The sequence below is a fragment of the Undibacterium sp. Dicai25W genome, from assembly GCF_049340505.1.
In the GTDB taxonomy this organism is placed as follows: domain Bacteria; phylum Pseudomonadota; class Gammaproteobacteria; order Burkholderiales; family Burkholderiaceae_D; genus Undibacterium; species Undibacterium jejuense.
The window spans coordinates 173,014-397,246 of the sequence record NZ_JBMPOQ010000002.1 but is presented as its reverse complement, the minus strand read 5'-3'; the positions used below and the strand labels follow the sequence as shown (position 1 = coordinate 397,246).

Annotated in this window: 202 protein-coding genes, 1 rRNA gene, 1 pseudogene and 1 riboswitch (1 of these 205 cut by a window edge); of the genes and pseudogenes, 121 read left to right on the top strand and 83 right to left on the bottom strand. The window is 46.5% G+C overall.

Annotated elements, in window-relative coordinates:
- Nucleotides 1-330: 330 nt before the first annotated feature.
- Both rrf and ACO0KY_RS04835 read left to right on the top strand, forming a co-directional pair.
- Nucleotides 331-443: ribosomal RNA gene (gene rrf / locus ACO0KY_RS04840) — 5S ribosomal RNA — on the top strand.
- Between the two features lie 186 nt (nt 444-629).
- Nucleotides 630-878: a YdcH family protein gene (locus ACO0KY_RS04835; protein WP_422991037.1), complete on the top strand. Its 249-nt coding sequence runs from the start codon at nt 630-632 to the stop codon at nt 876-878.
- Nucleotides 879-941: 63 nt separating this feature from the next.
- On the opposite strand, the gene ACO0KY_RS04830 is transcribed toward ACO0KY_RS04835, so the two are convergent.
- The 9 genes from ACO0KY_RS04830 to ACO0KY_RS04790 form a co-directional block, all read right to left on the bottom strand.
- Nucleotides 942-1,745 (bottom strand): DUF3025 domain-containing protein, encoded by an 804-nt coding sequence (locus ACO0KY_RS04830; RefSeq protein ID WP_423044669.1) that lies wholly within the window; start codon nt 1,743-1,745, stop codon nt 942-944.
- A gap of 5 nt (nt 1,746-1,750) precedes the next feature.
- Entirely contained in the window at nt 1,751-2,809 is a 1,059-nt protein-coding gene (pyrC, locus tag ACO0KY_RS04825) for a dihydroorotase (RefSeq protein WP_423044675.1), read from the bottom strand.
- Nucleotides 2,810-3,048: 239 nt separating this feature from the next.
- Nucleotides 3,049-3,777, bottom strand: coding sequence for an amino acid ABC transporter ATP-binding protein (locus ACO0KY_RS04820; protein WP_186911256.1), 729 nt, complete (start codon nt 3,775-3,777; stop codon nt 3,049-3,051).
- A gap of 43 nt (nt 3,778-3,820) precedes the next feature.
- Nucleotides 3,821-4,513: an amino acid ABC transporter permease gene (locus ACO0KY_RS04815; protein ID WP_186911257.1), complete on the bottom strand. Its 693-nt coding sequence runs from the start codon at nt 4,511-4,513 to the stop codon at nt 3,821-3,823.
- A 2-nt stretch (nt 4,514-4,515) separates the two neighbouring features.
- Nucleotides 4,516-5,268: an amino acid ABC transporter permease gene (locus ACO0KY_RS04810; RefSeq protein WP_423044668.1), complete on the bottom strand. Its 753-nt coding sequence runs from the start codon at nt 5,266-5,268 to the stop codon at nt 4,516-4,518.
- Nucleotides 5,269-5,480: 212 nt separating this feature from the next.
- Nucleotides 5,481-6,428, bottom strand: a complete 948-nt coding sequence (locus tag ACO0KY_RS04805; RefSeq protein ID WP_423044667.1) for a transporter substrate-binding domain-containing protein — start codon at nt 6,426-6,428, stop codon at nt 5,481-5,483.
- 226 nt (nt 6,429-6,654) lie between these two features.
- The gene (locus ACO0KY_RS04800) at nt 6,655-7,548 is read right to left on the bottom strand and encodes an amino acid ABC transporter substrate-binding protein (RefSeq protein WP_423044666.1); all 894 of its coding nucleotides are present in this window, start codon (nt 7,546-7,548) and stop codon (nt 6,655-6,657) included.
- A 401-nt stretch (nt 7,549-7,949) separates the two neighbouring features.
- Nucleotides 7,950-9,236, bottom strand: a complete 1,287-nt coding sequence (locus tag ACO0KY_RS04795; protein ID WP_186911261.1) for a Glu/Leu/Phe/Val family dehydrogenase — start codon at nt 9,234-9,236, stop codon at nt 7,950-7,952.
- Between the two features lie 247 nt (nt 9,237-9,483).
- Nucleotides 9,484-9,921 (bottom strand): helix-turn-helix domain-containing protein, encoded by a 438-nt coding sequence (locus ACO0KY_RS04790; RefSeq protein ID WP_423044665.1) that lies wholly within the window; start codon nt 9,919-9,921, stop codon nt 9,484-9,486.
- A gap of 69 nt (nt 9,922-9,990) precedes the next feature.
- Here ACO0KY_RS04790 and ACO0KY_RS04785 point away from each other — a divergent pair, with 69 nt between their 5' ends.
- Nucleotides 9,991-11,226, top strand: a complete 1,236-nt coding sequence (locus tag ACO0KY_RS04785) for an MFS transporter (RefSeq protein ID WP_423044664.1) — start codon at nt 9,991-9,993, stop codon at nt 11,224-11,226.
- Between the two features lie 19 nt (nt 11,227-11,245).
- Here the strand turns inward: ACO0KY_RS04785 and ACO0KY_RS04780 are convergent, their stop codons facing one another.
- Together ACO0KY_RS04780 and ACO0KY_RS04775 are read right to left on the bottom strand one after the other, a co-directional pair.
- Nucleotides 11,246-12,208 (bottom strand): LysR family transcriptional regulator, encoded by a 963-nt coding sequence (locus tag ACO0KY_RS04780; RefSeq protein WP_423044663.1) that lies wholly within the window; start codon nt 12,206-12,208, stop codon nt 11,246-11,248.
- Nucleotides 12,209-14,083 (bottom strand): ABCB family ABC transporter ATP-binding protein/permease, encoded by a 1,875-nt coding sequence (locus ACO0KY_RS04775; RefSeq protein WP_423044662.1) that lies wholly within the window; start codon nt 14,081-14,083, stop codon nt 12,209-12,211. It abuts the gene before it with no gap.
- Between the two features lie 290 nt (nt 14,084-14,373).
- Between ACO0KY_RS04775 and ACO0KY_RS04770 the strand changes: the two genes are divergently transcribed.
- Together ACO0KY_RS04770 and ACO0KY_RS04765 are read left to right on the top strand one after the other, a co-directional pair.
- Nucleotides 14,374-14,802 (top strand): acyl-CoA thioesterase, encoded by a 429-nt coding sequence (locus ACO0KY_RS04770; protein WP_246447133.1) that lies wholly within the window; start codon nt 14,374-14,376, stop codon nt 14,800-14,802.
- A 1-nt stretch (nt 14,803) separates the two neighbouring features.
- Nucleotides 14,804-16,399: an alkaline phosphatase D family protein gene (locus ACO0KY_RS04765; RefSeq protein ID WP_423044661.1), complete on the top strand. Its 1,596-nt coding sequence runs from the start codon at nt 14,804-14,806 to the stop codon at nt 16,397-16,399.
- 147 nt (nt 16,400-16,546) lie between these two features.
- Here the strand turns inward: ACO0KY_RS04765 and ACO0KY_RS04760 are convergent, their stop codons facing one another.
- A complete protein-coding gene (locus ACO0KY_RS04760) occupies nt 16,547-18,226 on the bottom strand; it encodes a long-chain-fatty-acid--CoA ligase (RefSeq protein ID WP_423044660.1) in 1,680 nt (559 codons plus the stop codon).
- A gap of 465 nt (nt 18,227-18,691) precedes the next feature.
- On the opposite strand from ACO0KY_RS04760, the gene ACO0KY_RS04755 reads away from it, so the two are divergent.
- The 3 genes from ACO0KY_RS04755 to ACO0KY_RS04745 all read left to right on the top strand — a co-directional run bounded on the left by ACO0KY_RS04755 (nt 18,692) and on the right by ACO0KY_RS04745 (nt 21,907).
- A complete protein-coding gene (locus ACO0KY_RS04755) occupies nt 18,692-19,567 on the top strand; it encodes a glycosyltransferase (protein ID WP_423044659.1) in 876 nt (291 codons plus the stop codon).
- 63 nt (nt 19,568-19,630) lie between these two features.
- Nucleotides 19,631-20,872: a flippase gene (locus ACO0KY_RS04750; RefSeq protein ID WP_423044658.1), complete on the top strand. Its 1,242-nt coding sequence runs from the start codon at nt 19,631-19,633 to the stop codon at nt 20,870-20,872.
- A 51-nt stretch (nt 20,873-20,923) separates the two neighbouring features.
- Nucleotides 20,924-21,907, top strand: a complete 984-nt coding sequence (locus tag ACO0KY_RS04745; RefSeq protein WP_423044657.1) for a glycosyltransferase family 2 protein — start codon at nt 20,924-20,926, stop codon at nt 21,905-21,907.
- 81 nt (nt 21,908-21,988) lie between these two features.
- Here the strand turns inward: ACO0KY_RS04745 and ACO0KY_RS04740 are convergent, their stop codons facing one another.
- On the bottom strand, nt 21,989-22,906 hold the full coding sequence (locus tag ACO0KY_RS04740) for an NAD(P)-dependent oxidoreductase (protein WP_423044656.1): 918 nt from the start codon (nt 22,904-22,906) through the stop codon (nt 21,989-21,991).
- Nucleotides 22,907-23,043: 137 nt separating this feature from the next.
- On the opposite strand from ACO0KY_RS04740, the gene ACO0KY_RS04735 reads away from it, so the two are divergent.
- Complete coding sequence (locus tag ACO0KY_RS04735) at nt 23,044-23,586, top strand: acyloxyacyl hydrolase (protein WP_186911267.1); 543 nt, start codon at nt 23,044-23,046, stop codon at nt 23,584-23,586.
- A 174-nt stretch (nt 23,587-23,760) separates the two neighbouring features.
- Here the strand turns inward: ACO0KY_RS04735 and ACO0KY_RS04730 are convergent, their stop codons facing one another.
- Both ACO0KY_RS04730 and ACO0KY_RS04725 read right to left on the bottom strand, forming a co-directional pair.
- Nucleotides 23,761-24,204, bottom strand: a complete 444-nt coding sequence (locus tag ACO0KY_RS04730; protein ID WP_423044655.1) for a DUF2147 domain-containing protein — start codon at nt 24,202-24,204, stop codon at nt 23,761-23,763.
- A gap of 147 nt (nt 24,205-24,351) precedes the next feature.
- Nucleotides 24,352-27,177, bottom strand: coding sequence for a valine--tRNA ligase (locus tag ACO0KY_RS04725; protein WP_423044654.1), 2,826 nt, complete (start codon nt 27,175-27,177; stop codon nt 24,352-24,354).
- 273 nt (nt 27,178-27,450) lie between these two features.
- Between ACO0KY_RS04725 and ACO0KY_RS04720 the strand changes: the two genes are divergently transcribed.
- The 11 genes from ACO0KY_RS04720 to ACO0KY_RS04670 all read left to right on the top strand — a co-directional run bounded on the left by ACO0KY_RS04720 (nt 27,451) and on the right by ACO0KY_RS04670 (nt 41,993).
- Entirely contained in the window at nt 27,451-29,529 is a 2,079-nt protein-coding gene (locus ACO0KY_RS04720; protein WP_423044653.1) for a tetratricopeptide repeat-containing diguanylate cyclase, read from the top strand.
- 94 nt (nt 29,530-29,623) lie between these two features.
- Nucleotides 29,624-29,725: riboswitch (TPP riboswitch) on the top strand.
- A gap of 102 nt (nt 29,726-29,827) precedes the next feature.
- Nucleotides 29,828-31,741 carry a phosphomethylpyrimidine synthase ThiC gene (thiC, locus tag ACO0KY_RS04715; RefSeq protein ID WP_423044652.1) on the top strand — a complete coding sequence of 638 codons (1,914 nt, stop codon included), beginning with the start codon at nt 29,828-29,830 and terminating at the stop codon, nt 31,739-31,741.
- 7 nt (nt 31,742-31,748) lie between these two features.
- Entirely contained in the window at nt 31,749-31,949 is a 201-nt protein-coding gene (gene thiS, locus ACO0KY_RS04710; RefSeq protein ID WP_186911271.1) for a sulfur carrier protein ThiS, read from the top strand.
- Between the two features lie 95 nt (nt 31,950-32,044).
- On the top strand, nt 32,045-32,236 hold the full coding sequence (locus tag ACO0KY_RS04705) for a hypothetical protein (RefSeq protein ID WP_423044651.1): 192 nt from the start codon (nt 32,045-32,047) through the stop codon (nt 32,234-32,236).
- Nucleotides 32,215-33,000, top strand: a complete 786-nt coding sequence (locus tag ACO0KY_RS04700) for a thiazole synthase (protein WP_423044650.1) — start codon at nt 32,215-32,217, stop codon at nt 32,998-33,000. The genes ACO0KY_RS04705 and ACO0KY_RS04700 overlap by 22 nt, the downstream gene beginning before the upstream one ends.
- A complete protein-coding gene (gene thiD, locus ACO0KY_RS04695) occupies nt 33,000-33,797 on the top strand; it encodes a bifunctional hydroxymethylpyrimidine kinase/phosphomethylpyrimidine kinase (RefSeq protein WP_423044649.1) in 798 nt (265 codons plus the stop codon). The genes ACO0KY_RS04700 and thiD (ACO0KY_RS04695) overlap by 1 nt, the downstream gene beginning before the upstream one ends.
- A 4-nt stretch (nt 33,798-33,801) precedes the next feature.
- Entirely contained in the window at nt 33,802-34,422 is a 621-nt protein-coding gene (gene thiE / locus ACO0KY_RS04690) for a thiamine phosphate synthase (protein WP_423044648.1), read from the top strand.
- 383 nt (nt 34,423-34,805) lie between these two features.
- On the top strand, nt 34,806-35,630 hold the full coding sequence (locus tag ACO0KY_RS04685) for a substrate-binding periplasmic protein (RefSeq protein WP_423044647.1): 825 nt from the start codon (nt 34,806-34,808) through the stop codon (nt 35,628-35,630).
- 73 nt (nt 35,631-35,703) lie between these two features.
- Nucleotides 35,704-38,055, top strand: a complete 2,352-nt coding sequence (locus ACO0KY_RS04680) for a TonB-dependent receptor (protein WP_423044645.1) — start codon at nt 35,704-35,706, stop codon at nt 38,053-38,055.
- Between the two features lie 205 nt (nt 38,056-38,260).
- A complete protein-coding gene (locus tag ACO0KY_RS04675; RefSeq protein WP_423044644.1) occupies nt 38,261-40,549 on the top strand; it encodes a UvrD-helicase domain-containing protein in 2,289 nt (762 codons plus the stop codon).
- A 181-nt stretch (nt 40,550-40,730) separates the two neighbouring features.
- Nucleotides 40,731-41,993, top strand: a complete 1,263-nt coding sequence (locus tag ACO0KY_RS04670; protein WP_423044643.1) for a putative Na+/H+ antiporter — start codon at nt 40,731-40,733, stop codon at nt 41,991-41,993.
- Here ACO0KY_RS04670 and ACO0KY_RS04665 read toward each other — a convergent pair.
- Nucleotides 41,990-43,585 (bottom strand): methyl-accepting chemotaxis protein, encoded by a 1,596-nt coding sequence (locus ACO0KY_RS04665; RefSeq protein WP_423044642.1) that lies wholly within the window; start codon nt 43,583-43,585, stop codon nt 41,990-41,992. The two genes, ACO0KY_RS04670 and ACO0KY_RS04665, sit on opposite strands and share 4 nt — an antisense overlap.
- Nucleotides 43,586-43,837: 252 nt before the next feature.
- Nucleotides 43,838-44,470, bottom strand: a complete 633-nt coding sequence (coq7, locus tag ACO0KY_RS04660) for a 2-polyprenyl-3-methyl-6-methoxy-1,4-benzoquinone monooxygenase (protein WP_423044641.1) — start codon at nt 44,468-44,470, stop codon at nt 43,838-43,840.
- 352 nt (nt 44,471-44,822) lie between these two features.
- Between coq7 and ACO0KY_RS04655 the strand changes: the two genes are divergently transcribed.
- Together ACO0KY_RS04655 and ACO0KY_RS04650 are read left to right on the top strand one after the other, a co-directional pair.
- A complete protein-coding gene (locus ACO0KY_RS04655; protein WP_423044640.1) occupies nt 44,823-45,998 on the top strand; it encodes a porin in 1,176 nt (391 codons plus the stop codon).
- 384 nt (nt 45,999-46,382) lie between these two features.
- Nucleotides 46,383-47,414, top strand: a complete 1,032-nt coding sequence (locus ACO0KY_RS04650; RefSeq protein WP_423044639.1) for a porin — start codon at nt 46,383-46,385, stop codon at nt 47,412-47,414.
- 140 nt (nt 47,415-47,554) lie between these two features.
- Here ACO0KY_RS04650 and ruvB read toward each other — a convergent pair whose 3' ends face one another.
- The 9 genes from ruvB to tyrS form a co-directional block, all read right to left on the bottom strand.
- The gene (gene ruvB / locus ACO0KY_RS04645; protein WP_422991069.1) at nt 47,555-48,610 is read right to left on the bottom strand and encodes a Holliday junction branch migration DNA helicase RuvB; all 1,056 of its coding nucleotides are present in this window, start codon (nt 48,608-48,610) and stop codon (nt 47,555-47,557) included.
- 3 nt (nt 48,611-48,613) lie between these two features.
- On the bottom strand, nt 48,614-49,195 hold the full coding sequence (gene ruvA / locus ACO0KY_RS04640; protein WP_186911284.1) for a Holliday junction branch migration protein RuvA: 582 nt from the start codon (nt 49,193-49,195) through the stop codon (nt 48,614-48,616).
- An 86-nt stretch (nt 49,196-49,281) separates the two neighbouring features.
- Nucleotides 49,282-49,824 (bottom strand): crossover junction endodeoxyribonuclease RuvC, encoded by a 543-nt coding sequence (gene ruvC / locus ACO0KY_RS04635; protein ID WP_422999219.1) that lies wholly within the window; start codon nt 49,822-49,824, stop codon nt 49,282-49,284.
- 184 nt (nt 49,825-50,008) lie between these two features.
- Complete coding sequence (gene purH, locus ACO0KY_RS04630) at nt 50,009-51,574, bottom strand: bifunctional phosphoribosylaminoimidazolecarboxamide formyltransferase/IMP cyclohydrolase (RefSeq protein WP_422991072.1); 1,566 nt, start codon at nt 51,572-51,574, stop codon at nt 50,009-50,011.
- A gap of 48 nt (nt 51,575-51,622) precedes the next feature.
- Nucleotides 51,623-51,856, bottom strand: coding sequence for a helix-turn-helix domain-containing protein (locus tag ACO0KY_RS04625; protein ID WP_186911287.1), 234 nt, complete (start codon nt 51,854-51,856; stop codon nt 51,623-51,625).
- A gap of 108 nt (nt 51,857-51,964) precedes the next feature.
- A complete protein-coding gene (gene dusB / locus ACO0KY_RS04620; protein ID WP_423044638.1) occupies nt 51,965-52,975 on the bottom strand; it encodes a tRNA dihydrouridine synthase DusB in 1,011 nt (336 codons plus the stop codon).
- A 297-nt stretch (nt 52,976-53,272) separates the two neighbouring features.
- Nucleotides 53,273-53,923, bottom strand: coding sequence for a histidine phosphatase family protein (locus ACO0KY_RS04615; RefSeq protein WP_423044637.1), 651 nt, complete (start codon nt 53,921-53,923; stop codon nt 53,273-53,275).
- Nucleotides 53,924-53,957: 34 nt separating this feature from the next.
- Nucleotides 53,958-54,422, bottom strand: coding sequence for a D-aminoacyl-tRNA deacylase (gene dtd / locus ACO0KY_RS04610; RefSeq protein ID WP_423044636.1), 465 nt, complete (start codon nt 54,420-54,422; stop codon nt 53,958-53,960).
- Nucleotides 54,419-55,669, bottom strand: a complete 1,251-nt coding sequence (tyrS, locus tag ACO0KY_RS04605; protein WP_423044635.1) for a tyrosine--tRNA ligase — start codon at nt 55,667-55,669, stop codon at nt 54,419-54,421. Before tyrS ends, dtd begins: the two co-directional genes overlap by 4 nt.
- A 310-nt stretch (nt 55,670-55,979) precedes the next feature.
- Between tyrS and ACO0KY_RS04600 the strand changes: the two genes are divergently transcribed.
- From ACO0KY_RS04600 to ACO0KY_RS04585, 4 genes are all read left to right on the top strand, one after another.
- Nucleotides 55,980-57,347, top strand: a complete 1,368-nt coding sequence (locus ACO0KY_RS04600) for a peptidoglycan DD-metalloendopeptidase family protein (RefSeq protein WP_423044634.1) — start codon at nt 55,980-55,982, stop codon at nt 57,345-57,347.
- Between the two features lie 73 nt (nt 57,348-57,420).
- Nucleotides 57,421-58,557: an anhydro-N-acetylmuramic acid kinase gene (locus ACO0KY_RS04595; protein WP_423044633.1), complete on the top strand. Its 1,137-nt coding sequence runs from the start codon at nt 57,421-57,423 to the stop codon at nt 58,555-58,557.
- A gap of 90 nt (nt 58,558-58,647) precedes the next feature.
- On the top strand, nt 58,648-59,298 hold the full coding sequence (locus ACO0KY_RS04590; protein ID WP_423044632.1) for a DsbA family protein: 651 nt from the start codon (nt 58,648-58,650) through the stop codon (nt 59,296-59,298).
- 24 nt (nt 59,299-59,322) lie between these two features.
- Nucleotides 59,323-60,246: an aldo/keto reductase gene (locus ACO0KY_RS04585; protein WP_423044631.1), complete on the top strand. Its 924-nt coding sequence runs from the start codon at nt 59,323-59,325 to the stop codon at nt 60,244-60,246.
- Between the two features lie 16 nt (nt 60,247-60,262).
- Here the strand turns inward: ACO0KY_RS04585 and trhA are convergent, their stop codons facing one another.
- The gene (trhA, locus tag ACO0KY_RS04580) at nt 60,263-60,877 is read right to left on the bottom strand and encodes a PAQR family membrane homeostasis protein TrhA (RefSeq protein WP_186911299.1); all 615 of its coding nucleotides are present in this window, start codon (nt 60,875-60,877) and stop codon (nt 60,263-60,265) included.
- Between the two features lie 248 nt (nt 60,878-61,125).
- Entirely contained in the window at nt 61,126-62,013 is an 888-nt protein-coding gene (locus tag ACO0KY_RS04575) for a LysR substrate-binding domain-containing protein (RefSeq protein WP_423044630.1), read from the bottom strand.
- 241 nt (nt 62,014-62,254) lie between these two features.
- On the opposite strand from ACO0KY_RS04575, the gene ACO0KY_RS04570 reads away from it, so the two are divergent.
- The gene (locus ACO0KY_RS04570; protein ID WP_423044629.1) at nt 62,255-62,806 is read left to right on the top strand and encodes a cob(I)yrinic acid a,c-diamide adenosyltransferase; all 552 of its coding nucleotides are present in this window, start codon (nt 62,255-62,257) and stop codon (nt 62,804-62,806) included.
- Nucleotides 62,807-62,834: 28 nt separating this feature from the next.
- Here ACO0KY_RS04570 and ACO0KY_RS04565 read toward each other — a convergent pair whose 3' ends face one another.
- The gene (locus ACO0KY_RS04565; RefSeq protein WP_423044628.1) at nt 62,835-63,347 is read right to left on the bottom strand and encodes a DciA family protein; all 513 of its coding nucleotides are present in this window, start codon (nt 63,345-63,347) and stop codon (nt 62,835-62,837) included.
- A gap of 70 nt (nt 63,348-63,417) precedes the next feature.
- Between ACO0KY_RS04565 and ACO0KY_RS04560 the strand changes: the two genes are divergently transcribed.
- From ACO0KY_RS04560 to ACO0KY_RS04520, 9 genes are all read left to right on the top strand, one after another.
- Nucleotides 63,418-64,380: a M23 family metallopeptidase gene (locus tag ACO0KY_RS04560; RefSeq protein WP_186911303.1), complete on the top strand. Its 963-nt coding sequence runs from the start codon at nt 63,418-63,420 to the stop codon at nt 64,378-64,380.
- 170 nt (nt 64,381-64,550) lie between these two features.
- A complete protein-coding gene (gene secA / locus ACO0KY_RS04555; RefSeq protein WP_423044627.1) occupies nt 64,551-67,310 on the top strand; it encodes a preprotein translocase subunit SecA in 2,760 nt (919 codons plus the stop codon).
- 250 nt (nt 67,311-67,560) lie between these two features.
- The gene (argJ, locus tag ACO0KY_RS04550) at nt 67,561-68,799 is read left to right on the top strand and encodes a bifunctional glutamate N-acetyltransferase/amino-acid acetyltransferase ArgJ (protein ID WP_423044626.1); all 1,239 of its coding nucleotides are present in this window, start codon (nt 67,561-67,563) and stop codon (nt 68,797-68,799) included.
- A gap of 11 nt (nt 68,800-68,810) precedes the next feature.
- Complete coding sequence (locus ACO0KY_RS04545; RefSeq protein WP_423044625.1) at nt 68,811-69,689, top strand: ATP-binding protein; 879 nt, start codon at nt 68,811-68,813, stop codon at nt 69,687-69,689.
- Nucleotides 69,682-70,116: an NUDIX domain-containing protein gene (locus ACO0KY_RS04540; protein ID WP_423044624.1), complete on the top strand. Its 435-nt coding sequence runs from the start codon at nt 69,682-69,684 to the stop codon at nt 70,114-70,116. The genes ACO0KY_RS04545 and ACO0KY_RS04540 overlap by 8 nt, the downstream gene beginning before the upstream one ends.
- 464 nt (nt 70,117-70,580) lie before the next feature.
- Entirely contained in the window at nt 70,581-71,699 is a 1,119-nt protein-coding gene (gene alr / locus ACO0KY_RS04535; protein ID WP_423044623.1) for an alanine racemase, read from the top strand.
- Between the two features lie 70 nt (nt 71,700-71,769).
- Nucleotides 71,770-73,056: a D-amino acid dehydrogenase gene (locus tag ACO0KY_RS04530; RefSeq protein ID WP_186911309.1), complete on the top strand. Its 1,287-nt coding sequence runs from the start codon at nt 71,770-71,772 to the stop codon at nt 73,054-73,056.
- Between the two features lie 2 nt (nt 73,057-73,058).
- Nucleotides 73,059-73,646 carry a hypothetical protein gene (locus ACO0KY_RS04525; protein ID WP_423044622.1) on the top strand — a complete coding sequence of 196 codons (588 nt, stop codon included), beginning with the start codon at nt 73,059-73,061 and terminating at the stop codon, nt 73,644-73,646.
- A 29-nt stretch (nt 73,647-73,675) separates the two neighbouring features.
- On the top strand, nt 73,676-75,235 hold the full coding sequence (locus ACO0KY_RS04520; RefSeq protein WP_186911311.1) for a sigma-54-dependent transcriptional regulator: 1,560 nt from the start codon (nt 73,676-73,678) through the stop codon (nt 75,233-75,235).
- A gap of 41 nt (nt 75,236-75,276) precedes the next feature.
- On the opposite strand, the gene ACO0KY_RS04515 is transcribed toward ACO0KY_RS04520, so the two are convergent.
- From ACO0KY_RS04515 to ispB, 7 genes are all read right to left on the bottom strand, one after another.
- Nucleotides 75,277-75,459: a DNA gyrase inhibitor YacG gene (locus ACO0KY_RS04515; RefSeq protein ID WP_186911312.1), complete on the bottom strand. Its 183-nt coding sequence runs from the start codon at nt 75,457-75,459 to the stop codon at nt 75,277-75,279.
- Nucleotides 75,460-75,530: 71 nt separating this feature from the next.
- Nucleotides 75,531-76,286 (bottom strand): cell division protein ZapD, encoded by a 756-nt coding sequence (zapD, locus tag ACO0KY_RS04510; RefSeq protein ID WP_186911313.1) that lies wholly within the window; start codon nt 76,284-76,286, stop codon nt 75,531-75,533.
- Nucleotides 76,287-76,424: 138 nt separating this feature from the next.
- The gene (gene coaE, locus ACO0KY_RS04505) at nt 76,425-77,048 is read right to left on the bottom strand and encodes a dephospho-CoA kinase (protein WP_423044620.1); all 624 of its coding nucleotides are present in this window, start codon (nt 77,046-77,048) and stop codon (nt 76,425-76,427) included.
- Nucleotides 77,048-77,911 carry a prepilin peptidase gene (locus ACO0KY_RS04500; protein ID WP_423044618.1) on the bottom strand — a complete coding sequence of 288 codons (864 nt, stop codon included), beginning with the start codon at nt 77,909-77,911 and terminating at the stop codon, nt 77,048-77,050. The genes coaE and ACO0KY_RS04500 overlap by 1 nt, the downstream gene beginning before the upstream one ends.
- A complete protein-coding gene (locus ACO0KY_RS04495) occupies nt 77,911-79,137 on the bottom strand; it encodes a type II secretion system F family protein (RefSeq protein ID WP_423044616.1) in 1,227 nt (408 codons plus the stop codon). Before ACO0KY_RS04495 ends, ACO0KY_RS04500 begins: the two co-directional genes overlap by 1 nt.
- A 15-nt stretch (nt 79,138-79,152) precedes the next feature.
- Nucleotides 79,153-80,880 (bottom strand): type IV-A pilus assembly ATPase PilB, encoded by a 1,728-nt coding sequence (gene pilB, locus ACO0KY_RS04490; RefSeq protein WP_423044614.1) that lies wholly within the window; start codon nt 80,878-80,880, stop codon nt 79,153-79,155.
- 306 nt (nt 80,881-81,186) lie between these two features.
- A complete protein-coding gene (gene ispB / locus ACO0KY_RS04485) occupies nt 81,187-82,167 on the bottom strand; it encodes an octaprenyl diphosphate synthase (RefSeq protein WP_423044612.1) in 981 nt (326 codons plus the stop codon).
- Between the two features lie 285 nt (nt 82,168-82,452).
- Between ispB and rplU the strand changes: the two genes are divergently transcribed.
- From rplU to proB, 4 genes are all read left to right on the top strand, one after another.
- The gene (gene rplU, locus ACO0KY_RS04480) at nt 82,453-82,764 is read left to right on the top strand and encodes a 50S ribosomal protein L21 (protein WP_186911318.1); all 312 of its coding nucleotides are present in this window, start codon (nt 82,453-82,455) and stop codon (nt 82,762-82,764) included.
- A gap of 44 nt (nt 82,765-82,808) precedes the next feature.
- On the top strand, nt 82,809-83,066 hold the full coding sequence (gene rpmA, locus ACO0KY_RS04475) for a 50S ribosomal protein L27 (protein WP_186911319.1): 258 nt from the start codon (nt 82,809-82,811) through the stop codon (nt 83,064-83,066).
- A gap of 266 nt (nt 83,067-83,332) precedes the next feature.
- Nucleotides 83,333-84,445 carry a GTPase ObgE gene (gene obgE, locus ACO0KY_RS04470; protein WP_186911320.1) on the top strand — a complete coding sequence of 371 codons (1,113 nt, stop codon included), beginning with the start codon at nt 83,333-83,335 and terminating at the stop codon, nt 84,443-84,445.
- Nucleotides 84,446-84,661: 216 nt separating this feature from the next.
- Nucleotides 84,662-85,780 (top strand): glutamate 5-kinase, encoded by a 1,119-nt coding sequence (gene proB / locus ACO0KY_RS04465; protein ID WP_423044609.1) that lies wholly within the window; start codon nt 84,662-84,664, stop codon nt 85,778-85,780.
- A 113-nt stretch (nt 85,781-85,893) separates the two neighbouring features.
- On the opposite strand, the gene ACO0KY_RS04460 is transcribed toward proB, so the two are convergent.
- Together ACO0KY_RS04460 and ACO0KY_RS04455 are read right to left on the bottom strand one after the other, a co-directional pair.
- Nucleotides 85,894-86,454, bottom strand: a complete 561-nt coding sequence (locus ACO0KY_RS04460) for a CNP1-like family protein (RefSeq protein WP_423044607.1) — start codon at nt 86,452-86,454, stop codon at nt 85,894-85,896.
- 3 nt (nt 86,455-86,457) lie between these two features.
- On the bottom strand, nt 86,458-87,033 hold the full coding sequence (locus tag ACO0KY_RS04455; protein ID WP_186911323.1) for an RNA pyrophosphohydrolase: 576 nt from the start codon (nt 87,031-87,033) through the stop codon (nt 86,458-86,460).
- Between the two features lie 225 nt (nt 87,034-87,258).
- Here ACO0KY_RS04455 and ACO0KY_RS04450 point away from each other — a divergent pair, with 225 nt between their 5' ends.
- From ACO0KY_RS04450 to ACO0KY_RS04440, 3 genes are all read left to right on the top strand, one after another.
- On the top strand, nt 87,259-88,992 hold the full coding sequence (locus ACO0KY_RS04450) for a proline--tRNA ligase (RefSeq protein WP_423044605.1): 1,734 nt from the start codon (nt 87,259-87,261) through the stop codon (nt 88,990-88,992).
- Between the two features lie 378 nt (nt 88,993-89,370).
- A complete protein-coding gene (locus tag ACO0KY_RS04445) occupies nt 89,371-89,889 on the top strand; it encodes a lytic transglycosylase domain-containing protein (protein ID WP_422999472.1) in 519 nt (172 codons plus the stop codon).
- On the top strand, nt 89,886-90,566 hold the full coding sequence (locus ACO0KY_RS04440; RefSeq protein WP_423044603.1) for a hypothetical protein: 681 nt from the start codon (nt 89,886-89,888) through the stop codon (nt 90,564-90,566). Before ACO0KY_RS04445 ends, ACO0KY_RS04440 begins: the two co-directional genes overlap by 4 nt.
- A 127-nt stretch (nt 90,567-90,693) precedes the next feature.
- Here the strand turns inward: ACO0KY_RS04440 and ACO0KY_RS04435 are convergent, their stop codons facing one another.
- Together ACO0KY_RS04435 and ffh are read right to left on the bottom strand one after the other, a co-directional pair.
- Entirely contained in the window at nt 90,694-91,092 is a 399-nt protein-coding gene (locus ACO0KY_RS04435; protein ID WP_186911326.1) for an SWIB/MDM2 domain-containing protein, read from the bottom strand.
- 248 nt (nt 91,093-91,340) lie between these two features.
- Nucleotides 91,341-92,708: a signal recognition particle protein gene (gene ffh / locus ACO0KY_RS04430; RefSeq protein WP_422991104.1), complete on the bottom strand. Its 1,368-nt coding sequence runs from the start codon at nt 92,706-92,708 to the stop codon at nt 91,341-91,343.
- Between the two features lie 299 nt (nt 92,709-93,007).
- Here ffh and ACO0KY_RS04425 point away from each other — a divergent pair, with 299 nt between their 5' ends.
- From ACO0KY_RS04425 to ACO0KY_RS04410, 4 genes are all read left to right on the top strand, one after another.
- On the top strand, nt 93,008-93,985 hold the full coding sequence (locus tag ACO0KY_RS04425) for an ABC transporter substrate-binding protein (protein WP_423044600.1): 978 nt from the start codon (nt 93,008-93,010) through the stop codon (nt 93,983-93,985).
- A gap of 72 nt (nt 93,986-94,057) precedes the next feature.
- Nucleotides 94,058-94,876: an ABC transporter permease gene (locus ACO0KY_RS04420; protein WP_423044598.1), complete on the top strand. Its 819-nt coding sequence runs from the start codon at nt 94,058-94,060 to the stop codon at nt 94,874-94,876.
- Nucleotides 94,877-94,883: 7 nt separating this feature from the next.
- Nucleotides 94,884-95,678, top strand: a complete 795-nt coding sequence (locus tag ACO0KY_RS04415) for an ABC transporter ATP-binding protein (protein WP_423044674.1) — start codon at nt 94,884-94,886, stop codon at nt 95,676-95,678.
- A 475-nt stretch (nt 95,679-96,153) separates the two neighbouring features.
- Nucleotides 96,154-96,579 (top strand): flagellar protein FlaG, encoded by a 426-nt coding sequence (locus ACO0KY_RS04410; RefSeq protein WP_423044596.1) that lies wholly within the window; start codon nt 96,154-96,156, stop codon nt 96,577-96,579.
- A gap of 94 nt (nt 96,580-96,673) precedes the next feature.
- On the opposite strand, the gene ACO0KY_RS04405 is transcribed toward ACO0KY_RS04410, so the two are convergent.
- The 3 genes from ACO0KY_RS04405 to ACO0KY_RS04395 form a co-directional block, all read right to left on the bottom strand.
- On the bottom strand, nt 96,674-98,155 hold the full coding sequence (locus ACO0KY_RS04405) for a hypothetical protein (RefSeq protein WP_423044594.1): 1,482 nt from the start codon (nt 98,153-98,155) through the stop codon (nt 96,674-96,676).
- Nucleotides 98,152-99,399: an ATP-grasp domain-containing protein gene (locus ACO0KY_RS04400; protein WP_423044592.1), complete on the bottom strand. Its 1,248-nt coding sequence runs from the start codon at nt 99,397-99,399 to the stop codon at nt 98,152-98,154. The genes ACO0KY_RS04405 and ACO0KY_RS04400 overlap by 4 nt, the downstream gene beginning before the upstream one ends.
- A gap of 62 nt (nt 99,400-99,461) precedes the next feature.
- On the bottom strand, nt 99,462-100,970 hold the full coding sequence (locus ACO0KY_RS04395) for a pyridoxal phosphate-dependent decarboxylase family protein (RefSeq protein WP_423044590.1): 1,509 nt from the start codon (nt 100,968-100,970) through the stop codon (nt 99,462-99,464).
- Between the two features lie 191 nt (nt 100,971-101,161).
- Between ACO0KY_RS04395 and ACO0KY_RS04390 the strand changes: the two genes are divergently transcribed.
- On the top strand, nt 101,162-101,509 hold the full coding sequence (locus ACO0KY_RS04390; protein ID WP_423044588.1) for a GlpM family protein: 348 nt from the start codon (nt 101,162-101,164) through the stop codon (nt 101,507-101,509).
- A gap of 157 nt (nt 101,510-101,666) precedes the next feature.
- Here ACO0KY_RS04390 and ACO0KY_RS04385 read toward each other — a convergent pair whose 3' ends face one another.
- Nucleotides 101,667-103,829 carry a S46 family peptidase gene (locus ACO0KY_RS04385; protein ID WP_423044586.1) on the bottom strand — a complete coding sequence of 721 codons (2,163 nt, stop codon included), beginning with the start codon at nt 103,827-103,829 and terminating at the stop codon, nt 101,667-101,669.
- Nucleotides 103,830-104,184: 355 nt separating this feature from the next.
- On the opposite strand from ACO0KY_RS04385, the gene ACO0KY_RS04380 reads away from it, so the two are divergent.
- The 9 genes and pseudogenes from ACO0KY_RS04380 (at nt 104,185) to ACO0KY_RS04340 (ending at nt 115,204) form a co-directional block, all read left to right on the top strand.
- Complete coding sequence (locus tag ACO0KY_RS04380) at nt 104,185-104,994, top strand: cytochrome C assembly family protein (protein ID WP_186911335.1); 810 nt, start codon at nt 104,185-104,187, stop codon at nt 104,992-104,994.
- Entirely contained in the window at nt 104,991-105,221 is a 231-nt protein-coding gene (locus ACO0KY_RS04375; RefSeq protein ID WP_423044584.1) for a PP0621 family protein, read from the top strand. The genes ACO0KY_RS04380 and ACO0KY_RS04375 overlap by 4 nt, the downstream gene beginning before the upstream one ends.
- Before the next feature lie 21 nt (nt 105,222-105,242).
- A complete protein-coding gene (locus ACO0KY_RS04370) occupies nt 105,243-106,994 on the top strand; it encodes a two-component system sensor histidine kinase NtrB (protein WP_423044582.1) in 1,752 nt (583 codons plus the stop codon).
- A 2-nt stretch (nt 106,995-106,996) separates the two neighbouring features.
- Nucleotides 106,997-108,436, top strand: a complete 1,440-nt coding sequence (locus ACO0KY_RS04365) for a sigma-54-dependent transcriptional regulator (protein WP_423044580.1) — start codon at nt 106,997-106,999, stop codon at nt 108,434-108,436.
- 574 nt (nt 108,437-109,010) lie between these two features.
- Nucleotides 109,011-111,932, top strand: coding sequence for a ribonucleoside-diphosphate reductase subunit alpha (locus tag ACO0KY_RS04360; RefSeq protein ID WP_423044578.1), 2,922 nt, complete (start codon nt 109,011-109,013; stop codon nt 111,930-111,932).
- A gap of 123 nt (nt 111,933-112,055) precedes the next feature.
- A complete protein-coding gene (locus tag ACO0KY_RS04355) occupies nt 112,056-113,198 on the top strand; it encodes a ribonucleotide-diphosphate reductase subunit beta (protein ID WP_423044576.1) in 1,143 nt (380 codons plus the stop codon).
- A gap of 86 nt (nt 113,199-113,284) precedes the next feature.
- Complete coding sequence (locus ACO0KY_RS04350) at nt 113,285-113,407, top strand: hypothetical protein (protein WP_281388390.1); 123 nt, start codon at nt 113,285-113,287, stop codon at nt 113,405-113,407.
- 459 nt (nt 113,408-113,866) lie between these two features.
- Nucleotides 113,867-114,553 (top strand): annotated as a pseudogene (locus tag ACO0KY_RS04345) (histone); the annotation flags it as partial.
- Between the two features lie 90 nt (nt 114,554-114,643).
- The gene (locus ACO0KY_RS04340) at nt 114,644-115,204 is read left to right on the top strand and encodes a YggT family protein (RefSeq protein WP_423044574.1); all 561 of its coding nucleotides are present in this window, start codon (nt 114,644-114,646) and stop codon (nt 115,202-115,204) included.
- Nucleotides 115,205-115,259: 55 nt separating this feature from the next.
- On the opposite strand, the gene ACO0KY_RS04335 is transcribed toward ACO0KY_RS04340, so the two are convergent.
- Nucleotides 115,260-116,267: a LacI family DNA-binding transcriptional regulator gene (locus ACO0KY_RS04335; protein WP_423044572.1), complete on the bottom strand. Its 1,008-nt coding sequence runs from the start codon at nt 116,265-116,267 to the stop codon at nt 115,260-115,262.
- Between the two features lie 194 nt (nt 116,268-116,461).
- Between ACO0KY_RS04335 and ACO0KY_RS04330 the strand changes: the two genes are divergently transcribed.
- Nucleotides 116,462-117,733: an amidohydrolase family protein gene (locus tag ACO0KY_RS04330; RefSeq protein ID WP_423044570.1), complete on the top strand. Its 1,272-nt coding sequence runs from the start codon at nt 116,462-116,464 to the stop codon at nt 117,731-117,733.
- A gap of 111 nt (nt 117,734-117,844) precedes the next feature.
- Here the strand turns inward: ACO0KY_RS04330 and hemL are convergent, their stop codons facing one another.
- Nucleotides 117,845-119,125, bottom strand: coding sequence for a glutamate-1-semialdehyde 2,1-aminomutase (gene hemL, locus ACO0KY_RS04325; RefSeq protein ID WP_423044568.1), 1,281 nt, complete (start codon nt 119,123-119,125; stop codon nt 117,845-117,847).
- A gap of 204 nt (nt 119,126-119,329) precedes the next feature.
- Nucleotides 119,330-120,145 carry a bifunctional hydroxymethylpyrimidine kinase/phosphomethylpyrimidine kinase gene (gene thiD, locus ACO0KY_RS04320; protein ID WP_423044566.1) on the bottom strand — a complete coding sequence of 272 codons (816 nt, stop codon included), beginning with the start codon at nt 120,143-120,145 and terminating at the stop codon, nt 119,330-119,332.
- 165 nt (nt 120,146-120,310) lie between these two features.
- Between thiD (ACO0KY_RS04320) and ACO0KY_RS04315 the strand changes: the two genes are divergently transcribed.
- The 6 genes from ACO0KY_RS04315 to ACO0KY_RS04290 all read left to right on the top strand — a co-directional run bounded on the left by ACO0KY_RS04315 (nt 120,311) and on the right by ACO0KY_RS04290 (nt 130,894).
- The gene (locus tag ACO0KY_RS04315) at nt 120,311-120,463 is read left to right on the top strand and encodes a rubredoxin (protein ID WP_186911478.1); all 153 of its coding nucleotides are present in this window, start codon (nt 120,311-120,313) and stop codon (nt 120,461-120,463) included.
- A 118-nt stretch (nt 120,464-120,581) separates the two neighbouring features.
- The gene (locus tag ACO0KY_RS04310) at nt 120,582-120,983 is read left to right on the top strand and encodes a response regulator (RefSeq protein ID WP_186911347.1); all 402 of its coding nucleotides are present in this window, start codon (nt 120,582-120,584) and stop codon (nt 120,981-120,983) included.
- Between the two features lie 27 nt (nt 120,984-121,010).
- Nucleotides 121,011-121,376, top strand: coding sequence for a response regulator transcription factor (locus tag ACO0KY_RS04305; protein WP_186911348.1), 366 nt, complete (start codon nt 121,011-121,013; stop codon nt 121,374-121,376).
- A gap of 81 nt (nt 121,377-121,457) precedes the next feature.
- On the top strand, nt 121,458-122,042 hold the full coding sequence (locus tag ACO0KY_RS04300; RefSeq protein ID WP_186911349.1) for a chemotaxis protein CheW: 585 nt from the start codon (nt 121,458-121,460) through the stop codon (nt 122,040-122,042).
- A 56-nt stretch (nt 122,043-122,098) separates the two neighbouring features.
- Nucleotides 122,099-124,432 carry a methyl-accepting chemotaxis protein gene (locus tag ACO0KY_RS04295; protein ID WP_186911350.1) on the top strand — a complete coding sequence of 778 codons (2,334 nt, stop codon included), beginning with the start codon at nt 122,099-122,101 and terminating at the stop codon, nt 124,430-124,432.
- Nucleotides 124,433-124,531: 99 nt separating this feature from the next.
- Nucleotides 124,532-130,894 (top strand): Hpt domain-containing protein, encoded by a 6,363-nt coding sequence (locus ACO0KY_RS04290; protein WP_423044563.1) that lies wholly within the window; start codon nt 124,532-124,534, stop codon nt 130,892-130,894.
- 59 nt (nt 130,895-130,953) lie between these two features.
- Here ACO0KY_RS04290 and ACO0KY_RS04285 read toward each other — a convergent pair whose 3' ends face one another.
- Nucleotides 130,954-132,447: a cryptochrome/photolyase family protein gene (locus tag ACO0KY_RS04285; RefSeq protein WP_423044561.1), complete on the bottom strand. Its 1,494-nt coding sequence runs from the start codon at nt 132,445-132,447 to the stop codon at nt 130,954-130,956.
- 145 nt (nt 132,448-132,592) lie between these two features.
- On the opposite strand from ACO0KY_RS04285, the gene ACO0KY_RS04280 reads away from it, so the two are divergent.
- From ACO0KY_RS04280 to ACO0KY_RS04255, 6 genes are all read left to right on the top strand, one after another.
- Nucleotides 132,593-133,213: a YqgE/AlgH family protein gene (locus ACO0KY_RS04280; protein ID WP_186911479.1), complete on the top strand. Its 621-nt coding sequence runs from the start codon at nt 132,593-132,595 to the stop codon at nt 133,211-133,213.
- The gene (gene ruvX, locus ACO0KY_RS04275; RefSeq protein WP_423044558.1) at nt 133,213-133,623 is read left to right on the top strand and encodes a Holliday junction resolvase RuvX; all 411 of its coding nucleotides are present in this window, start codon (nt 133,213-133,215) and stop codon (nt 133,621-133,623) included. The genes ACO0KY_RS04280 and ruvX overlap by 1 nt, the downstream gene beginning before the upstream one ends.
- Complete coding sequence (gene pyrR, locus ACO0KY_RS04270; RefSeq protein WP_186911354.1) at nt 133,620-134,135, top strand: bifunctional pyr operon transcriptional regulator/uracil phosphoribosyltransferase PyrR; 516 nt, start codon at nt 133,620-133,622, stop codon at nt 134,133-134,135. Before ruvX ends, pyrR begins: the two co-directional genes overlap by 4 nt.
- The gene (locus ACO0KY_RS04265) at nt 134,128-135,102 is read left to right on the top strand and encodes an aspartate carbamoyltransferase catalytic subunit (protein WP_186911355.1); all 975 of its coding nucleotides are present in this window, start codon (nt 134,128-134,130) and stop codon (nt 135,100-135,102) included. The genes pyrR and ACO0KY_RS04265 overlap by 8 nt, the downstream gene beginning before the upstream one ends.
- An 81-nt stretch (nt 135,103-135,183) precedes the next feature.
- Nucleotides 135,184-136,470, top strand: coding sequence for a dihydroorotase (locus ACO0KY_RS04260; RefSeq protein WP_423044555.1), 1,287 nt, complete (start codon nt 135,184-135,186; stop codon nt 136,468-136,470).
- Between the two features lie 246 nt (nt 136,471-136,716).
- Nucleotides 136,717-137,454 carry a lysophospholipid acyltransferase family protein gene (locus ACO0KY_RS04255; protein WP_423044553.1) on the top strand — a complete coding sequence of 246 codons (738 nt, stop codon included), beginning with the start codon at nt 136,717-136,719 and terminating at the stop codon, nt 137,452-137,454.
- Nucleotides 137,455-137,520: 66 nt separating this feature from the next.
- Here the strand turns inward: ACO0KY_RS04255 and ACO0KY_RS04250 are convergent, their stop codons facing one another.
- From ACO0KY_RS04250 to ACO0KY_RS04230, 5 genes are all read right to left on the bottom strand, one after another.
- Entirely contained in the window at nt 137,521-140,406 is a 2,886-nt protein-coding gene (locus ACO0KY_RS04250; protein WP_423044551.1) for a DUF1631 family protein, read from the bottom strand.
- 434 nt (nt 140,407-140,840) lie between these two features.
- Nucleotides 140,841-141,665 carry a symmetrical bis(5'-nucleosyl)-tetraphosphatase gene (locus ACO0KY_RS04245; protein ID WP_423044549.1) on the bottom strand — a complete coding sequence of 275 codons (825 nt, stop codon included), beginning with the start codon at nt 141,663-141,665 and terminating at the stop codon, nt 140,841-140,843.
- A gap of 7 nt (nt 141,666-141,672) precedes the next feature.
- Nucleotides 141,673-142,779 (bottom strand): ferrochelatase, encoded by a 1,107-nt coding sequence (gene hemH / locus ACO0KY_RS04240; protein WP_423044547.1) that lies wholly within the window; start codon nt 142,777-142,779, stop codon nt 141,673-141,675.
- A 20-nt stretch (nt 142,780-142,799) separates the two neighbouring features.
- The gene (gene recN, locus ACO0KY_RS04235) at nt 142,800-144,446 is read right to left on the bottom strand and encodes a DNA repair protein RecN (protein WP_423044545.1); all 1,647 of its coding nucleotides are present in this window, start codon (nt 144,444-144,446) and stop codon (nt 142,800-142,802) included.
- A 77-nt stretch (nt 144,447-144,523) separates the two neighbouring features.
- Entirely contained in the window at nt 144,524-145,417 is an 894-nt protein-coding gene (locus tag ACO0KY_RS04230) for an NAD kinase (protein WP_423044543.1), read from the bottom strand.
- A gap of 74 nt (nt 145,418-145,491) precedes the next feature.
- On the opposite strand from ACO0KY_RS04230, the gene ACO0KY_RS04225 reads away from it, so the two are divergent.
- Genes ACO0KY_RS04225 through ACO0KY_RS04215 form a run of 3 tightly spaced genes read left to right on the top strand, consistent with a single transcriptional unit; the run spans nt 145,492 to nt 147,635 of the window.
- The gene (locus tag ACO0KY_RS04225; RefSeq protein ID WP_423044541.1) at nt 145,492-146,178 is read left to right on the top strand and encodes an HAD family hydrolase; all 687 of its coding nucleotides are present in this window, start codon (nt 145,492-145,494) and stop codon (nt 146,176-146,178) included.
- 44 nt (nt 146,179-146,222) lie between these two features.
- Nucleotides 146,223-147,242 (top strand): heat-inducible transcriptional repressor HrcA, encoded by a 1,020-nt coding sequence (gene hrcA, locus ACO0KY_RS04220; RefSeq protein ID WP_423044539.1) that lies wholly within the window; start codon nt 146,223-146,225, stop codon nt 147,240-147,242.
- A gap of 12 nt (nt 147,243-147,254) precedes the next feature.
- Nucleotides 147,255-147,635 (top strand): response regulator, encoded by a 381-nt coding sequence (locus ACO0KY_RS04215; RefSeq protein WP_423044537.1) that lies wholly within the window; start codon nt 147,255-147,257, stop codon nt 147,633-147,635.
- 59 nt (nt 147,636-147,694) lie between these two features.
- On the opposite strand, the gene fur is transcribed toward ACO0KY_RS04215, so the two are convergent.
- Nucleotides 147,695-148,126, bottom strand: a complete 432-nt coding sequence (fur, locus tag ACO0KY_RS04210; protein ID WP_422991139.1) for a ferric iron uptake transcriptional regulator — start codon at nt 148,124-148,126, stop codon at nt 147,695-147,697.
- 76 nt (nt 148,127-148,202) lie between these two features.
- Between fur and ACO0KY_RS04205 the strand changes: the two genes are divergently transcribed.
- The 16 genes from ACO0KY_RS04205 (at nt 148,203) to ACO0KY_RS04130 (ending at nt 165,283) form a co-directional block, all read left to right on the top strand.
- Entirely contained in the window at nt 148,203-148,769 is a 567-nt protein-coding gene (locus ACO0KY_RS04205) for an outer membrane protein assembly factor BamE (protein ID WP_423044535.1), read from the top strand.
- 12 nt (nt 148,770-148,781) lie between these two features.
- The gene (gene dapB, locus ACO0KY_RS04200) at nt 148,782-149,588 is read left to right on the top strand and encodes a 4-hydroxy-tetrahydrodipicolinate reductase (RefSeq protein WP_423044533.1); all 807 of its coding nucleotides are present in this window, start codon (nt 148,782-148,784) and stop codon (nt 149,586-149,588) included.
- Between the two features lie 9 nt (nt 149,589-149,597).
- Entirely contained in the window at nt 149,598-150,272 is a 675-nt protein-coding gene (locus ACO0KY_RS04195) for a MotA/TolQ/ExbB proton channel family protein (RefSeq protein ID WP_423044531.1), read from the top strand.
- A 35-nt stretch (nt 150,273-150,307) separates the two neighbouring features.
- Nucleotides 150,308-150,736, top strand: coding sequence for an ExbD/TolR family protein (locus tag ACO0KY_RS04190; protein ID WP_423044673.1), 429 nt, complete (start codon nt 150,308-150,310; stop codon nt 150,734-150,736).
- 84 nt (nt 150,737-150,820) lie between these two features.
- Nucleotides 150,821-153,538, top strand: a complete 2,718-nt coding sequence (gene leuS / locus ACO0KY_RS04185) for a leucine--tRNA ligase (protein ID WP_423044529.1) — start codon at nt 150,821-150,823, stop codon at nt 153,536-153,538.
- A gap of 22 nt (nt 153,539-153,560) precedes the next feature.
- Nucleotides 153,561-154,070, top strand: a complete 510-nt coding sequence (gene lptE, locus ACO0KY_RS04180) for an LPS assembly lipoprotein LptE (protein ID WP_423044527.1) — start codon at nt 153,561-153,563, stop codon at nt 154,068-154,070.
- 1 nt (nt 154,071) lies between these two features.
- Entirely contained in the window at nt 154,072-155,091 is a 1,020-nt protein-coding gene (gene holA, locus ACO0KY_RS04175; protein WP_423044525.1) for a DNA polymerase III subunit delta, read from the top strand.
- A gap of 226 nt (nt 155,092-155,317) precedes the next feature.
- Nucleotides 155,318-156,583, top strand: coding sequence for a glutamate-5-semialdehyde dehydrogenase (locus ACO0KY_RS04170; RefSeq protein WP_423044523.1), 1,266 nt, complete (start codon nt 155,318-155,320; stop codon nt 156,581-156,583).
- Between the two features lie 34 nt (nt 156,584-156,617).
- Complete coding sequence (locus ACO0KY_RS04165) at nt 156,618-157,040, top strand: CopD family protein (protein ID WP_423044521.1); 423 nt, start codon at nt 156,618-156,620, stop codon at nt 157,038-157,040.
- Between the two features lie 149 nt (nt 157,041-157,189).
- A complete protein-coding gene (locus ACO0KY_RS04160) occupies nt 157,190-158,401 on the top strand; it encodes a THUMP domain-containing class I SAM-dependent RNA methyltransferase (RefSeq protein WP_423044519.1) in 1,212 nt (403 codons plus the stop codon).
- A gap of 139 nt (nt 158,402-158,540) precedes the next feature.
- Complete coding sequence (locus ACO0KY_RS04155) at nt 158,541-160,028, top strand: NAD-dependent succinate-semialdehyde dehydrogenase (protein WP_423044517.1); 1,488 nt, start codon at nt 158,541-158,543, stop codon at nt 160,026-160,028.
- A gap of 104 nt (nt 160,029-160,132) precedes the next feature.
- Entirely contained in the window at nt 160,133-161,368 is a 1,236-nt protein-coding gene (locus tag ACO0KY_RS04150; protein WP_423044515.1) for a multidrug effflux MFS transporter, read from the top strand.
- 381 nt (nt 161,369-161,749) lie between these two features.
- Nucleotides 161,750-162,865, top strand: coding sequence for a porin (locus ACO0KY_RS04145; RefSeq protein WP_423044513.1), 1,116 nt, complete (start codon nt 161,750-161,752; stop codon nt 162,863-162,865).
- Nucleotides 162,866-163,063: 198 nt separating this feature from the next.
- Nucleotides 163,064-163,516 carry a hypothetical protein gene (locus ACO0KY_RS04140; protein WP_423044511.1) on the top strand — a complete coding sequence of 151 codons (453 nt, stop codon included), beginning with the start codon at nt 163,064-163,066 and terminating at the stop codon, nt 163,514-163,516.
- 31 nt (nt 163,517-163,547) lie between these two features.
- On the top strand, nt 163,548-164,513 hold the full coding sequence (locus ACO0KY_RS04135; RefSeq protein WP_423044509.1) for a homoserine kinase: 966 nt from the start codon (nt 163,548-163,550) through the stop codon (nt 164,511-164,513).
- The gene (locus ACO0KY_RS04130; RefSeq protein WP_423044507.1) at nt 164,510-165,283 is read left to right on the top strand and encodes a BPSS1780 family membrane protein; all 774 of its coding nucleotides are present in this window, start codon (nt 164,510-164,512) and stop codon (nt 165,281-165,283) included. The genes ACO0KY_RS04135 and ACO0KY_RS04130 overlap by 4 nt, the downstream gene beginning before the upstream one ends.
- A gap of 38 nt (nt 165,284-165,321) precedes the next feature.
- On the opposite strand, the gene ACO0KY_RS04125 is transcribed toward ACO0KY_RS04130, so the two are convergent.
- Nucleotides 165,322-165,777 carry an OsmC family protein gene (locus ACO0KY_RS04125; protein ID WP_423044505.1) on the bottom strand — a complete coding sequence of 152 codons (456 nt, stop codon included), beginning with the start codon at nt 165,775-165,777 and terminating at the stop codon, nt 165,322-165,324.
- A 507-nt stretch (nt 165,778-166,284) separates the two neighbouring features.
- Between ACO0KY_RS04125 and rplM the strand changes: the two genes are divergently transcribed.
- The 11 genes from rplM (at nt 166,285) to ACO0KY_RS04070 (ending at nt 175,009) form a co-directional block, all read left to right on the top strand.
- A complete protein-coding gene (gene rplM / locus ACO0KY_RS04120) occupies nt 166,285-166,713 on the top strand; it encodes a 50S ribosomal protein L13 (RefSeq protein WP_186911382.1) in 429 nt (142 codons plus the stop codon).
- A gap of 9 nt (nt 166,714-166,722) precedes the next feature.
- Nucleotides 166,723-167,115 carry a 30S ribosomal protein S9 gene (gene rpsI / locus ACO0KY_RS04115; protein ID WP_162039944.1) on the top strand — a complete coding sequence of 131 codons (393 nt, stop codon included), beginning with the start codon at nt 166,723-166,725 and terminating at the stop codon, nt 167,113-167,115.
- Nucleotides 167,116-167,266: 151 nt separating this feature from the next.
- Nucleotides 167,267-168,304, top strand: a complete 1,038-nt coding sequence (gene argC, locus ACO0KY_RS04110; RefSeq protein ID WP_423044503.1) for an N-acetyl-gamma-glutamyl-phosphate reductase — start codon at nt 167,267-167,269, stop codon at nt 168,302-168,304.
- A 51-nt stretch (nt 168,305-168,355) separates the two neighbouring features.
- Nucleotides 168,356-169,036: a DUF6776 family protein gene (locus ACO0KY_RS04105; RefSeq protein WP_423044501.1), complete on the top strand. Its 681-nt coding sequence runs from the start codon at nt 168,356-168,358 to the stop codon at nt 169,034-169,036.
- An 89-nt stretch (nt 169,037-169,125) separates the two neighbouring features.
- Nucleotides 169,126-169,518: a bactofilin family protein gene (locus tag ACO0KY_RS04100; protein WP_423044499.1), complete on the top strand. Its 393-nt coding sequence runs from the start codon at nt 169,126-169,128 to the stop codon at nt 169,516-169,518.
- Between the two features lie 50 nt (nt 169,519-169,568).
- Nucleotides 169,569-169,919 (top strand): iron-sulfur cluster insertion protein ErpA, encoded by a 351-nt coding sequence (gene erpA / locus ACO0KY_RS04095; RefSeq protein WP_186911386.1) that lies wholly within the window; start codon nt 169,569-169,571, stop codon nt 169,917-169,919.
- Nucleotides 169,920-170,066: 147 nt separating this feature from the next.
- Nucleotides 170,067-171,554: an FAD-linked oxidase C-terminal domain-containing protein gene (locus tag ACO0KY_RS04090; RefSeq protein WP_423044497.1), complete on the top strand. Its 1,488-nt coding sequence runs from the start codon at nt 170,067-170,069 to the stop codon at nt 171,552-171,554.
- A gap of 37 nt (nt 171,555-171,591) precedes the next feature.
- On the top strand, nt 171,592-172,692 hold the full coding sequence (gene glcE, locus ACO0KY_RS04085; RefSeq protein WP_423044495.1) for a glycolate oxidase subunit GlcE: 1,101 nt from the start codon (nt 171,592-171,594) through the stop codon (nt 172,690-172,692).
- 6 nt (nt 172,693-172,698) lie between these two features.
- Nucleotides 172,699-173,940, top strand: coding sequence for a glycolate oxidase subunit GlcF (gene glcF, locus ACO0KY_RS04080; protein WP_423044493.1), 1,242 nt, complete (start codon nt 172,699-172,701; stop codon nt 173,938-173,940).
- 14 nt (nt 173,941-173,954) lie between these two features.
- Nucleotides 173,955-174,287, top strand: coding sequence for a CidA/LrgA family protein (locus tag ACO0KY_RS04075; RefSeq protein ID WP_423044491.1), 333 nt, complete (start codon nt 173,955-173,957; stop codon nt 174,285-174,287).
- On the top strand, nt 174,284-175,009 hold the full coding sequence (locus ACO0KY_RS04070; protein WP_423044489.1) for an LrgB family protein: 726 nt from the start codon (nt 174,284-174,286) through the stop codon (nt 175,007-175,009). Before ACO0KY_RS04075 ends, ACO0KY_RS04070 begins: the two co-directional genes overlap by 4 nt.
- Before the next feature lie 32 nt (nt 175,010-175,041).
- Here ACO0KY_RS04070 and ACO0KY_RS04065 read toward each other — a convergent pair whose 3' ends face one another.
- From ACO0KY_RS04065 to ACO0KY_RS04055, 3 genes are read right to left on the bottom strand one after another with little or no spacing between them, the layout of a single operon-like run.
- Entirely contained in the window at nt 175,042-175,524 is a 483-nt protein-coding gene (locus tag ACO0KY_RS04065) for a glutathione peroxidase (RefSeq protein ID WP_423044487.1), read from the bottom strand.
- Between the two features lie 2 nt (nt 175,525-175,526).
- A complete protein-coding gene (locus tag ACO0KY_RS04060) occupies nt 175,527-176,663 on the bottom strand; it encodes a PilT/PilU family type 4a pilus ATPase (RefSeq protein WP_423044485.1) in 1,137 nt (378 codons plus the stop codon).
- Between the two features lie 41 nt (nt 176,664-176,704).
- Nucleotides 176,705-177,748 (bottom strand): type IV pilus twitching motility protein PilT, encoded by a 1,044-nt coding sequence (locus ACO0KY_RS04055; RefSeq protein ID WP_186911393.1) that lies wholly within the window; start codon nt 177,746-177,748, stop codon nt 176,705-176,707.
- Between the two features lie 120 nt (nt 177,749-177,868).
- Here ACO0KY_RS04055 and ACO0KY_RS04050 point away from each other — a divergent pair, with 120 nt between their 5' ends.
- The 3 genes from ACO0KY_RS04050 (at nt 177,869) to ACO0KY_RS04040 (ending at nt 181,603) form a co-directional block, all read left to right on the top strand.
- A complete protein-coding gene (locus ACO0KY_RS04050) occupies nt 177,869-178,573 on the top strand; it encodes a YggS family pyridoxal phosphate-dependent enzyme (protein WP_423044483.1) in 705 nt (234 codons plus the stop codon).
- The gene (gene proC, locus ACO0KY_RS04045; RefSeq protein WP_423044481.1) at nt 178,563-179,390 is read left to right on the top strand and encodes a pyrroline-5-carboxylate reductase; all 828 of its coding nucleotides are present in this window, start codon (nt 178,563-178,565) and stop codon (nt 179,388-179,390) included. Before ACO0KY_RS04050 ends, proC begins: the two co-directional genes overlap by 11 nt.
- 659 nt (nt 179,391-180,049) lie before the next feature.
- Nucleotides 180,050-181,603 carry an ArnT family glycosyltransferase gene (locus ACO0KY_RS04040; RefSeq protein WP_423044479.1) on the top strand — a complete coding sequence of 518 codons (1,554 nt, stop codon included), beginning with the start codon at nt 180,050-180,052 and terminating at the stop codon, nt 181,601-181,603.
- A 7-nt stretch (nt 181,604-181,610) separates the two neighbouring features.
- Here ACO0KY_RS04040 and ACO0KY_RS04035 read toward each other — a convergent pair whose 3' ends face one another.
- The 4 genes from ACO0KY_RS04035 to ubiA form a co-directional block, all read right to left on the bottom strand.
- On the bottom strand, nt 181,611-181,931 hold the full coding sequence (locus ACO0KY_RS04035; protein WP_186911397.1) for a YqjK family protein: 321 nt from the start codon (nt 181,929-181,931) through the stop codon (nt 181,611-181,613).
- A gap of 13 nt (nt 181,932-181,944) precedes the next feature.
- Nucleotides 181,945-182,328 carry a phage holin family protein gene (locus ACO0KY_RS04030; RefSeq protein WP_186911398.1) on the bottom strand — a complete coding sequence of 128 codons (384 nt, stop codon included), beginning with the start codon at nt 182,326-182,328 and terminating at the stop codon, nt 181,945-181,947.
- 2 nt (nt 182,329-182,330) lie between these two features.
- Nucleotides 182,331-182,642 (bottom strand): DUF883 family protein, encoded by a 312-nt coding sequence (locus tag ACO0KY_RS04025; RefSeq protein WP_422999325.1) that lies wholly within the window; start codon nt 182,640-182,642, stop codon nt 182,331-182,333.
- A gap of 204 nt (nt 182,643-182,846) precedes the next feature.
- Nucleotides 182,847-183,713 carry a 4-hydroxybenzoate octaprenyltransferase gene (gene ubiA / locus ACO0KY_RS04020; protein WP_423044476.1) on the bottom strand — a complete coding sequence of 289 codons (867 nt, stop codon included), beginning with the start codon at nt 183,711-183,713 and terminating at the stop codon, nt 182,847-182,849.
- Between the two features lie 220 nt (nt 183,714-183,933).
- Here ubiA and ugpB point away from each other — a divergent pair, with 220 nt between their 5' ends.
- The 4 genes from ugpB to ACO0KY_RS04000 all read left to right on the top strand — a co-directional run bounded on the left by ugpB (nt 183,934) and on the right by ACO0KY_RS04000 (nt 188,314).
- Nucleotides 183,934-185,250, top strand: coding sequence for a sn-glycerol-3-phosphate ABC transporter substrate-binding protein UgpB (gene ugpB, locus ACO0KY_RS04015; RefSeq protein WP_186911401.1), 1,317 nt, complete (start codon nt 183,934-183,936; stop codon nt 185,248-185,250).
- Nucleotides 185,251-185,435: 185 nt separating this feature from the next.
- Nucleotides 185,436-186,317, top strand: a complete 882-nt coding sequence (gene ugpA, locus ACO0KY_RS04010) for a sn-glycerol-3-phosphate ABC transporter permease UgpA (RefSeq protein ID WP_186911402.1) — start codon at nt 185,436-185,438, stop codon at nt 186,315-186,317.
- A gap of 2 nt (nt 186,318-186,319) precedes the next feature.
- Nucleotides 186,320-187,171, top strand: a complete 852-nt coding sequence (ugpE, locus tag ACO0KY_RS04005; RefSeq protein ID WP_186911403.1) for a sn-glycerol-3-phosphate ABC transporter permease UgpE — start codon at nt 186,320-186,322, stop codon at nt 187,169-187,171.
- 57 nt (nt 187,172-187,228) lie between these two features.
- Nucleotides 187,229-188,314 (top strand): sn-glycerol-3-phosphate import ATP-binding protein UgpC, encoded by a 1,086-nt coding sequence (locus ACO0KY_RS04000; protein ID WP_186911404.1) that lies wholly within the window; start codon nt 187,229-187,231, stop codon nt 188,312-188,314.
- A gap of 14 nt (nt 188,315-188,328) precedes the next feature.
- Here the strand turns inward: ACO0KY_RS04000 and ACO0KY_RS03995 are convergent, their stop codons facing one another.
- Nucleotides 188,329-188,535: a hypothetical protein gene (locus ACO0KY_RS03995; RefSeq protein ID WP_186911405.1), complete on the bottom strand. Its 207-nt coding sequence runs from the start codon at nt 188,533-188,535 to the stop codon at nt 188,329-188,331.
- 305 nt (nt 188,536-188,840) lie between these two features.
- On the opposite strand from ACO0KY_RS03995, the gene ACO0KY_RS03990 reads away from it, so the two are divergent.
- The gene (locus tag ACO0KY_RS03990) at nt 188,841-189,629 is read left to right on the top strand and encodes a helix-turn-helix domain-containing protein (protein WP_186911406.1); all 789 of its coding nucleotides are present in this window, start codon (nt 188,841-188,843) and stop codon (nt 189,627-189,629) included.
- On the opposite strand, the gene ACO0KY_RS03985 is transcribed toward ACO0KY_RS03990, so the two are convergent.
- From ACO0KY_RS03985 to ACO0KY_RS03965, 5 genes are all read right to left on the bottom strand, one after another.
- Nucleotides 189,602-191,857: a patatin-like phospholipase family protein gene (locus ACO0KY_RS03985; protein ID WP_423044472.1), complete on the bottom strand. Its 2,256-nt coding sequence runs from the start codon at nt 191,855-191,857 to the stop codon at nt 189,602-189,604. The genes ACO0KY_RS03990 and ACO0KY_RS03985 overlap by 28 nt on opposite strands.
- Nucleotides 191,858-191,971: 114 nt before the next feature.
- Nucleotides 191,972-192,523 (bottom strand): GNAT family N-acetyltransferase, encoded by a 552-nt coding sequence (locus ACO0KY_RS03980; protein WP_423044470.1) that lies wholly within the window; start codon nt 192,521-192,523, stop codon nt 191,972-191,974.
- A 216-nt stretch (nt 192,524-192,739) separates the two neighbouring features.
- Nucleotides 192,740-193,684, bottom strand: coding sequence for a LysR substrate-binding domain-containing protein (locus ACO0KY_RS03975; protein WP_423044468.1), 945 nt, complete (start codon nt 193,682-193,684; stop codon nt 192,740-192,742).
- Nucleotides 193,685-193,891: 207 nt separating this feature from the next.
- Nucleotides 193,892-194,806 carry an SDR family NAD(P)-dependent oxidoreductase gene (locus ACO0KY_RS03970; RefSeq protein WP_423044466.1) on the bottom strand — a complete coding sequence of 305 codons (915 nt, stop codon included), beginning with the start codon at nt 194,804-194,806 and terminating at the stop codon, nt 193,892-193,894.
- A 223-nt stretch (nt 194,807-195,029) separates the two neighbouring features.
- Nucleotides 195,030-195,512, bottom strand: a complete 483-nt coding sequence (locus tag ACO0KY_RS03965; protein ID WP_423044464.1) for a GNAT family N-acetyltransferase — start codon at nt 195,510-195,512, stop codon at nt 195,030-195,032.
- A 417-nt stretch (nt 195,513-195,929) separates the two neighbouring features.
- Between ACO0KY_RS03965 and ACO0KY_RS03960 the strand changes: the two genes are divergently transcribed.
- Nucleotides 195,930-196,394 (top strand): hypothetical protein, encoded by a 465-nt coding sequence (locus tag ACO0KY_RS03960; RefSeq protein ID WP_423044462.1) that lies wholly within the window; start codon nt 195,930-195,932, stop codon nt 196,392-196,394.
- A gap of 71 nt (nt 196,395-196,465) precedes the next feature.
- Here the strand turns inward: ACO0KY_RS03960 and polA are convergent, their stop codons facing one another.
- Nucleotides 196,466-199,255 carry a DNA polymerase I gene (gene polA / locus ACO0KY_RS03955; RefSeq protein WP_423044460.1) on the bottom strand — a complete coding sequence of 930 codons (2,790 nt, stop codon included), beginning with the start codon at nt 199,253-199,255 and terminating at the stop codon, nt 196,466-196,468.
- Here polA and ACO0KY_RS03950 point away from each other — a divergent pair, their 5' ends adjacent.
- Entirely contained in the window at nt 199,256-199,993 is a 738-nt protein-coding gene (locus ACO0KY_RS03950; RefSeq protein WP_423044458.1) for a TIGR00730 family Rossman fold protein, read from the top strand.
- A 74-nt stretch (nt 199,994-200,067) separates the two neighbouring features.
- Here the strand turns inward: ACO0KY_RS03950 and ACO0KY_RS03945 are convergent, their stop codons facing one another.
- Complete coding sequence (locus tag ACO0KY_RS03945) at nt 200,068-200,424, bottom strand: DUF1304 domain-containing protein (RefSeq protein ID WP_423044456.1); 357 nt, start codon at nt 200,422-200,424, stop codon at nt 200,068-200,070.
- Nucleotides 200,425-200,480: 56 nt separating this feature from the next.
- Entirely contained in the window at nt 200,481-200,924 is a 444-nt protein-coding gene (locus ACO0KY_RS03940) for a thioesterase family protein (RefSeq protein WP_186911417.1), read from the bottom strand.
- A 260-nt stretch (nt 200,925-201,184) separates the two neighbouring features.
- Between ACO0KY_RS03940 and ACO0KY_RS03935 the strand changes: the two genes are divergently transcribed.
- The 5 genes from ACO0KY_RS03935 (at nt 201,185) to ACO0KY_RS03915 (ending at nt 206,836) form a co-directional block, all read left to right on the top strand.
- Nucleotides 201,185-201,793: a response regulator gene (locus ACO0KY_RS03935; protein WP_423044453.1), complete on the top strand. Its 609-nt coding sequence runs from the start codon at nt 201,185-201,187 to the stop codon at nt 201,791-201,793.
- Nucleotides 201,790-202,932 carry a sensor histidine kinase gene (locus tag ACO0KY_RS03930; protein WP_423044451.1) on the top strand — a complete coding sequence of 381 codons (1,143 nt, stop codon included), beginning with the start codon at nt 201,790-201,792 and terminating at the stop codon, nt 202,930-202,932. Before ACO0KY_RS03935 ends, ACO0KY_RS03930 begins: the two co-directional genes overlap by 4 nt.
- Nucleotides 202,933-203,000: 68 nt before the next feature.
- On the top strand, nt 203,001-203,399 hold the full coding sequence (locus tag ACO0KY_RS03925) for a response regulator transcription factor (protein WP_423044449.1): 399 nt from the start codon (nt 203,001-203,003) through the stop codon (nt 203,397-203,399).
- Nucleotides 203,396-203,800: a response regulator gene (locus ACO0KY_RS03920; protein ID WP_423044447.1), complete on the top strand. Its 405-nt coding sequence runs from the start codon at nt 203,396-203,398 to the stop codon at nt 203,798-203,800. The genes ACO0KY_RS03925 and ACO0KY_RS03920 overlap by 4 nt, the downstream gene beginning before the upstream one ends.
- A 93-nt stretch (nt 203,801-203,893) precedes the next feature.
- Nucleotides 203,894-206,836, top strand: coding sequence for a CHASE domain-containing protein (locus ACO0KY_RS03915; protein WP_423044445.1), 2,943 nt, complete (start codon nt 203,894-203,896; stop codon nt 206,834-206,836).
- A 72-nt stretch (nt 206,837-206,908) separates the two neighbouring features.
- Here the strand turns inward: ACO0KY_RS03915 and ACO0KY_RS03910 are convergent, their stop codons facing one another.
- On the bottom strand, nt 206,909-207,331 hold the full coding sequence (locus ACO0KY_RS03910; protein WP_423044443.1) for a GNAT family N-acetyltransferase: 423 nt from the start codon (nt 207,329-207,331) through the stop codon (nt 206,909-206,911).
- 83 nt (nt 207,332-207,414) lie between these two features.
- Between ACO0KY_RS03910 and ACO0KY_RS03905 the strand changes: the two genes are divergently transcribed.
- On the top strand, nt 207,415-208,065 hold the full coding sequence (locus ACO0KY_RS03905; RefSeq protein ID WP_423044441.1) for a class I SAM-dependent methyltransferase: 651 nt from the start codon (nt 207,415-207,417) through the stop codon (nt 208,063-208,065).
- 294 nt (nt 208,066-208,359) lie between these two features.
- Nucleotides 208,360-209,076, top strand: a complete 717-nt coding sequence (trmB, locus tag ACO0KY_RS03900; protein WP_423044439.1) for a tRNA (guanosine(46)-N7)-methyltransferase TrmB — start codon at nt 208,360-208,362, stop codon at nt 209,074-209,076.
- An 87-nt stretch (nt 209,077-209,163) separates the two neighbouring features.
- On the opposite strand, the gene ACO0KY_RS03895 is transcribed toward trmB, so the two are convergent.
- Nucleotides 209,164-210,030, bottom strand: coding sequence for a sterol desaturase family protein (locus ACO0KY_RS03895; RefSeq protein WP_423044437.1), 867 nt, complete (start codon nt 210,028-210,030; stop codon nt 209,164-209,166).
- Between the two features lie 204 nt (nt 210,031-210,234).
- Between ACO0KY_RS03895 and ACO0KY_RS03890 the strand changes: the two genes are divergently transcribed.
- Complete coding sequence (locus tag ACO0KY_RS03890; RefSeq protein ID WP_423044435.1) at nt 210,235-211,149, top strand: LysR family transcriptional regulator; 915 nt, start codon at nt 210,235-210,237, stop codon at nt 211,147-211,149.
- Between the two features lie 130 nt (nt 211,150-211,279).
- On the opposite strand, the gene ACO0KY_RS03885 is transcribed toward ACO0KY_RS03890, so the two are convergent.
- A complete protein-coding gene (locus tag ACO0KY_RS03885; protein ID WP_423044433.1) occupies nt 211,280-212,197 on the bottom strand; it encodes an SEL1-like repeat protein in 918 nt (305 codons plus the stop codon).
- A 381-nt stretch (nt 212,198-212,578) separates the two neighbouring features.
- Here ACO0KY_RS03885 and ACO0KY_RS03880 point away from each other — a divergent pair, with 381 nt between their 5' ends.
- Nucleotides 212,579-213,340: a hypothetical protein gene (locus ACO0KY_RS03880; RefSeq protein WP_423044430.1), complete on the top strand. Its 762-nt coding sequence runs from the start codon at nt 212,579-212,581 to the stop codon at nt 213,338-213,340.
- Between the two features lie 90 nt (nt 213,341-213,430).
- Here ACO0KY_RS03880 and ACO0KY_RS03875 read toward each other — a convergent pair whose 3' ends face one another.
- Nucleotides 213,431-213,820 (bottom strand): GFA family protein, encoded by a 390-nt coding sequence (locus ACO0KY_RS03875; RefSeq protein ID WP_423044428.1) that lies wholly within the window; start codon nt 213,818-213,820, stop codon nt 213,431-213,433.
- Between the two features lie 278 nt (nt 213,821-214,098).
- On the opposite strand from ACO0KY_RS03875, the gene ACO0KY_RS03870 reads away from it, so the two are divergent.
- Nucleotides 214,099-214,887, top strand: a complete 789-nt coding sequence (locus tag ACO0KY_RS03870) for a substrate-binding periplasmic protein (RefSeq protein WP_423044426.1) — start codon at nt 214,099-214,101, stop codon at nt 214,885-214,887.
- Nucleotides 214,888-214,922: 35 nt separating this feature from the next.
- Here the strand turns inward: ACO0KY_RS03870 and ACO0KY_RS03865 are convergent, their stop codons facing one another.
- The 8 genes from ACO0KY_RS03865 to recQ all read right to left on the bottom strand — a co-directional run bounded on the left by ACO0KY_RS03865 (nt 214,923) and on the right by recQ (nt 223,300).
- The gene (locus ACO0KY_RS03865) at nt 214,923-215,525 is read right to left on the bottom strand and encodes a hypothetical protein (protein ID WP_423044424.1); all 603 of its coding nucleotides are present in this window, start codon (nt 215,523-215,525) and stop codon (nt 214,923-214,925) included.
- A 49-nt stretch (nt 215,526-215,574) separates the two neighbouring features.
- Nucleotides 215,575-216,366 carry a fumarylacetoacetate hydrolase family protein gene (locus ACO0KY_RS03860; RefSeq protein ID WP_423044422.1) on the bottom strand — a complete coding sequence of 264 codons (792 nt, stop codon included), beginning with the start codon at nt 216,364-216,366 and terminating at the stop codon, nt 215,575-215,577.
- A gap of 155 nt (nt 216,367-216,521) precedes the next feature.
- Nucleotides 216,522-217,466 (bottom strand): phosphate/phosphite/phosphonate ABC transporter substrate-binding protein, encoded by a 945-nt coding sequence (locus tag ACO0KY_RS03855; RefSeq protein WP_423044420.1) that lies wholly within the window; start codon nt 217,464-217,466, stop codon nt 216,522-216,524.
- Nucleotides 217,467-217,840: 374 nt separating this feature from the next.
- Nucleotides 217,841-218,530: a helix-turn-helix transcriptional regulator gene (locus ACO0KY_RS03850; RefSeq protein WP_423044418.1), complete on the bottom strand. Its 690-nt coding sequence runs from the start codon at nt 218,528-218,530 to the stop codon at nt 217,841-217,843.
- 34 nt (nt 218,531-218,564) lie between these two features.
- Complete coding sequence (locus ACO0KY_RS03845) at nt 218,565-219,836, bottom strand: hypothetical protein (protein ID WP_423044416.1); 1,272 nt, start codon at nt 219,834-219,836, stop codon at nt 218,565-218,567.
- Between the two features lie 146 nt (nt 219,837-219,982).
- Complete coding sequence (locus ACO0KY_RS03840) at nt 219,983-220,843, bottom strand: ABC transporter ATP-binding protein (protein ID WP_423044414.1); 861 nt, start codon at nt 220,841-220,843, stop codon at nt 219,983-219,985.
- Complete coding sequence (locus ACO0KY_RS03835) at nt 220,840-221,250, bottom strand: GntR family transcriptional regulator (RefSeq protein ID WP_423044412.1); 411 nt, start codon at nt 221,248-221,250, stop codon at nt 220,840-220,842. Before ACO0KY_RS03835 ends, ACO0KY_RS03840 begins: the two co-directional genes overlap by 4 nt.
- Before the next feature lie 196 nt (nt 221,251-221,446).
- Nucleotides 221,447-223,300, bottom strand: a complete 1,854-nt coding sequence (recQ, locus tag ACO0KY_RS03830; protein ID WP_423044410.1) for a DNA helicase RecQ — start codon at nt 223,298-223,300, stop codon at nt 221,447-221,449.
- 644 nt (nt 223,301-223,944) lie between these two features.
- Between recQ and ACO0KY_RS03825 the strand changes: the two genes are divergently transcribed.
- Nucleotides 223,945-224,233, top strand: partial view of a hypothetical protein gene (locus tag ACO0KY_RS03825; protein ID WP_423044408.1) — the 5' portion only. 254 nt of this gene lie beyond the right edge of the window; 289 of the gene's 543 nt are visible here — the first part of the coding sequence; its start codon is at nt 223,945-223,947; its stop codon lies off the right edge, out of view.

The following is a 224,233-nucleotide window of genomic DNA, read 5'->3' as shown; positions in this document are numbered from 1 at the left end:
CCATCCCGAACAGGACCGTGAAACGACTCTGCGCCAATGATAGTGCTGCAACCAGTGTGAAAGTAGGTTATCGTCAGGCTCCCCAATGCTACCCCTCTCTGTGAAAACAGTGAGGGGTTTTGCTTTTATAAAAGTATAGATACGTCTCTTATAGATACCTATCTTCATGAAGATGTGAATTAGAAATGTAAATACATGAATTCAGCAGCGCGGTTCTAACACGCGAGGACGTATTTACAGGATAGTACTAGGCGGGTCACACCCGCCCTACAAAATTCGATTTTGTGTATTTCGCAGAACAGCGAAAATACAAGGAATCCCCCAGTTATGCCTGATGACCATAGCGAGTTGGTACCACCCCTTCCCATCCCGAACAGGACTGTGAAACGACTCTGCGCCAATGATAGTGCTGCAACCAGTGTGAAAGTAGGTTATCGTCAGGCTCCATACACCAACCCTCGTTACTTAGGTAGCGAGGGTTTTGTTTTTATAGCTTTTGAGTGCTTCGTGGAAAATTGATCGAGTATGATGATCAATTCAGCATGACCTTGATCTGGATCACAATTGACTTTGCGGATGCGAATATCATAGATACAGCAGGAATTTTCCTCATCTATTCAGGAGTTATTATGCAAGTTGAACATCACCAATTGGCTGTTGATTTTCCAGAGTTCAAAGAACAAATTCATGACCTGAAATCGAGCGACGCGCATTTTGCAAAATTGTTTGATGAGTATGAAGCAACGGATAAGGCGGTTAACCGCGCTGAGAACGGTGTTGAGCACTTAGGCGACGTCGCTCTTGAAGCACTCAAGAAAGTGCGTATTCACTTGAAAGACCAGTTATTTCAAAAGTTGCAGGCAACGGCGAAGGCTTAACACTTTAAAGTAAACCAGTTGCGAAATCTTGCAGTGAAAAATAAGCGGTCAAAAATTGGCCGCTTATTTTCTTTGGCGTGGTGGTCGGAAAACGCTCTGATCCGCGTAAAACCCGGGATTTTGCTCTTCCCACCAACCAGGAATACCTAACACTGGTAGCGGCGTGTAATCAGCGGTGGTCAATCTATGGGTCAACAATTGTTGAGATACGAGTTGGTCGATCTGCATCAAACTATTATCACGCGATAAAGCAAAGTGTTGTGGTTCAACTCTGAGTACCCAACTATGCGCAGTGATCGCCTTATATGGATTGACTAATTTTTCCATTAAGGCGTGACCAAAACTCCATATCTTGGCGCAACGATCAAATTTTGATCGTTGTTGTACAAAAGCGGAATCCCATTGATGCAGACGTAACGCCTCGATTAACTCGTCTCCGGCTGCAGAATGCTCGACAACCAAAAGTGCTGCATTTTCATCAAAGATGGTCGCAGCGTCACGCGCAGGGCCGCGCGATTTTCCTATCCCTAGTGCGGCAATTTGTGCGGCTTGCAAGGCATTGAGCTGACGCTTAATTTCTGGAAAACTCAGCCATACTAAGGCATTAAAAAAGTCATGCAGATTTTCCCGCGTGGGCACTTTCCCCGTCGCGCTGATATGCGCCTCATATGCTGTGCCTTCCGGTAATTCTTCTTGCGGCATAAACTGAACTGCTAGCCCAAGATGATTTTGCAATTGCATTTCACCTGCGAGCCGGTTCAGGCATGCACGCCAATCTTGCGCAGCGATCAATTGCTGCGCATAGGGGCGTACGGTATCAAACCAACGGGCAGACCAGTCTATCTGGTCAAAAAAACGTTCAGACATCCGGCTTAGGCGCTGACTGCCTGCAATTTCCAATGTAAGGTTTCACCGCTATTGAGCGGCACGATGCTGGCATCGGCGAACGGCAACTCATCAGGCATTCTCCATTCCTGGCGCAGTAACTGAACTTTGTCAGTATTGCGTGGCAGATTGTAAAAATCGGGGCCATTGAAGCTGGAAAATGCTTCCAGTTTATCGAGTGCACCAGCTTGATCAAATGCTTGTGCATATAGCTCCATTGCATGCAGAGCGGTGTAGCATCCGGCACAGCCGCAAGCGTGCTCTTTTGCACCTTTTGCGTGTGGTGCTGAGTCAGTACCAAGGAAGAAGCGCGCGCTGCCTGATGTTGCTGCTTTTAACAAAGCCTGGCGGTGTGTCTCACGTTTTAAGACTGGTAGGCAATAGTAATGCGGGCGGATGCCGCCTTTAAAGATCTCATTGCGGTTGTACAGCAAATGATGTGCAGTGATCGTCGCTGCAATCGTACCAGACGCCTCGGAAACGTAAGAGGCAGCATCGCTGGTAGTGATGTGCTCAAAAACGACCTTAAGCTCTGGCATGTCTTTGCGTAAAGGCTGCATTACGCGATCAATAAACACAGCTTCACGATCGAATAAATCGATGTCTGAATCAGTGACTTCGCCATGAACCAGAAAAGGCATCCCCACTTCTTGCATGACTTCCAGTGTTTTGTAGCATTTTTTCAGATCGGTCACACCGGCGTCTGAATTGGTCGTTGCACCAGCCGGGTAGAGTTTTACTGCGTGGACAAAACCGCTATCCTTGGCGCGGCGGATTTCGTCTGGCGGTGTGTTATTAGTCAGGTATAAAGTCATCAATGGTTCGAACTTCATCCCTGCTGGCAATGCTGCCAGAATGCGTTCGCGATAGGCTGCTGCTTGTTCCGTGGTCGTGACTGGTGGCTTCAGGTTAGGCATGACGATTGCACGCGCAAATTGGGCTGCGGTGTGCGGTAAGACGCTCGCGAGTGCGGCGCCATCGCGCAAATGTAGATGCCAGTCGTCTGGTCGGGTGATGGTCAGAGATTGTGAGGATGGTGTGGACATGATCGCTTTCGGTGTCAAATTCTCGATAGCCATCATTTTACCTTTCTGCACGACAGGCTGAAAGGATAAAAATATACTCCACCATAGTATGTAATTTCCTCCCATATTTGATAATGACAAATAGGATAAAAATTAAAAATATTGGGGGAGTATATTTAAAGACGGTGTGAAACCGCATCCACTTTTGTCATCCGTGATGCACAAACGCAGAAACAGGTTTCACATCCGCGGATCCTTGCTTAATGCGCGATGATCTTTGCCAAGAAGTCGCGGGCGCGATCTGAGCGGGCATTGGTAAAGAAATCATCTTTGGGACAATCTTCGACAATGACACCTTTGTCCATGAAAACGATACGGTTTGCTACTTTTTTGGCAAAACCCATTTCATGCGTCACCACCATCATGGTCATACCTTCTTGTGCCAGACCTACCATCACGTCCAGGACTTCATTGATCATTTCAGGGTCAAGTGCTGATGTCGGCTCGTCAAATAACATGGCGATAGGATCCATCGATAAGGCACGGGCGATCGCCACACGTTGTTGCTGACCACCGGACAATTGACCTGGAAATTTATCTTTCTGATTCAACAGCCCGACGCGGTCCAGATATTTCAAACCACGTTCTGTTGCTTCATCTTCAGAGCGTCCCAATACTTTGACCTGACCCAGCGTCAGATTTTGCCGGATAGTTAAATGCGGGAACAGTTCAAAGTTTTGAAACACCATACCGATACGAGCGCGCAGTTTGGATAAATTCGTTTTGGGGTCGCCCACAGAAATGCCATCAACAATAATCTCACCTTTTTGGAAAGGTTCTAAACCATTGACAGTCTTGATCAGTGTTGATTTGCCAGAACCAGAAGGACCGCATACCACCACCACTTCACCTTTGGCGACTTGGGTGCTGCAATCAGTCAATACCTGAAACTGACCATACCATTTGCTAACGTTGTTTAATGTAATCATGTTATCTCCAAAATCTTTCAGGGGAATGGAATCTGACCCACTCCTAGCGAATAATCGCCACTTTTTGCTGTAATTTTTTAACCAGGCTAGACAAGCTAAAACATAAAATGAAATAGATTACAGCCACAAACGTGTACATTTCTACCAATCGTCCATCACGATGCGCAACGGCATTGGCGGAGCCGACAAAGTCCGGAATCCCAAGCACAGACACCAGGGACACGTCTTGAAATAACACGATCGTTTGCGTCAACAAGATAGGAATCATGTTGCGAAACGCTTGTGGCAAAACGATATACGCCATCGTTTGCCAGTAGTTCATTCCTATCGCATACCCGGCGGAAATCTGACCACGCGGAATCGATTGAATACCGGAGCGCATAATCTCGCAATAGTAAGCAGCCTCAAACAAGATGAAGGTGATCAGGCAAGATGAGAAAGCGCCAACTTGCACTGGTTCATGCGCCCCGATAATCCATGCGCCGATATACGGGGCGAGGAAATAGAACCAGAAGATCACCAATAACAGTGGCACCGAACGTATCAGGTTGACGTAAGTAGTCGCAACAAAAGAAATCAGACGATTGCTCGATAAGCGCATCATTGCCAGCACGGTACCGAGGATGATACCTCCCAGCATGGCGACCAACGTTAATTTAACCGTGAACAGCAGACCTTCAAAAATCAAATGCTGCCAGGTGCGTTGAATCACATCAAAGTCGAAAGAGCCTAACATGATTAATTCCCTTTCACTTTAGCGGAGCCTGAGGTAATGAACCCTGGGACTGCGGTGACGCGTTCAAGCAGATTCGACAACAAAATCGCGATGACGGAGATACCAAGATAGATCAACGTCACAGCCGTAAATGCTTCAAATACTTGTGCTGAAAATTCTTGCATGGAACGGGCACTTTGCATCAGTTCCACCACAAAAATACTCGATGCTACCGAGCTGTTTTTGATGATCGCCGCGACTTCATTCGTTAGTGACGGAATGATGATGCGAAACGCCATCGGCAGCAGCACGTAACGATAGGTTTGCGGCAAGGTTAAGCCAAGCGCAGTCCCCGCCATGAGTTGACCGCGTGGCAGCGCATTGATACCTGCTGAGACCTGAACTGCAACGCGGGCTGAGGTAAAGAAACCCAGACTCAACGCGGCAGTAATGAACGCCATATTGGGTAACGATTTGAGCCAGTCACCAAGTGCGCTTGGCACAACTTCAGGCATGACAAAATACCAGAGGAACATCTGTACCAATAAAGGAATATTCCTAAATAACTCGACGTAAGCATTGGCCGATTTTGCCATCCATTTATTCGGTGCCGTGCGCATGGTACCGATGATTGCTCCCAATACCAGCGCAATCACCCAACCCGCTCCCGCGGTGGCTAATGTCCATTGCATGCCAGAAATCAGGGAGTCAAGGTAAGTGCCAGTGCCATCTGGCGCATCCTCCCAGAAAATCTGCCAGTTCCAGTTGTAATTCATGTGTATCTCCTCACTACCATCTCTCGATTTGTATTTCTGATTCGCACTTCTGATTGTTTATTACTAAAAGATAGCACGCATGTGATCTTTTATATTCTGGTGAAAGTAATATTTCAACTATTCCAAATAAAAGGGGAGGTGAACTCACCCCCCGCTCTTTGATCATCCTTGAACCAATCAACAGCAAATGATGTGGCTCAATTCAGAAAAGATTATTTTTTCTTTTTCAGTACGGCTTTTTGCGCTTCTGGTACAGCTGCATACGCTGATGGCTCACCGGAATCAGTTGGTTTTGCAATGACTGCTTTAAATTGGTCAGAGATAGGCCAGTTCAACGTAATACTTTTTGGTGGAATTGGTTGCATGAACCATTTATCGTAGATGCGATTGATGTCACCCGAAGTCAAGATGTTACTGATCGCCGTATCGACTGCTTTTTTGAATGCAGGATCATCTTTACGCAGCATGATGCCATATGGTTCTACCGATAAGGCTTCTTTACTGATTTCGTAATCGGATGGGGATTTAGAATTTGCCGCCAGTGATGCGAGCAAAATATCATCCATCACAAACGCAGCAGCGCGGCCAGTTTCTACCATCAGGAAAGCCTCAGCATGATCTTTCGCAGGCAGAATATTGATGCCCAGGTTTTGATCTGCATTTAAGGTCGTTAATTGTTTCAAGTTCGAAGTTCCCGATGTTGAAACGACGACTTTACCGCGTAAATCGGCAAGCGACTTAATGTGAGCCGATTTTTTAGACAGGATACGGTTAGCGGTGACAAATGTTGTTGGCGCAAACGATACTTGTTTTTGACGTTCTAGATTATTGGTGGTAGAGCCGCATTCCAGATCGATAGTGCCGTTGGCCATCAAGGGAATACGTGTTGCTGAGGTTACCGGGTTCAACTTTACATTTAATGTGCTTAAACCTAATTGTCGCTGCACTGAAGTCACAATCTTCATACACAGGTCAACCGAGTAACCTTGATACGATTGCTTATCATCAAGGTAAGAAAACGGAATAGATGAATCGCGTACACCTAGAATGATGGTGCCGCTGTCTTTGATTTTTTTTAATGTTCCGCTCTCTTGCGCCTGTGCTGCGTTACACGTCATACCAACGCTGATCATCAAAACTAATGTTTTCAATAATTTCATACTGTCTCCAAAATTAAACGACGAAATTCGTATAACAGAGTGTATCAAAACATGCGATCTATGCATTCATATTTTAAAATTAAGTTGTAAGTAATTTTTAAGGCTTTCACACCCTTTTTATAACCCTAAAAATCGCACAAACCAAAAAAAAATAGCAATATGTGGCGTTACCTCATGGGGCGTACCATGCGATAACGCTGTGAGCGGCTTTATTGTTGCCAGGATGTTAATCAGCAACTTTATCGCTAGGAAAGCGAATGTTATCGCGCAATAAAAAGCCCATCGGCATATTCAAATTGATACCTTTAGGTGCAATCGGTTTTTTAAACCATTTGTCGTAGAGTTTTGTGACGTCCCCATCGTTCATCATTTTTGCCATTTCTCGATCCAACAAATCTTTGAATGCTGGATCATCTTTGCGTAACATAATGGCGTAGGGTTCCGTGGATAGAGCATCGCCAACAATGGTGAATTTATCTGGATTAGCATTATTTGCGCGTAAGCCATACAACAATACATCATCGATCACAAAAGCATCGGCTTGAAATTTTTCTACCATCGAAAATGATTCTGCGTGTTCACTGCCTTCAAGAAAACGCACATTCAGTCCGCGCACTTTATCGCGATCATTGAGTAGTTTGACCGTTGTTGTTCCTTTGGTTGTGACAACTTTTTTATCTTTCAAATCGGGCCAATTTTTAATGCCGGCATCACTACGCACCACCATGCGAGCCGCGGCAAAAAAATGAGGAATAGTAAAACTGACTTGTTTGCGGCGTTCAGCATTATTAGTTGTCGAACCGCACTCCATGTCCGCTTTGCCATCGATAATCGAAGCAATACGATTACTCGATGTCACCGGCAAGTAGTTGACCTTTAATTGGGGGAGCTTGAGTTCTTTTTTGATAGCGTCCACAAATTTAAGGCAAATATCCATTGAATAGCCGACAGGCTTACCATCGACCAAATAGGAAAAAGGCACAGAAGATTCACGATGTGCGATTGTGATAGTTTGGGTTGCTTTGATATTGCTGAGAGTATCGGCTGCGCATGTAAGCGGAATTCCGAAAGCCAGCACGCAAGGTAAACTTGCTTTCAACCATTTTTGCACTACTTTCATAAGACCTCCGAGTTAAGTAGCTCAGGATGGTAATGACAAACCACTTAGTTGTTCAAGGGAAATTGCAATTTATCTCAAAACTTTGTAAGGTAAATGTCGTATTTTTCTTCTTAATATAAAGACAAATAATGTTTTAAATGAATTATTTATTAATAATTAGTTTTTTAAAAGTTAATTATTTTGTGTCGCATTTGCATCAATCCTCGCTATCAGAAATTGATTTTTTTGAAGCTTCAACGCGTTAAAAAAGCACCATTGTGTATTTACGACAAAGAAAAACGCCCATTAACCTAAGGTACTGGATTCGATTGAGTTCTAACTCAGTTCCAGCTTAGGCGATGGGCGTTGCAGTTACCACATTACATGCAAAAAAATTTGCTCGTGTGACTATGCTTTACAGATTATGGATACAGACCACGCACTTCACGGGCTTGCAAGACGCGTGAGCAACCGATGATAAACGCTGCAGTACGCAGGGATACCTTCTTGTCTTCAGTTACTTGCCATACCGATGTAAATGCTTCTTTCATGATACGGGTCAGACGTTGATTGATTTCATCTTCAGACCAGAAGTAGCTGGAGAAATCTTGTACCCATTCAAAGTAAGAAACAGTCACGCCACCAGCATTAGCGATCACGTCTGGCACTACCAACACACCTTTGTCGCGCAGAATGTCATCCGCTTCTGGTGTCGTTGGGCCGTTTGCGCCTTCCAGAATGATTTTGGCTTTGATCTGATCCGCGTTTTTGGTGGTGATTTGCTGTTCCAGTGCTGCTGGAATCATAATGTCGCAATTGACTGACCAGAATTCGTGATCTGGCAATACCGCTTCAATACCCTCGAAACCAGCAACGCTACCTTTAGCTGCAACGTGTTCTAACAGTTTATTCACATCCAGGCCGTTGGAATGGAAAATCGTGCCACCGTGATCTTGAACAGCAACGATTTTCGCCCCAGCTTCGGCAAACAAACGTGCTGCGATGCCGCCGACGTTACCAAAACCTTGCACAGCGATTTTTGCGCCTGAGATGTTCAAGCCACGTTTAGCTGCGGCTTCAGAGCCTACTACAAATACACCGCGCCCAGTTGCTTCACGACGACCTAAACTACCACCGAGAGAAATTGGCTTACCAGTCACAACGCCAGTTGCGGTGCGGCCTTCATTCATGGAATAGGTATCCATCATCCATGCCATGGTTTGCTCGTTGGTATTGACGTCCGGTGCCGGAATATCTTTGTCTGGTCCGATGATGATGCCGATTTCAGACGTATAACGACGTGTCATACGCATCAATTCGCCCTTGGACAGGGTTTTAGGATCAACACGGATACCGCCTTTGGCGCCACCGTATGGAACGTTAACCGCGGAGTTCTTGATCGTCATCCAGGCTGATAATGCCATCACTTCAGACAAAGTCACGTCTTGGTGGAAACGCACGCCGCCTTTACCTGGACCACGGGAAGTGTTGTGCTGTACACGATAGCCTTCAAAATGGGCAATCGTGCCGTCATCACGTTCGATAGGCACATCCACTACCAGAATACGTTTTGGGCGTTTCAGCGTTTCTACCCAACGCGACAAGTTGCCGAGATATGGGGTAACACGATCAATTTGCTCGAGGTAAACAGACCAAGGACCGGTCTCTGTCGGGGTAAGATAGGACGGGATCTGATGTTGGCTGGACATGGTATCTCCTGATGATATAAACAGAAAAGACAAAAAATGGCTTCTTTTGGTGCGTTATTTTTAAATTCGCACTAAAAAGGTGAGGCATAGTAGTCGTTCTGGTCGTTGTTCAGCCAATGCTTTGTTTGCATTAATCTATGCAGGAATTGCATAACTGTAAAAGTGGACTTGGAGTGTGAAGAATTGTTGTACAGGCCTAAGCCGCGAATTTCGCTGGATTGCGAAATTAGGGCGGTTCGTACTCGCCCTAAGGGAGTACTGAGAGTCGATGCCTTTTTTTTGTGAGCTTAACGTCACTTTTTCCTGATAATTCAACGAGCCGCTTGAATTTGGGACACTCCATATGCGATGGGGCAGGGCATTCAGCAACGTGACGTAGTGTGTCGCGTAGCGCCGTCAATTTCTGGATTTGGCGGTCAATCTCATCGACTTTCTGATGCAGGGTAACACGAGAGATATGTGGTATTCCATTCTGGGCGAACATCCCGGCAATCTCTTTAAGTGAGAAACCTGCTGATTTGCCCATGGAAATCAGCTTAAGTTGCAGTAGTACTTCACGCGGAAACTGTCTGCGTAATCCTTGCCGCGAAATCGAGGAAATTAGCCCAGACTCTTCATAATAGCGTAGTGCCGAAGGCTTGATTCCACTCCTTGCCGAGACTTCTCCAATATCTAGCAATTCCATGCTTGACCTCAAGTTGACTTGAAGTTGTATCATGCCCTCGAACTCAACTTTAGGCAAGAGGATAAGATGATGGAACAGGTGAAATCACTGGCACCGGTACAGGTGCACTCAGGAATTACGGTCACGTTGGCTTTGTCGATGTTGCTGGCATCGCTCGGCACCAGCATTGCCAACATTGCGCTACCAACGCTGGCCAAGGCGTTCTCTGCACCGTTTGTGCAGGTGCAAGCAGTCGTCATTGCTTATCTCGCGGCTCTGACGATCTCGGTTGTTATCGCTGGTCGGCTCGGTGATAGTCGCGGGTTGAAGCCTATGCTCTTGGTCGGTCTTGCCGTGTTCGCTATTGCCTCGCTGCTGTGCGCTGCTGCGCCAAACCTATGGTGCTTAGTCGGCGCCCGGGCGCTTCAGGGCATAGGTGCAGCCTTTTTGATGACGCTTGCCATGGCCCTTACTCGTCAAACGGCAAGTAAGGCTCGTATGGGGCGTGCCATGGGTCTGCTTGGTACCGTTTCTGCGCTGGGAACGGCGCTTGGCCCCTCGCTCGGTGGACTGCTCATCGCGGTATCTGGATGGCGTGGTGTTTTCTGGGTGCAGTTCCCGCTGGCAGGTATAGCCTTTATCCTGGCTTTCATCAAGCTGCCGGACAATTATGATAAAAAAACTACTAGTGCGCTGAGCATATGGTCGGTACTGAACCGGAGTCTGGCACTCAACCTTTTGCTTAATTTATTGGTTGCCGCGGTCATGATGACGACGCTGGTGGTCGGTCCTTTTTACCTTGGGTTAGGGCTTGGATTGAAGACGACTGAGGTTGGATTCATCATGGCGATTGGGCCATTGATTTCCATTTTCAGCGGAGTTCCTTCAGGTAGAGTCGTTGATATTTTTGGGAGTTCTCGTGTACTCGCTTTGGGGCTAACGTTGTTGGCTGTGGGAGCCTACCTGCTTGCATTCCTGCCGAACATGATCGGCATTGCTGGTTATGTGCTGTCCATTGTGGTCTTGACGCCGGGTTACCAGCTTTTTCAGGCGGCCAACAACACTGCTGCGCTAGCGGACGTCCAAGAAAATAGCCGAGGCACGGTGTCGGGGCTGCTCAGCTTGTCGCGCAATGTTGGCCTTGTTATTGGTGCGTCGGCCATGGGTTCAGTTTTTTCGTTCGGTGTGGGAGCCGAAGAGCTTGCTCATGCAAGCGATTCGGCTATCGCTTCAGGAATGCACCTAACCTTCCTGCTTGCTGGCGGAATGATGCTCTCTGCAATCTTGATCGCTCGCCTTCCTGTTGGCGGACGAGTTAGTCGTTAGATATCCCCACGCGAGTATACTAAACTCGCTTCGCCGCCTTTTGTCCTTTTTTATTTTCCGCTGCTTGAATCTGCTCCAGATAATCCCATAATCGTGAGACGATCATTTTGCCGGGTCTTTGTAATGATGGGCGTTCGCGATAGAGGCGAATTTCCATGTTGACTTCCCAAGCGCCGGTGCCGTCGTCGGCACGTGCGAGTTGTTTTTGTTTGATCTCACGAGTAACTGCTGATTCTGGCAAAAAGGCGATACCGCGACCTTCGAGTGCCATCATTTTTAAGCCTTCTGCCATATCGGTTTCGTAACATTTTTCCAGATGCAAAGGCGTGCGGGTGTCGTTCAGAATCAGATCCACCATGCGTCCCAGATAGGCATTGTTTGCATAGGCTAAAAACGGTATCGGTTCGTTTTCATTACCGGGCAAAAGTAACTCTGGATTGCCTTGTTTGTCGCAGCGGGTGTAGGCGCGTAATGCTTCATGACCCATGCTGATCATGTCGTACTGACTTGCGTCGAGCAGTAAAGGCTGGCGCGGGTGGTGGTAGCACAATAAGAGATCGCAACCACCTTCGACCAAGGTCATGACCGCATCATGTACATTCAAAGCCAGCAAGCGGCTATGGATTTCTCCAAACGCTGTTTCAAGACCCGTCAGCCAGCGCGGTACATAGGTGAGAGATAGCGTATGCGGAACTGCAAAATCGATCGTGGTCTGGGTGGTGGTGCGCTTACCACGCAACAAAGCGCGGGCGTTATTGATTTGCCCCAACATCGCAATCGCTTGTTCGTAAAACACTTCACCTGCATGGGTTAAGCGTGTCGGATATGATGTGCGGTCAATCAGATCACTGCCTAACCACGCTTCTAAAGATTGGATACGACGAGAAAAAGCCGGCTGCGTTACGTGCCGTAATTCTGCCGAACGGCTAAAGCTATTGGTTTCTGCGAGTGAGACAAAATCTTCTAACCACTTGGTTTCCATTTACACCCCTGCTACTTGTAATTGCTCGTCTTCGGTATTGCCGTCATTGTCAGTAATACCGGTTTGTTGACGTTCCCACATTTGTGCGTAAGCGCCCTGTAAATTTATCAATTCCTGATGTGTGCCGCGTTCAATAATCCTGCCATTGTCCATGACCAAAATTTGATGTGCATCGACGATGGTCGACAAGCGATGCGCAATTACCAGGCTGGTGCGGCTGCGAGCAATTTCTTTCAACTGCGTTTGTATCATTTGTTCAGAACGCGAATCGAGTGCCGAGGTCGCTTCATCAAAAATGAGGATAGCTGGATTCTTCAGTAACGTACGCGCAATAGCCACACGTTGCTTTTCACCGCCAGATAATTTTAAGCCGCGCTCACCCACCATCGATTGATAACCGTCGGGTAGTGATTCGATAAATTCATGAATAAACGCCGCCTTGGCAACGGCGACGATTTCTTCTTTCGTTGCGCCAGGTTTGCCGTAGCCGATATTGTATTCAATCGTGTCGTTAAACAGCACTGTATCTTGCGGTACGATACCGATCGCAGCGCGCACTGAGGCTTGTGTTACCTGACGTAAATCCTGTCCATCGATGCTGATGGTACCAGCCTGAATATCGTAAAAACGGAACAGCAAACGCGACAAGGTTGATTTGCCAGAACCACTATGTCCAACCACCGCCGTGGTGGTGCCGGCGGCAATTTTAAAGTCGACATCAAACAAAATCTGACGCTTGCTTTCGTAGCTGAAATCGACGTGGTTGAAGACAATTTCGCCACCCTGTTGATGTTTGATCATCAATGGTTTGGCACTAACTGGATCTGCGATTTCCTGATTCTGATCAAGTAAGGAAAACAGTTTTTCCATGTCCGCCAGACTTTGTTTGATTTCGCGATAGAGCACGCCGAGAAAATTCAAAGGCATATACAATTGCAGCATGAAAGAATTGACCAGCACCAGATCACCGATGCTCATATTTCCGTCTATGACACCTTGTGTTGCACGCCATAAAATCAAGGTCACGGCGGTGGCAATGATCATCGATTGGCCGGTATTTAATAAAGACAAACTGCTCTGTGATTTGACTGCCGCTGTTTCGTAATTTTTTAAACCCTGATCATAGCGTTGTGCTTCGTATTCTTCGTTACCGAAATACTTTACTGTCTCATAGTTCAATAAAGAATCGATGGCTTTGGTACTGGCTTTAGAGTCGAGGTCATTCATGGTGCGACGGAAATGCGTACGCCATTCTGTGACGGAAATCGTAAACACGATATAGGTCGTGAGCGCGACAAACGTGATGATACTGAACCACTTATCGTAATGGGTACTCAGATAAATTAATACCAGCGTGATTTCTAACAAGGTCGGAAAAATACTGAACAGTGCATAAGCAACCAATGAAGAAACGGCACGTGTTCCGCGTTCGATATCCCGCGTCACACCACCAGTTTGGCGGTTCAGATGAAAACGCAAAGACAACGCATGGAGATGGCGGAATACTTTGAGTGCAATATTGCGCACCGCTCTTTGCGTCACTTTTGCAAATACAAACTCGCGTAGCTCGGTAAAGACGGTCGTCGATAAGCGTAAAGCGCCGTAAGCAATGATTAAGCTAATCGGTAACACGACCATCGCGGCCGGATGCGTCGGTGTAATGGTCATACTGTCCACTAAGCGCTTTAACACCAAAGGCACGCCCACCGTAGCTAATTTTGCGCCGACAAGCATAGACAAGGCCAGCAATACGCGTAGCTTATACGCCCACAAATACGGTAACAGCGTCTTGATGGTTGCCCAATCACTACGTTGATGATTTACAGGTGCAGCGGGTGGCACGCTGTTGCTGGTGTTTTCTCTGCGATTGCGCATCGTAAGAGTCTTTTCTAGAAGTAGTTTATGATGTCAGCCCTGCTGGCAATAGCTGGCGTACGTGTTCCGGGTAATTTCAGGTCAAAAGCAATGCGGTGAAAGCCTTGCCATAGGACGATCTTTACTTTGTTGATTTGCGAGCTAAGCTTGAATTTAAGCTTGGACTTACGCTTCAGATTGTAACCGTTAGCAGCGTCTGCTGTGTACTGTCTGCGCGGTCAGCCTCTCAGGAATAGTTTTTGCATTGATGTTGCACCCAATTCAAATGATTTAGTTTTAGAAAGATAACGATGACAAACCATACCCAAACCACGCTTCCTCCACACATGCCTACTTTGCGTGTGATGCCTATGCCTTCCGATGCCAATGTGCATGGTGACGTGTTCGGTGGCTGGATTATGGCGCAGGTGGATATTGCGGGCGCGATTCCGGCTGCCCGACGCGCCAATGGCCGTGTGGCGACCATTGCGGTGAATTCATTTTTGTTTAAACAGCCGGTATTTGTTGGTGATTTGTTATCGTTTTACGCAGACGTGGTCAAAGTCGGCAATACCTCGATTACGATTGCAGTCGAAGTTTATGCTGAGAGAAACCGTCTACAAGCTGACACGGTGAAGGTGACCGAAGCAACCTTGACCTATGTAGCAACCGGTGAAGATCGCAAACCACGCCAGATTCCGCCTTTAGAAGCAATTGAGGCATTTTCCGCTGGCAAATAAAATGTGGTCGCGGCGTCAATTTTTGCAGCGGTCTTTACAACTTGCTTCGCTAGCAGCACTGGCACAGGCGTTTCCAGGCTATGCCGCTGAGAAAATATCCGGTGGTACGCCATCCTACCCATTTACTTTGGGTGTGGCATCAGGTTCGCCGCGACATGACAGTGTGGTGTTGTGGACCCGGCTGTTGCCTGGACCTTTGAATTCATTACTGTTGCCACCAGTGGCGTATAAAGTGCGTTGGGAAATCGCAGAGGACGAAGCATTTAAGCGCATTGTCGATAAAGGCGAAGCGTTTGCTTTGCCCGAGTTGGCGCATAGTGTGCATGTGGATGTGACAGCGTTGCGTCCGGATCGCTGGTATTGGTATCGATTTATGGTGGGTGATGCAGTTAGCCCCTATGGTCGTACCCGCACCGCACCGGCAGTTGATGCCCAAGGGAGCAGCTTAAAACTGGCTGTTGCATCGTGTCAGCATTGGGAGTTTGGCGAATATGCAGCACACCATCATATAGCGCGGTCAGCACCGGATTTGGTGGCTTTTCTCGGCGACTACATTTATGAATGGGGACCTTACGATACCAAGCACCCCCTAAAACCGCGACGCCGCGATATAGAGAGTTTCAGCTTAGCAGAATACCGTTCCCGTTATGCTCAATATAAAACCGACCCCTTACTACAAGAGGCACATCATGCCGCGCCGTGGATTGTGACGTGGGATGATCATGAAGTCAGTAATGATTACGGTAATGACCGCGACGAGCGCTTAGACCTGAATTTCTTGCAACGACGCGCTGCCGCTTATCAGGCATTTTATGAACACATGCCTGTGCGCCTGCAACAGCCGACCACCACTTCTGAACAATTTTCCCATATGCGGATTTATGATCGCTATGACTGGGGACGGTTAGCTCGTTTTCATGTGGTCGATGACAGGCAGTACCGGTCTTATCAACCGTGCGTCAAAGCGGGGCAGGGTGGCTCCAGCATCGTTAGCAGTGCTGAATGCAGTGATTTGCGTGACACTACCCGCACATTGCTTGGCACTGAACAAGAGCAATGGCTGGCGCGGGGTTTTGTCAGTTCACAGGCGAAATGGAATATTCTGACGCAACAAACCTTGATGGCGCAATGTGATGTTGGCGCGGATTTTCACACGCCTGAAGCAAAATTCTGGACTGACGGTTGGGATGGTTGCCCTGCCGGACGTCAACGATTATTGGAAGATATTCAAAAGCATCAGCCCGCCAATCCTGTCGTCATTTCAGGTGATGTACATACGTTTTATGCGGCAAATCTGAAGCACGATTTTGATGCAAAAGCATCGGCGAGTAATCCGGTTATTGCTACTGAATTTTGTGGCACGTCGATTACGTCCAATTCACGCCCGCAAGAAAGTACCGAGCAAATTCTGGCTCGTAACCGTCACATCAAATATGGTCGTAGTGATAAACGCGGTTATATGTTGATGGAAATTACAGAGAAAAAAATGCTGACCCAGTTTGTGGCGCTGGACGATGTTTTGAGGGCAGATTCGGGGATTAGTACGTTGCAGACTTTTGTGGTGGAAGATGGAAAAACTGGTGTAGTGACGGCCTGATATTTTACTGAATAGTTTTTTATTATAAACGTTACTTTCATTGCTTATTGTGCTGGTGCAACCCCTCATATCGATGCAATAACCTATCAGCGCAGCTAGCACCCGCACAAAATAAAATGGAAGGCGCGTTGCCTTCCATTTTATTTTTTAAGCTGCTTTTTTCTCGTCGCGTAATTCACGGCGCAAAATTTTACCGACGTTGGTTTTCGGTAACTCCATGCGGAATTCAATGTACTTCGGTTTTTTGTAGGCGGTGAATTGTTCTTTGCAATAATCCATGAGTTGGTCAACGGTCAGATTAGGATCTTTGCGCACCACAAACAATTTCACGGCTTCACCAGAATTAGCATCTGGCACACCGATACAGGCGCATTCGAGTACGCCTGGATGCAGCGCGACTACGCCTTCGATCTCATTTGGATAGACGTTAAAACCAGACACTAGAATCATGTCTTTTTTGCGATCAACAATCGTCGTATAACCGCGGAAATCCATAATCCCGACGTCACCAGTTTTGAAGAAGCCATCCGCTGTCATCACCTTGGTTGTTTCATCCGGACGGTTCCAGTAGCCAACCATGACTTGTGGACCACGAATTGCGATTTCACCTGGATGACCCAGTGGAACTGGGTTGCCATCATCATCAAGGATCAGAATTTCTGTCGAAGGAATAGGCATGCCTATGGTGCCGGAAAACTCTTTGGTGTTCGCCAGATTTGCCGTTGCTACTGGTGAAGTTTCAGACAAACCATAACCCTCTGCAATCGCACAACCGGTGACATGGAGCCACTTGTCGGCTACTGCTTTTTGTACTGCCATACCACCGCCACTACAAATTTCCAAGCCAGAAAAATCGAGCTTAGCAAAGTCAGGATTGTTCAACAGACCGTTATATAAAGTATTTACAGCAGGGAAAATATTGATTTTATAATTCTGCAATTCTTTAACAAAACCCGGAATGTCACGAGGATTTGGAATCAACAAATTCATCGCACCAATGCGGGTTCCAAGCAAGCTGCATACTGTCAACGCAAAAATATGGTAAAGCGGCAACGCGCAAACGATCACTTTGGATTCGTGTTCATGCCCCGCCATACCAGGTGACAACCATGCGTCGTTTTGCAAAACGTTAGCAACAACATTGCGATGTGTCAGTGTCGCCCCTTTTGAAACACCAGTCGTGCCACCGGTGTATTGCAGAAAAGCTACATCCGTGTGCAAAATCTCTACAGGTTTAAAACTCAATTGACGGGCATCCGACAACATTTTGTTGAAGCGAATCGCGGTCGGCAGCTTAAATGCCGGCACCATTTTTTTAACATTGCGAACAACAAAATTAACTAAGGTGCCTTTGAAACCGCCTAACATATCGCCCATACTCGCTAGGACAACATGCTTGACGTCGGTTTTGGCAATCACATGTTCCAGTGTGGTCGCAAAATTTTCGAGGATAAAAATCGCTTCGGCGCCGGAATCTTTTAGCTGATGCTCTAATTCGCGCGGAGTGTACAGTGGGTTCACGTTCACTACAGCATAGCCAGCACGTAAAATCGCCGCCATCACTACTGGATACTGCAGCACGTTAGGCATCATGATGGCAACGCGGGCACCTTTTTTGAGGCCGCGCTGTTGCAACCAGGCTGCTACCTGACGCGACATCGTATCGAGTTCGCCATACGTCAATAATTTTCCCATACAAGCATAGGCATTACGTGCGGCAAATTTTTTAAATGCTTCTTCTAACAACTGCACCAATGATTGATACTGCGTGACATCAATTTCTGCAGGCATCCCTTGCGGGTAGGATTTAAGCCAAAACTTATCCATAAATTTCCTCGTCTCTGTTCGTTATTGTGTTTGTAATGTTCGCTATTTTTACCTGATTTGAAAAATCAAAAAAGCATGATCGTTCTTTTTAATGATGGCAGTATTCCAACGCTTGATGCTATCGCCTAAATCTCGTCAAGGCAAGCAATTTGAGCGCAAATCGAGGGTGTCTTCAGGGCGAAGGTGCAGTTTGTTAAATTAAAGAACCTGAAGTGCTATTTACAGGATGTTTCTGAGGCAAGATTTGCAGGGAATGCAGTTATACTACCCGTCGTATTCAAATTATGCTGTTCTTGATCCTTAAATTTCTTATCCAAATTATGGCCTTCATGGATCATCTGGGAATTGAGGGAAATGGTACAAGTATAGAAAGCAATTTGTAGAGATCAGCATTATCCGGATTGAGAAACCGACAATGAATGAAAATAGCACATAGATTGTCACTAGAAGCATTTACGCAAACTTATGAAACAACAAATCAATAAAATTATTGCGGTGATAGTCACATTTAATCCTGACATAGAACGGCTATACGAAAATTTTTTAGTCTTGCGCTCTCAGGTTGCTGGCGTTGTTATTGTTGATAATTCGGATAATTCGCCCCTTGCGAAACAAACTCAATCGCGTTTTGCCGAGGAGGACTTTTGCTATTACCTGAATAATTCCGGTAACCAGGGAATTGCTCATGCGTTGAACCGAGGACTCGAATACGCGTCAAAATTAGGTGCCGATTGGCTCTTGACGATGGATCAAGATAGTTGTTTGCCAAAAAATTACGTCGCTATTCTGTCCTCGGTGATTTCAGTCAGCGATGCAAGTGTCGCCTCTATTGGTACTCCGTTTTATAGTGGGGGCCGGGTATTTTCGGAGAAAAAATCTGGAGGCTCTGTCAAACTTTTAATTACCTCGGGAAATTTAGTTCAAATTAATGCAGTACAAAAGGTAGGAAATTTCCGCGAAGATTTTTTCATAGACTATGTGGATTTCGATTTGTCCGTCCGACTAAGAAAAGCGGGTTTTAAATTAATAGAAACCCATGAGACTAATTTTCAGCATCGACTCGGGCTGCCCGAGAAAAGAACTTTCTTAGGGACGACGTATTTTAGTTCCAATTACTCACCACTACGCCAGTATTACATGAGCAGAAATCGCATAGTCTTTTTTAGAGAAAATTTTCTTTATGACCCTCTCTTAGTACTGAAGTGTGTATACGACATGATGAAGGAATTGGTTAAAATTCTTTTAGGAGAGAAAGCCAGAGCAATAAAAACCAGAGCAATATTTGAAGGAATACGAGACGGGATATTTGGAAAGATGGGGAAGCATTCAGGTATATTTTAATCATGCAGTAAAAATCTATGAGGCATGATTTAAACCATTCCATCCATCTGAAAAAATGAGAATATGACGGGCCCCAAACAAAATATTCTGTACCTCATTGCTGCACAAGGTTTTATCTATCTGGCACCTTTGATCGTGCTTCCATATCTTACTCGCACTTTAGGTGCGGAAGGTTTTGGTCGCATTGCCTATATGCAATATATTGTCAATTACTTCATTCTGATTACTGATTATGGATTTTCGACTACAGCGACAAGATTAATTGCTATCGATAGCCATAGCAAAGCAAAGGTATCGTCGGTATTTGCGAATACGATCGCGGTAAAGCTGATGCTTGCCTGTTTGACCGGGCTAGTCTCGTTGTTTTTGATTGCGGCTATTCCTTCTATTCGCCAACACAGCGTACTAATGCTCGCATGCTTTTTGGGGGTCTTTGGCAATGCGCTGTTTCCCACTTGGATGTTTCAGGGGTTAGAGCGAATGCGTGTTCTGGCATTGATTACTTGCGCTTCTCGTGTGATTCCCTTGCCACTATTTTTTTTGTATGTAAAGAATTCAGACGACTTAGTTACCGCAGCTGCATTGCAAAATATTCCAGGTATTATCGCAGCGGTTTTTTCATTCTATTACGCCATCGATAAAAAGTTAATTGAACGTGCTGAAATTAGTATTACGAGTATTTGGGACATGATGAAAGAAGGATGGGCAATTTTTTTATCAAATATTTCCACCAGTTTTTACACGAATATAAACGGAATTCTGATCGGAAATTTTGCCGGCGTTGAACAAGCATCCTTTTTCTATGCAACCGATAAATTACGTATTGCGGCACAAGGATTTATTCAACCAATAGCTTCCGCTTTATTTCCTCGAATTATCGTTTTGAGTCAAGATCCGAAAGATCGTCAACGAGCGAAACGTTTGATACAACATGGATCATTAATGCTGGTAGGGATAGAATTAGTGTGCGGTTTGGTCATGTTTTTTGGCGCGGATTTCATCACAGTTCGTTATCTTGGTGCTGGGTTTATGCCAGCTGCCATCTACCTCAAATCGCTCGCATTTTTACCTCTGGTCATTGCAGTTGCTACCATTTTTTCTCAATGGCGATTTCAGGCTTTGGGTATGAGTGTCTCTTTAAGCCGGATATATCTCATAGCTGGCCCGCTACACGCCTTGTATGCCACTTTTCTGACGTATCGTTATCATGGGTATGGATTGATATCGAGTCTTTATATGACTGAAATCGGAATAACTCTGACGATGGCTTTCATACTCAAAAGAAAAAAAATTCCACTTTTTTGACATGTCAGATGTACGCTTTTTGGATACATTTGATTTAAATGATTTTATTTTATGCCTACGATAGATATCGCTCTTGCAGCCTACAACGGAGAAAAATATATCTCTGAACAAATTTTTTCTATACTCACCTGTAAAATCGATGTAGAAGGCTTTTCACTTGGTTCGATTATTGTTTCGGACAATATGTCGACCGATGGCACTGCAAAAATTGTGATGGAGCTTGCTAAGCAGCATCCTCAGGTTAAACTTGTTACGTGTACACAACCCGGTATTATCAGCAATTTTAATTGTGCCCTTCAGCACACGAATGCTGAATATATTATGCTAAGTGACCAGGATGATTTCTGGCTTGAAAATAAAATTCAGAGATCGATAGAAGAATTGATTAAATTAGAGTCTCAGGCTGGGAAAAACGTCCCGCTATTGGTATTCTCCGATTTGCACGTGACTGATCGCGATTTGAATATTACTGATCAGTCCTTTTTTAAAGCGCAAAAGCTCGTACCTGACAGTTATTTATATCCAAAGCATATTTTCTTAGCCAATGTTGCCCCCGGCTGTACGATGATATTTAATCGTAAATTGTTGGATTTAGCATTGCCTGTCCCAACAACAGCCGCCATGCATGATTGGTGGTTATTGCTCATCGCGAGTACTTTTGGCAAAGTTTCGCATATTGACGAGGCAACTATTTTGTATCGACAACATGGCAACAATCAGGTAGGTGCGCCAACTAAGCGCTACCGTGCGATGTTGTTGTCACCGCTAAAGCAATTTCAATTGGCTGGCGCTCGTTTAGGTCAGTCGGAGAAACAGGCCTATACTTTCCGCAAGAAATTCCCTGAATATCCTCTGCGATGCAATGATTCACTTAACTTCATGGCAGATTTCAGCAACCTGTCAAAACTGAAACGTGTGTTGGGATTGATCAATAAAAAAATAGAACATAGGACGAAAATAAAAAAAATAATTCTATTTTTACTTGCACTCACTTTACCAGAAAGAAGTATAGGCACATTCGAATCTGAAACGTGAGCAGCATTAAATGTATGCCGTCGTGTGATCGCTGATTAAATTGTTTTTCAGCGACATTCTGACCCGTAGTTCACCCTTGGTTCAGGAGAATTGATTTTCTTTCTTCCCTAACCTTATTCCCGGATTGCGGTTTTCCAATTCAAGCAACGCCGCAGAATGATCGGCGCCCGGATGACTGGTGAGCAAGCGTTCAAAAATAGCGGCAGCTTGATTCGTCAGTGGCAACTCGAGCTGAAAATTCTCCGCTGCATCCAGTATGTTGCGCATGTCCTTGGCTTGTGATTTTACTTGTCCGCCAGGGGTAAAATTGCGGTCGAGCATGCGTTGGCCGTGTACTTCCAATATCCGGCTTTCGGCAAAGCCACCACGCAAGGCTTGGCGTACAGCGGCAGGATCAGCGCCACCGGCTTGCGCTAGTAACAGCGCCTCGGCCACGATGTTGATGGTGCCGCCGACGATAGTTTGATTGCACAACTTAGCCAGTTGACCACTTCCAGGTTCGCCAACGCGTGTGACCTGACCAAAAACTGATAAGACCTCTTTCACCCGAGAGAAACTGATTTCACTTGCGCCAGCCATAATAGCGAGCTTGCCGTTTTGTGCGCCGATCACGCCGCCGGAAACCGGTGCATCGATGAATGCAACTCTTTGGTTTTCAAGTAAAGCATGGAACTTAAGCGCTTCCGATTGTTTGGTTGAGCTCATGTCGATCACGATGCTACCTGCGTTTAATGCTGGCGCGATTTGTGTCAGTACTTCTTCAACTACCGGGCCAGAATCGAGCATCGTAATGATAATATCGGCATGCCATCCATCGCTATTGACGGCAGCGGCAGCGGAATCAGTGACTTTTGCACCAGCCAAGACAAGCGGCTGTGTTTTGGCTTTGGTGCGATTCCAGACGGTAAGTGGATAGCCCGCTTGCAATAAGCGCATAGCCATTGGCAATCCCATCAGCCCTGTGCCTAAAAAAGCGACATGTTCTTTATTATGTTGCATCATCATTTGTTGTTGGAAGTTCGCGTTATTATCTCGTTCTTATGATAACGCTTTTCAAATGAAGTGATGTTGCTTGTGAAAATCGAATTTATGCTATTCTGTATCGCTGCTGTCTTGACAACTTGTAGACCCAATATATGAAAATCTTGAATCGAAAAATAATATTAGCTGGATTGGGATTGGCGCTGTTGCATTTGAATGCATCCGCAATCGATTCAGTATCAGGTGAATTTGCTTCCGGTAACCGTTCTCAGTTTGTGCGTGCAGGTGCGCAATGGAACTGGGACAACCAATGGTATAAATCGAATGGTAACTTCATCGGTGGCTATTGGGATGCAACATTGACCCAATGGCGTAACAATGCCTATAAAGGTGTTGAGGGAGATACGCAGAATATTACCGATATCGGCATCACGCCCGTATTCCGCTGGCAAAACGACAACCGAAAAGGTTTGTACGGTGAAGCGGCGATTGGTTTTCATCTGTTTTCACATATTTACAGTAATAATAATCGTCAGTTTTCTACCGCATTTCAGTTCGGTGATCATTTGGGCGTAGGTTATGTATTTGACAGTGGCTGGGATGTAGCGTTGAAGGTACAGCATTTTTCAAATGGCGCGATCAAACATCCTAACCCGGGCGCTAACCTGGCTGTGATCAAAGTGGGTCATAGTTTCTGATTCAGCAGTCTATTGATCGATCGCGGATTTTGTAAGGCGGGGTGCCCGCCAGTTTGCACGACGAAGTTCCGCGCGGGGTGCATGCGTTCTGTGAGGTGCGGTTTTGCTGCAATAAAAAAGGAGCCGAGGCTCCTTTTTTATTGCAATACTATTTATTGTCCTGAGCGCTGAGCATTATTGTTCTCGCACCCAAATTTGGGAACGACCCAAAAATGGTGTGCCTATATAACCGCGCACATTGAGTTTTTTGTAGTTTTCTACCGGCGTAATTTTGCTGCTATACAGTTTGCCATTGCCCGGGTCGAGAATTTTTCCACCAGTGTATTCATCGCCGTCTTTCTTTAATCCGAACAAAATCGTCATACCAATAATCGGTTGATCCTTATTGACGCCTTCACATTTATCGCATTTAGGATTTTTGTCTGCATCTGGCTCAAGAAACAAGCGCTCGATTTTCCCTTGCAATTCACCGCTGTTGTCGATGATACGAATTAAGGCTTTCGGCTTACCTGTTTTGTCGTCGATATTTTTCCAAAGACCAACTGGAGAATCTTCGGCATGCGCGAATGGCGCGAGGGCGATAGAGAAGAGGATGACGATCAGTCCGAGTTTTTTCATGTTGTCTCCATTGTCGATATAGTTTTTGTTTCTGGTCGGGATCTTTGATCCAGCCAGAATATCAGCTCAATTAATTGTACGTGGTGAAGCTGATCACCACGTACAAAATTTTAGAGCAAGTACTTTAACAACGGATGCAGTGCTGACTTAGGCTACCGGCAGTTTTGCCAATTGCTCGCGCAGTTTGACCAATGTTGCGGAGAAATTCGCCATTCTTTCTTTCTCTTGTGCCACTACCGCTGCTGGTGCACGCGCAACAAAACTTTCATTGCTGAGTTTGACTTCCGCTTTAGCAATTTCCGTTTCCAGACGCGTAATTTCTTTGGATAAACGTTCACGTTCTGCTGCAACGTCAATCTCAACTTTTAGCATCAGTTTGGATTCGCCAACAATAGAAACCGGTGCCGGAGATTCTGGCAGACTGTCGACCACGTCCACTTCAGACAATTTTGCTAATGCTTGCAAATACGGCGCAAAAGATTGCAGGCGTGCTTTGTCATCAGCGTTTGCAGCTTGCAACAACAGTGGAACGCGCAAGGCTGGCGATAATTGCATTTCACCACGCAGATTGCGACATGCATCCGTCATGGCTTTCAGAGCATGCATCCAGGCTTCGGCAGATTCATCAATATTAGCTGCTACTGCGATTGGATACGGCTGCATCATAATCGAGTCACCCGCTGGATTGAGTTGCTTGCCAGCCAGTGGTGCGACGGTTTGCCACAACGCTTCTGTCACAAACGGAATGACAGGATGAGCAAGACGCAGAATCACTTCCAATACGCGCAATAAAGTGCGGCGCGTTGCACGTTGCTGCGCTTCGGTGCCATGTTGAACTTGTACCTTGGATACTTCCAGATACCAGTCGCAGTATTCATCCCACACAAATTTATAAATCGCTGAAGCAATATTGTCGAAGCGGTATTCAGCAAAGCCTTTTTCGATTTCTGCTTCGGTGCGTTGCATCGCAGAGATAATCCATTTGTCTGCTTTTGAATAATCGAGATCCGCATCAGTAATATCAGCGCTAAAACCACAATCTTTGCCTTCGGTATTCATCAGAACAAAGCGGGTTGCATTCCACAATTTATTACAGAAATTACGGTAGCCTTCGCAGCGTGCCAGATCGAAGTTAATGTTGCGGCCTAAAGATGCATAACTCGCCATGGTGAAACGAATCGCATCGGTACCATATGCCTGAATGCCATCAGAAAATTCTTTGCGTGTGGCTTTTTCAATCGATGCTGCTTGCTTAGGATTCATCAAGCCCGCAGTACGTTTAGCAACCAGATCATCAACCTTGATGCCGTCAATCAGATCGATAGGGTCGAGGGTATTGCCTTTGGATTTAGACATTTTCTGGCCGCTGGAATCGCGTACCAGACCATGGACATAGACCGTGTTAAATGGGATTCTGCCTGTGAAGTGCGTGGTCATCATAACCATACGCGCGACCCAGAAGAAAATGATATCAAAACCTGTTACCAGCACGGAGGATGGCAAGAAGTGTTTCATATCTGGCGTTTCTTCTGGCCAGCCCATCGTGGAGAACGGCACCAGTGCTGACGAGAACCAGGTATCAAGCACGTCATCATCACGTTTCAATGCGCCCGTGTAGCCAGCCGCTGCTGCTTTGGCCTTAGCGTCTGCTTCATTACGAGCAACGAATACTTCACCGTTGTCGCCATACCATGCCGGAATTTGATGGCCCCACCACAATTGGCGTGAGATACACCAGTCTTGGATATTGTTCAGCCATTGGTTGTAGGTATTAGTCCAATTTTCCGGTACGAATTTGATTTCACCGGAAGCGACTTTTTCAAGTGCTACTTCAGCGATAGATTTGCCAGGGAAGTGTGTCCCTTCTGGCGCTGGCTTACTCATCGCCATAAACCATTGATCAGTCAGCATCGGTTCGATGATCACGTTAGTACGGTCGCCACGTGGAACCATCAATTTGTGTGGCTTGACTTCTGCCAGCAAGCCTTGTGCATCGAGGTCGGCAACGATTTGTTTGCGCGCGACGAAACGATCCATGCCTTGATAAGCGGCTGGTGCATTTTCATTGATCTTTGCATCGAGTGTCATGATGCAAATCAGTTCTAATTGGTGGCGCTGACCTACTGCGTAATCGTTCAAATCATGCGCAGGCGTAATCTTGACACAACCAGTGCCAAATTCTTTATCGACATAGCTGTCAGCGATGATAGGAATTTCACGATCGGTCAGCGGCAATTTCAGCATTTTTCCAACCAGATGTATGTAACGTTCATCAGTAGGATCAACTGCCACAGCAACGTCGCCCAGCAGAGTTTCTGGACGGGTGGTGGCTACGGTCAGATGTCCGCTGCCATCGGCGTAGGGGTAGCGGATATGCCACATAAAGCCATCTTCTTCTTCCGATACCACTTCCAGATCAGAAACTGCTGTGCCGAGGACTGGATCCCAGTTGACCAGACGCTTACCGCGGTAGATCAAGCCTTGTTCGACTAAGCGAACAAAAACTTCAGTCACTGCGGTAGAGCGTTCAGCATCCATCGTGAAATATTCACGATCCCAGTCGGCTGACGCACCCATGCGGCGCATCTGGCTGGTAATCGTGGAGCCGGATTTTTCTTTCCATTCCCAGACTTTTTCTAAGAATTTTTCACGACCAAGGTCGTGGCGCGAAATTTTCTGTGCATCGAGCTGACGTTCAACGACGATTTGGGTGGCAATACCAGCATGATCAGTGCCCGGTACCCACGCCGTGTTGTAACCACGCATACGGTAGTAGCGAGTCAAACCATCCATAATCGTCTGGTTGAACGCGTGCCCCATGTGCAGCGTGCCAGTCACGTTTGGTGGCGGTAGCAGGATAGAGAAAGATGGTTTGCCATCGTCCATGCTGGCTGCGAAATAGCCGCGTTGCTCCCATTCAGAGCGCCAATATTGTTCGATTTCTGCTGGTTCGAAAGACTTCGCTAGTTCCATGATGATCTGTGATGAGTGTGCTAAACCATTGATTATAAATGACTGAGCAGTTGTTGACGCCGCTATCGCCGGGGATTTCTGGTAAAAAATATTTCAGATCTGTGGGACTTTAGCTACTTTTTTTCAATCACATAAATGAAAATCTTGTATTTGCTGTCATTTTTTTCAACTTTCCTTATATAGTGTTAGGATGAGCAACAAATTCATTGTCACTACTTTGTTGTTAAAATTATTATTGAATCTATCGCCAAATTTACTGCCAAATTGATACCTATGCTGAATAAAAAGTTGCTGGCTATCGTACGTTTCAGCGTGTGCACATTGGTGGGAGTGATGCTGCTTGGACATCGTGCCTACGCGAACGAGGCATTTGAAAAGGAGCAAATAGCCAGCATTCTGACCTTAGGCGATAGTGATAACACCGAGGCTTTAAAGCGCCTTTTGGTGGTCAAAGAGCAGCAAAGCGCTGCAACCCCGGTGCAGATCCGACTGCAAACTCTCGAGGTATTGGTCAGTCTTTATTATGACGCTGGAAAAATTAAGTCCAGCGAAGCGACAATTAACGAGCTCCTTGCTCTTGCAACAGCAGAAAAAGATGTTGAAGGTATCGGTATCGCCAATATTATGGCGGCATATAAGTTGATCGAAGATGGCAAACCGCAAGAAGCTCTCAATAAACTCAACCTGATCGACAGTTCTTTGCAACCGGATGCATCCGCCGAGCTGAAAATGCGTTTGGATAGTGCATTAGGAACTGCCAGTTATGTCCTCGGAAATTTTGATTCGTCATTGAGATATTTCTTGGAGGCGCTGAAGCTCACGGATGAATTGCCTGAGCGTAAAGTGGAAAACCGCATTCGCCGGCTTGATTCCATCGCAAAATTGTACATCAACATGAAAGATCCAGAGAAGGCGCTGGCAACTGTTGATGAGGCATTAGAAATTTCTCCACTAGCGCGCGCTCCCAAGATTTTGGCATCATTGAGTCTGAGTCAAGGGATTGCCTATGCGAACTTGAATCAAGATGCTAAAGCTGTTGAGGCATATAAACGGGCATTAAAGATAGCTCGCGAAGCGGGCATGGCTACCTTTGAAGTGATTTGCCTGATTGATATCAGTGATCATTATTTGACGACGAATGAATATAAGAAAGCCGAAGAGTTCGCTAGGCTCAGCCTTAAGCGTGCTGAGGCTCTTGGTGATAAGGGCTCAATCGACATCGCTAAAATTAATTTGGGTTTTTCACTGGCAGGGCAAGGACGGATCGCAAGTGGGGTTGAATTGGTCAATGGTGTGATACATGATTTCCTGCAATCCGGACGCAAGACAGATGCAGAAAGCGTTATCGGCGAACTAGCCAATATGTACGAAAAAGCCGGTATGTATAAAGAGGCATTGGCAACGCTGCGTCAACAGCAGAGCTTAAGTAACGAGTTATTCAGCGCCGATCGCTCAAAAGCAGTTGCAGGCTTGCAAGAGCAATTCAATGCCAAACAGCGACAAAAACAAATTGAATTGTTGGGTAAAGAAAATGCCTTAAAAGATGCCGATATCCGCAACCATAGCCTGCAACAAGTCATCACTATGCTGGGCGCCATGGTAACGATCATGGTTGGTATCTTCATTTACTTGCTTTATCGACGTGTCCAGCGTATCAATCAACAATTGCGGGAAGCGAATAGCCAATTAGAATTCCATGCGATACGTGATCCTCTGACTGGTTTGTATAACCGTCGTTCTTTTGTTGAATTGATGAAAACCAGGAGCGTACAACTTGAAGCAGACAGACGAGAAGAGAGAGAAGGCAATCCTGACTGTCTGATTTTGCTTGATATCGATCACTTCAAGCACATTAATGACACCTTAGGTCACGCAGCAGGGGATGCAGTGCTGATTCAGGTGGCACAACGATTGCGTAAGGTCGTACGTGACACAGATATGGTCTTACGCTGGGGCGGTGAGGAATTTTTAGTCTATTCCCCAAAATCCAATCCTTCACAAATCGCGGGTTTAGTTGAACGGGTTTTACAATCTGTCGGTGGAACCAGTATCGCCGCTGGGGAACATGAAGTGCAGGTGACGATGACAGCGGGATTTATTTCACTGCCATTTTCAGATATTTCTGAATTGAAATTAGATTGGGAGAAAGCCTTGCAAATTGCCGATATGGCTCTGTATCTCGGCAAGGCAAATGGCCGTAATCGTGCCTATGGTATTGCAAAAATCATGGTTGATTCAGAATCGGCACTGCCGTTTTTAGAGGAAGATCTGGCGGCTGCCGTGAGTTCTGGCATGGTGGATCTGATTGAAGTTCTTGGTCCTGCTAAATTAGATTTGCCCGTTTCAAAATAAATGTTCTTGCATAATCTTTTTCTCAGAATCCTGAGATGGCGCTATAATGCCGCCACAAACGCAGAGTTACCAATCATCGTAGCGCTGCCAAGTTAAACAATGCTAGGGGTCCTGATATCAATGTTGATATCGGGTGAGAAATACCCTCGAACCTGATCTGGATAATGCCAGCGAAGGGAAGCCGCTAAAAATCGTGCCAGTGTCATGTTTTGTGTTTGCTTTATCCGACATCTCGCGCATCGTGTTTTTAGAAACTCCTTTGCTGGCTCCATGCCAACAAGCAAAGGAGCCAAAATTAATGAATGCCAATCCTAAATTTCTGTCCGCGACAGCGACAGTTGACGAAGCCGCCATTGCGCCGCTGCCAAATTCGCGCAAAGTGTATGTACAAGGTAGTCGTCCCGACATCCGCGTTCCCATGCGTGAAATCAGCCAATCTGATACCCCCGCTTCTTTTGGCGCAGAAAAAAATCCACCGATTTATGTCTATGACACCTCAGGCCCTTACATGGACCCGAACGTCAGCATTGATATCCGTTCCGGTTTAGCGTCTGTACGCGGCGCCTGGATTGCTGAACGCGATGATACTGAGGAGTTGTCTGGCCCTAGTTCAAAATACGGTCAGGAACGCCTGAACGATCCACAATTAGCAGAGTTACGTTTCAATTTAAAACGTTTGCCACGTCGTGCTAAAGCTGGTAAAAATGTCTCGCAAATGCACTATGCACGTCAAGGCATCATCACGCCGGAGATGGAGTACATCGCGATCCGTGAAAACCTGCAACGCAAAGAATATTTAGAAAATTTAAAAGCCTCTGGGCCTATGGGGAATAAGTTAGCTGACATGATGGGACGTCAGCATCCAGGGCAATCTTTTGGCGCATCGATTCCGGCAGAAATTACACCAGAATTTGTCCGCTCTGAAGTCGCTCGTGGTCGCGCGATTATCCCGGCCAACATCAATCATCCGGAAGTCGAACCGATGATTATCGGTCGTAACTTTTTAGTCAAAATCAACGCTAATATCGGCAACTCCGCGGTCACATCGTCAATCGGTGAAGAGGTCGAAAAAATGACCTGGGCAATCCGTTGGGGTGGTGACAATGTGATGGATTTATCGACGGGCAAACATATCCACGAAACGCGCGAATGGATCATCCGCAATTCACCAGTACCGATCGGCACTGTGCCTATTTATCAGGCCTTGGAAAAGGTGAATGGCAAAGCAGAGGATCTGACTTGGGAAATTTTCCGCGACACGTTGATTGAACAAGCTGAACAGGGTGTCGATTATTTCACGATCCACGCGGGTGTGCGTTTGCAATACGTACCGCTGACGGCAAAGCGTATGACGGGGATCGTTTCTCGCGGTGGCTCTATCATGGCAAAGTGGTGTTTAGCGCATCACAAAGAAAGCTTCTTGTACGAGCATTTTGAAGACATTTGCGAGATCATGAAAGCCTACGACGTGTCATTTAGTTTAGGCGATGGCTTGCGTCCGGGATCTATTTATGATGCCAATGACGAAGCACAATTGGGTGAACTGAAAACCTTGGGTGAGCTGACACAAATCGCCTGGAAGCACGATGTCCAGGTCATGATCGAAGGGCCTGGTCACGTACCGATGCATCTGATCAAAGAGAACATGGATCTGCAATTAGAACAATGTCACGAAGCACCGTTCTATACTTTGGGACCATTGACGACCGATATTGCACCAGGTTACGACCACATTACGTCTGGCATTGGCGCTGCCCAAATCGGCTGGTATGGCACGGCGATGCTGTGCTACGTGACGCCAAAAGAACATCTGGGCTTACCAAATAAAGTCGACGTTAAAGACGGCATCATTACCTACAAAATTGCAGCGCATGCCGCTGATCTGGCGAAAGGTCATCCGGGCGCGCAGATTCGCGACAACGCCTTGTCGAAAGCACGTTTTGAATTCCGTTGGGAAGACCAATTCAATATCGGTCTTGACCCGGATAAGGCACGTGAATTCCATGATGAAACTTTGCCTAAAGATTCCGCCAAAGTTGCGCATTTCTGCTCTATGTGTGGCCCGCATTTCTGCTCCATGAAAATCACCCAGGAAGTGCGTGACTACGCGGCAAAGCAAGGCATTTCAGAGGTCGCTGCATTGAAGCAAGGGATGGAAGTCAAGGCGGTTGAATTTGTAAAAAACGGTGCAGAAATTTACCGCAAACAGTGAACCTTTTATGGATATTGAATTAAACGGAAGCCCCTATCTGCTCACTGAAGGAAACACAGTCAACGATTTAATTGCCATTCTCGATCTCAGTCAAAAAAATATTGCTGTGGCAGTGAATCGGCAGATTATTCCTCGTCATGAGTGGATTAGTCAGTCATTACGGATCAACGACAAAGTCGACATCGTCCGCGCAATTGGCGGTGGATGAGACAGGACACGAAGAGCATGCTCTTCGTGCCTGACGAATCTGAGTCGCTTGCAAGCGACGAAGTGGACGAGACAGGAAATTAGAAGGTGCTCTTCGTGCCTGACGAATCTGAGTCGCTTGCAAGCGACGAAGTGGACGAGACAGGAAATCAGAAGGTGCTCTTCGTGCCTGACGAAGTGGACGAGACAGGAAATCAGAAGATGCTCTTCGTGCCTGACGAATCTGAGTCGCTTGCGCTGTTGGTAAAATTGAAAAGGAATTTGAAATGCAAACCGAAAATGGTTTAACGATTGCCGGAAAGACCTACCGCTCACGCCTGTTGGTCGGTAGTGGCAAATACAAAGATTTGGAACAAACACGCTTAGCAACAGAAGCTGCTGGCGCAGAAATTATCACGGTGGCGATACGTCGTGTGAATATTGGTCAAGACCCTAATGCGCCAAGTTTGCTTGATGCGGTGCCGCCCTCGAAGTACACCATACTGCCTAATTCTGCTGGCTGTTATAACGCCGAAGACGCGGTCTACACCTTGCAATTGGGGCGTGAATTATTAGGTGGACATAAGTTATGCAAACTCGAAGTATTGGGTGACGAAAAGACCTTATTCCCGAATATGCCAGAAACCTTAAAAGCCGCTAAAACCCTGGTCAATGAAGGTTTTGATGTAATGGTGTATTGCAGCGACGATCCGATCCAGGCAAGAATGTTGGAAGATATCGGGTGTGTTGCCATCATGCCTTTAGCTTCGTTGATTGGTTCGGGGATGGGTATTTTAAATCCTTGGAATTTATCGCTGATCATCGAGCAATCTAAAGTACCAGTACTGGTCGATGCCGGTGTCGGCACAGCGTCTGATGCGGCGATTGCGATGGAGCTTGGTTGTGATGGGGTGTTGATGAACACGGCAATTGCGGGTGCGCGCGATCCTATACGTATGGCACGCGCGATGGGGTTGGCGGTGGAAGCTGGACGCGAAGCATTTTTAGCGGGACGTATGCCACGCAAATTTGCAGCCTCGCCTTCATCACCGATGGCTGGACGTATAGTTTGATGCAAGCTGAAAAACGTCCTTGCGTGTTGGTGTTCGCTGGTCACGATCCCAGCGGTGGTGCCGGGATTCAGGCTGATATCGAAGCGATCGCAGCGCAAGGTGCACATGCCTTGCCTGTGATTACCGCTTTGACGGTACAAGATAATGACCATGCTTATGCAGTGCATGCCGTTGATGCGCAAATTATCTTACAGCAAGCGATGACGCTGGTTGCTAAAATACCAGTCAAGGTCGTCAAGATTGGTATCGTCGCCCATAAAAAAAATGGAGCAGCTATTGCTAACTTTATTTTGAAACTGAAACAACAGCAGCCAGATTTGCAGGTGGTACTTGATCCTGTATTGGGCAGTGGCCATGGGGATAGTTTGTCGCTCGATGATGCGGTGGCGGCGATACAGCCTTTGCTTGGCGTTGCGAGCTTGATTACGCCTAATCTTCCGGAATTGTCTCGCTTGTGTCCATCCATTGACGGTTATGTCGCACAGGCACAGTGCTTGCTGCAAGAGACGTCAGCTGATGTCTTAGTCAAAGGTGGTCATGGCGCTGAAGACCAGGTCAAAAACTGTTGGTATCAGGCACAATATTTACAGCCAAAACAAGAGTGGTTGTGGCCACGATTGCCGGGTGAATTTCACGGTAGCGGTTGTACTTTAGCATCGGCCATTGCTGGTCGTCTGGCTGTGGGGGAATCGCTGGGGCAGGCCTTGAATACAGCGCAAATCTATACACAACATTGTTTACAGCAAGCCTATGCAGTTGCTGCCGGGCAGCTAATTCCGCAGCGAAATTTCAAATAATATAATGATGAATAATTTACGTGGATTGTATATCGTCACGCCAGATTGGGATGACACCGAACAACTATTGAAAGCCACAGAACAAGCACTGCAAGGTGGTGCCAATATTGTTCAGTACCGTCATAAAACTGCCAGTGTGGGTTTGCGCAAAGAACAGGCGCTAGCAGTGCAGGTGTTGTGCCGTCAGTACCAAAAGCCATTTATCATTAATGATCATCTGGACTTGTTTTTAGAACTGGATGCAGACGGTTTGCATGTCGGTGGCATGGATATTTCTGTCGCACAAGCCCGAGCACAAATTGGCACTGATAAAATTTTAGGTGCTTCGTGTTATGGTGATCTGGAACTAGCACGAACTGCCGTAAGCAGCGGCGCAAGCTACGTCGCGTTTGGTGGCTTTTATCCTTCTCGTATCAAAAAATATGCGGTGACGACGGCTGCGACTATCGTTGCCGATGCCGGCAAGAAATTTCAATTACCAAAGGTGGTGATTGGTGGCATGACCTTAGAAAACTGTCAGCCGCTGGTACAGTACGGTGCTGAGATGGTGGCAGTGATTAGTGGTGTGTATATGGCAGATGATCCTAAGTTGGCAGCGCAACAATTCAGCGCCTTGTTCGCCTGAGATACTTTACGTTTATCCGACTGAATTTTAAGAAATAATGCTGTCCGATTAATTTTCTTAGCCTTGGATGTATTAGTGTGGTTCGTTGTATGCCAGACATTTTGTTATCTTTGGTAAAGAATGCCACAAGTTTTTTGCATTCTGTGCAGCATTGTTTTAGACTGAACCCTAGAACTTGCGCGATATATCGTCAACTGAGAGCAGGCTCCAGTTGGTAAAGTTTTGTACGATTTTTTCCCTTTGAATTGTGATCTCGTGGAGAGACAATGTTGACTTAGTTTTCAAGTTGATCAAGTAAGTATATGTAGAAAATCTGACTTCACCGCGCAAAAAGTAGTTTTACGAAGATAAACATTTTTTGCTTACAGCATATCGGGGATACATTGCTTTACCTACGTATGATCTCTGGCCAGGTAGTCATCTTTGTTGCCATATTGGTGTTGGCGGGCATTTTCATGCCACAAGCGTTTTCACAAGAACATCTGAAAATCACTCTCACCGAACAAGAATATCCCCCACTTATTTCTTACGATACGCAAGTCGGTGGTTTGCTAACGGATATGGTGCGAGAAGCGTTTAAGTTGCGTGGGGTTGAGGTTACCTTTGCAGCAGTGCCGAATAATCGTGCCATTAATGGCTTAATGCAGGGCTTGTATGATGGGAGTTATGGCTGGACGCATAGCCCGGAACGTGACGCCAAGTTATTGTATTCAGCAAAGCCAATCTATTTTTTAAAAATCGTTTTTTTTCAGCGTAGTAACGAAGAATATAAATGGGAGCATTTGATCGATTTGAGTCCTTATAATATCGGCATTACTCAAGGGAACTATTACTCAAGTGAATTTTCGGCTTTGACGACATCCGGAAAATTAAAGATAGACCCAGCCCCCAGTGATATATCAAATTTCAAAAAATTATTGCTTGGCCGCATCGATATTTTCCCTATCGATCACGATGTCGGACTATATTTTTTAAAAAATAATTTTTCAGCGGAAGAGCAGCGTAGAATTAAATTTCAGAATAAAGCCATTTCTATCGTTCCAGTTTATTTGGTCGTGCGTCGTACATTACCTAATGCCAAGGAATTTATTGCCCGTTTTGATCAGGGTTTTCAGCAACTCTCCGATTCGGGGCAGTTAGAAAAAATGATAGAGGTATATAAGTCTCAATTAGCCACATCAAGCGAAGTTCAAACGAGTAAACCATAAGCACTATACGGTCATCCCGTATCAACGATTCGAGCACAAAACACCCGCTTATCATCGATAGTAGGAGTTTGTCATGGTACCGATCAGTTTCTATCCTCTCCGTCTGCGTCGTATTTCTTACCTTTCTTGCTTAGCGACTGCACTACTGGCGCGTTTTCCTTTGGTATTGGCACAGGAGGTGCAACATTCTGCTGGTGCTACAAGCTTGGAAGAACCGGAAAAAGCGGAAAAAGCGGAAAAAAATACCCAGGAAGTCGTGATTACCGCTCAAAGGCGGACAGAACGATTGCAGAATGCACCGCTCAGTGTGACGGCATTGGATGCTGAAAAAATCGAAAAAATGGGCATAGAAAGTGTGGCGGATGTGGCGCGCATGACGCCAGGCTTAAATGTCGTCTCATCGGGTCCTGGACAAAACATTTTGGTCATGCGTGGTATTTCCTCGTCCGCCGGTACGGCCGGAACAGTGGGTTATTATCTGGATGATATTCCTATCGCCGCGTCGAGCAATGCTTCACTATTGTCTTTACGCGGCGTCATTGACCCCTCCGTATTTGATATCGATCAGGTTGAGGTATTGCGTGGTCCACAAGGAACTTTATACGGGTCGAGCTCCATGGGTGGCACAGTCAAGTATCTGACTAAGCAGCCTAATTTTAGTCAATTTCAATTTAATGGAAGCGCTACAGTTTCAGAGACTAAAGGTGGTGGCTTGAATTGGGGTAGTAATGCGATGCTGAACATCCCTTTGGTCGACAATAAAATCGCATTTCGGCTGGCTGCGTTTGAACGGCATCAGGATGGCTTTATTAATCGCTATCAGATTGATCCGAATAATTATCTTGGCGCGCTCACAAGTGGGTCTAAGCAAGAGAGCGCTAACTCAGAGAAGACCACCGGGGTAAGGGCGATTGTGTCATTCAAACTGGAAGATCAGCTCACCATTACCTCGTCGATATTTAATCAACGCACATTTTTAGGGGCACCATTTCAGATCGACGTACCGCCCGGCAGCATCAGCTCTTTGATGCAGGCGCGATTGGTGCCTGAGCCCAGTACGCAAGTCTCGACCTTAGCAAACGTTTCTATCCGCAAAGGCTTTGATCAATTTGAATTACTCTCATCGACGTCCTATTACGACAGGAATGTAGAAATCGATGAAGATTCATCGAAGGTGTTGTATTACTTTTATTCCCCTAAACCTCAAACTTACGTTTATCCGTCTGTCATGAAGGGCGACTATGTAAATCGTGAGTTTACCCAGGAATTCCGTTTCACCTCCGATTTCAAAGGACCGTGGCAAATTATTGGTGGCGCATATTATCATCATGTGAATGCGCCGTTGGCATCATCGATTCCTACCCCAGATGGTTACAATGCTGCGTTTGGAACGCATATAAATACTTTTTTTACCGGCTCACGAGAAGCAACGGTGAGTGAAACTGCCTTGTTTGAAGAAACCTCGTACCAAATGACACCTCAGCTCACTGCCAGAGTTGGATTGCGCAGTTTCAGAGTGAATCAAACCTTTATTCAACAGACTGACGGTGCTTTTGTAGGAAACGTACCTACGACTGTGCAAGGTAGCTCATCGGACTCTGGTCTGAATCCGAAATTCAATCTGGGCTGGCAAGTGAATAAGGATATGTTGTTATATGCAACGGCATCAAAAGGTTACCGTCCTGGTGGGCCAAATAATCCAGCACCAGCTGCGGTTTGTGGTTCCGAAGTGGCTAGTCTGAATCTGAGTCCTAGTTCTTTGGTGAAATTTGCGCCAGATACCGTTTGGAATTATGAATTGGGTACCAAGTCATCGTGGCTGGATGACAAATTATTTTTGAATGGCTCGTTGTACTACATTAAATGGAATCAGGTACAGCAGCAAATTGTGTTGCAATGTGGATTTAATATTACGGCCAATTTTGGCTCGGCGACCAGCAAAGGTCTTGAATTAGAAGTAGTTTATCATCCGGTGCGTGAATGGAATTTCCGTCTTGCCGGTAATTTTACACAAGCTGAATTAGGTAATGACGTGCCTGGCACTAATGCGAAAAAAGGCGATCAATTGGTTGACGTGCCGCGCTGGACGATGTCTGCATCCGCCGAGTATTCAGCGGTGATGCCAAACGGTGTTCCAGGCTACGCGCGGCTTGATTACAGCTATACCGGAACGACGAATTCTTTGTATGACCGAGCCAGTCCTTTTTATCAACGAGCAGCGTTTGGCATGTTTAATCTGCGCTTGGGTGAAAATCAATTGTCTGCCAATAGCCACTGGGGTTGGGCATTTTTTGTTGATAACCTGACCAACAAAATTGGCGAAACCGGTTTACCGGTGGCAATCTCCGCTGATTTGCCAACGACACGACGGCTTGGCATCGTGCGTCCGCGAACTATAGGATTGACGCTTAAATACACAATGTAAATTGGGATATTTTTTTCTGGTATTGTATTTTATTTATACTGGTATGGAGTATATAAAATTACCCTTTAATCTTCTATGGTAAATGGGGTTTTTTTAAGAAATTAAGGGGGAGTATATGATTTCACTTCTTGCTTAGTTGACCTATCGTACTTTGGTGAAGTGCAGAGAAGGGCGCAGCAAGCTTGCAGTCCCGTATAATCGGGGTATGCAAAATTTACTTCATAATCTCAATCCCGAACAGCTCGCTGCTGTTACTCTGCCGGCGCAGTCGGCTTTAATTTTGGCTGGTGCCGGTTCTGGCAAGACGCGCGTGTTAACGACCCGCATTGCCTGGCTGATTCAAACAGGACAGGTCTCGCCCGGTGGTATTCTGGCGGTGACATTTACCAATAAAGCGGCAAAAGAAATGATGTCGCGTTTGTCCGCCATGTTGCCCATCAATACGCGTGGCATGTGGATCGGCACTTTCCATGGTTTGTGTAATCGCTTATTGCGCGCCCATCATCGCGATGCAGGCTTGCCGCAGACATTTCAAATTTTGGATTCTGGCGATCAGTTATCGTTTATTAAACGCTTATTGAAAGCGAATAATATCGACGATGAAAAATTCCCACCTAAGACGCTGATGTATTTCATTAATAGCGCAAAGGATCAGGGCTTACGTGCAGCGCAGGTCGACGCTTACGACGATTTCAATCGCAAAATGGTTGGCTTATATGATTTGTATGATGCCCAATGCCAACGCGAAGGCGTGGTGGATTTTGCTGAATTATTGTTGCGGACCTATGAATTGTTGAGCCGCAATCAGCCATTGCGTGAACATTATCAGGAGCGCTTCCGCCACGTGTTGGTCGATGAGTTTCAGGATACCAATGACCTGCAATACAAATGGCTCAAACTCATGGCTGGTGCAGGTAATCGCCGTGCTGGCGCAGTATTTGCGGTGGGTGATGATGATCAAAGTATTTATGCGTTTCGTGGTGCCAATGTTGGCAATATGTCGGCATTTGAGCGCGAATTTGAAGTAAAAAATCTGATTAAGCTGGAACAAAACTACCGTTCCCATGGTCATATCTTAGATAGTGCCAATATCCTGATTGCGAATAACAGCAAGCGTCTCGGTAAAAATTTACGTACCGATGCCGGGCATGGTGAATTGGTCAGAGTCATGGAAGCTAGTAGCGATATTCAGGAAGCCAACTGGATCATTGATGAAGCAAAAAATCTGATTCGCGAAGGTTCTTTGCGTAGCGAAATTGCGATTTTGTATCGCTCCAATGCGCAGTCGCGCGTGATTGAACATGCCTTATTCACCGCCAATATTCCGTATCGTGTGTATGGCGGTCAACGCTTCTTTGAACGTGCTGAAATTAAGCATGCGATTGCGTACCTGCAATTGATGGACAATCCGCACAATGACTCGGCATTTTTGCGTGTGGTGAATTTCCCCACCCGCGGTATTGGTGCCCGTTCGATTGAACAATTGCAGGATGCTGCCAGAGCGCAAGGGAGCTCTTTGTATGCAGCAGTGCGACATGTCGGCGGTAAAGCTGGAACGTCGCTGGCGAATTTTGTGAAGCTTATTGAAGGTGCACGTTTCGAAACACAAAATTTACCTTTGCCTGAAATGGTCAAAATTGTGCTGGATCTGAGTACCCTGATCACGCATTATCAAACCGAAAAAGAAGGCGCAGACCGCATAGAAAACTTGGAACAGTTGGTCAATGCGGCAACGCTGTTTGTGTCGGAAGAAGGTTTTGGCAAAGAGGCGCCAGCTTTCAGCGGCCCCGCTAGCAGCGCGGCAGTTTTGCTGGAAAATGGTGACGGCACAACGATCATCGATGCGGATGCAGCCTTGCCGACTCTGATGTCACCGCTGTCGGCTTTCTTGTCACATGCCTCTTTGGAGGCAGGTGACAATCAGGCGCAGGCTGGGCAAGATGCGATGCAATTGATGACAGTGCACTCGGCTAAAGGTCTGGAGTTTGATGCGGTCTTTATTACGGGACTCGAAGAAGGTTTGTTCCCGCATGAAAATAGCGCACAAGAAGAATCCGGCGTTGAAGAGGAGCGGCGCCTGATGTACGTGGCAATCACGCGTGCGCGCAAGCGTTTGTATCTGAGCTTTTCGCAAACCCGCATGTTGCATGGTCAAACGCGCTACAACATGCGTTCACGATTCTTTGATGAATTGCCGGAAGAGTCCTTGAAATGGCTGTCCCCAAAAATTCAACCTAGCTGGTTTGGCAATAGCAAAAAGTCGGCCTGGGATGATGCGCCGATCGAAGAGTCAAACCGTATTGCGCAACATATGACCAAGCAAAGTCCGTCTATGACGTGGCGTATCGGGCAAGGGGTTACTCATCCTAAATTCGGTGAAGGCGTGATTGTCAATATCGAGGGCAGCGGCACGAATGCGCGGGCGCATATCAATTTCGGGCAATTTGGGATGAAGCTGCTCGATTTAAGCGTCGCCAAGCTGGAAAAAATTTAAGCTCTCGAATACCCGCCAGATAGTCTGCGCTGGTCTGTGTTGCTTTGAGTGCAGTCCGGAGGGTGTTGTAAAACCATGTCGTTGGTGTTCCGACACAGTTGAGCGCAGGAAAATTTTTAGGACTTACTTCAAGTCGCGCTGGTTGTTTTTAAGTAATTCGAGATAAGAGCAGGAAAGATTTATGGCAAAAGAACAGTTATTACAATACATTGGTGCCGGTTTGTTTTTAATGGCGGTACTGCACACATTCTCTACCAAATATTTTTTAAATCTCGCCCATCGCAGTCCGCGTCACGCAGGCTTGTGGCATTTATTGGGCGAGGTCGAAGTCGTGTTTGGTTTCTGGGCATTGTTGCTAGTTGGCGCTATCGGCTTGCTTGGTGATCAACACAAAGCGATCGACTACCTCGAAGCGCAAAACTTTACAGAGCCTTTATTTGTATTCGTGATTCTCGTCATGGCAGGAACGCGTCCTGTGTTGTGGACGGTACAGGAATTTGTCTCTCGCGTGGCAAACATATTGCCATTTTCGCGCCAATTATCTTTGTACTTGTTATGCCTGACCCTGGTACCTTTACTTGGATCTTTTATCACTGAACCTGCAGCGATGACGCTGGCGGCACTGATGCTGCGTGAACGCTTTTACAAAAAAGCGATTTCCACACGTATGAAATATCTGACTCTTGGTGTTTTGTTCGTCAATGTTTCTATTGGTGGTGTGCTGACACCGTTTGCTGCACCGCCAGTGTTGATGGTGGCAGAAAAATGGGGCTGGGATATTGCGTTTATGAGTAGCACATTCGGCTGGAAAGCCGCACTTGCCGTGCTCATGAATGGCTTACTCGCGACCTTGTGGTTCAAGCGTGAGCTGCTGCGTCTTCCTGCTGGGGAAGAGACAGAGACGAGCACGAAAATGCCTGTTCCCATCATCGCAATTCATATTCTATTTTTGGCATTGACCGTTTGGTATGCGCACTACCCAGTGGTGTTTTTAGGCTTATTTTTATTTTTCTTAGGTTTTACTGAAGCCTACCAACGCCATCAAGACCGACTGATGCTCAGAGAAGGCTTGCTGGTGGCATTTTTTCTTGCAGGCTTGGTTGTATTAGGCGGGATGCAGCAGTGGTGGTTGCAACCGATACTTGCGGGTTTAAATGACATTGTTTTATTTTTTGGGGCGATGTCGCTGACTGCAATTACAGACAATGCTGCGTTAACTTATCTCGGTTCATTGGTCAATGGTTTATCTGACAGTGCGAAATATGCGCTGGTAGCAGGTGCGGTGACTGGTGGTGGTTTAACGGTCATTGCCAACGCACCGAACCCAGCTGGTTATGCGATTTTGAAAGAATGCTTTGATGAAAGCGCGATTAGTCCTTTAGGATTATTTTTATCAGCATTGATACCAAGCGCGGTGGCAGCTTTCTTCTTTCTGGTGTTTTAAGGAGCGTTTCGTTTGTTCGCTATTTGAGCTCCTATGGTGGCTCGATGAATGGATGTGCCATGCACGTGCGTGCGATCCAAAATAAAGACGCTGACGGCTTGCTCTAAACCTTTGGCCTCGGCGGCCAGATTCGCCGCCGACGCTGCAGCTTCTTCAACCATTGCGGCATTCTGCTGGGTTATATCGTCCATCTGCGATACGGCACTGTTCATTTGCTCAATTCCCACACTTTGCTCTCCGCTGGCAGCACTGATTTCATGAATTACCTGAGTTACTTTTTGCACGGATTCAACCAGGGTTTGCATGATATCGGTCGTGTCATTGACCATGTGATTTCCTTGAGTGACTTTGCTTACTGAATCATCAATTAAAACTTTAATTTCTTTCGCTGCGGACGCCGAACGTTGTGCCAGATTGCGTACTTCGCTGGCGACCACCGCAAATCCCCTACCTTGTTCGCCTGCGCGTGCAGCTTCTACTGCTGCGTTCAGGGCCAAAATATTGGTTTGAAATGCGATGCCATCGATCAGACTGATAATACTTTCGATCTTTTTTGCTGAGGAATTGATTTCTTGCATAGTCACACCTACTCGATTAACCATCTCGCCACCTTGTTTGGCAATTGTCGAGGTTTGATCGGCAAGTTGATTAGCCTGGTTGGCATTGGCCGAATTCTGTCTTACGTTGTCAGCAAATTGCGCCATACTGGCGGCGGTTTTTTGCAAGCTGGAGGCTTGCGATTCTGTGCGGCTTGATAAATCCAGATTCGCATCGGCGATTTCTTGTGTGCCAGTAGAAATAGATCCGACATTGGTTCGGACATCACCAATGATAGAAACTAAATTGATATTCATTTGACGCAAGGCCTGCATGAGTTGTCCCATTTCAGAGTCATCTCCGAGGGGGATATTGCGTGTTAAATCACCACCGGCAATTGCCCTGGCACTATCGAGCACAGATTGTATGCGATTAAGTAAGGTCGTTTGAATAACGAACCACTGATAAATCACCAGTGTAATACTCGCGATGAGACCGATGATATTCCATAAGTTGACGCCTTCTGCAGCGATATGTAAGCCGCCCCAAACGACTAAGAACAGCAACGTAATTGACATGCCGAGCGCCAGACGGTGGTGGGCCGGCATTTGTAAAGCATTCAGAATTTTCCCGCCAAGGGTGGTGGAAAGTATTTTTCCATGTTTAAGCTGGATGTGTTCTGCGTGACCGGTACGCATGCGATGGTATAGATCTTCAGCCGCCTTCACTTCAGCCCGTCCAGGCTTGGTTCTGACAGACATATAACCGACCACATGGCCATTTTCTATGAGGGGAGTGACGTTAGCGTTAACCCAGTAATGATCACCATTTTTACAGCGATTTTTGACAATACCGGACCACGGTAAGCCTTCTTTTATCGTGCCCCACAAATCAGCAAAGGCTGCTTCTGGCATATCTGGGTGACGCACCAGGTTGTGTGGCTTACCGATGAGCTCTGCTTGTTCATATCCGCTGATTTCAATGAAATACGGATTGCAATAAGTAATAATGCCTTTGAGGTCAGTTTTGGAGACGATAGATTGTCCATCGCTCATGAATTGTTCAACTCCTGAATTGGGCTGATTATTTCGCACGTGAATTGTCCTTGATTTTTACTTGAGGTATTTGTTGTGCATTTTTTTCTTAAGAATAGAGCACGCAAAATGAAAAACAAAGGATTATTAGTGAGGTCTGCAGCGTACTGCGACGCAATGAAGAGGCGCTGTCAGCGCCGTGAACATCATCGTGACGTCGTGCCTTCATTGCCAGATGTCATGTTGTTTAGCAGCTAGGGGAATGATACTAACTCAAACGTAATATGCCGTCGTTGTCATTATCTTTGCCATCAACTTCATGCCAGTTCGCACAGGCAAAGGCATCTCGCTGGCGCCAAGCGATTGTGCGGCCGCGCCATGGGCTACTTCATCGACTCGCATTTGCTCAACAATCGCGCGAGATTTAGCGTCATTTTGAGGCAGTGTTTGCAGGTGACTGGCAAGATGGGCTTCTACCTGGCGTTCAGTTTCAACCACGAACCCCAAACTTGCTGCGTCGCCGCATTTGGCAGCAACCACGCCACAAGCATAAGCACCGGCGTACCACAACGGACTGAACAGGCTAGTGCGAGAGTTTAATTCTTTCAGCCGGTGTGCAGTCCACGCCAGGTGATCCTCTTCTTCCACACAAGAATGCTGCAGTTGGCGCGCAACGACAGGCGTATGTGAAAAGCTACTTTGTGCATCATACAAGGCCTGAGCGCAAATTTCGCCAACATGGTTAACACGCATTAAGCCTGCGCTATGTTTTTGTTCTTGTTCGCTGAGGTTGTCAGTCAGGATATGTGCCGCCGGATTGGGGCGTGAGCTTTTGGCCTGAGCAGAAACGGTACGCAAAGCGCGATCAAATGCCAGCAGCAGGCGATCTGGGTGAGGTAATGACATAAAGTGAAGAGATTTGGCAAAGAATAGCGCTATTGTAGATCACTTAGCTTCAACTGCGGTTTGCTCAGTATTTGAGCCAGAGTAAAAGAACACCGAACTTTTACTCAATAATTTTTTACCTTCATTGGAAAATAGAAACTTTGTTGCGACCTCGCCACATTTTATTCGTTTAAACACGGTCGTTCGTAAATTTGCTTTGCTCAAAAGCAGCGAGTTTGTTTCAATCAGTCTTAGCTTCTGATTCTTTATGTTTCGAAGTTTTAGCAAGTCAACGACAAAAAATGGCCGCCTAGAGCCTGTTATTCAGTTGCATCATCAGCCACGTAAACTGACCAATTTGGAGACTTAAATAATGAAAAAATCACTCATTGCTTTTGCAGTTCTCAGCGCGTTTGCAGCCAGCGCGTCCGCACAGTCTAATGTAACCATGTACGGCATTATTGATGCTGCGGCGATGTATAACACTAATCAGACGGCCGGCGGCGGTAAAAAGCTTACCGTCGATGCGGGGCAGTTGTTGACTTCGCGCTGGGGCTTCAAGGGCAGCGAAGATCTGGGTGGTGGAATGAAAGCCATCTTTAACCTCGAAGGTACCTTAACCAATGATACCGGTGCAGCTGGCGCCGGGTTTGGTGGTACAGGGGCGCAATCATTTACACAGGCTGGTAGTGGAACTTCATTGTTCGATCGTCTTGCCTGGGTCGGGCTGTCGGGTGATTTTGGTACAGTAACCGCTGGTCGCAATAATATTTTGGGTGTGGATTCTGTTGGTATGGCTGATCCTATGGGTTTAGCGCATGCAGGTAGTAACCCTAACGTGATGTTCAGTGCGCTCAATTCTGGCGCAACGTACGGTGGTTTTGGTACAAATCAGGGTGGAACAGCGTTACGTCAGAACAATTCTATTAAATATGTATCGCCTTACCAAAATATGTCGGGCTTTGGTGTCGGACTGATGTACGGTTTTGGTGAAAAGGCTGGAGATACCTCTGCAAACCGTTACATGGGGGCTTCAGCATTTTTTACTGATGGCAAAAATGGTGCTGCGATCTCCTATGCCAAGTTGACTGATGCTTCTGGTAATGCATCTTTGTCAGGCGTTGCGCTTGGTTTGCGTTATGTTGTTACGCCCGAATTCAGGTTTAACTTCACGTATTCTCAGAATAAAGTCGATGGTACTATTTTGATTCCTGTCGCAGCCAATCTGGCTTTGAATGCCGATCAACGCAAGATTGCAATCATTGGCGCGGGTGTTGATTATACGTTCTCACCGCAAACAACGATTACTGGTGCTTACTATGATACCAAGCGTTCTGGTGACGTCGGCGGCGCATTGGATGGTAAAGCAGATCAGTATATTCTTTTAGGTAAATATGCTTTCAGTAAGCGTACTACTGCCTATGCATCATTAACCTACGCAAAAGCCGGGTCATCCAATCCACAAGATACTGGGTTGTCACTGGGTATAATTGCTGCGGGAAATTCCTCAGCTGTACGTACAGCCGTTGGCGTTCTGCACTCATTTTGATTGGTATTTAATTCTGTAAAATTTTATTTTTCCAAATATAAAAGCATCATTTTTGAGGCTTTTATATTTTAATTTGGCACTCTATATTTTTGCTATTTTTCGGGAGATATTTTTCGAAACAGGTTTTTGAGTGTAAAGAGTAAAAATAAATGTGTTTTTGATAATTTTCGTTGCGAATGCGAGACAATTTATCGATCTGTAGTACTTTAAAGCTCGATTTCACTTGGCTATAAACCGTCATATTTGGTCAAATACGTTAACTTCTGTTTTGTCGAAATTAGTTGTTTTCAAGTATTAGCGCGTTTCGTGCCTTCTTTTGTATGTGATCTTCGCGTTTCGTGCTTAAGGTAGTTAGATTTAAATTTAAATCCTTTGGAGAAAAAAATGAAAAAAACACTTATCGCTCTGTCAGTATTGGCAGCAATGTCTGGCGCAGCGCAAGCGCAGTCTAACGTTACTATCTACGGTGTTGTTGATATGGCTTTCCAGGCTGAAAGTAACGGCGCAGGTAAAAAATACGCAATCGATAGCGGTGAGCAAAACGGTTCCCGTCTGGGCTTTAAAGGATCTGAAGATCTGGGCGGCGGTCTCAAAGCTATTTTTGATTTGGAAATGGGTATTCTCGTTGATAACGGTGCTTCCCAAAGTGGCTTGGCATTCGGTCGTCAATCATGGGTTGGTTTGACTGGTGACTTCGGTACAGTAAAAGCTGGTCGTCAATACACACCACAATTCTACTTCTTCGACGCAGTTGATCCATTTGATCTTGGATTCACATCTGGTCAGGCTGGTGTATCGACATCTACTGGTGGTGTATTTGCATTCCTGGCACCAAATACAGCATGGCGCGTAAATAACAGCGTTAGCTACCAAACTCCAGGTGGTTTGAATGGCTTTAGCGCAATGGGTCTGTACGCTGCCGGCGAACAAGCTGGTGATAACTCAGCAAAACGTTCTGTTGGCTTGAATGCCCAATATGCTGCTGGTCCATTCTATGTTGGCGCTGTTTACTACAAACAAAATGACGCTGTTGCTGCAGGCAATGGTTTGAAATCCGCATTCGTTGGTGCAACGTATGACTTTGGTGTTGCTAAAGGTGCATTTGGCTATGCTAAAGAAACATCTGATGACAGCAAAATCGACACTAAAGGCTTCACATTTGGTGTGACAGTACCTGTTACTCCTGCTGATTCAATTTTGGCAACAGTTGCTCGCGTTAATAACAACGCTGTTGCAACAGCAAACACAAGCACACAATTGGCAGTGGGTTTCACACACTCCTTGTCTAAGCGTACTAACTTGTACGGCTCTTTGTCACGTACATCTAACGATGCAAACGTCAATGGTGGTGGCTTGGCTGCAGGTAATGGCTTGAAAGACTACCTGGCTAACTTCGGTATCTGCCATACATTCTAATTATTGACAGGCGCAAGCCTGTTAGTAAGATGAATCATATGTTGAACAAAAAAGCACCTTCGGGTGCTTTTTTGTTGTCTGCAGATTTGATTTAATGAGGTAGTCTTGCCGCCTTCCGACTTAAATCCACAAAAGGCTGCTTAATTGTTGTTGGATAAATGACTGGGGGCGCTCACACCAAAATGTTCATACGCAAGCGTTGTCGCGATACGTCCACGTGGGGTTCGCTGTAAATAGCCCTGTTGGATAAGGTACGGTTCCAGTACGTCTTCGATGGTATCGCGCTCTTCGCCAATCGCAGCTGCAACGTTATCAAGTCCCACTGGCCCGCCGCCAAACTTAAACAGAATCGCTTCCAGCAGTTTTCTATCCATCAAATCAAAACCAACCGTATCAACATCGAGCATTTTTAATGCCGCATCAGCGATGTCTTTGGTGATATTGCCATTGCCTTTGACCTCGGCATAATCACGTACACGGCGTAACAAGCGATTGGCGATACGGGGTGTGCCTCGGGCACGGTTGGCAATTTCTCGTGCCCCCTCTTCGTGGATAGGTGCATTTAACAACGATGCTGAGCGTGTAACAATACGCGTCAGCTGTTCCGGTGTGTAAAACTCCAGTCGCGCCACGATACCAAAACGATCACGCAAGGGATTGGTCAGCATGCCCGCACGCGTCGTGGCGCCTACCAACGTGAAGGGCTGTAAGTCGAGTTTGACCGAGCGTGCTGCCGGCCCTTCTCCGATCATGATGTCGATTTGGTAGTCTTCTAATGCCGGATATAAAATTTCCTCCACCACCGGCGACAGGCGGTGTATCTCGTCGATAAACAAGACATCATTGGCTTCCAGATTGGTCAGGAGTGCTGCCAAATCTCCAGCACGCTCCAATACTGGCCCTGAAGTCTGGCGTAAGTTAACCCCCATTTCGCGGGCGATAATATGTGCCAGCGTCGTTTTTCCTAAACCAGGTGGACCAAACAACAGGGTGTGATCGAGCGCTTCTTTGCGTTGTCGTGCTGCTGTGATGAAAATCTCTAACTGGGCGCGGATTTTTTCCTGACCAACATACTCGTCGAGTTGCTTAGGGCGTAGCGCACGTTCTATCGCTTCTTCTTGCGAAGACACCGGCGTCGCAGAAATGATCCGGGTTTCAGCTGGTTCAGAAAACAGATTATCAGTTTGTATGCTCATTGCTTACGCCTTAGACAGTGCTTTGAGTGCCAGTTTGATACCGTCAGAAACGCCGGTACCCGCCGGGACAGATTTCATGGCAATGGCTGCTTCTTTGTCAGAGTAACCTAAAGCGAGCAGAGCATTTAAAATATCACCGCTATGGTCACCTGCGGCAACCGCTGCGCTGCTGGTGAACAGATCCGCCCCCAATTTGCCTTTGAGTTCTAGCAACAAACGTTCAGCCGTCTTCTTGCCTATGCCTGGAATACGTGTCAGGCGTCCAGCTTCTTGCAAAGTAATCGCTTGTGATAAATCAGCGACTGACATACCCGACAAAATCGCCAAGGCAGTACGCGAGCCGACGCCGCTGATTTTGATCAATTGACGAAACGTTGCACGCTCTTCTGCACTGCCAAAACCAAACAGGACATGTGCATCTTCGCGTATCGCCAGATGCGTCAGCAAGGCTACTTTTTCACCCAATGCAGGTAAATTGTAGAAAGTACTCATCGGTACATCGACTTCATAGCCGACACCCTGGCAATCAATGAGCAATTGTGGGGGATTTTTTTCTAGCAATGTGCCTGCAATGCGACCTATCATGAGACGGCTTTCATACTGTATGAATAAACAGTGATAATAAACGATTCTGTCTTGCTTGACGAGGACGTTTGGAAGGCAATGCAGAATCAGCCTATCAGACGTCCACCTTTGACGCGCAACCCCTTTTTCGCCAGTTCTGGGGCAATGGCACTTAAAGTTGCTAATGCTTCGCCACTATGCGCATGACAGATCGCTACGCCTAGCGCATCCGCAGCGTCAGGACTAGGTTTGCCAGAAAGTTTCAACAGCCGTTGCACCATATCCTGCACTTGCTCTTTTTTTGCACGGCCATGACCAACCACGCCTTGTTTGACTTGCAAAGCTGTGTATTCGGCAACCGCCAGATCTGCCGCTACCAGCGCACAAATTGCCGCGCCACGCGCTTGTCCGAGCAGTAAAGTGGATTGTGGATTGACGTTAACAAAGACGATTTCTATCGCGGCGCAGTCTGGTTGGTAGGTGCTGACTACTTCTGAAACGCTGGCAAGGATGGTTTTGAGCCGCTCAGGTAAAGAGCCTTCTGTGGTTTTGATGGTGCCAGAGGCGACGTAAGTCAGCTGATTACCTTGCTTTTGTATGACCCCGAAACCGGTGGTGCGTAAGCCGGGGTCTATGCCTAAAATTCTCATTGGAAGTTATTTTTCCTGGGCGAGCGGGATGTGTGGGGTGTAATTAGATCCATTAATGATATCTGAATCCAATGTCGTTACGGTAAATCTTCATTCAAAGCGCAAAAAAATGGCCTCCAGTTTGCGCCGGAGGCCATGTCTTTCAATTTATTTCAAGCTTATTTGAAGCTTATTTGAAGCCTGATTAATGACGGAAATGACGTGTCCCGGTGTACACCATGACCACACCGCGTTCATCCGCAGCATCAATGACTTCCTGATCTCGCATAGAGCCACCTGGGTGAATCACGCATGTCGCACCAGCATCAACCACAACGTCCAAACCATCACGGAACGGGAAGAAAGCGTCAGAAGCGACCGCTGAACCAGTCAGTGTCAGACCTGCGTTTTGTGCTTTGATCGATGCGATACGGGCAGAGTCAATACGGCTCATCTGGCCAGCACCAACGCCGAGTGTCATTCCATTGCCACAGAATACGATGGCGTTGGATTTAACGTATTTTGCAACGCGCCACGCAAACATCATGTCTGCCATTTGTTGTGGCGTTGGTTGCAGTTTAGAGACCACGCGTAATTCTTCTTGCAATACGTTTTTGGCATCAGGCGCTTGCACTAACAAACCGCCACCAACGCGTTTGACATCGTATTGATTAACGGCGTTACCTAAAGAAATTTCCAGCAAGCGTACGTTTTGTTTTGTGGCGAAAATCGCTTTTGCTTCCGCTGTAAATGACGGCGCGATCAAGACTTCAACAAATTGTTTTGCAACGATTTCTGCTGCTTTGCCATCGAGTTCGCGGTTGAACGCAATAATCCCACCGAACGCAGAAGTCGGGTCTGTTTGCAAAGCTTTGCTGTACGCTTCAAATGGTGTCAGGCCTAAGGCTACGCCACAAGGATTGGCATGTTTAACGATCACGCATGCAGATTCATTGAATGATTTAACGCATTCCCAGGCTGCGTCGGCATCAGCAATATTGTTGTAAGACAGTTCTTTGCCTTGCAATTGCTTGTAGTTCGCCAATGCACCATCAACCGCTTTCAGATCGCGATAAAACGCTGCGGATTGATGTGGGTTTTCGCCGTAACGCATTTCTTGAACTTTATCGAAATGCAGGTTCAAGGTTTGTGGATAGGCGCTACGTGTTGTGTGCGCTTTATCTTCACCGAGGCTGGTCAGGTAGTTGGTGATCGCACCATCGTATTGCGCGGTGTGTGCGAAGACTTTTTTTGCCAAAGTGAATTTGGTATCGTAGCTGACGACATTTTGATTCGTCTTCATCTCTGCCAATACTATTGCGTAATCACTAGGATCAACGATAACTGTGACGTCTTTGTGATTTTTCGCGGAAGAGCGCAACATGGTCGGGCCGCCGATGTCGATATTTTCAATCGCATCTTCCAGTGAGCATTCTGCTTTGGCAACGGTTTGCTGGAACGGATACAGATTTACGACCACCATATCGATGGTAGGAATCCCGTGTTGTTCGAGCGCTGCCACATGTTCAGGAAAATCACGACGTGCCAGAATGCCGCCATGCACTTTGGGATGCAAAGTCTTGACGCGACCATCCAACATTTCAGGAAATCCGGTGTAGTCGGCCACTTCCGTTACTGGCAGGCCATTGTCAGCCAACAGTTTAGCGGTACCACCAGTGGACAGCAGCTTGACACCGAGTGCCGACAATTCACGTGCAAAATCGAGCACACCAGTCTTGTCTGAGACGGATATGAGGGCTTGTTTGATCATGATGAGAATGAAAGAGTAAGGAAATCGGTGTCAGAGCCAGCCATGTAATTACAACAAACCGTGATGCTGCAATTTTTTGCGCAAGGTATTACGATTAATGCCTAACATGTCTGCTGCTTGTGATTGATTGCTTTCAGCGCGTGTCATCACCATTTCAAGCATAGGTTTTTCAACGGCTAATACAACCATATCGTAAATATTGGAGGCGGGTTGTTCACCCAGGTCACGGAAATATTTTTCCAGATTTTTGTGGACGGCGTCTTGAATGCTATCTTTGCTCATATTTTTTTTGTCACTGTTCGGTTATGCCGGGCGGCGGAATAGTCCGTGTTTACGAACCATCAGGCAATATTGTTGTTACGGTAGTGCTACGCTGTTACAACATTTGCCTTAGGCGGCCATTTTTTCTTCAAAGGGGCGGTATTGTAACCGTTCCCCAGCCATGCGATCAAAAAAATGACTGACGGCGGCTAATTGTTCATCACACGAGGTCAGTAAATTCATTTGTTGCCGGAATTCCTCACCACCCACCAGATCTTGTACATACCAGCCGATATGCTTACGCGCCGTTCGTACACCCAAATAATCACCGTAAAACGCGTAATGCTCTTTTAAGTGGCTATCCATCAGGTGCCTGACCTCGCTGATTAGTGGTGGAGGTAAGTGTTCCCCTGTCCTCAGGTAATGCTCGATTTCCCGGAAAATCCACGGTCGGCCTTGGGCGGCGCGACCGATCATGATGGCATCCGCACCGGTGATTTCCAAAACGTATTTGGCTTTTTCCGGTGTTGTGATGTCGCCGTTGGCGACCACAGGGATATTCACTGCAGCTTTGACCGCAGCAATTGTGTCGTATTCAGCATCACCTTTGTAGCCATCTGCGCGTGTGCGCCCGTGTAAGGTCAGCATTTGTATGCCGGCAGACTGTGCCATGCGTGCAATATTCAGGGCATTTTTGTTTGCTCTGTCCCATCCCGTCCGGAACTTCAGTGTCACAGGCACATCAACTGCCTTGACCACCGCATCCAGAATTTGTCCGACCAGAGTTTCGTGCTGTAACAGCGCAGAACCACACCAGGCGTTACAGACTTTTTTGACCGGGCAACCCATGTTGATATCGATGATTTGCGCACCCTTATCGACATTGAATTTGGCACAATCTGCGAGCATGATGGGATCAGCACCGGCAATCTGCACTGCCTTCGGTTCCATTTCACCTTCGTGATTGGTGCGGCGGGTGGATTTTTCGGTTTCCCATAATTTGGGATTCGAGGCTGCCATTTCAGAAACGGCATAACCCGCACCCAACTCTTTGCATAATTGCCGGAACGGCCTATCAGTTACTCCAGCCATAGGAGCAACGAAAATATTATTACGCAAGACGTAGGGACCGATTTGCACGATGAGGCTTTGGGGGAAATTTGAAGAAGCGCTATTCTACCTGAAACCTGCCTAAATAATTGGCAAAATTCTGTGTGATTTATAGGAATATTTATTTCTATGAATAGGCGTTTTCGATAGATTTAGACTTGAAATTCTAAAAGTCGGTGAAAACGGATTCAACTTCGCATTTCTTACACTGATTTTTAAAATAATCTGCGATGGCGTAGAAAGATATTTGGTATGTCTGGTATAAATTTGACATACCAATTTTTATTGGCACGTAAGACAATAACTTTTATGTCTTATTTTTACGCATCATTTTTGGGCATTAATTTCATCCACCGCATCAGCATCCAGATGCGCGATGTCGCCCCAAGAGACTAATTGCAGGCGACCTTGATCGTAGCTAAAACGATTGATGCTGGCGTTGTAGATGGTCACTTCTCGTGGTGCATCCAAAGGAAGATCCTTGGCGGCGCGGTATGCGCATTCCAACACGCCACCGTGCGCCACGATGGCAATTTTTTTGCCTTCGAATTGTTTTGCGTAGTAGGTGATGTGCGTCATGATGCGCTGATGAAACTGACGGATCGTTTCACCTTGGTTTTCACCAGGTGGAAATTCTGCGTCTGGATCATGTGCTCGCCAGGTTGCGTGTTCGATAGGAAATAAGTGCGGCAAGTCACTGTAAAGTTGACCTTCAAACCCACCAAAACAACGCTCACGCAAACCCGCATCGAGGCGTGTACTCACGCCTTGCAAGCGGGCAATTTCGCCGGCAGTCTGCACCGCTCTTTGTAAGTCGCTGGAAATCACGGCGTCTAATTTTTCATTTTGCAATGCATAGGCTAAGGCTTTGGCCTGTCGCGTGCCTTCGGCATTGAGTGGAATATCGAGGTGACCTTGCAAGCGTTTGACGGCGTTCCAGGCGGTTTCGCCGTGGCGTATTAAAAGTATTTCGGTCATTGTGTTCTTGTTGTTGTTAAATACGTTGAAGCCATTACGTTGTAGGAGGCGGGGTAGGGCGTTTAGTTTCTAACCAAAACGTGACCGGACCATCATTAGTCAATGAGACTTTCATATCAGCCCCAAAGCGACCGCTCTCCACCAGTGGATGCTGGCGCTGGGCTTGTCGGAGAAAATAGCCGAATAATTCTCTGGCGACATCGGGTGGTGCTGCAGGAGTGAATGATGGGCGGGTGCCGGAATTGGTATCTGCAGCGAGGGTAAATTGGGGTACCAGCAATAAACCGCCACCACTATCTTTTATGCTCAGATTCATCTTGCCAGCGGCGTCAGAAAACACGCGATAGCCAAGTAATTTGGTCAGTAAAGCATCGGCTTCTTTTTCTGTATCACCACGCTCGGCACACACTAGCACCATCAAGCCAGCGTCAATCGCACCAATGGTTTCTCCATCGACAACGACACTGGCTTGCGAAACGCGTTGCAGTAAAGCGATCATGCTGCCAAAGTCACGCGGGCAAATTTACGTTTGCCCACTTGCAGTACAAATGTACCGGCTTCGAGCTTTAAGCCTTTATCGCTGATGACGTTGCCATCAACGCGCACACCACCTTGCTCTACCATACGCAATGCTTCTGATGTCGATGCACACAAATTAGCTTGCTTGAGTAATTGTGCAACGCCTACTGGCGCACCGCTGAGGCTGACTTCTGGAATATCGTCAGGGATGCCACCTTTGGAACGATTTACAAAATCTGCCAATGCGTCTTCACCTGCTTGTTTGCTATGGAAGCGTGCCACAATTTCTTGTGCCAGTGCGACTTTGATGTCGCGTGGGTTCTGACCTTCAGCAACAGCTTTTTTGTAGCCTGCAATTTGCTCGATGGATGTGAAGGACAATAAATCGTAGTATTTCCACATCATGTCATCCGAGATGCTCATGACCTTGGCAAACATGGTGTTAGCGGGTTCTGTGATAGCGATGTAGTTGTTTTTGGATTTGGACATTTTTTCAACACCGTCCAGACCTTCCAGCAAAGGCATGGTCAGAATACATTGTTGTTCTTGTCCGTAATCTTTTTGCAATTCACGACCGACCAGCAAATTGAATTTCTGATCTGTACCGCCGAGTTCCAGATCTGCTTGCAAAGCGACGGAATCGTAACCTTGCATTAATGGGTACAAAAATTCATGCACTGAAATAGGGGTGCCAGCTTTAAAGCGCTTCGTGAAATCGTCGCGCTCCATCATACGAGCTACGGTGTATTTGGAAGATAGCTGAATCATGCCGCGTGCGCCGAGCGGATCGCACCATTCTGAGTTGTAGCGGATTTCTGTTTTTGCCGCATCCAATACCAGACTCGCCTGTTTGAAGTAGGTTTGCGCGTTCGCTTCAATTTGCTCACGTGTCAAGGGCGGGCGGGTCGCATTGCGGCCAGACGGATCACCGATCATGGAAGTAAAGTCACCAATCAAAAAGATCACGTTATGGCCCAGATCTTGCAATTGACGCATTTTGTTGAGAACAACGGTGTGGCCTAAGTGCAAATCCGGTGCAGTTGGATCCAGGCCGAGTTTAATACGCAAAGGCTTGCCAGTTTGCTCACTACGCGCCAATTTTTGGGCAAATTCGGATTCAATTAGTAATTCGTCAACTCCGCGCTTAGTCACTGCAAGAGCGTGTTGTACAGCGTCGGAAAGTGGCAATAATGTAGGGGAGGAATTGGAGTGTTGTGCAGAAGTCATATTTTATTTACATCAAATTTTTTGTAACAGCGCTGGTCAGGATTTCTATTCTGAATCCATAATCAGCGTTTGCCAAATTCTGGGTGTTTGTTTCTTGATGGGACCCGGCAAACTTGCTTTATAATCCCGTCTTTGTTCGTCACTGATATGTAAGTTTACTTGCAAATCATTGCACCAAAATGGTGTTAATGACTATGTGTTGATGCCGATGTCTAAGACGTCGCGCCACATTGAATCATGACAGCAATGACGAATTTTCGACTCATTTTCGACTCATTGTCGATTAACACTGTTAATTTTAACTTATTGCATGCGTCCATTAGATAAATTCCTTCATATCGCTTCTGGCAGAAGGCAGTTGTTCGGTTCCAGTCGCGTTTCCCGTGCGGTGTCGATTTCGGCTTTGTTCTTTGCAGTATGCGCGATTGGTGCCGCAGCGGTTGCCCCATTGGCTCCAGATGCCGCCGATTTACCGGTCAAAAAACTGACACAAGAATTGCCTTTGCCTACGCTTGATGAACAAATCGCCGCCATTGAAGCAAATGAACAACACTTTGTGCGTGAAGAAACCGTACGCCGTGGCGATACGCTCAGTGCTTTATTGTTACGTCTAGGTGTTGAAGACGATGAAGCCGACAAGTTCATTAAAACTGATAGCGTTGCCCGTAGCTTGTTGCAATTGCGCACAGACAAAGCGGTTCGCGCTAAAACCAACGAAGAAGGTGAGCTGGAGTGGTTGCAGACCACCGTTGTGGATGGATCTGATAAACCCGCCAGAAATATAGAAATTACCCGTGATGCTAACGGACATTTTAAAGCGGTGGATACGCCTGCCAATTTAGAGCGTCGGGTTGAAATGGCATCTGGGAATATCATATCGTCGCTGTTTGCTGCGACTGATGATGCAAATATTCCGGATAACGTCGCGTCACAAATTATTAGCATGTTTGAAACGAATATTGATTTCCGTAAATTACAACGCGGTGATCAGTTCAACGTCGTCTACGAGAGTTTTTGGCAAAATGGCCAAAAAGTAAAAACGGGTCGTGTGTTGGCAGGTGAATTTACCAATGCTGGAAAACCATATCAAGCCGTCTGGTTTGATGAAGCAGGTGGTCAGGGCGGTTATTACACATTTGACGGTAAATCACTCAAAAAAGCATTCTTGAAATCGCCGCTGGCATTCACGCGTATTTCTTCTGGTTTCTCCATGCGTGTTCACCCGATTTCCGGCCAATGGAAGCAACATAAAGGTGTTGATTTTGCAGCTGGTATTGGTACACCAATCCGTGCTACTGCAGACGGCGTGGTTGATTCTGCAGCGATGAGCGGCGGTTATGGCAATCTGGTGGTGATTAAACATTGGGGTGGGTATAGCACTGCTTATGCGCACATGCAACGTTTTGCTCCGGGAATTCGTAAAGGAAGCCACGTTTCTCAAGGTGAAGTCATTGGTTTTGTCGGTACAACGGGTTGGTCCACTGGCCCGCACGTGCATTACGAATTCCGTGTCAATAATGATGCCCGTGACCCACTGTCTATCGTAGTACCAAATGTACAGGCATTGTCGAATGTTGATTTGCCACGTTTTAAAGCGGTAGCTAACGATATGCATCACCGTTTTGATTTACTGCGTCCGGAACGCGTGGCGCAAAATAGCAAAACGACCGCCAGCTAAAGGCAATCTATTCTTCAGGCCGAACCTCATGTTCGGCCTTTTTTTTATTGAGCTTTGAGATAACAAAAACGATATGTTGACAACAAAGAATCCGGATAAAAATGCTGTGTATATTGGACTGATGTCAGGAACTAGTCTCGACGGCGCCGATGGTGTATTGGTTCGTTTGCCTGCAACGGAACATGAACACATGGAATTGCTAGGTTCTGCATACATCCCGTTTAACGAGGAGTTACGGCAACAAGCTTTGCAATTACAGCAGTCAGGTGAGAATGAAATACATCGCGAAGCTTTGTTGGCAAACGCGCTTGCTCATTGCTATTCCGAGTGTGTGAAGGCTTTATTGGTACATCATCCGGAAGTCTCCGTGTATGCGATTGGCGTTCACGGCCAAACCATACGTCACCGACCTGAGCTCGGTTACACACGGCAAACCAATAACCCAGCCTTACTCGCTGAGTTGACGGGAATCGATGTCATTGCCGACTTTCGTAGTCGTGATGTAGCAGCGGGTGGGCAAGGCGCACCCTTGGTACCTGCTTTTCATCGTGCCGTTTTTGCTGCAAAAGAGCAGTGTCGCGTTGTCGCCAATATCGGCGGCATCAGCAATATCAGCATCCTTGCAGCGGATGGCACTACCACTGGGTTTGACACAGGACCAGGTAACGTATTGATGGACTATTGGATCAAACAGCACCAAGGTTTGAGTTATGACGCCAACGGTACATGGTCTGCACAAGGGCAGGTCAACCAAAGCTTGCTGGCGAGTTTGATGTCAGAACCGTATTTGCACCTGGCACCTCCAAAAAGCACCGGGCGTGATTTATTTCATGCTGATTGGTTACAGCAGCATTTGCAGGCATTTTCGATGCTAGCCGCAGTGGATGTGCAGGCAACGCTATGCGCTTATACCGCGCAAAGCCTGGGGCAAGCAATACTCGCTAACGCGACCCAAACACAGACGGTATATGTGTGCGGCGGCGGTGCCTATAACACGACATTGATGAACATGCTGCAAGCTTCCTTAAAAAGTGCGGGTTCAAACGCTCAAGTACAAAGTACGGCACAATTAGGTGTCGCACCAGAACACGTAGAGGCATTAGCATTCGCGTGGCTGGCTCAACAATTTTGCTTACGTCAGGCAGGTAATTTGCCTGAGGTTACGGGTGCAAAAGGTTTGAGAGTACTCGGTGCTCTGTACCCGGCGTAGCGTAGGGCGGATGCAACCCGACGCAAGTTACGCTGAAAGTATCCGCGCGGGTTTGCACCCATCCTACAAAAAATTAAATTAAAGGAACCTATGCCCCATTTTATTTATATCGCCGACCCGATGTGTTCTTGGTGTTATGGCTTTGGGCCTGAATTACAGGCGCTGCTCGATGAAACACCGAACGCCAGTCTGGAAATTATTGTCGGTGGCTTACGTGCCTACAATCAGGAAATAATGGGCGAATCACAGCGAACGACGATACGTGAACATTGGCATCATGTCGCAGAAGCCAGTGGCTTGCCGTTTTCTGATGTAGGAATGACGCAAGCTGGTTTTAAATACGATACTGAACCCGCGTGTCGCGCCATTGTCGCGGCAAAAATCATCGCTGATCATTTAAGCGGACAACAATTGCTGGAAATTTTTCATGCAATCCAACATGCGTTTTATGCACAAGGTCTGGACGTGACTCAACCAGCAGTCTTAGCTGAAGTCGTGGTGACAACACTCAATAAAATTGATGGTCACGACAGTTTTGATACCGACAGTTTTCTGGAAACATTTCTGTCACCGCAATGTATGTCCGATGTCCGCGATGAATTTGAACAATGTCAGCGTTGGGGAATACGCGGCTTTCCTGCTTTGTTGATTGTGCACAATGAAGCTTTGCACATGATCGCTGCTGGCTATACAAAAACTGCCGAGTTGCGCGCTGCGATGACACAAGTAGTAAGTTCTTAAAAATCAAACCTGTATAGAAATACGATGAATCAAACCTCTACCGTGCCACGCATAAAAATCGCCCCGGAAGGGCCAGAATTTTCTCGTATTGTGCTTGGTTTGTGGCGGCTTGCGGATTGGAATATGACGCCGCAATCTCGCGTTGAGTTTTTGGAGCAAGCATTGGCGTTGGGTATCACTACGATAGATCAGGCTGATATTTATGGCGATTATCAGAGTGAATCTTTGCTCGGCGAAGCGCTCACTCTGGCACCATCTTTACGTGATAAATTCCAATTTGTCAGCAAGTGCGGAATCAAGCTCGTATCAAAAGCCCGGCCCGCACACGGCATGCAGCATTACGACACTAGTAGTGCACATATCATCACTTCAGCAGAAAATTCTTTGCGCGCCATGCAGATTGAACAGCTCGATTTGTTGCTCATCCACCGTCCTGATCCTTTGATGGATGCGGATGAAATGGCAGAAGCGTTTCAGCAATTGCAGGCTAGCGGCAAGGTTAAACATGTTGGTGTATCCAATTTTACGCCCGCACAATTTGAATTACTCAATTCACGTTTTCCATTAGTGACGAATCAGGTAGAACTGTCATTATTGCATTTACAGTCTTTGCATGATGGTACGCTGGATCTGTGTCAGAAGTTGCACATTGCGCCGATGATATGGTCAGCATTAGGTGGTGGCGATTTGCTGCGGAATACGCCAAGCAGCAACCCGCAAATTCAACGTGTCCGACCAGTTTTAAATACCTTGGCGTCAGAATTGAAACTACCTGCAAGTACGGTTGCACTTGCATGGATATTGCAACATCCATCGCACCCTTTAGTGCTGACTGGCTCTGGACGGATTGCGGCTTTGAAAGAGGCATCGCTCGCTTGTCAGCACACACTGACACGCGAGCAATGGTTTAGTCTGTGGTGCGCTGCCGCTGGTAAGAACGTCGATTAAAAAGCATTATGTAAATTTACGCGACGTAAAACAGCACGGCAAAATACTGACACATACTACCTGCGAGAACAAACAGGTGCCAGATACCATGCCCGTGTTTGAGTTTTTCATCCGTCGCGTAAAAAATGATGCCTACGGTATAAAATAAGCCGCCCAGTGCCAGCCAGATAAAGCCGTTTTGCAGTATCGTCATCAGTGGCACGATAGCGGCGATTGCCAACCAACCCATGACGACATAGATCGCCAGCGATAGCCAGCGTGCACCTTTGGCAAACAAGATTTCCTGCACAATACCGATGATAGCCAGGCTCCATTCGAGGCCAAATAAGACCCACCCAGAATGTTCTCGAAGGGTCACTAAAGTGAATGGGGTGTAGCTACCGGCGATCAATAGATAAATCGCGCAGTGGTCCAATTTTTGAAATACGTTTTTGGCCTTGCCTTTGAGGCTGTGGTAGAGCGCCGAAATAGTGTAAAGTAAAAACAGCATCGCCCCATAAATACTGAAGCTAACGATTTTCCAGGGGTCGCCAAGACGTGCACTGATGGTGATCAGAACCGCAGCACCGCCAATCGCCAGCGCGGCGCCCGCAATGTGGCTGATACTATTAAATTTTTCGCCGTAATACATAAAAACTTCGTTTCTTTGAATAAAGTGGTAGCCCGTATTGTGCACTATGTAGAAAATCGACGTGTAATGGGGACTGATTCTGTGTTGCTCGTTTTTTAGAGGCGGCTTTGTTGGATAAGTTCAGCGGGAATTGTTGCCGGCCGTTGATATGACTCCAATAATCCTACAAGGTCCAGTTAAAGACTTCTGTACTGTGTTTTCAGATGTTCTGAATTACGACCTCAGTTTGTTCAGAATGCTGGCGCCACTCACATTTTCTGAAACGTGGATTGCATCCAGTTAATAAAAATTTCGACTTCCGGGCGCAAGGTCGGTTGCGCTTCATGCACCAGATGATACGCGTGTGGTGGGGTTGCAAGTTGAGTATCGAAGAGTCGCACAACCTCGCCACTTCTGATCATGTCCTCGGCAAAATGTTGGCGCGTCAGACCGACACCGTGACCGTGTTTGACGGCTTCCAACAAGAGTCCAAGGTCGTCGATCCGCAATCCATTACTGGGTTCAGGAAAGTCCAGTCCTGCAACTTCAAACCATGGCTGCCATGGCTCTAAAGCAGAACGTAATAGTTTTGCATGGCGCAAATCTGCTGGCGTTTTAATGGGGGGGATAGTTTTGAGATAGCCTGGACTGGCGACTGCAAAACTCGGTTCTACAAATAATTTTTTGGTGACCAGATTAGGATATTCTCCGGCACCAAAACGCACTTCAACATCGCTCTCGGATAAGCTCAGGTCATACAGAGGCACAAACAGATACACTTCGATTTCTATATCTGGATGTTGCTCAGAAAAATCCGCCAGCCGTGGCATAAACATGTAGCGAGCGAACGTCGGTGGTACCGTGACTTTAACTTTCATCTGGTTCTGCGTGACTTTGTTTGGCAAAGGAAAATCAGATAAGGTTCTTAATGCCGCTCTGACCACGTCCAAATAACGGCGACCAAATTCAGTCAACGTGACGCTGCGTCCTTCGCGCACAAATACGCGTTCACACAAATGTTCTTCCAACAAGCGAATACGATGTGACAGAGCTGAGGGTGTAATGCAGAGCTCCTCCGCAGCGACTGCAAAAGAACCAAAACGTGCGGCTGCTTCAAAGGCGGAAAGTGCATGTACCGGGGGGAGTCTTGTTGCCATTCTATGTCCTGATTTTATACATCACGCCAGACAAAATCTTTGTCTGAATTGCCTGGCAATATTCAATTATCTGGTTCGGTTCAGCGTTATACGGCGCTCAAAGTCGATTGTTGACGACATGGGCTTGCGAATATAACTTCGAAAGTTTCAGCAGCTAGCGTCGCGTCTATCCTCTCTATTATGATGCGTTCTTGCCGTTTTTGGCTTATGCTCTGCGACTTCTTTCCAAATTATATTTGCTATGGGTAATCGACTCTCTAAAATTGCAACACGTACTGGTGACGCAGGAACTACCGGCCTTGGTGATGGAAGCCGCGTGGATAAAGACGCATTACGGGTACACGCCATGGGCGACGTAGATGAGCTCAATTCGCATATCGGTGTGTTGTTGTGCGAAGAGTTGCCAGCAGCCATGAAGCATGAATTGGCGTCAATACAACATGATTTGTTTGATATGGGTGGCGAGTTGTGTATTCCTGGCTACACCATGATTACAGAAGCTCAGGTATCGAGGCTGGATGCATTGCTGGAAAAATACAACGCTGATTTACCTCCATTAAAAGACTTTATTTTGCCTGGTGGCTCCAAAGCCGCCGCGATAGCGCATGTCTGCCGTACCGTATGTCGCCGCGCGGAACGGGCAATCGTCAGTGTTGGTAAGAGCGAAACAATCAATGACCATCCGCGCCAATATATGAATCGTTTATCCGATCTGTTATTTGTTTTATCGCGCGTCTTGAATCGCGTTGATGGTGGCAGTGACGTATTGTGGGAAAAAGATCGTACTCGTTGATACTTCAGTCGTTATGCAGATTGAGTGCTTACTTCTCGCTACCAGATTGGCGGTGGCGGGACAGTAAGCGGGTCAACGCTGCACGTAAGTCGGCGTTTTGCGCGGTCTTTTCTATATTTTTTTCTAGATTGCTCAAGGCTTGAATTGCAGTTTCTGGAATGGCTAATTGTTTTACCGGCAATGGTTTTTCGATAACCCGCTTAACTTGTACTTTGATACGGATTGCGTTAATCTGCCAGCCACGTTGTTGTAACTTTAATTGTAATTTCGGGCATTGCTGCTTGAGTTTTGTCGCAATAGCCGCGTTGGAGGCAGCAAGTACCAGTTGACCATCGGCCAGTTGCATGACTTCACAGAGTTCAAAGAGAGACGACAAAACTGCTTCGCAGTCTCTTTGCAGAGCCAGATTTCGTTGTATTGCAGGTAGTAATGCGGCAATTTTATCGTTTGCACGCAGAAAATCACTCGCTCCGCTGGTAACGGAAACCGGGCGACCACGTTTGATATGAATACGATGCGGAGGTAATGATGATGCAGACATGGGCGTTACATTACCACAAACCGTGTATTTCCATCCTTGTTTGCTACGTATTTACAGAGGGAAAGTATTGATGCAGATAATATTAATGCATTCTCGTTTCACCCAGGCAAAGTCTGTAACTTTGTCTTCACGTCACGTTTTTCTGGCCATTTTTGCGTTTATCCTCCTCATGGCTGTTAGCGGCGCTTTGATGGCGACACTGACTTTGCGTCTGGCTAGTGCTGATCTTCCTATTTTACGAAGTATTTTACCGGCTTCAGTGTCGTCACCTTTATCGGGTGACACGAATGGGAAAGACCGTTATTTGAAAGAAAATTTAACTGCCATGGCGGTTAAATTAGGCGAAATGCAAGCGCAATTAATGCGTTTGGATGCCCTTGGTGAACGGGTGCAAGGCCTTGCTGGTGTAAAGCCTGAAGAATTTAATTTTAAAGAATTACCTCCGCGCGGTGGACCAGAAATTTCCAATGCACCCTCCCGTGAATTGAATATGGCAGAGCTGCAAGCCGCGTTAGATGCTTTTCAAAAAGACGTAGAGCATCGCTCAGATTATTTAAATGTGGTTGAAACGAATTTGATGAGTTTTAAGATTCAGTCTAAATTGTTGCCAACAATTCAACCTGTGAATGTTACTTATAATGCTTCTGGCTTTGGATGGCGCCTCGATCCTTTTACTGGTCGTAACGCTTTTCATGAAGGAATTGATTTTCCGGCACCGACTGGCACGCCTATTGTGGCGGCCGCCGGCGGTGTGGTGATTGCCTCGGAATTTCATCCGCAATTTGGCAATATGTTAGAGATTGATCATGGCGGAGAATTAATTACGCGTTATGCACACACCTCCAAAATTTACGTCAAGCTCGGTGATATCGTGAAGCGTGGACAACATGTGGCTGATATTGGCTCGACTGGACGTTCGACCGGTTCGCATTTGCATTTTGAGGTTCGTATCAAAGATGTCCCGCAAGATCCGAATAAATTTCTCACTGCCGGTGCAAATCAGGCAAAACTTGCTGCGCTCAAACAAAAATAGCCTTGTTTTTGCGTATTTAGCCACCAAATCATCAATGCTGTAGGGATTTGATCAGGGATTTACTGGTGAAGCCCTTGCAGCATGGTAAAATCGTGAGTTATCCTATATTGTTGCTGTGCAAGCAATTTTTTGCCGCGGCGTTTTTCAGAATTTAACTTTCCGTTCATAGCATGTCATTCCTGACCAAGATATTCGGCAGCCGTAATCAACGGCTTTTGAAGCAATACCAAAAGACGGTGCGTGAGATCAACGCATTGGAACCCCAGCTGGAAACTTTGTCGGACGAGGCTTTGCAAGCCAAGACTGCTGAATTTAAAGCACGTGTGGCAGAAGGAGCAACGCTCGACAGCATTTTGGTAGAAGCCTTTGCGGTGTGTCGCGAAGCGAGTAAGCGTGTTCTGAAAATGCGCCACTTCGACGTGCAAATGATAGGCGGTATGGTTTTGCATTATGGCAAAATTGCTGAAATGGGCACCGGTGAAGGTAAAACCCTGATGGGTACACTGCCAATTTATCTGAACGCTTTGTCAGGTAAAGGTGTGCACGTGGTGACCGTCAATGATTACCTCGCACAACGTGACGCTGAATGGATGGGGCAGTTGTATAGCTGGTTGGGTCTAAGCACAGGTATCAACTTGTCACAACTAGACCATGATTCCAAACAAGTGGCTTACGGTTCGGACATTACTTACGGTACCAATAACGAATTCGGCTTCGACTACCTGCGCGATAACATGGTATTTGAAGCCAAAGACCGCGTGCAACGTGGCCTGAACTTTGCCGTCGTCGATGAAGTCGACTCGATTCTGATCGATGAAGCGCGTACGCCGTTGATCATTTCTGGTCAGGCTGAAAATCACACTGAGTTGTATTACAAAATCAACGAAGTACCTAAGATGCTGACCTTGCAAATCGGTGAAGAAACGCCCGATGGCTCAGGCAAGATTGAAGTTCCTGGTGACTACACCAAGGATGAAAAAGCGCATCAGGTATTGCTGACCGAAGCCGGCCACGATAAGGCAGAAAAAATTCTGACGCAAATGGGCCTGTTGCCTGAAGGCGCGTCTCTGTACGACGCAGCGCATATCACGTTGATCCATCATTTGTATGCCGCTTTGCGCGCGCATGCTTTGTATTTTAAAGATCAACACTATGTGGTGTTGAACGATGAAATCGTCATCGTCGATGAATTTACTGGTCGTATGATGACTGGTCGTCGCTGGTCTGATGGTTTGCATCAGGCGGTAGAGGCCAAAGAAGGCGTGCGGATTCAAAATGAGAATCAAACGCTGGCATCGATTACTTTCCAGAATTACTTCCGTATGTACACCCGCTTGTCGGGCATGACAGGTACAGCCGATACAGAAGCCTACGAATTCCAGGAAATCTACGGTCTCGAAACTGTGGTCATTCCGCCAAATCGTCCTTCACAACGTAAAGACCGTCAGGATCAGGTCTACAAATCCGCCGAAGAAAAATATGGCGCGATGCTCAAAGATATTCAGGATTGCTACGAACGTGGTCAGCCAGTATTGGTTGGTACGACTTCTATCGAAAATTCTGAATTATTGTCTGGCATTCTGACCAAAGCAAAATTGCCACACAATGTATTGAATGCGAAGCAGCATGCACGTGAAGCGGAAATCATTGCTCAGGCAGGTCGTCCGCAAGCAATTACGATTGCGACCAACATGGCTGGTCGCGGTACCGATATTGTGTTGGGTGGTAATGTTGCTAAGCAAGTACAACTGATTGAAGCAAATGATGCTTTAACTGAAGTTGATAAGGCCGCACAATCGCAAAAATTGCGGGACGAATGGAATTCGCTCCACGAACACGTTGTGAAAGCAGGTGGCTTGCATATTATTGGTACTGAGCGCCATGAATCTCGCCGCGTAGATAACCAGTTGCGCGGTCGTTCTGGTCGCCAGGGTGATCCAGGTTCCAGCCGTTTCTATTTGTCTCTGGACGACCAGTTGCTGCGTATTTTTGCCGGTGATCGTGTACGTGCGATCATGGACAGATTGAAAATGCCTGAAGGCGAACCAATCGAAGCGGGCATCGTTTCACGTTCTATTGAATCGGCACAACGCAAAGTAGAAGCGCGTAACTTTGATATTCGTAAGCAATTGCTGGAATACGATGACGTTGCCAATGATCAGCGCAAAGTGATTTACCAACAGCGTAATGAATTGCTAGAGGCGCATGATATGACGGAACTGATGTCCTCATTGCGTCACGGCATGTTTGCTGACATCGTTCATGCGCATGTGCCATTGGAATCAGTGGAAGAACAATGGGATTTGCCAGGTCTGGAAGCGGTATTGTCAGCTGAATGGGCAATCGATCTGCCATTGGTCAAAATGGCGGCGTCTGAGCCAAGCTTGACTGGTGAAGATATTCTGGATCGCGTACATCAGGCCGTGAATCAGGCGTATGACGCAAAAGTGGCCATCGTTGGCAAAGAGTCCTTTGCTGGCTTTGAACGCAGTGTGATGTTGCAAAGTATCGATACGCACTGGCGCGAACATCTGGCAGCTCTGGATCACTTACGTCAAGGTATCCATTTGCGTGGTTATGCACAGAAAAATCCTAAGCAAGAATACAAACGCGAAGCGTTTGAATTATTTGCGCAAATGTTGGACATGATTAAAAACGACGTGGTGCGTACGGTGGTGACCGTCCGTATTCAATCCCGTGAAGAGATTGAGGCGGTTGAAGAGCAAATGGCATTGCCACAAGTAGAGAATGTCCATTTCCAACACGCTGATTTTGATGCTAGCGCATCGCCAGAAGAAATCATGGCACCAGCGGCATTTGCTGCTGATGATCAACCAGAATTAAGCTACGCATTGAAAGTCGGTCGCAATGACCCATGCCCATGCGGTAGTGGTAAAAAATTCAAACAGTGCCATGGAAAATTAGCCTGAGCGTTGCGGAAATGATCGTTAAAAAAGGGGTGATGAAATTCACCCCTTTTTGTTTATCTGGACGGCGGCCGCAACCCGCTCTGCTTTGCAATCTATCTATTTATTTTGATTGATGCATGGTTTTGGTCAACGTTGTTACCCTTAATAAATATCACCTCTGATTGCATCAATAAATTTCATTTAAAGGGTAATCGATCTGCAACAAAAATGTCCTACAATGACGGATTGATTTCAACGCAAGGAAGCTACTATGGCCGTCAATTCTCCACTCCCTGTCGCTGCTGATTTAAAGCCAGTAGCGGGTATTCGTCTTGGACATGCAGAGGCTGGTATTCGTAAAGCCAATCGTAAAGATGTATTGGTCATGGAGTTAGCTCCTACGGCAACTGTTTCCGGCGTTTTTACCACCAATCGTTTTTGTGCTGCGCCGGTGCAAGTTTGTAAAGCACATCTGGAAGGCTTGCACATGAGTTCAGGTCCGATTCGCGCCCTGGTAGTCAATACCGGTAATGCGAATGCTGGTACGGGTGATGCAGGCTTGGCTGCGGCGAATAAAACTTGTAGTGCGTTGGCTGATTTACTCGGTTGTGAAGCGGCGCAAATTCTGCCGTTCTCAACGGGTGTGATTCTTGAACCATTGCCAGTTGATCGCCTTATTGCTGGTTTGCCGCAAGCTATCACTAATTTAAAAGAAGACAACTGGTTCCTGGCTGCTGAGTCAATTATGACCACGGATACCCAGCCAAAAGCCGCCTCTGCGACCGTGCAAGTTGGTAGCCACACCGTCACAATGACTGGTATCAGTAAAGGTGCGGGCATGATCAAACCTAACATGGCGACCATGCTAGGTTATCTGGCAATGGATGCCAAAGTCGCGCAACCAGTTCTCGATCATCTGATTAAACAAGCAGCAGATAAGTCATTCAACTGCATTACGATTGACGGCGATACGTCGACAAATGACTCATTCATTCTGATCGCGACTGGTGTTGGCAGTCTTGAAGTCAATGATATTGATACGCCAGAATATGCGATTCTGGCGAAAGCGGTGATCGATTTGTCACAAAAATTGGCGCACATGATTATCCGTGATGGTGAAGGTGCAACTAAGTTTATTTCTATCGCAGTCGAACAAGGACGTGATTTGGAAGAGTGCCGCAAGATTGCCTATTCGATTGCCCATTCCCCATTGGTAAAAACTGCTTTCTTTGCCTCTGATCCAAATCTGGGACGTATTTTGGCAGCGATTGGTTATGCTGGTGTTAATGATCTTGATGTCAGCAAGTTAGACCTATATCTGGATGATGTATTGGTTGCTAAAAATGGCGGCCGCAATCCAGAATACCGTGAAGAAGATGGTCAACGCGTGATGAAACAAAGCGAAATTACCATCCGCGTCAAACTCGGTCGTGGTGATGTCGAGACGACTGTCTGGACTTGCGATTTGTCGCATGATTACGTGACGATTAATGCTGATTACCGCTCTTAATCAAATCCACGATGACCCAGCTTGATCAGTTTTTAGCACGTGCCGAGCATGTGCTAAGTCGTCTTGAGGCACTATTGCCTGGAACTGTTGCCGCACCTGACTGGCAATTGGGTCATGCTTTTCGCTGGCGCAAACGTGGTGGACAAGGTTATTTGCAGATAGTGCGTCACGCTTCCGTGATCGGTTTGGATGATTTACACAATATCAGCCAGCAAAAGCAGTTGATAGCGCAAAACACGCTGCAATTTGTACACGGCAAGCCTGCCAATAACGTATTGCTGACTGGTGCGCGCGGTACCGGAAAATCGTCTTTGATCAAAGCCTGTCTTAATCAATTTGCTCACCAGGGGTTGCGCTTAATCGAAGTTGATAAAGCTGATCTGGCAGATTTGCCGGATATTGTCGATTTAATCGCTGAGCGTCCTGAACGCTTCATCATTTTTTGTGATGATCTTTCTTTCGAGGAAGGTGAGGCGGGTTATAAGGCGCTCAAAGTTGCACTCGATGGCAGTATTGCTGCCCAATCCGACAATGTGCTGATTTACGCGACATCGAATCGTCGTCATCTGATGCCAGAAAAAATGTCGGACAATGCCAGCTACCACCATGCCGATGATGGTGATTTGCATCCCGGCGAGACGGTAGAAGAAAAAATTTCTATGTCTGAACGATTTGGATTATGGGTCTCGTTTTACCCGTTCAAACAAGACGACTATCTGGATATTGTTGCGCACTGGTTGCGCAGTTTCTCTTGCACCGAAGATCAGATTAGCTCTGCTCGTGCTGATGCTTTGCGTTGGGCATTGCAGCGCGGTTCGCGCTCTGGTCGCGTGGCGTGGCAGTTTGCACGTGATTATGCAGGTAAATTAATGGATAAAGACCATGTTTGAAGTCGCGTCAAAAAATATCAAACCAGTGGATGTGGCAGTCGGCATTTTGATGAAGCCAAATGGTGATGTCTTATTGGGGCAGCGTCCCACCGGCAAACCCTATGAAGGGTATTGGGAATTTCCCGGCGGTAAAGTCGAAGCGGGCGAGCCGATACTGGATGCATTAAAACGTGAATTCGTCGAGGAGCTTGGTATACGGATACTGAGTGCTGAGCCTTGGTGCGGTGTAGAGCATGTATATCCACATGCTCACGTACGCTTGCACTTCTACATCAGTCGCGAATGGGACGGTGAACCGCAAAGTCTCGAAGGTCAGGCATTTGCGTGGCAAGGTGAGGTGGGCGTAGAGCCGCTGCTGCCTGCGACAATACCTCTGCTCGAATGGCTGGATATATTGCAAACCGACGCCAGTAATTCAGTTGTTTAAATTCATCTGCATCAATTCAGTAACTTAGCACTGTTGTTCGAATTATTCATACCAGCATGATACCTCCTGAGGTTTCACGCACTTAAGATACCACTTGATGGATCTTTCCATGCTGTCAAGTCAGGTTTTATCTGTCTTTTTATTGCAACCCACTCCGTACTTCTACTTATTGCCGGATGCTTTTCTGGCTGCGACTATCCTTATTCGTTTTGATTATAATGTGTATTGAAAATAATACAGTGTATTGTTTTGTGTACACTGTTCAGTTTTTGATACGCGGTAGAGGGGGCGCTCGGTAATTATTGGCTGTGCAATTAAACGGCCTGTATTGAATTTCATACACTCTGCGTTCGGAATTTCAGTATTATTTTGTAAGTCATTGAATTTGTTTGATAAAAATTAGTGGCATGGGCATTGCTAGGGTAAAGCAAACTTTTCTCTGTAGCGATGGAGTGCTAAAAACTATGCAACAAATAGCAGAAAGAACCGGAGCTGTACTGCGTATCGATTTGCAGGCAGTTCGATATAACTACCGACTACTCCGTGGTCGCCTGGGCTTGGCTCAATGCGGCGCAGCGGTGAAGGCGGACGCCTATGGCTTAGGAGCCGAGCAAGTAGCACGGGTGTTATACGACGAAGGATGCCGACATTTCTTTGTCGCTCATCTGGAAGAAGCGATCGCTTTGCGTCCTGGATTGCCCGCTGATGCGGATTTGATTGTGATGCACGGCTCGCCAGTGGGTTGTGAAGCAGAATTTGTTCAACATGGGTGTATGCCAGTGCTCAATAGCATCCAGCAAATTCAGGATTGGGCTGCACTCGCGAGAGAACGGCAACAATTTTTGCCAGCCATCGTGCAAGTCGACACGGGTATGGCGCGCATGGGGATGTCTGCGCAAGAAGTTGAAGTATTACGTGATGATCCAGATTTATTGCGCAGCATTGATGTGCGGTATGTGATGAGTCATTTGGCTAGTGCTGAAGATCAGGCAAATCCGATGAATCGTCAGCAGTTGGAAAAATTTAATGAACTTCGCGCCTTATTCCCGCGCAGTAAAGCCACTCTGGCGAATTCTTCTGGCGTGTTTTTAGGTAGCGAGTTTCATTTTGATCTGGTTCGTCCTGGTGCGGCTCTGTATGGTGTGGCACCGGTTGCGGGTCAGGAAAATCCTTTACACGCAGTAGCGCATTTGCAGGGACGAATTATTCAAACGCGCGAAATTCCGGCGGGAACGGGTGTGGGCTATGGCTCTACGTGGCGTAGTAAGGAAACGAGTCGCATCGCGACGATAGCTGTTGGCTATGCTGATGGTTGGTTACGTAGTCTGAGTAACCGAGGGGTGGCGCATATTGCAGGAATTGCAGCGCCTATGGTGGGAAATGTTTCTATGGATACGATTACGCTGGATGTGACTCACATCGCGCCGGAGTATTTACAACCAGGAACATTAGTAGATTTGATTTCGGCAACGAACACAGTGGATCAGGTCGCAGCAAAAGCGAACACCATTGGTTACGAAATTTTGACGAGTCTGGGCGCGCGATATCACCGCGTATATTCAGACCAGAAGTCAGATAACTAGTCTTACGCTAAAAAATACATCCCAATTTAATCATCAGTATTAACGAACACAGCATATCAGGAGCAACAACATGAAAGTCATCATTCTCGGCGCAGGCGTTATCGGTACAGCATCAGCCTATTTTCTGGCAAAAGCAGGTCACGAAGTGACCGTCATTGAGCGCCAACCAGGCGCAGCGTTAGAAACCAGTTACGGCAATGCCGGTGAAGTATCACCTGGTTACTCTGCACCATGGGCAGGCCCTGGTGTGCCTATGAAGGCGGTTAAATGGCTGATGATGAAACACAGCCCATTGGCGATTCGTCCGACATTTGATCTCAATACCTGGCGCTGGGTAACCCAGATGCTGATGAACTGCACTACAGCACGTTATGAGACTAATAAAGGTCGTATGCTGCGCATGGCCGAATATAGCCGAGACGTATTGCAGCAATTACGTGCTGACACGGGCATTTCTTATGATGAACGCACCCAAGGGACGCTGCAGTTATTCCGTAATCAGGCACAATTGGATGGCGCACAAGCGGATATCGATATTCTTAAACGTTACGATGTTCCGTATGAGACTTTGGACAAAGCTGGCTGTTTAAAAGTAGAGCCAGCATTAAAGAACGTTCAGGATAAATTCGTTGGCGCTTTACGCTTGCCTGGTGATGAAACAGGCGACTGTTTTAAATTTACACAAAACCTCGCCAAACTGGCGGAAGGTTTGGGAGTGAAATTTAAATACGGCGTCAGCATTCAAAGACTGGTGCACGAAGGTGACAAAATTACCTCCGTCATAACGTCTGAAGGTGAAATGAAGGCCGATACCTACGTACTGGCCTTAGGCAGCTATTCGCCAATCATGTTACGTGAACTTGGCATCAAAATCCCAGTCTATCCGATTAAGGGATACTCAATTACTGTACCGATTACCGATGCCCAACGAGCACCGGAATCAACCGTGATGGATGAAACTTACAAAGTGGCAATCACACGTCTAGGTGACCGCATTCGCGTCGGCGGCACCGCAGAAATCACAGGTTACAACCTGGATTTACGCAAAGATCGCCGCGACACACTGGAATTCTCAGTCACTGATTTATTCCCGGGTGGTGGCGATGTGAGTAAGGCTGAATTCTGGACTGGCCTGCGTCCTATGACGCCGGATGGTACCCCAGTAGTTGGCCCTACACCCTATCGTAATTTATTCCTGAATACCGGTCATGGCACCCTAGGTTGGACCATGGCTTGCGGTTCAGGTCAGTTCATTGCGGATCTTGTTTCAGGCAAGCGTCCAGCAATTTCAACCGAAGGTTTATTTATGGATCGATATGGCAGTATCAATCGACCAGTTTTTGTCCCCAAGGAGTAGGCATGACCCAGTTTGAACAATTGCTTTCATCAACGCAGGTGTTCGCAGATGCAAGTCTGAACGCCCGTTTTTATACTGCCATCGAGTTGTTGGCCCAAACTATGATGGTGATGCCACGTGCAACTACGGTCGATAGTCTGGCATCTGCAACGGGCAAAACCCCGCGTGTAATCCGTTCAATACTGTCGACACTGAGCAAGGATGGTCTGGTTGGTCGTGACGCCAAAGATAAAGATGCATGGCATTGCCGTGACTGCAATGGCATCATCACTTTGGCTGATGTGTACCGTTGCTTTGCAGATGCTGAAGAGCGTGCGCAAGCCAAAGCAGCGAAGAAAAACGCAGAAAGCGCAAACAACGCAGCTAGGCCAGGCGACGCGGATGATGTTGAAACAGAAAGCAATCCACTGCGCAGTTCCAGTCAGCACAGCGTTGATTTATTGATGATGCAAGTGAAAATGACAGTGAATCGCGCAGTTGTTCAACAATTGGAACAATTTGATCTGAGCCGTTTGCGCGGCTTGGCAACGACGGCGGCGTTCCGCAGGCAGTATGCGCGTCCACGGGGCTATATTCCTGAACCGTACTGATATCTTCAACGCAACAATAAAGCCCTTTCATGCGTATTAATATTCAGTTCAAGGACAGGGTAGGGATTGCTCACGAAATTCTGGCGGTGTTGGCTAAACGTGGTCTGAACGTCGTGGCGGTGGAGGTGGATCCACCCAACATCTACATCGACAGCCCTGAATTGCTTGAATACATGCTGCCCGACCTGCAAGCCGATTGCCAGCAGGTCAAAGGGGTAGGTGAAATTCAGGTTCTCGACGTGCTACCCGGTATACGGCGCCGATTGCATCTCGATACCATGATGGCGGCTATGGAAGATCCCGTGCTGGCGATCGATGGGAATGGTCGTGTCATGGTTGCAAATGCAGCGGCCGCAGCTGTTGCGGGGGCAAGTGAAACAGCACTTGGCGGGATGCGCTTGAGTGAGCTGCTGGATGATCCCGAAACGCAGAATGAATTGATCAAGGCTGGCTTCCGGATACCGAGCCGTGAAGTGACACTCAAGGGCGAACCTTTCTTTATGGAAGTGACGCCAGTATCTGAGCCACTGATTCAGGAACTATCTCCAAGCGGTCGCTCTGTCGGCGCAGTATTGAGTTTTCATACGCCAGCCCGTATCGGTGGGCGGTTACACGCGCTCCAAAATTCAGCTGGCAATGGTTTTGACTTAATCATTGGTGAGTCAGAGCAAATCCGTGCTTTGAAAATCAAGGCTGCACGTGTTGCGGTGGTCGACGCACCGTTACTAATTACCGGTGAAACCGGCACTGGGAAGGAATTGCTGGCGCAGTCTTGTCACGGTATGAGCTCCAGAGCGAACGCACCGTTCCTCGAACTTAATTGTGCCGCGTTACCAGAAAGTCTGGCGGAGAGCGAATTGTTTGGCTATATGTCTGGGGCATTTACCGGTGCGCAACGCGGCGGCAAACCTGGTTTATTTGAAATGGCTGACGGTGGTACGGTTTTTCTCGATGAAATCGGTGAAATGTCCTTGTATTTGCAGGCCAAGTTATTACGTTTCTTAAATGATGGAAAGTTTCGTCGTATTGGCGGCGACAAGGAAGTCAAAGTCAATGTCCGCATCATCAGCGCCACGCACAGAAATTTACGCAAAATGGTACAGGAGGGCTTGTTCCGCGAAGATTTGTTCTATCGGCTGAACGTTTTGCATCTGGAGGTACCAGCCCTGCGAGACCGTCCAGATGATATTTTACCCTTAGCGCGGCATTTTATTGAACGTGCTTGCACGCAATCACAAAAGCCGATTTGTCGCCTCAATTCGTCCGCTTGTGCTGTTTTAGTGTCGAATCGCTGGCCAGGGAATGTGCGGCAATTGCAAAACGTGGTATTCAGGGCGATTACCATGTCCGATCAGCGCGTGTTAGATGCCGTTGATCTGGATTGGGCAGAAGGCAGTATCAGCGCCGATGAAGTCAATCTCGATACAACAGAAAATTGGGAGTTGTCGGTGAGCGCCTTTGAGCAATCTTTGCTTGAGCGGCTCTATCCTCAGTATCCATCTAGCCGCAAGTTAGCGGCTAGATTACAAACATCGCACTCTATGATTGCAACGAAATTGCGTAAGTATGGGATTCCGGGTAAGCGTTGAATTCTGGCTGAAGCTTGCATTAAGGATTGCCAATGGCGGTATTAATGCAAATCTTCAGCTTCCGGATCTTCTGGCAAGTTGACGGCTGGAATCGTGTATTTCTCTTCAGCCCAGGCGCCCAGATCAATTTGCTTGCAACGTTCTGAGCAAAAAGGACGGAAGCGGTTTTCAGTCGTCCATTCTACTTTGGTGTTGCAAGTCGGACAGTTTACAAAGGTAGCCATGTTCAGGTGTTTCGGTAGTCAAAATCGGTGATCAAAATCGGTGATCAAATTCGGTGATCAAATTCGGATGATCAGAAGTTACACAGGGTCAGATCGAACGGGATATCGTTTTCAAATGCTTTTGGTTTCATATCGCCATCTTGCGACATATAGCGTATCCACAGCATATACTTATTGGCAGAAATTTCTGGAATCGCTCCCAACTCACGGGCAACGCTGACCCGCAACAATTGGTAGACCTTGCCTTGCAACATTTGCTGGTAGCTGCCAGCCTGTGCAATCACTTTGGTGGTTGTGCCGGATTCACGCAATAAGCGCAAAACGACATTGATAGCATCAAACAAGGGTGCAATTGGAGCGAACCATGCAGAAATATCGGTAAAACGCTTTTCTGCCGAGTTTTTCTGCCAGGCATGATAACTAGGCAGATCAAATTCACAGGCACCGCCCGGGATGATGGTACGACCACGAATACTCATTAACCATTCATTGTCGCGGATGTTTTGACCGGTTTTTCCGGTGCAAGCGATCAGTGAGGTACTGGCGCGATCAACATCTTCCAACACTTTATCGAGCATCTCTGCTTGCACATTGGGATTGGATTTGAAACCGATGAGCGTATGTTTCTGGCGTTCAAGTTCTTGCAATAAATCAGATTTCAGGTCAGCACGGCCTGCCACTTCCAACATTTCGAAAATGGTTGCGAGCGCAACGTGATGTTGCAGCGGATCGGATTGATGCAGGAAAAATATAAATTTTTCGTACAGGTCTTCCAATCGCAGTAGCGTGCGAATACGCTCATTGAAAGGGTATTCGTAAACAATCAAAATAATGTCCCTGTTTTAAATTTATGCAATTCTTAGCTTCACGTGATTCTGAACCATACTGTAAAAAATTACAAACGTCGCGTGAAGTTTTTTTCGCAGAATTGTCTTTTCTTAGTTTTAGCAGCCATTCACCGATAGTCAATGGGCTTTCGCTAGACCCGTCCATTGCTGGTGTAGTTCGTGCACTTGTTTTTTAGCGGCGCTTAAGTCGCCCTCATTCCTAATAATATCATCTGCGGCGGCGAGTCTCCGTTCACGGCTGACCTGGGCCCGCATGATAGCCAAAACCTGCTCCTGACTTAAGTTATTTCGTGTCATCACCCGGAAAATCTGTGTTTGCTCCGGACAATCAACGACAGCAATGCGATTCACACGCTCGCGCCAATTACCTGATTCAACCAATAAAGGCACAACAAAAATCACGTATGTGCTCGTTGCCATTGCCGCTGCTTTTTCACATTCCTGGCGAATTAAAGGGTGCAGGATACGTTCTAGCTTTTGTTTTGCGCCTGAGTCGGAAAAAATCAGCTCGCGCATCCAATTTCTATCCATTGCGCCGTTAGGGGCAATCGCCGCATCACCAAATTCTTGTCGTATAGCAGGTATGGCTAATCCATTTGGTGCGCTTAACTGATGGGCAATTGCATCGGTATCGATGACATTAATCCCATATTCCTGAAATAAGTTGGCAATTGTGGTTTTACCGCTACCTATCCCGCCCGTCAGTCCGATTGCATATGCTGATGTACGACCTGATAACATCAAACAAATCCCAGATAGAGTTGCGTTAGCTGCTTACCCCAGATGAGGGCAATTAACCCGGCGCCAGCCAGGTAGGGACCAAATGGTAATGGCGTGTCTTTTCCCATTTTTGTCAGGACTATCATCGCTACACCAATCACGGCGCCCACTGCTGATGAAAGTAAAATGATGATAGGCAACATGCTCCAGCCCATCCACGCACCCAAGGCTGCAAGAAGTTTGAAGTCACCGTAACCCATGCCTTCTTTGCCGGTAATGAGTTTGAATGCCCAATAAATCGACCATAAACTCAGGTAGCCCGCTACGGCACCGATGACCGCTGAAGGTAATGAGGTGAAGGTACCATTCAGGTTGACCAGCAGACCTAACCACAATAGAGACAGTGTTAAATCATCAGGCAACAAATGCGTATCGGCATCAATCATGGTCATTGCGATCAGCAAAAAGCAAAAAATCATTGCTGACACACCAGTGATACCACTACCAAAATGCCAAGTCATCGCAGCAGCCAGCAAGCCACTTACCAATTCGACGATTGGATAGCGGATAGAAATAGGTGCTTTGCAGCCGCGACATTTACCGCCTATTGCGAGGTAGCTAATGATAGGAATATTTTCCATAGCACTGATCTGGTGACCGCAGTGTGGACAGGCAGAACGCGGAACCACCAGATTGTAAGCAGTGGTGTGAGGGAGTGGTTGGCCAGTTTCGTGCGCAATATAGTTATCTGACTCGCGCTGCATCATCTTCGGTAATCTGAAAATAACGACGTTTAAAAAACTACCGATCAACAACCCGAAAATCCCCAGCGTTATAGTGCTGAAGGTATTTCCAGGTAGCTTAAAAAAGATGTCTTCTAGCATTAAACCACGTTGCCTAATTTAAAGATTGGTAAATACATGGCGACGACGAGGCCACCAATAATGATGCCCAGTACAGCCATAATGATAGGTTCCATCAGGCTGGAAAGCGACGCGACTGCTTCGTCGACTTCTTCTTCATAAAAGTCGGCGACTTTACCTAGCATGCCGTCCAATGCACCCGACTCTTCGCCAATCGCAACCATTTGTGTGACCATACTTGGAAATAAATTGGTATTTTGCATTGCCACAGTTAGACTAGTTCCGGTACTGACTTCAGTTTGAATTTTTATTGTTGCATCAAGATAGACGGCGTTTCCTGACGCGCCACCAACTGAGTCAAGTGATTCAACCAGTGGTACGCCTGCGGCGAACATGGTGGCCAGTGTCCTGGTCCAACGAGCAATGGTTGCTTTTCGTATGACCGAGCCAAAAATTGGCGCCTGCAACAGAAGTCTATCCATAGTTCTTTGCATTTGTAACGAGCGTCGCCATGTCTGAAAGAAAAAATAAATTGCCCCAAACAGCCCACCAAAAATCAGATACCAATAACTGACAACAAAATCTGAAATCGACATCACAATCAAGGTTGGTGCAGGAAGATCCGCGCCGAAGCTGGTGAAAACCTGCTTAAATGCAGGTACCACAAAGATCATAATGACGGCAGTCACAATAAATGCAACAGACAGAATGGCAATCGGATAAGTTAATGCTGACTTAATCTTCTTTTTGATCGCCTGAGTTTTTTCTTTATAAATCGCCAGTCGCGTCAATAAGTCCTCTAAAATACCTGCTTGTTCACCCGCACCGACCAGATTGCAAAATAAAGGGTCAAAATACAATGGAAACTTACGAAATGCCTGATTCAGACTGGTACCGGTTTCCACGTCGCCGCGGATGTCTTGCAATAATTTGGATACGGAAGGGTTAGCATTACCCTTTGCTACAATATCGAACGATTGCAGTAACGGAACGCCCGCTTTCATCATTGTCGCTAATTGGCGAGTAAAGAGGGTTATGTCAGCATCGGTGATTTTTTTTCCCGAGCTATAGCTCTTCTTTTTCAGTTTGGTAACTAAAATACCCTGACGACGTAAGGTCGCGTTAACAATAGCTTCGCCACCAGCACGCAGTTCTCCCGTCACTGTTTTACCAAATTTATCTTTACCTTCCCAAGCATAAATAACTTCTTTTATAGGCTTATTTGGCTTGGTGATATTTGTTGCCATGTGACTGCTCTCCGATTATTCGTTGGTACATCCAAGGACTTCTTCTAAGCTAGTGAGTCCTTGTTTGACTTTCATAAGACCTGATTGGCGCAAATTTCTTACGCCATCTCGCTGAGCTTGTTCTTCAATTTCCATAGCACTTCCGCTGGCCAGGATAATCCGCTCTATCGCATTTGATATTGGCATTAGTTGATAAATACCAACCCGGCCTTTATAGCCATTGCCGCTACAGCGCTCACAGCCTACAGGTTCGTAGGGCTTCCAGCTACCATCTAGTTCTTCTTCTTTAAAGCCTGCCTGTAGGAGTACTTCATCCAAGATTTCTGTTGGTCGCTTGCAGGTACAAAGTCTTCTTGCCAAACGTTGGGCCGTGATCAAAATAACAGACGATGCAATATTGAACGGCAAGACGCCCATATTCATGAGGCGTGTTAACGTTGATGGCGCATCATTAGTATGTAAAGTTGAAAATACCATGTGACCAGTTTGCGCTGCTTTAATCGCAATATCTGCGGTTTCAAGGTCGCGAATCTCACCCACCATGATGACATCAGGATCCTGACGTAGAAACGACTTCAATGCGGCGGCGAAGGTCAATCCAGCTTTGTCATTGACGTTCACCTGATTCACGCCTGGCAGGTTAATCTCTGCCGGATCTTCTGCAGTCGAGATGTTGATTCCTGGTTTGTTGATGACATTCAAGCAGGTATATAAAGAAACCGTTTTACCTGAGCCCGTTGGTCCGGTTACCAACACCATGCCGTAAGGGCGTTGGATCGCGTTCATCAGAATTTCTTTTTGATCAGGATCGTAACCAAGCGCATCAATCCCCATTTGTGCTTGCGATCCATCCAAAATACGCATGACAATTTTTTCGCCAAACAGGGTAGGCAAAGTGCTAACGCGGAAATCGATTGATTTATTTGCACTTAAAAGAAGTTTCATGCGTCCATCTTGTGGGACACGTTTTTCAGAAATATCTAATTTTGAAATAACTTTAATGCGTGAGGAAAGCTTGTCTTTGATTGCCAATGGGGGTTGGGCGATCTCACGTAGTTCTCCATCGATCCTGAATCGAATGCGATAAAATTTTTCGAATGGTTCAAAATGCAAATCGGATGCGCCCATGTTGATCGCATCGATCAACATTTTTTGCAGGAATTTGACAATAGGTGCATCGTCAACCTCGTTTGCCTGGGCGTCAGCTGCGGCTTGCCCAGAGTCATCTTCTTTAAATTCGAACTCAAAATCATCGCCGGCGAGGTCGCTCAAACTTTGCTCAGACGTCTTTCCAATTTTATCTAATAACTTGACCAGTGCGTCATGCTGAACCATGACGAGTTCTATCGCTAAATTTGTTTGAAATTTAACTTGATCGATCGCGGAATTGTTTGTCGGATCTGATACCGCCAGCGTTAGCTTGTTAGCTTTTTTGGCAATTGGTACCATACGTTGTTGCTGCATCAGCTTTTGATCAACCAGTTTTTCTGGCAACATCTCTTCATTGATAGCAGAAAGGTCTAACAATGGATAGCCAAAAGTTTCCGAGCAAAAAGTCGCGAGGTCACGCGCACTAACAAACTTGCTTTGCAGTAGGCTATCGATAAACGGTAGTTTGTCCACCTGAATTTTTTTTTGGATCGTATCGACCTGGGCGGCGGTAAGCAAGCTCCCTTGCATCAACGCGCGAGCAAGTCCTGAGGTCAAAACGGGTGCTGCAGAATTTGGTGGGGCTGCGGACATGGTGACTTTAAGTGAAGGTTGCCAAAACAATCGTTGCTTCGCGATAATGCAACTGATGGTGGGATTTGTAAAGACATGCTACTTTTTTTTTACATCTCTGTGCGTAACAAAAATAAGAAAAGTCGCCTTTACGTCGCATTACCAGGGTCAATTATAGAATTTAACTGATTCCTGTTTTTTGTTTTTTCACTTTTTGTGCGATTTCTCGCAAAGTCTGATTGTTTGAGGTGCGGGATTGCTGCATTAATGATGTACGACAAAGAGCAAGCTTATTGCAGCTTATTGCAATACATCATTTCCAGAAAATCAATGATTCCGGTAGACAGCAAAGTGGCTGAGCGCCAGTAGTGCTTCTTTATATCGTGAGTCTGGTAGTGAACGTATCGCAGCGGCAGCCCGTTCAGAGGCGATTACTGCTTGTTTTGTTGTGTAATCTAATGCCCCAGATTGAGTGATAGCGGCCAAAATAGCATCGAATTGAGATTCATCACCGTGTTCAATACACAGACGAACCAATTCTTTCTCGGTATCAGTGCCTTGTTTCATGAGATAAATCAGCGGTAGTGTTGGTTTGCCTTCGCGCAGATCATCGCCGACATTTTTACCTATATCTTCAGCATTTCCGGAGTAATCGAGGACATCATCAATCAGTTGGAACGCGGTTCCTAAGCAGCGTCCATATTCTGCGGCCGCATTAATATGTTCATCGCTGGCACCCGCAATCAAGGCGCCGATTTCAGCGGCTGCCTCAAATAACTTTGCTGTTTTTGAACGAATAACTTGTAAATAACGATCTTCAGTGACGTCCGGATCATGCATATTCAGCAACTGCAGCACTTCGCCTTCTGCGATGACGTTCGTCGCATCGGCCAGTATCCGCATAACGCGCATGCTGTTAATCGACACCATCATCTGGAATGCGCGTGAATACAGAAAGTCACCGACCAATACGGAGGCTGCATTGCCGAATAAAGCATTGGCTGTCTCGCGACCACGGCGCAAAGACGACTCATCAACGACATCATCATGCAGCAGCGTTGCCGTATGTATAAATTCAACAATAGCAGCCAGCTCGTGATGGTGCTTTCCAGCATAACCATGTGCATTGGCCACCAACAATACTAATACTGGGCGAATGCGCTTACCGCCGGCGCTAATAATATATTCAGCGATCTGATTGACTAACGCGACGTCCGAGTGAAGTTGTTGGCGAATAACTTGATTAACCGCCGACATATCATGGGCAATGACATCGGTAATAGGGTTCTGTTGTACGGTGGCAGACAAGGGGTAATCCTGCTATTTAATCCAAGACCCCGCGATTATACGATGTTGTGATCAAAATTGCTCTGTCTAAGAAGGCAGAAAAGCATGACTTTTGATGCTTTAAATTAATATTTAATGAATATCTTCCTTTCAACCTATCATGGGTGCTGAAAAAATATGCAAATTGTTTTTGACGCTGCAGATAAGTCTATGTATAATTTGGGGTTTTCCCGAATTCCTAAGCAATAAGGTTTAAATTTGTTGGGTGGGGGAGAAAATCCTTTTATTTATTCGATGAGGTTTCACATGTACGCGGTCATAAAAACCGGCGGCAAACAATATAAAGTTGTCGCTGGTGAAAAACTTAAAGTAGAACAGATACCTGCAGACATTGGCTCCGAATTCACCATTGATCAAGTACTCGCTATGGGTGCTGGAGAAACCATTAAATTTGGTACTCCGTTGGTTGCAGGTGCTACGGTGCTGGTTAAGGTAATAGATCACGGTCGTCACGACAAAGTGCGCATTTTCAAAATGCGTCGTCGTAAGCATTACCAGAAGCGTCAAGGCCACCGCCAAAACTTTACTGAACTGCAAATCGTATCTATCAACGGTTAATCGTCTGATTATCTGTTAATTACCAGTATCCAAGGAGCTATTAAATGGCACACAAAAAAGGCGGCGGCACCACGCGCAACGGCCGTGACTCAGAGTCAAAACGCTTAGGCGTTAAAGTTTACGGCGGCCAGGCAATCAATGCTGGCGGTATCATCATTCGTCAACGCGGTACACGTGTACACGCTGGTGAAAATGTTGGTATGGGCAAAGACCACACTTTATTCGCTCTGATCGACGGTAAAGTACAATTCGCAATTAAAGGTGCTAACAAGCATCAATACGCGATTGTTGTTGCAGCTTAAGTTTTGATGTAATTCAAAGCAAGGCGCAAGCCAATACGACAAAAAGGCTCTGCCATTGGTAGAGCCTTTTTAGTTTCGAGAGATCCTGTATAAATCGGTTGTTCTCCCATTTCTGTATGCAGACGCGTACATAATTAAACTTTGCATTTGCTGTTGCCTTACTAAAATAGGGTATTCAGGTTCTGTTTGCATTTGCTGTTTTAATTCTAAAATGGAATCCCATCTGGGTAGCAAGGATTTATACAAGCTTTTTTAGGTGCTTAAAAATGAAATTTATTGACGAAGCCAGAATTGAAGTCATCGCCGGCGACGGTGGTAATGGTGTTGCCTCTTTCTGCCGAGAAAAATTCCGCCCATTTGGCGGCCCGGACGGTGGTGATGGTGGTCGTGGCGGTAGTATCTGGGCCGTTGCTGATCGTAATATCAACACACTGGTTGATTATCGCTATTCCAAACTGCACAAAGCGAAAGACGGCGAAAATGGCCGTGGCGCTGACTGCTACGGCAAAGGTGCGGACGATATCTTCCTGCGCATGCCTGTAGGAACTTTAATTGCTGACCGCAACACCGACGAAGTGATCGCTGACTTGACCGAGCATGGTCAACAGGTTGAGCTGGTTAAAGGTGGTGAAGGCGGCTGGGGTAATATCCACTTTAAAACCTCCACTAACCGTGCGCCGCGCCAACGTACTGAGGGCAAAGAAGGCGAACGCCGTGAATTGCGTCTGGAATTGAAGGTATTGGCTGACGTCGGCTTGTTAGGTTTACCAAATGCAGGTAAATCCACATTCATCACAGCTGTATCGAATGCACGCCCAAAAATTGCCGATTATCCATTTACTACCTTGCATCCGAATCTGGGTATGGTTCGTGTCAGTCACGAAAAAAGCTTTGTGATTGCTGATATTCCTGGTCTGATCGAAGGTGCTGCAGATGGTGTTGGTCTCGGCGTACAGTTCTTGAAGCATTTGCAACGTACTGGCTTGTTATTGCACATCGTTGATCTGGCACCGTTTGATGACAATGTTGATCCAGTCAAGGATGCGAAAGCACTCATCAAAGAATTGCGCAAATACGATGAAAGCTTGTACGACAAGCCACGCTGGTTGGTGTTGAACAAGCTGGACGTATTGAGCGAAGATGAACGCAAGAAGAAGGTCAAAGACTTCGTCAAACGCTTCGGCTGGAAAGGTCCGGTATTTGAGATTTCTGCACTGAATCGCGAAGGTTGCGAAGACTTGGTGATGGCAATCTATAAAGATATCGAAGAAAAGCGCACGCAAGAACAACGTTCACAAGAAACCCAGATGAAAGAAGAAGCTCAGGGAATCTTGTCGATTGATCCAGATGATCCGCGTTTTAAAGTGTGGGAAGAATAAAGTTTTACTTAATTCAAAGAAAAACCTGATGGCAATGCTATCAGGTTTTTTTTCGTCTGATTTTACGGAATAGTTAAAAGTGTTAATTTTAATAATAAATCGATATTTTAGTGAATAAAAATTTAATATGTCTAAATTAAATTTAGAATATTCATCATCTATCAACATAAAGTATAATTTTAAGCTTTCTTGTTCTTACAAGGCCGTATCTTTACTATGCATTCTGTCATCCAACAAGCCAAACGGCTGATTGTTAAAGTAGGTTCCTCTTTAGTCACTAATGATGGCAAAGGCTTAGATAGTCACGCCATACAAAAATGGGCTGCGCAAATCGCCGCTTTGCGTGCGATGGGCAAAGAAGTTGTATTAGTTAGTTCCGGTGCGATCGCTGAAGGGCGCCAGCGGCTTGGTTTTGATAAGCGTCCGACGGGCATTCACGAGTTGCAGGCATGTGCTGCAGTCGGCCAGATGGGATTGGCGCAGATATATGAGACTAGCTTCAGGGCGCACGACATTGGCACTGCGCAAATTTTACTCACGCATGCTGATCTGGCAGATCGGGAACGCTATCTGAACGCACGTTCGACTTTATTTACCCTTTTGCGTTTTGGCATCGTACCGATTATCAATGAGAACGATACTGTTGTTACAGATGAAATTAAGTTTGGTGATAACGACACTCTCGGAGCATTGGTCGCTAATTTGATTGAAGCTGATGCTTTGATTATTTTGACTGACCAGCGCGGCTTATACACCGCTGATCCACGTAAAAATCCCGATGCACAATTTGTGCAAGAGGCGAAAGCGGGAGATATTGCGCTAGAGGCGATGGCGGGTGGTGCTGGTTCTAGCCTAGGCAGTGGCGGGATGCTGACAAAAATTCTGGCAGCTAAGCGTGGTGCAAAATCCGGCGCACATACAGTGATAGCGTGGGGGCGTGAAGAGGATGTTTTGCTGCGTCTTGCGCGTGGTGAGGCAATTGGTACTCAGTTGATTTCTGAGATGGCACCACTTGCTGCCCGCAAACAATGGATGGCCGATCACTTGCAAACGGCCGGACAAGTGAAACTCGATGCTGGCGCGGTACAAAAACTGATCATGGAAGGCAAGTCGCTTTTACCGATTGGTGTGCTGGACGTGTTGGGAGAGTTCGGCCGTGGCGAGTTAATTACGTGCGTCGATGAAGCTGGACTCGCTATTGCCCGTGGGCTATCCAACTATAGCAGCGCTGACGCACGCAAAATTAAGCGTAAGCCATCCTCTGAAATCGAATCGATACTAGGATTTGTAGAAGAGCAAGAATTGATTCATAGAGATAACATGGTCATTGTTTAATTAGGATTCAATGACGCTAAACTTTGGGTAAAATTCTGCCCCTAAGAAAAAGAGGGATGCTTTGATGCGCATCCCTCTTTTTCTTTATTCAAATTGCCGAAGTATTAAACTTTTTATTTACCGATAAAAGGCGAGCCTTTTCCCTGCAGGCGGCTCAATAAAAACGGCGCTTTTCCAGCAACCGTGGTGCCTTCACAAAAATATTCGGTAAATAAAATATGGTGTTGTTTATTTGCACCAGTATTGAAGATTTTGTCCCACTGATTACGTCGGGAGCGCGACCATGAACCATCACTACGACCGAAAGCAAATAGTTTATGCTCATAGGTTTCACAACGTATTGCTTCGTAGCTAATATTTTTGGCGCCCGCGTTACTTGTTGCGACCAGTGTGTAACGTATCGTCCCATCACCCGCCACACTGAGTGATAGTTTGTCAATGGCAAATGATTGACTATCGCTCTTATAAAAATTCACCAGATTTTCTGGTTTGGGAGCGGCGGGTAATTGCAGATCTACTTCCGCCCAGGCTTTTTCTGGCTCATCATCCGGTGGCGTGGTTTGCGTTGCTTGCCCGGCAAAGCTCAGGGATGAAAATGCCAATAAACTCAAGCTGACCAATACCGCGCGGCCCATCAATTGCTTTGTAGAACTAGGTGATGTGGAATTGGGCATAAATTATTTATGTTCTTCCTGTTCAGTTTTTTGTGGCTCCCCAGCTTTATTTTCTAGCTTTGCAGGAGGACGTGTGTGGCGGTGGCGATTTCCACCAGAATTGTCATTCCGGTTGATGTAACGGGATAATTCTTGCAAGGCAAGTTGATACACGCCTCGCTTAAATTCAATCACCACATCTAACGGCACCCAATACTCGTGCCATCGCCAAGCGTCAAATTCAGGGTGATTACTGGCACGTAAATTCACGTCGCAATCGCGACCTATCATACGTAACAAAAACCAAATTTGTTTTTGCCCGCGATAATGCCCACGAATTTCACGTTTGATAAAATGATCTGGAACCTCATAACGGAGCCAGTCACGGGTGCGGCCGATAATTTTGACATGCTCCGGCAGCAAGCCTGTTTCTTCTTCTAATTCACGAAACATCGCCTGCTCAGGAGACTCGCCATACTTAATCCCGCCTTGTGGAAATTGCCACGAGTGCTCGCGCACACGCTTTCCCCACCAGACCTGATTGTTGGCGTTAAGCAAAATTATGCCAACGTTAGGGCGAAAGCCTTCACGATCTAGCATATCTAACCTCAAAACTTTCTGTGGCTAAATGGCTTATCTCTGCAATTGGACGTGCTAAAAAGCGTCGTTACGTCAAAAAGTGAGCCCAATTTTCCGCGGGCGGCAGCCAGTTTGGCGAACAAATCGCGGTTTCCTTCATCAAATGTGCAAAGAGTGGGCGCATTAGCCAGCTAATCCTTTAAAATTGAGTTGATTATAACCTTCCATTTAAAAAGAATCACTGTCATGCGAGCTACTCGATTTTTTATTTCCACACTTAAAGAAGCCCCTGCCGATGCCGAAGTCGTCAGCCACAAACTGATGATGCGCGCCGGCATGATTAAACGTCTTGGTTCTGGCATCTATAACTACATGCCGATGGGCTTGCGCGTGATTCGTAAAGTGGAAAATATTATCCGCGAAGAAATGAATCGTGCTGGAGCAATTGAAATGCTGATGCCTGTCGTACAGCCTGCCGAATTATGGCAAGAAACCGGTCGCTGGGACAAAATGGGCCCGGAATTGATGCGCGTGAAAGATCGCCATGGCCGCGATTTCATTATTCAACCGACTTCTGAAGAAGCGATTACGGATGTTGTACGTTCCGATATTCGTTCGTATCGCCAGTTGCCAGTGAACTTTTACCACATTCAGACCAAATTCCGTGATGAACGCCGTCCGCGCTTTGGATTGATGCGTGGTCGCGAATTCACCATGAAAGATGCGTATTCCTTCGATCGTAACGTTGAAGGCTTGAAACAATCGTATCAAATTATGTTTGATGCTTACACCCGCATTTTCCAGCGCTTTGGCTTGCAATTCCGTGCTGTAGCTGCGGATAACGGTGCAATCGGTGGCTCCGGGTCGCATGAATTTCACGTCATTGCTGAGACTGGCGAAGATGCTTTAGTGTATTGCCCGACTTCCGACTACGCGGCCAATATGGAGGCAGCAGAAGCGTTAGCGCTGAATGCAGCTCGCCCAGCAGCAAGTGCAGCCTTGACCAAAACAGCAACCCCAGGCAAAGCCAAGTGCGAAGATGTGGCTGAATTGTTGAGCATTCCTCTGCAAAACACCGTGAAATCTATCGTTTTGACGGTAGAAGACGAAGAAAAAGGCGAAGCTGGTAAACAAGTCTGGCTGTTGTTGTTGCGCGGCGACCATGAATTGAATGAAGTGAAGACTGCAAAGGTTCCGGGGCTGGCGAATCACCGCATGGCGACCGAAGCAGAGATCGTTGAATGGTTTGGCACCAAACCAGGCTATCTGGGTCCTATCAACACTAAGAAAGCAGTCCACATCGTTGCTGATCGTACCGTAGCGAATATGGCTGACTTTGTCGTCGGTGCAAATGAAGCTGATTTCCATTTCACCGGTGCAAACTGGGGGCGTGATATTCCCGAAGGGCTTGTTGCTGATCTGCGTAATGTCGTTGATGGCGATCCTTCACCAGATGGGAAAGGCGTATTAGCGATTCAACGCGGTATCGAAGTTGGTCACGTGTTCCAGTTAGGTACCCGCTATTCACAAGACATGAAGGCCACCTTCCTGGATGAAAACGGCAAACCACAATTATTGCAAATGGGCTGCTATGGTATCGGCGTAACCCGTATTCTGGGTGCTGCTATCGAACAGAATTTCGACGATAAAGGCATCATCTGGCCAACGTCGATTGCGCCGTTCGAAGTGGTGATCTGCCCGATGGGAATGGATCGAAGCGAAGCCGTTAAAGCTGAGACAGAGAAGCTTTATCAAGCTTTGCTGGCCGCAGGCGTTGACGTAATTTTGGATGACCGTGGTGAGCGTCCTGGTGCGATGTTTGCTGATTGGGAGTTGATCGGTGTACCACATCGCATCGTTATCGGTGACCGTGGTCTCAAAGACGGCAAGCTGGAATACGTTGGCCGCCGAGATGCCGAGGCAACGATTGTTCCTGTCGAAGAGATGCTGGTATTTGTTAAAGCGAAACTGGCAACTTGAACCTGTTTTTTTGGCGATAAGTTAACCACTGCTTTAATTCAGGGTTGGAGTATTTAAAAATCCCTTTTGCTGCTGATAATTTTGTTGCTGATAAAAATATGATGAGCAGCAAGGGGATTTTTCATCGACCGAGTTTAACGGGCGGCGCGGGTTTCACCCTTCCGAGATTATCATTCAAGCGCAGGCTGGATCTCCTGCTGTTTCAGGCTAAAGTTAAATTCAGATGATTGCAAAATACTCCTCCCTTCGTTTGGGAAATAATCAAAAGTGAAGTTGATCTCCACCCGTTTTTTTGCCCTCCTCATAAGTATAAGTGCCGCGCTACTTGGTTTGGGGCTTTCGCCTCAGGCCCTGGCTGGTAACCAACTAGAAGAAGCGATGGCTGACTCGGTGCGTCTCGCGCTGTCCAAAGCTGTTTCTGATACCAGTCCACCCAAACCCAGCTTCACCAATATTGATGAACGTATTAAATACCTGAACTGGTTGGGTGAAATGTCGGTACGTTTAAAACGTCGCATCCCCGATTATCAAACCCGTATAGAATTTCTGGAAACGGTCTGGTACGAATCAAAACGTGCTGGTCTTGATCCGGCGATGGTACTGGGATTGATGCAAGTGGAATCTGGATTCCGCAAATACGCAACTTCCGTTGTCGGAGCACGTGGTTATATGCAGGTTATGCCATTCTGGTCGCGCGTGATCGGCGACGGTAACGCCAAGATGCTATTTAAAATGCAAACCAATTTGCGTTACGGTTGCTCGATTCTACGTATGTATATCGACATGGAAAAAGGTGATTTGTACCTGGCTCTTGGTCGCTATAACGGCAGTCGTGGCAAACCCGAATACCCAAATGCAGTGCTGGCTAACTGGAAGAACTGGGAATACAAAAAATGACAACAGCGAATGCAATAAGTCCATTTTCATTGAACACCGAAAAAAAATTATTGCATTCACTGATTATTATCCTGCTAGTCGCCGCGCATATGGCGATCATCAGTTTGATTCCCAAGTTTAATACTTATCAGAGCCAAAAATCGTCACGCTCAACCAGGTTGATCTGGTTGTTATCACCAACCAAGCCGACAACAACACCAGCAGCAGATAAGCCCCTTCCCGCCAAAGCGCGCTCAGCTCACACGGAGGCGCAGAGAAACGTGCCCACTAATCGCACTGTCGAGTCTGCTGCCAATATCGTCGCACCATCAGAAGCGATCACTGTCGAGTCTGTTGCCGAACCTGCTCCACGGATGATTAACCGCGATGTCACGCAACTCGCCAAAGACTTGGATAAAGATCTCAGAAAAGACTTTCCAAACCGGATTCCACAAGAGCTTATCGCCGCCAAAGGTTCGTTTGAAGCTTTTAAAAAAAATATCGCTGCCGCCGCTAAAAATCAGGAATTGATCTATCAAACCTATACGACTGCTGATGGGACATTAATCACCAAAGTGACCTCCGGCTTAGGTTCTTACTGTGTGTCAGCCCCAAATTCCGCAGGGGGAGCAACCATCATCCAGCGTGAGAGGCAGGGAATGCGTGTAATGACATGCCCGGGTCAGATGAGCTTTTAAACGATTGTAAAGATGCTGCTTCACCAAACAAAAATGCCCGCGCGATGCGGGCATTTTTGTTTGGGATGGGACACTAACTACTTCCCTTTAAGTCTCCCAAAGCAACTTTAGTAACCGGAACTAAGAATCAGGACAGGTGACCAGAAATGAGTTTAGTCATTTCGAACATGGAAACTTGCTTTTTGCCGTCGAAAACAGCTTTCAGTTTGTCATCCGCGTTGATGTTGCGTTTGTTTTCTGCATCTTGCAGATTGTGCTTCTTGATGTATTCCCATACTTTTTTAGTGACTTCAGTACGTGGAATTGGTGCTGCACCGATCACTGCCGCCAAAGTTGGGGAGATAGTCATTGGTTTCATGAACGCTGCGTTTGGCTTGCGCTCTGCTGCTGGTTTAGCTGCTGCTTTTTTAGGCGCTGCTGCTTTTGCTGCTACTGGCTTTTTGGCCGCTGCGGCAGGTTTTGCTGCTGGCTTAGCTGCTGGTTTAGCGGCTGCTTTTGCTGCTGGTTTTTTTGGTGCTGTTGCCATAAATAGCCTCCTTCACAAATTTCGTGGACGGAGCTTTGATCATAGTTGAAAAGCTCCTGCATTGCGTCACTTTACGCACTGCTAATAGTGGTGCGCTTTTTACACTGATGCAAGTGTTTTTTGCAGCTTTTCGACGAAAATATGCAGGAAATCGGGCTTCGTTGGATTTAAGTACGAAAAAAAGCCGTTTCAGAGCGTTTTCCCCTCTGAAACGGCAAATTTTCGTGATCTATTTTGTCGCTGAAAAATCAGCGTTTTCCAGGCATCATACCCTTCATGCTGCGCAACATTTTCATCATGCCGCCACCGCGTAACTTTTTCATCATGCTCTGCATTTGTTCAAATTGCGCCAGCATGCGGTTGACTTCCTGAATCTGTACGCCCGCACCGGCTGCGATACGGCGCTTGCGCGAAGCTTTGATTAATTCAGGCTTGGCACGTTCCAAAGGGGTCATGGAATTGATCATGCCTTCCATGCGACGGACTTGTTTTTCGGCCTGATCCATATTGGCGCCAGCCGCTGCCTGTTGCATTTGTGCCGGTAACTTATCCATCAAGCCGGACAAGCCACCCATGTTTTTCATTTGCGACATTTGCATTTTGAAATCATTGAGGTCGAACTTGCCGCCGTCTTTGAGCTTATGCGCTAAATTCTGCGCTGCGGCAACGTCCATGCCTTTTTGCGCCGATTCGACCAAGGCCAGAATGTCGCCCATACCCAGGACGCGATTTGCCATGCGGGTCGCATCGAAGGACTCGAGACCATCGAGTTTTTCAGCAACGCCGACAAATTTGATTGGTTTGCCAGTAACGTGGCGCACGGATAGCGCCGCACCACCGCGCGAATCACCATCGAGCTTGGTCAGTACCACACCAGTCAATGGCAGCGCATCGTTAAAGGCTTTGGCAGTGTTAACGGCATCCTGACCCAACATGGCATCGACGACGAACAAGGTTTCAATCGGTTTAACCGCCGCATGAACAGCTGCTATCTCTTGCATCATTGCTTCATCAATACCAAGACGACCAGCAGTATCGATAATCAAGACATCGTGATAATGCTTTTTAGCGAAATCTAAAGCCGCCAGAGCGATATCGACAGGCTTTTGATCTGGTGTTGAAGGGAAAAAGTCGGCACCAACTTGCTCTGTCACGGTCTGCAACTGCGCGATCGCAGCGGGGCGATAGACGTCGGCTGAAACGGTAAGAACCTTTTTCTTTTTCTGTTCGCGTAAATATTTAGCTAATTTACCAACGGTCGTGGTTTTACCCGCACCTTGCAAACCAGCCATCAGAATGATGGCCGGTGGCTGGCATGCAAAACTGAGTTGCGATGCTTCTTCACCCAGATCGGCACCCATTAAGGCTGCCAATTCCTTTTGTACGACGCCTACCAGCGCTTGTCCTGGTGTTAAAGAGGAAATAACCTCTTCGCCCATGGCTTTTTCTTTCACACGGGCGATCAGTTCACGGACGGCAGGTAAGGCAACGTCGGCTTCCAGCAAGGCCATGCGCACTTCGCGCAGCATGTCAGCGGTATTGGATTCAGTCAGGCGGGCTTCGCCGCGCATGGTCTTGACGACTTTGGCGAGGCGTTGGGTAAGATTATCAAGCATAGCGAAGAATAGATTTTCTTTGAAAAATTGCAATGATTGCCAAGCGAAGACGATGTAAAGCGATGTCATCAGCGTCTTATTCGATAGTGAATCGAATGAAATACCAGTCTATCGTCATCTGCTTATGCAAATTAATCTGGCATTTTACCTGATCAGCGTGATTTGCCGTCGCAATTCGCTTTGATAGACGGGCTTTTTGTAGAAGTATCAACTTTGAATGGAGTTCAGCTATCATACTAAGACAGCAAAATAAGTCTGCAGAAATGCATGTGTACGAATAATTGAGTCAGGAGATAGACATGTTTAGAAAAATATTGGTCAGCGCATTGATATTGGCTGGGATTACTAGTGTCGCATTGCAGGCGCAAGCACAAGAATCTGTGCGCTTAGGAAATCTTAAATTTGCCCATTACGGTGCCGTGTCGTACATCAAAGAAATTGCACCGAAATGCGGCATTAAAGTCGACGAGCGCGTGTTTCCGAAAGGATTGGATGCCATGCAGGCGGTAATTGCTGGTGAACTCGATGTTGCAGCCGTGTCTTCGGAAGCCGTTATTTCTGCACGCGCCAGTGGAACGCCGATTTATTTGGTTGCAGGATTTGCAAAAGGTGGTGTGCGTCTGGTTGGACGTAGCGATTTGCCTTTGAAAACCGTGAAAGATTTGAAAGGTAAAAAAGTCGGCGTCACACGTGGTGGTATCCAGGATATTTTGCTGGCCGCCGAATTATCACAAAACGGTCTGACATATTCAGATCAACCAGGAAAAGATGTACAAATTATTTACCTTGGCTTTCCGGATTTGAATCAGGCACTGATGGGGAAAAATATCGATGCCATGATGCAATCTGAGCCATATTCGTCGCAAGCTCTGAGCAAAGGATTTGGTAAAGAAATTATCAAACCGTATGACACCGCAATCGGAGAACCGGTGCGGACGATGGTGATGACTGAAAAATTTTATAAAGAACATCGCCCAACCGCTGAAAAATTTATGCGCTGCTTTGTTGAGTCAACTAAAACCTTTATCGACAATAAAGCACTGGCAGAAAAATATGTGCGTGAAAACATGTTCAAAGGTCAGGTCAATCATGAAGATTTTATTAATGCAATAGAAAATTCTCCCTATAGCTATGACATCACGCCGGAACATATCCAGATCACCACGGATCTGATGCAAAAATATGGTGTTGGAAAAATGGCGAAGCCGCCTATCGCTAAAGATTGGGTAAAAACCGATCTATTAGAACAAGCGAAGAAAACTCTGAATATTCAGTAATACAGACGATGTTGAAAAAGCTGACGGCAACTGCATGCTTTTCAGCTTTTTTAATCATGACAGGAAATTGATATGAAATTGAAGTGGCGTGAAATTGGCGCTGGACTCGTTGTCCCCGTTGTGCTGATCGCGATATGGCAAGCTGCCTGTAGTCTGGAGTGGGTGAATCCGCAAGTCTTGCCGTCGCCATGGGCGGTGCTCAAAAAATGGTTGGAATATGCATCGCCAATGACACCTTACGATTCGACAAGTGGTAGTTGGTGGGCGTGGTTACTCTCGGGTGAATTGTTGCGCGATACTATGGGGACCATGTACCGTGTAATCGTTGGTTTTGTGGTTGGCGCAGGCTTGGCTTTACCTTTGGGGTTACTGATGGGATCGAGTGCTCGCGTCTACGCATGGTTCAATCCTTTGTTGCAGGTGTTGCGTCCTATTCCGCCAATCGCGTATATTCCTTTGTCGATTTTGTGGTTTGGATTGGGTAATCCTCCGGCCATTTTTTTGATCTCTATTGGCGCTTTTTTTCCCGTACTGATGAACACCATTGCGGGTGTTCATCATGTCGATAACATTTATATCCGTGCAGCGCGAAATTTAGGTGCAAGTCAGTCGACCATGTTTTTAAGAGTCATGTTGCCGGCCGCCGTGCCCTATATCTTGTCGGGTGTGCGAATTGGTATCGGCACCGCTTTCATTGTCGTGATTGTGTCAGAAATGATTGCCGTCAATAATGGTCTGGGTTTCCGTATTCTGGAGGCACGCGAATACTTTTGGTCTGACAAAATTATCGCCGGTATGGTTAGTATTGGTCTGTTGGGCTTGGCAATTGACCTGGCGATGAATAAGTTGAATAAGCATTTACTGCGTTGGCACCGTGGATTGGAGAATTAAAATGACGATGTCTGCGCACATTGAGATCAATGCAGTAAACAAAATATTTAAGACTGCTGATAAAGAAGTGGTTGCTCTGCATGATATTAATTTGGAGATACCCGAAGGACAGTTTGTTTGTCTGCTAGGGCCATCCGGTTGCGGCAAATCAACTTTGCTTAATGCGATCGCGGGCTTTGCTTTACCATCCGGTGGTAGCATCATTGCTAACGGTAAGGAGGTCAGAGAACCAGGTCCTGATCGCGGTATGGTATTCCAGGAATATGCTTTATTTCCGTGGATGACGGTGGAAAAAAACATTGCTTTTGGCCTTGAAATCAAGGGAATGAAAAACGTCGATATCGAGCAACGTGTCAGCAACTTATTGCAGATGTTGGGTCTGTATGAATTCCGGCAGCGTTACCCTAAAGACTTATCGGGTGGGATGCGGCAACGCGTTGCGATTGCGCGTGTGCTGGCGCTGGATTCACCGATTATGTTGATGGATGAACCTTTTGGTGCACTGGATGCCTTGACCCGTCGTAACTTGCAAGATGAGCTGTTACGTATCTGGTCTGAGTTGAAAAAGACCATTATCTTTGTGACCCATGGCATCGAAGAGGCAATCTATCTCGCCGATAGGATCATCGTGATGACTTATCGTCCTGGCACTGTGAAGAAGGATATTTTATTGGATTTACCGCGTTTGCGAGACCCGTCTTCGGTTCAATTTAATGAATTGAAGCGTGAGTTGGGACAATTAGTAATGGAAGAGCAACAACGACACCACAATGATGAATTGAAACAGGCGATTGTAGATTGATTGGGATGAAAGGGCATACCTATGTGATCGACCTGTAGTTGCTAAAATCTCCTAGCATACGTAACTTGGGATTTTGGCTAAAGAAAGCGTGTCGTTTATATTGAAACGCCGTCATTACATTTTTTTAAACGTTAAATACTTCCCCTCAGTATTTAAAATGTTCCTTATCATATAAGGGATTTATCATATATTTTCTACAAATATCGGGGGAGTATATTGGCTATATTGGTGTTGATATATTATGTTACAAGTTATCTGTAGTGTTGACACAAAAAACACCGACAATGGAAAAATTACCTTAATTAGTTTTATCGTCGACGAAAAATCAAGAAGCTGATTGACGATTTACTGAGGGGGGGGAGGAAAGAAACTTTTATCGAATGTGTTTCAGATTGAATCACCGATACCAATAAAACTCGCATATTGCTGAGTTAGTGTCTAATATGATTATGTAAAAGAGGTTGAGGAGTTTGTGATGGACCTTGGCGCAATTGCTCTTTCCGGGCAAGCAAATGTGGCTATATCGTCCCCGCCCGTTCAATACGGTGCGGGATTAACGTCTGCTGCCAGCGCATCAGTCAGTTCCAGTTCTTCGCCCTTAGTTAACGATCAAACATCCAATCCTGTCGCTCCGGCCAATGTTAATGCAGGTAGCCCTTCTTCACAGGTGAATGAAACTGATTCCCTCCGAAAGTCCGCAGCGGCTTTGAATCAGAATTCCCAGCCGCATTTTGGTAGTATCGAATACACGGTTGACCAGCAGTCCGATAAAATGGTGCTGAGAGTTATTGACCAGGAAACTAAACAAGTTTTATTGCAAATTCCTTCCAAGGTAGCCTTAATCCTGTCGGAAACGATAGGTAGTGGTGGTGCAGGTAATCTGATTCACGAATCGGCATAAGTGATCACATTGATCATAAAAGTTGTACCTGGCGTCTTTGTGATTGCTTCGTTTGTTTTCTTTCTAACTTTTCTTCAACAATACGCGCCGCAACTCACAGCGTATCAATAATCTCCACAATACGCTCAAACGCTAGCAGCGCTTCAGTAATGATTTTTTCGGCAGACAGTTTTTCTTGGGCTGAGACGAGCATCGGTGCACTGATACAAATTCGCAATGCGCTGACTGGGGTGCCCATTCTTTCGCCGCATAAAACTGGTTGCCCAAGTTGAAAGCGACGATGTTGTTGTGCATCAGCAGGTTGTTGTAATTCTTGATAAACCTTTGCCGATTCACTCCTGGTTAAGGGACGCTTTTCTCCATTACTCAGAATACGATAAATGACGAATGGGAAAATGGTTTGTTCTTCATCCCAGTTTCCTGCACTACCGATCTCGCTGCGATCAAGCGCAGGATTGCTAACGGCTTCAAAGTGAGGATCGTGTTGTATTCGATCGCTGACTGCTTTACGGAATGCTTGTAAAAATGGACGAATTTGTTGCTCGTTCAATTGTGTAAATTCACGCAGTTCCGCCATGGCCGCTTCCCAGCGCAGTAGCAATCCAAAGTTAGTGCCGGGATGCAAATTCAAAGACGCCTTATAGCCACTTGGCCAGTCTGCGGAGTGAGAGTAAGCGCGAGCGCCTTCGTGCAAAATCTGTTCTTGACAGATATTCGCGACCAAATGGGGAATGAGTAAGGCACCAGAAAAAGTAGGTCCCCCTAAAAACTTTGACCCTGTCAGGGCAACACAAAAATTGTGTACCAGGTAGGCACGCAGGCTTTGTTTTGATAAGCGAAATTGACATGCATCAACCACTACCTGGATTTGATCGGGCCAACGTTGTTGCAATTTCTTGATGCTCGCAATGCCAGGGAAAATCAAACCTGTTTTGCACACGTCAGTCAGTATTAAAAGTAGTCGTTTGTTTGTTTTAACAGCTTGCTCTACAATTTTGAGCAATTCGGCATCAACACTGGCGATATCGCGTGGCTTACCATCCTGCGAGCGGGCGGCCAGTGTAAGCAGTTCACCGCGCCAGTCGCTGACGGCGGCACCTTCCGGAGTGCCGCCGGCGCAGGTTGAATCGTTACTAAAATGTTTGCCTTGTAAGGCTGCTGCAAGGCCACTGCCAGTTTCAGCAGGATCTATCATGACCGTCAGATCAGGCTGCAACCACTGCGCTAGTAATAGGTGAATGTCGGTTCCAGAGGCGGCAAATAAAGCGTCAACTTTATCCTCTTCGCTGAGTCCACACAGCGATAAGAATTCAGATCGCAAGGCCCGCATTTGCTGGTCGTAAACATGTTGCTGCGTATCTTGTAGAACCAGTTGAGCGCATCGATTGCGTAAGGCTTGCGCCGCGGTCATTCCACGCAATGAAATGACCGACGCGGTGGAAGAACCTAAGGCGGTCAGCTCATTATCTGGCAAGGTGCTACAACCGTATTTATTTAACCCGGTTTGTGGATTTGGTGTAATTCTGGAGTCGCCACCAGAGACAAGTAAATCAATCGTTGCCGGAAATTCATTCATGGATTTTCTACGTTCGCAGTTGATTTGTGGCGGGTATTTTCCAGCATTTGTCTGAAGGCATTGAAAACTTTTTGCATCGCTGGCTTTTTGTATGGATACATATCAGCCGGGTCCATTGCATGTACTACCATTGCATTGTCGATCTCAAAAATCAGTAAATTTCCATCCTGGGTCTCCGCACAATCGATGCCCAGATATTGCATACCCATACGTTGGTAGATCGTTTTTAAAGCAGTAGCATGGCGCTTTGCGAACTCTTCATCGAAGTGTGCCATGCATTCAGCTTCTTCAGCGCGTTTTTCGGCGCTTTCTCCCATCCCTGCATTCAGGTAGTGAATCATCCAATGCGATGAAATCGCGAAATGGCAGACATAGGGTCTGCCTTCGATCAGTGCAATCCGGTATTTGCGAAATAAACCATCGGCACTGCGATAGTCGACAAAACGTGAAAGATAAAAGTACTCAGAAGGAATGCGCTCCAGATAGACTTGCAGGCTATCTGCATCTTCAATTTTTTCCAGATCTTTGCCTGCATGCGAGCCTAATGGTCGTATGATCAGTGGAAAATGATCACCAGAAAGTAAGGTATTAACGTCGATTATTCCTGCACTTAACTGTCCTAAAGTGGTTCTGTTAGTGCGCACCGTAACTGGCATCTCAATGCCCGTGGAATTGCTCAAGGCAGCACACACACCATCGCGTGATGTTTGTGCAATATATTCCGGCAAGTTGATGACGGGACGTGGCCAGTTTGCAATAAATAAACCCACTTTTTTCAACAACGCCTGATTGGCTTCCGATTCAGCAATGCCGACTAACATGACATCATGTTCAGGAACGATCTCTGGCCAATCGGCATCAAGTGATAGGTATAAAATATCGAGGGCAACGTCCGAGTCCTCTATTAAAAATTCTATCGGTGTATTGGACATCAAATCGCCTGGCCCCATGATCACCAATAGTTTGATACCTGGCGCTGATTTTTTTGCCGGAATCGAATATAAGGCCTGCGTCTTGATTGCCTGAGCTTGCATTGCTAAGGCTAAATCGTGGTGTCCGATGATTTGTAAATACACCGAGCAATCCATTAATGCATTGGCATCCGTGATATTTTCCTCTGCCCGTTTGAGCAAGGCTTCACCGATAGGCTTTATATCTTCATTGGCGAAAGCGAGGCGCATCAAAGGTGCAACACCAATGAAGGGGGCAAATGCTTGCGAGGCAAACTCAAGGCGATCGGACATACACTTCCTTTGCGGTAATTGATTTGTCGCTTATTGGGGTATTTTTTCTTTCAATTTTTCTTTTACTCAGTCGCTTGATCAGTGCGAGTTTTACCCACAGCAATGACTGCATTAAGCATCGCATCAAGATCGCCACGATGTGTGCGGTGATTCACAATCGCCACACGAATCGCGAGCTGCCCTCTGACTGTCGTAGTGGAGGGAACAGCGATGCCGGATTCATGTAAATCTGCCACGATGTCACGATTCAAGTCATCAAGATTGCGTTGACTTGAATTGTATTTGGTTTCACCCAAATAACGGAAGCACACCACATTGAGCGCAACTGGTGCGACTAACTCCAGCGATGAATGTTGGCTGATTTGCTGCACCAGATATTGCGCCAGATCACAGGTTTGGGAAATGATGTTGCCTAATTTTTCCGTGCCATAAACCTGTAAAGTAAACCAGGTCTTTAACGCACGGAAACCGCGCGATAAATCTGGGCCGAAATCGCATGGCCAAGGGGATCCGCCTGCGAGGCCACGGCTCTCGCGGCGAAGGTAGGCGACAGGTGCAGCAAAAGCATCCATATGCTGGGCCGCATCGCGTACTAATAAAAATCCAGCATCGTATTGCACTTGTCCCCATTTATGAAAATCAAATGCAATCGAATCTGCACGCTGAATCCCTTGCAATAGCGGCGCGACTTTTGGGGACATCATGCCGAGCGCACCGAAAGCGCCATCGACATGGAACCAGCAATTCTGGCGAGCCGCAATATCGGCAATCTTATTGAGCGGATCAACTGCACCTACATCGACGCTTCCTGCCGTTCCGGCAATGAAGAAGGGCTGAAATCCAGCAGCGCGATCAGCTTCGATAGCCGCCTCTAGTGCTTGTGTATCCATCTCGAATAAATCATTGCTCGGAATTCGACGCAATGCGGCGGTACCAAAACCGGCCAGATCCATTGCTTGCGCTACGCAACCATGTGCTTCCACCGAGGTGTAAGCGGTCAGTTGCATCGCAAATTCTCTCAGACCTTGTTGACGTACCGATTTGCCGAGAGCCACGGTTCTGGCGACTAACACAGCCATCAGATTTGCCATTGAGGTACCAGTCACAAAGACGCCACTGGCAGTTTCAGGAAAGACAAACAATTCACGCATCCAACGTACAATTTGTCGTTCGACTTCCACTGGCATTTGATCTCGACCACCAACATTGGCATTTAAACCAGCTGCTAACATGTCAGCCAACATCCCGACAGGCGTGCCACCGCCCTGTACCCAGCCCATGAAGCCGGGATGACTATTTCCAGGCCCATAGGGCAAAATATCCTGCATGAAAGTCTCATGCGCACTTTCGAGGCTTTGACCTTGCTGTGGCAGTGTCACCTGAAATTTAGCGCGGGATGTTTGTGGAATGGGTTGCCAGACGGGGCGTTCACGTAAATGTTCTACAAAATCCAGCATATCGTCGAGCATACGATGACTCTGCTGGCGAAATGCACTCCAGTCTTCCGGGTCCAGACTCTGGTGTGCGTCTTGGGGGTGATCCGCAATAGGATCTTTAGGCAACTTATCCATCAATTTGTCTTGAAAAAAACAATGCCCGATTATCTCATTTGCGAAAGAATTTGCGCAAACTTTCCATTTTTTCATCAAAAAATGTGGCTTCCGATGACAAGTCTAAGAATTGTTTAAACAAAAAAATCAGAGGGAAGCATGTTCGTTGCTCTGCTAGACTGCGATTTAATCTGAATTGCCGACGTAGAAAAATGATTTCTTTGCTTCTGAAGTGTCTGACCGGTGCTTTTGCTGTTTTGCTAATTGCTCTGGCCTCCCAATCCCGTTACTTTGTGTTGGCGGGTCTGGTTCCTTTATTTCCGACATTCGCATTGATTGCTCACGTCGTGATAGGAAGCAGTCGTTCTGTGGCTGCTTTGCAAACCACGGCTTTATTTGGTTTGTGGTCTTTAATTCCTTATGCTGCTTATCTTAGTACTGTTTATTTTTTAAGTACGCGTACTTCATTGAGCATGACTTTGTTTTCTGCGGTTATGGTCTGGGTCGTCTGTGCGGTATTGATGTTAGTAGTATGGTTTCGGGTATTTTCGCAACAGTAAATTCGTAGGAACAGGGCGGACGGCGTTGGCTTTGTGCCTGAGTCAAGTTCGCATTGGATAACGGTATCTACAAAATGATTATTCTTATAAAAAAAAGCGCCGGATTTTTATTTCCGGCGTTTTTTTACTTCAAAATTGAGATGAGAATCGATGTTGCTTACTCTGCGTTCATCTCTTTGATCAAACGATCATATTTTTCTACATGCTTCATATTCCATAAGATGTAGCGTATATCAACTTGAATAGAACGTGTGTTTGCTTTGTTGAAATCCCAGTCAGAGATAATGGAATCGAGTGTGCCATCAAATGCCAGACCGATGAGTTCCGCCTTGGAATTCAACGCTGCTGAACCTGAATTGCCGCCAGTGATATCTAATGTCGCCAAGTATGCAACAGGCACCGTTTTCAGTTTTGGATCTGCATATTGGCCAAAGTCGCGTGCTTTAATTGCTGCTAACTCCGCGGCTGGTGCATTAAATTCACCGCTACCAGTAGCTTTTGGTGGAATGCCATCGACGGTCGTAAAGGCAGACCATGCGAGCCCATCAGCGGTACCGTGATCACGCCCTGCGACATTGCCAAACGTCACACGCAAAGTGCTGTTGGCATCTGGATAGACAGCGCGGCCTTTGCTTTGCATGAACGCGATTTTGGCTTTCATGTAATTTGCATACGCTTGCTGAATATTGCCAGTCAGTTCTTCTTCCTGGGCTTCGCGTTTCAAATTGCCTTCGTACATTGCTACTGCAGCTTTGATAAAGCTATCGTCACTGGTCTTAAAATCAGCCGGCTTACTGCTTAACCATGCAGTCCGGGTTGCTTTATCACTTAATTTACTACCGGCATACATTTGATCCAGTAATGCTTTCAAATCAGCTTCAGACATTCCATCTTTGATTCCCATCACCGCATCAAAGTCAGCATTGCGCTCGTTCTTTGCTTGTGCTGCGTATTGCTTCAGGTTGTTCAGCACCAATGCTTTGTCGACGTTTTCAGCATAGCTGCGTTCGACAGATTCAACACCTGCTTTGATGCGTGGCAGATCACGGGTCTGGTAGCCAGCCTTGCGTTCAGCGTCTGGCTTAGCGCTTTCATTAGCAAGGCGATACATTACGCGAGCAGAATTGAGCAGACGTGGGAAAGAGCGATCCAGATAGAAATCACTTTTCTCTTCTGCATCACGTTTGGCAATTAATTGTTCAACCTGTGCAATATCCTGTGCATATTCTTTGACACGAGCAGGGTTGCTATTGACCCATGCTTTGAGCTCTTCATGCTCCTTGGTTTTGCGGGTCAGGAAATCGCTCTTGGCATAGCTATCAAGCATGCCCTGACGGTTTTTGTAGTAATTATTGATACCTGCAACCTGGCTTGCGTACTTCAGCTTCGCATCTGGATCATTGGCGGTTTCTTTGGCAATGATTGCCAGCGATTCGCCTGAGGACTTCACAAACGCTGGGTAATTCCAATCGAAGGTGTAAGCGACTTCGGATGGCAGTCGATGACGATTGGTGCGGCCCGGGTAGCCGAGAGCCATGACGAAATCGCCTTCTTTGACGCCTTCTTTTGCCAGCTTCAGATAAAATTTAGGAACGTAAGGGACGTTGTCTTTGCTGTAGTCAGCTGCTTTGCCGTCTTTGCTGACGTAAGCGCGATAGAAACCGTAGTCACCAGTGTGTCGTGGCCACATCCAGTTGTCTGTGTCACCGCCAAATTTGCCAACACCTTCCGGAGGTGCATGAACCAAACGCACGTCACGAATTTCCATTTGTTTAATTAAGTAAAATTCCAGGCCGCCGTAGTACGGATAGACGTTACAGCGATGTCCGGCATCTTTCTCGCATTCGGCAACGATAGCTTTGGAATTTTTCTCGATAGCATCGACCCGTTTTTTACCAGTCAGTTTAGCTACGTCTTTATCGATGATTTTGCTGCTGACATTCGTTACTTCCTTAGTCACGAAAACTCTGGACCCAGGTGAAGCTGGCAACTCTTCATCCAGACTTTTTGCAAAAAATCCGTTAGCTAATAGATTATTTTCTGGTTTTGAGTTGTACGCAACGCTGCCATATACACAGTGATGGTTGGTGATAACCAGGCCTTGTGGCGATACAAATGATGCGGAACAACCACCGAGGCTGACGATTGCCCCCATAGGAAATTCAGTCAATTTGGTCAGATTTGCAGGGTCAAGTTTGAGACCATCCGCTTTTAATTGTTTGGCGACTTGTGGCAATTGTTGTGGCATCCACATACCTTCATCGGCATAGGCAACATTGTAAATACTGAAGACTGCTAGCGTTATGAGTGTCTTTTTCATCGTTATTTTATGAGTTAATTTGATTAGATAAGGGAAGGGACGGAGAAATTTAAAACCGCAACCGTTATGCTGTGTTGCTCTCGTAGCATCATACAAAGATCGATAACTACGCTGGTTCGATTCATTTTCCGTACTTCTTATAACCGCAGTATTTAGTGAGCAAATAGTTTAAAAAGTTCAAAAAAAACCTTAAATTCAATACTTAGCTTACTTTCTACATCTTAAACCAGATTGAGAGCCCGTTTTGAGCTGCTATGAGGGTGATTAGTGATCAATGCGCTCGTTTTATCTTTGATGAATGTCAAGAGTTCAATCCAAGTTCAAAAAAAATATCTACATGGTGTAAACTTCAATGATGCAAATCTATTTACCATTTTTAGCTGCGGCACTTTATCTTGCCGTACTCTTTGTTCCATCCGGTCAGCGCACCTTGGCTGTGAGCCTTAGTGTGCTCGCGTGGCTGGTGCATGGCGCGACATTATGGGGCAGTATTTTTTCGAGTGACGCTTTACGGGTTGGTTTTGCCGTCATGCTGTCGTCGGCTCTATGGGTGACGGTTTCTGTATATTTGCTGGAAAACCGTAATTTTTCACTGGAAGGCTTAAAATTATTATTGTTGCCTCCGGTCGCTCTGGTGACTGTATTGCCGGCTATTTTTCCGGGCACTTTGATTTTTCTTGCTGGAAAGACAGTGATGTTTCCGTGGCATGTAGCGGTTGCTCTGCTTGCTTATGGCACCCTGACAATTGCCGCCTTTCACGCGATGATTATGACGCTGCAGGATAAGCACCTGCACAAACTTCGCTCGAAGCCGTTGAGTCCGCGCCTCAACCAGATGATCGATAATCTGCCGCCGTTGATGAAGATGGAAAAGATTTTGTTCCGTTTAATTTCATTGGGCTTCGTTTTATTGACGATGACGGTGTTGTCGGGGGTCGTTTTTTCAGAGCAAGTGTTAGGAGTGGCGTTCAAGTGGGATCACAAAACCATTCTTTCTTTACTATCCTGGATGTTATTTGCAGTGTTGTTAGCTGGGCGTCACTGGCGCGGCTGGCGCGGCAAGACTGTGCTTAGTTTTACTTTATCTGGCTTTTTGACCTTAATGTTGGCGTATGTTGGTAGCCGCTTTGTGCTAGAAGTCTTGTTACACAGGGGGCTCGCGTGAAATTATTTGTATGGTTAATTTTTATTGTTTTAGTGGTTTTAGCGATCAGAAAAAAAGCAAAGCCTTTGACCGCTTCCACTCCAGATGAAGTGCGTACTGGTCAACAAGAATCTGTTGCTGAAAATATGGTTAGCTGTGCGCATTGCCATATTTATCTTCCAGCCTCGGAAGCGGTACATCGGGGGGCGGATGTTTACTGCTCCGCTGCGCATGCAGACCTGCACTAGTAACGGAATGATTTCGTGAAAATGTCGGTCATTTTTTCCAATTTTTCGGAACCGACCCCTTCTTTCTGGCGTTCTTTGCAAACCCTGAACGTATCACGCATTATTGTCGCGTTATGTTTATTGTTTTTGCTGAATTTGCGCAGCCTGAAGGATGTGTGGATATATACCCACTTTTTTGCTCAAGATATTTGTCTGGTGTACTTGGTTACAAGTATCAGTTTTTTTCTTTTAAAGATTGCGCACAAACAACATTTTGCTTTGCAATTATTGTCACAGATTGCCTTGGATATTTTGGTCATTTCGCTGTTGTATCTGGGATCGGGTGGGGGCAAAGGTGGATTGAGCATCTTGTTTTTATTTCCTTTGGCGGGCGTGGCGATTTTAACGCCATTATTATGGACCTTCTTTTTTTGTGCCATTGTCAGCCTGCTGCTGCTAGTTGAAGGAGCCTATCGTTCGTTTGAATTGAGTGACGGCAATCTGATTTCGCAAGCTGGTTTGTTTGGCGCATCGTATTTTGCTGTTGTTTATCTGGTGAATCGTCTGGCCAGTAATTTGATTAGCCAAGAGAAATTGGCTACTCAACGTGGAAACGAATTGAAAATGCAGCAGGCGATTAACCGCTTGGTGATCGCCGACATGGGGGACGGCGTTCTGGTTCTGGATCATTCTGGTCGTATGTTTGAGATCAATCCTGCTGCAGAACGCATGTTGGGCGGCAATTTAACGAAAGAAATGGTCGGCATCAAGCTGTCAAATATCGTTGCTTTACGTCCTATGATAGAAACTCTGACGGATATGCAGCTACGTAGTGCCGAGAGAAATAAGACAGTGTTCGATGAAGAGGCGTCTTTTGTGTCTATTCCGTGTTACATCGATGACACCAATACGCTGAGTAAATTTAGTGCGGAAACTGGCAATATGGCCGGGCGTACCGAGCGTCAACAATTTGTGACTCATCTCAAACTGCGTTTTATTGTGGTTAAAGATGCCAATGTTCTTCATCTCAATGAGACTGCTGGTGATTACATTATTATTTTTATGCAGGACGTTTCCGATATTGAAAATCAGGCGCAACAATTGAAATTAGCTTCAATGGGGCGTTTAACCGCGAGTATCGCCCACGAAGTTCGCAATCCTTTGTCTTCTATTTCGTATGCAGCTTCTTTATTAAATGAAGATATTGCTAATATTGAAGACAATAAAGTGCAGGCGAAGCGCCTTCTAAAAATCGTGGATGATAATGTCACAAGGCTAAACCAGTTGATCGAAGATATTTTGAAGCTGTCACGCAAGGCTAAAAATGACGTTGAGCCCTATTCGTTAATGCAAGCAATCAATGCTTGCGTTCAAGAGTTTGTTGAAATGCGGAAATTATCGCCAGATTTAATTTCAGTTGGTACAGAATTCGATTTTTATGTGCGCTTTGATCCCGGCCATTTGATTGAGATCGTGACCAATTTAATGTCAAACGCGATTCGTTATGCGAGTGGTAAGCCGGGAAGTGTGCGTTTGTATGCCATGTTAAACGGCACCGGTAGACAGGAATTGCATATTCAGGATGATGGTCCACCGATCAGCTATGATGTCAGAGCACATCTGTTTGAACCGTTTTACACGACCTCGCGCATGGGAACCGGATTGGGCTTATATATGGCGCGTGAGTTATGCTTAAATAACCGTTCTTTGTTGGATTATGAATACCGTGTCGATGCGGGCGATGCCGAGCCGAGCGGCAGGTTTGTAATTAATTTTTCTGGATTTAATGCATAACGATGAGTGCTACTTCTGCTACTGCCTGTCCCCGTATTCTTGTCGTTGACGATGAAGCTCATTTGCGTGAGCTGCTTGAGATCACACTCATTAAAATGGGGCTGGACGTGGATAGCGCAGAAAATATTAGCCATGCACGTTCGTATCTGGCACAAAAGACATATTCCCTGGTATTAACCGATATGCGCTTACCTGATGGTTCTGGGATGGAGCTGGTGGCGGAGGTTAACGCGTTATATAAGACTACTCCAATTGCCGTCATTACTGCATTTGGAAGTGCGGACAATGCGGTGGTGGCCCTTAAAGCAGGTGCGTTTGATTATGTTTCTAAACCGGTCGCTCTCGATCAGTTACGAAAATTAGTCAGGTCAGCGCTGGATATGAACGAAGTGGCGCTCAAAGCCCCACCAATGACCGAGGTGACTCCGATCATCCCTGACTCATTCCTGATTGGCCGCTCAGCAGGTATGCAGGCGGTTCGTGAACAAATTGGCCGCTTGGCTCGCAGTATGGCACCCGTCATTATCACTGGTGAATCAGGAAGTGGTAAAGAACTGGCTGCCCGCGAAATTCATTTCCGTAGTGCGCGTGCAAATAAACCGTTTATTGCGGTCAATTGTGGTGCAATACCCGAGACTTTAATGGAAGCCGAGTTTTTTGGTTATCGTAAAGGGGCATTCACTGGTGCAGCAGATGACAGGGAAGGTTTTTTTCAGGCTGCGAACGGTGGTACCTTGATGCTCGATGAAGTTGCTGATTTACCGCTGGCGATGCAAGTGAAACTCTTGCGCGCCATTCAGGAGCGTAGTATCCGCAAAGTCGGCGCGACTACTGAAGAAGCGGTCGATGTTCGTATTATCAGTGCGACCCATCAAAACTTGTCCAAATGTGTTGCGGAAGGACGTTTTCGCCAGGATCTATATTATCGGTTGAATGTGATTGAATTACATTTACCACCTTTGCGTGAGCGGTTGGAAGACATTGCCGATTTGTCTGCTGCGATTTTGAATAAGCTGGGCGCGGATGGAATACGGATCTCTGATGCGGCCTTGTATGCCTTGTCTGGGTATGATTTTCCAGGAAACGTCCGGGAGTTAGAAAATATACTTGAGCGGGCGCTGGCCTTCGCTAACGATTCCTGTATTCAGGTCGTTGATCTTGCGATGCGTGGAACACAAAAAATCGCTCACCCTTTACTCGAAGTGTCACCAATCGCAACACCGGTACCAGCAGAAAGTGCGCCCTTGCCGCCCATTGCCAGTTTGCTTTCTTCCACAGATCTTCCGTGTTCTTTACCCGCTTTCCTGGAAAGCGTCGAGACTGAAATGATACGACGTGCTTTACTTCAAACCAATAATAACCGGACGCAGGCAGCGGAGTTATTGGGAATCAGTTTCCGACAATTACGCTACCAGATTCAGAAGTTAAAAATCCAGGATTAGTATCCAGGCTACTTTTCTTTGCTGATAAAAATCTGAGATGGTGATGCGCTGGCTGAATGTTGCATTATTTTTTTCAGTCTTGTGCGCTCACAAAAGACGATCAAATATTCCCCTGATGTCTTTGCAGGTTGGACTTATTTGCCATTGACATTTCCAGCTTTCTCAGCCCGATCTCAATTTCCGTTAGTGCTTACTTACGCATTCTGCTGCGGATTCCTGTGGCTCCCTGAAAGTCAATTGCTAAAATGGAATTTTCGATAAAAAATAAATCATTTTCATGTCCAAATAGCGGTTGCATCTGATTTGGTGGGGCACTAGAATTAGGGTTATTCAAAAAATGTGCACTATATGTAGTGGTTTTTTCTTGTTTTACCTTTCTTGCTTCTTGTTTCCCCCTTAGTCTTTGCAATTGATTTGAAAAATAAGAAATAGCACGACTTTTAGCGAAATTTAGCGAAGTTTAGCTATTTGTAGTGATGCGCAATACCGATAAAACCGAGCGTGGCGATGGTCTTTTAAGTGGGTTTTAAACAGACTGGCTGCGTATCAAGATCTAACTGACACCGGAGGCTCAATGCACTCTTCAACTGAAACATCAACGACATCTCTTATTGAATCTGGCTCCTTATTGGCTGCTACAGGTTCACCCACTGGTACGCTCGCTGTGAACTACGCTGAATATCGCGTGATTCGCCGTAACGGTTCTGTGGTGGGATTTGAACCATCCAAAATTGCCATTGCAATGACCAAGGCCTTTTTGGCGGTGAATGGTGGTCAGGGCGCGGCATCGGCGCGTGTTCGAGAATTGGTTGAGCAATTGACTGCGACAGTGGTCGCCGCCTTGGTGCGTCGTCAACCTACCGGTGGCACTTTTCATATTGAAGATATCCAGGATCAGGTTGAACTGGCATTGATGCGTTCCGGCGAACACGATGTGGCGCGTGCTTATGTTTTGTATCGTGCCAAACATCAGGAAGAGCGTCGCATACAACGTGAAGCGCAACAAGCGTCACAAGCACAACTGCCGAAAATCCATGTGTTGATCGATGGCGAACGCGTTGTTCTGGAAATCGATAAAGTACGCGCTCTGATTACTGCTGCTTGTGTTGGTCTGGACAAGCTGGCAGATGCTGAAGCTATCCTGACTGAAACACTGAAGAATTTGTACGACGGCGTGCCAGTAGAAGAACTGCACAAATCTGCCATTCTGGCGGCACGTGCGTTGATGGAAAAAGAGCCTGCATACAGTTTGGTGACTGCGCGCTTGCTGTTACACACGATCCGTAAAGAAGTCTTCGCAAAAGAAGTAGCGCAGCAAGATGCCGCTGCAGAATATGTCACCTACTTCCCACAATTCATACAAAAAGGTATCGCTGCAGAATTGCTGGACGCCAAATTAGCTGAGTTCGACCTGGAACGTCTGGCGAAGGCACTGGTTTCTGATCGTGATTTGCAATTCAGTTATATCGGCTTGCAAACTTTGTATGATCGCTACTTCCTGCACGTCCGCGGTACCCGCATCGAAATGCCACAGGCTTTCTACATGCGTGTAGCGATGGGCCTGGCTTTAGAAGAAAAAGATCGCAATGCCCGCGCGATTGAATTTTACAACCTGTTGTCCAGCTTTGATTTTATGAGCTCGACACCGACCTTGTTCAATTCAGGTACACAGCGTTCGCAACTGTCTTCTTGCTATCTGACTACGGTTGCTGATGATCTGGCAGGTATTTACGATGCGCTTAAAGAAAATGCGTTGTTGGCGAAATACGCTGGCGGTCTGGGTAATGACTGGACACCGGTACGTTCGCTCGGCGCACATATTAAAGGAACTAACGGCAAGTCTCAGGGTGTGGTGCCTTTCCTGAAAGTTGTAAATGACACCGCGGTTGCGGTTAATCAGGGTGGTAAACGCAAAGGTGCGGTCTGCGCCTACCTCGAAACATGGCACATGGATATCGAAGAGTTCCTCGATCTGCGTAAAAACACTGGCGATGACCGTCGCCGTACGCATGACATGAACACTGCCAACTGGATTCCTGATCTGTTCATGAAGCGTGTCATGGAAAAAGGCGACTGGACTTTGTTCTCGCCATCTGACGTTCCTGATCTGCATGATAAATTTGGCAAAGCGTTTGAACAAGCTTATCTTGCTTACGAAGCTAAAGCGGCTTCTGGTGAATTAGAACTATCTAAAAAAATCCCTGCGCTCGATCTGTGGCGCAAGATGCTGTCGATGTTGTTCGAAACTGGCCATCCATGGATTACTTTCAAAGATCCTTGCAATATCCGTTCACCACAACAACACGTGGGCGTCGTTCATTCATCGAATTTGTGTACAGAAATCACTCTGAACACCAATGAATCTGAGATCGCTGTATGTAATCTGGGCTCGGTCAACATGCCGGCGCACATGAAAGACGGTAAGCTCGATCACGCTAAGTTGCAAAAAACCATCCGTACTGCGATGCGTATGCTTGATAACGTCATCGACATTAACTACTATGCAGTACAGAAAGCGCGTGAGTCTAACTTGCGCCACCGTCCGGTCGGCATGGGCATCATGGGTTTCCAGGATTGCTTGCACATGATGCGCGTTCCTTATGCATCGATGGAAGCAGTGCAGTTTGCTGATACTTCGATGGAAGCAGTGTGCTACTACGCTTACTTGGCGTCGACGGAATTGGCCGAAGAGCGCGGCACTTACAGCTCATACAAAGGTTCTTTGTGGGACAGAGGTATCCTGCCGCAAGACTCTTTGAAAATGCTGGCTGAAGAACGTGGCGGATATCTGGAAGCGGATTTCTCTGAAACGATGGATTGGACCGTGGTTCGTGAACGTATCAAACAACACGGTATGCGTAACTCGAATTGCGTCGCAATTGCACCGACAGCAACGATTTCTAACATCATTGGCGTGTCGGCTTGTATCGAACCGACCTACCAAAACCTGTATGTGAAATCGAACCTGTCCGGCGAATTTACAGAAATTAACGAACATCTGGTTCGCGATCTGAAATTGCGCGGTTTGTGGGATGAAGTCATGATCGCCGACCTGAAATATTTTGACGGTAGCCTGGCGCGTATTGATCGTATCCCTGAAGATCTGCGTGAGTTGTATGCGACAGCGTTTGAAATCAGTCCATCCTGGTTAGTTGAGGCTGCATCCCGTCGTCAGAAATGGATTGATCAGGCACAGTCACTGAATATTTATATGGCAGGTGCTTCTGGTAAAAAACTGGACGAAACCTACAAACTCGCATGGTTACGCGGTTTGAAAACAACTTATTACCTGCGTACCATCGGTGCAACACATACAGAAAAGTCGACATCAAAAACGGGTGCGTTGAATGCGGTAGCGGTTGATGGTGGTAGCTCAGGTTTTAATGCTGCACCTGCGGTTCCTGCAGCAGCACCAGTTGCACCAGAAGCGGAAGGCGCAGCTTGCTATCTGCGTCCTGGCGATCCTGGCTTTGAAGAATGTGAAGCTTGCCAGTAATCATTAAATTGTGAGCGAATGGCAACATGTTGATTTGCATGTTTGCCTTTTGCTCTTTCTGGTTCTCGTTGGCATGGAATGAAAAGTAGCCATGCCTGATCCAATTTTGTAAGGAATAAAGAAATGTTATCTTGGGATGATGAACTAACTCCCGCAGCGCCAGTAATGAAACCTGCGCAACAATCTGATGCTTTGATGAGCCCTGCGGTTGCTGTAAAGGCAGAGGCGGTAAGTGTGGACGATATGGCGCGTCGTGTGAATGCTGCTGACAAACGCATCATTAATGGTCAGACAGACGTCAACCAACTGGTTCCGTTTAAATATAAATGGGCATGGGATAAATATCTGGCAGGTTGCGCAAATCACTGGATGCCGCAAGAAATCAATATGCAACGTGATATTGAACTGTGGAAAAATCCGAATGGTTTGACTGAAGATGAGCGCCGTCTGGTCAAGCGTAATCTGGGATTCTTTGTGACTGCAGATTCACTGGCTGCGAATAACATTGTGTTGGGAACCTATCGCCATATCACTGCACCTGAGTGCCGTCAGTATTTATTGCGTCAGGCTTTTGAGGAAGCGATTCATACCCATGCTTACCAGTATATCGTTGAGTCACTGGGCTTGGATGAAGGAGAAATCTTCAATGCCTATAATGAAGTTGAATCGATTCGCGATAAAGATCAGTTCCTGATTCCATTCATTGACGTGTTGACTAATCCTGAATTCAAGACTGGTACGACTGAAGCGGATCAGACTTTATTACGTTCCCTGATCGTGTTTGCATGCTTGATGGAAGGTCTGTTTTTCTACGTTGGCTTTACGCAGATTCTGGCTTTGGGTCGTCAAAATAAAATGATGGGCGCTGCCGAACAATACCAATACATCTTGCGTGACGAATCGATGCACTGCAATTTCGGGATCGATTTGATCAATACGATAAAGATGGAAAATCCACATTTGTGGACTGCAGAGTTTCGCGATGAAATTAAATCGTTGTTTTTGCGTGCGGTGGAGTTGGAATATCGCTACGCAGAGGATACAATGCCGCGTGGAGTGCTCGGTTTAAATGCGCCTATGTTTAAAGGATATTTACGATTTATCGCAAATCGCCGCGCACAGCAAATCGGTCTAGATGCTTTGTTCCCTCAAGAAGAGAATCCATTCCCTTGGATGAGCGAAATGATAGATCTGAAAAAAGAACGCAACTTTTTTGAAACGCGCGTGATTGAGTATCAAACCGGTGGAGCTTTGAATTGGGAATAAACAGCTGAAGTCAGCGCCCCGATTCCTGAAATGGAATGCTCACGGTTTGCACGAGATGTAAAACTCGAGAGGCCTCACCAAACTGAATGGACAGTCTAAGACTACATAGCTTTGAACTGTTAGTGCCGCAATTCCTGGCAAGGCTGGGACTTGCGGCTTTTGGTCGTGCTCTGCGTGTTCTACAAAAAGATACCGACGCCGGCATGTAATGCGGGCGTTTTTTTTGGTTTACCACTTCCTCTCATTACATGAAGAGTAAATCATATGGCTGAAGTGCTGCATTTACAGAGGCAATGCAGCAGTTCAGCTGGTGCCGTATTCATTAGCGCAAACAGCTATCTTGTTTGCGCCTTTGAATAATCCGCTTGAAAGGATAGAGCGGATTTTAATTTTTACCTGATTTTTTCCATCTCGATCGAAGGAGAAACAAAATGGCAACAGCACCACAACCGTCTGCGGACGAAGCAGTAGCGAAGAAGCCTGCTAAAAAAGCAGCAGTAAAGAAAGCTGCTAAACCAGCAGCTAAGGCAACTAAGGCAGCAGCGAAGCCAGCAGCAAAAGCAACCAAAGCAACAGCTAAACCAGCAGCTAAGGCAACGAAGGCAGCAGCTAAGCCAGCAGCAAAGGCAACGAAGGCAGCGGCTAAGCCAGCAGCGAAAGCAACGAAGGCAGCAGCTAAGCCAGTAGCTAAGGCAGCGAAGGCAGCAGCTAAGCCAGCAGCGAAAGCAACAAAAGCCGCAGCAAAACCAGCAGCTAAAAAAGCCGCAGCAAAACCAGCAGCTAAAAAAGTCGCAGCTAAACCAGCAGCTAAAAAAGTAGCAGCTAAACCAGCAGCGAAAAAAGCAGCAGTGAAGCCAGCAGCAAAGGCAACAAAGGTAGCAGCTAAGCCAGCAGCAAAAGCAACGAAGGCAGCAGCTAAGCCAGCAGCAAAAAAAGCAGCGGTAAAAGTAGTTGCAAAGCCAGTAGCAAAAAAAGCAGCAGCGAAGCCAGCAGCTAAGGCAGCAACAAAAGCTGTAGCAAAGCCAGTAGCGAAAAAAGCAGCAGCTAAACCAGCAGCTAAACCAGCTGCTAAACCAGCTGCTAAAAAAGCAGCAGCGAAACCAGCAGCTAAGGCAGCAACAAAAGCTGTAGCGAAGCCAGCAGCTAAAAAAGCAGCGGCAAAGCCAGCGACAAAAGCAGCGGCAAAAGCAGCAGCAAAGCCAGCAGCGAAAGCAGCAGCAAAGCCAGCAGCTAAAAAAGTAGCAGCTAAACCGGCAGCGAAAAAGGTAGCGGCAAAAGCAGCAACACCTGATGCAAAAACAGTTGTTAGTGCAAATGCAGCATGGCCTTTCCCAACTGGTAATCGTCCAGCGTAATTCTTTATATGCTTGGACGCCTGATTGAATTCAGGCACAATACCCACTGCGTGATTCGTCACCCGGTGGGTTTTTTTTTAAGGACAACTTGTGCTGCACGATATTTTAACTTTTGTCATTGATACGGTGACTGGACTACTGGCTGGTTTTTTGCTGCTCCGCTTTTGGATGCAAGTCCAACGAGTGCGACCACCTATGGGGTTGGCGCAAGCCATTTTTCAATTGACGGACTGGGTTGTGCACCCGATACGCAGGGTGGTACCAGGTTTTCGCGGATACGATTGGGCCAGTCTGATTGCGGTTTTTCTGGCTGCTTTCTTATCGATGGCAATTGACTATTGGTTAATGGCTCGTTTTCCAATTGTAGCGATTGCTGTCTTAGCATTGTTCCGTGTGCTGCAATGGATCATTTATGGGCTTACGGCCTTATTGGTGCTTGAGGCGATCTTTAGCTGGGTCAATCCACATGCGCCTTTCGCGCCTTTTGTACGTGCTTTGAATGAGCCAGTACTATTTCCATTGCGGAAAGTGTTGCCACCACTGGGAGGTTTGGATTTTTCCCCCATGGCGGCGCTGATTCTTTTGCAAGTCCTTAACCGTGTGCTGGTGGCATTGCAAAACGAGTTATTACCGAACTTAATGTTCTTTTAAATGAGAGGCCTCCTGGTAATGTAAAGCGCTTTCATTAAACAGAGGCTCTTTGAGTTTATGTCTCAGCCGGTGGTGAAGTCGATTGGCGTGTAATTAATTGGGAACTCAGCATCTCACGCCGCATTGGTGACTCAGGATTGGCAATTCTGTCGACCAGAATCTGTGCGGTTAACTGACCGATCGCGTGTTTTGGTTGAGAGATGGTGGTCAATGGTGGTGTGCTGAAAGACGCAAGCGCAATATCATCGTAACCAACTACTGATAGTTGTTGCGGTATTTTGACGTTGGCTTGATTGGCTGCACAAATACCGCCAATCGCCATCAAATCATTACTCGCAAAAATTGCTGTAGGACGATCATCTCGCGATAACAATTCCTGAAAAGCATTGAACCCACCCTGGCTGGTAAAATCACTATGAATCAAATAGGCTGGATTGAAGCTGATACCGGCTTCTTGTAAAGCACGCAAATAACCAGTTACCCGACCACCACTCGGAAGCAGGGTTTTGGGGCCGGCGACACAGGCGATTTTTTTGTGGCCCAGATCGATCAGGTACCGTGTTGCGTCATAACCACCTTGTACATGATCAGCTTCAATCAGGTCTGCTACTACGCCAGTGACTTCGCGATCGACCAGCACCTTAGGAATACCTTCGTTGGCCAGCAATTGGGTTAAGTCTTCATCCGTGCCTGACGAGACTAAAATCAGGCCGTCAATCCGTTTTTCCATTAGCACGCGAATATACGCAGCTTGCTTTTTCGGGTCATCGTAAGAATTACATAAGATGATGTTATAACCAAGCTTGAACGACGCGTCCTCTATCCCCTGAATTACCTCGGCAAAATATGGATTGGAGTTGTTCGGGATCATCATCCCTATTGTGTGAGTACGGTCGTTCTTGAGGCTGCGTGCAACAGCACTCGGGATGTAACGTAATTCCTGGATGACGGACAGCACCCGTTCACGTGCATCTTCGCTGACCACGCGAGTGTTGTTGATAACATGGGAAACGGTAGTGGTTGATACGCCTGCTTTTTCTGCGACCTGTTTCATTGTTGCCATAAAAATCCTGCCTTTCTGTGCCTAGATTATGCCGTAGGATCGCCGGAACGGTTAAAATTTTTGCAAACTAGTTTTAGAAACAAATGCTATTCGAATCCGAGTTGAAGCGGCTTTGAGCACGTATTGCAGAAATGCAGCGTTGCAAGACGGGTCAGACTTGGCGTGGAGTGAGTTTTTTCTGTAAAAGGATATGTATGAATGATCTGTTGATTCGCAACGCCAATTTACCTGATGGCCAAACAGGCGTAGATATCTTAGTGCGACAAGGACTAATTGTTGAAGTTGGTAAGCATTTAACTGTCAGCGGCTTGCCTGAAATCGACGCGCAGGCCAATTTGCTGACAACGCCATTTGTTGATGCACATTTTCATTTGGATGCGGTACTTAGTTATGGATTGCCACGAGTAAATCAATCCGGAACCTTGCTCGAAGGTATTGCATTGTGGGGCGAGCTCAAACCTTCGCTAACACAAGAAGCATTGATTGCCAGAGCAATGCAATATTGTGATTGGGCCGTTGCTAAAGGTTTGCTGGCGATTCGCTCGCATGTCGATATTTGTGATGATCGCTTGCTGGCAGTTGAAGCATTATTGGAAGTAAAGCGTCGCGTCGCACCATATCTGGATTTACAATTGGTGGCATTTCCACAAGATGGATTATTGCGCAGCAAAACTGCTTTGGACAATCTGAAGCGCGCAATAGTTATGGGCGTCGATGTGGTGGGCGGGATTCCCCATTTTGAACGCACCATGGCCGATGGCGCTGAATCGATACGAATTCTATGTGAGTTTGCGGCTGATCGCGGGCTCAGAGTAGATATGCACTGCGACGAATCTGATGATCCACTCTCACGTCATATTGAGACCCTCGCTTATCAGGCACAAAGACTGGGAATGCAGGGGAGGGTCGCTGGTTCGCATCTGACCTCGATGCATTCTATGGATAATTATTATGTCAGCAAACTATTACCGCTGATTCGTGAAGCTGGTGTTGCTGCCATTGCCAATCCACTTATTAATATTACCCTGCAAGGGCGGCATGATACCTATCCAAAGCGCCGCGGCATGACGCGAGTACCTGAACTGATTGCGGCAGGCATTGATGTCGCGTTTGGCCATGATTGTGTAATGGATCCATGGTACAGCCTGGGGTCTGGCGATATGTTGGAAGTCGCTCACATGGGTTTGCATGTGGCACAAATGACCGGGCAGCAAGCAATGCGTCAATGTTTTGATGCAGTGACTATCGCACCAGCTAGGATTCTCGGGTTAGAACGGTACGGATTAGTACCCGGATGTTATGCCGATTTTGTCATTCTTGATGCGAGCAATAGTATTGAGGCTTTGCGTATCAGACCCGTGCGGCGCTACGTCATCCGGCGCGGCACAATCATCAGTGAAACCGCGAAACCAATAGCGAAGCTCAATTTGCCTGGACGTATTGCCGAAGTTGATTTCAGAAAATAAGTACCGGCAAGGTAAGAAAATAAATGCTGCACTCACTAGGAAAGCGGCTTAGCAAAGCATTTGCCTTGGTAAGCCGCTTACATGCTCAGATTATTTTTTAATCTAGTCTAATTAAAGTTGAGCGAATGCTTGTTTAGCCGCCGCTATCGTTGCATCAACAATCGCATCGTCATGCTGGATAGATACGAAACCGGCTTCAAACGCTGATGGTGCAAGGTAGACGCCAGCATCGAGCATTAGGTGGAAAAAGCGATTGAATTTTTCTTTGTCACTCGCCATCATTTCCGCATAGGATGTAGGTACTTTAGCTGCAAAATACAATCCAAACATACCACCCACGGCATCTGCGCAGAAGGTGACACCAGCTTCTTTGGCTGCCGCTGCCAGACCATCAACCAGTTTGCGTGTTTGTGCGCTTAATGTTTCGTAGAAACCATCTTCCTGAATGATTTTCAGTGTCGTCATCCCAGCGGCTACAGCGACTGGATTGCCGGACAGGGTACCCGCCTGATACACGCCACCCAAAGGTGCCATATGCCCCATCAGGTCAGCACGACCACCAAAGGCAGCGACCGGTAAGCCGCCGCCAATCACTTTACCCATGCAGACAATATCGGCTTGCACTTGATACAGCGCTTGTGCACCATGTAAACCAACACGGAAACCACACATCACTTCGTCAAAAATCAAAACGCTGCCATGAGCACTACATAGGCGACGCATGGTTTCTAAAAACGCTGGCGTGGCACGGATCAGATTCATATTGCCAGCAATGGGTTCGACAATCACGCAAGCAATCTGGTCGCCGATGGATTGAAACACTTCTTCCAGTTGCTCGCAGTTGTTGTAGTCAAGAACCAATGTGTGCTTACTGAAGTCTTCTGGAACACCTGCCGAGGTTGGATTGCCAAAGGTTAGCAAGCCGCTGCCCGCTTTGACTAACAGTGAATCAGCGTGACCATGATAGCAACCTTCAAACTTGATGATCTTGTCACGTTTTGTTGCGCCGCGCGCCAGACGTAATGCGCTCATGGTCGCTTCAGTGCCGCTAGACACGAGGCGCACTTGCTCAACGCCAGGAACCAGTTTGCAGATTTCTTCTGCCATCAGAACTTCACCTTCAGTTGGTGCTCCGAAGCTCAGACCACGTGCTGCCGCAACCTGTACTGCGCTGACGACTTGTGGGTGTGCGTGACCAACGATCGCCGGGCCCCATGAGCCGATGTAATCGATGTAACGACGATCATCCGCGTCCCAGAAGTAAGGGCCTTCGGCACGTGTGATGAAACGTGGGGTGCCGCCGACTGAGCGGAAGGCGCGTACCGGTGAATTAACACCACCTGGCGTAGTTTTTTGGGCTCGGTTAAATAAGGTTTCGTTCTTGTTCGTCATGATGTGCGATCAGAGTGGGAGTGTTTTGTATAACTAAAGTATCTATGCTGCATGTCTGTGCTACCAAGGCTGCCCCTTTCAATGTCAGATAAACAAAGAGGTTATATGTCAGCGCTTAGGGAATGATTTCATCTTCAAGTATTACTTCGTAGGCCATGCAGATAGGAAGATTAATTGAATCTGTCTATCTGCTTGACACCAGCTTTATTCATTTTCTTTAGCCCAGAAATATCGATCGGGAATGAATTTTCCCATGCCAAATTGCTGTGAGTGGCTGATAGCGGCCTGCGTATATTCTTGTGCCTCTAAAACTGCCTCAGGAACTTCAAGGCCATTTGCCATCAGCGCGGCAATTGCTGCAGATAGTGTCGAACCCGCACCGGCAAACGAGCCGGGAATTCGTGGCCATATGTCTCTTCTGACGATGCCCGACTCATTGAACAAGGTGTTGGCAATTTCGCCATTGGCGCTCGGTGTTCCTGTGACCAGCACGAATTCGCAGCCAGAATCGATGAGCGTCATGACATCGGCCGTCAGATCTTCAGTTTCCGTATTTTCTTTCCAGGTTTCCGCCAGGCGTGACAGCTCAACTGCCGAAATCAATAGCAAAGTTGCTTGTGGAATGAGTAATTCGCGAATCGATAAGGTCAAATCTTCAGCATCAGCTATTTGTTCGGTGATCGTGGTATTGAATGGATCGAGAATTAAAGGCATTTCCGGATAGTCGGAAACAATTTCGGCAATCGTTGTTGCATTGTCAACGCTGCCTACCTGACCGACTTTAAAAGTTACCACCGTCATATCTTCTAATATCGTTCGCGCCTGCTCATCAACCAGATCGGCGTCGATTGGATGGATACTATCAATTTGTGCTGTATCGCCAGTCAATACCGCGGTAATTATCGGTAATCCATGGCAACCCATAGCAGCAAACGAGGCAAGGTCGGCAAATAAACCGGTGGCGGCGACGGGATCTGACGCGCCGAAGCTAAGAATGAGCGGGGAAATTTGGTTTTGCACGTTGGGTAGATTAATATAGCTAGCTTTAATAAATTCGTATTAGCCCGAATGATGGAATTTGATGTCGTTTTGAAAATTTCATGCGTTAGTTTTAATATTTTACTTGATTGAAGGGTTTTAGTCGTGAGCGATAATGCAAGTGGTCAGCAAGAATTTACTACATGGATGTGTTTAATCTGTGGATGGGTCTATGATGAAGAGCAAGGGTTGCCTGAAGAAGGTATTCCTGCTGGCACGCGTTGGCAAGATGTTCCGATGAATTGGACTTGTCCTGAGTGTGGTGCACGCAAAGAAGATTTTGAAATGGTTGCGATTTAACCGCGAATTTGCATTTTTTTAGTTGTATTAAATGTTTATTCACGGAAAATAAACGCCAATTCAAAAATTTTTGCTACAGTGCTAGCTTGAGACAATTCTGTTGAAAAGAGATGATTCTATGTCAATTCTGGCAAGCAACGAAAACCTGAAAATCATGGTGATAGACGATAGTAGTACTATACGTCGATCGGCTGAGATATTTCTTGGGCAAGCTGGTTATAAGATCGTATTAGCCGAAGATGGGTTTGATGCTCTGGCAAAGATCAACGATTCTCATCCGGATTTGATTTTTTGCGACATTTTAATGCCACGGCTCGATGGTTATCAAACCTGTGCACTGATAAAAAAGAGTGCGAAATTCCGTGATACTCCCGTTATTATGCTGTCTTCCAAAGACGGCTTATTTGACAGAGCGCGTGGCGCCATGGTGGGGTCAGATGAATATCTGACCAAACCTTTTACAAAAGATAGTCTGCTGAAAACTGTGCGGAATTACACTTCCGAAGAGCATAGTAAATAAATCAGTTTTACGTGAGGTATGAAGAAAATGGCTATTCAGAAAATTTTAGTAGTAGACGACTCCCCGACAGAACGTTATTTTTTAACGGACGTTCTGGTTAAAAATGGTTTTTCTGTTTCTACAGCAGAAAGCGGAGAAGAGGCGCTGACAAAAATTAAAGCGGATAAACCGCAATTGATTTTGATGGACGTTGTGATGCCGGGACAGAATGGATTTCAGATTACCCGTGCGATTGCTAAAGATCCTGAGACGCAAGATGTTCCAGTGATTATCTGTACTAGCAAGAATCAGGAAACGGATCGTATCTGGGGCTTACGTCAAGGGGCTCGCGATTACCTGGTGAAGCCGATTGATCCGCAAGAGTTGCTGGCTAAGATTGCCGCACTCGGCTAATACTGGTCTGCATCTTAACGGCCTGGCAGAACAGATAGATCAGATTTTCGTGTTCATTTTTAGAAATACCCGGATAGCCTCATGACCCAGACTTTGAGTGACCCTGTTGCCGCCAATCTGGAAGTAACCAGACCTGAAGGTGGCGTACGACGTACGCGTTTGCGCGAATTTCAGGCGCAGTTGGTTGAACGCATGCAAGCCGCTCAGCGCGGTGACTTTACCCAAGTCAATCAGTTAGGCATTATGGTTGGACAAGTACGTTATTTACTTGAACTGCGTGAGGCTGGTGAGATTGTAAGTGCATCGTCGCTGACTAATGTTCCGCTGACAAAGGAATGGTATGTAGGTTTGTCAAACATTCGCGGTAACTTGACAAGTGTCGTTGATTTGCCGCGTTTTCAGGGAAATGAAGGCACAAAACTTGATAATGCTTGCCGGATTGTCGCATTTGCGCCAGTTTTAGCATTTAATAGCGGTTTGCTGGTTTCTCAGGTCTTGGGCTTGAGAAATATCGCTGAAATGGAAGAAGTTGTGTCCGATGAAGGTTTGTCAGAGAAGCATGTATGGTTGCAGTGTAAATATCGTGACCGTGATGGGAATATCTGGCATAAGTTGAGCCTGGCTGCTTTAGTGCAAGACCAGGAATTTTTGCAAATAGGTTTGTAGTCAGTTTGTATTTAAAGCAATACTGAAAGCTTGTCAATCGTTTAGGAGACTTAGTAATGGCATTTAAACTACCGTTCTTGTCCAAGGGAAAAGAAAATCCGGAAATAGACGGAGCAGAAGTCGCGGCAAGGTCGTTCGGTAATGCTGATTCGGTTGAAGTTGAAGACGCGAACAACGTCAAAATGTTGAATCCCGAGGTTGCCGCGTCAACTGACGCTAACCCGGCAGTATTAAATGACAAGCTGGACAATAAGGCGGACGCGACTTTTATTGGTGACGCCTTAGAAAAAGGTGGCGATATTCGCTTGCCAGTCATTGGCAAGATGACGCTGCAACAGCAGATGCGCGTATTGTCCACCACGATGGGTGCGGCGCTGATAGCAGGTGGTTTCTTTGTATGGCTTAATGCTAGTCAATCAGCGCTGGTTTCTACCCAGGTACAGATTTCTGGTGACATGCTGATGCACTCCCAGCGTATCGGTAAGGCAGCTCCGAATGCGATTCAGGGTAACGTTGAAGCGTTTAAGCAGCTGGAAGATAGTCGCAAAGAGATTAACTCCGATCTGGAAATTTTGCTTAAAGGCGGTAACTATCAAGGCCGTAACGTTGATAAAGCAAATTCTGCGCTAGAAGCGGTTTTGCTCGATACATCAAAAACCTGGCAAAACTCCAATAAAGCTGCGGAGACTATTTTGTCTCGTCGCAAAGAGTTGACTGGTTTCGGTCAAACTTTGCAAAAATTGAACTCTTTGTCCCCAGCTTTGCTCGAGTTGACTGAGCAAATTTCGACTTTGAAAGTGCAAGGCGGTGGTTCTGCTCGTGAAATTTCTGCATCCGGTCAGTTGGTCATGTTGACCCAACGTCTGGGTCGTAGCGCGAATGAATTCCTGACATCGGAAGGTGTTAATCCGGAAACAGCGTTTTTGTTGGGTAAGGATACTAATACTTTCCGTGATCTGGTTGATGGTTTCTTAAAAGGTAGTGATGTATTGCGTCTGACGGTGACTAAAGATGCGGATACCCGGGACAAACTCGAAGAACTACAAAAAACGTTTGAAGACTATCGTGCTTCAGTTTCTACCATCCTCGGCAACTTGCAAAATTTTATCGCTGCAAAACAGTCTGAGCAGTTGGTGTTTAATGAAAACGAAGATTTAAAAACTAAATTTGCCAAACTCCAGAAAACGTATACTGCAGAGCAAGATTCGATTAGCTTATCTTTCTGGTTGCTGCTGGTCTCAGGTGCTGTCGCGTTGTTAGCAGCGGTTGGTATTGCATTGGTTCTGTTGCAGGATAGCCGCAACCGTGCTAAAGAGGCGAATGAACGTCGTCAAGAAGCAGCGTCACAAATGTTGCAAGCGCAAAAGCAAGAAGAAGAGGCAAAAGCCGCAAACGATCAAAATCAGGCCGCGATTTTGCGTCTGATGAATGAATTGCAAGAAGTGGCGGATGGTGACTTGACGGTGCAAGCAACCGTTTCCGAAGACATTACCGGCGCGATTGCCGACTCGGTAAACTACACGGTGGAAGAGTTGCGTGGACTGGTTGGTCGTGTTACTAAAACAGCAGAGCAGGTTACTTCAGCGTCGAATGATGCGCAGGGCGTTTCTAATAATTTGTTGGAAGCTTCGGAGCAACAATCACGTGAAATTACCGATGCAGGCCAGGTCGTTTTGACAATGGCTGCAGAAATTACCGACGTTTCACGCTCAGCTAACGAATCAGCGGAAGTTGCGCGTCAATCGGTTGCTGCGGCGGAGCAAGGTGCTCATGCCGTGGAAGACGCGATCAAAGGTATGAATGAGATTCGCGAACAAATTCAGGAAACATCCAAGCGGATTAAACGACTCGGTGAATCTTCACAAGAGATTGGTGAGATCACTGAACTGATTTCTGACATTACCGAACAGACCAACGTTTTGGCGTTGAATGCGGCGATTCAGGCGGCATCTGCAGGTGAGGCTGGTCGAGGCTTCTCGGTGGTTGCGGAAGAGGTTCAGCGACTGGCGGAACGTTCAGCCGAGGCGACCAAACAGATTGGTGCGTTGGTACGTACGATTCAGACAGATACTCATGATGCGGTAGCCGCGATGGAAAAATCAACGCAGGGTGTGGTTGAGGGAGCACGTTTGTCAGATGCGGCCGGTACGGCGTTGTCCGAGATTCGTAGCGTTTCTAACCGTCTGGCAGAACTGATTCAAGGCATTTCTCTGGCGACAGAACAGCAAGCGACATCAGCGAACGGTGTTGCACAAAACATTCAACACATTTTGACGATCACAGAGCAAACCCAAAACGGTACGCAACAAACAGCAGACTCTATTAAACAATTGTCGTTGTTAGCGGAAGAATTGAAAAACTCCGTATCACGTTTCCGTGTGGCTGCCTGATTTTCCAGTCTTTGGGTCGTTGCCTCATTGTGTGACGACCCTGTCCTATTTCAAGACGATGAACTTGGTTTCATCGTCTCTTGAGTTTGCGGAGCACGCATGACATCCGATTTTCCAAATTCGTCACCTCTGCCCCAGGATCAGTTTGATACTGGACCGCTTTCCTGGGTTATGGCGGAAGTGCGTGAAGCAGTTACTAATGCCGGCAAGATGCTCAAAGAGGCACTTGCACAAGATTTAGAAACCAGATCAACCACGATCTTGCATGCAAAAAGCTATTTGCATCAGGCGCATGGAGCCTTGCAGATTGTCGATATTGATGGCGTCTCTATTGTTACCGAAACCATAGAAGAATTGCTTGAGCGATTGCAAACCGGACAGCTAGAAATGAATGAGTCGAATGTCGATGTCATTCTCGATGCGTTTCACGCCGTATTGCGTTATCTCGAAGATTTATTGTCTGGGTCTGCACATCAGCCAGTCAGACTGTTTCCATACTATCGTGCCTTGTTGGAGCTAAAAGGTGCAGAACGCATTCATCCGGCCGACTTATTTTTCCCGGCATTGTCGGCGCAAAGTAGAGTACCCGAATTAGCGGTTATAAACGGAAACTCGTTGGCTTCTTATGTCGGCTTACGTCAGCGTTTTGAAAAATTATTGCTAACGTTTCTAACAAGCAAAGATGAGCAAGCACAGCGTGCTGCCGCACAATCCATGCGTGACGTGGTGCATGAAATCGATTTGGCTCAAACCAATTCGCAAGCGAAGGCATTTTGGGTTGTCATGTGCGCTTTTGTGGAAGCGGTGGCCCAAGGCGGGATAGACAATCAACAATACGCCAAACAAATATTTGGCCGCATCAATTTGCAGATCCGTCGTCTGGTGGATGGCGTTACCGCTATTCCTGAACGTTTGTTAAGAGATGCATTATTCTTCCTGGCACAAGCTAAATCACCGACGCCATTGGTTGCTAGTATACGGCAGGCCTACCAGTTAGATAATACCGTTCCATTTGATTATGACCAAAAAAATTACGGTCAGATCGCAGCCGGTGTGCTGAGTGCCGCTAAAGAACAATTAACCGCGGTTAAAAATCTGTGGGGACGCATTGCTAACGGCGAAAACGGCCTAGCCGATAAATTTTCGCAAAAAATGAAAGATCTGGCAGAAACCGGTAACGGTTTAAATGCGCCAGCTTTATCCAAACTTTTACGCGAATTAAGCGGTATTTCACGTCATGTGGCACATTCTGCCGATACCTCGAAGTTGGGCATAGAACTCGCTACCAGCTTATTATTCGTCGAAACCGCATTAGACCAAATCACTCGCTTGCCTGCGCACTTTTCTGAACGGGCGGAAGAAATAACAGCGCGCTTGCTGTCTATTGTTTCTGGTGATGAACCACAATCGCAAACTGCATGGATGGGTGAAATTTCCCGCGAAGCCCAGCAGCGTCAAACGATGGGCGTATTGGTTGCGGAAATGCAAGTCAGTTTGCGCCAGGTTGAGAAAAATCTGGATGAGTACTTCCGTGATCCGGGCCATCATGAATCATTGAAAAACGTCGATGACGTATTGCATCAGATAGGCGGTGCATTGGCCATGTTGGATCAGGATGATGCGATGAAGGCCGTTAATCAGACACGTTCCTTGGTGGCCAAGTTTTCTATTCCAGTGAGTTCTGACGATGAGCCAGCCATTGCTGAACGCGTGGATGAGCATCAAAAAGTTGCGCAAAATATCGGCGCACTGAGCTTCTTTATCGAGACTCTGAAAGCACAGCCAGAAACGGCTAAAAAGAAATTCAGCTTTGATGGGGTTACTGGTACCTTCCGTTCGAATTTATTGGAAGCAGTGTCACATAAAGAACTATTGCCGACAGCCGAAGACATTCAAAGCCCCGATACAACTGATAGCAACCAGCATCAAGATCATTCGCAGGCATACGTGGCAACGGCTGAAGAAGAGTTGCTGCATCAGCAGCATGAATCTGCGCGTCTTGCCGTTTCTCTGTCTGAAAATCCGGAAGATAAAGACCTGCAAGCACAGCTCAAAGATTCTCTGGAGTCAGAACGTTCTGTGGCGAAATTGCTCGATGATACTAATGCTAGCGAACGAGCCAATGCAGCGATCGATCTATTGGCTCAGACAAACGAAGAACATTCTGCAGAGAACTTGCAAGATATCATTGCTGTTACTAGCGGTGCTGCTGAGCCAGTTCATGCGGACGTGCATGTCGATTTGCCGCAAACAGATGAAGCTATTGATGCTGAACTGTTGGAGATATTCCTGAGCGAGGCCGAGGAAGTACTAGCGTTTGTGCAGGAAACTTTGCCATTATCAAAACGCGATAGTGACAATCAGGAATATCTGACTAGCTTACGTCGCTCATTCCATACCTTGAAGGGCAGCAGCCGCATGGTAGGTTTGAATGTGTTTGGTGAGACTGCCTGGAATATTGAGCAAGTCATGAACTTGTGGTTGTCTGAGTCACGCCCTGGTAATGACAATCTGTATGGTTTACTGGAACATACGGCAGCGGAAATGGTTTTGTGGGTTGGAGAACTCAAACAGCACGGGCATTCTGCAAGAACTGGCAACGCCATTATTGCTGCAGCAGAGCGCATTAAAGCTGGTCTTGATTATCAGGAAGCGTCAATTGAAACGGCGATACATCCAGCACCCGTTGCAAATGCTGTCCCTGCGGTCGATAATCATCTTGATGTCGTTCCTGAAAAACATTCAGAGCTAGCAAGCCTCTCTGAATCTCCAGCCCCAACGCATGATCTGATTCACGAAAATAAGCTTGCTGATGTAGGTTTAGAGTCTCTGAATTTTGACCTCAATGAACCGCCAGTGAATGAGGCAATCGAGCCACCTCACAATGAGGGAATCGTCGCGTCAGCGTTGACTGAAATTGAAGCCGTAAGTGTGCCAGAGTCAGGCGATCTGGAACCGTTTGATTTCGGAAGCGATATTTCTTTGCATAATGAAATCTCATCGAATCTGGCTACTCCTGTTGCACCAGCGTTTGAAGAATTGCCAGAAATAACAGATTCTGCTGTTGAGTTAACGCATGACCCAGAAGTTACTCATCATGTTGAGCAGTTAGCTCAGGCTCAAGCAGATTTGACTAAAGCAGCAGAATTTGCTGTGGATTTATCACCTACGCCAAGCATGGATGATCTGTTGGCTGCATCATTAGGAACAACGACGACGATTGCTGCTGACGTCATTTTGCCGGAATTACTTGCCCCTGCCGCGCTCGTTGATACGGCGCCGAGCTCAGACGTGACGGTATCTGAACAAGTCCTAGAGCATGTCGCAGACCACGGTGCAGAATTTATCGATGAACACGTAGCTTCAGAAAGTATTTCAGAACCTGTATCAAACGCACAAATTCTGGACTTCCCAGATTTGATCAAGCCTGCGCAGAGTCTTGATGACAATATCAAACGCATCGGTGATCTCGAAATTAGTTTGCCCTTGTACTCAATTTACATGGCAGAAACCGATGAGATCGTGCGTTTCTTGTCGCAAGATTTTGCTGAATGGCGTCATGAGCCGCATCGCAACGTAACGACACATGCGATACACGCAAGTCATACTTTAGCGGGCAGTTCGGCCACTGTAGGTCTGAAACCATTGCAAGATTTGGCGCATAGTCTGGAACTGGTATTGCAAAGACTTGAACGTCATCCAGTCACTTTGCAAGCATCTGAATTTGATACTTTGCAGCACGCGCTGGAAACAGCAAAACGCATGCTGCAAAAATTTGCCTTGTCAGAAATTGCTGAATTTGCGCAAGACGATGTTCGTCAATTAGAACTCTTACTGCAGGATGTTATTTCTCGTTCTGATGCAGGTGCTGACGAAGAGTTTATTACTTCAACTAATGAAAAATTAGATTTGAAGGATTGGTCTGCGGATAATGATGTAACGTCACAGACAACTGTTGCGAATGCGTCTGAAGATGCTGCGGCGCAACTTGTATCAACTGCATTGGCACATCAAATTGCTGATCAAAGTCTGCAAATTAAAGATGACCTGGATCTGGATCTGTTGCCAGTATTCCTTGAAGAGGGGCATGATCTTTTGCCCATGGTTGGCCAATTACTACGCAACTGGCAAGAACATCCTTCTGATACCGCCATCCCTCAATCTATCGCGCGACTCATGCACACTATCAAGGGTAGTGCGCGGATGGCTGGTGCAATGGGTTTGGGGCAACATATCCACGATATGGAAAGCCGTATCGAAAGTCTGATGCACGCAGGTAGCCTGGTGCGCCAACCTTTGTTAGAAGATTTGCTGGCCAGACACGATCACAGCATGTTGCTGTTCGATCGATTGCAAAATCCGGACGCACATCCTGTGCCTGTACTCAGCCAGGAACCTCTGACAGCTGCGCAAGAGCTTGATCAATTCCAGGAAAGCGTCGCAGCGGGTGATGCAGAGCCAGCTCCAAGTACCGAAATGGTCAGCCTGAAGCCTGTCATGCCTTTGGCTGGTGCCACTGCAACCAAAGCGATGCCAGCGTTGAATGCGGCCTTGAATGCGCCAGTTGCACCGGGTGCACCAGTTCCGCTTGTCAGGGTGCGTGCTGACGTACTTGACCGCTTAGTCAATCAGGCTGGTGAAGTTTCTATTTCGCGCTCACGTCTTGAGAATGAAGTCAGTACTTTGCGCTCTTCGCTTGGTGAGTTGACCGAAAACGTCACTCGTTTGCGCGATCAGTTACGTGAAGTGGAAATTCAGGCTGAAACGCAGATTACTTCCCGTATGGCACATTCTGCCGATCGTGAGTTTGACCCTCTGGAATTTGACCGCTTTACGCGCTTGCAAGAATTGACGCGCATGATGGCTGAGAGCGTCAGCGACGTGGCAACCGTGCAAAACAATCTGCATCGTACAATCGATGGTGCAGCGACGAATCTGCATACGCAGGCTCGTTTGACACGTGAACTACAGCAAGATTTGATGCGCGTGCGTATGATTCCGTTCGCCAGCGTTTCTGAACGTCTATATCGCGTTGCACGCCAGACAGCTAAGGAAATTGATAAGCGCGTCAATCTGGATATCCGTGGAACCACAGTAGAGATGGACCGTGGCGTGTTGGAAAAAATGGTCGGTCCGTTTGAGCATTTGTTACGTAATGCAATCGTGCACGGTATCGAATCACGTCAAACACGTCGTCAGATTGGCAAAGATGAAACCGGTGAATTGCTCATCGAAGTGCGTCAGGAGGGTAACGAAGTCGTTATCCGCTTTAATGACGATGGTCAAGGTTTAAATTTAGCCAATATCCGCCAGAAAGCGCAATCTTTAGGCTTGTTGCTGGAAGGTGAAACCTTATCTGATGCAGAAACAGCGGGCATGATTTTTGAGCCCGGTTTTTCAACCGCGACCGAGGTTACCGAGTTAGCTGGCCGTGGTGTGGGTATGGACGTGGTGCGGGCTGAGGCAGCAACCTTGGGTGGTCGGGTTGAGGTTTCTAGTGTTGAAGGTAAGGGTGCCGAATTTACGATTCACTTGCCATTGACTCTCGCGGTGACACAAGTTGTGTTGCTGAGTTCTGGTGGCCGGACTTTTGCCGTACCGTCTGTTTTGGTAGAGCAAGTTCAGCATTTAAAAGCGAATGCTCTGGCAAACGCCTATAACGATGGTGCTGTTATCTGGCAGGATCAACGCGTCTCTATGCATTATTTATCTGCCTTGTTGGGTCACAGAGATGCAGTGCCCCTGGCGCAGCAATACACACCGTTATTGATCATGAAGAGTGGTACTGACCGTGTCGCGATCCACGTGGATGATATCGTCGGTAACCGCGAGGTGGTGGTGAAAAACATCGGCCCACAATTATCTCGCATGATCGGTATCGCTGGCGCGACGGTGCTTGGTTCGGGTGAGATCGTATTGATTATTAACCCAGTGCCACTTGCGCATCGTCTTGAGCATGAACATGCGCGTTTGCCACAAGCCGGTACTGATGCAGTGAATGTGGGTGCAGTGGCTGATTTGCGGCAACAGCAGCAACAAACTGCTGTCAATACAGAGCCTGTACAAGGATTACGTACCCAGCATACCGTGATGGTTGTCGATGACTCTCTGACTGTACGTCGCGTCACGCAACGTTTGCTGACACGTGAAGGCTATCAGGTGATTCTGGCTAAAGACGGTATTGATGCGTTGGAACAATTACAATCGGTGACGCCAGACATTATGTTGGTCGACATTGAAATGCCGCGTATGGATGGTTTCGATCTGACCCGTAACGTGCGTAGCGACGCGCGTACTGCGCATGTTCCTATCATCATGATTACTTCGCGTACCGCCGATAAACACCGTAATTACGCCAGAGAATTAGGTGTCAATGAATACTTCGGTAAGCCTTATCGCGAGGATGATTTGATGGCGGCGATTGTGAGATTTGTCGGGAAAGATCAGGCAGTAATCGTTTGATGCCAGTCGTTTAAAGCAAAAAAAGCAGGGGAAACCCTGCTTTTTTATTTTTGCCTTGATTAATGTTCGGACTCAGTAGTGGTATCAATTTTCTTCACGACTGCATAGCGTGTCAGTGTTGCCTTTCGGGCGCTGTCATGATCAACAATTGGATATGGATAATGCTCACCAAGTTTGACACCTGCTTGCTGTAGCAGCAATGGAGCAGCTTTCCATGGTGCATGAATTGAGCGTTTATCCAACTTGCTTAATTGCGGCAGATAGCGGCGTATAAATTTTCCTTCCGCATCAAATTTCTCAGATTGTGTGATGGGATTGAATATCCGGAAATACGGTTGCGCGTCGCAACCAGAAGAGGCAGCCCATTGCCACCCACCGTTATTGGCAGACAAATCAAAGTCGTTTAACTTTTGCGCAAAATAAGCTTCCCCGCGACGCCAATCTATACCGAGATCTTTGATCAGGAAGCATGCTGTCACCATACGCAGACGGTTGTGCATATAACCCGTCTGATTCAGTTGATGCATCGCTGCGTCAACCAGTGGATAGCCGGTTTTTCCTTCACACCACGCTTGAAAAAGCGCGTCGGCCTGCGTACCATTTTCCCATTGGATTGCATCATAGGCGGTTTTGAATGCTGAGGTTTCTACGCGCGGATGATGATGCAAGATCATGAAATAAAAATCACGCCAGATGAGTTCATTTAACCATATCTGCGCCCCCTGATTTGCCGCGGTACGTATCTGTTGCATCGCTTCACGAACCAGATGTCGTATGGAAACGGTACCAAAGCGCAGATGTACCGACAGATATGACGGCCCTTTAATTGCAGGAAAATCGCGTGCAATATCGTAATCCTTCATGCGATTCGTAAACTCATCCAGCAGTTGCTGCCCGCCAGACATGCCTGCCGGTAAGTTAATTGGATTTTCCTGTGCCTCAGCAAACCCCATTGCCGCTAATAGTGGAACTTCAGAATGCGGAATAGCTTTCAGATTTGCTGCATATTTTTCTACTGGATACGCTCGTGAATAAAAATCATCGCTCTGCGCATAAAACTTTTTTAGCCAGGCATTTTTGTAAGGCGTAAATACTGAGAACGGCGTGTTCGATAACGATAAAACTTCCTCTTTTTCGAAAATGACCTGATCTTTGTAACTAATTAACTCGCAAGAAAGTGTCTTCAATGTCGTGGCAACGTGTTGATCGCGACGAATAGCAGCAGGCTCGTAATCATGATTGACGAAGACCGCCTGCGCACCAAATTCCGCAACTAATTCTGGTATGACATCAGTCGCTTCTCCATAGCGGACAATCAAACCTCCTCCAAGATCGAGCAAGGCTTGTTGCAATTCAATGATGCTGTCGTGAATAAATCTGATACGCCTGTCATTTGCAGGTAAATGGTCTAAGATAGATTTGTCAAAAACAAATACGCCAATGACCTGCTTGCTTTGACGCAATGCTTGGAATAGTGCGGCATGATCAAAGCTTCGCAAATCCCGGCGGAACCAGACCAGGGAGATAGGGAAGGGGGTGGTGATTTCACTCATAAAATGCTGTAAATCAATAGACTAAGGGGAGTATTACACCTTAGCACACATCGAAAAAACACGTTAAAACTGCTAGAATACGAGGATGGTGAAGCAAATAAAATCCCTCAAAACAGACTTGGCTGGTAACAAGTCTGCGCCTTCAATGGCATTGTCAGACACAGATGGTTCTGCGACTGATGAAAAAAGTTCGTCTACCGAGTTAAATCTGACCAATCACTTCCTGATTGCCATGCCATCTATGCAAGATCCGGTGTTTGGCGGCTCGGTGGTTTTTATCTGTGAGCATAGCCCGCGTGGGGCAATGGGAATGTTGATTAATCGCCCAACGGACATGAATGTTGCTGGTCTGTTTGATCGCATTGATCTCAAGCTGGAAAATATTCCTGATTCACACCCTATGGGTAAAGATCCTGTCATGTTTGGTGGGCCGGTTCAAGACGATAGAGGCTTTGTTTTGCACGCCCCAGTTGGCAAATACACTTCTTCATTGCAGGTTACCGATGATATTGCTTTCACGACATCGCGTGATGTGCTCGAAGCGATCGCTGCTGGTGATGGCCCTGATCGCGTTCTGATGAGTGTCGGTTACGCAGGTTGGGGTGCCGGACAATTGGAAAAAGAAATACTCGATAATCAATGGCTGACCGTCCTTGCTGACCCGGAGATCGTGTTTTCTTTGCCGCTCGAAGAACGTTTTAATGCAGCCATTAAATTATTAGGGATTGATCCCCTGATGCTGGCGACGATAGCGGGGCATGCCTGATGCAAGACGCAGCGCGTATATCTTCAGAAGGCACGGTTCTGGCATTTGATTTTGGGTTGAAACGGATAGGCGTCGCGGTCGGGAATACTTTCCTCAGACAAGCTGAACCCTTAGCAATTATTCATGCCACGACAAATGACGCCAAATTTGCCGAAGTGGCCGCACTGATTAAAAACTGGCAACCGGTATTATGCGTGGTTGGTTTGCCTATGCACCCTGACGGTGAAGCACATGAAATGACGCAACGCTGCACGCGGTTTGCGAATCAACTGCAAGGCCGATTTAGTTTGCCGACGGTATTGGTTGATGAACGCTACACATCAGCGGTACTCAATGGACAACGCGGTGAACACATTGACGATGACGCCGCGGCTTTAATTCTGCAACAATATTTTGACGAGACACTATGACCTCTCTTGCAAGTAACCTCAATGCAGAAGCGCTATACCAGCAGCTTTTAAATCACATCAAAACCCACATCACAACTGTTGCCTATCCTATTTCTATCGTTGGCATTTACTCTGGCGGAGTCTGGATTGCAGAGCGGCTGGTGAGGGATTTAGGATTAACCAACAATGCAGGTCAGATTGACGTCTCTTTTTATCGCGATGATTACGCTGCCAAAGGTTTGCACGCGGAGGTGAAACCTACCCACATTCCTTTTGAAGTGGATGGTGCCCATATTCTTTTGGTCGACGATGTTTTATATACTGGCCGTACTACCCGCGCCGCTATCAACGAATTATTTGACTATGGCCGGCCAGCTCGCGTCATGCTTGCAGCACTGGTTGATCGTGGTGGTCGTGAGCTGCCAGTCACTGCTGATTTTATTGCTCATGTCGCTTCATTTGAACCCGCCGTCTCTGTCAATCTGCAACGTGCAGACGATGGCACACTAAGTTTCTCTATTGATCATGCATAATCCCCAATTAAACAAACATGGTGAGCTTCAGCATTTGCTGACGATAGAAGGCTTACCAAAATCCATTATCAATCACATTCTTGACACCGCCTCGTCGTTTGTCAGCGTCAGTGACCGGGAAGTCAAAAAAGTCCCGCTGATGCGCGGTAAGAGTGTTTTCAATCTGTTTTTTGAAAACTCTACCCGCACCCGTACCACATTTGAAATTGCGTCCAAGCGTTTATCCGCCGACGTGATCAATCTAAATATCGCGGCATCGAGCACCAGTAAAGGTGAATCGCTGCTCGATACGATAGATAATCTGGCGGCGATGCATGCCGATATGTTTGTCGTACGTCACGCAACGTCTGGTGCGCCATTCCTGATTGCCAAACATCTCAATGATACGAAGCAACATCATGTTCACGTTGTGAATGCAGGTGATGGTCGCCATGCGCACCCGACCCAGGGTTTACTCGACATGTACACCATCCGTCATTACAAAAAAGATTTTACGAATCTCACTGTCGCAATTGTTGGTGACGTATTGCATAGCCGTGTTGCCCGTTCGGACATTCATGCGTTGACCACTTTGGGTGTTCCTGAAGTTCGTGTTATTGGGCCGCACACTTTGCTGCCGGGTGGCTTGGAGCAAATGGGTGTACGTGTGTTTACCGATATGAACGAAGGTTTGAAAGGCGTCGATGTCATCATCATGTTGCGTCTGCAAAACGAACGCATGAGTGGTGCGTTGCTGCCCTCAGCGCAGGAATATTTTAAAAGCTACGGTTTGACCCCGGAACGACTGGCGCTAGCGCATCCGGATGCGATTGTGATGCATCCAGGGCCAATGAATCGTGGCGTGGAGATCGACTCTGCTGTCGCAGATGGTCCGCAGGCTGTGATTTTGCCACAAGTGACGTTTGGTATCGCTGTCCGTATGGCAGTGATGAGTATCGTTGCAGGCAATAGCGGCGGCGACATTTGATGAATCGTACAAGCTCATCAGGTCGTCAAATTGGTAGTTCAAAGACCGCCTGATTGTGGCGATGTCCTGGGAATAGAGAACATGAAAATACAGATTAAAAATGGTCGCGTGATTGATCCAGCCAGTGGTAAAGATGGTGTGCAAGATGTATTCGTTGCAGACGGGATAATTCTTGCTCTGGGGGCGGCACCTGAGGGCTTTGTCGCTGATCAGCTGATTGACGCCACTGGTTTGGTCGTTGCACCAGGTCTGGTCGATCTGAGCGCACGTTTGCGTGAACCTGGTTTTGAATACAAAGCAACCTTGGAATCCGAATTGCAAGCCGCGATGCGCGGTGGCGTGACCAGTCTGGTTTGTCCACCAGATACCGATCCGGTACTCGATGAATCCGGTCTGGTCGAGATGCTCAAGCAAAGAGCACGTATGCAAAACAAAGCGCACGTTTATCCGCTCGGGGCGTTAACAATCGGCTTGAAAGGTCAATCTTTGACCGAGATGTCAGCGTTGACGGATGCCGGTTGTATTGGTTTCTCGCAGGCAGAAGAGACGATAGCGGACACCAATACGCTGCAACGTGCTTTGCAATATGCAGCGACCTTTGGCTACACGGTCTGGTTGCGTCCACAAGATGCGTACATTGGTAAAGGTGGCGTGGCACATAGTGGACCGCTGGCGTCGCGTATGGGCTTATCTGGCGTACCGGTGATGGCAGAAACCATCGCATTGCATACCCTGTTTGAACTCATGCGTGCAACTGGCGCGAAAGTACATCTATGCCGCATTTCTTCGGCTGCTGGTTTAGATTTAATTCGTAAGGCGAAAAAAGAAGGTTTGCCATTAACTTGTGATGTCGGCGCACACCATGTGCATCTGACGGATGCTGATATTGGCTTCTTTGATTCGAACGCCAGAATGACGCCACCATTGCGCAGTCAAAGTGATCGCGATGCGATTAAGGCTGCCTTAGTGGATGGCACCATTGACGCAATTTGTTCGGATCACACACCAGTCGATGACGACGAAAAATTATTGCCGTTTGCTGAGGCAACGCCGGGTGCAACAGGCCTCGAATTGCTATTGTCACTTGCATTGAAATGGGCAGAGGACAGTCGCGGTGAAGTGTCTGTCAGCCAGGCATTGGCGGCGATCAGTTATAAGGCAGCGCAAGTCGCAGGCATTGGTGCTGGAAAGTTGGCCGTTGGAGATAGTGCTGATCTGTGTATTTTTGATCCGGCAGATCGCTGGAAAGTCGAAGCCAAAGCGTTGATCAGTCAAGGCAAGCACACTTTATTTCTTGGTTACGAATTGCCTGGTGTGGTTAAGGTGACGATGGTTTCTGGCCGCATTGCTTTTAATACTTTACATTAATACTGTGCATTAATCCGGTGCGTTAATGCCTTGCATTTATTACTTGTGTAGTGATCTCTGATTAGAGTATTTTGTTGGATGCCTCTATGTCCTTCAAATAGTTAGTGTAGCCGGCGCTGTAGAAGAAAATCAAGGAAATAAGAAAAATGCGGGAGTATAGGTTTTTATAACCTCACTCCCCTTTATTTTATTTAAATAAATTAAAAAATTAATTGATACTCTGACTGAGTATCTTGTGAGTTCAGTATGCTTTTCTGGTATTTTTTCCGCGTCTTTTTGCATTTGCTTTCTGGTTTGATGACGTGTGTTTTTGTGTTTCCATTTATTGATGTTGAAAAACAACAAAGCAAAGTCCGTGTCTGGTCACAACAATTGCTGGAAATTTGTACGGTTGATGTCAGATTTAAAGACGCAAGTAATGGCGTGATTGCGGATCGTGCAGTGATTGTCTCTAATCACGTGTCCTGGTTGGATATTTTTGTGATCAATACTCTGCACCCTTGCCATTTCGTTGCTAAATCAGATATTCGCAATTGGCCTTTGATTGGATTTTTGTGCGAAAAAGCCGGTACAATTTTTTTAGCTCGTGGCAAACAACGTGAAGTTCGTCGTATCTATGAAGGTCTGGTACACCAGATTGCAGACGGCAAGCGAATTGCTTTTTTTCCTGAGGGCACAACTTCGGCGCAAGGAAAATTGTTGCCATTTCATGCGAACTTATTTGAAGCTGCTATCGAGGCTAAAGTACCTGTGCAACCATTTGTTGTGCGTTACGTGGATGCCGATGGCAAGTTTCATCAGGCGGCTGATTTTATCGGTGATATGACATTTGCGGAGAGTATGGCAGTGATATTGCGAGCGCCACGCATGACCGCCGAGTTGATTCGGTTGCCAGCGATCTCCACCGAGGGCACACACCGCCGCGAAGTTGCGCAGTACGCCAGAGCTGCAGTATTGCAAGAGTTGGGTATCGCTGAAGTATAGGTGCGTTAAAAATTGCCAGTGACAGTAAACGTTTTCGCACGTCGCACCGTCACTGGAGCCGCAATTTTAAGCGGCGATGGGTTGATCTACGACGTCGGCAGATGTCAGCAGGGCTTGAACCGCTCTTTCAAATAATGGTTCAGCTTCCATAAATTTAACTCGGCCATGGGCAATCATGCGACGGAACATACGCACGCTGACCAGTGAAGGTTTATCATGCCCATCCAATCGCAAAACGAGATTTTGTAATTGTGGGTCTACCCAACTGAGTTTTCCAACACTTGGTTTGAAACCTAAATGTAGCTCCAGGCTGACACCTGTGCGCAATCTTTCCTTGATCATCTCTGGTGTAGCGGTAGCGATCGGCGTAGCTGCGTCGGATAATCCTCCGTTGTCAGTTGTTATTGGCGCTGATTCCGTCGCTAATTCTTCGCTGCAAATTTGATCCAGCATTTCGACTTTGATATCCAGATCGCGAATCGCCTTATCCAATATTTTCTGTATTTCAGGGGTTCTTGCTTCGCCCAGCAAGTCTTGTCGTGTTTCTTCATCTGGATATACAAAATGATGAAAATGTTCATGCACCGAGGGCAGTGATAATGAACGCATTTGGACATTGCTCTGCGTAGTACGTAAAGCCGCAGTGTGGGCATCAACAAGCCAGTCGAGTAATTCTTTTTGGTACTTCGGATCACAATTTATCGATGCCAATCCTTCGCGAATTGTCCCAAGAATAATCGGCAGTAAAGCAAACAGTTGTGTACGATCATCCTCAACTGCTTTGGGGACTATACTCCAAAGCAAGTCAGGTACTAACAGGCGGTAACGGGTACCGCGCCTGATATCGTCACGTTCTGTCACCTCAATTGCGGAGATCCAGGTACTTTCAAGAAAATCACGAAGAAAAGAATTGATCGTCAATTTTTTCAATACTTCTTGTAACTGTGCGGTGATGTGTACCAGACGCAGTGTACGGTTTTGTGCTTCTTCGACTGCCACGACGGTTTGATCGAGTTGCTTATCGCTATTGCGTAATTCGCGCGCAATGAACGCATCAAATTCGTCCAGCATGCGGGTGAATAACTGAGAATTTTCGCTTTCGTCTTCGAGCAGGGTTTCGACTATCCGGCAGATTTCCTGAGTAATGTGAACACCACTCGGATCGATTTGTTTTAAACCGAGTGAGATAGAGCCAACGCGGTTAATCAGTAAGCGCGCTGGATGACCTTTTTGTGTTAGCAGACTCTGATCACGCAAAGCAATTTTGAGTACCAAAAATTGCAGACGTCCTAATTGAGCACGGATTTCTGCAGGAACCTGGTTGTCACTCAAAATAAACTCGAACAACATGGCGACCACATCGATCGTCATTTGCTCATCGACATCTTCTGTCATGTCGTTGAGTTGTGCGCGCTGCTCAAGAATCAGATTTCGGATCCGACCTAGTTGGTCGAACATCTGCTCTATTGGGGCAGTGTGCGTTTTTTGTAATTGATGGACGGATTGAACAATCCCTGACTCAGAATAGCGCGGCATTTCCTTAAACTGACTGGAGTTAGATGCGTCGGAACTGGCGCCGCCGGGATGGGTATTGTTACTCTGCATGTCGCTCCCAGTGCTATCATTGCCACCGGACTGATATTTGGCTGCTTGTTCCGAGGTAGAGCCACTTGTCGTTTCTGCTCCCGCATCGCTACCCTCGTCATTGTATAAATGCATTTGCGTTGCATTGCCGTTACCGTTGGTAGCTGTTGTGTTGCCTTGTCCACCAAATACTTTGCGTAAGACACTGCCGATAGTTTGATTTTGTGCTAACCACTTAAACTGGTTTGCGCCAAATGGGCTGCCCGCGCTTTGTGCAGTTTGTTGATCAAAATTCTGCTCGGCCGCATTTGGGTAACGTTGGCTATTTCCGCTGTTAAATCCAGTCTCGTAGCCGTTACTAAACGCTTTTGCAAAACCATTACCGCTAACCTGACCGACACCAGCGACATGAGGTTGAGCCATCGCACCGCTGATACCGGCCGCTATCCCACGTACTGTTTCAAATAGTCGTTCAACTGGACTCCTTGGCTGATCACTGGAGATTTCCCGCGAGGCGGTATTATAAAATTTACCGCCAATCTCTACGATACCGGATTGCGTAGATGGGGCACCACCTGGGTATTGCTGTACACGCGACTGATTTTGTTGCCCAACACCAGGAAATTGATTACTGGCTTCACCTGATTGAGCGATGTCATCTGTGGCGGTATCCAGGTCATCTTCCATCACATTGTTTGAGGACTGTGCTGGCGTCGCAAGATTGGTCTTCTTCAGCTTAAATTGGAGCTCGGCGGCAACCCCGTTCAAGGCCAGACAATGATTGACGTTTTCGTATATTCTTAAAACGTGACGGGAAAAATTCTCAGCAATCTGGGTTTCCAGAATGTTACACAGTTCACGTTCCAGATTTAATGCATCGATGGTATTTGCAATACAGCGCGCCAGAAGATAGGGGCGGAACGGATTTTCCCGTTCTTTAATGTTGTCTTGTGCAAACAAGATTGCAATACGAATATTCAAATCGCGAATCTGATCGCCCGCTTCAATTCTGAAGCTCTCAGTGATTTCATTTAGTAGTAATTCATCGTCAAACGCATTCGCATCGACCAACGACAGGCTACTACTTTTCATACTCAGCGCCGATACCGGGCGGAACGTATTGTAGGTCGTCTGAAAACTTCGGGTCAGCAAGGCATCCATGTTGATACTCATTTGCTGTATCAGTTCATCGGGTCTGCGCAGCAAAGTACAGGCGTGCAGATAGCGCCCTTGCTCAACTGAGGTGTACGAGCTTTCGGCTTTTCTGAAAAGTACTTCAACTGACTGTGGGAGAGCTTGCTCCAAGGACTGTACGAAGGTTTTTTGAAATTCCGTACGAGTTATTGGCAGAAGTTCGTTGGGGTCCATGCTTTTCCCTTGGCGGCCTGACATAGTTGGAAATAATGCTATTTATTTATCTATTCCACAGTATATGCGCTTTTGACTCGCTAGAAACAACGTAAACAGAGATTTGAACATTTTTGACAACTTTTAAACTTTTAACGTGAAATGACAGATGTTGCCTCAAGGAACTGGTATTTACGCGGAACCATTGTTACAGAAATAGCAGTTAAATGTGAAAATATGCAAAAGTGTCTTTGAATGATCCTATTCAAATTAGACGCTAGAAGACAGCGAAGCAAGTGTTATCAATAGCTATTGATAACAATGGCGCGCCATGTAGTTGAGTTTTGGATTCGTACACCAATGGAGCAGTGAAAATTAATGCCCCGGATCTTTGTTTGCAATGCAAAATGATCTGAAGGTCACGATTTTGTAACAGAGGTATCAAGCAGGTATGGTCAGCCAGGTTTTTGTTGTTGCGGGCAGTCAATTTGAATAATCTGGCGATCATGCATTGATACTGCCGTGAGTTTTCCACCCCACACACAGCCGGTGTCAAGACTGATCAGATTGGGTCTTATCAATAAACCTAAGGTAGACCAATGACCAAATACCACCGTGCAATCAGCCGTTGCCCGATCTATATCAAACCACGGAGCAAAGCCAGTCGGTGCCGCCGTCAAGCCATCTTTGGTGGCAAAATCCATGCGTCCATCTGCCGCACAAAAACGCATTCGGGTTAAGCCATTAACGATACAGCGCAGACGATCGTTGCCAGTTAAATTATCGTTCCAGACGTCTGGCGTGTTGCCGTACATGGATCTTAGAAAGTTGGTGTGTTCATGGCTTTTGAGCACGGCCTCAACTTCATGTGCGAGTGCCATTGTCTGTTTGGCTGTCCACGAAGGAAACACCCCAGCATGCACGACCAGATGTTGATTTTTTAAAATGGCCAGAGGGCGCTGACGTAGCCAATGTAATAATTCACCCTTGTCCGGTGCGTTTAAAATATCATCGAGCGTATCGCTCCGGTGTGCCGGGCGTATGCCATTGGCGACCGCTAACAAATGCAGATCGTGGTTACCTAAAACACTTTCGGCCAGTCCGGTTTGTTGCAGCTTGCGAACTAGCCTTAAAGTTTCTAAAGATTTTGGACCGCGATTGACCAAGTCGCCGGCAAAGATATAGTAATTGTTCGATGAAATCTGTTCTATTTTGCTGATCAACGTTTGCAGTTGATCAGCACAGCCTTGCAGGTCACCAATGAAGTAAGTGTTTGCCATACTCTCTTTAGTGTTCGGCACCAAGACGTTTTGCTTCTGAACGGCTCAATAAGGCTTGTTGTTTTTGTTCTTCGCGCAGACTGGTTGTCATCATCGTTGGCCAGCCGATTAAATGTTGTTCAGCGATTTCCGCCAGTCCCCGCATCCATGCTGGCGACTCGTTGAGGCAAGGAATGTAATTAAATTCTTTACCGCCCGCATTTAAGAAATCGACACGTACTTCCATCGCAATTTCTTCCAGTGTTTCCAGACAATCTGCAATGAAGCCCGGGCATATCACATCGATACGTTTAACACCATCTTTGGCAAGTTTTTGAACCGTTGGTGCGGTGTATGGTTGCAGCCATTCTGCACGACCTAAACGCGATTGAAACGTCACCACATATTGATCTTTGTTGAGTCCCAATGCTTCGGCAAGCAATCGTGCTGTTTTATAGCACTCGCAATGGTAAGGGTCGCCACGTAATAAAAATGCTTTTGGCAAACCATGGAAGCTCATCACCAGTTTTTCAGGTCGGCCGTGGGCGAGCCAGTGCGCTTGAACTGATTGTTTTAAGGCATCGATATAGGCTTCATGGTCGTGATAATTTTTAACCATGCGCAATTCAGGGACGTTACGCACTTGCTGATAATGGCTGAACACGGCGTCAAAGTTAGATGCTGTCGTCGTTGCAGAATATTGCGGATATGCGGATAAAATCAACAAACGCTCGTAGCCTTCGGTTTTTAATTTTTTCAATACTGAAGGGATGGAAGGTGAACCGTAACGCATTGCGTAAGTGACGTGCACTTCATGTCCGCGCTCACCGAGATAACCTTTAAGCAGCAACGCTTGCTTTTCGGTGTGTATTTTTAAAGGCGAACCGTCTTTGGTCCAGATGGACGCATATTTTTTTGCGGATTGTCCCGAGCGAAATGGGAGGATAATCAGATTCAGAATAAACCACCAGATCAGGCGCGGTACTTCGACGACGCGCTTGTCGGACAAAAATTGTTTCAAATAACGTCGTACTGCGGAACTGGTTGGTGCATCGGGCGTGCCGAGGTTGACCAAAACAACTGCGGTCTTGCCTATTTTTCCGTGCGAGTAATCGGGTTCTTTCAGGAAGCTCATGAGTATTCTTTGTAATAAATTTAGGAAGCCAATAATTCTCTGGCGTGTTTGCGGGTTGTCGCCGTGATTTCTATGCCGCCTAGCATACGCGCAATTTCTTCCACGCGTTGTTTGCTATCGAGTGGAGTGATTGATGAAATCGTTCTGCCTTCGCGGCTAACTTTACTGACTTGGAAGTGCTGATTAGCTTGGCTTGCGACTTGCGGTAAATGTGTCACGCAGAGGACCTGACGGTCTTGTCCCAGACGTTTTAATAGTCGCCCAACAACTTCTGCTACGCCACCACCAATGCCACTATCAACTTCATCAAAAATCAGCGTCGGGGTTGCTGTTGCGCAAGAAGTAATAACCGAAATTGCTAATGAAATTCGTGCTAACTCACCACCTGAAGCCACTTTTGCGAGAGGGCGTGCTTGCACTCCTGCGTGTCCGGCGACTAGAAATTCTATTTGCTCCAGACCATAAGCTGCCGCTTCGCAGGGAACCAGAGAAACGCCGAAATTACCGCCGCTCATGCTTAAATCTTGCATTGCTGCGGTAACCGCTATACTCAATTCTTTGGCAATTTTTTGGCGTGATGCACTTAATTTATGTGCGGCTTTCAAATAAGTTTGGTAAGCTTTTTCTTCTTGCACTTTGAGTGCGTCAATGTCAGTCGCATTGGATAATTGCAGCAATTGTGCTGACAGGGTTGCAAACTCCTCGTGCAATTTTTCTGGAACGACATGAAAACGTCGCGCTGTTGAGTGTATGCTTTCGACACGGTTCTCGACTTCACGCAAGCGCGCTGGATCAAGTTCGGTGCGGCTAAGATAGTCGTTGAGAGCATAGGTTGTTTCCTGTAAGTTGATGCAGGCAGATTCAAGTGCATCAGTCACAGGTTTTAACGCTGCGTCATAGTCGAGTAGTTTGAGTAATTTTTGCTGGACAGCTGACAGCTGAGACAAGACGGGATGCTCCGACTCCGATATCAACGTAGCGGCTTCTTGTGCGCCATCAAGCAAGCTTGCTGCATGTGCGAGGCGACTATGTTCTTGCGAAATTTGTTCCCATTCACCGGGTTTGATCTGTAATTTATCGAGTTCGCCTACTTGCCACTCAAGCCGTTCCCTTTCTTGTAAAACGCTTTTGGCATTAGTTTCAAATTCTTCACGTTGCTTGCTCAGATTCCGCCACAGTCTGTAGGCAGTTTCGACCTCTTGAGCTTGTGGCTGTAATCCACCTTGCATATCAAGCAGCGCACGTTGCGCCTCAGATTTGAGCAGCGATTGGTGGGCGTGCTGGCCATGAATATCCACCAGAAGATCACCGAGTTCACGCAATTGGGTAGCGGTGGCTGTAATGCCGTTGATCCATGCCTTTGAACGTCCAGCGTTATCGATGGTACGGCGTAAAATCAATTGTTGTTCAGGGTCACTGAATTCATTGTTTTCCAACCAGTTTGCAACGGCGTCGTTGAGAGAAAATTCTGCGCTGATATCTGCTTTAGCGGCAGATTCGCGCACCATGCTGGCGTCGCCACGACCACCAAGTGCCAAGCTAAGAGCGTCGATCAATATTGATTTTCCGGCACCAGTTTCGCCGGTTAAAACGCTGAAACCAGAGGAAAATTCAAGCTCTAAAACATCAACAATGACAAAATCACGAATAGCGAGCGTGCGCAGCATAGGAGCGGTATTTTAGTTAGAGTAAATGAAATTAAGTAAGCGAACAGCCGATGAGCGGCTATTGTAACAACCTGTGATTAATTGAGTGCACCTTCTACTGAAGGATATTCATTCCAATGTAACTTCTCACGCAAAGTATTGTAGTAATTCCAGTCCTGCGGATGTAAAAAGGTCACTGTATGGGTAGAGCGTTTGACGATAATTCTGTCCTGATGCATCAGACTGGCAAAAGTTTGCATATCGAAATTAACACTGATGTCTCTCCCGGCGGCGATTTCAATCACAATTTCACTGCTATCGGGCAGCACGATAGGGCGGTTGGACAGCGCATGCGGTGCAATCGGAACCATGACGATGCCACTCAGACTAGGGTGTAAAAGTGGCCCACCTGCCGACAATGCGTAAGCAGTAGAACCTGTCGGTGTAGATACGATCAAACCATCCGAACGTTGGTTGTACATAAACAAGTCATCCACTTCCACCCTCAGCTCTACCATGCCTGAGCCTGCACCTCGCGCCACTACGATGTCGTTAAAAGCGACCCCACTGAAAATCTGATTGCCATCGCGCACGACGATCGCTTGCAATAAACTGCGCCGCTCAGACACGTATTTGCCTTCCAGCATTTCGCTAATCACCGGGATCATCCTATCAAGAGGAATATCTGTGATAAATCCGAGTCGCCCCTGGTTGATTCCGATTAAAGGCACGTTGTACGGTGCGAGCTGGCGCGCAATGCCGAGCATAGTGCCATCGCCGCCGACCACAATCGCAGCATCAGCAGTTTTACCGATGTCAGCCACCGACATTGCAGCCAGGTTATCGAGTTGAATATAGCGGGCGGTTTCTTCTTCCAGTACCACTCTGTGACCAGCCTGATCCAGAAAGCGCGCCAGATCGGTCATAGAATCAGTAATGCCGGCAGCATTATATTTACCAACAAGTGCAATCGTTTTAGCCTGTACAGTCATAGAAAATGAAGGGTGACGTGATTCGTCAGATTAGACCATAATTATGAAAAAAATGAACTAACAGAGTGCTCTATATGACAATTAAAGCCGTATTACTCGATTTAGACGACACCTTATGGCCGATCGCACCCGTCATTCAGCATGCGGAAGCCACTTTATACACCTGGATGCAGCAACATGTTCCGAACGTCACTGCGCAGCATGACATCGTTTCTTTGCGATCGTTAAGGCAGGCGTTGGTGACAACTGATCCGCGTTTTTCTTATGACTTATGGGCCTTGCGTCATCAATTATTGCAAAACGTGTTCAGGCAATATGATGAAGATGTTGGCAAAGCGGATCAGGCGATGGCAGTTTTTGCTCACGCGCGCAATCAGGTCAGCCTGTACCCGGACGTGGCGCCGGCATTAGGTGTACTTGGGCAGCGTGTGAAATTGGGGACGATATCGAATGGTTTCGCTGATCTGCAAGCGATAGGATTGGCCGGGCATTTCCATGTATCGGTTGCTGCCCATCAATTTGGGTGCGCCAAACCGGATGCTAGAATATTTCATGCTGCCTGCGATGGATTGGGTCTGGCTCCGTATGAAGTGTTGTATGTAGGCGATGATTTATTGCTTGATGTGCAAGGTGCTCAGCAAGCAGGCCTTAAGGCTGGGTGGATGAACCGACGCAGTCTGGTCAATGACGATCCACGCCATTCTCATGTCAAACCCGACGCAGAATTTAAAGATTTACATGATTTGACACAATGGTTGTGAATTTCGTAGTGTTCAACTTGGCTTAGGTCGCATAAAATAAAAATATGCAACTTGATATCCGCGCCCAAACGTTATTAAAAGCTCTGGTAGAACGCTACATCGCTGACGGTCAGCCTGTAGGTTCCAGAGCATTGTCTAAAATTTCTGGTCTGGAACTGTCTCCAGCGACGATACGCAACGTCATGGCTGATTTAGAGGAACTCGGCTTTGTCGCCAGTCCACATACTTCTGCCGGGCGTGTGCCGACCCCGCGGGGTTATCGCGTTTTTGTCGATGAATTGTTAACTGTGCAAGAAATTGATGAATCCGCATTAAGCTCTCGTCTCCAGCCGGGGTTTTTAACGCAGCCACCGCAAAGAATTATCGCGAACGCGGCACAAATACTGTCTTCGCTGTCGCAATTTGCGGGGGTGGTCATGACGCCGCGTACGGAGTCGATATTTCAGCAGGTAGAATTCCTGCGTTTGTCTGAAAAACGTATTTTGCTGGTCGTCGTTGCTCCTTCGGGGGACGTGCATAACCGACTGTTGTTGACCGATGTGGATTACACGCCAACACAACTGGTGCAGGCAGCTAATTATCTGAACCAGAATTTTGGCGGCTTAAGTTTTGATGAGGCACGCTTGCGTATCAATAGTGAATTGCGGCAGTTGCAGAGTGACATGACCAGTCTCATGCAGGCGGCAGTGGAAGCTGGTAGTGATGCTTTGGCGGAGCAAAACGAAGAAGTTGTTATCTCCGGCGAGCGTAATTTACTCAATGTGCAGGATTTGTCTTCTAATATGAATTCACTGCGCAAATTATTTGACATGTTTGAGCAAAAAAGTGGCTTAATGCAGTTGTTGGATGTATCTAGCAAGGCGACAGGTGTGCAAATTTTCATTGGCGGCGAATCGCAATTGGTGCCTATGGACGAAATGAGTATAGTCACAGCACCGTATGGTGTGAACGGTAAAATTGTCGGCACCCTGGGTGTCATTGGTCCGACTCGTATGGCGTATGAAAGGGTGATCCCTATCGTCGACATTACTGCCAAATTGCTTTCAAATGCGTTGAGTCAGTAGAAAGGTCATATTATGTTGAACAAAAATGTCTCTATTTTGTTGATTGACGATAACGATATTACGCGCGAAGTGCTACGGGTTGTATTGCGGAGCGAGGGGTATAACGTTGTTGGTGAGGCAACGGATGGTGGCACGGGTCTGGATATGGCTTTAAAACTGAGACCCAACATCATTCTGTTGGACGTGGTCATGCCTAAGATTAGTGGTTTGGAAATTTTGCCAAAAATCAAAGAGATGTTGCCAGAAGCGATGGTATTAATGGTGACTGCAAGCAAAGACTCCGAAACTGTTTCGGAGGCCGTGAAAGCGGGAATACATGGCTTTATTCTGAAGCCATTTAATGCGCAAAAAATTCTGGATACGGTCGAAGGTGTTGTGGCAAAAATTAAATAAAAAACTCATTTGTGATTTAAGGGCAGGTGCACCCGCCCTTTTAATACAGGTAGTTCGTCTTAATTGTCTTTGTGCGCACAATTTTCTTTTGTGCAACTACCGTAAATTGCCAGCGAGTGATCGGCAATTTTGAATCCACGTTCTAAAGCGATGGTGTGTTGTCTTTTTTCTATTTCCGCATCAAAAAATTCTTCGACGCGTCCGCAATCAAGGCAAACCAGATGGTCGTGGTGAGAGCCTTCATTTAATTCAAAAATAGCTTTGCCAGTTTCAAAATGATTGCGGTGAAGTAATCCTGCCTGTTCAAATTGCGTCAACACGCGGTAGACCGTCGCCAGACCTACGTCCATGTTTTCATTCAGTAATATCTTATAGACATCTTCTGCGGTCAAATGCCTTACTTTGCTACTTTGAAAGATTTCAAGGATTTTCAGTCGTGGCAAAGTCGCTTTAAGCCCGCTTGCTTTGAGATTTGAAGTGCTGTTTGTCATGTTTTCGGTCAAAAGAATGCTATCTGCTTTATGATATAGGTTTTTAGGGCATATTGCTCAATTACTGAGGGTACCTATGCGATTGTTGTTTTCGAAATTGATTCAAGCACCAGCTTTGCGTTTAACAAGCCTGGCGCTCATGTTAAGTCTGACTGCTTGTGCCTCAAAATCGCCGCTAATGGCTGATCAGGGGGCAACTGCTAATTCTGGCGTGGTGGCAAATACAGCCATTGGCACCCAAGTGTATACCCCGACAGGCGTCAAAAAGTTTTTGGGCTATATTTCCCCATATCGCATCAGCGTTCAGCAAGGCAACTTTGTCTCTGAAGAAATGATGGCGCAGATTAAAGAAGGCATGACGCGCGAACAAGTACGCTTTGTATTGGGTACAGCATTGTTGACCGATATGTTTCACGAAGATCGCTGGGATTATCCATTCCGCCTGACCAAACCTAAGGGTGAACAGGTCACGAGTCTGGTCACAATTTATTTTAAAAATAATACGGTATCCAAATTTGAAGGCGGCAATTTGCCAACTGAAAAGGAATATCTGGCGCGTATTACCGAATCAGCATTAGGGCTGGACAAGGTTGAATCTTTGAACGATCTTGATGGCAATCCTAAGAAAAAAGATAAAAAATAAAGAGAACTCGGTATGACAGTATTAAAAGTTGCGGTAGCAGGTGCGTCTGGGCGCATGGGGCAAATGTTGGTTGAGGCGATCAGCGCAGATCATGATTTGCAACTGACTGGTGCCCTCGATGTGGCGGGTTCACCTGCTTTAGGTGTTGATGCGGGTGCTTTTCTGGGTAAACCCGCGGGTGTCAAGATCGAAGCTGATTTGTCGGCAGCACTGGCAAACGCTGATTTTTTGATCGATTTCACGCGACCTGAAGGAACGCTGAAGCATCTTGCTTACTGTGCTGAGCACGGTATCAAGATGATTATCGGTACGACTGGCTTTGATGATGCAGGTAAAGCTGCTATTGCCGCCGCAGCGGAAAAAACCGCGATCGTCTTTGCGCCTAACATGAGCGTCGGTGTGAATGTGACGTTAAAACTGCTGGAAATGGCTGCAAAAAGTTTTGCGACTGGCTACGACATCGAAATCGTTGAAGCTCATCATCGTCATAAAGTGGATGCGCCATCTGGCACTGCTTTGAAAATGGGTGAAGTTATTGCTGATGCGCTTGGCCGTGATCTCAATGAAGTTGGTGTATTCGCACGTGAAGGTGTGACGGGTGAACGCGACCCATCTTCTATTGGTTTTGCCACAATCCGTGGCGGCGACATCGTTGGCGACCATACGGTCTTATTTGCAGGTATTGGTGAACGTGTAGAAATTTCACATAAATCCTCAAGTCGCGTCACTTATGCTCATGGCAGCTTGCGTGCAGCACGTTTCCTGGCAGACAAATCCAGCGGTTTGTTTGATATGTTCGATGTGCTGAACTTGCGTTGATTTGCCTCTATGGACGCAGCGATCAGTCATTATTGGGAACAGTCAGATCAGTTTGGTCATGCGATTGCGTATTTGCTGTTATTGATGTCCCTGTTGAGTTGGACTTTGATGTTGTCCAAGGCTTGGTCATTCTGGTGGGTACGTAAGGCCGCTCCCTCGATTAAATCATTTTGGCTGGCACCAACAATGACCGACGCGCTGGCTTTATTGCGTTTACGGGATAAAGAAAAAATCTTTCTGACGCTGGCAGAAACTGCCGTCAGTGCCGCTGATCGTCAGCAGCTCGCCTCTACCTTGAGCGTTGATAGTGGCATAAGTGAAGTGCTGATGCGGGCTTTACGTCAGGAACTGCAAAGCGCAACGACACGATTAGAAAATGGCTTAACCATCCTGGCATCCATCGGTGCAACGGCGCCCTTTGTTGGTTTACTAGGAACTGTTTGGGGCATTTATCATGCCTTAACCAGCATCTCTATGGCTGGCATGGTACAAATTGATGAATTGGCGGGGCCAGTGGGCGAAGCCTTGATCATGACGGCATTTGGGCTGATCGTCGCCATTCCGGCAGTGCTGGCTTTTAATGCATTTAACCGGATTAACCGCATTACCCTTGCCGAGCTTGATGGTTTTGCTCACGACTTACATGCGCATCTGAGTCGTCAACAAGAGAATAATGCATGTTGAAATAATGTGCTTTTCTTATTAATGCGAACATGAACATGGCTTTTGGTCAATTCAACGAACGCTCCTCATCTTCCAAGCCTATGCATAGCATGGCTGACATCAACGTTACACCTATGGTAGATGTAATGTTGGTACTGCTGGTGATCTTTATCATTGCAGCCCCTTTGATGACCCCTGTCATTAAATTGGATTTGCCTAAGGCAGCGGCCAAAGCCGCGCCGCAACCAGCCGATGTTTTGCACGTTGCCATCGATGGTGCAGGTTTATTGTACTGGAATGACCAACAGATTGACTTTCCAGCGCTAGAATTGAAGCTAGAGTCCGCTGGTCGGCAAGCGGTTCCACCTGATTTGCAATTACGCGCCGATAAGTCCACACGCTATGAAATGATCGCCAAACTGATGTCGGCAGCTCAGTCAAAAGGCGTCAATAAAATCTCATTTGTTACCGATACACCCAAGTGAAGTCTCGGCTTTGCTCATAAATGACACGTAAGCAGTTATAATCTAAGGTTCTGAGTCATTTTCGCACCTATCTCCGGTCACGCCATGCAAGAAAAATATACTCCCTCCGACGTCGAACAAGCGGCGCAATCCCATTGGAAAAAAATTGATGCCTATACGGCAACGGAAAACGACCCGCGTTTCCCGAAAGGCAAGTATTATGCTTGCTCCATGCTGCCTTACCCTTCCGGTAAGTTGCATATGGGGCATGTCCGTAACTATACGATCAATGACATGCTGGCACGCCAGCTGCGCATGAAGGGATACAACGTCCTGATGCCTATGGGTTGGGATGCGTTTGGTTTGCCTGCAGAAAATGCAGCGATCGCTTACAAAAAATCGCCTGCTGAATGGACTTACGCCAACATCGAAGACATGAAATCGCAGATGCAACCGCTCGGTCTTGCATTTGACTGGTCGCGCGAAGTGGCGACTTGTGATCCAGATTACTACCGTTGGAATCAATGGTTGTTTTTGAAGATGCTCGAGAAAGGTATCGCTTACAAAAAAACCCAGGTCGTCAATTGGGACCCGATTGATCAAACTGTGCTCGCTAACGAGCAAGTCATTGATGGCCGTGGTTGGCGCTCGGGCGCTTTGGTTGAAAAGCGCGAAATTCCAGGTTACTACTTCGGTATTACCCAATACGCTGATGAGTTGTTGAACAGCATAGAAACACTCGATGGGTGGCCAGAACAAGTGCGCACTATGCAGCGCAACTGGATCGGTAAGAGCGAAGGCGTACGCTTTGCGTTCACGCATCAGATCACTGACGAATCTGGCGCATTGGTGCAAGACGGTAAAATGTTTGTCTTCACTACCCGTCCAGATACGATTATGGGCGTGACATTCTGCGCGGTGGCGGCAGAGCATCCGTTGGCGACTTTGGCAGCAAAAAACAATCCGGCATTGGCCGCGTTTATTGAAGAATGCAAAGCGGGCGGCACCACAGAAGCCGAAATGGCAACCAAAGAAAAAGAAGGTTTGCCTACCGGTTTGTTTGTGACGCATCCTTTGACTGGCGAACAAGTTGAGGTATGGGCCGGCAACTACGTGCTGATGACTTACGGCGATGGCGCAGTCATGGGTGTGCCAGCCCATGATGAACGTGATTTTGCATTTGCGAAAAAATACAATATCGCGATTAAGCAAGTTATTGGAGCGCATTTAGCTGATGAACTATCCGACGATATTAATAGGAGTAAGCGTTTAACAGACCCTGCTCAGGCTCAACGTGCAGACGTAAAAAATGACTTCTATACTTTTTCTACGGATGCATGGAAAGATTCATACGGATATAAAGGTGTCTGTATTAATTCTGGCAAATACGACGGATTGTATTTCGATGATGCAAAAAATGCTGTTGCCGCTGATCTGGCAGCAAAAGAATTGGGCGAAAAGAAAACCACATGGCGTTTGCGCGACTGGGGTATCTCACGTCAACGTTACTGGGGCACGCCAATTCCTATCATTCATTGCGAATGCTGCGGTGATGTGCCGGTTCCTTACGAAGATTTGCCAGTGGTCTTGCCAACCGAATGTATTCCCGACGGTTCCGGCAATCCATTGAAAACCCACGCCGAATTTTTGAACGTGCCTTGCCCAAAATGCGGCAAACCAGCGCAACGTGAAACTGACACGATGGATACGTTTGTCGATTCCAGTTGGTATTTCATGCGTTATACCTGCCCGGATGCCAAGACAATGGTCGATGAGCGCAATGATTACTGGATGGCGATGGATCAGTACATCGGTGGCGTTGAACATGCCGTTCTGCATTTACTGTATGCCCGTTTCTGGACCAAAGCGATGCGCGATCTGGGTCTGGTGAAGATCGATGAACCATTCAAAAACTTGTTCACACAAGGGATGCTGCTCAATGAGTCGTACTTCCGTGAAGAAGACAATGGTAAAAAAACCTGGTTCTATCCAAATGAAATCGAAGTTCAACACGATGACAAAGGTCGTCCGATTTCAGCGATGTTGAAAAGCGACGGTCAGCCAGTACAAATGGGCGGCATCGAAAAAATGTCGAAGTCCAAAAATAACGTGGTTGAACCAAAAGATATCATCACCCAGTTTGGTGCTGATACGGCGCGTTTGTTCACCATGTTTGCCGGCCCACCAGATCAAAGCGCCGCCTGGAGCAACAGTGGTGTTGAAGGTGCTTCACGCTATTTACGTCGTTTGTGGGCGAATGCTTTACGCTTGTCCGGCACGATTGCTGCTGGTGGTACCACTACCGTTGCGCCAGCGAACTATGCGGCAGATGTCAAAGCTTTGCGTCGTGAAGTGCATTTGACTTTGAAGCAAATTGATGGCGACTACGACCGCTTGCAATACAACACCGTGGTTTCCGGCGCGATGAAATTGCTCAATACGATTGAGTCGTTTAAGTCGGAAGCAGAAGGTTATGCGCCAGCGTTGCGCGAAGCATTCAGCGTCTTGTTGCGTGGTTTGTATCCAGTTTGCCCGCACATTACTCACGCTTTATGGCAAGAATTGGGCTTTGCTGCTGAATTGGGTGAACTGATCGATGCGCCATGGCCTGTGGTTGATGAAGCAGCTCTGGTGCAAGATGAAATCGAATTGATGATACAGGTCAACGGCAAATTGCGTGGCAGTATCAAAGTTGCCAAGGATGCGGATAAAGCGACGATAGAAGCGACTGCGCTGGCAAGTGAGAGCGTCCAACGTTTCATCGAAGGCGCACCAAAGAAAATCATCGTTGTACCAGGAAAATTAGTCAACATCGTTGCTTAACAATACTTCAGGAGCGTACCGCATGCGTCATTTTTTTTCACGTCGTCTGACATGGTTACTGATGATTGCCATGTTGATGAGTTTGTCGGCATGCGGTTTTAAGTTGCGTGGACCGGTAAGTTTTCCGTTTCATTCCATTTATATCGGTGTTCCTGAAACGTCAGAATTTGGTGCGCTGTTGCGGCGCCAGATTCGAGCCAACGGTCAGACGCAAGTCACGACCAAGTCCGAAGATGCTGAAGTCATTATGGATGTCCTACTTGATTCCAGAGAGAAGCAAGTCTTATCCCTGAATAGTCAAGGTCGTGTGCGTGAATATAACTTGTTGTACAACTTCAGTTTCCGTTTACGTAATGCTTCGGGAAAAGAATATCTGGAACCTGTAAAAATACAATTAAAACGGACGATTACGTTTAACGAATCGGTGGTGTTGGCGAAAGAATCTGAAGAGGCAGCTTTGTACCGTGATATGCAAAATGATCTGGTGCAACAAGTTATGCGACGCCTCTCGGTTGTGAAAATGGACGATTGATATGCAATTACGCTTCGATGCCCTCGATGGCCATCTGGCGAAAACACTGGCACCGCTGTATGTGATTACCAGTGATGAGCATTTGCTGGCGCTGGAAGCGGCGGATAAAATTCGTCGCGTTGCAAAGGCGCAAGGTTTTTTTGAACGTGAAATTTTGAGCGTAGAGCGCAGTTTTAAATGGGGTGCTTTGTTAGCGGCCAATCAGTCACAGTCTTTGTTTGGCGATAAAAAACTCATTGATTTACGTATCCCTACCGGTAAGCCGGGCAAAGATGGCGGTCAGGCTCTGCAGGATTATGTTGGCAACTTATCGCCAGATAATCTGACCTTGATTACGCTGCCAAAATTAGATTGGGCAACGCAAAAAGCTGCCTGGGTCACCAGCCTGCAACAAGCTGCAGTGTATATTGATATCCCATTGGTCGAGCGTGCTCAGTTACCGAATTGGATTAATCAGCGTTTGGGTTTGCAGCAACAAAGCGCGGATCGCCAAAGTTTGGATTTTATTGCTGACCGGGTTGAAGGCAATCTGCTGGCAGCACATCAGGAAATCCAAAAACTCGCCTTATTGCATCCAGCTGGTAAATTGAGTTTTGAGCAAATTCATGATGCGGTGTTAAATGTTGCCCGTTACGATGTCTTTAAACTTAATGAAGCCATGCTGAGTGGTGATGTAGCGCGTTTATCACGCATGTTGAATGGCTTAAAAGGAGAGGGCGAAGCCTTGCCCTTGGTATTATGGGCAATGGCTGAAGAAATTCGCACCTTGCTTAAATTGAAATCTGGTATGGCACAAGGGCGTCCTTTATCTGCCTTGTTGAAAGAATATCGCATTTGGGGCCCGCGTGAAAAACTCATGGATCCGGCTCTGCGAAGAGTAAGTTTGCAGACCTTGCAAACTGCGCTGCAAGAAGCATCGCAAGTCGATAAAATGGTCAAAGGTTTACGCGCCAAAGCATTTGCAGGTGATGCCTGGGATGCATTATTACAATTGGGACTCAGGGTGGCGCGCGCCTCCTAGTTTCAGAAGCTGGGGTTGACTGTATCCACAAGATACCAGCAAAACCGCATAATATTTGTCATGCTTTCTTTAAAAATAGCGGAGCATTTGAAATAAAGATGTGAGCTGTCCTTTTTCCGGGTTGTCGTTCCGTCTAGGTTGAAGGATGTGTCAAGAGAACACAAAAAAATATACAAAGAATATGCAAAGGAATACGCTGAGGAATACTTCCTCGCGCAATGACATCATGGATATCAAGCATTACATGAATGACCTCGGCTTGCATGCCCGCGCTGCTTCCCGCGCGATGGCTAAAGCTGACACGGCAACAAAAAATATGGCTTTGCGCTTGATTGCCACCGCGATACGGCGTGACGCTGCCGCTTTGCGTGCTGCAAACGAGCTCGATCTGGCTGCCGCTAAAGCTGCTGGTATGGAAGCTGCGATGCTGGATCGTCTTACCCTGTCCGATAAAGCCATCGCGACGATGGCAGAAGGCCTGGAACAAATTATCAGTCTGGCGGATCCTATTGGTGAAATTTCAAACATGAAATATCGACCGACCGGTATACAAGTAGGACAAATGCGCGTTCCCTTAGGCGTAATTGGTATCATTTACGAAGCACGTCCTAATGTGACAGTTGACGCCGCCGGCTTATGTATTAAAAGTGGTAATGCAACTATTTTGCGTGGCGGTTCAGAAGCTATCCATTGCAATCAGGCACTTGCCAGGATTGTGAAAGAAGGTTTGGCAGGTGCAGGTTTACCGCAAGATGCAGTACAGATTGTCGAGACCACAGATCGCGCTGCGGTTGGCGAGTTGATCACCATGCCACAATACGTTGACGTGATTGTTCCACGCGGTGGCAAAGGTTTGATTGAACGTTTGATGCGTGAAGCGACGGTGCCTATGATTAAGCATCTGGATGGCATCTGTCATGTCTACATTGATGATAAAGCGGATCTGAAAAAAGCGATCGACGTCGCTTTCAATGCTAAATGTCATCGCTACGGTACCTGCAATACGATGGAAACTTTATTGGTCGCACGTGGTATTGCGGCGCAGGTTTTGCCAGCATTAAGTGAGTTATACGCTAGCAAGCAAGTAGAATTACGTTGTGATGAAACAGCAGCACAGATTTTGGCTACTTATCCGTATTTGGCCGAAGCAACGGAGGCAGACTGGAGTACAGAATATCTGGCAGCAATTTTGTCGATCAAAGTGGTCGCTGACATACATGAAGCGATTGCCCACATCAATGACTATTCATCTAAACATACAGAATCGATAATTACTGAAGATTACACGCGTGCTATGCGCTTTTTGCGTGAGGTAGATTCGGCCTCGGTGATGGTGAACGCATCGACGCGCTTTGCAGACGGATTTGAATATGGTCTCGGTGCAGAAATTGGCATCTCGAATGACAAATTACATGCACGTGGCCCGGTGGGATTGGAAGGTTTAACATCCTTAAAATACGTGGTATTTGGCCATGGTGAAGTCCGTCAATAATTTTTGAAAGTACAGAAAGTACAGAAAGTACATGATGCTCTGGATTAAAGCTTTTCATATTTTGTTTGTGATTTCCTGGTTTGCTGGCTTATTTTATCTGCCACGTATTTTCGTTAATCTGGCAATGGAAAAAGATACCGCAACCACTGAGCGCTTATTATTGATGGCGCGTAAGTTGTATCGCTTTATGACCGTTTTAGCCATTCCGGCACTAGCATTAGGTTTATATTTGTGGCTGGTTATTGGTATTGGCAAAGGACCGGGTAATGGTTGGATGCATGCTAAATTAACTTGCGTGCTCTTGCTGATTGGCTACCACCATGCCTGCGGCAGCTTATTGAAGAAATTTGAAAAAGGTGTGAATCAACGTAGCCATTTCTGGTTCCGTTGGTTCAATGAAGTCCCCGTGATTTTATTGTTGATCGTGTTAATCATGGTTGTAGTCAAACCATTTTAAGCGAGCTTTTGTAGGACGGGTGCAACCTGCGCTGAGATTGCCCCTGCCTTTTTTTGAATGGCAATTTGTGTTGATGTAATTTATTTATCGTAACGACTCTTTCGTCGTTGTGAAGGTTTTTTGATTTTTAACGGATAAAAGGTTCCCCCATGACAAGATATTCCTATTTTTGTCCATGCCCACGCGGCATGGAAATCGCTCTTGCTGAAGAGTTGAATGAAATCGCTGCTCTTGGTAGCACGATGTCGGTACACAATCAGGTACCAGGTGGTGTGCATTGCTCGGGTAGTTTGCAAGATAGCTGGCGCATCAATTTGCATTCGCGCATTGCTTCCCGTGTGTTGATGCGTATGGCGCAATCAAGCTATGTCAATGAAAACGATATTTATGATCTGGTGTTAGAGCAGCCATGGGAAGATTGGTTTGGCTATCATCACACGATCCGCGTGGATGTGACCGCAGTCAAGTCACCGCTCAAGAGTCTGGAATTTACGACACTCAAAATCAAAGACGCGATCTGTGATCGTTTCCGTGATCAATTTACCCAACGCCCTTCGGTGAATACCAAAACGCCGGATATGCGTATCGTTGGTTTTATGGATGCGCGCAATTTTACAATTTACCTCGACACATCCGGTGAAGCCTTGTTTAAACGTGGCTGGCGTATGGAAACCGGTGACGCGCCTTTGCGTGAAAATCTGGCGGCAGGTTTGTTGCGTACCGCAGGCTGGAAACCCGGTGTGCCATTATTTGATCCTATGTGTGGTTCAGGCACCATTTTGATTGAAGCGGCGCAAATCCTCGCCGGTATCCCGCCAGGTTTGAAGCGTGAATTCGCTTTTGAGAAATTCCATCAATTTGATGAGACTGAGTGGCAGGCGATTAAAGCAAGCGTTAAGCCAAATCCGTTACCAGCTGAACCAAGTATCTTTGGTAGTGATATTTCTGGCGATATGGTTGTGATGACCCGCAATAACTTGAACAAAGCCGGTATCCGCTTTGAAGTGCCGCTCAAGCAAATTGAAGCGCAAGAAATCAAAGCACCGACTACGCAGCCAGGTGTGTTACTGACTAACCCACCTTATGGTGAGCGTATCGGTGTCCGTGGTGATAGCACGCTGGAAACGGATGAATTGGCCAAAGAATTTTTCACGGCATTCAGTTCAACATTGAAGCAACGCTTTGCTGGTTGGAGCGTGTTTTTATTCACTGCCGATTTAACTGTACCAAAAATGTTGCGATTAAAAGAATCTCGCAAAACGCCATTTTTCAACGGTGCACTAGAATGCCGTTTGTTCCGTTTTGATATGGTTGCAGGTTTCAATCGTCGCGAGGAAGCGAAACCAAAAGAGCAGAATTAATTTCAGCTTGTCTGGCTCGATATCAATATCAAAAACGGTCAGGTCTCAGCAGACCTGACCGTTTTGCTTTAGGCTTAAGGCCTACGAGTTTTAGGACTGTATTGCTCCAGTTATTTATCCTTATTACGGAGACCCCATTATGTTTTTACATCACATCGCTGATCAATTGAAATTAAAAGATAGCAACTTATTGCGTGACGCCGCTTTTATTAATGGGAACTGGTTAGTGAAAGACCAACGTTTTGAAGTGAATAATCCTTCGACGTTACAAGTGTTGGCGCGGGTGAGCAATGTGACTGAGAGCGATACGCATGACGCGATCGCCGCGGCGCAGGCGGCATTCCCTGCCTGGGCAGCGAAAACGGCAAAAGAACGTGCCACTGTCATGCGCGTCTGGTTTGATTTGATGATACAGCACGCAGACGATCTGGCTGCCATCATGACGGCAGAACAAGGCAAGCCATTGGCGGAAGCGAAGGGCGAGGTGATTTACGGTGCCAGTTTTCTGGAATGGTTTGCCGAAGAAGCAAAGCGTGTTTCCGGTGATGTGATGGCTTCAACCTGGACAGATAAGCGCATCATTGTGTTGAAGCAGCCTATCGGTGTGTGTGCCGCGATCACCCCATGGAACTTTCCGATTGCGATGATTACCCGCAAGGTCGCTCCAGCTTTAGCGGCTGGCTGTACTATCGTTATTAAACCAGCAGAGCAAACTCCTTTGTCTGCGCTTGCCATGGTGGAGTTAGCGCAACGTGCAGGTATTCCTGCTGGCGTGATCAACGTGTTGACTGCAGACGCAGAGCGTTCTATCGCTGTTGGTAAAGTGCTGTGTGATAGTCCGGTCGTACGTCACTTATCATTCACTGGTTCCACGCCCGTCGGTCGTATTTTGATGCGTCAGTCAGCGCCCACAGTGAAGAAGCTTGCGTTAGAGCTTGGCGGTCATGCGCCGTTTATTGTTTTTGATGATGCCGATTTGGATGCTGCGGTCGAAGGTGCTTTGCAATCGAAATTCAGAAATGCTGGTCAAACCTGTGTTTGTACCAATCGGTTCTATGTCCACGCGTCTGTTTACGATCAGTTTGTTGAAAAACTGGCGGCAGGTGCAAAAAAAATCCTGGTTGGCGACGGTTTTGTTACTGGCGTACAGCAGGGGCCGATGATTGACGCGCAGGCGATTGCGAAGGTGACTGAACATGTGGCAGACGCGCAAACTAAGGGCGCACGTCTGGTTACTGGCGGTAAGCAACATACAGCGGGGTCATTGTTTTATGAGCCTACAGTTTTGTCCGATGTCACTCCTGCGATGTTGATCATGAATGAAGAAACTTTTGGTCCGGTGGCAGCGGTGGTCAAATTTACTTCTGAAGAAGAAGTCATTGCAGCCGCAAATGATACTGAATTTGGTCTGGCTTCGTATTTTTATTCACGTGATATTGGCCGGGTCTGGCGTGTCGCAGAAAAACTCGAATACGGTATGGTGGGTATTAACACTGGATTGATGTCGAATGAAGTAGCCCCGTTTGGTGGCGTTAAACAGTCAGGCTTAGGGCGCGAAGGCTCAAAGTATGGCATGGATGAGTATCTCGAAATTAAGTACCTGTGTCTTGGCGGTATGGGAGTTTAGTAAATGTATTTCTAACTAAGCTTCGCCTAAGGATAGGTCCATCTAGATATCCCGGACGGAGCGATTTTCGCCCTATTTTTTATCAAATCATTGAATTGCCGCTTATGCCATCGAATATCAAGCTCAGTAACGCAGGATTAGCCACTTTGTTGGCTGCGCTAGCGATGCTGGGACCGTTTTCCATCGATACCTATCTGCCCGCTTTCCCGAATATACAGGCTAGTTTGCAAGCAAGTGCACTGGAAGTTCAGCAAACCCTCACTGCTTATATGTTGTCTTTTGCCGTCATGACCTTGTGGCATGGCGCCTTGTCTGACTCGTTTGGTCGCAGAAATGTAATTTTAGTGGCGTTATTGGTTTTCTGTGTGGCCAGTTTTGGTTGTGCATCCGCACATAGTATTCATTATTTATGGGGTTTTCGGATTCTTCAAGGCGTGTCAGCGGGTGCCGGGATGGTAGTCGGAAGGGCGCTGATCCGTGACTTGTATTCTGGTGCTCCGGCTGAACGTTTATTGTCGATGGTGACCATGATTTTTTCGATTGCTCCTGCGATCGCGCCGATTTTAGGTGGCTGGATAGTCGGATTTTCGACCTGGCGTGGTATCTTTCTGTTGTTATTTGGATACACTGTGTTACTTTTTTTGGCTTGTTACAAATTTCTTCCGGAGTCTTTGCCGCGTGAGAACCGGCAAGAATTTAGTCCGGAGTTTCTTTGGAGAAGTTATTTGAAGGTGTTTAAATCGCCGCTATTTCATTTGAAAGCAGGCACTATAGCCTTTAATTTTGGTGGCCTTTTTTTGTACATATCTTCTGCGCCCGTGTTCATTACACAACATCTTAAATTGCGTGCAGATCAATTTGGTTGGCAGTTTATCCCGTCGGTTGCAGGGATATTTTTGGGCGCTTTAATGGCGAACAGACTGGCTGGAAAGATCTCAGTCTGGAAGCAAGTCAGCATTGGTTTTTGTTTTTTAATTGGGGCTTCTTTATTTAATGTGATCTTTAATTTTATCTCGCAGCCTATCTTGTTTTGGTCAGTCATGCCCTTGTTCTTTTATACATTTGGCATGTCTTTGGTGGCACCAGGCGCAACTTTATTGGTATTGGATTTGTTCCCGACAATCCGTGGCATCGTAGCATCTTGTCAATCTGCAACTGTAACTTTGCTGGGGGCTATTATTGCTGGAGTCGTCGCACCCGCTCTCGACCATTCCGCATTCAGTCTGGCACTAGGGCAGTTGGGATGCGCGTTAATAGGATCGATGCTGTGGTATACCGGTCGCATCTACTGGCGAGCAATAACAGCACAGAAGGAAAGTGCCTTGGAAACAATTGGTTAAATGATAATCAAGGTCGCGGTAAAAAAGCTTAAAAGAAAATTTTTTTACCTCACTTGAAATAGTTCAGATATTCCTCATATCGCTTGTGCTATGCAGCAATCATAAAAATTGCCTATAATGTAGCCTTAAGCCGCGATAAATCAGTTTTTGTTTTTTTGAACTAATCCCGATTTGGCGTGTCTTTAAATTGCAACGTTTTGTAAGACCTTGTTTTTATAGTAGTTTGATTTCATCAAAATGTCATTTTCAGCAGGTATCTTGGCATTTGTCATTGAATCAATGTTCGATTCGAGGCTTTGAACAGACCTGCAATTCAGTTTTTTGCCGCGCTAGGTTTTGTGCCGCAGCAAAAATTTAACATTCATTTTTGGATACTAGACAATGAAAAAATCATTCCTCGCACTTGCTCTGATGAGTGCTTTCTCCGGTGCGGCATTCGCGCAATCTTCTGTAACTATCTACGGTATCGCTGACGTTGGCGTTCAAGGCTTGAGCACTGGCTCTGGTAAAGTAGCTAAAATCGAAAGCGGTCAAGAATCTGGTTCACGTATCGGTTTCAAAGGTACTGAAGATCTGGGCAATAGCTTGAAAGCTAACTTCGTATTGGAACAAGGTATCTCTATGGATACTGGCGCTTCTGATCAAGGTGGTTTGACATTTGGTCGTCGTTCTATCGTTGGTTTGTCTGGCGATTTCGGTGCAGTTAATCTGGGTCGTGATAAGTCTACAACTTTCCAATTGTTCGATAGCTTCGATCCATTCGCATCTGGCATGATCAACAGCGGCAATGGCTTGAAAGGTATCTACTCTATCGGCGGCCAATCTACTTTGGGCGTTGCAGCTACTGCAACTGCTAAAGCAACAACTACTAACGCTAACACACGTGGTCGCGTAAGTAACTCCGTGTTCTACTACACACCAAGCAACCTGGGTGGCTTCTACGGTGCAGCTCAATACGGCGCTGGTGAAGTTGCTGGTGATAACTCTCTGGGTCGTTCTTTGGGCGTGACTTTGGGTTACCAAATCGATGCTTTGAACGTAGCGTATAACTACTACAAAGACAATGCACAAGACGCAAACTTGTTCACTAACGCTAAATCTGCAAACACAGTATTGGTGAACTACAACTTTGGCGTTGCTACTCCAGTGTTCATCTACCAAAAAGTTAAAACTGACGGTACTTCAGCAACTGCTGCAGTTGATCGTAAGATTTACACTCTGGGTGTAACAGTACCGGTTGATGCAGCTGGCAAATTGTTGGCTACTTTCACACAAGTAAAAGACAACACACCAACAGCACTGAACGCTACAACAACAGTTGGCAATGCTAAGCAATTCGCTATTGGTTACCAATACGCGTTGTCTAAGCGTACTGATCTGTACACAGCATTCGCTCGTACAAATCAAGATGCAGCATCTAAAGGCTTTGAAGGTTTGGCTTCTGTAGCTGGCGCAAACATCAACGAATTCACTGCTGGCGTACGTCACCAGTTCTAATTGATTTCAGGCTTATGCCTGAAGCAATGAGTTGATAGAAAGAGCGGTCTTTTGACCGCTCTTTTTTATTTTCTTCGCTTTAAAGTCACATGAATATGCATACGTACTTGATATGACATAAAAGCCGACAATTATTCGCAACTTTGCCTGGCTTGATTTGTTACAATGACAGCACGTTTAGCTCAACAGGGTCTTGCCATGAAAAAATCATTGAAACTGCGTTTAGGCTTGGTGTCTGGCATATTTGCTGTGTCTCTGGCAGGATTTGTCCACGCGCAGTCAACAACTAATAAAACTGAACTGGTGACGCCACCACCACCGCCACAATTAGAAGTGTTGGAAGAGGGCCCAGCAGCCGCTGACATGAAAGCGGGAAAGCCTGAGCAAAAAAATCAAGTTAAAGACATTCGCAACAATGCAGGAAAAGTCACCGAGGTGCAGGTGCATTCTGGTGGCAGTCATTACGTGTTGAAAGCTGATCCGGAAATCGGTAATGCACCAAAGGGTACCGCACAGGGAGACAACAACCGTGCTCCACAATGGACGATTTTGCAGTTTGGTGGTAAAAAAGAAAGTAAAGAAGTCGAACCTTTACCCGTTTTACCACCAGCACCTACGCAAGCAGTTTCTGCGAGTTCTTCCGATAAATAATTTCTGACGGCTTCTTTTTTGCGATATATCAATGGCAGTTTTTACACCTGTTACCCTGAATGACCTGAATTCATGGATAGATCAATTCCCGCTAGGGAAGGCGTTAGCAATCAAAGGTATTGCGTCTGGGATTGAAAATAGTAATTTTTTTATTACGACTGAAACCGGTGAATATGTTCTGACGATTTTTGAAAATCTGAGCTTTGAACAACTACCATTTTATCTAAAATTAATGCGCCATTTGGCGGATCATAGCGTACTGGTGCCTGCGCCAGTCGCCAATGCCGATGGCGAATTGGTGGTGGCCTTGCATGGAAAGCCAGCATCGATTGTCAGTAAGCTTGAAGGCAGTTCGCAAATGGAGCCGCAAGCGTCACATTGTGCGGAAGTCGGGCGCATGTTGGCGCGGATGCATCTTGCTGGCAAAGATTTTCCTTTGCATCAAAAGAATTTACGCTCATTAGATTGGTGGCACGCAACAACGCCTAAGGTACTGCCTTTCATCTCGGATGAACTACAACATTTGCTGCGGGCAGAAGTGCATTTTCAGGATGCGTTTGATAGTACCCCGGTGTATCGTGCTTTGCCGCGAGGTCCGATTCATGCTGATTTGTTCAGAAATAACGTCATGTTTGTTGGTGAACGACTGACCGGGTTTTTTGATTTTTATTTTGCTGGGTGCGATACCTGGATTTTTGACGTTGCCGTCACCGTAAATGACTGGTGTATCAATATTACCACCGGTGAACTCGATATTGTCCGGGTTCTGGCTATGTTGAATGCTTATCACGAGGTAAGGCCATTTAGCAAAGAAGAAGCGATTGCATGGCAGCCTATGCTGCGTGCGGCAGCGTTACGATTCTGGTTGTCGCGTCTGTATGATTATTACCAGCCGCGAGATGCAGAAATGTTGACGCCACATGATCCTGCCCATTTTGAGCGTATTCTGCGTTTGCGCGAATCTTTACCCGTCCCACCTTTGCCAGAAAATTTATGAATCCAGTAACACCATCAACTGGCTTGCTTTGGGTTAAACGAGGATTTATCTTGTTTCGCCAGCAACCCGCAGAGATGCTGACCTTGTTTTTTACCTACATGTTTATCGTGATGGGATTAGGCCTTATCCCAATTGCAGGAGAGTTCTTGCCTTTAATGTTGATCCCGGTATTTAGCATGAGTTTTATGCAGGCTTGTGATCAAATAGAAAATGGCGTCAAGGTTTATCCAAATCTGTTAATGCTTGGATTTCGTTCGGAGGCACTGGGGCGTCTGCTCACTTTGGGGATTTTCTATGTATTGGCGGTTGCGTTGGCAATATTTGTATCTAGCCTGGTAGATGGTGGCGCACTCTTTGACTTCCTTTCCAGTCAAAAACCTATCGACCCCAAAGAAGCCCCTGATGAACGTATATTCTTGGGTATGTTAGTCGCGGTGCTTACCTATCTCTTGCCGTTAATGGCATTCTGGTTTGCTGCTCCTCTGATTATGTGGAAAAAAATGTCTGTCGGAAAAGCCTTGTTCTACAGTTTTTTTTCCGTGAAGCGTGCAGGGAAGGCATTTTTGCTCTACGGGGCAGCGTGGATGTTGATTGCGGGTATTTTGCCAGCCTTGGTCAGCGTAATGATCGCCGTGATATTTGGTGATCCTATCGTCGTGATGTTGACCATGTTGCCGATGTCAGCATTGTTGACGACCATTTTGTATTGTTCGTTTTATCCGACTTACCTTGATATTTTTGGTAAGCCGGAAATTAGTATTCAGGCTTAAAGCTCCATACCTGAGTACATCATATAAACGAATTGGTGTCAGGTTTGATCACCTGACACTAATTCAACCGTCAGGTCGTCAATGATTTCGAAGCTATGCGTCATGACAGCAGTTTTTTCCAGCATAATGGACGCTGAGCAGTATTTCTCATGAGATAGTTTGATCGCGCGTTCAACCATTGTCGGTTTTAACTGACGGCCACGGACCGTAAAATGAAAGTGAATCTTAGTAAAAACCTTGGGTTCGGTTTCGGCTCTCTCTGCTTTGAGTGTCACGTCACAGGCGCGCACGTCTTGTTTGCCTTTGCGTAAAATCAGCACCACATCATACGCTGTGCACCCTCCGGTACCTAGTAGTACCATCTCCATGGGGCGAGGAGCGCGGTTGTGACCGCCACCTTCTGGCGCACCATCCATTAATACTGCGTGGCCTGAGCCTGTTTCGGCCAGAAATGACATTCCTGATGGGCCGGTCCAGCGTACGGTTGCTTCCATGAGTTACCCTTTTTTCTTTCGTTGTTGTCGTCTTTAAAATTGTACTGCATTCATTCATTAATTTTTTGCGATATCGGATTTTGCTGGCTAGACCATATTTCATCTTGCAGTCTTGGTTTAGAGGAAATCTTCGCACATTTTTCAGAATTTTTCTTGCACTGCACAATTTCTTATCCTATTATTGACTCATCGGTTAGTTATTGCATCTCAGCAGCACCAGAGGCAAAGTCTACCAAGCAATTGTCTCCTCCACCTACTCCTTTGGTGGATTCAGCCCGAAGCAAGTTCTTCGGGCTATTTTTTTGTCTCAGGGCATGTTAAGCGCTACTTGGGTGCTATTGCGGCACTTTTTCTGCCTAAAATTTAAACAGTTCTTGCACTAAGTCTTTGAAAACCTTATAATTTCCGATTCTCGATTTGCCTGAGCGAGAAATTAACAAGGGAGAGTCTGCCAAAACATAGGTAGAACCACCGCACAAAGGCGTATTTAACTTTTTAGGATTCAACATGAAAACCTTTTCCGCTAAGGGCCATGAGGTTCAGCGCGACTGGTTCGTGATTGACGCGACAGATAAAGTACTCGGACGTGTTGCCAGCGAAGTGGCACTCCGTTTACGCGGCAAACATAAACCAGAATTTACTCCACACGTTGACACGGGCGATTTCATCGTCGTAGTGAATGCAGGTAAACTGCGCGTGACAGGCACTAAAGCTCTGAACAAAACATACTACCGTCACACTGGTTACCCAGGCGGTATCTATGAAACAAATTTCACGAAAATGCAAGCGCGTTTTCCAGGTCGTGCACTCGAGAAGGCTGTTAAGGGCATGTTGCCTAAAGGCCCACTCGGCTATGCAATGATCAAGAAGCTGAAAGTGTATGCAGATGCAACGCATCCGCACGCAGCACAGCAACCACAAGTACTCGACATCTAAGGATTAGCCATGATCGGTAATTACAACTACGGAACTGGCCGTCGCAAGAGCGCAGTTGCTCGCGTATTCCTGAAGTCCGGCAGCGGCAAGATCGTTGTGAACGGCAAACCAGCAAACGAATATTTCTCTCGTGAAACTGGCCTGATGGTTATCCGTCAACCACTGGAATTGACTAACAATCTCGAAACATTCGATATTATGGTTAACGTTCACGGCGGCGGCGAATCTGGTCAATCTGGTGCAGTTCGTCACGGTATCACCCGTGCACTGATCGACTACGATGCAACATTGAAATCTGAGCTGTCAAAAGCTGGTTTCGTTACACGTGATGCACGTGAAGTTGAACGTAAAAAAGTTGGTCTGCGCAAAGCACGTCGCGCAAAACAATTCTCCAAGCGTTAATTTTTTTTCGCTGGATCAAAAAGCCGTCCTTTGGGCGGCTTTTTTGCTTTTTCTGCTTTCTGTTTTTTCATGTAACGAGTTTTAACACTGTCGTTGAGATCGTTAGCTCTGCTGTTAAAATAGTGAAAAATTTCTTGCAAGGAAAAAATATATGATCAAAGTAGGTATAGTAGGTGGCACCGGTTATACCGGCGTGGAATTGTTGCGCATATTGTCAACCCACCCCGATGTAACATTGACAGCCATTACTTCACGTAAAGAAGATGGCTTGCCCGTTGCTGATATGTACCCGTCTTTGCGCGGCAAGGTGGCGCTGGCATTTTCTGCTCCTGACAAAGCTAACTTAACAGAATGTGATGTAGTGTTTTTTGCTACACCTCATGGCGTCGCAATGGCGCAGGCTCAGGAGTTGTTGGCGGCTGGCGTCAAGGTCATTGATCTGGCGGCCGATTTCCGTCTGCAAGACGTGGCTCAATTCGAAAAATGGTATGGCATTCCTCACACTTGCACTGACGTTTTAAAAGAAGCAGTGTATGGCTTGCCAGAGCTGAATCGTGAGGCCATTAAATCCGCACGCGTCATTGGCAATCCAGGTTGCTATCCAACCACGATGCAGCTTGGTTATGCACCGTTGTTGAAGGCGGATGTGATTGATGCCACTAGTTTGATTGCCGACTGTAAATCAGGCGTTTCGGGTGCAGGTCGTAAAGCTGAAATAGGCATTCTTTTTTCGGAAACCAGTGACAGTTTTAAGGCGTATGGCGTATCTGGCCATCGTCATACTCCTGAGACGACCGAACAATTACAACGTCTGACCAAGCAAGATGTTGAATTGCTGTTCACTCCACATTTGGTGCCAATGATACGCGGCATGCATTCGACTCTGTACGCACGTCTGACGCGTGACATCAGCAATGAAGAACTGCAAGCCTTGTTTATTGAAGCTTATAAAGATGAACCTTTCGTTGATGTGATGCCGTTTGGGTCACATCCGGAAACGCGTTCTACCCGCGCATCGAATATGTTGCGCCTCGCTTTGCACCGTCCAAACAATGGTAAGACCGTGATCATTTTGGTGGTGCAAGATAATCTGGTGAAAGGTGCGTCCGGGCAAGCTGTGCAGTGTATGAATCTGATGTTCGGATTAGAAGAAACCACAGGACTGCACCATGTTCCGGTGATGCCATAACAGTATATGGGCAAATCACGTTTCTCGCAGAGGCGCTATTTGGCGCCAAAAATGACGATTACCCATGCCTGGCCTTGGTATGTCAAAGCCGGAATTGCAGTCTTGATTCTCGCGTTGGTAGCGGTGCTGGCTTGGTGGACTTACGATTTAGGACGTAGTTTTGCCTTTGGTCCACGAATTAATAGAGACCAGGTTCATGAATTGCAAACTAAGCTTGAGCAACTGACGTCCGAGCGCGATAAGTTGCAACTCGAAGCCAATACGATAGAAAGTAAGCTCAATATTGATCATTCGATGCAAAAGCAGTTAGCTGATCAAGTTAAAACTCTGACTACGGAAAATCAAAAGCTCAAAGATGACTTGGCTTTTTTCGAAGGTTTGATGCCATCCGGAACCGGTATGGACGGCATCACCGTGCAGAATCTGAAGGTTGAACTACAGGCACCAGGACAATTACGCTACCGTGCTTTGGTGATGCAAGGGGTGAAAAGCACCAAAGACTTTGAAGGCGAGTTGCAATTTTTTGTGAGCTTGGTTCAGGCAGGAAAACCTGTTACGATGCAGTTCCCTGATGTTAAATCGGGTGATGCTGGTAAATTAAAATTGTCGTTTAAACATTACCAGCGATTGGAGGGAGTGATTACTCTCCCCGATGGCGCGACAGCGAAAAATGTACAGGTAAAAGTCCTGGACCGAGGCGTGATTCGCGCGCAGCAGGCTGTTAATTTATAAACTTTTTCAAAATCGCTGACTGGTATTACGTGCATAAACGTGAATAGCAAGTATCGCATTTTGAATACTTCCTGAAAAAGGAAAATTTCATGTTTACCCGAAAAGCAAAGAATACGATAGATAGTCTCATTGGTGCGACCACCAGAATTGAAGGGGATCTTCATTTTAAAGGTGGCTTACGAATCGATGGACACATCTGTGGCAATGTAATCGCTGACGTTGAGGCTTCAAGTATGTTGGTGATTTCCGAACAAGCCGTCATCGACGGTGAGGTCCGTGCAGCACACGTCGTGGTCAATGGTGTCATTAACGGTCCGGTCTTTTCGACCGAGTTGCTGGAATTGCAGCCTAAAGCCAGAATTTCTGGCGATGTGCACTACAAAACCTTAGAGATGCTGAGCGGTGCTTTGGTCTCTGGTAAATTAACCCATGATGTTTTGCAAGAGCCAGCTTTATTAATGCTGGCGGCTTCCAATGCATAGTTTTGCAAGCAGGACTATAATGGAAGTATCTTAGATTGAAGGAGTAAGAAATGAATGCCGTTGCCGAAATGCCAGCACCGATTGTTTTTACTGAAAGCGCTGCTGCCAAAGTTGCGCAATTGATTGAAGAAGAAGGTAATCCTGACCTGAAATTGCGCGTGTTTGTGCAGGGTGGCGGTTGCTCAGGTTTTCAATACGGTTTTACTTTCGATGAAATTACCAACGAAGATGATACGACTATGACCAAAAATGGCGTACATCTGTTGATCGATTCCATGAGCTACCAATATCTGGTGGGCGCTGAGATCGACTACAAAGACGATCTCGAAGGCGCACAGTTTGTGATTAAAAATCCTAACGCCTCCACAACTTGTGGTTGTGGTTCTTCTTTCTCGGTCTGATTTTACCGGATAGATGATCATGTAAAAAGGACGCTGCGGCGTCCTTTTTTTATGCGTTGAAAACAATTCAGTCAAGTTGGCGCAAACTATTCATCGCAAGCTGAATCAAAGCTGATTACACTGATAAAAAAATAAATAGGTGTCGGTATGGAGCAAATCAGTTCAGAGCAGATTTTTGCAACGCGGCAAAGAGAGGTGGCGCGCGCTTTACGCCAAGCGTTGCCTGAGCACTGCGTGTTGCACAATGAAGAGGATACCCGTCCATACGAATGCGACGGTCTGGCGGCATTTCGTCAGCTTCCTATGGTCGTTTGTTTGCCAGAAAACGAATCACAAATTATCGCTACGCTGGAAGTCTGTCATCACTTGCAAGTACCCATCGTGCCGCGTGGTGCAGGTACGGGCTTGTCTGGCGGTGCGATGCCGATTGCCGATGGCATTGTGTTGTCCACCGCCAAGCTGAACAAAATTCTCAAAGTCGATGCCTATGCCAGAACGGCTGTCGTGCAACCTGGCGTGCGTAACCTCGCTATTTCTGAAGCCGTCTCTGCGCACAATTTATATTACGCCCCAGATCCATCCTCACAAATCGCCTGCACGATAGGCGGCAATGTGGCTGAAAATTCTGGTGGTGTGCACTGCCTGAAATATGGACTGACGGTACACAATGTCTTGCGGGTGCGTGTCGTCACCGTCGATGGTGATGTCGTCGAACTCGGCAGTGAAGCCTTGGATGCGCCGGGCTTGGATCTGTTAGCCGTGTTTATTGGTTCCGAAGGCATGTTAGGTATCGTCACCGAAGTGACCGTGAAACTGATTCCCAAACCGCAGGCAGCGCGCGTTATCATGGCCTCATTTGATGATGTGGTCAAAGGCGGTAATGCCGTCGCGAATGTTATTGCAGCAGGCATTATTCCTGCTGGTCTGGAAATGATGGACAAGACCTCGTCGCGGATGGTTGAGCCATTTGTTAAGGCTGGCTACGATATTGATGCCGAAGCGATATTGCTGTGTGAATCCGACGGTACCAATGAAGAAGTCGAAGAGGAAATTTCTCGTATGACAGCCGTGCTTGAACAAGCCGGTGCGACAGCGATTGCGGTATCTCAAAGTGATGCAGAGCGTTTGCGCTTTTGGTCAGGACGTAAAAATGCGTTTCCTGCAGCTGGTCGTATTTCCCCCGATTATTACTGTATGGATGGAACGATTCCCCGCAAACGTCTGGCCGAAGTCTTGATCGGCATTACGCATATGGAGACCAAATATGGACTGCGCTGTGCAAATGTATTCCATGCGGGCGACGGAAATCTGCATCCTCTGATTATGTTTGATGCGAACCAACCCGGTGAATTCGAGCGCGCCGAAGCATTTGGTGCAGAAATTTTGGAGCTCTGCGTGACTGTTGGTGGAACCATTACCGGCGAACATGGTGTTGGCATAGAAAAAATTAATTCTATGTGCGTACAATTTTCCCGTGCAGAACTGGATGCCTTCTTTGCCGTTAAACGTGCGTTTGATACCCACTCTCTATTGAATCCGGAAAAGGCGATCCCGACCTTGCATCGGTGTGCTGAATATGGCCGCATGCATGTCAAGCAAGGACGCCTCGCATTTCCTGATTTACCTCGTTTTTAATCTCTAACTAAAAATAATTTGACTGATGAAGACAGAGATGACTACAGAGATGACGACAGAGACAATGGCAGAAATGACGACTATTTTGCAAGGTTTCAGAGAGCAAATTCTGCATGCAAAGGAGCAAGGCAACGCCTTGCAGATTCGCGGCGGCGGGAGCAAATCCTGGTATGGTCAAGAACCTGTTGGGAATGTGGTAGATACCCGTCCATATCGCGGAATCATTGCTTACGAGCCAACCGAATTAGTACTAACCGCGTGTAGCGGAACCCCTTTATCTGAAATCGAAGCCGTATTGGCTGAGCAAAATCAGATGCTTGCTTTTGAACCACCGCACTTTGGTGTTGGCGCAACCTTGGGCGGCATGTTGGCATCGGGCTTATCCGGTCCTCGTCGCCCTTATGTTGGTGCAGTTCGCGACTTTGTTCTTGGTGCGACTTTGATGGATGGCAAAGGCGAAATTTTAGAGTTCGGTGGTCAGGTCATGAAGAATGTGGCCGGCTACGATGTGTCGCGCTTGTTGGCAGGAGCAATGGGGAGTCTGGGTTTAGTGCTCAATGTGTCGATCAAAGTATTGCCGCGCCCCTTTGCAGAAACGACCTTGGTATTTGCTTTATCTGAGGCTGACGCGATAAAAAAAATGAATCTGTGGGCAGGGCAAGCGTTACCAATTTCTGGCAGTTGCTGGCATGTTGGTCGCTTAATGCTGAGATTGTCCGGTGCCGAGGCAGCAGTACGGTCTGCACGGCAAGTTCTGGGCGGTGAAGAGATGCACGACGCGGCAGCTTATTGGACTGCTTTACGTGAACAGACACAAGACTTTTTTTCTCAAGATGAAGAGCATGGTTTGTGGCGTTTGTCCGTGCCATCCACAACCGTAGCATTGCCTTTAACCGGAAAATCCTTGATCGAATGGGGTGGCGCGCAACGTTGGCTATTTAGCGATGAAACGCCGGAGGTCATACGTGCCGCTGCGAGCGCGGCTGGCGGTCATGCCAGTTTATTCCGTGGCGGTAACAAAAGTATAGGTGTGTTTACGCCGCTGCCTGCGCCTTTGCTCAACATACACCAACGCCTTAAAGCTGCATTTGATCCTGCTGGGATATTTAATCCAGGCCGTTTGTACAAGGACTTTTAATTCGCTATGCAAACCAATCTCGCTGATTTTATAAAAAATACACGTGCCGGCAAAGAAGCCGACGACATTCTGCGTAAGTGTGTGCATTGCGGCTTTTGCACCGCGACTTGTCCGACCTATCAATTGATGGGAGACGAGTTGGATGGTCCGCGGGGTCGTATTTATCTGATTAAACAGGTTCTGGAAGGTAAGCCTGCGACGGAAAAAACGCAGCAACATCTGGATCGTTGTCTGACCTGCAGAAATTGCGAATCCACCTGCCCATCAGGTGTCCAGTATGGCCGTTTGCTTGACATCGGACGCCAGGTTGTCGAGCAGCAAGTGCAACGACCCTTGTCACAAAAAATCGTCAGAGAAACGCTGAAGGCGATCTTGCCAAGAGCATGGATATTTCAGCCAGCAATGCGTTTAGGGCAAAGTTTGCGTCCGCTATTACCGCAAAGTCTGAAGAATAAAGTGCCTGCACGCCAGGAGTCAGGAAGCTGGGCGCACATCTCGCATAATCGTAAAATGTTGTTGCTCGATGGCTGTGTACAACCTGCGATGGCACCGAATATTAATGCGGCGACTTCGCGTGTATTGAGTAGTCTCGGCGTGGAATTGATTGTTGCTCCTAAGGCGGGCTGTTGCGGAGCAATACGCCACCATCTGAATGATCACGAGGCGGCATTAAATGACATGCGTAGAAACATTGACGCCTGGTGGCCGCTAGTCGAGGCTGGTGCCGAGGCCATCGTCATGACGGCCTCGGGGTGTGGTGTCACCGTAAAAGAATACGGCCATATGTTGGCGCATGATGCCAACTATTCACAAAAAGCGGAACGTATTTCAGCCTTGACCCGCGATCTGAGTGAAATTTTGCCGGAATTTGAAGCGCAATTAGTACAGAAGCTGCAAGGCAAATTATTGCAGCGCATTGTTTGGCACCCGCCTTGCACGCTACAACATGGACAGCAAATCCGTGGCAAAGTCGAAGGCTTGCTCAAGGCCTTGGGCGTTGATGTGCAATTGTGCGCTGATAGCCATTTGTGTTGTGGCTCGGCGGGAACGTATTCGGTATTGCAGGCAAAAACTTCGTATCAGCTACGCGATAATAAATTGCACAATCTGCTGGCGACAAAGCCAGACATGGTCTTGTCCGCCAATATTGGTTGTCTCACGCATTTGCAATCGGGAACGGAAACGTCAGTAAAACATTGGATAGAACTCATCGACAGCGCACTCGCAAATTCCGCGCTTTCTGAATAAAAATCCAGGAACAAATGATACGAACTTTTTCCGTTTTACTGATTTTCCAATGCCTGGGGGAGGGGGTTGTCTATGCGACAGGCTTACCTGTGCCCGGGCCGGTGATTGGTATGTTGTTCTTGTTCATTTACCTCGTGATCAGAAAAAGCGAAGCGGCGAAACTTGTTCCCGGTGTTCAAACTTTATTGGGGCATTTGTCCCTCTTGTTTATTCCGGCAGGCGTAGGAATCATGGTGCACGGAAAAATGGTCATGGAAGAGTGGCTGCCCCTGAGTGTCGCGTTGATTGTGAGTACGGCGGTATCGATTGTGGTTACCGCTGTTTGCGTGAAGTGGCTGCAAAAATGAATCACCAATTATCGGCTGTCTGGGTTTATCTTGCAGCGTCACCCTTGTTAGGATTGACCGCCACGCTGATTGCTTACCAAGTCGCCTATTTTATTTATACCAAGTGTAAATTCAGTCCTCTCGCAAATCCCGTTGCGATTTCCGTTGCATTGATCGTGACGGTGTTGCTGAGTACGCATACCTCATATCAAACGTATTTCGCTGGTGCGCAGTTCGTGCATTTTTTGCTCGGTCCGGCAACGGTAGCCTTGGCCGTTCCGCTGTACCAGCAGATGAATCGGTTGCGATATCAATGGAAAGCTTTTCTGGTGGGAGCGGTATTAGGTAGTGCTTCGGCGATTGCCACCGCTATGTTAATTGCGAATGTATTGGGAGCCTCGCGGGTTACTGTGCTTTCTCTGGCTTCGAAATCGGTGACGATGGCAATTGCAATGGGTGTGAGTGAAAAAGTAGGTGGCCTACCTTCTTTGACTGCGGCCTTAGTCATGCTCACCGGTATCCTCGGTGCCATGATGGCGGCGGGTATTCTCGATGTTTTGAGAATCAGAGACCATGCAATTCGTGGCTTTGCATTGGGTGTTAGTGCGCATGGAATAGGCACTGCCAGAGCGTTTCAAATCAATCAGGAAATGGGTGCGTTTGCCGGACTGGCGATGGGTTTGTCAGGATTGATTACCGCGATTTTCTTACCGTTTGGACTACGTCTTCTCGGGGTAATTTAAAATCGCGGTTGTCTCAAAATAATACTGCTGACTTATTCAGCCAATAGTTGCGTGAGGTCGGCGATCAGATCCGCTGGCGTGGTTTGCGGCGCATAGCGGCGAAATACTGTGCCATCTTTTTTGATCAGAAACTTGGTGAAATTCCATTTGATGGCCTTGGTGCCCATCAAGCCAGGCGCTTCATTTTTCAAGTTCGTAAAAAACGGATGGGCAGCATCGCCATTGACGTCAATTTTCTCAAACAAGGGAAAAGTAACGCCGTAATTTTTTTCGCAAAAACTGCCGATTTCATCCGCAGTACCTGGCTCCTGATGACCGAATTGATTGCATGGGAAACCAAGTACAACGACGCCTTTGTCTTTGAATTGTTGATAGACCTGCTCCAGACCTTGGTACTGCGGCGTAAACCCGCATTTGCTGGCGGTATTGACGACTAACACGACCTGACCCAAATACTGCTTCAGATCAATATCCTGACCTTGCAAATTCTTAGCGTTAAAATCGAGTGCATTCATACTTACAATATCCCTAAGTGATTGGTTCCTGCAGAGAGATCGCGGTCTTTTGCATCTTTACCTTGCAGCATAATTGCTAAGCGTAATTCGTTGACGGAATCCGCGTTACGCAATGCATCTTCATAGGTGATTTTATCTGCTTCATGTAAATCAAACAGCGCCTGATCAAAGGTTTGCATGCCGAGTTCGCGAGATTTTTTCATAATCTCTTTCATCTCATGCACCTGGCCTTTGAAAATTAGATCGGAAATGAGTGGTGTGTTTAACAGCACTTCCACCGCGGCAATCCTGCCTTTGCGACCTTTGACAGGAATCAGACGTTGTGAAATGACGGCTTTCAGATTTAAAGACAAATCCATCAACAATTGCGCACGGCGCTCTTCAGGGAAAAAGTTGATAATACGATCTAAGGCCTGATTCGAGCTGTTGGCGTGCAAGGTGGCAAGGCAAAGATGGCCGGTTTCAGCAAAGGCGACAGCAAAATCCATGGTTTCACGATCACGGATTTCGCCGATCTGTATTACATCCGGTGCCTGACGCAGAGAATTTTTCAGTGCTGCACCCCAATCTTCGGTATCGATTCCGATTTCCCGCTGCGTAACAATACAGTTGCCATGTGGATGCACATATTCAATCGGGTCTTCGATCGTAATGATGTGGCCATAGCTATTCTTATTCCTATGTCCAACCATCGCTGCCAGCGTGGTTGATTTACCTGAGCCGGTTGAACCCACCATGATTACCAGACCACGCTTGGTCAGAGCGATTTCTTTCAAATGCTCAGGCAAGCCCAAATCTTCTAATTTAGGAATAGCGGTGGTAATGGTTCTCAGAACCAGGCCAACGCGCCCCTGCTGCATGAATGCGGAAACGCGAAAGCGCCCCATACCCGCAGGGTTGATTGCGAAATTACATTCTTTGGTTGACTCAAACTCTGACGCCTGTTTATCGTTCATGATAGCGCGCGCCAGATCGACCGTGTGCGCAGGTGTTAGCGGTTGATTTGAGACGGGAGTTACTCTGCCATCAATTTTAAATGCGGGCGGGAAATCTGCTGTGATGAATAAATCCGAGCCATTTTTAGTCAGCATGAGCCTTAACAGGTCATGCATAAATTTGGTTGCCTGATCGCGTTCCATTGTTGTTCTTGTCCTATTTGCTCAAAATGTACTTCAATCAATTAACCTGGGAAATTGTCCGGGATTTTGGCTGCGCTGCGTGCCGTCCCTACTGAGATTACATTTCGTCTGACGAGATCAGTCAAATTTTGATCCAGTGTTTGCATGCCGATACTGCTACCAGTCTGAATTGCTGAGTACATTTGGGCAATCTTTGCTTCGCGGATTAAATTGCGAATCGCTGGTGTACCCAACATGATTTCATGGGCGGCTACGCGGCCAGAGCCATCCTTGGTTTTTAATAACGTTTGTGAGATCACTGCTTGCAGAGATTCTGACAGCATGGATCGCACCATTTCTTTTTCTTCGGCAGGAAATACGTCGACAATACGATCGATCGTTTTTGCCGCAGAAGAGGTGTGTAAAGTACCGAATACCAAGTGACCTGTTTCCGCGGCGGTCAACGCCAGTCGTATAGTCTCCAGATCGCGTAATTCACCCACCAGAATCGCGTCAGGATCTTCACGCAATGCCGACTTCAACGCGTTTTGAAACGACATGGTGTGGGGGCCTACTTCACGTTGGTTGATCAGGCATTTTTTTGACTCATGCACAAATTCAATCGGATCTTCGACAGTCAGTATGTGGCCATATTCATTTTCATTCAAATGGTTCACCATCGCCGCCAGGGTCGTAGATTTACCAGAACCTGTCGGCCCGGTAACCAGCACCAGGCCCCGTGGTTTGAGTGCCAATTCGGCAAAAATTTTAGGTGTGTTGAGTTGTTCCAGCGAAAGGATTTTCGATGGAATGGTACGCATAACAGCCGCCGGACCTCGCTCCTGATTGAACGCATTCACACGGAAACGTGCCAGACCTGGAATTGAAAAGGAAAAATCACACTCCAGATGTTCCTCGTAGGTCTTGCGCTGCGAGTCATTCATGATGTCATAAATCAACTCATGTACGTCTTTGTGCTCCAATGGCGGCAAATTAATACGTCGGACGTCGCCATGTACCCGTATCATCGGTGGCAAGCCGGAAGATAAGTGAAGGTCAGACGCGTTATTCTTGACGGAGAACGCAAGGAGTTCAGAAATGTCCATTTATAATTCCGGTAATGAGAGTGTCGCTGATGATCGTTGTAATACAAGCCTGATTTTGGATGGGTATAGCAAAAAGTGACCAAATTCCAACTAAAAATTTAGAATCGAGATTCCTTGATTATGTCCTTAATTTCCGACAACTTGCAAGCCGTACTTGCTGATATTCAACTTGTTGCACTCGATTCCGGACGTTCACCAGAACAAGTGCGTTTGTTGGCTGTTTCTAAGACCTTTGGTGCAGATGCTATTTTAGATGCTGCCAGCTGCGGACAGATGGCTTTTGGTGAAAATTATCTCCAGGAAGCGTTGGAAAAAATTGATTTTATCCAGCAGCATTCGCCAGACTTGAAACTGGAGTGGCATTTTATCGGGCCTATACAAAGTAATAAAACTAAACCGATTGCAGAGAACTTCTCCTGGGTACATTCTGTTGACAGAGAAAAAATTGCGCAGCGTTTATCTGAACAACGTCCGGCCGATTTAACAGCTTTGAATATTTGTTTGCAGGTCAATATCAGTGGCGAAGTGAGTAAAAGCGGGGTATTGCCGCAAGATGCGGTGTCATTGGCGCTTAAAATCGCGCAACTTCCCAGACTTAAGTTGCGTGGACTGATGGCTGTACCGGAAGCAACCGAAGATGAGCAACAACAGCGATTAGCGTTCAGACATTTGAAGCAGCTCAAGGATGAAATCTGTAAGCACGGTATCGTATTAGATACCTTATCAATGGGAATGAGCAGCGATTTACATGCGGCAATCGCGGAAGGTAGCACCATGGTCAGAATAGGTACGGCAATTTTCGGGAGAAGAAATTATGCAAAGTAAATTGAAGATCGGTTTTATCGGCGGAGGCAACATGGCGGTTGCCTTGATTGGTGGCCTGTTGCAAGGTGATGTCCCTGCGAAACATATTCATGTAGTAGATGTAAGTCAGGCAATGCTGACACGCTTGGAAACGGAATTCGGCGTTAGTACATCCCTAAGCATCGATCATCACTTGCAACAAATGGATGTCGTCATTCTCGCTGTAAAACCACAGCAGTTAAGGGACGTGGTCGGAGCGTTGTCAGCGCACATCAAGCACCAATTATTGATCTCTATCGCTGCTGGCATACGTGTTACTGATATTTCACGCTGGTTAAACTCATACGGCAAAATTGTGCGTGTAATGCCGAATACGCCCGCCTTAATCGGCAAAGGTGTTACCGGTTTGTATGCGTTGCCAGGAGTGAGCGAAACAGAAAAACAGTGTGCAGACGAAATTTTACGGGCTGTTGGTTCTACAGCGTGGTTCGAGGAGGAAAGACTGATCGACGTGGTGACTGCTATTTCTGGCAGTGGTCCAGCATACGTATTCTATTTCATTGAAGCAATGCAGCAGGCCGCTCAAGAGCTAGGACTAAGTGCCGAGCAAGGCAAGCAATTTGCTGTTGCAACGTTTGAAGGTGCCGCCCAGCTAGCCATGCATTCTGGTGACGCCGTATCTATTTTGCGTGAACGAGTCACGTCTAAAGGCGGTACGACTTATGCCGCCTTAAGCAGTATGGAGGCGGACGGTGTCAAATCTCATATTATCCGTGCGATTAAAGTAGCTGCCAGCAGGGCAGCTGAACTTGGAGAAGAGTTTGGCCAACAAAATTAATGAATGTTAATAAGAATAAATAGCGAAAAACTAATACAAATTGCTACAAACCAATAAAAATTGTTTCTTAGAGTAAGTTGTATTAACGATAATTTCAACATGGTAAATGAAGCTGTCCATTCATGGTTGGCTTCATTTTTTTTTGCCTTAAATTTAATTTGCGTTGTTTTTATTATAATTTAGTTAGAATCTGAGCTCTTATTTGCTAAGCACACGCGTAAAATTTTGTCTCAATGAGATACAATGCGATACTAATAGTTTATTAATGCTGTTAGTTGTAACAATTGTAACATCCCTCCCCAAGTGTTGCGTTTTACCACCTTCAGGTGAAATTTTCTTAGTTTCTGAGAAAACAAAACAGTAAACCGCACAAACCCCATTGCACTTTTATTGGCTTTTGTATGGAATTTTTTGTTTGGTTTCGCAGTTTCTTTACATCTTTGCTTCAGGCTACTGCCGGCAATAGTTATCAGAACACATACATTCTGAATAGCATAAAAGCGCCATTTTCCTTGGAACGTCCAAGGCGCCTTCTCGCGTCTTTTGATTGGACATGGATTGCATTATTGTTGCTAGTATCAATGTATCTTGTTCCGGGTTTGATCGGTCATGATCCTTGGAAGCAAGACGAAACATATATTTTCGGAATCATTCATCACATGCTCGAAACAGGTGATTGGATTGTTCCGACCATGGCTGGTGAACCATTTATGGAAAAGCCACCGTTGTATTATTGGCTTGCCACTATCATGGCAAAAACCTTCTCGCCGTGGCTGGCATTGCATGATGGCGCAAGATTGGCGACTGGTATATTTATGTCGGTAACCTGCATTGCTGCTGGTTGGGCTGCACGCCAATGGTGGGGCCGTGGTTACGGGCGTTATGCCGTTCTTTCTTTATTGGGTTGCCTCGGTCTGGTACTGCATTCGCACATGATGTTAACTGACGTGCCTTTGTTGACAGGTTTTGCGGTCGCTACGGCGGGTTTCGTACATATTGATGAAAACCCGCATCGCTCAGGTGCATTGATGGGAACTGGTGTTGGTATTGGGTTTATGGCAAAAGGGGTGTTGGCGCTTGGTGTATTTGGTCTGACAGTCGCTTTATTACCGTTCTTATTCAAACAGTGGCGTAAGTCTAGCTACTGGCAGGTCTTAAAATTAGCGATGTTATATTCTTCACCGTGGCTATTGATTTGGCCGGTATGCTTGTATCATCGCTCCCCGACGTTGTTTATGGATTGGTTTTGGCTCAATAACGTGGGACGCTTTTTTGGCTTTTCGGTGGCGCAATTGGGTGCTCCGCATACGGAAGGTTTTTGGATTACCACCTTACCATGGTTTGCTTTTCCAGCTATGCCGCTGGCAATGATTACCCTATGGCGTCAGCGCGCTTCCTTGTTTACTTCATCCGCGATACAAGCTTGTGGATTGGTATTTGCGATTATGCTTCTCGTGTTATGGCGCGCAGCCTCGGCGCGTGACAATTACGCGCTGCCTTTGCTTTTGCCGATTGCTTTGATTGCCGCTCCTGCAGCTCGAAATCTGGCTGTCAGTGTGGATAAGATCTGGGATTGGTCTGCAAGAATGATTTTTGGATTTGTCATTGGCTTTATCTGGTTGGTGTGGGCTCTCATGACTATTAAAGGATCTCCACCAGAATGGATGTTCTTGCTTAGAGTCTTGCCAAGAGAATTTGTACCGCATTTTGAATTCTGGCATGTTGTTTTTGCCTTCGGTTTAACTGCCTTGGCCTTTGCCGGACTTGGATCGCTCTCTAAAATTCAAGGTCGCGGTTTAGTCAGCTGGGTTGCTGGCCTGGGTTTGAGCTGGATGTTGATGAGTCAATTGCTTATGCCTTGGGTTGATCATGCGAAAAGCTATCGTAGTGTTTTTTCTTCCATGCAAACCGCATTGCCAGGTAATTTTGACTGTATGGCGAGTAAGGATTTAGGTGAGTCTGAAAGAGCGATGCTCAGATATTTTGCTGGCATTACAACCTATAGACAAGAGAACATTCCTGATACTAGCTGCGATTATCTGTTAATTAATGGATTTCAAAAACAGAAGCCAGAACATATGCATGATAAAAACTGGGAATTGGTGTGGGAGGGCGCTCGCCCTGGAGATAATAACGAACGGCTCTGGCTGTTTGCTGCCAAGAAAATGAATGGCCAATTAGCGTTCAGTAGCGCACGCCGTCCATTGAGATAAAGCGGTTTCAGGGAGAATTTTTCGACTCTGACTTAAATCGTTTAATCACTGGCACGATTGTTTTCCATATTTGCCAGGTTTTAAGCGCGGTTCTTGAGAGTGACGCAATACGAGTTGGTTTGATGACAAATACTACTGCAGCAATTGCAATTGCTGCCAGTGGCTGTTGTTTGACTTTTGTTATGACGCTGCTAGCACACTGATAGCTAAATTCTGCAATATCGAGCGATTGTCTGATCTCTTGCGTTTGCAAAGTGAGTACTTGCCTTTGTGCCCGAATCTTAATTAACAAAGCTTCGCGGCGTTGCGCAAGTTGATTCGGGTTCATAGTCATCAATTCGTTAATCTATCGGTGAGCGTGAAGAATTGCCATGCAGTGCAGAGGCATCCTTGCTTAGCTCTGATAATGTGAGCGAAAGTAAACGCGGTTTTTTAACAAACTGAGCCCTCAACCAAAATCCCAAACCCAGCGCAGCAGCGGAGAAAACAGAAATCATGCCGGTAACGACAATAATTCTGTGACTTTCCCAAAATACCGCAATTAACAGTACCGCGAGCAAAACTAGCGCAAAACAAGCGCAAAAAAGGGCGACGAGAGACCAAAGCAGAAGTGAGAAAAAACGTCCCAATTCTTCTTCGATCTCTACTGATGCCAGTTCCAGCCTGGTATGGACGATGCCAATGAAGGTCGCCGCCAGTTGGCCTAGCGAGTCAAGAATCGCCATATTTATTTATTGCGACCGATCAACAACCCTACTAGCAATCCCACGCCGGCTGCGATACCAGCAGATTGCCATGGGTTTTCTTTGACATACACATCCGTGGCGCGGGCTGCGTCTTTGGTGCGGGTAACAACGATTTCTTCAACGCGAGCCAATTCAGCTTTGGCATTTCGCAGAGTATGCTCAAAGCGTGCTTTCGCTGCTTTAAAGCCTTCACCAGATTGTTGCTCAGTGTTTTTGAGCATGTCTTCGGCATCACGTATGACCTGATGCAAATCGTCCATTAATTTGTCTTTTTGCTGTTCTACAGAGCTCATCTTCGTTCCTTTAAATTGGTTTTAGATAAAACATCCAGATTCAGTCTAGGTACAACTCGACTTGCGACACTTGCGGTAGATCAAAAAACAATGCAATTGTTGCTATATTCACCTTACGTCATCCGGCACCATGTTCTGGTCAAACTGCAGGGGCGGATGAGATATCCTGCCAGGAATTTTGCTTGCCTGTGCAAATACAGACTTTTACTTTAATGCATAGTCAAGTGCAACACCAGCAAAGATTGCGGCTCCCAGCCAATTGTTATGCCTGAACGCTGCGAAGCAGCGCATGCGATCACGTTCACGTATGAGTGTGTAATGGTAGAGCGCAAAAACTACTGCAACTCCCATCCCCATATAAAACCAGCTACTTAAACCATATTGGTGCGCTATCACAGAAATCAAGGAGAAGCTTGCGCCATAACACAACATCACCGCCAGCACATCGTAGCGACCAAACGTTATTGCCGAAGTACGGATGCCTATTTTTAAGTCGTCATCACGATCGACCATCGCATATTCAGTATCATATGCAAGCGACCAAAATACATTGGCAAGCAGTAATATCCAGGCGCTCATAGGAACAGCATTTTGAACCGCCGCGTAAGCCATAGGTATGCCAAAGCCAAACGCGATCCCTAAATAAGCCTGAGGGAGTGCAAAAAAGCGTTTGAAATACGGGTAACTTACGGCGATCAATACCGCAAACACTGAAAGTTGCTTGGTTAATGTATTCAAAGGCAGGATTAACGCAAACGAGATCAGAGCTAAAATTCCAGCCACCGCCAGTGCTTCTTTACCTGAAATTTTGCCACTCGTCAGTGGCCGCTCCGCAGTACGTTTCACGTGCTTGTCAAAATCGCGATCTGCAAAATCATTGACCGCGCAACCTGCGGACCGCATCAAGACGGTTCCAACACTAAAAATGAAGACAAGTTTCCAATCTGGCTTACCGGCGGAAGCAAACCACAGCGCCACCAGAGTAGGCCACAATAGCAATAAAATTCCTATGGGTTTATCTAAGCGTACTAATTTGACATACCAATGACAACGGGTAACAAAAGCGTTCATTTTTACTTGTTTGTTGTTTCAATCAAATGGAATTATAAGTCCTCTATACATCAAGTGGTCTCAATGCTATCTTAGCCGATCTATTTATTTAATCAGGTATTTTGCAAACCAGGCGCTGAATGCGCCCAGGTGAAGGTTTCAACTGGCACACCCTTAAGAGCCTTGCTGATGACCATTTATTGCAAGTGTCCTGCTCATTATCTGTACTCCAGGAAATTACATGAAATTTTTACGACAATTTGGCTTGGCTGCCTCGGCCGCGTTGATGCTGACACAAGCCGCTCCCGCCTTAGCAGTAACCGAAATAAGTTGGTGGCATTCAATGACAGGTGCTCTGGGTGACAGAGTCAATAACCTGGCCGATGAATTCAATAAAAGCCAGTCTGAGTATAAGGTTACCCCGGTTTACAAAGGTGAATACGATGAATCTTTATCGGCCGCGATCGCTGCCTTTCGTGCTGGAAATGCGCCAGATATTTTACAAGTATTCGAGGTCGGTACGGCGACCATGATGTATGCCAAAGGCGCCATCAAGCCAGTATCCGAAGTGATGAAAATTGCTGGCGAAAAGTTTGAACCATCTGTATATATTCCGGCAGTGGCGAGTTATTACACGGCACCAAACGGCCAGATGCTGTCGTTGCCATTTAATAGTTCAACGACGGTGCTTTTCTATAATAAAGAGTTGTTTGCCAAAGCAGGGCTTGATCCGAACAAACCGCCGACAACATGGCAGGAAATGATTTCCGATGCGGCACGCCTGAAAGTCGCTGGCAGTAAATGCCCGTACACCACTGGTTGGCAAACCTGGATCCAGCTGGAAAATTTTTCAGCATGGCATAACGTTGATTTCGCATCAAAAAATAATGGTTTCGGTGGACTCGATGCGCGTCTGAAATTCAATAGCCCTCTGCATGTCAGACATATCGAAGATATGGCGAACTGGGCTAAGCAAGGCTACTTTGTGTATGCAGGCCGTAAGAGCGAAGCTGATGCGAAGTTTTATTCGGGTGAATGCGCGATGCTGACTTCATCGAGCTCTGTCTATAGCGTGATCGTCAAAAATGCGAAATTTAAATTTGGTGTGGGTGCTTTACCATATTATTCCGACGTACCAGGGGCACCACAAAATACGATTATTGGCGGCGCTTCTTTATGGACCATGGGTGGTAAGAAGAATGAAGAATACAAAGGTGTTGCTAAATTTTATAAGTTCTTATCGCAACCCGAAGTACAAGCTAAATGGCATCAAGAAACGGGCTATTTGCCAATCACCACGGCTGCGTATGAATTGACTAAAAAATCTGGCTTCTATGAAAAAAATCCAGGCACAGGAGTCGCGGTTCAGCAAATGGTGGTAAAAACGACAGATAAGTCACGTGGCATCCGTCTGGGTAGCTTTCCACAAATCCGTACTGTGATTGATGAAGAATTGGAATCTGTCTGGACCGGAAAAAAGACAGCGAAAGAAGCCTTAGATGCAGCCGTAACAAGGGGTAATGATTTATTATCTCGCTTCGAAAAAGCTAATAAATAAGCGACCTCATGATATCGTCGCGATAGCTTTTGCGCTGGGTACAAGCAAATGCTTTCGCGATGACACTAAAAGTGAGGGGACTTTTTAAGTTCGATACTGCAACTAATATCGTGCTTAATGATTGTATCGGTTGTATCGGTTGTATCGATTGTCTTGATTTGACTATTTTTATCAGAAGGTGATTCTTGGAAAAACGAGCGCGTTTTCGCTCACGATGGGTGCCCTACGCTTTATTGGCACCGCAGCTCATTGTGACAGTTTTATTTTTTTTCTGGCCGGCAGCACAAGCGCTATATCAATCAGTTTTGCTACAAGATGCATTTGGATTGTCCAGTGAGTTTGTCTGGCTGGATAATTTCAACACCTTATTTGCCGACCCCAGCTATCTGACTTCGTTTAAAACGACGGGTATATTTTCCGTGTTGGTGGCGGTATTGGGGCTGGGCATATCCTTGCTTCTCGCCGTGTTTGCTGATCGCGTGGTACGCGGTGCAGCTGTCTATAAAACGTTGTTGATCTGGCCGTATTCCGTGTCGCCCGTTGTTGTCGGTGTTTTATGGATGTTCTTGCTTAATCCTACGCTCGGTGTTGTTGCCCATTTGTTGCGCCACGTTGGTATTGAATGGAACCATTTGCTGAATGCCCAGCATGCGTTGATTTTGATCGTGTTAGCGGCAGTGTGGAAGCAGATCAGCTATAACTTTTTATTTTTCCTTGCTGGGTTGCAGTCGATTCCAAAATCCTTGATTGAAGCAGCCGCAATTGATGGTGCCGGACCGGTTCGGCGTTTTTTTTCTATCGTTCTGCCTTTACTGACACCGACCAGTTTTTTTCTGTTAGTCGTCAATATTGTGTATGCGTTCTTTGATACATTTGCGATCGTAGAAGCCACGACGCAGGGTGGTCCAGGTAAAGAAACCGAGATTCTGGTGTTTAAAGTGTTTAATGATGGCTTTAAAGGCGGTGATCTTGGTAGCGCTGCGGCGCAGTCTGTTATTTTGATGTTGATCGTGGTTGTGCTGACAGTAGTGCAGTTTAAGTATGTAGAAAAGAAAGTGCAGTATTGAACATGATAGAACGTAGACCTTTTCTGGATGCGCTGAGTCACTTCGTCTTGATCTTTGGTGTGTTGCTGATTGCATTTCCGATTTACATTGCATTTGTCGCCAGCACGCAAACCTCCGACCAGGCAGCACTAGCACCGATTTCTTTAATTCCCGGCGATCAGCTATGGCATAACATTGTGACAGTGCTCAATGGCGGTGCGAGTGCCAATGTAGATATTAATCCGGTTGCGCGTATGTTGTGGGTAAGCCTTGCCTCTGCATTGCTGATTGCCGTTGGAAAAATTTCGATTTCTATGTTGTCTGCATTTGCTTTGGTGTATTTCCGCTTTCCGGGCAGACGTTTATTTTTCTGGATGATCTTTCTGACCCTGATGTTGCCAGTCGAAGTCAGGATTAATCCGACTTATAAAGTCATTTCTGATCTTGGTATGCTCAATTCGTACGCCGGTTTGACTGTACCCCTGATTGCTTCAGCAACAGCGACCTTTCTTTTCAGGCAGTTTTTTTTGACAATTCCTGACGAGCTGGCCGAAGCTGCGCGCATCGATGGCGCGGGACCATTACGCTTCTTTAAAGATGTGATCTGGCCTTTATCACGTACTAATTTGCTGGCACTGTTTGTGATCATGTTCATTTATGGCTGGAATCAGTACTTATGGCCGTTGTTGGTGGCGACTGACCAAAATATGTATCCGATTGGTGTCGGGATTAAGCGCATGATTGCTGGTGGCGACGCTGCTGTCGAATGGAATCTGGTCATGACCACTCTATTGTTGGCGATGCTGCCACCGGGATTGATTGTCATCTTGATGCAGAAATGGTTTGTCAAAGGATTGGTTGACTCAGAAAAATAATGGCTTTTTTTCGCAGCGAGCAACCCGCAAAATAAAGAATTTGTATAGAGAGTGAAGATGGCACAAGTCCACTTAAAAAACGTAAAAAAAATATACGGTCACGGCAAAAAAGCAGTGAATGTGATTCATGGTGTTTCTGTCGATATTGATGATGGTGAGTTTGTCGTTATCGTTGGTCCTTCAGGCTGCGGTAAGTCGAGTTTGTTGCGCATGATCGCTGGTCTCGAAGAAATTAGCGAAGGCGATGTAGTGATCGGTGACAGAGTCGTCAATGACCTGGAGCCAAAAGACCGCGATATTGCGATGGTGTTTCAGAACTATGCGCTGTACCCGCACATGAGTGTTTTTGAAAACATGGCGTATGGCTTGAAGATACGCGGTTATTCAAAACTGGAAATTACAGACCGCGTTAATAAGGCCGCCAAGATTCTTGAACTGGAAAATTTACTCGATCGTACGCCCCGCGCTCTGTCTGGTGGCCAACGTCAGCGAGTAGCGATGGGGCGTGCAATTGTGCGTGAACCAGCGGTCTTTTTGTTTGATGAGCCATTGTCAAATCTGGATGCCAAGTTACGTGTGCAAATGCGCCTGGAAATTCAGAAACTGCATAAAGCATTGGCAACGACCAGCTTATATGTCACGCATGATCAGGTGGAAGCGATGACCTTAGGGCAGCGCATGATTGTGATGAATGGTGGCGTGGCAGAGCAAATTGGTACACCAGATGAAGTCTATTCCAGGCCAGCCACGAGTTTTGTAGCGAGCTTTATCGGCTCGCCGCCAATGAATCTGCTGCAAGGTAAAATCAGTAGCGATGGACATTGGATGACGATAGGCGAGGTTAAATTCGAATTGCCATTCCATCCTTTGCATCTGCAACGTCAGACTGAGGCCGATACCGAAACTATACTCGGTGTGCGTCCTGAACATTTATTTATCGGTATGCCTGGCTTACCATTTGAGGTCGAACTGGTGGAGTCTTTAGGTGCCGATTTATTGATTCATGGACGCTGCGCCGGTCAGCAAGTTGTTGTACGTGCACCTGTGGGAACGCCAGTGAGCGTTGGGCAGAAGACGACGGCAGGATTTACCTTTGATAGCATGCACAGATTTGATCCGCACACGCAGAAGCGAATTGATTAAAGCAACTGAGAAATTCACATCAACATCGAAGGTTTGCGGCGTGGCATTTGCGTGATCAGGTCTTTTTCTGCTGGTTCGGAATCGCTGATTAGATTCGACATATCTGTCAGGTGACGATTCGATACTTGCTCTATCCCGTGCTGTTGTCCAAGCATGTAGCCGGAAGCAAAGACGATACCTGTGGCCAGAATACAGGCGCTATAGCGGATGATCGTTTTCATAAACACCTTCCATGTCTGATGTTGGGATTCAGCGGGTAAATGGTGGAGGAGACACGATTCACCCGCTACGCTCACAGTAATCAAGCAAGTGCTCAACTACGTCAGAGAAATGTCTGACCAGAACACCACGTTGGCTTGGTCAGACAGTTGTTACTCACTTAAAATTCAAGAATATTGATTGCTGAGCGTAGTGTCGCAATTCATAAAACTTCGGACTAGTAAAATGTTCTAAGGTCTAGAAAACAGTATCTATGGTATCGAAATTTGATGCTATTGTTTCAAAATCTCAATTTTAAAGGGAAGCCATGAGTTCACCTGAGTTATTACTGAATGTATTGCGCGCTGAGCTTCGGGCTGCTGGAGTGACCTACAAAATTCTGGCTGAACGCATAGGGATGAGCGAGTCCAGCGTAAAGCGTATGTTCGGCCAAAAGGACATGAACTTATCGCGCCTGGCAGAAATCTGCAAAGCAGCCGGTATCGCATTGGAAGACGTGTTTCGCCAAGCCGCGGATGTGACACCGCATTCTGATACCTTAACGCTGGAACAGGAAAAATCTCTGATTGCAGACGCCAAGCTTCTGTTGGTCGCTATTTCTTGCCTAGGTCACTGGACACTGGAACAAATTGTTGAAACTTATGAGTTGAGTCAGGCCGAATGTGTCCTGCATTTGATTGCACTGGATAAGTTGGAGTTGATTGAATTACGTCCGAATAATCGCTATCGCTTGAATGTTTCGCCTGCGTTTCACTGGCGCCCCGACGGCCCCGTGCAGCAGTTTTTCCGTGATCACGTCGTGAGTGATTATTTTAAAGGTACTTTTAATCACACTGGCGAAACCTTGCTTTGCGTACCAGCAAGGGTTTCAGACCGCAGCGCCATGGAAATTGTGCAAAAAATTCAGCATCTCGCTGCGGAACTGGCGCGTTTGCAGCAAGATGATCGCCGCTTAAAACCAGAAGAGCGCGATGGCTTTACGCTCTTGGTTGGTTTCCAATCATGGGAATTTTCTGCCTTGACTGCTTTACGCCGTCCAGAGACGAAGCCTGAACTCCCACGTACGACTCACCAGATTGGGCTTAAGAAAAGATAGATGGCGGAGCCCGCGCCACGGGTTGCTCCAGCACCAAAAAACAGTGGGCCAAAGCGGGTGTCGACTGACAAGCTAGCGCTACCAGCCTGCTTTAAAATACCTCTGCTAAAAGGTTCGGTCGTACCGTAGGTACCTCCGACTTCCGCGGACAAGGCAAAGCGGATCGCGCCACCCACTGTGCTGGGCAGTGCACCTATTTTACGTGCAACTACGATCCGCCCAAACACACTTCTATCGCCGTTTAACGAGTTCGTTGGTAATCCTGATAATCTCAGAAAACCACCCAGAGGTGTATCCGGATCTTTGTTTTGTGTACGCGACCACTCACCGTATATGTGTCCTGACCAGTCACCATATTCAAATGCCCGCAAGGCACTGATGGTGGATTCCGCTGTGGAAGGTTCTCCTGAGACTTTGCTTGGTGATCTTTGCCAAATGGCATTGACGTAACTGCCTTGCGTAGGGAAAGCGAGCGAATTGAGTGTGTCTACTTTAAAATTAATAATTTGGGTAGTGTCAAAAAAGCGCAGATTAGGATCGAAAGTTTGTTCAGGGTCTGATGATAATTCCGAGTTAATCTTTCTATACCCTCTCTCTATACCCGCTTCAAGACTTCCCCAATTGCCGAATTGTCGTCCTACTAAAAATGTGGCGCTGGTGTTGCTGATTTCTCTGTTGGCGATCTTGACTCCGCTATCATAAATATTTTGGTTACGGGCGCTGTATTCGATTGCTGGCGCAATATACCACTGGGAAGCGGGTGCTAAAGGTTGCCAGAACTGTGTTTTGAATTTTCTGACACTACCAATTTTTGCCAACGTACGTAGCTCCCCTCCGTATGAATTAAGTGAGGAAGCGACGTGTAACAAATCTAAGGAAAAACTATTTTCGTCAGAAAAATTGCTGGCGAGTTCCATTCCGAAGCGCAGTCGATTGCGACTGGAATTCGATTCAGTTGGTTTAATCAGAACACTGCGTTCACCATCTTTATCGCTGATCATGGTTTCGACGTTGTCCAAATCTCCCCGACCATAAAGTCGCGTTGTTGCCTTACGAATTTGTTCTTGAGTCAGTACCTGACCTTCCTCTAATCCTGTCTGAGAAATCAAAGCAATTGGGTTGATGTATTGCGTGCCCTCAACTTCGATCTTTGCAACCGGCAATGCTGTGATGGGTGTTTTAGTGATTGATCCGGCGTATAAACGATGCTCTTCGTAGGATGAAAATTTTTCCTGAGAAATGCTCAGGTTTTGCAATTTTTCTTTTAAATTTTCAACGGCTTTTTCTCCCGCTTTGATGGCGCGTGGATATTGGGCGAAATCAAGAAAACTAATGCCATCAAGACTGGGCGAAATTAAAATATCATCGGATTTTAATTGCTTGATTGAGCGTTGCACATTTTGTTCGGTAAGGATTTGCAGCATTTGCGTTGCCACATCGACGGCACTTTGCAATTGATGCTCTTTGGCTAAAGGTGTCCCGACATTGACTGCAATAATGATGTCTGCACCCATTGCCCGCGCCATTTCTACAGGAAGATTACTGACCAAACCACCATCGACGACGAGCTTTTCTTTAATACGTACCGGCGCAAAAACACCTGGCACCGCAAGAGAGGCGCGCATGGTTGCCAGCAATGGCGTGTTATCCAGCTCGACCAGATCACCCGTTAATAAATCAGATGCGGCTGAACGAAAAGGTAAGGCCAGTTGATTTACCGGATGGTCACGCATGCCCTCGGGGAGCAATTGTGTCAATGCGTTCTCTAAGGCTGCGTTGCCAGCCGCCGCCGGAGGTAGAAATACGCCTTTCTTGGTTGCCGCAAATTCTATCCTGGTCGGAATCAGTGTATCTTCTTCTTTACGTCTGAAATCTAAATCGGTACGGGCAGGTCGATCTGAGAGGACATTATCCCAGTCGGTATCATGTACCGTCTTTTCCAACTCTTCTGGTGTGCGTCCGGCAGCGTAGGCACCACCAACGACGGCACCCATACTTGTCCCTACGACGATATCGACCGGAATACGCATTTGCCTTAGTGCACGCAATACGCCTATGTGGGCGAACCCACGCGCACCACCGCCCGAGAGTACTAAGGCAATGCGTGGTCGATTTTGCGGTAAGTTCGTATCAACGGAACTATTCGTATTGGTTTGCGCAATGCTTAGTGGTGAAATAAAGAGTAAGCATAGGATGGCGTAAGAGTAGTAAAGACGGGGCAATAGCATGTTGAAGCAAGCTCTCTGCAAACATTGAACGGGGGGGGGGGGAGACCGAAATGAATCTAAAAAGTTTAAAAAAGACAACATTATAATCTTTTTGATGATAATCCTGAACCAAGATTATTCAGGCATCGTCGTGCTGATTAATGCGGTCAGTACATGATCACGCCATGCACCGTTGATTTTCAGGTAGGACTTGGCATAACCCTCCTTTTTGAAACCAAGGCGTTCTAAAACACCTGCACTGCGCACATTCTCTGGCAGGTAGTTTGCCATAATGCGATGCAATTTTTCTTGTTCGAACATATGTTGAATGGCCGCCTTTAGTGCTTCAGTCATATAGCCTTTTCCTTGATGGGTATGTGCTATCGCATAGCCGAGATGGCATGCTTGAAATACGCCACGAACGATATTGCTGAAATGGCAGTTGCCTATCATTTGTTGGTCACACATCAGCGCCAGGAACACACCATTCCCTGCTGCCATTTGTTGCAATTGTTGATGCAAACGCTCCTCGCATTGCGCTAGTTCAAAATAGCGATCATCCCTGATAGGCTCCCAAGGGGCGAGATGCTGGCGATTTTCTTGCAGGTAGTGCTGTAGTATGCTCGCATGTTCTGGTTTCAAAACACATAAGCTCAGGCGAGGCGTAGTAATGGGGTCAATGAGCATCTTCGTCGCTGAATAAGAAATTGAAATCGGTTAATTCTTGGCGCTTGTTTCGGCTGCTATCGAAACTCTTCTTGATCCAACTATCTCAAACACTAAGGCAAAGCGCTGAGGCTCCCTACCAATTTGAGTGGGAGCATAAAGCACTTGTGGCTATACATGGTTGATAAAAATAATCAACGAAGAGAAGAGTGTGTTAGTAAAAATTGCGTCACGACTTTATTGCGCGCTGGCGCTTTCGTTTAACATGGTGACACCTGGCAGGTCGCAGGCGAGTACGGCTTCGCGTATCGCTTCTATCGCAGCCTGGCGGGTAAAACTCTTGCGCCAGGCTATCACCACGCGGCGATCCGGAACCGGCTTGGCAAAGCGCACGTAACGCAACATGCCATCAGTGGTTTCCATGTCGGGTACTGATGCGATTGGTAGCACCGTTAATCCTATTCCTGACGCCACCATATGGCGTATGGTTTCTAAGGATGAGCCTTCAAAGGTGCGGGCGATGCCGTCACCTGTGGTTGAGAAACGAGCCATTTCCGGACACACTTCCAGCACCTGATCGCGGAAGCAATGGCCATTGCCAAGCAACAGCATGGTTTCTGATTTCAATTCTTCTGACGAAACTTCTTTGCGTTTGGTCCAAGCATGATCTTTGGGCATGGCAACGACAAAGGGCTCATCATATAACGGTTGAACCATCATTCCTTGTTCGGGGAGCGGCAAAGCCATAATCGCCGCATCCAATTCGCCCTGGCGTAATAGTTCTATGAGTTTGACGGTAAAATTTTCCTGCAACACCAGCGGCATTTGCGGCACGCGCTGTATCATCGTTTTGACTAAAGTTGGCAGCAGGTAAGGGCCAATGGTATAAATCACACCGAGTCTGAAAGAGCCGGCGAGAGGATCTTTGTTTTGTTTAGCAATCTCTTTAATTGCAGCAGTTTGCTCAAGAACCCGCTCGGCCTGCGCGACGATTTGCGCACCGAGTGGCGTGGTTGAAACTTCTGTTCCACCACGTTCAAATATGGTCACTCCCAACTCATCTTCGAGTTTTTTGATCGCAACGGACAGCGTCGGTTGTGCAACAAAACAAGCTTCTGCTGCATGACCGAAATGCTTTTGCCGGGCGACGGCGACAATATATTTTAATTCTGTGAGTGTCATGAGCTTAGTTTGGCACAGACTTTCGCTGGCGTCAGCAATCTGTTTTGTTTAGGACTGCAAAAATACGAAAAATAGGGGGAGTATATATTTCATCCCATTATAAAATAAGAGGAAGCTGCCAAAAATAGAATTATACTCAGGTGGAGTATTAATTTCGTTCGCTTGTTAAATATACAAGCGAACGAAACTCATATAGGCAAGAACTTCTTAATTTTTTTGCATTTTACTCATGGCCTTGCTCAATTCCAGATGCCCTTGAGCGGTACCACTTTCAGGCACAGTTTCGCCTTCGCGCTGGCGTACTTCTGCCAAACGGGCAGCGAGTTGCTCAGGCGCATCTTGACCGCGACCGACCCATATTCCAGGCGTCAACGTGATATTCGCTGCTTCAAAACTACCCGCTCCGGCACAAAGGATGGCGCGGGTTGGCGCATCCTGGGCTGCCAGCACCAACATTGCGGGTACCACGTCTGAGGCCTTGAGTGCCTGTAAAAATTCGGCAGGGAATAAGCTTTCTGTCATTCGAGTGGCTGCGGTAGGTGCCAGACTATTGACGCGAATATCGTATTTGGCGCCTTCTAACGACAAGGTTTGCATCAATCCTACCAACGCCAGTTTTGCCGCACCATAGTTCGATTGTCCGAAGTTGCCGTATAAGCCTGATGATGAAGTCGTCATCACGATACGACCATATTTTTGTTCAGTCATGACTGACCACACCGCTTTACAGCAATGTACGGCACCCATCAGATGGACATCCATAACGAGTTTGAAATCATCAATGTCCATTTTGGCGAAACTTTTATCGCGCAAAATCCCTGCGTTATTGATCAGGATATCGACCCGACCCCATTGCGCGATCGTCTCTGCGACCATCGCTTGCACGGCGGCGAAATCTGTCACGGAAGCACCATTGGCGATTGCTTCACCGCCAGCAGCGCGTATCTCTTCTACGACTGCTTGTGCTGCGGTTAACGATGACCCGGAGCCATCGCGCGCACCGCCAAGATCATTAACGACTACTTTGGCACCGCGTGCCGCCAGTGCTAATGCATGCTCACGCCCTAAACCGCCACCAGCTCCAGTCACAATTGCAACTCTGCCTTTGAAATCAATAGTCATTTGTTTTCCTTTAAACGATGTTGTTGAGTCGATCCGCTTTGCTTATTACTTTTTATTTATTACTAAACCTGAATGAGGAAATATCTCTTAATCCGCATGAATGTCGAACAACATTGTAATTGCTGTCTTTACGGCAGGTGCATGCAGGCATCAATTTATTTAGGAAATTGCCTCCAAAACACGGAACAGATCATCCTGTTCTTCGTACTGTATTTGTTCATTGCTAAGTGAACTTTTTTTGCATCATGATTGCCCCACCCATGGCAGGATTTAATTCATAACTGGTAAATCCCTGATCTATATACAAAGCATGTGCTGGCGCGTTGCCCTGTAATACTTCCAGCGTGATTTTGCAAAAACCTTTGGTTTGTGCAAAGTTGCTGATGAAGCTTAATAATTTTTTGGCGATTCCTTGTCCCCTGAACGCGGGATGTACCCCAAAATCATGGATATTCAGTAAAGGCTTACAAGCGAACGTAGAAAAGCCCTCTATGCAAATGGCAAATCCAACCGCCTGATCATTCTGATAGGCGAGAAAGCCACGAATATTTGGGCGCTTTTGTAACTCGGCGATCAGGTTTTGTCGTGCAAAATCTGATAACGGTTCGCCACCACCCATGGGGTCGCTGGCATAGGTATTTAGCATCAATACCAAATCGTCTGCATGCTGCACTTGTTGTAAATCGGCTTGGAGAATGGTTAGCATAATGAGATAAATAATATGAATGATGAATGCAGTTGAAGTGCTACGGGATTCCTTGTTAGTGAGTGAAGGTTTGTCGCAAAAATGACTTTATTAGCAAAGCGTATCGGCTTGCAACTGCACCCAAATTTTTTTCAAAATTCTCCCTCACACCATAAAAGCATATTGTAATACTCCTGATACAAGTCGATGCATTCTGAATATGACAAATGGTTTTTTGCAAGGCTATGATTCTCAGTTTGGTCAAATTTTAGCGGTGAAGATGATGGCAGAGACAAGAATATTCAATGTCAACCGCCTTTCTTAATGACCGTTAATGGTAGCACTGCACCGATCAATAAATGATGGAATTTGATGTTCATTATCGCAGTTCGGCGCATGATCAAAATGACTTCTTAAAATTTGTTTAAAGGAATTGCCATGAGCAAACTCGTAAAATGCCTGATCCCTTTTGCACTCGTTGTTGGGTTGTCCCCTTTTGTGTCGATGGCGCAAATGGTACCTGGTAAACATCCAGCTTATTTACATGCACTGACTGATTTGCGCACAGCACGCTGGTTTCTGTATCACCAAGCGGGCGACGCTAAAGTTTATGCAGGCGAAGATAAAGGCATTAATGAAATTGATGCTGCGATCAATGAAATCAAACGCGCATCCATTGATGACGGTAAGAACCTCAATGATCATCCTGGTGTCGACGTGAAAGAACACGGCAGCCGTTTATTGAAAGCAATCGAAACGCTGAAAAAAGCACATGCTGATATCGACAAAGAAGAAGATAATCCGGATGCACGTGAATTGCGTCATCGTTCTCTAGAGCACATTGATCGGGCAATTAAGGCTGCTGAATCTGCGCATGCAGAATGGTTGAAGGAAAAGAAATAAACTTTGCATCATAAAAAAAGCCGTGCAGTCAGCATTGTCTGATTGCACGGCTTTTTGAATTTCAGGCAGATTTAATGCGCTTCTTCCCAGTTTGTGCCGACGCCGACTTCAGCCAATAACGGCACATTTAATTGAGCGACATTGGCCATCAGTTCTGGCAATTTTTTCTTGACTAGTTCGAGTTCAGATTCAGGTACTTCGAGTACCAATTCATCGTGAACTTGCATAATCATTTTAGATTGCAAGTGATCCGCTTCCAGCCAATTTTGTACCGCAATCATTGCCAGTTTAATTAAATCGGCAGCTGTACCTTGCATAGGCGCGTTAATCGCTGCACGCTCCGCACCCTGACGGCGTGGACCATTTGGGCTATTGATTTCTGCCAGCCACAGACGGCGACCAAATACAGTCTCGACGTAGCCATGTGCCTTGGCTTTGGTGCGTGTATCAGCCATATATTGCGCGACGCCTGGATAACGTTGGAAATATTTGTCGATATAGTTTTGCGCAGCACTGCGTTCTATACCAAGATTCCCCGCTAGTCCAAATGCACTCATGCCATAGATCAGGCCAAAGTTAATGACCTTGGCGTAGCGGCGTTGTTCGCTGGTCACTTCTGGTAACGATACACCGAAAATTTCTGATGCCGTTGCCTTGTGTACGTCTTCGCCATCAGCAAACGCTTTGAGCAAACTCGCATCACCAGAAATATGCGCCATGATACGCAATTCAATTTGCGAATAGTCGGCAGAGATAATCACATTGCCAGGAGCGGCTACAAACGCTTCACGGATGCGGCGACCCTCCGCTGTGCGGACTGGAATATTTTGTAAGTTCGGATCATTCGAAGCCAATCGACCGGTTACTGCAACGGCTTGCGCATAATTGGTATGAACACGGCCTGTGCTGGTGTTGACCATCTTAGGCAACTTATCGGTATAGGTCGATTTGAGTTTTGCCAAACCGCGATATTCTAGTAGCACTTTAGGTAAGGGATAATCTTCAGCCAGTTTTTGCAATACTTCTTCATCGGTTGATGGCGCACCGGAAGGCGTTTTTTTGACGACCGGCAGACCAAGTTTTCCAAAGAAAATTTCACCTAACTGCTTTGGGGAATTTAGATTGAACGGCTGTTCTGCGAGTTCATAGGCTTTGTTTTCCAGCTCTAACAAGCGTTTGCCAATTTCGTTCGATTGCGTCGCCAGCAGGTCTTTGTTGATTAGCACGCCATTACGTTCAATTTTTTGCAGAACGATAGACGTTGGCAATTCGATGTCGTGGTAAACGCGCTGCAGGTTTGCGTCAGGCTCTATCTCTGGCCACATCGCCAAATGCAATTGCAGCGTGATGTCAGCATCTTCGGCGGCGTAGGCGGTAGCGCGTTCCAGATCAACCTGATCAAAGCATATTTGCGCAGCGCCTTTGCCGCACACTTCTTCAAAGCTGATGGTCTTTTTGCCGAGATGACGTAAAGCCAGACTATCCATATCATGCGATTTATGCGACTCAAATACATAGGATTCCAGCAAGGTATCGTGTTTGATACCACGCAAATGTACACCTTGATTCGCAAAAATATGCGTATCGTATTTCAGATTTTGACCGACCTTTGCTTTGCTATCATCTTCCAGCCATGGCTTGAGTTTTTCTAACACTAATGCCTTCGATAGCTGTGTTGGACAGTCACCGTAATTATGTGCGACGGGGATGTAGCAAGCGTGTCCGACTTCACAACACAGTGAGATGCCAACCAGTTGTGCTGTCATTGGTTCTAATGAGGTGGTTTCCGTATCCACGGCGGTTAAACTGGCGGCGTTGATGCGATGAATCCATTCATCCAATGCCGCTTCGGTCAACACGGTTTCATAGTTTTTAATAACGACTTTCGCTTCGCTTTGATTAGCGTTTGCGTCTTCATTAAATAAACCCGCTTGTGCTGGCGTATTACCCGAAGAGGCAGATGCAGATCCAGAGCTAAGTGGCGTTGCACCAGCTGTGGCGTCGCCGGATAATTCACGTAACCAGGTTTTAAAACCATAGCGCGTGAAGAAAGCGAGCATTGCTTCTTTGCTTTCTGCTTGCGATACCAGACTCGCTTGTATCGATTGATAATGTGCGGCAAGGTCGCAATCTGTTTTTACTGTAATCAATTCACGACCGCGTGGTAACCATTCAAGTGCCGCACGAAGGTTATCACCGACCACGCCTTTGATTTTGTCAGCGTTCGCGATCACACCATCTAAGCTATCGAACTCTGTCAGCCATTTGACCGCCGTTTTGGGGCCGCACTTTGTCACGCCCGGGACGTTATCGACGGTGTCGCCAATCAGGGTCAAATAGTCGATGATGCGGTTCGGTGGTACGCCAAATTTTGCCAAGACACCAGGCTCATCCATTTTTTCATTGGTCATGGTGTTTATTAACATGACTTGTGAATTGACCAGTTGCGCCAGATCTTTATCACCTGTTGATACCACGGTATTCATACCGAGTTTGCTGGCTTCTACCGCCAGTGTGCCGATCACGTCATCGGCTTCTACACCTTCGACCATCAGAATTGGCCAACCCATGGCTTTGACGACTTCATGGATAGGTTCAATTTGCAGTCGCAGATCGTCAGGCATCGGTGCTCGTTGTGCTTTGTATTCCGGATATAAATCGTCGCGGAATGTTTTGCCTTTTGCATCAAATACGCACGCCATGTATGCTGCCGGATAGTCGCTACGCAGGCGGCGTAACATATTGATCATGCCGTAAATGGCACCAGTGGGTTCGCCTTGCGGGTTGCGCAGATCAGGCATAGCATGAAAAGCACGGTACAAATAGCTGGAACCATCAACTAACAACAGGGTATTTTGCATATGAACGAGAACAGAAAAAATGTGACTAGGTTGCGCCAGATTATTGACAAAGATAAGGCAACTGCCTTAAAAGCGCGTGAATCATGGCATATGTTCACGATTATGGCAGAGTTTATCGACTCTACCGAGCGCCTTTCAAATATTGGTCCTGCGGTGACGATTTTCGGATCAGCCAGAATCAAGCCGGATGACCCGTATTATCAAAGTTGTGTCGATTTATCGCGCCGCTTGTCCGATGAAGGGTTTGCAGTGGTATCTGGAGGCGGCCCTGGCATTATGGAGGCGGCTAATAAAGGTGCCTATGAGGGTAAATCGGCCTCTGTAGGTCTCAATATTGAATTGCCACATGAGCAAAAAAGCAATCCCTGGCAAAACATCAGCCTGACTTTCCGTCATTTCTTTGCACGTAAAGTCGCCTTTGTAAAATACGCTGATGCCTACGTGGTTTATCCCGGCGGTTTTGGCACCATGGACGAGGTCAGTGAAGTCTTGACCTTGATGCAGACGGGAAAAACCCGGCGCATTCCGGTGATATTGATTGGGACAAGCTTTTGGGGTGGTTTGCTCGAATGGATTAAAGTGCAGATGGCAGGTAATGGCATGATTGCGCCAGAAGACCTGAATCTGGTGCAATTAATTGATGAACCCGCCAATATTGTCGACGCGATTTATGCGTTTTATGAAGAGCGTAATATCGAACCTTCCGAAGAAGAACGACACCGCATGCTGTATTTGTAATTTTTATATAGTCATTGTCGCATTGGCTCGGAAACAAAAAATGGCAGAGATCACTCTGCCATTTTTGTAGTGGCTTATGCCAGAAAAACTAATATCAAACCGATTGCCGCCGGAACACTCTGTATGAACAAAATCTTGCGGCTGGCGGTCGCAGCGCCATAAACGCCAGCGATAAACACGCAAGACAGGAAAAAAATTTTTACATCTTGACCAGCCGCACCCAACAGCAAACCCCAGAACAATCCGGCCGCTAAAAAGCCATTATATAAGCCTTGGTTTGCAGCTAGTACTTTTGTCGCCGCTGCAGACTCTTTGGTTTGCCGAAATGCACGCAATCCTGCTGGTTTTTCCCACAAAAACATTTCCAATACCAGAATGTACACATGTAAAACTGCGATGAGTGCGACAACTATATTTGTAACTACTTGCATAGCAATCCTTCTGAGGCCATAAGTGCTGGTGGACAATCAATCTAGCTGGGTTTTATCTAATCGATGTAATTAACGCGGGAAAATTTTGCCTTGAAATCGTCCGGCATTGCTACGACTTTGCCAGCCTGATAGTCAAAGAAAACAAAACCCGATTTTGCCATCGCGACTAAGGTCTGGTTGGCGGGGCGAGAGATGCGGAAAATAATATCGCCGCCATATTTATTAAAATCCATCATTCCGACTTCAAATAGCAATTGATCACGCGCATGCGCCTCGGCCTTATAAGTCGTTGCCAGATCAGTCACGATAATACCAATACCTTCTTGTGCGGTTTCGCGAATACCAAATTCAAACAAAAATCGTGCCCGAGCTTCCGAAATCATAGAAATCATTGAATCATTGCCGAGATGATTTGCGCCGTTGATATCGGTCACCCGAACTGTCAGGGGTGTGGAAAAGTAGTACTGGTCTTCAGGAAATTCTAATTGCAGGCGTGCCATAAAAACTTTTTAAAAAATATGCATAAGCCGTGATTGTAACTGGCTTTGAAGAGGCAAAAGGGAATTTCGTTATGTATGTTTTTTGCTAATTACATGTGTTTCCTAGATGTCGAAGGTCAAATTAGCCTGATCGGAAATATTTTTTAAAGCAAGTTATTTATTAAATATTCCTTATAAATAGATTTAACAATTGTTGAAATGTTGCTCCTTGTAAATACGAAATAAACGAATAGTATGAAAAAAGCGAAGCGAGGTACGTCATGAAAAGCGACCTGAAAATTGCTCCAGATGCTGAAACAATATCGACCCGTGATGCCGCTGAAGTTCTCAAGGTCAGCATCAGAGCCGTGCAAATGTGGGTGGCGCAAGGTCGCCTTCATGCCTGGAAAACTCCTGGAGGTCATCGGCGGATATTCAAGAGTTCTGTCGATGCGATGTGTACCGCGCGCTTTCCCTTTGTGGATGCTGGAGAGACATTTGATATTTTGGTTGTGGATGATCAGCCTTTGCATACAAGTCTGACTGACTTTTACGCCAGCATGCCCGGCGCTCCCATCAAAGTTTTATCAATTAAAAATTCTCTCGAAAGCCTGATACGAATAGGTGAAGCACCACCACATTTGTTGATTACCGATGTCGTGATGCCACATGTGGATGGTTTTCAATTTTTAGCGACATTGAGTAAACACTCTTGGTCTGAAACGATAAGGATCATCGTCACAACCAGATTATCGAAACAAGAAATGGATGACTTGGGTGGACTACCTTCAGTAATCGAATGCTACAAAAAACCGGTTGTGTTGCCTCAGCTATTAAAAGCGATCAGTAAGCATGTAGAAACATGGAAAATGTGCAGGAGCAAATCATGAATGCCCAGATGAAAATTTTCTTTGATGCTTTAAGCGATGGGGTTGCCATTGTGAACAAAGAAGGCATCGTGCAATACGTCAATGATCCAGGAAATACCGTATTTTCTGCCAAAATCGGTATGCCTTTTCCTGATCCACGGATAGTCAAAGGTGTACGCGATTTAGCAGCAGGATTTGGTAAAGCACCCTTGAGTGTCCCACTGCCAACACAATTGGGTAGTCCCGCTGGCTGCATCGCCAAACTGATGCCGTTACCAATAGCCGATCAGTATGCAATCGTGACACACATTCAGACTGAAAAACAATTTTATGAAATGACCTTAAAAAATTTCTACGAATTCATCAGGATTGATTTGGCACGACCAATTCATCAGTTCGCTCAACAACTGGATTTTTTTTCAGAAGAGGATAGTTCGCCTGAAATGCAAGGTCTGGTAGAAAATGGCAAAGCGATTTCAGAACGCTTGCAAAGAATCGAAATGTTGGCAGAACTATTTGGAACTTCACCTTTGGTTGATCAGGAACGTTTGCTTTTTGAAACCATGATTACAAGCGCTTTGAATGCCGAGAATAAGCAGTTGGAATCGCGTGGTCTGGAAATCTATTTAGATGGTCTTGATGCTGAATTACCTCCTGTGTATGGAAGTAGCATCTGGCTTACGCGGGCTTTACGCGAGTTGATCAACAATGCGGCGCGTCATGCATTACCAAAATCGCGGTTAGAAATCGTCTTGCGTTGTACAGGTACGCACGTCATTCTGAGCCTGCGTAATCATGGGCAATTTGCCAGTAAATCGCTGTTACAGAAAAAATTATTTGTGCCTTTTAATCAGGTTGAAGAATACGTTAAAGATAAAAAAGCCAGCGGTTCTAAACCAGGTGGTACACCAGCAAAAGGCCCTGGTTTAGGTCTGCCGATTTGCCAGCAAATTCTACATTTACATGGCGGTCGCATGACAGTAGTAGAAGGCGACGGTGATGACATCATCGAATTTAATCTGGAATTAGCAACCGGTGCGCCAGTTAATGATACGCAAGTCCTGGATGCGCAGCAGGCGCAACGCTATGCCCATGATATGGTCGCTTTAATGCAGCGCATGCAATCAGTAAGAGTGGCGCAAGCGGTCGAAAAAAAATGAGATCAATTATTGAATGCAAGTCTTTGTTGTAGGTCATCGTTGTAGGTTGTTGTGTAGCGGAGGCGAAAATGAAAACCAAACGCATACTGATCGTTGAAGATCAGGCAGATATCCGGAAATTAATTCGTATGACACTCGATTTTGGTGACTATGAATTACACGAGGCCGATAACGGTGATAGTGGCTATAACCTGGCATTGACGGTTGCACCGCACATCATTTTGTTAGACGTTATGATGCCCGGCAGTATGGATGGTTTGCAGGTTTGTGAAAAACTGAAGAAGAATCCAGAATACTTGCATACAAAAATCATTATGCTGACCGCCAGAGGTCAGCAATCGGATATTGATACTGGTCTCAAAGTCGGCGCTAATTCTTACATGATCAAGCCATTTAGTCCGCTCGAATTGATGGATACCATAGACCGCTATTTTGTTGAAATTGAAGCTAGTGGAGTCATAGCATGAAACCACCAATTTTAGTTGTCGACGATCAGTCGGATGCGCGGCAAATGGTACGTATGGTGATGGAAATCGAACGTTATCCTGTGATTGAAGCAGGTAATGGCGAGCGAGCGCTGGCGCTGGCACATGAGCACAAACCAGCATGTTTAATTATGGATCTGCGCATGCCGGGCATTGTCGATGGATTTGCGCTTTGCCAGGCGATTAAAGGCGATCCTGATTTGTGCCGCACGCCTATCATCATTTTGAGTGCATTTTTTCAGAAAGACGAAAAAACGCTTGGGTTCCAATTTGGCGCAGATGCTTTTTTTGAAAAGCCTTTTAACTTCTATCAGTTGATTGATGAAGTCGATCGCGTCATTTCCCGCCGTGCACAACTGCCCGTTGAAATGAATCATGGTTGAACAACGTTTTATGGATGTCTTTTTTAATGCTAATGCCATGCTCGCTACATTCTAAGTTTCATTAGATGTGCCCACAATGGGTAGGAGAAAATCATGAACCAGCAGCAACCACAAGTCCACGTTCGCCCATCGCGTCATCCGATTTTCCGGTTTATCCGAAAAGAATGGTTGGGTTGCCTGATACTGGTGGCGGGTTTGAGCATCTCCTATGCGATATGGAGTATCAGTATCCGTAATCACGAGGATATAGAAAAAGCGCGATTTATCAGCACAGGCGAACTCATCAGTACGTCTTTAGCGCGGCGCATGAATAGCAACGAACAAATCCTGCGTGGTGGCGCTGCCTTGTTTAACATGAATAATAATACCTCACGTGAACAATGGCGCACTTATGTCTCTAGCTTACGTCTTGATGAAACTTCACCTGGCATACAAGGGGTTGGTTTTATTTTACGCGTAGCGGACAAAGATAAGGCTGAGCATACGGCAAAGATACGCGCTGAGGGTTATCCTGAATACACAATTCATCCACTTGGGCAGCATAGCGATTATCTGACTGTGGTTTATATCGAACCATTTTGGGGGCGCAATTTGCATGCGTTTGGCTACGATTTGACTTCAGAAACGGTGAGAAGGACTGCGCTAGATTTGGCGCGAGATTCTGGTGAGCCTTCGTTGACCGGGCGGGTTAAATTAGTGCAGGAAGGTAAAGAAGGAAATCAAGCCGGATTTTTGATGTTTCTGCCTGTTTATACACACGACCTGCCCAGAGGATCTGTTGAGGAGCGTCGTGAATTCTTATTCGGTTATGTCTATATTCCTTTCCGCGCCGAAGACATGATGCGTAACGTTTTAGTGAATGTGGATCCAACAGTGGGGGTTGAAGTATTTGACGGTAAAGACTTAGACGAAAAAAATATGCTATTTGCTAATGCGCCAATGAATCAATTTGATAATGCGCATTATGTCAGCATTCGTGAAATGGAATTTGAAGGTAAGGTCTGGACCTTGCGCTTTGCCAGCCTCCCAGCATTTCAAGCCTTATCGAACAATATGATTAGCCACATGATCTTTGCCGCAGGTGTGTTGGTAACCTTTTTGTTGACCTTCGTCGTCACCAATCTTGCTGCGACACGTAATCGCGCCTTTGGCATGGCAAAGGAAATGACAACCCAATTGAGCCATAGTGAAAATGCCTTAAGAGCAGTTCTTGACTCCGCTGCTGATGGTATTTTGCGTGTCGATGGCAATGGCAGGGTGAAATCAGTAAACATGGCTGCTGAGCATATATTTGGTTTGTCTTCTGATATTCAGTCTGATTTTCCGCTGGAACAAATTATTGACGGAATGGATGTCAATAAGTTGACAGAGGTATTAAATAGCTATGGCAATGCTGGCAGTGCGATGCGTAGCGCCAGATTTGAGTCTTTTGGTATTCGATCATCTGGTGATCAATTTCCATTGGCAGTTTCATTAAGTCAATTTAATCAAAATGATGAAGTGAATTATTCCTTGATGGTCAGGGACATTAGTGACGACAAAATGGCAGAAGCGATTTTGCAATTGCGTTTAAAAGCGATAGAAGCTGCAAATAACGGTATTGCGATCGCAGATATGACGATGCCTAGTCAGCCTATCATTTATACCAATCCTGCTTTTGAACGAATTACTGGATACACCGCAAGTGAAATGCTAGGTATGAATTGCCGTCTCCTGCAAGCGGATGACCGTTTTCAACTTGAAATTGCGGAACTCTCGCAAGCCATTAAGGAAGGTCGTGAATGCAAAGTGCTGCTACGTAATTATCGCAAAGACGGTAGTTTGTTTTGGAACGACTTATCTATCGCACCCGTTGTCGATAACGAGGGACGCATCACGCATTATGTCAGTAGCCAGAACGACGTCACTGATCGCGTGTTAGCAGAGGAGAATTTACGCATCAGATCAATGCGTCTTGATGCCATTTGCACTTTGAGTCCGGACGGTGTCGTTGCTTTTGATGCCAATGGAAAACTCACCAACGTCAATCCGGCATTTTTAGAAATGACAGGATTTAGCAATATCCAATTATCAAACTTAAGCATGCAGGAGTTTGATCAATTGATGGAGGCATTGTGTGATCCTGCACATGCTTACGTCTCAGCACATGATGAAAATATGATGAATCTGGTACTCGATTCTGATGATGACCTGGTACAGGCGAGGCAGCAAATGGTGTATCTGTCGACACCGCAGACCAGGATATTAATCCGCTCTATACGTGTGGTTGCAGCGGGTTCTCTGGAACAGGTTATTTACTTCCGCGATGTAACACGCGAAACCGAAATTGATCGCATTAAGAGCGAGTTTCTATCGACTGCAGCGCATGAGTTACGTACACCCATGGCGAGTATTTTCGGTTTTTCCGAACTATTATTACGTCGTAAATATGATGAAGTAACGCAAAAAGACTTGCTTGGAACAATTAACCGTCAGGCTGGCATCATGATTAATCTGATCAATGAACTACTGGATCTGGCTCGGATAGAAGCACGCGCAGGCAAGGATTTTAAATTTACGGTACAGCCAATCGCTCCGATTGTTGAAAATGCCGTAGCCGCCTTGTTGGTCAATAACGATCCACGCCGCGTCAATGTCACTATCAGCGAAAATTTACCTAAGGTGAATGTGGATGCTGAAAAAATTGGCCAGTCCTTGATGAACGTATTAAGCAACGCGTATAAGTATTCACCAAACGGCGGCAATATTGATCTTCGTATATTGAGTGAAGAGCATGATGAGGTGAATGAAATCGGCATACGCGTTAGTGATCAGGGCATAGGTCTTACGCCAGCGCAGTTGTCACGTTTGTTTGAACGTTTCTTCCGTGCTGACCCATCCGGCAATATTCCCGGCACGGGTCTTGGTATGTGCATCGTCAAAGAGATTATTGAACTGCACGGAGGTAGGGTGGATGTTCAAAGTGAAAAAGACATCGGTACTACCGTCACGCTATGGTTACCAACGGTCAGAGAGAAAGAGTTGCTAGAGGCATAATCGTAGCTTACTTTTCTTGGCTGATGGCTCAAAACAATTGTGGATGGCGGCAGGGAATAATCCCTGCCGTTTTTAGATTTTGATCGCCATCCCAACTGACCGCGGCGCCGTGTGCTTAAAACCAAACTGTGCATACAAATCCTGTGCTTTTCCATCAGCGATCAGACTGACATACGCGCTGGAGGGGACTTCATCTTCAATAAATCGCATGATTTCTTGCATGATGATTTTCCCCAGACCTTTGCCCTGATGCTCAGGTAATACCGCAATATCCACCACCTGATAAAAACATCCCCCATCACCAATGATGCGCCCCATACCGATCGTCGTGCGCTGATGGATGATCTGCACAGCAAATAAACTATTGATTAAGCCGCGACCCGCCGCTTCGATAGTTTTTGCACTCAAGCCACTACCGCTGCGCAAGCGGCAATAATCTTCAATGCTAGGTGTTGATAATGCAGTGCTGTAGCCGGGCGGTAGTGTGATACGCATGCTCTAAAAAGGTAGTCAGAAATAAAAGGCAATGTTATCTTATTTTTAAACAATCAGTTTTATCTTATAGAAAGTATTTAGCAATGCTCCCCGAAGATGATTGTCTGGCTTCAGTTAAATTGTTCAATAAATTTGCAGAACGCTATGCAGAAAAATATTTTGACCTTGAGCAATATGATCGTTTCTATACGATGTTCGCTGCGCAGTTGCCGCATGCTGCGTGGGTGATTGATATTGCTTGTGGTCCGGGTAATGTGTCTGCTTACCTGCTAAGACATCGTCCTGATTTATCGTTGACTGGCGTAGATCTGGCGCCGAAAATGATAGACATTGCGCGGCAGCGCGTGCCGGCGGGACAATTTTTTGTCGGAGATTGTCGTCGTTTACATGAGCTTGCAACAGACTGTGATGGGGCGGTGTTTGCATTTGGATTGAGCTATCTGAATCAGACTGATGCGGAGCAATTTTTTACTTCGTTGAATCGCGTATTAAATGCGGACGCAGTATTGTTATTGAGCACAATTTCAGCCTCTGAGAGTTCTTCACGTTATGAGCGATCAAGTAGTGGTGATGAATTGTTGACGGTGTATCGTACTCCACAAGAAATTAGCGATATGCTGGTGAGCTACGGTTTTGAAGTACAGTTTGTTGAGTTAGTGGTGAGTCCGGCAAATGCGCCGTTTCCAACACAGGATGTGGTATTGATCGCCAAAAAGCTGGTACAACAGATTTAATTTCCACCAAAATATCGATCATTTTTAATATTTTGTCAGCTTTTACCTTGGCGTTCATCATAGCGGTCTCAGGCTAAGGCGCTGATTTGGTTCAGGTTTTGGCTATCGTGCGCTGGCTCTGTTAAAATACGGCCTTTACGGAACTGAAATACCATCGAAAGCCGCTTTGTCAAAAGCGGGCGTAAAAAAAGGGCGAAAAAAGCAGATTGCCGGATCATTGCCTGATTGATGTTTTTTAACGCCGTTCGATGTTGTTCAATTGTTCCAAATCTTCCTCTTTTGCTAAGTTCCCGTATGTCTGATTCCAAACCTGCTGATAGCGGCAAGCCGCTGTTTTATGACCCTACTGAGCGCCGTATTCGTAGCTTTGTGACCCGCGCCGGACGCTTGTCTGATGCGCAGGCGCGAGCGATCGAGACGCTTGGACCGCGTTTTTGTATTCCTTACCAAAAGGCGTTGCTCGATGTTGATGCGACGTTTGGACGTACCGCACCAACTGTATTTGAGATTGGTTTTGGTATGGGCGAAACCAGCGCCAAAATCTCGGCCAGCATGCCCGACAAAAATTTTATCGGCGTTGAAGTACACACGCCAGGTGTCGGTAGCTTACTCAAGCTGACCGAAGAAATGGGCTTGCAAAATCAACGCATTATTCAACACGATGCGTTTGAAGTGTTGACCAATATGATCGCGCCCTTGTCACTGCATGGCGTTCACGTTTTCTTCCCAGATCCATGGCACAAAGCGCGCCACAACAAGCGCCGCTTGATTCAGGGGCCATTGGTACAATTGCTGGCATCGCGTCTGGCACCTGGTGGCTATCTGCATTGCGCAACAGATTGGGAAGATTATGCTGTGCAAATGCTGGAAGTATTAAGCGCTGAGCCAACATTAAAAAATACCGCTGCAGGTTATGCGCCACGTCCGGATTATCGTCCAGTAACCAAATTTGAAAACCGTGGATTGCGGCTCGGTCATGGTGTGTGGGATTTAGTGTTCGAAAAAATCTAGTTTTGTAGTCTTACCTGCATAAGGCGGGTGTAACCATCAACTCCGATCAAATGTACAGCCCGCGCGGGCTGTACCTGCCCTACAAACTCACTGCTCTTGCGCCAAAGCTTCGTCAATAATTACCTTCTCTTTTCCCAGCGCAGAATGACTACGTTTGGATTTGAGTATAGGGTAAAACAATTCCGCCAGCCAGTTTTCTTTGCCATATAGCAGATCATCTTGTAAGCCAACTTTGGGTGGGTAACGCCGTGTGATCAATGCTGTCCCAAACAAAATATCCCAGAAAAATAAGAAATTTCCATAGTTGCCGCGGTAATGACCGATGCCATCATCCATGGTTAGCGCGTGGTGTGCGTAGTGCGTTGCCGGTGTTGAAATTGTACGTTCGACCAGCCACATCACATGCCTCATGACAGGCATTTCATACAATGGCTTATCCCAGGGGTTGGCGCTGTGCGCACCGATAATGACTGCTAGTTTAAGGATCACGTAGACTACATATACGTCGCCAAATCCAAGATAAATTAAGATAGACGAAATCCATATTCCAGGCATCGCAGCGTAATAGAAAAAGTTATTTCTATACACGACACGGATGCTCATATAGGCCGCCGAGTGATGCGCGCGATGGAATGGCCACATCCACGACGTGTGTGAGAGACGATGCCACCAGTATTGCGTCAAATCGTCTGCCACCAGCAGGATCAAAAACATGCTCCATGCTGGTAAATAGCTATACGCATTATGTTGCGATGGGAAGAAATGCATCCCCAAAAAATTCACCGCCACCACAATGCCTGGCTGTATCAGCGTGAGCAACAGAAGTAGCATCGCACTGTCAATTTTCCAGTCGTCTTTTGAGGCGCCAAGTTTGCTAAAACGGCCGCTGACCACCTCTACTAGCCCAAAGCCAAGATAGATCGCCGTAATGGCGATGAGTTGAATCGGGTTCATGAAAAGTCTCCAAATAGTTGGACAAACAGGTTTGTCCTGTTGTTTTCGCTCTCTGATGTAGCGTTAAGCCCCATTCTTCTCTTGTATTTGCTATTCGTCCAATGCATTATTTTATGATCTTTAATGAGTAAAAATCATTATTACGATATTTTTGATGACCTGCCGTTCAGGTCAGGCACATACCAGAAAAGGCAGGGGGCAGTTATGGATCTCCGGAAACTTCGACACGCCGTGGTCTTATCGGAAGAATTGAACTTTGCGCGGGCAGCGCAAAAAGTCAATCTGACGCAATCTGCCCTCAGCCGCAGTATACAAAGCCTGGAAGACGAACTTGATGGCAAGTTATTCGACCGCACTTTACATGGGGTTAGCATCACGCCTATCGGGTTACGGGTGGTAAAGCGTGCGAAAGAATTGCTGATCGACGCTAACAATCTACGCCATGAAGTCACACTCATGCAGAACCACGAAATGGGTGACATCCATTTTGGGGTTGGGCCATTGCCCGGTGCGACTTTTTTACCACCGGTGTTGGCACAGCTATTGAATGACTATCCTAAGCTACGTACGGAAGTGAATATCAATAACTGGAACGCCTTGCTGAGCCAACTATACGATGAGCAATTAGAGTTTTTTATTGCGGATGTACATAATCTGACCGAGGACAAAAAAATTACCGTGCAAAGGTTTTCGCGTCAATACGGTGGTTTTTTTTGTCGGCGCGAGCATCCGTTGGTGGGAAAAGCATTCAACAATAAACAGGAGGTTTTTGAATATCCTTTGGTCTCAGTGCGCTTACCTGAGAGCGTCAACAATGAATTGCATAAATATTTTGAATTGGCAGCCGATCAGAAATTTGAACTCTCTTTGACATGCGATAACCCAACCTTGCTGCACTACGTTTGCTTACACAGCGATAGCATTTTATTGAGTACCTATCCCGTCGTTCAGACAGAAATTGAGCGCGGTACCATGTGTGAATTAACCATGCCAGACCAAATTGAGGTGTATGCAGAAATGGGTATTGTGACGCTGGCAGGCAGGAGCTTATCACCTGCCGCCAGTTGGTTGATTGAGAAGATCCGTCAATACATAGAAAAACGCAAAAGTGACAATTGATATCAAGTGTATTAAGAGCGATGCAGTCAGCGTAGAAAAGAAAACTACCCGTATTTAGTTAACGCTTTGAACACTCTTCAAACTGATCATTGATGCACTTGTCGCTTTAAATGTTTAAACGTCTTTGTGCTTAATCACATGATTTAAATTTCTTTTGTTTGCATTCAATTGCTAACTTGTCAGCTTGAGCAACAGCTTGCGGTGGCAATTGAGAAGAAAGCTGATCGCGTCTTTGGATTGCTTGTGCGTCACCGGACATAGATGCCAATTTGAACCACATCAATGCCTTTGTATCGTCTTTTGCCAGACCTTTACCAATCCGGTATAACACACCCAAATTCGTCTGAGCAGTCGAAAAGCCCTGTTCTGCTGATAATTTAATTAGCTTACCTGCTTCGGTAAAATCTTGGGTAACACCTTGGGCATTAATATACATCATGCCCAAATCGGACTGCGCAGGTGCATATCCCTGTAATACTGAACGTTGATACCATTTGACAGCTTCTGAATAATCCTGCTTGACGCCAAGTCCGTTGCGGTACATAAAGCCAACCTGAAATTGCGCGGTTCCAAGTCCCTGATCTGCCGCCATCTTATGCCATTTCATTGCTTCGGAGTAGTCTTGGGGTGTGCCCAGACCTCGTTCATACATCAGTCCCAGATTGTCTTGCGCTTCGGGCATTCCTTGTGTCGCCGCCAGTCGATATAACTTCAAGGCTTCTGCATAATTTTGTTTGACACCCAAACCATTTTCATTCATCAGTCCGAGATTGTATTCTGCGTTTGCGTCCCCTTGATTCGATGACAGGGTGTACCAGCGAAAAGCCTCGGTATAGTCCTGCTTAACGCCTAAGCCACGTGCGTACATCATGCCCAAGTATGCTTGGGCATTCGCATCTCCCTTGTTGGCAATGGGCTGAATGATTTTTAATGCGCCAGAGTAGTCGCCTTTTTTGATCAATGCCATCGCATCTTCGTTTGAATCAGCAAAGCTCAGCTGAGAGATAGACAATGCCATTAAGAGGGATATGTTAAGTAATATTTTCATTTTTTGTTTCACTTTCAGTGTGGGCTTCCATGGAAGCAAATTGTGAGAGTGTTCGTGGTTGGATAACAAGAATGCCATGGAGATCAGGTAATAGACCAACCAATGCAATTGTGCGAGAGAAATATTACCTGAGGGGCAATTGTCATGTACATTAAATTGACGTGGAAGACAGAAAACAGTTGTTTTCAAGCATGATATGGTGGATTGTAAGATAGAATTTCTTATAGGCTCTTATAGGCTCAACACAAGGTATAAAACTACTTCAACAAAATACGAGCAATTACTATCCCTTTTTGCTAAGTAATTTAACTTTTTTTGCCAAAAATTGTTTTTCCGGTTTTTTGCATTTGACAATCAATTAACTTGAAGTTGGAATAAATCATGATGCTATTCTCCAGGCACCACCGTTCGAATTTGTTGCTATCTGGTTTGCTGCTATTTCTACTCGTGATTTTTCAACCCGAATCCCGAAGTGCAGAATCGGATGATTCAGTGGCGGAACTCCATATTGGTGCGCAAACTATTCGTTTCGTCTCGCCGCCTGGTTTTGTTGATGTGTCGCGCCGTAACGCCAAACTATGGGCACATGCGAAGATAATGGATAATGCTGATATCCTCACGTTGGCACATTTGGTCACTGAAAAGGATTTGGAAACCTACGACAAAACGCAGGTTGAGATGTTTGAATCATGGCTCTTGGTACTGACACCCCTGAGTCATTTGGATCGCGTTGCGACGCAAGCACAATTTGATAACTTAAGAATCAAGCTCGTAGCGATGCAAGTCAATCTAAAACAAAGCGTGGAGCCACAACTTTCAGCTGAGACCAATCGGATATCTAAAGCTTTATCAAAGATTGAGAGTAAGCAAGTGGGGTTTGGTATTGGGCAGGTTGTGCCAATTTCGGTTGATCGTAATGATACTCAGGGACTGATTTATTCAACAAAGGTACAAGTTAATTTCTCTACCGAAACGTCCAATACCGCGCAGTATAACGTGTCTACCTCAGCATATTGTTTTATTAAAGGAAAGCTGGTTATTTTGGGGGCGTTCCGTGGCTATTATTCGGATAAGGATATTAAAGACAATCAGGAGTTAATGATGGCGTGGGTAAAATCTCTGTTGTCAGCAAACGGTGGCTGATAATCCTGACTCATGCGATTATGATGACTCATTGCTGACTATCTGTAGATGAGCGTAGGTCTTTCTGATTTGCTTCCGACTCGAATCCTTTCAATCATCGATGTATTTCCAGGTATCCGCGCCATCAAAATAGCGTATGTTCACCGCCGCTTGTAGTAGCAAGGAAAAGTTATTCAAATTCACTCCATGCCGGGCACCTGGTTCACCGTTGATCGGTTCCCAGTGGGTTACGCAGCCACAGGTTTTGCAGCGAATTGTTCTGAGTGTCTTATCGCCGCAAATGTATTCCGTTGTATGTTCCGGATGTCCGGATATGACTACTGCGCCAAATGGATAGTACGCCCACAAACCGCCTAGCCGCCGGCATAGTGAACAGTTACATTTGATGCCGGTATCTGGCATTGATGGCAGTGTCAGGCGTACCGCCCCGCAGTGACAAGAACCATGCAGGTCTATCGGGTTTGAGCTTTCCGTTATCACGCTAAGGTTCCTTGTATTCAATTGGAAATTTATGTGGAAATTTGTGCGATTTGTTTAGGTAAATATTTTACTTAATATTACGGCAATAAAGTGTATCAAAGGCGAATAATCCTTGCATTGAAAGGTAAAACGCTACGCCATCTATACTGCCGTATTGTAATATCTATATGCATGACCTTTTGTTGAGCAATAAATGGTGACTGAATATATTGTTTATTTCGTCGTGATTAGTAGCGTACTTTTCAAAGCGATTTTTTATCTTTAATGTTAGTAAGCATATGCCGTTTAAGCTGAAGCTCCTTTTGATCTCGCTATTCGTTCAAGTCTTCGGATTGAGTGAGATTCAAGCTGCTCCAACCGACGAGCCGGTGACGATATTATTTAGTGAAGAATTAAACGAAAAGGGTGAGCAAATTCCTATCCCTGTCCGTACTAAAAAAGTGTTCACGTATATTGAAAAAAATATCGGTCATAAAGTTGTTTTCAAACAGTATCCATGGGCCAGAGCATTAAATATGGCGGAAGAAGGTAGAGGCGTCATCTGGGGTATATCTCAAAATGAGGAGCGACTAAAAAAATTCAGGTTTTCTTTGCCGGTATATTCAGACCGTGTTTTACTTGTTACCAAGTGTAAGGATAAAGCAAATTATTCTTCAATTAACGATCTGAAAGGCAAGATGATAGGTTTAGTCAGAGGAACAATTTATGGGAATGAATTAGATCGAATGCGGAATGTTTTTTACTATACCGACTTTGACAATAACCGTATCGAATCAAGGCTGCAGAAGCTCATGTATGGGCGAGTTGATGCACTGTTCTTTTACAGCGGAAGCTATAGTAATGCCGAGGTTGAAAAGAATTTAAATAGCGTTTCAATGAAGCTAACACCTGATCAGGCGAGCAACGCAGAAAAATTATTTTGTGTGAACGATAAAGATTTCGCAACCTTGAATGTCTACTTCGCAACCAAGTTAGATGCAGACAATTCTGTCATTGATAGAATTAACGAAGTGATTTTAAAAATGAAAAAAGAGCCGTGGTTCGTGGCACGTAAGCTAAATAAGTAAATACGTAAATAACTAAAGTATTGCAGTTTTACTCGTCAACCGAGGTGCAGGGCACGGTGCTCCAACATCGGAATCGCGGTCAGCCGAAATGCAATAAAAGCCATGACTAACGTTAAACCCATGTGTATTAACGCAGCCCTGATATCCGGCAAAAGCTCATCTGTGATGTCATGTGATAGCGTATCAAGATCGGGGCCTAGATATTCAATCGCTTTCTTTCCATAGATAGGCAAACGGCATAATTCGTTTTCTATTTCTTCACTGATCGTTTGCTTGACGATTAAAAACAGGCTGCGAAACTTAAACCATTGGCGTAACTTTGGCCATGATCTCAGCACAATTGACGCGGAGTAGATCGCAACGAAGGCGTAAGCAAGATAAAACGGTATAGCTGATTGAAAAAAATAAACCAGCATGATTGAGCTCAATAAAAGTGCATTTTGCCAAAGGATGGCGTTGATCACTGAGCGATGGGTTTCAAATAAAAACTTATAAGCACCTAATCTTGCCTGACCACGGATGTATTCGCCAATGAATGATTCGGGAATTTTTTGAGCCGCATCAAACATGCTACCAATGATTCGCGGTTTGACGATGGCGATCGCCGATTTACCATAGGCTATAATTTTATTTTTCAAGTCTTTTGTATTCATTTCGCCTTTTACGGTTGGGGCAACGCTATTGTTCTTAATATTGCTCAAAACGAACGTCGATACTACCTAATTCTGCAAATTGCAATGATATGTTCTTGTTGATTGGAACGACGGGGCTACCTGCGAAAGAACCAGTGATAATTGCCTGACCAGCTTTGAGGCCGGCTCCTTGTTGACGCAGGTATTCTACCAGCCAGAATAAAGGTTCGATGGGGGAGACGGCTGGATGTATCCCATCAAATTCTTGTTGTACAGCGTTTTTAACGCTCAGTCTGATGGTCATTTTCTGTGCCTGTTCTGCGTCATACAGATGAATTTTGGGACCCAGAAATAAGCCCTGATTAAACAGGCCATCAGCCAAATGTTCAGTAAAGCTTGTCAATGCAGGTTCAGCGTAACGGCAGCCAATGATTTCTAATGCCAATTGCGCGTGTGAAATGGCTGGACGTATATCGTCTGCAACATACGGCGTTATGCGCGGTGGCAAATCTGTGGCGAGAACGAAGGCCATTTCCGGTTCTATCTTAACAAGATTTTTATCATAGACTTTGCAGATATTGCTTAACTTTTGTTGAAAGACTGTCTGCGCAAAAATTGGCGCAATCACAATTCTGTCTTCACTTGGCATACCGCATTTCCACCCAGCGATGTCGTCTTGCATTTGGCTGGCGAGCAAAGCTTGAATCTGCATCGCGTCCGCTACATTGTTGGGGCGTAAATCAAATGGAAGTTGTGCGCCGCTTTCGCCACGTAAACGACGTTGCGCTAAGATTTTTGCTGCATCCAAAAAACGATCCGATTCTGGATTGGTAATCAACGAGGACAAAGCTACGCTTTCAATACAAAGTAGAAGCGCTGAGTGTAATCGGAGACGGCTGAGATGTGAATAGGGGATGTTTTTTTCATTACAGCTAATTTGTTGCTGTATCTGGTGTTGGTTGTCAGCATCAGATACAGTCAACAACGGTGCGTAGTCCTTGCTCAATCTAGCAAAATGGTAGAGGCTGTTTGCTTTTTGCTGGCCTGATTTTGTTGATCAAATGGTGCGACCTTCAGAGGCTTCATCACGTTTTCCAGACTCGCAATACTTAAAGGTTCAATGAAGCCTTTGATATTAGCTTTTTGAGCAGCAACATCTGAGGGTGAAAGCTTTAAAAGAGCATTTTTAAAATTCCCCTCCAATTCCTTGCTGACGTGGGGCAGTGCTAATACGTAATGCTCAGGGTATAGCTCGGTCGAATGTTGTAACGGGAACGTCGTGTCTTTACGCTCGGCTAACACTGCGTACTCATCAGGCTGAATTTTTCCTTCTATGGTCATGCTTTCTAGCACGCCGCTACGAATGAAGGCAGCGCTGACTTTGCCAGATTTAAGGATATGCAAAGCCTCGTCCTGTGTGTCTGCCATTACAACGCCATATTGACGATGTGGGTACAGACTTTTTTCAGCCATCAGATGTACTTGAAATAAATAACCACCTGCTGATTGTTGACCAAGAGCGACAACTGCTTTTTGATTCAAGTCTTCAATTTTTTTAATCTCACCGCCTTTTCTAACGACGATCACGCCACCGAATAAAGGCCCATGTTGCCCATTTAAAGAAGCTAGAATTTTTGCATGTTGTTTGTATTTAAGAAGCATTGTTTCATTGGGATTTGCCAGCACAAAATCAACGCTATTTTCGGCGATATGTTGGTAGACATGCGCAATGGGAATAGGCACAATTTCTACCTTGCAGTTCATATTGCTACTCAGATAGCTACCTATTTCTGTCCAGCGCTCTTTGGTGATGGTTGCAGGACGCTGTGACGTGATACCGAAGCGGACAACATTATTTTGCGCCCAGGTATTTTTGCCAAACGTACTTAGTATCATTCCAGATGCTGCACATAAACTATTGAGTATGAAACTACGTCTGTCTTTCATCAGATTCTCCTTCAGAGAATGAAATAGCTGCCACACGATTTGTCCTTGCCATGAACCTGCGCTTTGCCTGAATTGGATCGAAGCCTGATGGGCGCCTTGCCTGACCTCTTGACCATAGATCTGTAGAGCAGAATTACTCACCAGAAAAAATGCATGCTTATTTTTTAATTTACAGGCTGATCTGCTTGGGGTCAGATCAGTCAATTGCGTACACACAACTTACTGTAAGTATTAATAAATAAACATGCTTTTATTATATTAGGTGGTCAAATTGTAAAATTCAAGGGCGTATTTCAAAAACTGATAAAACAATGAGAACATCAGCGCTAAAGCACCATGTCGCATAGTGATACGGAAGAAAGCCTGGATACAGGTCAGTTCTGGCGTATGCCTTGCTGCTGCCGCCAGGTCTTTAAAAGACTGGCTCGTGATTTTGGGAAACGTTCCTTTGCGGAATGTAAACTTTGAATTCTATCCGTGCGGAAATGTCTGAAATCCTGGCGCAATTCACACCAGGCAACAACCATCCTGACTTGTTCAAAAAATGCCAGTGCGCAAGGCCAGACCACACGCTTGCTTAGCGTGCCATTTTCATCCTGATAGTCCAGGGTGAGTTTGTATTCATTGCGGATTGCAAAGCGGATATCACGTAACAACGCATCGTTGCCCTGATTATCAAATCGTGGGCCCACCAGCAAACCGGCGGTTTCTAATTCACGCTTTTCAGCCACAGGCAACACCGCCGCAATTTTAGCTAGCGCATCGCGGGCGGCTTCTGCCAGCTTCTCGTCGCCACGTTCCACCACCCAACGCGAACCGAGCACGATAGCTTCAATCTCTTCAGCAGAAAACATCAACGGCGGCAAAGTAAAGCCATCTTGCAATACGTAGCCGATACCTGCTTCCCCCGCAATCTTTGCCCCTTGCGCTTGCAAGCTCGCGATGTCGCGATACACGCTACGTACGCTGATTCCCAACTCCTGTGACAACGTTACCGCCGTCACAGGATAGTGGTAGCGACGTAGCATTTGCATCAATTGCAGAAGACGTTCAGAGCGTGACATGGTTTGATTTTGCTTTCTTACTTTCTTAAGAACATTATGCAGCTCGTCCAACTGGGAATAGCGCTCTTTGGTGTAAGCGTTGCTGCCACTGGTGACGAGCCAACCCAATATGAATAATGAAAAGTAAGGCACATGGAATGGCAATATTAAATTGATCAAATCTCATCCTGAGTGTCATCGATATTCCGACGTAAGCAATAAAAACGAGCATGGTGACCATAAAGCCAGTCTCATGCAATTGACTTTTTACTGCGTGATTTTTTAGCAGGCAATGGATGAAAAGCAGGCTGCCGAAACAGCATAGAAATGCGATGCGAAAAATTGCCGACGAGACTTCCGTAGTGGTGCATACAATAATCGTGAATACGAAATTGCTCGTCCAAAAAGCATAAATATTCTTCAATACACTGTTTAATATCAAACGGGTTATTTCCTGATTCGACGTCACTAACGGCGTCATCGATACGAGACTTTGTTCTTGTCTTCTTCCATAAAATGCCCAGCAAACATGCACTATTCGAACACAAAAAATCAAACTCAATCCGAACATCAATGCAATGAGTGCATATTGAACGATGTCCAAAAACATCATGTAGCCTACGATGAAAACAGCCAACAGGATAAAAGATAATAGTGGCTGAGACCAATGCGTGGAAGGGCCAAAAAGAAATGGCAATAAGCGATCCGGCTTTATTTCCTGCGTTGTTGCTCTGTTTAAAGAGTAGTCATAGAAATTTAATTTTCTTGCATATCCCTGATCGTTGGCGGTCGACGCGTTTTCGGATAGGTTATTTATTTTTTTTAAACTTTCTTGTCGGTAAAAAAGCCGATCTTTTTCTATGTTGAATATCCATTGCAATCCGCCGTATAGCATCAACAATCCCAACGGTATCATGAACCAAACCCGGTCAAATTTTTCTAAATTCCCTGAAAATAAACTCGTGATTGAGGATGATGGTAAGACGCCTGAAATGATTGCGTAGCCAGGAAAAACGAGGACAATGAAATCGTTACGAATAATCGACGCGACACCTACAAGCGCTAGGATACTCATTACCCAAATAGTGCCAGCTGAATATCCCGAGCTCAATTTTAAAGAGAACGTCAAAACGGTGGCGATAAGTAGGATAGGAATCGCGAGCGCTAATTTCATGTTAGCTTGGTAATCTGGAACAAGTTGCGCATTCGATGGAATATATTGCTGCCTGACAAAAAGCATCATCATAAAAGACCACAGGATCATTAAAATGGCGCAGGCAGCACTAAATCCAATGAGTATCGCAAGGGCGCAAGACTTCATAGTCAATCCAGATCCCATGTAAGCTAAAGTCAGACACAGGCCAGGCAAAATAGCGAATAGAAAGTAAAAAATTTTATAGTCTTTATTATTGATGTACTGATAAATTGGTTGCATCCAAATCTGCAATAGAATTTTCATGGCGAGTCCTCAGCTTATTGCGTTAATTCTATAAACAAGTCTTCCAAGCCCAATTTTTCTATACGCATGTCGGTATGCTGATGGAGTTCGCTGAGTTCTGCTTCAGAAAATTGTGCCAGCACACTGCTGTAACCATTCGCCAGTTCTGCGCGTTTCAGCGGGTTGCCTATGTCTAGCTTTTGTATCGTTGATGTGCTGCCAGTAATTTTTCGCGTGTTATCCATCAATAAATCTAAAGGTTGCTGCAAGCTGATGCATCCGTGATTTAAGAATGCCACGTCCATAGCAATGCGTTCCAGGTCGGACAAAATATGGGTAGAAAAAACGATCGTTGTTTGTTGATCGATCTGTGCAACCAACTCACGTAAAAAATCACGACGCCCTGCGGGGTCGAGGCTCGATACGGGTTCATCCAGAATCAATAGTTCAGGCTCATGCGCCAGTGCGCGGATAATCGATATTTTTTGTTTTTGACCGACCGATAATTTGTTGATGATTTTATCGGAAGGCAAATCCCAGTTGCGCATCAGCGTCGCTATCTTGGCTTCATTCCAGCGCGGATACATGGCTTTGAAATAGGCGAATAATTGCTTTGCGGTGAGCCAGCCGAAAATATCCGGCGTCTGTGGCACGTAACCAATTTTTGCCTTACTTGCTGCACTGAGCTGCTTGACGTTTTCGCCAAACAAACGGATTTCGCCTTGTTGGAAATCACGCAAGCCCAGCAAGCATTCAATGAGTGTTGATTTACCAGCACCATTGCGGCCTAATAAACCGATGATAGAGCCGCTGGGAATTTGCCAATTTAAGGATTTGAGTATGCTTTGTTGGCCGTAGGATTTGCTCAGGGAAAGAATGTCGACAGGTGCGCTCATGACTTATTGTCTTGCAAAATTTGTTGGAATAAATTCAGCACAGCTTTCGGTGCCAGTTCAAGTTGTTTTACTTCTGCGGCGAGTCGTTCCAGCCCCGGGCGCACTAACGCCAGGCGTTGCTCTTCATCAGAAAAATCTGCGGCTGGGGACGCAACCAGCATGCCGATACCGCGTTTGCGTATCAACAGCCCTTCGTTTTCTAGCAGACTATAAGCTTTTGATACCGTCATCGGATTCACACTTAATGCCAGTGCTACCTCACGAATCGAGGGCAGGGTGTCTCCTTGCTGTACCTGACCGCTGGCACTCAGGCGACGCAACTGCTCCATCAATTGACGATAGATAGGTTCGCTGCTGCCCGTGCTAACCTGAAAGATGTCAGGCGGTAGTAGTTTTGGTGGACTCATGGTGAATAGTCTTTTTTTTGAATTGGTGCATTACTATACTAATGCACTAAACTTGAAAGCGCAAGCTCAAAATAAAAAAAACCCGTACATCGTTGATGTCGGGCTTAAATAGCAGGGTGACAGCAATTCATGCTGTCATGACGCTTGATGAGATTTGACGGGTCGTATTCGCTCAACAGCAATCGGCGGTATTGATTTAACTAGTTTGTAATTCTTCAATCAACTGCAAAATCTCAGCACCATAGCTTTCCAGTTTTTTATCACCAACGCCAGAAATCGCGCGTAGGGAGATCAGGGTTTGTGGGGCTTGGCGGGCGATTTCGCGCAGGGTTGCGTCCGGGAAGATCACGTAAGCTGGAACATTGTGTGTACGTGCGGTTTCCACGCGCCACCAGCGCAGTTTATCGAACAGCGTTTGTTCCGCCATGGAGAGTTCTGCTTCGGCGTAATCTTTGGCAGATTGGCGTTTATGTTTGACGGCTTTTTCGGCTTTCTTGTATTGTCGCAGCTGCACCTTGGTTTCGCCACGCAAAACAGCGCGGGAGGCTTCGGTTAATTTGAGTGAGCTGAAATTTTCGTAATCCACCGCAACCAATCCTAGAGCGATCAATTGGCGTAATAATGCGCGCCATTCGGCTTCACTTTTATCCGAGCCTATGCCGTATGTCGATAACTGATCGTGCCGCCATTGGGTCACGCGCTCGGTGTCAATGCCGCGTAAAATGTCGATGACGTGACCAGCAGCAAAACGTTGATCGACCCGGTAAATAGTCGACAGAATTTTTTGTGCAGCAACGCTGCCATCAAATGAGGTGGGTGGGCTCAGGCAGGTATCGCAGTTGCCGCAGGGTTCTGAAGCCTGACCGAAATAATCGAGGATATGAACCCGGCGGCAGTTTAAGGTTTCACACAGCGACAACATGGCATCAAGTTTGACGCCCTGGACGCGCTTGAATGTATCATTCGCCTCGGATTCATCGATCATGCGCCGCTGTTGTACGACATCTTGCAAGCCATAGGCCATCCATGCATTGGCGCTGGCACCATCGCGACCAGCGCGACCGGTTTCCTGGTAATAACCTTCGACGCTTTTTGGTAAATCCAGATGCGCTACAAAACGCACATCGGGTTTATCGATGCCCATACCAAACGCAATGGTGGCGCACATGACGATACCGTCCTCACGCAGAAAACGTGCCTGATTACGGCTGCGTTCTTGCATATCCATGCCTGCATGATAGGGCAGGGATGTAATACCGTTTTCATTTAAAAATTCGGCGGTTTCTTCGACCTTTTTACGCGACAGGCAATACACGATACCGGCGTCGCCAGTGTGTTGTGCATGAATGAAGTCGAGTAACTGTTTGCGCCCATTGGCTTTTTCGACGATTTGATAACGGATATTAGGCCGGTCGAAAGACGATACAAATTGCAGTGCGTTTTCGAGTTGCAGGCGATGAATGATTTCATCGCGAGTTTGTTGATCTGCAGTCGCTGTCAGGGCGATTCGTGGCACGTGCGGAAAACGTTCGTGCAGTGCTGACAATCGTATGTATTCTGGGCGGAAGTCATGTCCCCATTGCGATACGCAGTGGGCTTCATCAATCGCAAATAAAGCGATGTCGATAATGTTTAAGAGTTCGAGACAACGTTGCGTGAGCAGGCGTTCAGGCGCAATGTAGACCAGATCCAGATCGCCTTCGCGCATTTTTTTCTCAACGTTCAGAATTTCTTCAAACGTCTGGGTCGAATTTAAAAACGCTGCGCGCACGCCAACTTCAGCCAGTGCATCGACCTGATCTTGCATGAGCGCGATCAGCGGTGACACGACGATGCCAACGCCTTTGCGTATCAATGCTGGAATTTGATAGCACAGTGATTTACCGCCGCCGGTAGGCATGAGTACCAGCGCATCGCCACCGTGCACTACGTGTTCGACGATTTGTCCTTGCTGCGAACGAAATGCTGGATAGCCAAATACCGTTTGCAGCAGGTGAAGCGCCTGCTCTTCGGTGCTGTTGTGATAACTGGAGGTGCTAAAAGACGACACTACTTATTCTGCCCATTTTTTTGTTTGTTTTGCGTCTATTTTACGCAATTCGATGTTGATGTCAGCAGGACGACAGCTTCTGATGCGACTAAGTTGAAAGATCTGGGTTGTGGTTCAGGTCTGGGATTGCTCTGGCAGACGATCAATCAAGGATGCTCTGGAATTGCTGTCGAAGTGCTGATTCTTTAGTTTTGATCGGCACGAAGCTTACCATGTTGGGACACCGATGAGCTTGGTTTTTGCCGGTATTCCACTTCATTAGAGTCGTTATCTTACATACTCCCCCTCTTTTTTTATAAAACATAGCAATTGTTATTATCAAAACAAGGGTAAATTTTTATACTAGTAGGGAGTATATTTTATGAGCGTTTCTTCGCCTACCTGATTTAATTGCCATCAATCAATCCGTGTCAGGTAACAACACACGTAAAAATAAATAGTGAACTTTTTAACAACTTATATTATCATTTAAATATTGTAAAAAAGAAAACATTGAGACGAATGGTGCTGTTTTTTAATACCTTATAAGTTTGAATTGAGATACGAATTGATTCTACCGATACTGCGTTCTCACCGTTGATAGTGGATTTCTTGCTGGCACCGGTACGAATGAATTAGCCCCTAGCCTAGACCAAGGATATGCCATGTATTTATCTTCGACATCCAGCAGCAATTCAAACCATTCAAGCCATTCAAGCCATTCAAGCAATGCAGGTAATGCAGGCAATTTCAGCAATCAGCAATTTTTTGAGATGCCTGAAATGAGCGATCTGAGCAAGACGTATTTTGCCGATTTTGATGAAAGAACCGAAATCGCCGCAAAGACGCCGACCCGCATGGGCAGCTATCAATTTACGGTGGTGCCGTTTCAGGCAGCAAAGGGAATGTTGATGCAAGTAGAACGTCATGGACAGCGCATCATTTCAGCGCATT

Excerpts from the sequence above, each read along its gene's own strand:
- ACO0KY_RS04650 (WP_423044639.1), top strand. The coding sequence starts at position 46,383 with ATGAAAAAAACACTTATCGCTCTGTCAGTATTGGCAGCAATGTCTGGC.
- rpsI (WP_162039944.1), top strand. The coding sequence starts at position 166,723 with ATGATCGGTAATTACAACTACGGAACTGGCCGTCGCAAGAGCGCAGTT.
- ACO0KY_RS03910 (WP_423044443.1), bottom strand. The coding sequence starts at position 207,331 with ATGCGTATCACACTACCGCCCGGCTACAGCACTGCATTATCAACACCT.
- dapB (WP_423044533.1), top strand. The coding sequence starts at position 148,782 with ATGACAGTATTAAAAGTTGCGGTAGCAGGTGCGTCTGGGCGCATGGGG.
- ACO0KY_RS03965 (WP_423044464.1), bottom strand. The coding sequence starts at position 195,512 with ATGCTAACCATTCTCCAAGCCGATTTACAACAAGTGCAGCATGCAGAC.
- ACO0KY_RS04155 (WP_423044517.1), top strand. The coding sequence starts at position 158,541 with ATGTTTTTACATCACATCGCTGATCAATTGAAATTAAAAGATAGCAAC.
- erpA (WP_186911386.1), top strand. The coding sequence starts at position 169,569 with ATGAATGCCGTTGCCGAAATGCCAGCACCGATTGTTTTTACTGAAAGC.
- ACO0KY_RS04785 (WP_423044664.1), top strand. The coding sequence starts at position 9,991 with ATGGAACAGGTGAAATCACTGGCACCGGTACAGGTGCACTCAGGAATT.
- ACO0KY_RS04205 (WP_423044535.1), top strand. The coding sequence starts at position 148,203 with ATGCGATTGTTGTTTTCGAAATTGATTCAAGCACCAGCTTTGCGTTTA.
- ACO0KY_RS03925 (WP_423044449.1), top strand. The coding sequence starts at position 203,001 with ATGAAAACCAAACGCATACTGATCGTTGAAGATCAGGCAGATATCCGG.
- glcE (WP_423044495.1), top strand. The coding sequence starts at position 171,592 with ATGACTACAGAGATGACGACAGAGACAATGGCAGAAATGACGACTATT.
- ACO0KY_RS04330 (WP_423044570.1), top strand. The coding sequence starts at position 116,462 with ATGAATGATCTGTTGATTCGCAACGCCAATTTACCTGATGGCCAAACA.
- ACO0KY_RS04145 (WP_423044513.1), top strand. The coding sequence starts at position 161,750 with ATGAAAAAATCATTCCTCGCACTTGCTCTGATGAGTGCTTTCTCCGGT.
- ACO0KY_RS03935 (WP_423044453.1), top strand. The coding sequence starts at position 201,185 with ATGAAAAGCGACCTGAAAATTGCTCCAGATGCTGAAACAATATCGACC.
- proB (WP_423044609.1), top strand. The coding sequence starts at position 84,662 with ATGCATTCTGTCATCCAACAAGCCAAACGGCTGATTGTTAAAGTAGGT.
- ACO0KY_RS04050 (WP_423044483.1), top strand. The coding sequence starts at position 177,869 with ATGTCCTTAATTTCCGACAACTTGCAAGCCGTACTTGCTGATATTCAA.
- ACO0KY_RS04540 (WP_423044624.1), top strand. The coding sequence starts at position 69,682 with ATGTTTGAAGTCGCGTCAAAAAATATCAAACCAGTGGATGTGGCAGTC.
- ACO0KY_RS03960 (WP_423044462.1), top strand. The coding sequence starts at position 195,930 with ATGAGCAAACTCGTAAAATGCCTGATCCCTTTTGCACTCGTTGTTGGG.
- ACO0KY_RS03950 (WP_423044458.1), top strand. The coding sequence starts at position 199,256 with ATGAACGAGAACAGAAAAAATGTGACTAGGTTGCGCCAGATTATTGAC.
- ACO0KY_RS04305 (WP_186911348.1), top strand. The coding sequence starts at position 121,011 with ATGGCTATTCAGAAAATTTTAGTAGTAGACGACTCCCCGACAGAACGT.
- polA (WP_423044460.1), bottom strand. The coding sequence starts at position 199,255 with ATGCAAAATACCCTGTTGTTAGTTGATGGTTCCAGCTATTTGTACCGT.
- ACO0KY_RS04380 (WP_186911335.1), top strand. The coding sequence starts at position 104,185 with ATGCAAATCTATTTACCATTTTTAGCTGCGGCACTTTATCTTGCCGTA.
- ACO0KY_RS04565 (WP_423044628.1), bottom strand. The coding sequence starts at position 63,347 with ATGTCTGCATCATCATTACCTCCGCATCGTATTCATATCAAACGTGGT.
- ACO0KY_RS03985 (WP_423044472.1), bottom strand. The coding sequence starts at position 191,857 with ATGCTATTGCCCCGTCTTTACTACTCTTACGCCATCCTATGCTTACTC.
- ACO0KY_RS03995 (WP_186911405.1), bottom strand. The coding sequence starts at position 188,535 with ATGAAAACGATCATCCGCTATAGCGCCTGTATTCTGGCCACAGGTATC.
- hrcA (WP_423044539.1), top strand. The coding sequence starts at position 146,223 with ATGCAACTTGATATCCGCGCCCAAACGTTATTAAAAGCTCTGGTAGAA.
- ACO0KY_RS03890 (WP_423044435.1), top strand. The coding sequence starts at position 210,235 with ATGGATCTCCGGAAACTTCGACACGCCGTGGTCTTATCGGAAGAATTG.
- ACO0KY_RS03835 (WP_423044412.1), bottom strand. The coding sequence starts at position 221,250 with ATGAGTCCACCAAAACTACTACCGCCTGACATCTTTCAGGTTAGCACG.
- ACO0KY_RS04750 (WP_423044658.1), top strand. The coding sequence starts at position 19,631 with ATGACGGGCCCCAAACAAAATATTCTGTACCTCATTGCTGCACAAGGT.
- ACO0KY_RS04405 (WP_423044594.1), bottom strand. The coding sequence starts at position 98,155 with ATGAATGAATTTCCGGCAACGATTGATTTACTTGTCTCTGGTGGCGAC.
- ruvX (WP_423044558.1), top strand. The coding sequence starts at position 133,213 with ATGCAAGACGCAGCGCGTATATCTTCAGAAGGCACGGTTCTGGCATTT.
- rpmA (WP_186911319.1), top strand. The coding sequence starts at position 82,809 with ATGGCACACAAAAAAGGCGGCGGCACCACGCGCAACGGCCGTGACTCA.
- ACO0KY_RS04730 (WP_423044655.1), bottom strand. The coding sequence starts at position 24,204 with ATGAAAAAACTCGGACTGATCGTCATCCTCTTCTCTATCGCCCTCGCG.
- ACO0KY_RS04390 (WP_423044588.1), top strand. The coding sequence starts at position 101,162 with ATGATTTCTTTGCTTCTGAAGTGTCTGACCGGTGCTTTTGCTGTTTTG.
- ACO0KY_RS04450 (WP_423044605.1), top strand. The coding sequence starts at position 87,259 with ATGCGAGCTACTCGATTTTTTATTTCCACACTTAAAGAAGCCCCTGCC.
- ACO0KY_RS04780 (WP_423044663.1), bottom strand. The coding sequence starts at position 12,208 with ATGGAAACCAAGTGGTTAGAAGATTTTGTCTCACTCGCAGAAACCAAT.
- proC (WP_423044481.1), top strand. The coding sequence starts at position 178,563 with ATGCAAAGTAAATTGAAGATCGGTTTTATCGGCGGAGGCAACATGGCG.
- ACO0KY_RS04525 (WP_423044622.1), top strand. The coding sequence starts at position 73,059 with ATGACCCAGTTTGAACAATTGCTTTCATCAACGCAGGTGTTCGCAGAT.
- ACO0KY_RS04265 (WP_186911355.1), top strand. The coding sequence starts at position 134,128 with ATGCATAATCCCCAATTAAACAAACATGGTGAGCTTCAGCATTTGCTG.
- dtd (WP_423044636.1), bottom strand. The coding sequence starts at position 54,422 with ATGATCGCTTTACTGCAACGCGTTTCGCAAGCCAGTGTCGTTGTCGAT.
- ACO0KY_RS04385 (WP_423044586.1), bottom strand. The coding sequence starts at position 103,829 with ATGAAAAAGACACTCATAACGCTAGCAGTCTTCAGTATTTACAATGTT.
- ACO0KY_RS04355 (WP_423044576.1), top strand. The coding sequence starts at position 112,056 with ATGTTATCTTGGGATGATGAACTAACTCCCGCAGCGCCAGTAATGAAA.
- argC (WP_423044503.1), top strand. The coding sequence starts at position 167,267 with ATGATCAAAGTAGGTATAGTAGGTGGCACCGGTTATACCGGCGTGGAA.
- thiD (WP_423044649.1), top strand. The coding sequence starts at position 33,000 with ATGCAAGCTGAAAAACGTCCTTGCGTGTTGGTGTTCGCTGGTCACGAT.
- ACO0KY_RS04775 (WP_423044662.1), bottom strand. The coding sequence starts at position 14,083 with ATGCGCAATCGCAGAGAAAACACCAGCAACAGCGTGCCACCCGCTGCA.
- ACO0KY_RS04680 (WP_423044645.1), top strand. The coding sequence starts at position 35,704 with ATGGTACCGATCAGTTTCTATCCTCTCCGTCTGCGTCGTATTTCTTAC.
- ACO0KY_RS04100 (WP_423044499.1), top strand. The coding sequence starts at position 169,126 with ATGTTTACCCGAAAAGCAAAGAATACGATAGATAGTCTCATTGGTGCG.
- ACO0KY_RS04740 (WP_423044656.1), bottom strand. The coding sequence starts at position 22,906 with ATGCAACATAATAAAGAACATGTCGCTTTTTTAGGCACAGGGCTGATG.
- ACO0KY_RS04725 (WP_423044654.1), bottom strand. The coding sequence starts at position 27,177 with ATGGAACTAGCGAAGTCTTTCGAACCAGCAGAAATCGAACAATATTGG.
- ACO0KY_RS04350 (WP_281388390.1), top strand. The coding sequence starts at position 113,285 with ATGGACAGTCTAAGACTACATAGCTTTGAACTGTTAGTGCCGCAATTC.
- ACO0KY_RS04060 (WP_423044485.1), bottom strand. The coding sequence starts at position 176,663 with ATGGAACGCGATCAGGCAACCAAATTTATGCATGACCTGTTAAGGCTC.
- ACO0KY_RS04290 (WP_423044563.1), top strand. The coding sequence starts at position 124,532 with ATGACATCCGATTTTCCAAATTCGTCACCTCTGCCCCAGGATCAGTTT.
- ACO0KY_RS04455 (WP_186911323.1), bottom strand. The coding sequence starts at position 87,033 with ATGCTAGATCGTGAAGGCTTTCGCCCTAACGTTGGCATAATTTTGCTT.
- ACO0KY_RS04025 (WP_422999325.1), bottom strand. The coding sequence starts at position 182,642 with ATGAGCTCTGTAGAACAGCAAAAAGACAAATTAATGGACGATTTGCAT.
- ACO0KY_RS04280 (WP_186911479.1), top strand. The coding sequence starts at position 132,593 with ATGGCATTGTCAGACACAGATGGTTCTGCGACTGATGAAAAAAGTTCG.
- ACO0KY_RS03930 (WP_423044451.1), top strand. The coding sequence starts at position 201,790 with ATGAATGCCCAGATGAAAATTTTCTTTGATGCTTTAAGCGATGGGGTT.
- recN (WP_423044545.1), bottom strand. The coding sequence starts at position 144,446 with ATGCTGCGCACGCTCGCTATTCGTGATTTTGTCATTGTTGATGTTTTA.
- ACO0KY_RS04135 (WP_423044509.1), top strand. The coding sequence starts at position 163,548 with ATGGCAGTTTTTACACCTGTTACCCTGAATGACCTGAATTCATGGATA.
- ACO0KY_RS04165 (WP_423044521.1), top strand. The coding sequence starts at position 156,618 with ATGCTCTGGATTAAAGCTTTTCATATTTTGTTTGTGATTTCCTGGTTT.
- ACO0KY_RS04575 (WP_423044630.1), bottom strand. The coding sequence starts at position 62,013 with ATGGCAACAAGACTCCCCCCGGTACATGCACTTTCCGCCTTTGAAGCA.
- ACO0KY_RS04810 (WP_423044668.1), bottom strand. The coding sequence starts at position 5,268 with ATGAATTACAACTGGAACTGGCAGATTTTCTGGGAGGATGCGCCAGAT.
- ACO0KY_RS04745 (WP_423044657.1), top strand. The coding sequence starts at position 20,924 with ATGCCTACGATAGATATCGCTCTTGCAGCCTACAACGGAGAAAAATAT.
- ACO0KY_RS04530 (WP_186911309.1), top strand. The coding sequence starts at position 71,770 with ATGAAAGTCATCATTCTCGGCGCAGGCGTTATCGGTACAGCATCAGCC.
- argJ (WP_423044626.1), top strand. The coding sequence starts at position 67,561 with ATGGCCGTCAATTCTCCACTCCCTGTCGCTGCTGATTTAAAGCCAGTA.
- ACO0KY_RS04035 (WP_186911397.1), bottom strand. The coding sequence starts at position 181,931 with ATGAACCCGAATCAACTTGCGCAACGCCGCGAAGCTTTGTTAATTAAG.
- hemL (WP_423044568.1), bottom strand. The coding sequence starts at position 119,125 with ATGACGAACAAGAACGAAACCTTATTTAACCGAGCCCAAAAAACTACG.
- ACO0KY_RS04285 (WP_423044561.1), bottom strand. The coding sequence starts at position 132,447 with ATGAGTGAAATCACCACCCCCTTCCCTATCTCCCTGGTCTGGTTCCGC.
- coq7 (WP_423044641.1), bottom strand. The coding sequence starts at position 44,470 with ATGTCATTACCTCACCCAGATCGCCTGCTGCTGGCATTTGATCGCGCT.
- ubiA (WP_423044476.1), bottom strand. The coding sequence starts at position 183,713 with ATGAACGCTTTTGTTACCCGTTGTCATTGGTATGTCAAATTAGTACGC.
- rplU (WP_186911318.1), top strand. The coding sequence starts at position 82,453 with ATGTACGCGGTCATAAAAACCGGCGGCAAACAATATAAAGTTGTCGCT.
- ACO0KY_RS04440 (WP_423044603.1), top strand. The coding sequence starts at position 89,886 with ATGACAACAGCGAATGCAATAAGTCCATTTTCATTGAACACCGAAAAA.
- ACO0KY_RS04410 (WP_423044596.1), top strand. The coding sequence starts at position 96,154 with ATGGACCTTGGCGCAATTGCTCTTTCCGGGCAAGCAAATGTGGCTATA.
- ACO0KY_RS04460 (WP_423044607.1), bottom strand. The coding sequence starts at position 86,454 with ATGCCCAATTCCACATCACCTAGTTCTACAAAGCAATTGATGGGCCGC.
- ACO0KY_RS04735 (WP_186911267.1), top strand. The coding sequence starts at position 23,044 with ATGAAAATCTTGAATCGAAAAATAATATTAGCTGGATTGGGATTGGCG.
- ACO0KY_RS04415 (WP_423044674.1), top strand. The coding sequence starts at position 94,884 with ATGTCTGCGCACATTGAGATCAATGCAGTAAACAAAATATTTAAGACT.
- holA (WP_423044525.1), top strand. The coding sequence starts at position 154,072 with ATGCAATTACGCTTCGATGCCCTCGATGGCCATCTGGCGAAAACACTG.
- ACO0KY_RS04790 (WP_423044665.1), bottom strand. The coding sequence starts at position 9,921 with ATGGAATTGCTAGATATTGGAGAAGTCTCGGCAAGGAGTGGAATCAAG.
- ffh (WP_422991104.1), bottom strand. The coding sequence starts at position 92,708 with ATGCTTGATAATCTTACCCAACGCCTCGCCAAAGTCGTCAAGACCATG.
- ACO0KY_RS04595 (WP_423044633.1), top strand. The coding sequence starts at position 57,421 with ATGTTGACAACAAAGAATCCGGATAAAAATGCTGTGTATATTGGACTG.
- pyrC (WP_423044675.1), bottom strand. The coding sequence starts at position 2,809 with ATGTCCACACCATCCTCACAATCTCTGACCATCACCCGACCAGACGAC.
- ruvA (WP_186911284.1), bottom strand. The coding sequence starts at position 49,195 with ATGATAGGTCGCATTGCAGGCACATTGCTAGAAAAAAATCCCCCACAA.
- ACO0KY_RS04495 (WP_423044616.1), bottom strand. The coding sequence starts at position 79,137 with ATGGCAACAAATATCACCAAGCCAAATAAGCCTATAAAAGAAGTTATT.
- ACO0KY_RS04755 (WP_423044659.1), top strand. The coding sequence starts at position 18,692 with ATGAAACAACAAATCAATAAAATTATTGCGGTGATAGTCACATTTAAT.
- ACO0KY_RS04315 (WP_186911478.1), top strand. The coding sequence starts at position 120,311 with ATGTGTTTAATCTGTGGATGGGTCTATGATGAAGAGCAAGGGTTGCCT.
- ACO0KY_RS03870 (WP_423044426.1), top strand. The coding sequence starts at position 214,099 with ATGCCGTTTAAGCTGAAGCTCCTTTTGATCTCGCTATTCGTTCAAGTC.
- ACO0KY_RS04820 (WP_186911256.1), bottom strand. The coding sequence starts at position 3,777 with ATGATTACATTAAACAACGTTAGCAAATGGTATGGTCAGTTTCAGGTA.
- ACO0KY_RS04250 (WP_423044551.1), bottom strand. The coding sequence starts at position 140,406 with ATGGACCCCAACGAACTTCTGCCAATAACTCGTACGGAATTTCAAAAA.
- ACO0KY_RS03855 (WP_423044420.1), bottom strand. The coding sequence starts at position 217,466 with ATGAAAGACAGACGTAGTTTCATACTCAATAGTTTATGTGCAGCATCT.
- ACO0KY_RS04065 (WP_423044487.1), bottom strand. The coding sequence starts at position 175,524 with ATGAATGCACTCGATTTTAACGCTAAGAATTTGCAAGGTCAGGATATT.
- ACO0KY_RS04615 (WP_423044637.1), bottom strand. The coding sequence starts at position 53,923 with ATGACCGAAATACTTTTAATACGCCACGGCGAAACCGCCTGGAACGCC.
- ACO0KY_RS04570 (WP_423044629.1), top strand. The coding sequence starts at position 62,255 with ATGGGTAATCGACTCTCTAAAATTGCAACACGTACTGGTGACGCAGGA.
- ACO0KY_RS04125 (WP_423044505.1), bottom strand. The coding sequence starts at position 165,777 with ATGGAAGCAACCGTACGCTGGACCGGCCCATCAGGAATGTCATTTCTG.
- ACO0KY_RS04765 (WP_423044661.1), top strand. The coding sequence starts at position 14,804 with ATGTGGTCGCGGCGTCAATTTTTGCAGCGGTCTTTACAACTTGCTTCG.
- thiS (WP_186911271.1), top strand. The coding sequence starts at position 31,749 with ATGGATATTGAATTAAACGGAAGCCCCTATCTGCTCACTGAAGGAAAC.
- ACO0KY_RS04800 (WP_423044666.1), bottom strand. The coding sequence starts at position 7,548 with ATGAAAGTAGTGCAAAAATGGTTGAAAGCAAGTTTACCTTGCGTGCTG.
- ugpB (WP_186911401.1), top strand. The coding sequence starts at position 183,934 with ATGAAATTTTTACGACAATTTGGCTTGGCTGCCTCGGCCGCGTTGATG.
- ACO0KY_RS03975 (WP_423044468.1), bottom strand. The coding sequence starts at position 193,684 with ATGACACTCACAGAATTAAAATATATTGTCGCCGTCGCCCGGCAAAAG.
- ACO0KY_RS03970 (WP_423044466.1), bottom strand. The coding sequence starts at position 194,806 with ATGACTATTGATTTCAAAGGCAGAGTTGCAATTGTGACTGGAGCTGGT.
- ruvC (WP_422999219.1), bottom strand. The coding sequence starts at position 49,824 with ATGAGAATTTTAGGCATAGACCCCGGCTTACGCACCACCGGTTTCGGG.
- ACO0KY_RS03990 (WP_186911406.1), top strand. The coding sequence starts at position 188,841 with ATGAGTTCACCTGAGTTATTACTGAATGTATTGCGCGCTGAGCTTCGG.
- thiE (WP_423044648.1), top strand. The coding sequence starts at position 33,802 with ATGATGAATAATTTACGTGGATTGTATATCGTCACGCCAGATTGGGAT.
- ACO0KY_RS04585 (WP_423044631.1), top strand. The coding sequence starts at position 59,323 with ATGAATCAAACCTCTACCGTGCCACGCATAAAAATCGCCCCGGAAGGG.
- ACO0KY_RS04805 (WP_423044667.1), bottom strand. The coding sequence starts at position 6,428 with ATGAAATTATTGAAAACATTAGTTTTGATGATCAGCGTTGGTATGACG.
- ACO0KY_RS04190 (WP_423044673.1), top strand. The coding sequence starts at position 150,308 with ATGGCTTTTGGTCAATTCAACGAACGCTCCTCATCTTCCAAGCCTATG.
- ACO0KY_RS04040 (WP_423044479.1), top strand. The coding sequence starts at position 180,050 with ATGCTCGAAACAGGTGATTGGATTGTTCCGACCATGGCTGGTGAACCA.
- ACO0KY_RS04255 (WP_423044553.1), top strand. The coding sequence starts at position 136,717 with ATGCTTTTCTGGTATTTTTTCCGCGTCTTTTTGCATTTGCTTTCTGGT.
- ACO0KY_RS03840 (WP_423044414.1), bottom strand. The coding sequence starts at position 220,843 with ATGAGCGCACCTGTCGACATTCTTTCCCTGAGCAAATCCTACGGCCAA.
- ACO0KY_RS04230 (WP_423044543.1), bottom strand. The coding sequence starts at position 145,417 with ATGACTGTACAGGCTAAAACGATTGCACTTGTTGGTAAATATAATGCT.
- ACO0KY_RS04140 (WP_423044511.1), top strand. The coding sequence starts at position 163,064 with ATGAAAAAATCATTGAAACTGCGTTTAGGCTTGGTGTCTGGCATATTT.
- leuS (WP_423044529.1), top strand. The coding sequence starts at position 150,821 with ATGCAAGAAAAATATACTCCCTCCGACGTCGAACAAGCGGCGCAATCC.
- glcF (WP_423044493.1), top strand. The coding sequence starts at position 172,699 with ATGCAAACCAATCTCGCTGATTTTATAAAAAATACACGTGCCGGCAAA.
- ACO0KY_RS03905 (WP_423044441.1), top strand. The coding sequence starts at position 207,415 with ATGCTCCCCGAAGATGATTGTCTGGCTTCAGTTAAATTGTTCAATAAA.
- ACO0KY_RS04700 (WP_423044650.1), top strand. The coding sequence starts at position 32,215 with ATGCAAACCGAAAATGGTTTAACGATTGCCGGAAAGACCTACCGCTCA.
- ACO0KY_RS04365 (WP_423044580.1), top strand. The coding sequence starts at position 106,997 with ATGAGTGCTACTTCTGCTACTGCCTGTCCCCGTATTCTTGTCGTTGAC.
- ACO0KY_RS04395 (WP_423044590.1), bottom strand. The coding sequence starts at position 100,970 with ATGGATAAGTTGCCTAAAGATCCTATTGCGGATCACCCCCAAGACGCA.
- ACO0KY_RS04720 (WP_423044653.1), top strand. The coding sequence starts at position 27,451 with ATGCTGAATAAAAAGTTGCTGGCTATCGTACGTTTCAGCGTGTGCACA.
- lptE (WP_423044527.1), top strand. The coding sequence starts at position 153,561 with ATGCGTCATTTTTTTTCACGTCGTCTGACATGGTTACTGATGATTGCC.
- ACO0KY_RS04335 (WP_423044572.1), bottom strand. The coding sequence starts at position 116,267 with ATGGCAACAATGAAACAGGTCGCAGAAAAAGCAGGCGTATCAACCACT.
- ACO0KY_RS04665 (WP_423044642.1), bottom strand. The coding sequence starts at position 43,585 with ATGAGCGATGGACAATCTATCGTCTCCAAAACTGACCTCAAAGGCATT.
- fur (WP_422991139.1), bottom strand. The coding sequence starts at position 148,126 with ATGACAAACAGCACTTCAAATCTCAAAGCAAGCGGGCTTAAAGCGACT.
- ACO0KY_RS04310 (WP_186911347.1), top strand. The coding sequence starts at position 120,582 with ATGTCAATTCTGGCAAGCAACGAAAACCTGAAAATCATGGTGATAGAC.
- secA (WP_423044627.1), top strand. The coding sequence starts at position 64,551 with ATGTCATTCCTGACCAAGATATTCGGCAGCCGTAATCAACGGCTTTTG.
- ACO0KY_RS04600 (WP_423044634.1), top strand. The coding sequence starts at position 55,980 with ATGCGTCCATTAGATAAATTCCTTCATATCGCTTCTGGCAGAAGGCAG.
- ACO0KY_RS04000 (WP_186911404.1), top strand. The coding sequence starts at position 187,229 with ATGGCACAAGTCCACTTAAAAAACGTAAAAAAAATATACGGTCACGGC.
- ACO0KY_RS04625 (WP_186911287.1), bottom strand. The coding sequence starts at position 51,856 with ATGAGCAAAGATAGCATTCAAGACGCCGTCCACAAAAATCTGGAAAAA.
- trmB (WP_423044439.1), top strand. The coding sequence starts at position 208,360 with ATGTCTGATTCCAAACCTGCTGATAGCGGCAAGCCGCTGTTTTATGAC.
- ACO0KY_RS04830 (WP_423044669.1), bottom strand. The coding sequence starts at position 1,745 with ATGTCTGAACGTTTTTTTGACCAGATAGACTGGTCTGCCCGTTGGTTT.
- ACO0KY_RS04420 (WP_423044598.1), top strand. The coding sequence starts at position 94,058 with ATGAAATTGAAGTGGCGTGAAATTGGCGCTGGACTCGTTGTCCCCGTT.
- ACO0KY_RS03850 (WP_423044418.1), bottom strand. The coding sequence starts at position 218,530 with ATGTCACGCTCTGAACGTCTTCTGCAATTGATGCAAATGCTACGTCGC.
- ACO0KY_RS04360 (WP_423044578.1), top strand. The coding sequence starts at position 109,011 with ATGCACTCTTCAACTGAAACATCAACGACATCTCTTATTGAATCTGGC.
- ACO0KY_RS04030 (WP_186911398.1), bottom strand. The coding sequence starts at position 182,328 with ATGGCGATTCTTGACTCGCTAGGCCAACTGGCGGCGACCTTCATTGGC.
- ugpE (WP_186911403.1), top strand. The coding sequence starts at position 186,320 with ATGATAGAACGTAGACCTTTTCTGGATGCGCTGAGTCACTTCGTCTTG.
- pyrR (WP_186911354.1), top strand. The coding sequence starts at position 133,620 with ATGACCTCTCTTGCAAGTAACCTCAATGCAGAAGCGCTATACCAGCAG.
- ACO0KY_RS04295 (WP_186911350.1), top strand. The coding sequence starts at position 122,099 with ATGGCATTTAAACTACCGTTCTTGTCCAAGGGAAAAGAAAATCCGGAA.
- ACO0KY_RS03940 (WP_186911417.1), bottom strand. The coding sequence starts at position 200,924 with ATGGCACGCCTGCAATTAGAATTTCCTGAAGACCAGTACTACTTTTCC.
- ACO0KY_RS04515 (WP_186911312.1), bottom strand. The coding sequence starts at position 75,459 with ATGGCTACCTTTGTAAACTGTCCGACTTGCAACACCAAAGTAGAATGG.
- ACO0KY_RS04545 (WP_423044625.1), top strand. The coding sequence starts at position 68,811 with ATGACCCAGCTTGATCAGTTTTTAGCACGTGCCGAGCATGTGCTAAGT.
- ACO0KY_RS04245 (WP_423044549.1), bottom strand. The coding sequence starts at position 141,665 with ATGGCAAACACTTACTTCATTGGTGACCTGCAAGGCTGTGCTGATCAA.
- ACO0KY_RS04435 (WP_186911326.1), bottom strand. The coding sequence starts at position 91,092 with ATGGCAACAGCACCAAAAAAACCAGCAGCAAAAGCAGCCGCTAAACCA.
- ACO0KY_RS04215 (WP_423044537.1), top strand. The coding sequence starts at position 147,255 with ATGTTGAACAAAAATGTCTCTATTTTGTTGATTGACGATAACGATATT.
- ACO0KY_RS04560 (WP_186911303.1), top strand. The coding sequence starts at position 63,418 with ATGCAGATAATATTAATGCATTCTCGTTTCACCCAGGCAAAGTCTGTA.
- ACO0KY_RS04835 (WP_422991037.1), top strand. The coding sequence starts at position 630 with ATGCAAGTTGAACATCACCAATTGGCTGTTGATTTTCCAGAGTTCAAA.
- ACO0KY_RS04225 (WP_423044541.1), top strand. The coding sequence starts at position 145,492 with ATGACAATTAAAGCCGTATTACTCGATTTAGACGACACCTTATGGCCG.
- ACO0KY_RS04675 (WP_423044644.1), top strand. The coding sequence starts at position 38,261 with ATGCAAAATTTACTTCATAATCTCAATCCCGAACAGCTCGCTGCTGTT.
- ACO0KY_RS03885 (WP_423044433.1), bottom strand. The coding sequence starts at position 212,197 with ATGAAAATATTACTTAACATATCCCTCTTAATGGCATTGTCTATCTCT.
- ACO0KY_RS04150 (WP_423044515.1), top strand. The coding sequence starts at position 160,133 with ATGCCATCGAATATCAAGCTCAGTAACGCAGGATTAGCCACTTTGTTG.
- ruvB (WP_422991069.1), bottom strand. The coding sequence starts at position 48,610 with ATGAGCATACAAACTGATAATCTGTTTTCTGAACCAGCTGAAACCCGG.
- rplM (WP_186911382.1), top strand. The coding sequence starts at position 166,285 with ATGAAAACCTTTTCCGCTAAGGGCCATGAGGTTCAGCGCGACTGGTTC.
- ACO0KY_RS04500 (WP_423044618.1), bottom strand. The coding sequence starts at position 77,911 with ATGCTAGAAGACATCTTTTTTAAGCTACCTGGAAATACCTTCAGCACT.
- tyrS (WP_423044635.1), bottom strand. The coding sequence starts at position 55,669 with ATGACTTCTGCACAACACTCCAATTCCTCCCCTACATTATTGCCACTT.
- thiC (WP_423044652.1), top strand. The coding sequence starts at position 29,828 with ATGAATGCCAATCCTAAATTTCTGTCCGCGACAGCGACAGTTGACGAA.
- ACO0KY_RS04105 (WP_423044501.1), top strand. The coding sequence starts at position 168,356 with ATGACGATTACCCATGCCTGGCCTTGGTATGTCAAAGCCGGAATTGCA.
- ACO0KY_RS03920 (WP_423044447.1), top strand. The coding sequence starts at position 203,396 with ATGAAACCACCAATTTTAGTTGTCGACGATCAGTCGGATGCGCGGCAA.
- trhA (WP_186911299.1), bottom strand. The coding sequence starts at position 60,877 with ATGTATTACGGCGAAAAATTTAATAGTATCAGCCACATTGCGGGCGCC.
- ACO0KY_RS04425 (WP_423044600.1), top strand. The coding sequence starts at position 93,008 with ATGTTTAGAAAAATATTGGTCAGCGCATTGATATTGGCTGGGATTACT.
- ACO0KY_RS04160 (WP_423044519.1), top strand. The coding sequence starts at position 157,190 with ATGACAAGATATTCCTATTTTTGTCCATGCCCACGCGGCATGGAAATC.
- ACO0KY_RS04445 (WP_422999472.1), top strand. The coding sequence starts at position 89,371 with ATGGCTGACTCGGTGCGTCTCGCGCTGTCCAAAGCTGTTTCTGATACC.
- ACO0KY_RS04400 (WP_423044592.1), bottom strand. The coding sequence starts at position 99,399 with ATGTCCGATCGCCTTGAGTTTGCCTCGCAAGCATTTGCCCCCTTCATT.
- alr (WP_423044623.1), top strand. The coding sequence starts at position 70,581 with ATGCAACAAATAGCAGAAAGAACCGGAGCTGTACTGCGTATCGATTTG.
- ACO0KY_RS03895 (WP_423044437.1), bottom strand. The coding sequence starts at position 210,030 with ATGAACCCGATTCAACTCATCGCCATTACGGCGATCTATCTTGGCTTT.
- ACO0KY_RS04815 (WP_186911257.1), bottom strand. The coding sequence starts at position 4,513 with ATGTTAGGCTCTTTCGACTTTGATGTGATTCAACGCACCTGGCAGCAT.
- obgE (WP_186911320.1), top strand. The coding sequence starts at position 83,333 with ATGAAATTTATTGACGAAGCCAGAATTGAAGTCATCGCCGGCGACGGT.
- ACO0KY_RS04170 (WP_423044523.1), top strand. The coding sequence starts at position 155,318 with ATGGATATCAAGCATTACATGAATGACCTCGGCTTGCATGCCCGCGCT.
- ACO0KY_RS04195 (WP_423044531.1), top strand. The coding sequence starts at position 149,598 with ATGGACGCAGCGATCAGTCATTATTGGGAACAGTCAGATCAGTTTGGT.
- purH (WP_422991072.1), bottom strand. The coding sequence starts at position 51,574 with ATGATCAAACAAGCCCTCATATCCGTCTCAGACAAGACTGGTGTGCTC.
- ACO0KY_RS04670 (WP_423044643.1), top strand. The coding sequence starts at position 40,731 with ATGGCAAAAGAACAGTTATTACAATACATTGGTGCCGGTTTGTTTTTA.
- ACO0KY_RS04770 (WP_246447133.1), top strand. The coding sequence starts at position 14,374 with ATGACAAACCATACCCAAACCACGCTTCCTCCACACATGCCTACTTTG.
- coaE (WP_423044620.1), bottom strand. The coding sequence starts at position 77,048 with ATGTTATCAGGTCGTACATCAGCATATGCAATCGGACTGACGGGCGGG.
- ACO0KY_RS04795 (WP_186911261.1), bottom strand. The coding sequence starts at position 9,236 with ATGTCCAGCCAACATCAGATCCCGTCCTATCTTACCCCGACAGAGACC.
- ACO0KY_RS04055 (WP_186911393.1), bottom strand. The coding sequence starts at position 177,748 with ATGGACATTTCTGAACTCCTTGCGTTCTCCGTCAAGAATAACGCGTCT.
- ACO0KY_RS04090 (WP_423044497.1), top strand. The coding sequence starts at position 170,067 with ATGGAGCAAATCAGTTCAGAGCAGATTTTTGCAACGCGGCAAAGAGAG.
- ACO0KY_RS04070 (WP_423044489.1), top strand. The coding sequence starts at position 174,284 with ATGAATCACCAATTATCGGCTGTCTGGGTTTATCTTGCAGCGTCACCC.
- ACO0KY_RS04760 (WP_423044660.1), bottom strand. The coding sequence starts at position 18,226 with ATGGATAAGTTTTGGCTTAAATCCTACCCGCAAGGGATGCCTGCAGAA.
- ACO0KY_RS04520 (WP_186911311.1), top strand. The coding sequence starts at position 73,676 with ATGCGTATTAATATTCAGTTCAAGGACAGGGTAGGGATTGCTCACGAA.
- pilB (WP_423044614.1), bottom strand. The coding sequence starts at position 80,880 with ATGTCCGCAGCCCCACCAAATTCTGCAGCACCCGTTTTGACCTCAGGA.
- hemH (WP_423044547.1), bottom strand. The coding sequence starts at position 142,779 with ATGAGCTTCCTGAAAGAACCCGATTACTCGCACGGAAAAATAGGCAAG.
- ACO0KY_RS03880 (WP_423044430.1), top strand. The coding sequence starts at position 212,579 with ATGATGCTATTCTCCAGGCACCACCGTTCGAATTTGTTGCTATCTGGT.
- ACO0KY_RS03915 (WP_423044445.1), top strand. The coding sequence starts at position 203,894 with ATGAACCAGCAGCAACCACAAGTCCACGTTCGCCCATCGCGTCATCCG.
- ACO0KY_RS04370 (WP_423044582.1), top strand. The coding sequence starts at position 105,243 with ATGTCGGTCATTTTTTCCAATTTTTCGGAACCGACCCCTTCTTTCTGG.
- ACO0KY_RS04075 (WP_423044491.1), top strand. The coding sequence starts at position 173,955 with ATGATACGAACTTTTTCCGTTTTACTGATTTTCCAATGCCTGGGGGAG.
- ACO0KY_RS03945 (WP_423044456.1), bottom strand. The coding sequence starts at position 200,424 with ATGCAAGTAGTTACAAATATAGTTGTCGCACTCATCGCAGTTTTACAT.
- ACO0KY_RS04300 (WP_186911349.1), top strand. The coding sequence starts at position 121,458 with ATGACCCAGACTTTGAGTGACCCTGTTGCCGCCAATCTGGAAGTAACC.
- ACO0KY_RS04655 (WP_423044640.1), top strand. The coding sequence starts at position 44,823 with ATGAAAAAATCACTCATTGCTTTTGCAGTTCTCAGCGCGTTTGCAGCC.
- ACO0KY_RS04130 (WP_423044507.1), top strand. The coding sequence starts at position 164,510 with ATGAATCCAGTAACACCATCAACTGGCTTGCTTTGGGTTAAACGAGGA.
- ACO0KY_RS04590 (WP_423044632.1), top strand. The coding sequence starts at position 58,648 with ATGCCCCATTTTATTTATATCGCCGACCCGATGTGTTCTTGGTGTTAT.
- ACO0KY_RS04260 (WP_423044555.1), top strand. The coding sequence starts at position 135,184 with ATGAAAATACAGATTAAAAATGGTCGCGTGATTGATCCAGCCAGTGGT.
- ACO0KY_RS03980 (WP_423044470.1), bottom strand. The coding sequence starts at position 192,523 with ATGCTCATTGACCCCATTACTACGCCTCGCCTGAGCTTATGTGTTTTG.